This window comes from Pseudomonas benzopyrenica, assembly GCF_036884265.1.
Classification (GTDB): Bacteria; Pseudomonadota; Gammaproteobacteria; order Pseudomonadales; family Pseudomonadaceae; genus Chryseomonas; species Chryseomonas benzopyrenica.
Genome location: NZ_CP145723.1, coordinates 688,770 through 914,693 on the forward strand (window position 1 = coordinate 688,770; position 225,924 = coordinate 914,693).

Genomic DNA, 225,924 nt, shown 5'->3' on the forward strand with positions numbered 1-225,924 from the left:
ATCGCATGCTGACCCTGCAGCGCGGCCGCCTGATCGGCGACGAAGAGGAGAGCCAGCCATGAGCGCCACCGAACTGCCCCGTGGCCAGGAACAGGGCGGCAAGCCCCAGCGTCCGCAGCGTCAGGCCCCGAAGAAACCCAAGAGCGATTGGCGCAGCCCGCTGCATGCCTACCTCGAAGCCCACCGCACCGGTCTGAGGGATAGCCTCAGGCGCATGGTTCAGCAGCCCATAGGCACCTTTCTCACCTGCCTGGTGATGGGTATCGCCCTGGCGCTGCCCATGGGGGTGTCGCTGCTGCTGAAGAACGTCGAGCGCTTGGGCGGCTCCTGGCAGCGTGCGGCGCAGATCTCGGTGTTCCTCGACCTGCGCACCGGCCAGGACCAGGCCGAGGTGCTGATGAGCCAGATCAAGGTCCTGCCCGATGTCGCCGAGGCGCGCTGGATCAGCCCGGACGACGCCCTGAAGGAATTGCAGCAGGACGCCGGCCTGGGCGAGGCGCTGCGCGAATTGCCGCAGAATCCGCTGCCCGGCGTCATCGCCGTGACCCCCAAGGAAATCGACAAGAGTCGCCTCGACATGCTGCGCAGCCAGCTGGCCGAGATGAACGGCGTGCAGCAGGTGCAACTGGACATGCAGTGGGTCGAGCGCCTCACCGCCATCCTCAAGCTCGGCGAGCGCTTCGTCTTCGGCCTGACCGTGGTGCTGGTGATCGCCCTGCTGCTGGTGATCGGCAACACCATCCGCCTGGCCATCGAGAATCGCCGCACCGAGATCGAGGTGGTCAAGCTGGTGGGCGGCACCGACGGCTACGTGCGTCGGCCCTTCCTCTACATGGGCGCGCTATTCGGCCTGGGCGCCGGCATCGCCGCCTGGGCGCTGCTGGTGTTCGGCCTCAACTGGCTCAACGGCGCGGTGCTGGATCTGGCCGGCCTCTACGGCAGCGATTTCGCCCTGGGCAGTGTCGCCATCGAAGACGGGCTGCAACTGCTGATCGGCGCCGTGCTGCTCGGCTACATCGGCGCCTGGCTGGCCGTTGCCCGTCACCTGCGCGAACTCGCACCGCGCTGACGAACGACCGTTTCCGACACGTTCGGAAACGGTCTAAACCCCTGATGGCACACGGCTTTCACGACCGTTTTCAGCTGGGGTTAAGGGAACCTCGGCTAGTCTGGCGCTGTCCAAAAAATCAGTGTTAGACTGCCCAGTGCTTAGTGAATCGGAGGATTCGCATGACCACTTCGTTGCAACCTGTTCCTACATTGGTTCCCGGCGCCAGCCTGGAAGCCTATGTGCATTCGGTGAACAGCATTCCGCTGCTCACTCCGGAGCGGGAGCGTGAACTGGCCGAGCGCCTCTTCTACAAGGAAGACGTTGAGGCCGCCCGGCAGTTGGTGCTCGCGCATCTGCGTTTCGTGGTGCATATCGCCAAGAGCTATTCCGGCTATGGTCTGGCCCAGGCCGACCTGATCCAGGAAGGTAACGTCGGCCTGATGAAGGCCGTGAAGCGCTTCAATCCCGAAATGGGCGTACGTCTGGTGTCCTTTGCCGTGCACTGGATCAAGGCGGAAATCCACGAATTCATCCTGCGCAACTGGCGGATCGTCAAGGTCGCCACCACAAAGGCGCAGCGTAAGCTGTTCTTCAACCTGCGCAGCCAGAAGAAGCGGCTGGCCTGGCTGAACAACGACGAGGTCCATCGCGTGGCCGAAACCCTGGGCGTCGAGCCCCGGGAAGTGCGCGAGATGGAAAGCCGTCTGACCGGTCATGACATGGCCTTCGACCCGGCCAGCGATGCCGATGACGATGCGGCCTATCAGTCGCCGGCCCAGTACCTGGAAGACAGCCGTTACGATCCGGCGCGTCAGCTGGAAGAAGCCGACTGGACCGACAGCTCCACGGCCAATCTGCACGAGGCCCTGGAACGCCTGGACGACCGCAGCCGCGACATCCTCTACCAGCGCTGGCTGGCCGAGGAAAAGGCGACGCTGCACGAGCTGGCGGCCAAGTACAACGTCTCGGCGGAACGTATCCGTCAGCTGGAAAAGAACGCGATGAACAAGCTCAAGGGCAACATCGCCGCCTGATCTGGTTGGCAATCGAAAAACCGCGCTCCAGGGCGCGGTTTTTTTATGGTCGTGATCCCAGGAGCGCTGCCCAAGCGCCTGCACAGGGCGGCACAAAGAGCGTTCTCGAGCCGCGAACGCTCTAGCTCTGGGAGCCTGGGGCAGGAAAGGGCTTTAGGGTGGACAAGTCTGCCGCCTGCCTTGCTAGGTCTCAGCGAGGCGCAGGTGCAGCAGCGGAAAGGGCCGGCCCTGGCCGTCCAGTGGAGAGCGGCCCACTTGCTCGAAACCAAGGTGCCGATAGAACCCTAGGGCCTGGGGATTTTGCTCGTTGACGTCGACATGGCGGATGCCCCGCTCGATGATGACCTGCTCCACCAGTTGCCGCCCTATACCGGTGCCCCGAACCGCGTTGGACACGAACAGCATCTCCAGGCGGTCGCCGTCGGTACCGGCGAAGCCCTGGATGACGCCCTGGCCATCGCGGTAGACCCGCAAGTCAACGGCCGGCAGCGCGTGGTCGCGAACCAGGCGGCGCAACGGATCAATGTCCGCTTCATCGAGAAAATCATGCGTCGCCCGGACCGCCTCTTCCCAGACCACTAGCAAGCGGTCGAAATCCGCCGGTGATCCCTGCTGAATTTGCCCCTGGCTCACTGTCCGGTCATCCGCCGCAGATAGTCGCTGCCGCCCAGCTGGCGTTCCTGCTGGCGGATCCAGGCGGCGCGTTCGGCGACGTAGGCGCTGGGGCGGCTCGGGCTCCATTCGCGAGGATTGGGCAGCACCGCGGCCAGCAGGCTGGCCTGGCGGTCGGAGAGGTAGGGCGCGCCTATGCCGAAATGGTGACGGGCCGCGGCCTCGGCGCCGAACACGCCGTCGTCCCATTCCACGCTGTTGAGATAGACCTCGAGGATGCGCTGCTTGGACCAGAAGGTTTCCAGCAGCACGGTGAACCAGGCTTCGAAGGCCTTGCGCAGATAGCTGCGACCGCTCCAGAGAAAGAGATTCTTGGCGGTCTGCTGGCTGATGGTGCTGGCGCCGCGCAGGGAACCGCCGGCTTCGTTGTGGCTGAAGGCCTGGCGGATCGCCGCCATGTCGAAGCCCCAGTGCTCGGCGAAGTGCTGGTCTTCACCGGCGATCACCGCCATCTTGAGATCGTCCGGCAGCTCCTTCCAGGGCCGCCAGTCGCGCTGCAGGTCGATGGGCTTGCCGTCGATCCAGGATTCGACCTTGCGCTCCACCATCAGCATGCTGCCCGGTGGCGGTACCCAGCGTAGGATCAGCACCAGGGCGGCGCTGAGGGCGGCGAACCAGAGGGCGATACGCAGGAGACGGCGGAGGAGGGTAAGCAGCATCGGCTTGGTCTTTGGCGGTTAGCGGGCCATTATAACCAGCGCTTCTCCTCCATCGCCCGGTAAAACCCATGTTGCGTCTCTTCCTGCTGTTCGCGGCCCTGGCCGGCTTCACCGGTGTCGGACTCGGCGCCTTCGCCGCCCATGGACTCAAGGGCCGGCTCACCGCCGACTACCTCGCGGTGTTCCAGACCGGCGTGCTCTATCAGCTCATCCACGCCCTGGCGCTGTTTGGCGTCGCCCTGCTGTCGCTGCACTTCCAGGGGCGCCTGGTGGCCTGGGCCGGTGGCTTTTTCATCGCCGGCATCCTGCTGTTTTCCGGCAGCCTCTATCTGCTGACGCTGACCGGCATCTCGCGGCTGGGCATCATCACCCCCTTCGGCGGCCTGTGCTTTCTCGCCGGCTGGGCCTGCCTGGCCATCCTCGCCTGGCGTTTGAGCAGTCTCTGAGCGCGCGCTGGCCGTCGTTCCCGGCCCGGCGCCGCTGCAATGAACGCCCGACCGGCGTAGAATGCCGGCTCACCCCGTGACGATGCCTTTGCCATGCAGATCCTGTTGAACGGCGAATCCCTTGAATTGCCGGACGGTGCCACCGTCGCCGACCTGCTCGTGCGTCTCGACCTGACCGGACGGCGAGTGGCGGTGGAACGCAACCTCGACATCGTGCCGCGCAGCCAGCACGCCACCACCGCCCTGGCGGATGGCGACCGGCTGGAAGTGGTCCACGCCATCGGCGGCGGCTAGCCGCGCAAGAGGAATCCAGATGAAAGACACTCCCTTCACCCTGGCCGGGCGCACCTATGCCTCGCGCCTGCTGGTCGGTACCGGCAAGTATCGTGACCTCGAAGAGACCCGCGTGGCCATCGAGGCCTCCGGTGCCGAGATCGTCACCGTGGCGGTGCGCCGTACCAACATCGGCCAGACGCCCGGCGAGCCCAATCTGCTCGACGTGATCTCGCCCGAGCGCTACACCATCCTGCCCAACACCGCCGGCTGCTATGACGCGGTGGAGGCGGTACGCACCTGCCGCCTGGCGCGCGAGCTGCTGGACGGCCACAATCTGGTCAAGCTGGAAGTCCTGGCCGACCAGAAGACCCTGTTCCCCAATGTCATCGAGACCCTCAAGGCCGCCGAAACCCTGGTCGCCGACGGCTTCGACGTCATGGTCTACACCAGCGACGACCCCATCGTCGCCCGCCAGCTGGAAGCCATCGGCTGCATCGCGGTCATGCCGCTGGCCGGTCTGATCGGCTCGGGTCTGGGGATCTGCAATCCCTACAACCTGCGCATCATCCTCGAAGAGGCCAAGGTGCCGGTGCTGGTGGACGCGGGGGTGGGTACCGCCTCCGACGCCACCATCGCCATGGAGCTGGGCTGCGAGGCGGTGCTGATGAACAGCGCCATCGCCCATGCCCGCGAGCCGGTGCTGATGGCCGAAGCCATGAAGCACGCCATCGTCGCCGGTCGCCTGGCCTATCTGGCCGGGCGCATGCCGCGCAAGCTCTATGCCACGGCGTCCTCGCCGCTGGACGGCCTGGTCGGCTGATCCGCGAGCGAACCCCCGTGCGCCCGGCTCCGTGCCGGGCGTCTCTTTTTCCCACTATCGATAACGCCATGACCGAACATCAAGACGACCAGACCCCCGACCGCCCCCGGCGCACCATCAAGAGCTTCGTGATGCGCGCTGGCCGCATGACCGAAGGCCAGCAACGCGGTCTCGACCAGGGTTGGCCGCGCTTCGGTCTGGAGCTGACCGACGGCCTGCGGGATTTCGACCGGGTGTTCGGGCGTCAGGCGCCGCGCACCTTCGAGATCGGCTTCGGCATGGGCCATTCCACCCTGGAAATGGCCGCTGCCGCGCCGGAGCAGGATTTCATCGGCGTCGAGGTGCATCGCCCGGGCGTGGGCGCGCTGCTCAACGGCGCCATGACCCAGGAACTGACCAATCTGCGGGTCTACAGCTGCGATGCCCTGGAAGTGCTGCGCCAGTGCGTGGCCGATGCCAGCCTGGACCGGGTGCTGCTGTTCTTTCCCGATCCCTGGCACAAGAGCCGCCACCACAAGCGCCGTATCGTCCAGCCGGCCTTCGCCGAGCTGGTCAGGCAGAAGCTCAAGGTCGGCGGGGTGCTGCACATGGCCACCGACTGGCAGGCCTATGCCGAACACATGCTCGAGATCATGAACGCCGCCCCGGGTTACCGTAATCTCGGCGACGCCTCGGGCTATGTGCCGCGCCCCGAGGAAAGACCCATCACCAAGTTCGAACGCCGTGGCGAACGCCTGGGGCATGGGGTCTGGGATCTCAAGTTCGAACGTCAGAGCTGACCGTGTATCGCTGACGAATCGACCTTGAGCTGCCGACGGGCAATTGGCATGATGGCCAATTGCCCTGCTGTGATGGCGGTTGCAGTCGAATTCACAGAGACGCCTGGATGTCAGCCCATTACAAGAACGCTAAACGGCCATGTGCCGCCCTTTGTGAGGGGCGGATCCGATGACGGACCGGGTACGTCCCGATTCGCCCGCGGCCGAGTTGCACGCCGTACGGCGCTGGCTCGAAGTCGAACGCAGCGCCCGGCAGCGCACCGAACGCTCGCTGCACCTCATCGCCTCGGCCTTCGCCCTCTGCCGCGACGCCATGGCCGTGCTGACCGAAAGCGGTCAGATCATTGAAGCCAATGACGCCCTGCGCGCCCTGATGCTCAGCGCGGAGCGCAGTGTCAGCGGTCAGTACCTGTCCCACTACATCAAGTTGCCCGAAGCGGCCATCCGCACCTTCGAGCGCGACGGCTATGCCCTGTGCGAAGCCCAGTTCCACGTCTCCGCCAAGCGCGTCACGCCGGTGGAGATCAGCCTGAGCCGCTTTGCCGGCGAGGCGGATCGCGAAGGCTATGTGGTCGCCAGCCTGAGGGACATCACCGAGCGCAAGCGCGCCGAGCAGGCCCTGGAGCGCATGGCCCTGAGCGATGCCCTGACCCAGTTGCCCAACCGGACCTCCTTCTACCAGGCTTTCGAGGCGCGCCTGCAGGACCTGGACGAGACCGGCAGCCTCGCCGTGCTGTTCATCGATGTCGACGGCTTCAAGGAGGTCAACGACTCCCTGGGTCACGCGGCCGGTGACGAGCTGCTCTGCGCCCTGGTGCGGGAGTTGCGCCAGGTGCTGGGAACTAGTGAGGTACTGGCACGCTGGGGCGGCGATGAATTCGTCGCCCTGCTGGACGTGAGGGATCGTGATCAAGCCCGCCAGGTGGCCGAACAGCTGGTGCAGGCGGTGGGTCGGCAGCAATGCATCGCCGGCCACGATATCCGCGTATCGGCCAGCATCGGCCTGAGTCTGGCCCCCGAAGAAGGGCTGGATGTGGAGACTCTGCTGCGCAACGCCGATGCCGCCATGTACGCGGCCAAGGCGGCTGGCAAGAGCCGGGTGCGCAGCTATGATCCGCAGCTGACCAGCGAGGCGCGCAGCAAGGTGACCCTGCTGGCGCATCTGCATGGCGCCATCGAGGCGGAGCTCGTCACCTTTGTGCTGCAGCCCAAGTTCGATGCCCATCAGCGCATGGTAAGTGCCGAATTGCTGGCGCGCTGGAATTGTCCGGGCGTCGGGGCCGTGCCGCCCAATGTCTTCGTCGCCCTGGCCGAGCAGAACGGTATGGCCTCGGCCCTCGGGCGCCTGGCCATCCGCCGCGCGGCCGCTTGCGCTCGGGCCCTGCAGGACGCCGGCCTGGAGATTCCGGTGGCGGTCAACATCTCGCCGCTGCAGGTGGCCGATGATGAGCTGGCCGAGGTGCTGGCGGCGGCCTGTGCCGAATTCGGTATCGCGCCCAGGGCACTGGAGCTGGAGGTGACCGAGTCGGTCTTCCTGCAGAAGGGCACGCCGGAGCGGCGCCTGGCCGCCTTGCGCGAGCAGGGCTTTCGGGTGGCGATGGATGACTTCGGCACCGGCTATTCGTCGCTGGGCTATCTGCACCGCTTGCCCTTCGACACCATCAAGATCGACCGGAGCTTTCTGCTGGCGGTGGACGCTGACGACAGATCCCGGCAACTGCTGGCCGGCATCGTCAGCCTGTGCCGCGCGCTGGACATGCAGATCGTCGCCGAGGGGGTGGAAACCCAGGCCCAGTTCGAATTGCTCAAGGACCTGGGCGTGGACACCTTCCAGGGCTTCCTGCTGGGGCGCCCGCAATCACTGGAGTGCCTGCTGGACAGTATCCGCGTCTGCCGGCGGGGCCAGCCCTAGCCGCGCCGCTCGGCCAGCACGCCCAGCAGGCAGACGCCGATCAGCAGCACCGGGGCCAGGGCATAGTTGTTGAACTGCGCCAGACCCTTGACCACCCAGGGGGTCAGGAAGGTCATGGCGGCGCCGTAGATCGCCAGGCACGCCAGGGCGAAGGCCGGGACGCGGATGGCGGTCGGCAGGCTGCCCAGGCGCGCCTGGATGAAGCCATTGACCTGGCTGCCGAACAGCACCAGCAGGGTAGCGGTGACCGCCAGGGCCACCTCGTCCAGGTGGCTGCGGCTCCAGCGGGAGAGGTCGGCGATATGGTCGAGCACGAAGTCCAAGGCAGAGCTCCTCGTCAGTCAGGCAGAAAGGATTGCAAGAGGTCGTTCAGGAACAGCTGGCCGCGAGCGGTGGGGCGCAGGCGCTGTGCATCCTCGGCCAGCAGCCCGGCCTGGCGCGCCGCGGCCAGCGCGGGTGCCAGACTGTCCAGCGACTGGCCGGTGCGCTGTGGATACCAGGCGGCCGGTACCCCGTCCACCAGGCGCAGGGCGTTCATCATGAAATCGAAGGGCAGGTCGGCCGGCTCCAACTGTTTCGCGCCGGCTTGGAAGGCCTTGGTCGGATCCAGGTAGTCCTTGGGCAGGCGAGTCTTCCAGGTACGCAGCAGGGTACCGTCCGGGGCGCTCAGCTTGGCATGGGCGCCGGCGCCGATGCCCAGGAAATCCCCGAAGCCCCAGTAGTTGAGATTGTGCCGCGCCTGGCGCCCGGGCTGGGCATAGGCGGAGGTCTCGTACTGCTGGTAGCCGGCGGTCGCCAGGCGCGCCTGGCCGGCTTCCTGGATATCCCAAAGGGTGTCGTCCTCGGGCAGCTCCGGCGGCTGGCTCCAGAACACCGTGTTGGGCTCCATGGTCAGCTGGTACCAGGACAGGTGCGTGGGCGCCAGGGCGATGGCCTGTTCGAGGTCGCCGAGGGCATCGGCGACGCTCTGCTCGGGCAGGCCGTGCATCAGGTCCAAGTTGAAATTGTCGAAGCCGGCGGCGCGCGCCCGGTCGGCGGCGCGGATGGCTTCATCGCGGCCGTGGATGCGCCCCAGGGCCTTGAGCTTGGCGTCCTGGAAGCTCTGGATGCCGATCGACAGCCGATTGATGCCCAGGCCGCGATAGGCGACGAACTTGGCCTGCTCGAAGGTGCCAGGATTGGCTTCCAGGGTGATCTCGATGTCCGGCGCGAGGCTCAGCCGCCGGGCCACGCCGTCCAGCAGGCGACCCAGGGCCTCAGCGGAAAACAGACTGGGTGTGCCACCCCCGAAGAAGATCGAGGTCAGCGGCCGGCCATGGACGTGGATCAGGTCCTGGTCCAGATCCGCCAGCAGGGCGTCGACGTACTCCGTTTCCGGTAGCGTCGGGCCAGCGGCATGGGAGTTGAAGTCGCAATAGGGGCACTTGCGCACGCACCAGGGGATATGGACGTAGAGCGCCAGTGGCGGCAAGGCGAAGGTGTCTGTCACAGCTGGAGCCGTTGCTTGAGCTGGGCCATGGCGCGGGCGCGATGGCTGCGCTGGTTCTTTTCCGCCGGCGCCAGTTCGGCCGCGGAGACCGCTTCGCCGTCGGGCTGGAACAGCGGATCGTAGCCAAAGCCATGCTCGCCCTGGGCGGCATGCAGGATGCGCCCGGGCCAGAGGCCTTCGCAGAGGATTGGCAGCGGATCGTCGGCGTGGCGCACCAGGGCGAGCACGCAGACGAACTGGGCGGTGCGCTCGGCGTCTGGCACATCACGCAGGGTGTCGAGCAGCTTGGCGTTGTTGGCGGCATCGCCCTGACCATCGGCGTAGCGCGCGGAATAGATACCAGGGGCGCCGCCGAGGGCGTCCACCGCCAGGCCCGAATCATCCGCCAGGGCCGGCAGACCGGACAGCCGCGCGGCGTTGCGCGCCTTGAGGATGGCGTTCTCGACAAAGGACAGCCCGGTTTCCTCGGGTTCCACCTGGCTGAATTCGCCCACCGAGCGCACCCGCACCCGGTCGCCGAGCATGGCCTGGAGTTCCTTGAGCTTGCCGGCGTTGTGGCTGGCGAGAACCAGTTCGGTAAAGTCGGACATGAGGGGCACCGTGTCGCGTTGAGAAGGGCGGCGTATTGTACGCGAAGCCGTGCCCAGGCTGGCCGCGCCGCCCGTGCCTTACGTCATATCGCGACGCGCAGGTCGTGCAGGTGCGGCGCGCTGACCCGGTAGATACCGATCTCGCCGAGCAGGTTGGGCCACAGCTTGCTGGCCCAGCCATGACGATGCAGGCGGTCCACGGCGAGACGATCCAGCACCTGGGCACGCTGTTCGCGGCAGAGGCGCTCGAAGTCCTCGAAGGTGCAGAAGTGGATGTTCGGCGTGTTGTACCAGGTGTAGGGCAGGAAGTCCGAGACCGGCATCCGCCCCTTGCCGCCCAGGTACAGCCGGCAGCGCCAGTGACCGAAGTTGGGAAAGGTGATGATGCACTGGCGACCGACCCTGAGCATCTCCTGGAGAATGCGGTCCGGGTACTGCATAGCCTGCAGCGACTGGGTCATGACCACCACGTCGAAGCTGTCACTGGCGAAGTTGGCCAGGCCGCCGTCGAGATCCTGCTCGATGACGTTGACGTCCTTGAGCAGGCATTCGGCGATCTTGTCCGGGTCGATCTCCAGGCCGTAGCCGGTGACCTGCTTGTGATCGCGCAGCCAGGCGAGCAGTTCGCCGGTGCCGCAACCGAGGTCGAGGACCCGGCTGCCGGCGGGGATCCATTCCTGAATGATGTCCAGATCGGCGCGCACGGCAGCTATACCTCGATGCGGGTCATGTAGTGGGAGAAGGCCTGCAGATAGCGCGGGATGGGAATGAGGAAGGCGTCATGGCCCTGGGGCGCGTCGACCTCCAGGTAGCTGACGTCCTTGCGAGCGGCCATCAGGGCGTTGACGATCTCCTTGGAGCGCGCCGGCGAGAAGCGCCAGTCGGTGGTGAAGGAGACGATCAGGAAGCGCGCCTGCACCCCGGCCAGGGTCTTGGCCAGGTCGCCGCCATGGGCATGAGCCGGATCGAAGTAGTCCAGCGCTTTGGTCATCAGCAGGTAGGTGTTGGCGTCGAAACGGCCGGAGAATTCTTCGCCCTGGTAGCGCAGGTAGCTTTCCACCTGGAATTCGACGCTGTGGAAGTCGTAGTTGAGCTGGTCGGTCTTGAGTTCGCGACCGAATTTTTCGCCCATGGCCTCGTCGGACAGGTAGGTGATGTGGCCGACCATGCGCGCCAGCATCAGGCCGCGCTTGGGGATCACACCCTTTTCCTGGAAGTGGCCGGCGTGGAAGTCCGGATCCGAGAGGATGGCCTGGCGCGCCACCTCGTTGAAGGCGATGTTTTCCGCCGACAGCTTGGGCGCCGAGGCGATGGCCAGGCAGTGGCGGATGCGCTCGGGATAGCTGATGGTCCACTGCAGCGCCTGCATGCCGCCCAGGCTGCCGCCGATCACCGCCGCCCACTGCCCGATACCCAGGCGATCGGCCAGGCGTGCCTGGCTGTTGACCCAGTCTTCCACGGTCAGCACCGGGAAGTCGGCGCCATAGGCCCGACCGGTCTCGGGGTTCGGACTGCTCGGACCGGTGGAGCCGTTGCAGCCGCCCAGATTGTTGAGGGCGACCACGAAGAACTTGCGCGTGTCGATGGGCTTGCCGGGGCCGATGCAGCTGTCCCACCAGCCGGGCTTGCGGTCGTCCAGGCTGTGATAGCCGGCCGCGTGGTGATGGCCGGAGAGCGCGTGGCAGATCAGCACGGCGTTGCTGCGACTGGCGTTGAGTTCGCCATAGGTCTCGACCATCAGGTCATAGGCCGGCAGGGTGCGACCACAGGCCAGGGCCAGCGGCTCGCTGAAATGCAGCAGCTCGGGGGTGACCAGGCCGACGGAATCTTCGGGAATGACGCTGGGCATTGACGGCTCGTCCGGGGCGGGGCTCGCCAGTCTAAAGAGCACCGCCGGGAGCGGCAAGGGCAGGCGTGGCGCGGCGGTCAAGGGCCGCGCCACGGTAGCGGATGGCGCTAGCCGACCCGCGCCAGCGGCAGCGCGACCACGTTGTCGTGGCGCTGGGAGGGCGCCGGCCGGCTGATCTGCTTGAGCATGTCGCTGACCTCGCTGAGCTGCCCGTGCAGGACGTCCTCGTGCACCTGTAGCCGGCGCACCTGCTCCTGGCTGTTGAGGTTCTGCTGGGTGAGCTGCTTGAGTGCCAGCATGCTGGTTTCCAGCAGCTGCTTCTGCTCGCGGGTGTGCTGCACCAGCGGGGTCAGGGCGCCGTCGTTCCAGCGCAGCACCTGGGCATGGGCGCCTTCCTGCAGCGCCTGGACCTCCTGGGCCACGGTGGCGAAGAAGCGGCGGGCCAGGGCGCTCTGCTCGGTGAGCAGGGTCTTGACCTGACGCTGGACCTCCTCGGTCTTGAGTTGCAGCTGGCGCAGCTCGCGGACATAGGGGCGGATGCGCAGTCGCGGCGCTTCCAGGGGATGCAGCGGATTCTCGACATTGTGCCGCTGGTAGACTGCGCCGAGCACCTTGTTGGCCCGGTCCGCCTCGTTGTCCAGGGCCAGCAGGTCATGCTCGACCACGCGAAAGAAACGGGCGATGGACTGGTTGATGCCGACGGTGGTCAGGCTGCTGCGGAATTCCCGGCGGGCGGTGTCCAGATGGGCGTCCAGGCGCTCCGACGCGACCAGGTCGGTCAGCAGCTTGCGCTGCCCGGCCAGCATGTTCTGGGTGGTGCGTAGGTCCAGCAGGCGACGGTGATACTGGTCGTATTCCTGGCGCGTGCGAGCGGTCTGCAATTCCAGGCCGGCACCGGGCAATTCCTCGTCGGCCAGTTGCGCGTACTGGGCGCGAATGGCTTCCAGGCGCTGCTCGATGAGGGTACGGCTGGCGCCCAGCAGACCACTGGCCTGCTGCACGATGCGCTGCTGCAACAGACGCTCGCGGGCGCCGACGATGCGTTCGGCGAGCAGCTGTTCGAGGCTGTCGAGCTGGCTGCGCGCGAGCAGTTCCAGATCGCCGCGGACCTTGCCCAGCAGCGCCTGCTTGGCCGACAGCGGCAGGATGTGCTCGGCCGGCAGCGCCAGTTGCCGGGCGCTGGCCTGGCGGACGTTTTCCAGCGACTGGGCGACATGGGCGACCCCGCCGAGGTCGTCCCAGAGGCTGTCGATCTTGTTCATCACCGCGAACAGCCGCTCCGGGGCATCGCCCAGGGAGGGCTTGACGCACTGTTCCCAGAGCGCCAGGTCCGAAGCGGTCACGCCGGTGTCGGCACCGATCAGAAAGAGTACGGCCTGGGCGTGGGGCAGCAGCGACAGGGTCAGTTCGGGTTCGGCGCCCAGGGCGTTGAGGCCGGGGGTGTCGAGGATGCGCAGGCCCTGGCGCAGCAACGGGTGGTCGATGCTGATCAGCGCGTGGCGCCAGGCCGGGATACTGACCAGACCGGCGCTGTCGAGCTGTTCCAGCTGCTCGGGATCGAAGCCGAGTTGCACGGCGGCGGCGGTTTCCACCTCGCGGGTCTCAGTGACCTTGGCCAGCAGGGCGGCCATGGCGTCCGGGTGGCGGTCGTCCAGGGCGAAGCGCTGCCAGGCCTCGGGCGTCTTGCGCCAGGCGGCCAGGCTGCGTTCGTCCAGGCGGCTATCGATGGGCAGCAGCTGCAGATAGGGACCGTCGGCCCCGGCGTCATGGAAGATCTCGGTGGGGCACATGGTGGTGCGCCCGGCCTGGGACGGCAGCATGCGCTGGCCGTAGTCGGCGAAGAAGAGGGCGTTGATCAGCTCGGTCTTGCCGCGGGAGAACTCGCCGGCGAAGGCCAGGGTGATGCCGTCGGCCTGCAATTCGCTCTGGCAGCTGGCCAGGGCGGCGTCCAGTGCCGGGGAGGCCAGACGATTACGCTGCAACCAGTCGCGGTAGCGGCCCAATTGGGTGTCGAGTTCGGCTTTCCACGTGGCATAGGCATCGACGTGGCGGAACAGGCGTTCCATAGGGGACTTCCTTGACCTGGACAGCAAAGGCTGGACGGTGCCCCAGCGTCCAGAGGACGTCAATGCCGCCTCCGCCACGACGCGGCAGGCGGTCGTGGCGGGTGCGCGAGTGGTGCGTCAGAGGAAGGGGGCGAGAATCTGCGGCATGCCGGTGGCTGCGGCCAGCTGGCCGATGACGAAGCGATCCAGCAGATTGATCACGATGAAGGCGAAGATCGGCGACAGATCCAGGCCACCCAGACTCGGCAGGATGCGGCGGAAGGGGGCCAGCAGCGGCTCGCAGATCTGATTGACCAGCTCGGCGGCGGGGTTGTGGGTCTGGGGCGCGACCCAGGAGAGGATGACGCTGACGATCAGGGCGAAGAAGAACACCTTGAGGAACAGCGAAGCCACGCCCAGCAGGGCCCAGATCAGCAAGGCGGGGAACAGACCGCTGATGCTGGCGCCGAGCAGCACCACCACGACCATCATCAGCGCCAGCTGGACCAGGATCGCCAGTACCAGGGCCGCCAGATCGACGCCGCCGAAGCCGGGAATGATGCGCCGCACGGGCTTGAGCAGCGGCTGGGTGGCGCGCACGGTGAATTGCGACAGCGGATTGTAGAAGTCGGCCCGCACCAGCTGCAGGATGAAACGCAGCAGGATGATCAGCAGATAGAGACTGCCGAGGGTCTGGATGACGTAGACGAGGGCTTGCGCGAAAGCGGACATGGATACTCCTTATCGATCCGGCAACTGGGCCAGTTCCGCAGCCCGGTCGGCCGCGGCGGTGAGGGCTTCTTCCACCAGGTCCGCGAAGGCCCCGGCTTGGAAGGTTTCGATGGCGCGTTCGGTGGTGCCCTTGGGGGACATCACCGAACGACGCAATTGTTCGGGGCTGCGGTCGCCCTGACAGGCCATGGCGGCGGCGCCGCGGGCGGTGTGCAGGGTCAGCTGTTCGGCCACCGCGGCCGGCAGGCCGAGCTTGGTGCCGGCCTGAGTCATGGCTTCCATCAGCAGGAAGAAATAAGCCGGGCCACTGCCGGAGACGGCGGTGACCGCGTCCAGCTGCTGTTCTTCCTCGACCCAGAGGGCCAGGCCGACCGCGGCGAGGATCTCCTGGGCGCGGGCGCGCTGTTCGGCGGTGACCTGGTCGTTGGCGAACAGGCCGCTGGCACCCAGGCGCAGCTGCGAAGGCACGTTGGGCATGCAGCGCACCAGCGCGCGCTGGCCCAGCCAGCGTGTCAGGCTGGCGCAGGTGATGCCGGCGGCGACCGAGACGATCAGCTGGTCCGGGCGCAGATGGGGAGCCAACTCCTGGCAGACCTCGCCCATCACCTGGGGCTTCACGCCCAGGACCACCACATCGGCGTCGGCGAGCACGGCGCTGTTGCTGGCCTCGACGCGGATGCCGTGCTCCCGGGCCAGCGCCTCGCGCTTGGCCGGGTTGCGATTGCTGGCGCTGAGCTGCCGGGCCGGCACGCCCTGGGCGAGCAGGCCGCCGATGATGGCGCCGGCCATGTTGCCAGCGCCGATGAAGGCGATGCGGGTGTCGTTCATCGAGACTTCCTAGGTTGAAGAGGCGACGCCGTAGTCGCGGGCGCCGAAGAGGGCGGTACCGACGCGGACCCAGGTGGCGCCCTCGGCGATGGCGGCTTCCAGATCCTGGCTCATGCCCATGGACAGGGTGTCCAGGTTCAGGTTCAGCGTCTCGCTCAAGGTGCGCAGCCGGGCAAAGGCGGCGCGCTGGCTGGCCGGGTCGTCGGTGGCTTCGGGAATGGCCATCAGGCCACGCAAACGCAGGTTGGGCAACTGGCTCACCGCGGTGGCCAACGCTGGGAGTTCGTCGGGGTGGCAGCCGGACTTGCTGGCTTCGCCGCTGACGTTGACCTGCAGGCAGATGTTCAGCGGCCCACGCTCGGGCGGGCGCTGTTCGGCCAGGCGCTGGGCGATCTTCAGGCGATCCACCGAATGCACCCAGTCGAAGTGGCTGGCGATGGCGCGGGTCTTGTTGGACTGGATGGGACCGATGAAATGCCACACCAGTGGCAGGTCGGCCAGCGCCGGCTGCTTGTCCAGCGCCTCCTGCAGGTAGTTCTCGCCAAAGTCGCGCAAGCCGGCGGCGGCGGCCTCGCGCAAGGCGGCGGCGGGCTTGGTCTTGCTCACCGCCAGGAGGCCGACAGTCGCGGGATCGCGGCCTGCCGTCCGGCTGGCGGCGGCGATGCGTTCGAGTACGGTTGCGCTATTCTCGGCTATCGTGGACATTCAGCCCCTGCTTGCGTCGGCGCATCCGGCAGGCCTCGGCGTACCGGATGAGTGAGTGGCGGTGACCAAGTCAGACCGCCAGTGCTGCGCGGCATTCTACCTGCTTGCTCGACATCTGGGAGTCCCATGGATATCACCGAATTGCTGGCCTTTTCCGCGCGGCAAGGCGCCTCCGACCTGCACCTGTCCGCCGGCCTGCCGCCGATGATCCGCGTCGACGGCGACGTGCGCCGCATCAACCTGCCGGCCTTCGAGCACAAGCAGGTGCACGCGCTGATCTACGACATCATGAACGACAAGCAGCGCAAGGACTTCGAGGAATTCCTGGAGACCGACTTCTCCTTCGAGGTGCCGGGCGTGGCGCGCTTCCGGGTCAACGCCTTCAACCAGAATCGCGGCGCCGGCGCGGTGTTCCGGACCATCCCTTCCAAGGTGCTGAGCATGGAAGAGCTGGGCATGGGCGAGGTGTTCAAGAAGATCACCGACGTTCCGCGCGGCCTGGTGCTGGTGACCGGGCCGACCGGTTCGGGCAAGTCCACCACCCTCGCGGCCATGCTCGACTACCTCAACAACACCAAGTACCACCACATCCTCACCATCGAGGACCCCATCGAATTCGTCCACGAATCCAAGAAGTGCCTGGTCAACCAGCGCGAGGTGCACCGCGACACCCTGGGCTTCTCCGAGGCCCTGCGCTCGGCGCTGCGCGAGGACCCGGACATCATCCTGGTCGGCGAGCTGCGCGACCTGGAGACCATCCGCCTGGCGCTGACCGCGGCCGAGACCGGGCACCTGGTGTTCGGCACCCTGCACACCACCTCGGCGGCCAAGACCATCGATCGGGTGGTGGACGTCTTTCCGGCGGAAGAGAAGTCCATGGTGCGTTCCATGCTGTCCGAATCCCTGCAGGCGGTGGTCTCCCAGACCCTGCTCAAGAAGGTCGGCGGCGGCCGGGTGGCGGCCCACGAGATCATGATCGGTACCCCGGCCATCCGTAACCTGATCCGCGAGGACAAGGTGGCGCAGATGTATTCCTCAATCCAGACCGGTGGCGGCCTGGGCATGCAGACCCTGGACATGTGCCTCAAGGCGCTCCTGGCCAAGGGGCTGATCAGCTGCGACGCGGCCCGCGAGAAGGCCAAGACGCCGGAGAACTTCTGATGGATTTCGACAGGTTCCTGCAACTGATGGTGGACAAGGGGGCGTCCGACCTCTTCATCACCACCGGCGTGCCTCCCTCGATGAAGATCAACGGGCGCATGACGCCGGTCACCAAGGATTCGCTCACGCCGGATCAGTGCCGAGCCATCGTGCTGGGGGTGATGAACGACGAGCAGCGGCAGGAATTCCAGCAGAAGCGCGAGTGCAACTTCGCCATCAGCGCCCGCGGCATCGGTCGCTTCCGGGTCAGCGCCTTCTACCAGCGCAACCTGGTGGGCATGGTGCTGCGCCGCATCGAGGTCAACATTCCCACGGTCGAGCAGCTGCGCCTGCCGGAGATCATCAAGAAGCTGGCCATGACCAAGCGCGGGCTGGTGATCTTCGTCGGCGCCACCGGCACCGGCAAGTCCACCTCGCTGGCGGCCATGATCGGCCATCGCAACAGGAACTCGGCGGGACACATCATTTCCATCGAGGACCCCATCGAATACATCCACCAGCACCAGGGGTGCATCGTCACCCAGCGCGAGGTGGGCATCGACACCGAATCCTTCGAGGTGGCCCTGAAGAACACCCTGCGCCAGGCGCCGGACGTCATCATGATCGGCGAGATCCGCAGCCGGGACACCATGGAGCACGCCCTGGCCTTCGCCGAGACCGGTCACCTGTGCCTGGCCACCCTGCACGCCAACAACGCCAACCAGGCGCTGGATCGCATCATCCATTTCTTCCCGGCCGATCGGCACAGCCAGACCTGGATGGACCTGTCGCTCAATCTCAAGGGCATCGTCGCCCAGCAACTGGTGCCCACCACCGATGGCCAGGGCCGTCGTGCCGTGATCGAGGTGCTGCTCAACACCCCGCTGGCCGCCGACCTGATCCGCAAGGGCGAGGTGCACGAACTCAAGGCGCTGATGAAGAAGTCCGGCGAACTGGGCATGCAGACCTTCGACCAGTCGCTCTATGGTCTCTATCGCGACGGCGAGATCAGCTACGAAGCGGCCTTGGCCCACGCCGATTCCGCCAACGACCTGCGGCTGATGATCAAGCTGGGGTCGGAAACGGACGCCGATCACCTCAATCAGCTCACCCGCAACCTCTCGGTGGACATGGGCGACGATCCGCCCAAGCGCTTCCGCTAGCCTTCGTCTTCGTTCTCGGCGGCCAGGGTCCTGGCCTCGCGCAGAGCGGCGACCAGCGCCTGGCGTGCCTGCTCCTGCTGCTCGGCGTCCGGGGTGCGCAGGATGTAAGAGGGGTGATAGGTGGCAATGATCCAGCGCTCGTCCAGCCGCAGTGGTCGGCCCATGAATTGCGCCAGGCCCCGTGGCTTGCGTTTGAGCAAGGCTTCCAGGGCGGTCGAGCCCAGGGCCACCACCACGGTCGGCTGGATGTCGCGCAGTTCCTGCTCTAGCCAGTAGCGGCAGGGCGCGATCTCCGGTCCCGGGGTGACGTGCTTGCGCCGCCTGCCCTGGGGAATCCATTTGAAGTGCTTGACCGCATTGGTCAGGAACACCTCGCTGCGCGCGAGGCCGGCCTCGGCCAGCGCCGCCATCAGCACCTGCCCGGCCGGGCCGACGAAGGGGCGACCCGCCAGGTCTTCCTGATCGCCGGGCTGCTCGCCCAAGAGCAGGATGCGGGCGGTGCGCGGGCCTTCGCCGGCCACCGGCTGGGTAGCCTTTTCCCACAACTCGCAGCGGCGGCACTCGTCGAGGGTGGTGGGCAGCGGGCGTTCCGGCTGGGCGCGCTCGGCGGCGATCAGCACCTCGCGACCGCCCTGGCGGCCCACGGCTTCGGCCTGGGCCAGGCGCTGGGCGCCGGCCCGTGCCTCGCTGAGCAGCGCCGGGATCAGCGGCCCTTCCGGTAGATCCTTCCAGAAGCGCGCCGGCATGTTGCCGCGCAAGGTGCGCGGATTGGCCCGCGCCGGATTGAAGGTGCTGCGGTAGTAGGCGCGCCAGAGTTCGTCGCCGGCGTTGCGGTCATCGTCTTCCGGCGTCTGCCGCGCCAGTTGCTGCAGCTCGGCGGGGCAGGGCTCCACCAGTTGCAGCGCCTGGCCATCCCATAGCGCGGCGGCCTCGGGGGTCGCGATCAGCCAGCTGCTGTTGCCCATGCGGTCGCAGAAATGCGGCGCCGCCAGGGCCAGGACGTCGTGGGCCGGCTGGTGCCAGGCCACCCAGGCCGGCGGCCCCGCGCTCTCCGCACGCGGTCGAAAGCGCAGGAAGGCATGCACATGGTGGATCTCGCGGCGAATCGCCTTGACCCGGCGCTGCAATTCGCTGCCGTCTTCGTCACCGGCCAGCATCGCCGCACGCTCGCCCCGGGCGACCCGCCAGAGCACCTGGTAGAGCAGCGCCCAGCGATCGTCGCTGCGAAAGCAGGCGGCATAGGTCAGGGCTTCGGCCAGTTGCGGCGGGATGCGTATGGCGCCACTGGGCGGCGGCGCCGTGGCCTCGGCCGGTTCGTCGAACAGATCGCCCAGGCCGCGACTTTCCTGCCAGCTCACCTGGGCCGGGGCGATACCCGCCTGGAGCAACCGGCGCGCCTCCTTGCGCCAGCCGGCGAAGGTGCCGTCGAAGTCGACTCTCTGCATCTAGAGCAGGGCGAGCTGGGCGGGCGGTTCGGCGAGTTGCCGGCGCAGGTCGAGGGATTCCGCCAGGCGCGGCTGCGGTCGGTAGTCCTGGGTGATGATGAAGGGCCGTGCCTTCTCGACGCTGCATTTCAGGCGGATCAGATCAGCGTAGCGGATGCGCCGCTCGCGCCTGAGCTCCACCAGCCGCTTGGCCGAGAGCACGCCGATGCCGGGCACCCGGGCGATCAGCGCCTGGTCGGCGCGATTAAGATCCAGCGGGAAGATGGCCCGGTTGTGCAGCGCCCAGGCCAACTTGGGGTCCACGTCCAGCGGCAGCTGGCCGTCTTCGGTAGGCAACTCCTCCGCCTGGAAGCCATAGCCGCGCATGAGGAAGTCGGCCTGGTACAGCCGGTGCTCGCGCAGCAGGGGCGGCGGTTGCAGCGGCACCGTACCCGGGCTTTCCGGGATGGGGCTGAAGGCCGAATAGTAGACGCGCTTGAGGCGATAGGCGCCATACAGGGTCTGGGCGGTATCGAGGATGGTGCGGTCGTCAGTGGCATCGGCGCCCACGATCATCTGGGTGCTCTGGCCAGCTGGCGCGAAACGCGGCGCCTTGGCTTCGGCCTCGGCTTCCTCCAGACCCAGGCGAATGTTGCCCATGGTCTTGCGGATGCTGCTGCCGTTCTTTTCCGGCGCCAGCTTGATCAGGCTGCTCTCGGTGGGCAGTTCGATGTTCACCGACAGGCGATCGGCATAGAGACCGGCCTGGGCGATGATCTCGGGATCGGCGTCGGGAATGGTCTTGAGGTGGATATAGCCGCGGAACTGGTGCTGTTCGCGCAGCAGCTGGGCCACCCGGGTCATCTGCTCCATGGTGTAGTTGGAGGAGCGGATGATGCCGGAGCTGAGAAACAGCCCGCTGATGACGTTGCGCCGGTAGAAGTCGAGGGTCAGCTGCACCACTTCCTCGGGCGTGAAGCGCGCCCGCGGCACATTGCTGCTGCGGCGATTGACGCAGTACTGGCAGTCGTACTGGCAGAAATTGGTCAGCAGCACCTTGAGCAGCGCCACGCAGCGCCCATCCGGGGTGAAGCTGTGGCAGATGCCCATGCCATCGGTCGAGCCCAGGCCGTCCTTGCCCTTCGAGCTGCGTTTGGGCGCACCGCTGCTGGCGCAGGATACGTCGTACTTGGCGGCATCGGCGAGAATGATCAGCTTGTCGGCGAGCTCCATCGAGATCTCCTGGACTGTGATTGCATACAGTATCCAGGAAGCGGAGCGTCGTTCAATGGCTTTGCGCCGGGCGGCGCCGAGTGGAGCGACACTCCGCCGGGCGGTAGTGCCCGGCGAAGCGAGGGGGAGGGATCAGGACTTGCGGGTACGCTTGGTACGCGGCTTGTCCGCGACGGACGTGGTTTCCGCCGCCAGGGTGGTGGGCTGTTGCAGTACGCGCTTGGCCGAGGCGAACCTCTTGGTCCAGTAGGGCTTGCTCAGGTGATCGACGCGAACGCTTTCGCCGCTACGCGGGGCATGGACGAAACGGTCGTTGCCCAGATAGATGGCGACGTGATCGATGCCGCTGCGCTGACCGGTCTTGAAGAACACCAGGTCACCGGCCTTGAGATCGCCACGGGCGACCTTGGGGCCCTTGAGCTGGGACAGCTCACGGGAGGTACGCGGCAGCTTGACGTTGTGTACGTCGCGATAGACGTAGTTCACCAGGCCGCTGCAATCCAGGCCGTTCTGCGGATTGGTCCCGCCGTAGCGATAGGGCGTACCGACCAGGTCCATGGCGCGGGTCGCGACCTGGGCGCCGACGTTGCGGGTGGCAGCCTGGGCGGTGGCCTGCTTACGGTGCAGGGCGCTGGTGGCGCGGGCGGCGTGCTTGGCGCGGGCGGCGGAGGCTGCCTGGGTAGGGTCCACCTTCGCGACGCGGCGAGCGGCGGCCTTGGGCGCGGGAGCAGCGGAGGCGTGCCGGGCGGCGGTCTTGGGAGCTGAAGCGGCGGTGACATGCCGGGCTGCGACCTTGTGGACCGGAGCGGCAGTGCGCGCTGCAGAGTTCTCTTTCGCTTGTACTGCCGCGGGCAGCACAAGACAGGCGGAGAGCCATGTCAGAAGAAATAAACGCATTGTCGTAGGGGTGTCTGAAGATCGAAGCGAGGGATTCTATACCAACCCTGTGGATATTTTGTGCACCTCTCATCAAGAAATTATGTAATTTTTAGCGGAAAGTGGGGTCCCTAGAGCGCCAACCAGTGAGACTCCCTGGGCATTCATCCAGTTTTCGACATAAAGTCATGGTGAATGTAAGGGTGTCGGTAAGGTGGGTCTTTTCCTTCAGTCGCGAGGTCGTAGGCATGCAGTATCAGGACACCCACAGCAAGGTCATGGGCTATCTGCTGTGGATCTTCGGTTTTCTCGGCGCTCATCGCTTCTACTATGGCAAACCGGTCACCGGCACCCTCTGGTTCTGCACCCTGGGTCTGCTGGGCATCGGCTGGCTGATCGATCTGTTCCTGATCCCGGCCATGGATCGCGAGGCGGATCTGCGTTTCCAGTCCGGTTCGATCAACTACAGTCTGGGCTGGATCCTGCTGACCTTTCTCGGCATCTTTGGCGTCCATCGCCTCTATCTGGGCAAGTGGATCACCGCCATCCTCTATTTCTTTACCGCGGGTTTCTTCCTGCTGGGCGTGCTCTACGACTTCTGGACGCTCAACTCGCAGATCTCCGAAGAGAATCGCCGGCGGCTGGTGCGCTAATCCAGTTAAGAGACAGAGAAAAGGGGCTCCGCGGAGCCCCTTTTCTATCCAGGCGCCTCTATTCAGGCGCCGCGCTGGTAGGTCGCGCGTCCCCCTACCAGGGTGCGTTCGATGCGGCCGGGCAGGGTGAGGCCTTGGAAGGGGCAGTTGCGGCCACGCGACAGCCAGGGCGTGGCGGCCTGGGCGGTCGGCTGCTGGGCGAACAGCACCAGGTCCGCCGGCAGGCCCTTGGCCAGGCGGCCCGCCGCGAGGCGCAGCGCCTGGGCCGGACCGCTGGTCAGGCGTGCCAGCAGGGTCGGCAGATCCAGCAGGCCGTCTTCCACCAGGGTCAGGGCCAGCGGCAGCAGCAATTCGACACTGCTGATGCCCGGCTCGGTGGCGGCGAAGGGCGCCAGCTTGGCGTCCGCCTCGTGGGGCTGGTGATGGCTGGATATGGCGCCGATCACCCCATCACGTACCCCGGCTCTCAGGGCGTCGCGGTCCCGCGCGGTGCGCAGCGGCGGCTTGACGTGATAGAGACTGGAAAAGCCCTGCAAGGCCTCGTCGGTGAGCAGCAGCTGGTAGAGCGCCACATCGGCGGTCACCGGCAGGCCGCGGGCCTGGGCGGCGGCGATCATCTCCACCGCGCGGGCGCTGGTCAGCTGGCCGAAATGGGCACGCACGCCGCTCTGTTCCACCAGCAGCAGGTCGCGAGACAGGGCGATGGTCTCCGCGGTCTCCGGGATGCCGGTGAGACCCAGGAAGCTGGCGGTGGGGCCTTCATGGGCGAGGCCGCCATGGGCCAGATCGGCGTCGAGGGCGGTAAAGACTACGGTGAGGTCGAAGGTGGCGGCATATTCCAGCGCTCGCCGCTGCACCCGCAGATTCTCGAAGGGCTGCAGGCCGTTGGTGAAAGCCACGCAACCGGCGTCGCGCAAGGCCATCAGTTCGGCCAGCTGCTCGCCGCCCAGGCCCTTGGTCAGGGCGCCGATGGGATGGACGCGGGCGTGATCGGCGGTGCGCGCCCGGTCGAGGATGAGTTCGGCCACCGCGGTGGTGTCCAGCACCGGGCGGGTGGTGGGCGGGCAGCACAGGCTGGTGACGCCCCCGGCCGCGGCGGCGCGGGTCTCGCTGTCGACATTGCCCTTGCGGGTCAGGCCCGGTTCGCACAGGGCGACATCCAGGTCGACCAGACCAGGCGCTAGGATCAGGCCGCTGGCGTCCAGCTGCTCGTCGGCCTGGAAGCCCTGGGGCGCTTCGCCCAGGGCCAGGATGCGACCCTGGTCGACATGGACGTCGCTGACCTGGTCGAGGCCGGTGGCCGGGTCGATCACCCGGGCATTGCGGATGCTCAGGCTCACTGCGCATTCTCCTGTAGCTGACGCTGGGCGGTCTGCCCGCTCATGGTCATCGACAGCACCGCCATGCGGACCGCGATGCCGTAGGTGACCTGGTTGAGGATGACCGACTGCTCGCCGTCGGCGACCGCCGATTCGATCTCCACGCCGCGGTTGATCGGTCCCGGGTGCATGACGATGGCGTCGGGCTTGGCGCGGGCCAGGCGCTGGCGGGTCAGGCCGAACAGCCGGTAGTACTCGCCTTCGCTGGGCAAGAGGCCACCCTGCATGCGTTCGCGTTGCAGGCGCAGCATGATCACCACGTCCACGCCGTCCAAGCCCTCGGCCAGGTCGGTAAAGGTGCGCACGCCATAGAGTTCTTCAAGGCCGACCGGCAGCAGGGTGCGCGGCGCGACCACGCGGATGTCGCGGCAGCCCAGGGTACGCAGCGCCAGCATGTCGGAGCGGGCGACCCGCGAATGCAGGATGTCGCCGACGATGGCTACCGAGAGGTTGGCGAAGTCGCCCTTGTGGCGGCGGATGGTCAGCATGTCGAGCATGCCCTGGGTGGGGTGGGCATGGCGGCCGTCGCCGCCGTTGATGATGGCTACATCGGGGCAGACGTGCTCGGCGATGAAATGGGCGGCGCCGGAGTCGGCGTGGCGCACCACGAACATGTCGGCGGCCATGGCCTCCAGGTTGCGCAGGGTGTCGAACAGCGTCTCGCCCTTGCTGGTGGAAGAGGTGGAGACGTTGAGGGTGATGACGTCCGCCGACAGCCGCTTGGCCGCCAGTTCGAAGGTGGTGCGGGTGCGGGTCGAATTCTCGAAGAAGACGTTGCACACGGTCTTGCCGCGCAGCAGCGGCACCTTCTTCACCGCCCGGGCGCCGACTTCCAGAAAGGAGTCGGCGGTATCGAGCAATTCGGTGAGAAGTTCGGCGGGCAGGTCGTCGAGCGACAGGAAGTGGCGCAATTGGCCCTGGGCGTTGAGTTGCAGCGAGCGCGTAGCGTCGGTCATGGCAGCGGATCCAGGTCAGGCGGCGGGGGCGTCGCGGTATTCGAGGGCGAGCGGCGTGGGGCCGGTCAGCTTGACGCGCTGGGTGGGGGCCAGGCTCAGGGTGGCGCCCACCACGTCGGGCTGGATCGGCAATTCGCGGGCATTGACGTCCAGCAGGCAGACCAGGGTCACACTGGCGGGACGACCATAGTCGAAGAGTTCGTTGAGCGCCGCGCGCACGGTGCGGCCGCTCATGAGCACGTCGTCCACCAGCACCAGATGGCGGCCGTCGATCTCGAACGGCAGGGCCGAGGGACGCACCTGGGGGTGCAGGCCCTTCTGGGTGAAGTCGTCGCGGTAGAAAGAGACGTCCAGACTGCCCAGCGGGGTGTCCAGGCCGAGTTCGGCCAGCAGGGCCTTGGCGACCCAAAGGCCACCGGTATGGATGCCGACGAAGCCGGGATCGGTGATGCCACGGCGATCCAACGACAGGCGCAGGTCGGCGGCCAGCCGCGGCAGGAGCTCGGCGGGAGAGGGCAGGTGCATGGCTACTCCGATTGCGGGCGCGCGGCCCGTTCCAGTTGTTGGGTCAGCCAGCCTTCCAGGAGGAGGGCGGCGGCAAGGGCGTCCACCGGGCGTTCGCGATAGCCGTCGCGCTGACCGCCCTGCAGGCGCTCGCCCTTGGCGGCATAGGTGGTGAGGCGTTCGTCATGGGTATGCACGGGCAAGCCGTAGCGACCCTGCAGGCGGCGGGCGAAGCGTTCGGCGCGCTCGCTCATCTCGCTGTGGGTGCCGTCCATGTTCAGCGGCAGGCCGACCACCAGGGCGGTGGGGCGCCACTCGTCCAGCAGGCGCTGGATCTGCTGCCAGTCGGGCACGCCGTTCTGCGCCTTGAGGGTGAGCAGTTCACGGGCCTGGCCGGTCACGGCCTGGCCGACGGCGACGCCGATCTGCCGGGTGCCGTAGTCGAAGCCCAGGTAGAGGCCGCTGGGTGCGCTCATGCGTGGCCCGCCTGGCGCGAGAGCAGGCGCAGGTCGACCCCCAGCAGGGCGGCGGCCGCGCCGAGGCGCTGCTCGCTGGGCGTCTCGAACAGCAGGGCGCTGGTGGCCGGGGTGGTGAGCCAGAGATTGGCCGCCAATTCCTCTTCCAGCTGGCCGGGACCCCAGCCGCTGTAGCCCAGGGTGATCAGGTGGCGGCTCGGGCCGGTACCGTCGGAGAGGGCGAACAGCACGTCCGGCGAGGTCGTGAGGCTGAGTTCGTCCAGTTCCAGGGTGTTCTGGAATACCGGGCCGGCGTCATGCAGGACGAAGCCACGATCGGTCTGCACCGGGCCACCGGCATAGAGCACGACCTGGGTGTCTTCCAGGGTGGCCGGGACCTCGGGCCGCAGCTGTTCGAGCAGGTCATCCAGGTGCAGGCCGTTGGGTCGGTTGATCACCAGGCCCATGGCGCCATCCGGGCCGTGGTCGACGAGGTAGATCACCGTCTCGGCGAAATGGGGATCGTCCATCTGTGGCATGGCGATCAGGAGCTGGTGCTGTAGGGTGGTGCTGGAGGTCGGCTTCATGACCGGCAAGTTTCCCGGTTGCGCGGTCCGGCTTCAAGTCCAACGGCGTCCAGGGCTATTGACTGGACAGGCGGTCGCCACGCTCGAAGCGCCAGGTGCGGATGATCTCCAGCCGGTCGATGTCGCCCAGATCGCCGCTGAAGGGAGCGAAGGGCGCCGCCAACCGGACGATGCGCAGCGCCGCCTGGTCCAGCACCGGGCGGCCCGAGGATTCCAGCACCTGGACCTCGTAGAGCGAGCCGTCCTTGTTGATGGCCACCAGCAGGCGCAGGCTGCCGTAGAGGCGGTCACGCTTGGCCTGCTCGGGATAGTTGAGATTGCCGATGCGCTCGATCTTGCGCCGCCATTCTTCCTTGTAGCGGGCGCCCTTGTCCTTTTGCGTCGAGGCAGCGTTGATCCGCCAGATCTTTGGCCGCTTGGCGTATTGCTGGCGCTCCTCGGCGAGCTGGGCTTCCAGGCTGGCGAGTTCGGCGGCCTGGCTGTCTGATTCGGGGCTCGGAGCGTCACGCTGTTCCCGTTCGGGCGTCTCGCGACTGGGCTCGGCCTTGGTCGGCCGCGGGGCGCGGGTGGTCACCGCCGCCTTGGGCGCCTGGGCGCGATCCGCCGCCGGCGGGCGAGCCGGAGGCGCGGCCTGGCGGATCTCGCTGTCGTGGAACGGCGCCTGCACCGGGGTGCTCGGCGCTGCCGCCTTGTCCAGGGTGCCACTGCCCTGCTGGTTTTCCTGGGCGAGGAAATCAGCCTGCTTGGGCGCCTCGTCGCTCTTGAAGCTGGCCAGCGTCACCTCCAGGGTGCGACTGATCTGGCTGGGCTCGGGCAGCGAGAAACCGACGCCGAGGATCAGCACGACGTGCAGCAGGGTCGCGATGAGCAGCGTGAAGCCCAGGCGGTCGGCGGGACGGACCTGGGCGGCGGGGGAGGAGGCGGTGCTGGGCATTGACTGGGTCGGCAAGGGCAGAGGACGCGCGGCAGGGCTGGCGCCAGTCTGCGGATTGTGTCCGCGCTTGTCCATGCCGCTGGGGGCGGCATGGACCCTCGCCTCAGCGCGCGCGCTTCTGCGCGATCACATCCATGAGGCGCTCGGCGATGCGGGTGTCGTAGGCCGCATCGATCTCGCGGATGCAGGTCGGGCTGGTGACATTGATCTCGGTGAGGTGCTCGCCGATCACGTCCAAGCCGACGAAGAGCAGGCCGCGCTTGCGCAATTCCGGGCCCACCGTCGCGGCGATCTCGCGATCCCGCGCCGACAGCGGCTGGGCGACGCCGCGGCCACCGGCGGCCAGGTTGCCACGGGTCTCGCCCTGGGCCGGAATGCGCGCCAGGCAGTAGTCCACGGGTTCGCCGTCGATCATCAGGATACGCTTGTCGCCATCCTTGATGCCCGGCAGGTAGCGCTGGGCGATGATCTGCTGGGTACCGTGGGCGGTGAGGGTCTCCAGGATCACCGAGAGGTTGGGATCGCCTTCCCGATGCCGGAACACCGAGCTGCCGCCCATGCCGTCCAGCGGCTTGAGGATGACGTCACCGTGGCTGCGGGCGAATTCGCGGATGATGTCGGCGCGACGACTGACCAGGGTCGGCGGCGCCAGCTCGGGAAACAGGGTGGCGAAGAACTTCTCGTTGCAGTCGCGCAGGCTGGCCGGGCGGTTGACCACCAGGGTGCCGCCACGCTCGGCCTGCTCCAGCAGGTAGGTGGCATAGACGAATTCGTTGTCGAAGGGCGGGTCCTTGCGCATCAGGATCACGTCCAGTTCGCGCAGGGGCAGGTCGACGTCTTCGCCAAAGGCGAACCAGCGCTCCGGATCCTGGAACACGTCCAGCTGCCGGCCACGGCCGCGGGCCTCGCCATCGACCTGGTACAGGTCCTGCATCTCGAAATAGTGCAGGGTCCAGTCGCGCGCCTTGGCCGCCCACAGCATGGCCATGGAGCTATCCTTCTTATAGGAGATGCGTTCGATGGGATCCATGACGATCCCCAGGCGGATACTCATTGACGCTAGACCTCGGTTCTACGTGGGCAAGGCGTCAGAATAGCCCTTCGATCCCCTTCAGTGCCAATGCTTGCGCGATCGTCGTGGTGGGCGGGCCGGTGGTCCGCCACCAGGGGATCTGCGTGGTACGTCACGGTATTGTGTGCTACAAAGAGGCGCCGCCAAAGTGCCCGGATCGACATCATTCACGTTTCATCGACGATGAGCTGGTAGCTTGAACATGGAACAGTATTCGGAAGGGCTGAAGGTCATGGTGATCGACGACTCGAAGACGATTCGTCGGACCGCCGAGACCCTGCTCAAGAAAGTTGGCTGCGAGGTCATCACCGCCATCGATGGATTCGATGCGCTCGCCAAGATCGCCGATAGTCATCCCCACATCATCTTCGTGGACATCATGATGCCGCGACTGGATGGCTATCAGACCTGCGCGCTGATCAAGAACAACAGCGCCTTCCGCGCGACGCCCGTCATCATGCTGTCTTCGCGTGATGGCCTCTTCGACAAGGCCAAGGGCCGCATCGTCGGCTCTGACCAGTACCTCACCAAACCCTTCAGCAAAGAAGAGCTGATCGGTGCGATCAAGACCCACGTCCCCAGTTTCACTCCGCTCGAACAAGCGTCCTGAGTGTCCTGAGGCGGGCGATTCTATCTAGTAGGAAATTTTCATGGCTCGAATTCTGATCGTCGACGACTCTCCCACCGAGATGTACAAGCTCACCGCCATGCTGGAAAAGCATGGGCATCAGGTGCTCAAGGCCGAGAACGGTGCCGATGGCGTCGCCCTGGCCCGTCAGGAGAAGCCGGATGCGGTCCTGATGGACATCGTCATGCCCGGCCTCAACGGTTTCCAGGCCACCCGGCAGCTGACCAAGGATGCCGAGACCAGCCACATTCCGGTGGTCATCGTCACCACCAAGGACCAGGAAACCGACAAGGTCTGGGGCAAGCGCCAGGGCGCCAAGGACTACCTCACCAAGCCCATCGACGAAGACACCCTGCTGCGCACCCTGGCGGGTGTCCTGCAAGGCTAACGTCCGACGTCCGTTTCTCGCGGCAGCGCCCTACAGGGCAGGGAATCCTATGAGCGACGCCACCACGCCCTATGAACTCTTGCGCCTGATCGATCTGCGCTGCCGCGAGCGGGCGGCCGGTCTGCCGGCGCAACAGGAAAACCAGCGCAGCTGGAGCGGTATCGGCTTTCGTCTCGGTGAATTGCGCTTCGTGATTCCCATGGGCGAGGTCAGCGAGATCCTGCCGGAGCCGCGCTTCACCGCGCTGCCCGGCGTCAAACCCTGGCTCAAGGGCGTGGCCAACGTACGCGGTCGCCTGCTGCCGATCGCCGACCTGGGGCAATTCCTCGGCGTGAAGATCCAGGCCCTGCGCAAACAGCGGCGCATCCTGATCGTCGACCATGGCGACCTCTTCGTCGGATTGGCGGTTGACGAAGTCCTGGGTATGCAGCATTTCGACATCGAGGCCTATCGCGAGCACGCCGACAACGTGCCGTCGGGCCTGCACTTCTTTCTGGAAGGTGTCTTCCAACGCGACGTGCCCTGGCTGGTCTGCAGCCCACGCGCCTTGGTCGAGCATCCCGAATTCATGGACGTCGCGGCCTAGGTCGCCAGGCGTCCGGGCGCTGCGAGGCGGATCGGGGTCGGGATGGCAGGAGCCGTCGCCGACGGGTGGGGGTAGGGCGACGAGCATCGGCTTCAAGCGAACCGATCCGGCGTCCGACAAGGATAGAACTAAAGGAACCAAGGTCCAGGCGGGGGCCGCTGATGAACAAACTCAATACCGGGAAAATCAACGCGTGGGTCGCGGGCATGTTCGTGGTGCTGATCGTCGCGATCGTGCTGCTGTTCGCCAACTTCGCGTACCTGGGCACTCAGACCAACTACGACAACCAGTATCAGGGTCAGGCCACCGAGCTGCGGATTCTCTCGCAGCAGCTGGCCAAGAGTGCCAGTGAGGCCGCCACTGGCAAGGCCGAGGCCTTCAAGGACCTGCGCCAGGCGCGCGCCGAATTCGAGCGGCGCCTGACCATCCTGCGCAGCGGCGATCCGCAGACCGGTCTGCCGCCCTCGCCGGCGATCCTCGGCCCGCGTCTGGATACCCTGCAATCCCAGTGGGAGACCCAGCGCAAGCAGGTCGACACCATGCTCGGCAGCGAGCAGACCGTACTGTCCCTGCACCAGCTGTCCGGCGCCCTGGCCGACACCATTCCCCAGTTGCAGGTCGAGAACGAAGAGGTCGTCGACATCCTGATCGAGCGCGGCGCGCCCGCCGGCCAGGTGGTGGTGGCCCAGCGTCAGGCACTGCTGGCCGAGCGGATCCTCGGCGCCATCAACAAGATCCTTACCGGCGACGAAGCCGCCGTCCAGGCTGCCGACAGCTTTGGTCGCGACGCCAGCCTGTTCGGCCGGGTACTCAAGGCCATGCGCGAAGGCAATGCCTCCATGGGCATCGCCAAGATCACCGACCCCGAGGCGGTCAGCCGACTCAACGAAGCCAACAAGCTGTTCGAATTCGTCTCCGGCAACGTCGACGAGATTCTCGCCACCTCGCCCGAACTGCTGCAGATCCGCTCCGCCGTGGGCCTGATCTACCAGGGCTCCCAGGCACTGCTCGGTTCCGCCTCGGAGCTGAGCGCCGGTTACGCTTCGCTGGCCCAGAGCCGCAAGATCAACACCGTGGGCAGCTATCTGCTGGTGTTCATCGCCCTCGGCGCCATCCTGTGCATCGGCTACATCCTGGTGCGCGATACCCGCCGCCGCCTGGCCGAGACCGACGAGAAGAACCAGCGCAACCAGACCGCCATTCTGCGTCTGCTGGACGAGATCGCCGACCTGGCCGATGGTGACCTGACGGTGCAGGCCACGGTGACTGAGGACTTCACCGGCGCCATCGCCGACTCCATCAACTACTCCATCGACCAGTTGCGCGAACTGGTGGAGACCATCAACCAGACCGCCGTGCAGGTGGCCGCCGCCGCCCAGGAATCCCAGGACACCGCGACGGTGCTGGCCGAGGCCTCGGAGCACCAGGCCCAGGAAATCGCCGGGGCCTCCGCGGCGATCAACGAGATGGCCGTGTCCATCGACCAGGTATCCACCAACGCCTCGGAGTCCACCGCGGTGGCGGAGCGCTCCGTGGCCATCGCCAACAAGGGCAACCAGGTGGTGCACAACACCATCATCGGCATGGACAGCATCCGCGAGCAGATCCAGGACACCGCCAAGCGAATCAAGCGCCTGGGCGAATCGTCCCAGGAGATCGGTGACATCGTCGGCCTGATCAACGACATCGCCGACCAGACCAACATCCTGGCCCTGAACGCCGCCATCCAGGCCTCCATGGCCGGTGACGCCGGTCGCGGCTTCGCCGTGGTCGCCGACGAGGTCCAGCGCCTCGCCGAGCGCTCCTCCGGCGCCACCAAGCAGATCGAGGCCCTGGTCAAGGCGATCCAGACCGACACCAACGAGGCGGTCATCTCCATGGAACAGACCACCTCGGAAGTGGTGCGCGGGGCCGCCCTGGCCCAAGACGCCGGTGTGGCGCTGGAAGAGATCGAGAAGGTTTCCCAGAGCCTGGCCGGACTGATCCAGAACATCTCCAACGCCGCGCGTCAGCAGTCCTCGTCCGCCAGCCACATCTCCAGCACCATGAACGTGATTCAGGAGATCACCTCGCAGACCTCGGCCGGTACCACCGCCACCGCGCGTAGCATCGGCGAGCTGGCCAAGCTGGCCAGCGAGATGCGGCGTTCGGTGTCGGGCTTCAATCTGCCGAACGAGCAGCCGCTGGGCTGAATGCAGCGGCCACATCGTGGTGTGGCGAGGGGGAGACGGGGTGGGGGAGTCGAGTTGGGCGTTGCGCCGTGCTCCCGAGCTGCCGGATGCGGACTTCGAGCGTTGGCGACAGCTGCTGGAAACCCGCGCCGGCATGGTGCTGGACGATCGCCAGCGCAGCTTTCTGCAGATCCAGTTGGCCGCGCGCATGCGCGAACTGGCGATCGCGGACTACGACAGCTACTACCAGGTCGTCTGCGCGGGCATCAGCGGGCGCATCGAATGGGTCCGACTGCTCGATCGGCTGACCATCCAGGCCACCCGCTTCTTTCGCCATCCCCCTTCCTTTGCGCTGCTGGAAGCCTATGTGAGTGAATTCGCCCGGACCACCGAGGGCCAGGGGCTGACCCTGTGGAGTCTGGGGTGCGCCAGTGGAGAGGAAGCGTTTTCGATGGCCATCAGTACCGCCGAAGTCCTGGCACGGCAGGCGCGACCCCTGACGTTCGCCCTGACCGGCACCGACATCAGCAGCGAAGCCCTGCGCCAGGCGCGGCAGGGTAGCTACAGCCTGCAGCGGCTGGCCGGCGTGTCGGCCAGCCTGCGCGAGCGCTATTTCCGTGCCCAGGCGGACGGCAGTTTCGAGGTCGCCGCCGGTTTGGCGGAGCGACTGTGCTTTGCCCGGCTCAATGTGCTGGAACTGGGCCAGGCCCCCTTGCAGGGGCTCAATGTCATTTTTTGTCAGAACTTGCTGATTTATTTCCGCCGCTGGCTGCGTCGAGACCTGCTCAATCAGCTGGTCCAGCGGCTTGCACCGGGTGGGCTCTTGGTCCTGGGTGTCGGTGAGGTGAGCAATTGGAGCCACCCGCAACTGGTACCCGTCGATCATCCCGAAGTCCTGGCGTTCACCCGCCAGCCAGACCACCCGGCATGACAGGAGCCGAGATGATCGATCGACACGACTACGTAGCCCTCGAGTGGGTCAAGGGAGAGATCGCCGAAACCTTGCAGCAGGCCCGCAAGGCGCTCGAGGCGTTCGTCGACAACCCGCACGACCGTAGCCGCCTGGGTTTCTGTCGGACCTATGTGCACCAGGTCTACGGCACCCTGCAGATGGTGGAGTTCTATGGCGCCGCGCTGCTCGCCGAGGAAATGGAACTGCTGCTGCAGGCCCTCCACGAAGAGCGGGTGAACAGCTCGGACGAGGCGCTGGAGGTGCTGATGCAGGCCATCCTGCAGGTGCCGCCCTATCTGGATCGGGTCCTCGAAGCCCGCCGCGATCTGCCACTGGCCATCCTGCCGCTGCTCAACGACCTGCGCTCGGCGCGTGGTGAAAAGCTGCTCTCGGAAACCAGCCTGTTCTCGCCGGATCTGTCCGCCACGCCGCTGTCGCTGAGCGATGCCGAACTGGCCGACCGCGCCGCGCCGGATTGGCTGCCACGGCTGCGCAAGCTGCGCCAGGCGCTGCAAGGTGCCCAGGTCGGGCTGTTCCGCGACCGCGATGTCCAGCTGCACCTGGATTACCTGCTGCGGGTCTTCGAGCGCCTGGACCAGCTCTGCGCCGGTTCGCCCTTTGGCGCCCTTTGGCCGGTGGCGGCGGGACTGACCGAATTGCTGCAGGCCGGCGAGCTGGACAACAGCAGCTCGATCCGCGGTCTGCTGCGACAATTGGATCGTGAACTCAAGCGGCTCATCAGCGATGGCGTGACCACCCTCAACCAGCCGGCGCCGGCCGATCTGCTGAAGAATCTGCTGTTCTATCTGGCCAAGGCGCCGGTGCAGAGTCCGCGCATCGCCGCGCTCAAGGCCCACTACCGTCTCGACGAAGCCCTGCCGGATGCCGAGCTGGTGGGGTTCGAGCGCTCGCGCATCGTTGGTCCGGATCGCGAGGCCATGCGTTCGGTGGTGACCGCGCTGTGCGAAGAGCTGGTGCAGATCAAGGACAGCCTGGACCTGTTCGTGCGCAGCGATCGCCAGCAGCCCGCCAGCCTGCGGGGCCTGTTGGCACCGCTCAAGCAGATCGCCGATACCCTGGCGGTGCTGGGCTTCGGTCAGCCGCGCAAGGTGGTGCTGGAGCAGTACGAAGCCGTCGCCGACCTGGCCGCTGGCGTGCACGACGCCAGCGATGCCGCCCTGATGGACATCGCCGGGGCGCTGCTCTATGTCGAAGCCACCCTGGCCGGCATGGTCAGCGGCAACGAGGTCGGCGATGCCGAAGAGAGCCGCCTGCCCACCACCGACATCGATCAGTTGCACCGGGTGGTGGTGCGCGAGGCGCGCAATGGCCTGGAGCAATCCAAGGACGCCATCATCGAGTTCATCGCCTCCCAGTGGAACCATGTCCACCTGGAGCCGGTGCCTCTGCTGCTGACCCAGGTGCGTGGCGGCCTGGCGATGATCCCGCTGGAGCGGGCCGCGGCCCAGGTGCAGGCGGCCAACGACTACATCTGCCAGCAACTGCTGGGCAAGCAGGCGGTGCCGGACTGGCAGAGCCTGGATACCCTGGCCGACGCCATCACCAGCGTCGAGTATTACCTGGAGCGCCTGGCGGAAGATCCGTCCACGCCCCACGACATGATTCTCGACATCGCCGACGAGAGTCTCATCGCCCTCGGCTATCCGCCCAAGGCGGTCGGCGAAGGTGCGGAGGCGGAGGCGCCCCTGGTCTCCAGCGCGGTCGAGACGCTGCCTCTGGATCGCCCGGAAGAGCCGGCGCCGGAAGCGGAGCCGGTGCTCGAAGAGACGCTGGAACTCACCGCCCTGCCGATCGAGGAGCCTGCGGACGCTGAAGCAGAATCCCACGCCGACTTCCAGTCCGAACCTGACGAGCCTCTGACCTCCGATCACCAAGCGGACGCGCAGGCAGCGGCCGATGTGGTGGCTGACGCGGCGCATGGCGAGGCCGAGCCCGCGGGCGCAGAGGCCGAGGAGCTGCCTGCCGGTATCGAGCTGGACAGCCTGCCGCCGGCGACCGCCGATGCCGATGCGGTCGCCGAGGTGCTGGCCGCGCCGGTCAATCCCATCAATCCCCCGGCGGCGCAAGTGCCGCAGGCGCTGCTGCCACCGGCGGCCGATGCCGAACCGGTCGAGGACGAGCTGCGCGAGGTCTTTATCGAAGAGGCCGGCGAGGTCCAGGTGGAACTGGAACGCTGGTTGCCGACCTGGCAGGCAGACCCCGAGCAGCGTACCGCGCTGAGTGAATTGCGGCGCAATTTCCATACCCTCAAGGGCAGTGGTCGCATGGTCCAGGCGCTGGTCATCGGCGAGCTGGCCTGGGCCCTGGAGAATCTGTTCAATCGCCGGCTGGACCATAGCGTCGCTCACAGTCCTGCCCTGCAGACGGTGGTCGAGCAGACCTGTGCCCTGCTGCCGGAGCTGGTCGAGGAATACGCCGAGGATCGCCAACGGCAGCGCGATGACGTCGACTGGCTGGCCCATGCCGCTCATGCGCTGGCGCGCAACGAAGCCCTGCCCGAGCGGGCTTCGGCGAGCGACGCAGTTCCCTCCGTGGCGGCGGCGCTGCCTGAGGTGGAGAGCGTCGAGCCCGCGGCAGCGGCACTCGCCGCCGGCGAAGCCGATACCCAGCTGCTGGACATCTTCCGTACCGAGGCCCAGGCGCACCTGGAAACCGTGCGTCGCTTCCTCGAACAGGCCGACGCCGGTAGCGTCCAGCCGGTCTCCGACAATCTCCTGCGCGCCCTGCACACCCTCAAGGGCAGTGCCCATATGGCGGGCAGTTCGCCAATGGCCGAGCTGGCGTCGGCGCTGGAGCGGCTGGCCAAGGAATACAAGCTCGCCCATGTCGCCTTCGCCGAACCCGAGTGCGCCCTGCTCGCCCAGGGGGCCGAGTTGCTGGAGCAGCGGCTGGCTACCCTCGATGAGGGGGCGCTGGCGACCCCGCTGACGGGCGCGGCGGCCGTGATCGAGCACTGCGAGAGACTGCTGGAGGAGCTGAATCCCCAGCTGCCGATCCCCGCAGCACCGCTGCCGGAGCAGCGTGACGTCCTGCGCCTTACCGACTTCCTGATGCCGGCGATGGAGCTGCTGCTGGAAGCCGACGAACGCCTGAATGCCTGGCGCACCGATGGTGACCTGGCGGCCTGCCCGGATCTACTGGCCGAACGACTGAACACCTTTGCCGACGGGGCGGCCCGGGTCGGCCTGGCCGATGTCGAGCAACTGGCCGAGGCGCTGCAGGTGGTCTATGCCGCCGCGGCGAGCGGTTCGCTGCCGGCCGATGAAGCCTTTTTCCGCGAGGCGGAGGAAGCCCAGGAAGCCCTGATCAGCATGCTCAATCAATTGGCGGGCGGCATGCGGGCCACCCCCAACGAGGAGCGGATCCAGGGTCTGCGCGCCCTGCTGGCGGGCATTCTCGCCGGGCTGCCCATGGCGGCCACCACCCTGCTGGCCGAGCCCGAACCCAAAGACCTCTTCGATCCGGAAACGGCCACGCCGGTGGCACCCGAGCTGGCGCTCGACGTCGAACTGCCCGCCGAAGCCGAAGCCGAAGCCGAAGCCGAAGCCGAAGCCGAAGCCGAAGCCGAAGCCGAAGCCGAAGCCGAAGCCGAAGCCGAAGCCGAGCCTGACCGCGAGCTGCCGGAAGCGTCGCAGGAGCCGCTGCCGCGGGCCGCGGACACCGAGTCGCCGGACGCCGCGGCGGTCGAGTCGGAGGCTACCGCCACCGTCGATCCGGAGATGCAGCTGATCTTCCTCGAAGAGGCCCAGGATCTGCTGGACAGCGCCGACCGGGCACTGAAACGTTGGCTGGTGGAGCCCCAGCAGAGCTTCCACCTCGGCACCTTGCAGCGCGATCTGCATACCCTCAAGGGCGGTGCCCATCTCGCCGGGGTGGTGCCAGTGGCGCGCCTGGCCACGGAGCTGGACGCCATCTACGAAGGCCTGCTCGACGGCCGCCTCGCCGGTGGTGGCGAACTGGCCCAGCCTCTGCAAGACGCCCATGGCTGCCTGGCGGCGCAGTTGGACGAGCTAGCGGCGGGTACGCCGGTCAGCGAGCATGCCGAGCAGGTCGAACGCCTGCAGCGCATCCGTACCGGTCACCTCGATGACCTGGCCGCAGGTGAATCCGAGCCAGCTCCAGGCCAGGTGGATGCCGCCAACGACATCGATGACCCGGTAGCGGACAGTGCGCCCGAGACCGAGTCCCAGCACCCGGAACCGCTGCCCATGGCCGCTGTGCCGGAGGCGGACGAAGGTCCTGACGCTGAGCTGCTGGCCATCTACATCGAAGAGAGTCGCGACCTGCTCGACAGCATGGCGACCTCGCTGCGCGCCTGGGAAGCCGAGCCGCACAATAGTCTCGCGCTGGAATCCCTGCTGCGCGACCTGCATACCCTCAAGGGCGGTGCACGCCTGGCCGAGGTGGATGCCATCGGCGATCTGGCCCATGCCCTGGAGGCCTTCTACGAAGGCCTGGCGCGGGGACGGATCAAGCCCGGCGCAGAACTGGGCGGCCTGCTGCAGCGTTGCCATGACCGCCTGCACGAACAACTCGAAGCCCTGGCCCAGGGGCAGGCCCCGGCCCCCGCCGCTGAGCTCATCGAGGCCCTGCGCGATTATCGCGGAGCGCCGCTGGCAGCGAGCGTGACCGCCACCGCGGTGCCCGCCGCCACGCCGGTCTTCGACGCAGACACCGACGCGGAAATCCTCGAAATCTTCATCGAGGAGGCCCAGGACCTGCTGGTCAGCATGGACGAGGCCCTGGCCGGCTGGCCGGCCGCGCCCGAGGTGGCAGTGGACGAGCTGCTGCGCTGTCTGCATACCCTCAAGGGCGGTGCTCGCCTGGCTGGCCTTCATGGCCTGGGCGAGCAAGCCCATGGACTGGAACAGCAACTGGTCGAGTTGCGTTCGCAGGCCGTAGGGCTGGGCGCAGGCGACCGCGTTCGCGACCTGGCGACCCAGGGAGTCGACGGGCTGCAACTGGCCGTGGCCCAGTTGTCGTTGCCTGCCACGCCCCAGACGGTCGCGCCCCAGGCGTCGGACGCGCCCGCCGACCTTGAGCAGCAGTCCTTCGAAGCCGACCTGCCGCTGGCCGGGGCGGGCGTGGATGCGGACGTTGCAGACTCTCCAGGCGTGGACGGCGCAGCCGGTGCGGAACACGCACCGACCGAATTGCCGGTGGCAGGCGTTGCCGTGGCGCCGCTCATGGTGGCGGCCGAGACGCCCGCGGCGCCCATTGCGCCGCTGCCCTTCGTGCAGCGCCTGCAGCAGGTCCGCCAGCAGGCGGCGCAGCGGCGCTCTTCCCAGGAATTGGTGCGGGTGCCGGCCGCGTTGCTGGAACAGCTGGTCAACCTGGCCGGCGAGACCTCGATCTTCCGCGGTCGCGTCGAACAGCAGGTCAGCGACATCGGCACCACCCTCGGCGAGATGGAAGCCACCATTGAGCGGGTCCGCGATCAGCTGCGCCGGCTGGATACCGAAACCCAGGCGCAGATCATCAGTCGTCACCACGAAGACGTGGATCGCGCCGGCTACGAGGATTTCGATCCCCTGGAGCTGGATCGCTATTCCCAGCTGCAGCAGCTGTCCCGGGCGCTGTTCGAATCGGCTTCCGACCTCCTGGATCTGAAGAACACCCTGGGCCAGCGCAATCGCGATGCCGAGACCCTGCTGCTGCAGCAGGCACGGGTTAACACCGAGTTGCAGGAAAGCCTCATGCAGACGCGCATGGTGCCTTTCGAGCGCATGGTGCCGCGGCTGCACCGGGTGGTACGTCAGGTCAGCGCCGAACTGGACAAGCCGGTCGAGCTGCAGGTCGGCAACGCCGAGGGCGAGCTGGACCGCACGGTGCTGGAGCGGATCATTCCGCCGCTGGAGCACATGCTGCGCAACGCCATCGACCACGGGGTCGAGGACGCCGCCGGGCGCCAGCGCGCCGGCAAGCCGGCCGAGGGCGTGATCAGCCTGGATCTGCGCCGCGAGGGCGGCGACATCATCCTGACCCTGGCCGACGACGGTCGTGGCATCGATCTGGCCGCGGTGCGCCGCAAGGCCATCGAGCGCGGCCTGATGGCGGAAGACGCGCAGCTCACCGATCAGGAACTGCTGCAATTCATCCTCGAATCCGGCTTTTCCACGGCGCCAACCGTCACCCAGATTTCCGGACGTGGCGTGGGCATGGACGTGGTGCACCAGGAGGTGAAACAGCTCGGCGGCAACATGGACATCCACAGCGTGGCGGGCGAGGGGACGCGCTTCACCATCCGCCTGCCCTTCACCGTGTCGGTGAACCGCGCGCTCATGGTGCATGCCGGCGACGATCTCTATGCCGTGCCGCTCAACACCATCGAGGGTATCGTGCGGGTGACCGCCGCCGACCTCGAACGCTATTACCGCCCGGGCGCCAGTACCTTCGAATACGGCGGCCAGCACTATGATCTGCGCTACCTGGGCCACCTGCTCGGCAACGGCCAGCAGCCCAAGCTGAGCGGCCAGAGCTTGCCGCTGCCGGTGGTGCTGGTGCGCTCCGCCGAATACGCGGTGGCCGTGCAGGTGGATGCGGTGGCCGGTTCGCGGGAGATCGTGGTGAAGAGCCTCGGTCCGCAATTCGCCGGGGTACCGGGCCTGTCCGGTGCCACCCTGCTGGGGGACGGGCGCGTGGTGGTGATTCTCGATCTCCTGGCCATGATCCGCAGCCAGCGCGGTACCCGCGACGAGTTGGCACGGCTGGCGCAGGGCTCGGCCACGGTGGCCGAAGTCACCCGGCCGGCGCTGGTCATGGTGGTGGACGACTCGGTCACGGTGCGCAAGGTCACCAGTCGCCTGCTGGAACGCCATGGCATGGAGGTCTTCACCGCCAAGGACGGGGTGGACGCCATCGCCCAGTTGCAGGAGCGGCAACCGGACATCCTGCTGCTGGACATCGAGATGCCGCGCATGGACGGCTTCGAGGTGGCGACCCTGGTGCGCCACGACGCGCGCCTCAAGGACCTGCCGATCGTGATGATCACCTCCCGGACCGGGGAAAAGCACCGCGAGCGGGCGCTGAGCCTGGGCGTGAACGAGTACCTGGGCAAGCCCTACCAGGAGAGCGAACTCCTGGCCCACATCCATCGGTTGGTCAGGGATCATGACTGAGATGCACAATGCCCGCGTCGCCATCCTGGCCGACAGTCCGCTGCAGCGCCACGTGCTGCAGCAGGTGCTGGCCGACAATGGCTATCACGTCGTCCTCAACAGCGATCCGGAGCGTTTCGACGAAGCGGCCTGGCCCACGGTCGCGACCGACCTGTGGCTGATCGATTTGAGCCAGACGGAAGAGTCGTCGCTGGTCGACGCGCTGCTGGAAGGGGCCGAGGTGCCCATCCTGTTCGGCGAAGGCCAGGCGCCCGAGCGCTTCACCGATCCCTTCACCCAGTGGGAGAAGCGCCTGATCGGCAAGCTCAAGCGGCTGATCGGCGATCCGGTGGCGGCGGTCGGCCCGGCGCTGGAGACCCTGCTGCAGGACCAGCCGCGCCCCCCGCGCCTGACCCTGCCCGAACCCCTGGCCAATCTGCCGTTGCCGGCGGGCGACCCCGCACCTGAAGTCTGGTTGCTGGCGGCGTCCCTGGGTGGTCCAGCGGCGGTGAAGGCCTTTCTCGATGCCCTGCCGGGCGGGCTGCCGGTCGGCTTTCTCTATGCCCAGCACATTGGCGACGGCTTTGCCGCCAGCCTGCTGCGCGCGGTGGGCCGCCACAGCCAGTGGCACATCCAGGGCGTGCGCCCGGGTGAGCCGGTGCGCTGCGGCGAGGTGGTGGTGGTGCCGACCCAACAGGAGCTCACCTTCCGCGCCAACAGCGCCCTGGACATCGTCGAGCGTGCCTGGCCCGAGCCCTATACGCCATCGATCAGCCAGATGATGCTCAACCTGGCGCAGCACTTCGGCACCCGTTGCGGGGTCATCGTCTTCAGTGGCATGGGCAACGATGGTACCGCCTCGGCGCCCTATGTGCGGCGCCGCGGTGGCACGCTCTGGACCCAGTCGGCGAGCACCTGCATCGCCCCGAGCATGCCGGAAAGCCTGCGCGAATCGGGTCTCGCGACCCTTACCGCCGATCCCCGCGGCCTGGCCGAAGCCCTGGTGGCGCGCCTGGCCGAGCAGCGAAGCTAAAGGAATCTCCGATGTCGACCGCCGCTCCCGCCGAACACCTGACCGGTCTGCTGCTGACCCTGGCCGATCGCACCCTGCTGCTGCCCAATGCGGCGGTGGCCGAACTGGTGCCCTGCCGCGAGATCCGGCCGCTGCCGGTGCAGCCCGACTGGTGTCTGGGACAGGTCGCCTGGCGCGATCTGCGCCTGCCGCTGATCAGCTTCGAGGCGCTCTCCAGCGGCCATGCCGCGCAATTCGACGGCGATCGCCATGCGCGAGTGGCCATTCTCAATGCCCTAGGTGGGCGTGAGCGGGTCCGGTTCCTGGCCCTGCTGATCCGCAGCATTCCGCGTTCGCTGCGCATCACCCCGGAGCTGGCCGCGGCCGAGGTACCCCTGGCCGCCCTGGAGCTGGGCGCGGTGGCCTACGAAGGCGGCACGGCGCGCATCCCCGATCTGATCGGGGTGGAAGAGCGCCTCGCCGCCGCGGGTGTGTTCTAGTCCTGTCGGGTCAGGCGCATCGCGCCGTTTTCTTCACGGCTGATGCCGACGCCGCGATAGTCGGCCAGGGTCGGCAACCCCAGGTCCAACGGCTTGCGATGGGTGGCGGTGATGGCCACGGCATCGGCGCCGGCCGCCTTGGCCGCGGCAAAGCCGGCATGGGCATCCTCGAACACCAGGCAATCACCGATCTCCACGCCCAGCTTGCGCGCCCCCGCCAGGAAGCAGTCCGGCGCGGGTTTGCCCTGGGTGACGTCCTCGGCGCAGATCATCACCGGCGGCAGAGCCATGCCCGCGGCGGCCAGGCGGACTTCGGCCAGGCGGCGTGACGCCGAGGTGACCAGCGCCCAGCTGCCGGCCGGCAGGCTGGCGAGAAAGGCCGCGGCCCCGGGGATTTCCTGGATGTCCGCGACATCGGCGATCTCCAGTTCGGTGATGGCGCGGGTCTCGGCTTCGATATCGGCGCCGGCGGGCGCGAAGCGCTTCACCGTCTCCACCGCGCGCACGCCGTGCATCACCGCCAGGACGTCCGCCGGGTTGAGGCCATGGCCGAGGGCCCAGGTGCTCCAGGCGCGTTCGGCGGAGGCCACGCTGGTGAGCAGGGTACCGTCCATGTCGAACAGGAAGGCGGCGTAGGGGCGAGAGGGTAGGGTCATCCAGGGCTCCAAAACTATCCGTGGGGAAAGGGGCGGACCGCCGCGGGGCAGCGGCCCGAGGGGCAGATCAGGGGGTCTAGAAATCACCCCAGAGTTGCTGGGCCACGCTCAGGGCCACCACCGGCGCGGTCTCGGTACGCAGCACCCGCGGCCCAAGGCGGGCCGGCTGGAAACCGACGGCGCGGGCGGCCGTGACTTCGGCCTCGCTGAGGCCGCCTTCGGGACCGATCAGCAGCGCCAGACGGGTAGGGCGGGCATGGCTTTCCAGCGGCTCGGCCACCGGGTGCAAGACCAGCTTGAGGTCGGCATCCAGCCCGGTCTGCCAGTCGGCCAGCAGCTGTGGCGGATGGATCACCGGCACCGAGGAACGACCGCACTGCTCGCAGGCGCTGATGGCGACCTGGCGCCAGTGCTGCAGGCGTTTGTCGGCGCGTTCATCCTTGAGGCGCACCTCGCAGCGTTCGCTGACCAGCGGAGTGATCTCGGCCACCCCCAGTTCGGTGGCCTTCTGGATCGCCCAGTCCATGCGCTCGCCGCGGGACAGGCCCTGGCCGAGGTGGATCCGCAGCGGCGAATCGGGCTGGCCGGGCAGTTCCTCGGTCAGGTCGACGCTGAGGGTTTTCTTGCCCACCGCGGCGACCTGGCCGAGGTACTCCCGGCCGCTGCCGTCGAACAGCTGCACGGCATCCCTCGGTGCCAGGCGCAGCACGCGGCCCAGGTAGTGAGCCTGGGCCTCGGGGAGGTCGAGGCGGCCGAGGGCCAGGGGCAGGTCGAGGTGGCAGCGGGTGAGACGCATGGCGGACTCCAGATCAGCCGGGATCGCGGTGGTTGGGGTGCAGGTCGCTCAGGGCGACGCTGACCGAGGTGCGGGTGGCGAGGTCGATGCCTTCGCTCGCCACCTCGGCGAGGAAGTCGATCTGCTCGGGGGTGATGACATAGGGCGGCAGGAAGTAGACCACGTTGCCCAGGGGGCGCAACAGGGCACCGCGGGAGAGGGCGTGCTGATAGACGGCCAGGCCGCGGCGCTCCTGCCAGGGGTAGGGCGTGCGGCGGGCCTTGTCGGCGGTCATCTCGATGGCCAGGGCCATGCCGGTCTGGCGCACCTCGCCAACGTGGGGATGATCGACCAAGTGCGCGGTGGCCTCGGCCATGCGTCGGGCCAGGGGTTTGTTGACTTCGATGATGTCGTCCTGGGCGAAGATGTCCAGGGTCGCCAGGGCGGCGGCGCAGGCCAGCGGATTGCCGGTGTAGCTGTGGGAATGCAGGAAGGCGCGCAGGGTGTGGTAGTCGTCGTAGAAGGCCTGGTAGACGGCATCGGTGGTCAGGCAGGCGGCCAGTGGCAGGTAGCCGCCGGTGAGGGCCTTGGACAGGCAGAGGAAATCCGGACGGATGCCGGCCTGTTCGCAGGCGAACATCGTCCCGGTGCGACCGAAGCCCACGGCGATCTCGTCATGGATCAGGTGCACGCCATAGCGGTCGCAGGCCTCGCGCAACAGGCGCAGATAGACCGGGTGGTACATGCGCATGCCGGTGGCGCCCTGGATCAGCGGCTCGACGATGACCGCGGCGACGCTGGCGTGATGCTCGGCCAGGGTGCGCTCCATGTGCGCGAACATCTGCCGCGAGTGCGCTTCCCAGCCCAGGCCCTCGGGGCGTAGGTAGCAATCGGGACTGGGCACCTTGAGGGTGTCCAGCAACAGGCCCTGGTAGGTCTCGGTGAACAGCGCCACGTCACCCACCGACATGGCCGCCACCGTCTCGCCGTGGTAGCTGTTGGTCAGGGTGACGAAGCGACGCTTTTCCGGCTGGCCCACGTTGCGCCAGTAGTGATAGCTCATCTTCAGCGCCACCTCGATGCACGAGGAGCCGTTGTCGGCATAGAACACCCGGTCGAGACCGGCCGGGGTCAGGGCGACCAGGCGCTCGGACAACTCGATCACCGGCTGATGACTGAAGCCGGCGAGGATGACGTGCTCCAGCTGGTCGACCTGGGCCTTGATGCGTTCGTTGATGCGCGGATTGGCGTGGCCGAAGACATTGACCCACCAGGAGCTGACCGCGTCCAGGTAGCGGTTGCCATCGAAGTCCTCCAGCCAGACGCCTTCGCCGCGGCGGATCGGGATCACCGGCAGCTGCTCGTGATCCTTCATCTGGGTGCAGGGGTGCCAGAGCACCTCCAGGTCACGGCGCATCCAGTCGTGATTGGTCATTGGCGTCTCCTGGCGGCGGGCCCGGCGATAAAAGGGGGCGCAAGCCTAAGCCAGGGCGCGCGACGGGAGCAAGGCGCGGGCCGATTGCCGGTCGTGGCGGCAGCTAGTGGCTCCGGAGCCGCTGGCGTATGCTGCGCCACCGCCGTTTCCCGGTCCCAGGAGTCTAGAAAAGATGTCGTCGCGTTGGACAGGTTTTACCGTCTGCTTGGCAGCCGGCGTATTCGCTACCAGCCTGAGCACAGGCGCCGCCGAGAAGGCCCATAAAGAGGCGCATAAGGCGCCGGAAAAGGCTGCCGCGGTACCCGTCGCGCCCAGTGGTCCCTCGGTGATCGTGGTCGGCGCCGGCATGGCCGGTCTGGCCTCGGCCTATGAACTGCAGCAGGCCGGCTGGAACGTGACCCTGCTGGAAGCCGGCGCGCGCGTCGGCGGTCGTTCCGGTCTCGCCTCCAGCGAATGGATCGGCGATACCAAGGCCCAGCCGGTGCTCAATCATTATCTGGACACCTTCAAGCTCAAGACCGTGGACGCGCCGTCCTTCGTGCGCACCCCGGGCTATCTGATCGAGGGTCAGTACTATTCCCAGGACGACCTGGCGCAGAAGATGCCGGCCGTGGCCGATGCCCTGAAGCGCGTCGACAAGTCCCTGGACGACCTGGCCGCCGCCATCAGCGATCCGCTGCAGCCGACCGCCACCCCGACCCTGCACGCCCTCGACCAGATCAACGCCGCCACCTGGCTGGACAAGCAGAATCTGCCGCCGGTGGCCCGCCAGCTGATCAACCAGCGCATCCGTGTCCGCTACGACGAGCCCTCACGGCTGTCGCTGCTCTATCTGGCCCAGCAGACCCGTGTCTATCGCGGCGTCGAGGACAAGGACCTGCGCGCGTCGCGCCTGCCCGGCGGTAGCGAGGTGCTGGCCCAGGCCTTCGTCAAGCAGATCAAGACGATCAAGACCGACAGCAAGGTAGCGAGCATCGTCCAGGACAAGGACGGCGTCGTGGTCAAGGCCGGGGCCACCGGCTACAAGGCCGACTACGTGGTGATGGCAGTGCCGCTGCGCGCCCTCGGCCAGGTGCAGATGACCCCGGCGCTGGACGCCACCCAGCAGGCGGCGATCAAGGGCACCACCTATGGCTGGCGTGACCAGATCCTGCTCAAGTTCAAGACCCCGGTATGGGACAGCAAGTCGCGCATGAGCGGCGAGATCTACAGCGACCAGGGCCTGGGCATGCTGTGGGTGGAGCCGGACGTGAAGGGCGGCGCCAATGTGCTGGTCAACCTGGCCGGTGACAGCGCGCGCCTGGTGCAGGCCTTTGGCGACAAGCAGATGGTCGACCAGGTGCTGATCCGCTTCCATGCATTCTATCCCAAGGCGCGCGGCGCCTTCTCCGGCTACGAAGTCCGCCGCTACAGCCGCGATCCGGGCCTGGGCGGCGCCTACCTGGCCTATGGTCCGGGCCAGATCACCCGCTACTGGCGGTTGTGGGAAAAGCCCACCGGCCGGGTGATCTTCGCTGGCGAGCACACCGATCCGCTGCACCCGGGCACCCTGGAAGGCGCCCTCGCCAGCGGTCAGCGCGCCGCCGGCCAGGTCCGCGACCTCAAGGCCGGCAAGGCCGTGGTGCCGGTCGCGGCCAGTGCCAAGAACACCGCCCAGCCGGCTGCTGCGCCCAAGGCCACCGAGGCCGCGCCGGCCAAGGACAGTGGCGAGCACGGCTTCTTCTGGAAGCTGTTCCACTGGTCGTTCTGAGCGTGACCCGAACCCGGACGCTGCCCCTGCGCAGCCTCTGGGCCTGAGCGGACGGGGCGCTCGCGCGTCGTCCGATCCATCGATTCCTTCGATATTGATTCGACACTTTTTCCGCTTTCCATCGATACGTTTGCGGCTAGGCTTAGGCAAAGCTTTTTCAGGAGAGAAAAGCGATGCACTGGCGCAACGACGGCCTTCGCTACGGTCTGGTAAGTCTGGTTCTGCATTGGGTCATGGCCCTGGTGATCGTCGCCATGTTCGCCTCCGGCCTGTGGATGCGCACCCTGGACTACTACGACACCTGGTACCACACCGCCCCCGAACTGCATAAGAGCGCCGGCATTCTCTTGCTGATCGCCCTGGTGCTGCGCCTGCTCTGGCGCCTGGTCAGTCCGCCGCCGCCGGTGGAGGGCAGCCCGCTGGTACGTCGCGCGGCGGGTGCCGGGCACTTCCTGCTCTATGGGCTGATGCTCAGCGTCATGGTGGCCGGCTACCTGATCTCCACCGCCGATGGCGTGGCCATCGATGTCTTCGGCTGGTTCAAGGTCCCGGCGACCCTGAGCGGCCTGCCGGATCAGGCCGATACCGCCGGCAAGATCCACCTCTGGTTCGCCTGGACGCTGATCGTCCTGGCCGGTCTGCACGTGGTGGCCGCGCTCAAGCACCATTTCGTCGACCGCGACGGCACCCTGGTCCGGATGCTCGGCCGGGTCCACACTCCTTCCTGATGTTCGCTTCCCACCACCACATGGAGCTCCATCCAATGCTGAAGAAAACCGTTGCCGCCCTGGCCCTGGGTACCGCTCTGCTGGGCGCTGGCCAAGCCATGGCCGCCGATTACAAGATCGACAAGCAGGGCCAGCACGCCTTCATCCAATTCCGCATCCAGCACCTGGGCTACAGCTGGCTGTACGGCACCTTCAAGGACTTCGACGGCACCTTCAGCTTCGATGCCAAGGATCCGTCCGCCGACAAGGTCAAGGTGACCATCAACACCGACAGCGTCGACACCAACCACGCCGAGCGCGACAAGCACCTGCGCAGCGCCGACTTCCTCAACGTCGCCGCCCATCCCCAGGCCAGCTTCGAATCCACCAAGGTCACCCCCACCGGCGACGGCACTGCCGATGTCACCGGCAACCTGACCCTGAACGGCGTGACCAAGCCGGTCACCATCAAGGCCCACTTCATGGGCGAGGGCAAGGATCCGTGGGGCGGCTACCGCGCCGGCTTCGAGGGCACCACTACCCTCAAGCTCAAGGATTTCAACATCCAGAAGGACCTCGGTCCGAAGTCCCAGGAAGTGGAATTCATGCTGTCCTTCGAAGGCGTACGCCAGTAACGGGACGCCCCCAGGTTGTAACCAAAAATGCCGGATTCGTCCGGCATTTTTGTGGGCGGTCGTTTTTGGTGACGAGGGGGGCGGCAGCGCGATCCCCTGGCAGAACTCGCCTCCGGCCTCATGGTCTGCTACCCAGGTCGGTCGCACCGCCTGGCTTTGTCGCCATCGCCGTGTTCATGAAGCGTCGAAGCATCCGGCGAAATACCCGAGCATGGCACTTGGGTTATTTACAAACAGTCGTGAACGTAAGTATATTTGTCTGATAATAATTCCTATGCTCGAGCCGGTGCGGATCCACAAGGCGCGCTGCGCATGCTCATTTCCCAGCTTTCAAGGACTTTTGATATGCAGATCAAGCCGGCGCATGCCTTTTTCGCCCCCGCCCTGCTGGCCGTAGCCCTGGCCCTGGGCGCCTGCGGCAAGCAGGACAACAAGGACCAGCAGCAACAGCAGCAGAAGCCCGCGGAAGTCGGGGTGGTGACGATGGAACCACGCACCGTGACCCTGACCGACGAATTGCCCGGGCGCACCGCGGCCTTCCGCATCGCCGAGGTGCGGCCGCAGGTGAGCGGCATCCTGCTCAAGCGCTACTTCACCGAAGGCGCCGACGTGAAGGCCGGCACCCAGCTCTATCAGATCGATCCGCGCACCTACGAAGCCAACGTCAATTCGGCCAAGGCCTCCCTGGCTCAGGCCCAGGCGACCCTGGCCTCCAACCGGCTCAAGGCCCAGCGCTATGGCGCCCTGGTCAAGGAGCAGGCGATCAGCAAGCAGGAAGCTGACGATGCCCTGTCCATGCAGCGGCAGAACGAAGCCCAGGTGGAATCGGCCAGGGCCGCCCTGCGCAACGCCGAGATCAACCTGGCCTACACCAAGGTCGCCGCGCCCATCTCCGGCCGTATCGGGCGTTCGATGATGACCGAAGGCGCCCTGGTCACCGCCGACCAGACCACCGCCCTGACCAGCATCACCCAGCTGGACCCCATCTATGTCGACGTGACCCAGTCCGCCACCGACCTGCTGCGCCTGCGCCGCGAACTGGACAGCGGTCAGCTGCAGCGCGTGCAGGGCGAGAACGCCGCTGAGGTCAAGCTGATGCTGGAAGACGGCAGCGCCTACAGCCGTTCCGGCAAGCTCAAGTTCGCTGAGGTGTCGGTGGACCAGGGCACCGGCTCGGTGACTATCCGTGCCGAATTCCCCAACCCCGACAAACTGCTGCTGCCCGGCATGTTCGTGCGGGCCCAGCTGCAGTCCGGCGTTCGCCAGAATGCCCTGCTGGTGCCGCAACAGGGCGTGACCCGCGACCTCAAGGGTCAGCCCACCGCCATGGTGGTCAACGGCGAAGGCAAGGTAGAGCAGCGGATCCTCAAGACCGAGCGCACCGTGGGCTCCGATTGGCTGGTCACCGATGGCCTCAAGGCCGGTGACAAGGTCATCACCGAAGGGCTGCAAAAGATCAAGCCGGGTGCCACCGTCACCACCAAGCCGGCGAGCAACATCGCCTCCGCCGAGCAGAAGCCGGCGGGTCAGGGTCAGTAAGGGGAGCGCCCGATGTCCAAGTTCTTCATCGACCGGCCCATCTTCGCCTGGGTGATCGCCCTGGTGATCATGCTCGCCGGCATCCTGTCGATCCTCAATCTGCCGATCAACCAGTACCCGAACATCGCCGCACCGGCGGTCTCGATCCAGGTGAGCTACCCGGGCGCCTCGGCGCAGACGGTGCAGGACACCGTGGTCCAGGTCATCGAACAGCAGATGAACGGGATCGACAACCTCAGGTACATCTCCTCGGAGTCCAACTCCGACGGCAGCATGACCATCATCGTGACCTTCAACCAGGGTACCAACCCCGACATCGCTCAGGTCCAGGTGCAGAACAAGCTGCAGCTGGCGACGCCGCTGCTGCCGCAGGAAGTTCAGCAGCAGGGCATGCGCGTCGCCAAGTACCAGCGCAACTTCATGATGGTGGTGGGCTTGGTGTCCATGGACGGCTCCCTGACCAAGGAAGACCTGTCCAACTACATCGTCTCCAACATGCGCGACCCCATCGCGCGGACCACGGGGGTCGGTGACTTTCAGGTGTTCGGCGCCCAGTACGCCATGCGCATCTGGCTGGATCCGCAGAAGCTGGTGAAGTATCAGCTGACCCCGGTCGACGTCAGCGCCGCCATCCAGAGCCAGAACGTGCAGATCGCCTCCGGTCAGCTCGGCGGCCTGCCGGCGGTGCCGGGACAGCAGCTCAACGCCACCATCATCGGCAAGACCCGCCTGACCAGCGTCGAGGAATTCGGCAAGATCTTCCTCAAGGTGGACCAGAGCGGCGCCCAGGTGCGCCTGCGCGACGTGGCGCGGGTCGAGCTGGGCGGCGAAAACTACTCCATCGATGCCCAGTTCAACGGCAAGCCGGCCTCCGGCATGGCCCTGCGTCTGGCCACCGGCGCCAATGCCCTGGACACCGCCAAGGCGGTCCGCGCTACCATCGATCGCCTCAAGCCCTTCATGCCTCCGGGCATGGAAGTGGTCTATCCCTATGACACCACCCCGGTGGTGACCGCCTCGATCCACGAGGTGGTCAAGACCCTGGGCGAGGCGATCCTGCTGGTGTTCCTGGTGATGTTCCTGTTCCTGCAGAACTTCCGGGCCACCCTGATTCCCACCATCGCCGTACCCGTGGTGCTCCTGGGTACCTTCGCGGTGCTCCTGGCCGCCGGTTTCACCATCAACATCCTGACCATGTTCGGCATGGTGCTGGCCATCGGCCTGCTGGTGGACGACGCCATCGTGGTGGTGGAAAACGTCGAGCGGGTGATGGCCGAGGAGGGGCTCTCGCCCAAGGAGGCGACACGCAAGTCCATGGGCCAGATCCAGGGTGCCCTGGTCGGTATCGCCCTGGTGCTGTCGGCGGTGTTCGTGCCCATGGCCTTCTTTGGCGGCTCCACCGGGGTGATCTATCGCCAGTTCTCCATCACCATCGTCTCCTCCATGGTGCTGTCGGTGCTGGTGGCGCTGATCCTGACCCCGGCGCTGTGCGCCACCATGCTCAAGCCGGTCAAGCAGGGTCATCACGAGAAGCGCGGCTTCTTCGGCTGGTTCAACCGCACCTTCGAGAACGGTCAGCACCGCTACGAGCGCAGCGTGGCCGCGGTGATCCGCCACAAGGTGCCCTTCCTGCTGCTCTATGTGCTGATCGTCGGCGTCATGGTGTTCCTCTTCACCCGCATCCAGTCGTCCTTCCTGCCGGAAGAGGACCAGGGTGTGATCTTCGCCCAGGTCACCACGCCGCCGGGTTCCAGTGCCGAGCGGACGCAGAAGGTGCTCGACACCATGCGCGAGATGATGATGACCAACGACGCGAGCGCGGTCAGCTCGATGTTTACCGTCAACGGCTTCAACTTCGCCGGTCGCGGCCAGAGTTCGGGCCTGGCCTTCATCCAGCTCAAGCCCTGGGAAGAGCGCCCCGATGCCAAAGACGGCGCCAGCGCCGTGGCCGGTCGGGCCATGGGCTACCTGTCGGGCATCAAGGACGCCATCGTCTACGCCATCGTCCCGCCGGCGGTGCTGGAGCTGGGTAACGCCACCGGCTTCGACTTCTATCTGCAGGACCAGGGCGGCATCGGCCACGAGGCGCTCATGGCCGCCCGTAATCAGCTGCTCGGCATGGCCGCGCAGAATTCCAAGCTGATGCAGACCCGTCCCAACGGCCTCAACGACGAGCCGCAATTCAAGCTCATCGTCGACGACGAGAAGGTACGGGCGCTGGGCCTGTCGCAGAGCGACGTGAACCAGACGCTGTCCATCGGCTGGGCCTCCAGCTACGTCAACGACTTCATCGACCGCGGTCGGGTGAAAAAGGTGTACCTGCAGGGCGAAGCCAGCGCGCGGATGAATCCCGAGGACTTCAACAAGTGGTACGTGCGCAACGGCTCGGGCGAGATGGTGCCGGTATCGGCCTTCGCTCGCGGCGAGTGGATCTACGGCTCGCCCAAGCTGGAGCGCTACAACGGCATCTCCTCGCTGGAGATCCTCGGTTCCGCGGCGCCTGGCTACAGCACCGGTGACGCCATGGCCGAGATCGAGCGCATGGCCAAGGACCTGCCGCAGGGCGTGGGCATCGCCTGGACCGGGCTGTCCTACGAGGAGCGGCTGTCGGGCTCCCAGGCGCCGGCGCTCTATGCGCTGTCGCTGCTGGTGGTGTTCCTCTGTCTGGCGGCGCTGTACGAGAGCTGGTCGATCCCGATCGCGGTCATCCTGGTGGTGCCGCTGGGGGTGGTGGGGGCCTTGCTGGCCACCTATTTCCGCGGCCTGGCCAACGACGTCTTCTTCCAGGTGGGTCTGTTGACCACCATCGGCCTCGCGGCGAAGAACGCCATCCTGATCGTGGAATTCGCCAAGGAACTGCACGAGGGCGGCAAGAACATCGTCGATGCGGCGGTGGAAGCCTCGCGCATGCGTCTGCGGCCCATCATCATGACCTCCATGGCCTTCATCCTGGGCGTGGTACCCCTGGCGATCTCCTCGGGTGCCAGCTCCGGCAGCCAGCACGCCGTGGGTACCGGCGTGATCGGCGGCATGCTCACCGCCACGGTACTGGCGATCTTCTGGATTCCCATGTTCTACGTGGTGGTCAGCAGCCTGTTCAAGGACAAGGCCACCAAGGACCAGGAAGCCCATGGCAAGGAAGGACACTGATATGAAGAAGTCTGTCTTGGCGGTGGTCGTGGGCATGCTGGCCGTCTCCGGCTGCAGCCTGATCCCCGATTACCAGCGGCCCAATGCGCCGGTGGAGAACGCCTGGCCCCACGGCCAGGCCTACGATGCCCTGACGGTCAATCGCGACCAGCAGGCGGCCGACATCGGCTGGCGCGATTTCTATCGCGACCCGGCGCTGCAGCAGTTGATCCAGCTGTCGCTGGACAACAACCGCGACCTGCGCCAGGCCGCCCTGAACGTGCGGCTGTATCAGGCGCAATACCGCGTGCAGCGCGCCGAGCTGTTTCCCGACATCGGCGTCAGCGGCACCGGGACCCGTACCCGGTCACCCGAGGACCTGAGCCAGGTCTCCGCCATCCGCGAACTGCTCGCCGGCAACAGCGCCGATGGCGCGGGGGGTGGCGGCGGTGGCAGCATCAGCAGCCAGTACAGCGTGACCCTGGGTTTCACCTCCTATGAGTTGGACCTGTTCGGGCGCCTGCGCAGCCTCAGCGAGCAGGCGCTGCTCAACTACTTCGCCACCAGCGAAGGACGCCGCAGCACCCAGATCTCCCTGGTCTCGGAAGTAGCCAACGCCTACTACGCCTGGCTCACCGACCAGCGCATGCTGCAACTGACCCGCGAGACCCTCGCCGCCTACCAGCGCTCCTACGACCTGACCCGTCAGACCGTGGAAAACGGCGTGGCCAGCGGGCTGGACCTGCGCCAGTCGCGCACCGCCCTGGAAGGCGCGCGGGCGAATCTGGCCCAGTACACCCGCCAGCTGGCCCAGGATCGCAATGCCCTGACCCTGCTGCTGGGCACCTCGATCCCGGCGGACCTGCCGCAAGGCAAGGGCCTGGATGGCAAGGACCTGCTCGCCGACCTGCCGGCCAACCTGCCGTCGGATCTCTTGCAGAAGCGTCCGGACATCCTCCAGTCCGAGCTGCAGCTGCGCGCCGCCAACGCCAACATCGGCGCGGCCCGGGCGGCCTTCTTCCCGCGCATCAGCCTGACCGCCCAGGGCGGCACGGCCAGCCGGGATCTCAATGGCCTGTTCGACGCCGGCTCCGGCTACTGGACCTTCTCGCCGAGCATCAACATCCCGATCTTCACGGCCGGTAGCCTCAAGGCCAGCCTGGATGCGGCCAAGATCCAGAAGGACATCAACGTCGCCACCTACGAGAAGTCGATCCAGACCGCCTTCCGCGAGGTGGCCGATGCCCTGGCGGCGAAGGGCACCTACGACGACCAGTTGCAGGCCCAGCAGGACCTGGTGCAGGCCAGCCAGGAATACTACGACCTGGCCAACCTGCGCTATCGCCAGGGCATCGACAACTACCTCACGGTACTCGACGCCCAGCGTTCGCTGTATAGCGCCCAGCAGCAGTTGATCACCGACAGACTCAACCAGCTCAACAGCGAGGTCACCCTGTACAAGGCGCTCGGCGGTGGCTGGCTGGAACGCAGCCAGACCCGACCGCCCCTGGCGGCCAAGCCCTGACCCTGGTTTGAAGAGACGCCGGCCCGAGCCGGCGTTTCCTTGTCCGCCATCCCCGTCTATCGACGCCGCTGGGGGGCTGGGTATACTGCCCCCTGTCCCTTTCTCTGGAGTTTCTGCATGCGCTATCGCCTGTTGCTCGGCCTGCTCGCCGCCACTGGTCTGACCCTGGCCGGCTGTGCCAGCAGCCCTCAGCAATTGAGTCCGCAACCCCAGATCACCGCGCCCATCGCGCCGGTCGGCCAGGGCCAGCCGGTCTCGGTCCGCGTGGTCGACGGTCGCTCCTCCTTCACCCTGGGCACCCGTGGCGGGCTCTATCCCGACACCAGCGTGGTGGTGGTGCAGACCCAGGACGTGATTCCCAAGCTGCAGGCGGAAGCCGAGAAGGCCGTACGCCAGATGGGCTTCACCCCGTCGCCCAATGCCGGCCCGGGTGCGCCCCAGCTGACCCTGACCCTGGCCGAGCTGAACTACCAGTCGCCCAAGGAACTGTACGTCACCGCCTCCGACGTCGCCGCGGCCTTCCAGGTGGACGTGCGCAACAGCCAACGCGGCTACCGGGGGCGCTATGGCGCCAGCCTCAACCAGCGTTTCGGCATGGCACCCAACGCCGAGGCCAACACCAAGCTGGTCAGCGATGTGCTGAGCGATGCCCTGACCCGGGTGTTCAAGGATCCGACCGTGGTGCAGGTGCTCAGCGGTCGCTGAAAACCTGAGGCCCACAAAAAAGCCCGGCACCGACCGGGCTTTTTCGTGGGTGGCTGGCGACTATTCCAGGCCGGCCAGCACGCGGTACTTGTTCAGCACCGGCTGGGCGTACTGGCGCACCAGTTGTGCCCGGTACTCCGCCGGGCATTCGGCCAGGCGTCTTTCCCATTCGGCACGGGCGACCTCGATCTCCTCGGCCGGAAACAGGGCGTCCACGGCGGGCACGGCCAGCTCCGCATCGCGGCCATCCCAGGCGGCATAGGCCAGGTAGCTGGCCGGAAACAGCCGGTAGTTGCCGAGGATCTGCCGGTCCATTTCCTGGGCCAGCGCCTTGGCGTCCTCGAATTCGCCGCTCACCGGCTCGCCAAAGGCCACGTGCACCCGGCCCTTGTAGCCGGTGATACCCAGGGCGATGCTGACGTCGTCCTCGCCCGGCGCCTTGGTGTAGCTGCCGGTGGTGGCGCGGATGTGCAATTCGCGGGCCTTGGCCTGGTCGCAGGGATCGAATTCGTAGCTGATGGACACCGGCACGATGTTGAGCGCCTTGACCAGCTCGGCGAAGGGCTCGTCCTTGCAGCTCATGTGGAACATCTTGAGGATGGCCGAATCGGTGCGGTCGTCGCCGTCCTTGGCCCGGCCCTCGGCCTGGGCGATCCAGATGGACTGGCCGTCCTGGCGGATCGAGTGATTGATGTAGGCGGACAGGTTCTGGTACGCCGCCAGCTTTTCGCGGCGACCGCTGATGGAGCGGTGCACGATGAAGCTCTTGTTCAGCCGCATCAGGTCGCTGACGAAGGGCTTCTGCAGCAGGTTGTCGCCGATGGCGATGCGCGGCGTTGGCAGACCGGCGTGGTAGACGGCATAGTTGACGAAGGCCGGGTCCATCACGATGTCGCGGTGGTTGGCCAGGAACAGATAGGCGCGACCACTGCGCAATTGGTCGATGCCCGAGTAGGTGACGCCGTCCGAGGCCTTCTCGATGGCGCGATCCACATAGGGTTCGAGCTTGTCCTGCAGCGCCGCGACGCTCTGGATACCACTCAGTTCCTGGCGCAGGCGGGTGCGCAGCAGGGGGCGCACTACCCAGCCGAGTCCCTTGGACAGGCGCGGGAACCGGTAGCCGGCAAGGATGCCGATGAAGTGGTCGTCGTCGATCAGGCGGGCCAGAACCCCGGGGACTTCCGCGTCGTTATAGGGTCGAATGGCTTCGAACTCGCCCATGGTGTTCTCTTGTAGAAATTCCGGCGGCCATAGTAGTGGGCGTGGCGCCAGATGCAAGCGTCAGGGGCCGGATGGGCGGCAGGTTGGCGGTCAAGGAGTGCAGGCAGATGCTGGAAAGCCAGGAATACGATTGCCCTTATTGCGGCGAACCGGGCGAGGTGGTGCTCGACCTCAGCGGCGGTGACCAGGACTACTACGAGGACTGTGAAGTCTGCTGCCGACCGATCCGCTTCGGCCTGCACACCGATGGCGAGGACTGGAATCTCGAGGTTCGGCGGGAGGACGACTGATGCGCCGCATCTATGAGCCGGGTTCGCTGCACGAAGGCGAATTGCTCCTGGCGGTGCTTGCCAGCGAGGGCATCAGCGGCTTTCTCGCCGGGCGCCATCTGCTCGGTGGCATCGGCGATCTGCCCGCGGTGGGCTTGCTTGGCCTGCTGGTCGAGGACGAAGAGGCGCAGCGCGCGCAGGCGCTGATCGCCGCGTACAATGCCGCCACGCCCCTGCCGGGAGAGGATCCTTCTCCCGAGCAGGGCATCCTCATTTGTTGAAAGGTTTTCATGTCCGGACGCTACGCCCTGTTCCGCTGGCCCGCTGAATTCGCCGGCTTGCCGGGTTTTCCCGACAAGCATCCCCCGCGCTGGAACATCTCGCCCCACCAGCAGGTACTGCTGCAGCGGCGGACCGCCGAGGGCGAGCGGGTCGACAGCGGTCGCTGGGGGCTGACGCCGCCCTGGCTCACCGATCTGTCCCGCACCCCCACCCATGCCCGCGCCGAAAGCCTGGCCACCCAGCCGATGTTTCGCGAGCCCTTTCGCCTGCGGCGCTGTCTGCTGCCGGCCAACGGCTTCTACGAATGGCGCGGTGGCCACCGCAAGCGGCCCTACTGGATGCTCAATGGCGAACCCCTGGCCTGGTTCGCCGCGCTCTGGGAGGCCTATCCGGCCGGGGATCAGCTCTGGCTGTCGGTGGCCATGGTCACCCAGGCGGCCGGTCCGCTGCGCCGCCCCATTCTGCTCGATGCAGCGGGTCGTGCCCTCTGGCAGGATCCGGACAGCACGCCCGAAGCCCTGCAGGAGCTGTTGGCCGCGGGCGGCATGCCGCTGCGCGAGCGGGTCTTGGCCAACATCGTCAACCGGCCCGAGGTAGACGGGCCGGAGTGTTTGACGCCCTTGTGACCCGCTAGACCTTGAAGCGCGCCGCCAACTGGCGCTGCCGTTCGGCCAGTTCGCTCAGGTGGCTACCGGCGCGGGTGGCCTGATCAGCCTGGTCGTGTACGCCATTGGCCGCCTGGCCGATGTTGACCACGTTGCGATTGATGTCCTCGGCCACCGCGCTCTGCTCCTCGGCGGCGCTGGCGATCTGCAGATTCATTTCGGTGATCTCACCCACGGCGGTGAGGATGACCTCCAGGGCCCGGCTGGCCGCCTGGGTCTGTTCCACCTGATTGCTGGTCTGGGCATGGCTGTTCTGCATCAGCGCCACGGTCTCCCGGGTGCCGCTCTGCAGGCGCTGGATCATGCTCTGGATCTCGCCGGTGGCGACCTGGGTCTTTTGCGCCAGGGTGCGCACCTCATCGGCCACCACGGCGAAGCCACGGCCCTGCTCGCCGGCCCGGGCCGCCTCGATGGCCGCGTTGAGCGCCAGCAGATTGGTCTGCTCGGCGATGCCGTTGATGGTGGTGAGGATGGAACCGATGTTCTCGCTGTCATCGGCCACCCGGCGTACCTGGGTCACGGCGCGCTCGATTTCCGCGGCGAGGGTGGCGCAGTCGCTGACATTCTGCCGCACCACACGCTGGCCTTCGCTCACGGCGCTATCGGCCTGGGTGGCCGCCTGGGCGGCGCGTCCGGCATTGCTGGCGACATCCTGGGCGGTGGCGGTCATCTCCTGCATGGCGGTGGCCACCTGGTCGATCTCCTGCAGCTGGCGCTGCACGCCATCGCGGGTACGCTGGGCGATGTTGGAGGTCTGGGTGGCGGCCGTGTTCACGTCGCTGACCGAATGTACCAGCTGACCGATGAGGTGCTGCAGCGAACCGAGGAAGGCATTAAAACCGCTGGCGATGGCACCGAGTTCGTCGCGGCGATTGACCGTCAGCCGCTGGGTCAGGTCCCCATCGCCCTTGGCGATGTCGTCGAGCATGGCCACCATCTGCCGCAGCGGGCGGGCGATGCGCAGGCTGACCAGCCAGAGCAGCAGCAGGCCGCCGCCAGCCACCAGCAGGCCCACCAGCAGCATGCCGGCCATATCAGTACGGCGTTGCTCGCCGAGGGCCTGTTGCAGGAGATGCAGATCGCTGAGCACCGCCGCGCGGGGCAGCTGCAGGATCAACGTCCAGGTGGTGGCATTGTTGCCCAGGCGCAGCGGCAGATACACCTGATAGAGGTCGTGTTGGCTATCGAAGCGGCGGGTCACCCCATCGCCGAGTTGCGCCAGGCCCTGGGCCGCGTCGCCGAGTATCTGCGCGGCCGGCTGACCGAGCGCCTTGGGATCCCGGGTATAGGCCACCAGGGTGCCGCGGTTGGCGACCAGCGCCATGCTGCCCGCGCCCTCGTAGAGACCGGCGTTGGCCTGCTTGAGCTGCTCCTGGATAAAGGCCAGGGACAGGTCGGCGCCCACCACGCCCTTGAAGGCACCCTTGACGAGAATGGGCACGTTGAAGGAGGACATCAGGATCTTCTGTCCATTCATCTCGTAGGGTGCCGGATCGACGATGCAGGGCTTGAGGCTCTGCCGCGGGCAAAGGTAGTACTCACCCTCGCGGACCCCGGTGGGCAGCACCGTCTGGCTTTCCATGGTCGGCCCCAGGGGTTCCACCTTCAGGCCGCCCTCGGGTGTGCGATACCACCAGGGCATGAAGCGACCCGTGGCGTCATAGCCGGCTTCGCTGCGTCCGGCGTACTGGGCATCCGCGCCGTCGAAGGCATTGGGCTCCCAGCCCGCGTAGACGTCGAGCAGTTCGGGATTGCCGAGCAGGGTCTGCTGGAGCAGGTTGTTGAGGCCTTCACGGTCGATCCGCAGGGGCCGTTCGGCGCTGCTGTCGGCCTGGGCATTGAGTTGAGCGATACCGCGGGCGACCGTGAGCGGCAGATCCAGCTTCTGCATCAGGCTGCCGGCAATCGCCTGGGCCTGGGCATCCAACCGGGCCTGGGCAGCACGCTCGGCAAGCTGGGCGGTATGGGTGTCGACCAGGCTTTGGGTGCGCATGCCGGCAAAGAGCACATAACCGACGAGCGCCATGACCACGGCCAGGATGCAGCTCCCCGAGAGCAGCGTGATGGTCGTACGGACTGAGCGGAAAGACATCGACAACACTCCAGTGCTTGGGTGGCGCGAGGTTATCGGCAGTGCACCGCGCTACCTTTAGGTTTTTAGCGGCGCATCGCTGCCGACGAACCCCCTCCCAAGGGGAGCGGCGGGGGCGCGCAAATAGCCTTGCTAGACGCGGAAACGTCCCGCCAGCTGGCGTTGCTGCTCGGCCAGTTCGCGCAGTTGCTGGCCGGCGCGGGAGGCGCTGTCGGCTTCGCCGTGGACCGCCTGGGCGCTCTGGCCGATATTGACCACGTTGCGATTGATGTCCTCGGCCACCGCGCTCTGCTCCTCGGCGGCGCTGGCGATCTGCAGATTCATGCTGGTGATTTCGCTCACCGCCGCCAGGATGGTGTCCAGAGCGCGCCGGGTGGCCTCGGTCTGGGCGACCTGGGTGCTGGTCTGGGCGCCGCTGGCCTGCATCACCGTCACCGCCTCGCGGGTGCCCTGCTGCAGGCGCTGAATCATGCTCTGGATCTCGCCGGTGGCGACCTGGGTCTTTTGCGCCAGGTTGCGCACCTCGTCGGCCACCACGGCGAAGCCACGGCCCTGTTCGCCGGCGCGGGCCGCCTCGATGGCGGCGTTGAGCGCCAGCAGGTTGGTCTGCTCGGCGATGCCATTGATGGTGGTGAGGATGGAGCCGATGTTCTCGCTGTCCTCGGCGACCCGGCGCACCTGCTCCACCGCACGCTCGATCTCCTCGGCGAGGGCGGCGCTGCTGGCGACGTTCTGCTGCACCAGGCGCTGACCTTCGTTGACCGCGCCGTCCGCCTCGGTGGCGGCGCGTGCCGCGCGACCGGCATTACCGGCCACGTCCTGGGCGGTAGCGGTCATCTCCTGCATGGCGGTGGCCAGCTGGTCGATCTCCTGCAGCTGGCGCTCCACGCCATCGCGGGTGCGCTGGGCGATATGGGAGGTGTGCTCGGCCGCTGTGGCCACCTCGCCCACCGAGCGGATCAACTGGCCGATGAGGCCCTGCAGCGAGGCCAGGAAGCGGTTGAAGCCGCCGGCCATGGCGCCGACCTCGTCGCGGCGCTCGGTGGCGAGGCGCTGGGTCAGGTCGCCGTCGCCCTGGCCGATGGCGTCGAGCATGGCGACCATCTGCCGCAGCGGCCGGGCGATGCGCAGGCTGATCAGCCAGAGCACCAGCAGGCCGGCACCGGCGACCGCCAGGCCCACCAGCAGCATGCCGACCACATCCTGGTGGCGTTGGCTGCCCAGGGTGTCCTTGAGGCTATAGAGATCGGCCAGCACGGCTTCGCGGGGCAATTCGACGATCAGCGTCCAGACCTGGCGGTCGTCGCCGGCGAAACGCAACGGCAGATAGACCTGGTAGCGCTGGCTCTGGGCGTCGAAACGGCGGGTGACGCCTTCGCCCAGGTCCTTGAGCCCGGCCAGGGTCGTGCCCAGCACCGGTTCGGCCGGCTTGCCCAACTGGGCGGCGTCGGCGGTGTAGGCGACCAGGGTGCCCCGCCCGGCGACCAGGGCCATGCGGCCCACGCCGCCATAGAGACGACCATTGGCCTTGACCAGCTGGCGCTGGATGAAGTCCAGCGGCACGTCGGCGCCGACCACGCCCTTGAAGGCGCCACCGACCAGGATGGGCACGTTGAAGGAAGCGATCAGCACCTGCTGCTCGTTGACCGTGTCGGGCATGGGGTCGAGCACGCAGGTGGTGCGAGTTTCCCGTGGGCAGAGGTAGTACTCGCCTTCGCGTACGCCCGAGGGCAGGCGGGTCTGGCTTTCCACGGTCTCGCCAATCGGCTCCACCGTGACGTCGCCGTCGAGGGTCTTGTGCCACCAGGGGGTGAAGCGGCCTTGCTCGTCGTAGCCGGCCGCGGCGTCACCGCGATGGCGCTCGTCCTGGCCATCGATGGCATTGGGTTCCCAGACGGTATAGAGGCTGAGCAGGCCGGGCTGGCGCTTGAGGGTCTGGCCCAAGAGCCGGACCAGACTCTGGCGATCCAGGTCGACCTGCTGGTCGCCACCGCTGCCCATGGCCACGTTGAGCTGCGCCAGCTGGTTGGCGAGTTGCAGGGGAACGTCCAGTTGGCGCTGCAGCTGGTTGCCCACGGCTTCGGCTTCCGCGGTCAGCTGGGCCTCTGCGGCAGTGGCGGCCAGGGCCTCGGTATGGGTATCGACCAGCGTGCGGGTGCGCTGACCCGCGAGCAGGGTATAGGCGATCAAGGCGATCACCACCACCAGGATGCAGGCGCCGGCCAGCAGGGTGATGGCGGTGCGGATGGAGCGGGAACTCATGGGGGACTCCGGAGGGCGTTCAATGCCGTGGACTATCGGCGGCGCTGACGATCCATTGAGGCCTCCGGTCGCCTGCGCACGAACGTTGCCGGGCGCGACGCCCCTCTCTATGCTGTATCCGCCTCGATACCTGGAGATTCCCATGCGCCGTATCCTTCCCCTCGCAGGCCTGTCCTTGAGCCTGCTGCTGGTCGCCTGCCAGACCGTCAACACCACCTCGGGTGGCGCGGTCGGGGTGCAGCGCAAGCAGTACATGTTCAGCATGCTGTCCGAGCAGCAGGTCAACCAGATGTACGCCCAGTCCTATGCCAAGACGGTCAGCGAAGCCAAGGCCGCCGGCAAGCTGGCCAATGACAGCGCCGACGGCAAGCGCGTCGCCGCCATCGCCAAGCGTCTGATCCCGCAGACCGCGGCCTTCCGCCCGGATGCGGTGAACTGGGACTGGCAGGTCAACCTGGTGCAGAGCGACGAACTCAACGCCAATTGCGGCCCGGGCGGCAAGATCTTCGTCTACAGCGGCCTGATCGATCAGCTCAAGCTGACCGACGACGAGCTGGCGGCGGTGATGGGCCACGAGATCGCCCACGCCCTGCGCGAGCACAGCCGCGAGCAGATGTCGCGGGCCTATGCCATCCAGATGGGCGAGAACCTTGGCGGGGTACTGCTGGGCGTTGGCCAGGGCGGCATGCAACTGGCCGACCAGGTGTCCCAGGTGGCCCTGACCCTGCCGTTCAGCCGCGGCAACGAGAACGAGGCCGACCTCATCGGCCTGGAGCTCTCGGCCCGCGCCGGCTACAACCCCAATGCCGCCATCACCCTCTGGCAGAAGATGGCCCAGGCCAGCCAGGGCAAGCAGCCGGCGGAATTCCTCAGTACCCACCCGTCCGACGCCAACCGTACCAAGGCCCTGCAGGCGGCGATTCCCAAGGTGATGCCGCTGTACGAGGCGGCGAAGAAGGGTTGAGGGTTTGGTTGGGAGAGGAGGTTTCCCTCACCCCAACCCTCTCCCAGAGGGAGAGGGGGCGGCTCTGGCGCCGAGGTATAGCCGTAGGTTGGGCTGAGCACAGCGAAGCCCAACAGCATTACCGTCGCCGGGCGCTGTAGACCTTGAAGCCGTCGCGTTCCGCCAGGGTACGGCAGTTGCTGAAGGCCGCCTCGATCAGTGGCGGATAGCGCAGGAAGCTGTTCGCCACCAGGCGCAATTCGCCACCGGGCTTTAGATGACGCACCGCCTCGGCCAGCAGGGTCTCGGTGGTGCGGTAGTCGGTCTTCACGCCGCTGTGGAAGGGCGGATTGCTGACGATGGCGGCGAGGCCGGTGGGCGCCGCGGCGATGCCATCACCACTGATCACCGTTCCGCTCAGACCGTTGGCCGCCAGGGTCTGGCGACTGCTGGCCACGGCGAAGGCGTCCACGTCCAGCAGATGCAGGGTGCTGGCGGGATAGCGGCGAGCCAGGGCGGCGCCGACCACGCCGGCGCCGCAACCGAAGTCCAGCACCGCGCCCTCGGGCAGGCCGTCGAGCTGGTCCAGCAAGAGCGCCGTGCCCACGTCCAGCCGGCCATGGCTGAAGACGCCCGGCAGACTGAGAATGTCCAGGTTCACCCCAGCCCGCTCCAGCCGCTGGCGTTGCAGCCAGGCGTCGGGGCGCGGATCGGCTTCGGTGTGCGGTCCCTGCACCACCCACAGTTGGCAATGACGGGCGCTGTCGAGCTTGCTGGCCTTACCGAAGGCACCCAGCTGGCGCGCGGCGCGTTCGATACCGGCCTTCTTTTCGCCGACCAGATAGAGGCTGCCCTCGGCGGGCAGGCAGCGAGTCAGGGCGGTGAGCAGGAAGTCGGTGGCCTCGCGGGACTTGGGCAGAAACAGCACGGCACTGGCAAAGTCGCCCGCCGGGGGTTCGATCCCCAGGCTGACGCGACCCGGATAGCGCCGGACCAGTTGTTCGGCCTCGCCCGCATGCCAGCTCCACCCGCTGGCCGCGGGCAGGGTACCGAGCAGGTCATCGGCCGGCAAGCCGGCGAGCAGCAAGGCGCCGCCAAAGCGCTCGGGGTGACGGAGGAGGACTTCGCTGCGCGGATCCATGGGGCTACCTGGCGAAAAAAGCGCGAACTTTAGCAGACCACCCGGTGCGGCGTGCCGGCGAAATGCCCCTCGGCATTGGCGGCGAGCTGGCCGATGATCCGTTGACGCGCCTCGCGACTACCCCAGGCGTTGTGCGGGGTGACGATCAGTCGCGGAATGTCGCCGGCCAGCAGCGGATTGCCGTCGCGCGGGGGTTCCACGCTGAGCACATCGGTAGCGGCGCCGGCCAAGTGGCCGCGTCTCAGGCAGTCGGCCAGGGCCTGTTCGTCGACGATGCCGCCGCGGGCGGTGTTGACCAGGAAGGCCGTGGGCTTCATCGCGGCCAGTTCGGCGGCGCCCAGCATGCCGCGGGTCAGGTCGGTGAGCGGACAGTGCAGGGTCAGGGCGTCCACCTGGGGCAGCAGTTCGGCCAGCGGCAGGCTGCCGGGACGCGCCGGACGGCCGGGCAACTGACCCACCAGGGTCTGCATGCCGAAGGCTTCGGCCAGCCGCCTGACCGCGCTGCCCAATTCGCCGAGGCCGAGCAGGCCAAGGGTCTTGCCCTCCAGCTCGACGATGGGGTGATCGAGCAGACAGAACTGGCTGGCGGTCTGCCAGCGCCCGGCGCGGATATCCGCCTGGTAATCCGGTAGCCGCGTGGCCAGGGCCAGCAGCAGCGCCAGGGTATGCTGGGCGACCGAGGCGGTGCCGTAGCCCTGGCAGTTGCAGACGCGCACGCCTTGGGCGCGCGCGGCTTCCAGGTCGATGTTGTTGGTGCCGGTGGCGCTGACCAGCACCAGCTTCAAGTCCGGGCAGGCGGCCAGGATGGCGGCGTCCAGCACCACCTTGTTGACTATGGCGACCTGGGCGCCGGCCAGGCGCGCGGTGATCTCGTTCGGGGCGGTGGCGGGGTACAGCTCCAGCTCGTCGAACACCGCACGCAGCGGGGCCGGGTCCAGATCGCCCAGGTCGAGGGAGGCATAGTCGAGGAACACGGCGCGAGCGGGCATGACGACTCCAGCGGAAAGGGAAGGAGGCCCGAGCCTAGCAGCCGCAGGTCGTCCAGGAAAACCGCCCGGTTGTGGCTGGAGTATGCTGGGGGGATGAATTATCTCGCTCATCTGCACCTGGGCGGCCCCAGCCGCGAAGACCGTCTCGGCAGCCTCTATGGCGATTTCGTCAAGGGCTCGGCGGACGCCTGGCCGACCGGGATCGCCGCCGGCATCCGTCTGCATCGGCGCATCGACATCTATACCGACGACCACCCCCTGGTGATCCGGGCCAAGACGCGGCTGCCCGCGGCGCGGCGGCGAGTGGCCGGGCTGCTGGTGGATGTCTTCTTCGATCACTGCCTGGCACGCCTCTGGCACGACTACGCCGAGCAGCCACTGCCGGGCTTCGTCGCGGACTGCTACCAGACCCTGCTGGACGAGCCGGAACTGCCGCCGCGGCTGGCCCGCATCGCACCCCTGATGGCACGCCAGGACTGGCTGGGCAGCTACACGGACTTCGCCGTGCTGGAGCGAGTGGTGGAGGGCATGGCGCGACGGCTGTCGCGCCCGGAACTGCTGGCCGGCGCCTTCGCCGAGCTGGACGCCGCCTATGACGGCCTGCTGCAAGACTTTCGCGACTTCTATCCGCAGCTGCAGGCCTTTGCCGCCGCCGAACGGGCCGCGCGCGGTTCCAGCTGAATCCCGAGGCGGGCGGCGATGGCCGCCTGGCATTCACCCGCCAGCACCTGGCGCGGCCGGCCCTGGGGCAGGATGGGCGGCAGCAGTTCGATCCTCAGGGTGGTGCCGCCGTTGTCCAGCAGGCGCAGCAGATGGCTCACCAGGTCGTCGTCACCGATGAAGGCCGCGGCCCGGTCAGGCTCGCCGTGGCGCCAGTAGCTGAGCGCCACGGGTTGCAGCGAGGTGCCGGTGGCGATGGCCGGACTCAGCAGCCGGCCGTGAAAGGTGCGCAGCCCGCTGCCGTCGGTGGTGGTGCCCTCGGGAAAGAGCGCCAGCGACAGGCCCTGGGTCAGGCGCGTGGTCAGGGCCTCGCCCAGGGCATCGCCGCGCTCGGCGCCACGGCGGATGAACAGGGTACCGGCCTGGCGCGTCAGCCAGCCGGCGAAGGGCCAGTGGGCCACCTCTGCCTTGGACAGGAAACTCAGCGGCCGCAGACTGCCCAGGGCGACGATATCCAGCCAGGATACGTGATTGGCCAGCCAGAGATGGGTGCCGCGCGGCACCTCGCCGCTGACCTCCAGCCGCAACCGCAGCGCCCAGGTCAGCACCTGGAAGAAGCGCCGCGTCAGCCGTTGCCGCAGCACCAGGCAGGGCCGGCGACTCAGCGCCACCGCCAACGTCACCGTCAGGGCGAACAGTGCCCCGAGCAGCAGCGCGGCCAGCACCAGCAGCAGTCGCCGGGCGCGGCGCAGTCGCCTCATACCGCGGCCTTGAAGTGGCGGGCATAGCGCGGGCAGAGGTCTTCGCGCTTGAGCAGGATGAAGACGTCGGCCACGCCGAATTCCGGATCCCAGCAGGGCGCGCCGCAGACCTGGGCACCTAGGCGTAGATAGGCCTTGAGCAGGGGTGGCAGCTGCACCACCAGGTTGTCCGGCACGGCGACGAAGGGCAGCGGCCGCCGCGGCGTGGCGCGGATCGCTGGGATGCGTTCGTCCCGCGCCGCCTGGCGCAGCAGGGCGGCCGCCTGCAGGCCGCCGTCGGCCATGGGCACGCTGGCGCAGCCCATGAGGTAGCGGTAGTCGCCGCAGGCCATGATCTCGGCCAGTTCCGCCCACAGCAGGGCGATGGCCGCGCCGGTGCGATGCCCGGGCGCCACGCAGGTGCGGCCGATTTCCAGCAGCGGGCCCTGCAGCGTGTCCAGACCCTCCAGCTGGAATTCGCTCTCGCTGTAGAGACTGCCCAGCCGCTCGCGCCGACGGCCGTCGAGCAGCCGGGTGGTAGCGATCAGCTCGCCGCTGCGCAGGTCGCGCACGCCCAGGTGCAAGCAGTGAGCGTCGTAGGGGTCCTGGTCGAGGTTATCGGCGAAATGCACGCCGTAGGTACTGCCGAAGACCGCGGCTCGCAGGCGCTGGGCGGCGCGGATATCTGCAGCGGTCGACAGGCGTTCGGCGCGCAGCGCGGGCGGTGCGGACACTGGAATCGGCATGGCAGGGCTCCGGCAGTGGGTATGCAGCAAACCCTAGGTAGCCGGGATGACAGCCCCGTGAAGCGGCCGTGGCGATTGCGTGACGGGCGGTCGCGCACCGTTGCAGGGGCGCCCTCCAGATGCCTCCGGGCGCCAGGGGACTGACCGAACGCATTCGCAATTGCTAAGTTGGACGCGTAGACTGATGCGTCATCCTAAATTTTTCCCAGCATGAAGGTTCTGGCCATGCAGATCGCGGCGAACACGGCAGTATCCATCGACTACACTCTGACCAACGACGCCGGCGAAGTCATCGACAGCTCCGCTGGTGGTGCTCCGCTGGTGTACCTGCAAGGCGCAGGCAACATCATTCCGGGTCTGGAGCGTGCTCTGTCCGGCAAGCAGGCCGGTGACGAGCTGAAAGTGGCCATCGAGCCGGAAGACGCCTATGGCGAATACACGCCCGAACTGGTTGCCACCCTGGGCAAGGAAATGTTCGAAGGCGTGGACGAGCTGGAAGTGGGCATGCAGTTCCACGCGTCCGGCCCGGACGGCGCCATGCAGATCGTCACCGTGCGTGACATCGACGGCGACCAGGTCACCGTCGACGGCAACCATCCCCTGGCCGGCCAGCGCCTGAACTTCGACGTCAAGGTGGTCAACGTGCGTGCCGCCAGCGACGAAGAAATCGCCCATGGTCATATCCATGGCGAAGGCGGTCACCAGCACTAAGCCTGGCGACAGCTTTCCACGACGCCCGTGTCCGGCCTTGCCGGCGCGGGCGTCGTCGTTTGTGGAGTCCGTGCGGGGAGCGCCCTCACCCCAACCCTCTCCCAGGGGGAGAGGGGGCTTGTTTGGCGGTGTGGGCGGAGCGCGCCGTAGGTTGGGTTGAGGCGGCTCCATCGCCGAAGCCCAACAGCCAGAAACCATGGTATCCGGCGTGATGGTCCGGAGTTGTTGGGCTTCGCTGCGCTCAACCCAACCTACGCGGAAGATAGCCGTAGGTTGGGTTGAGGCGGCCTTATCGCCGAAGCCCAACAGCTGGAAACCATGGTATCCGGCGTGATGGTCCGGAGTTGTTGGGCTTCGCTGCGCTCAACCCAACCTACGCGGAAGATAGCCGTAGGTTGGGTTGAGGCGGCTTTATCGCCGAAGCCCAACAATCAGGAGTCGCTGTCGGGATAGGGTGTGTTGGGACGTCCGGCAAGCAGGGCTCAGGAGCGCACCACCAGCGCCTTGTTGCCTTCCTCACGTACCCAGAACAGCGTCGCCCCGGCCACGGCGGCAGGCATGAACAGGGCGTTCAGGCCGGGCACCAGCAGCGCCAGGTAGGTCACCCCGCCAAAGCCCAGGCAGCGCAGGCGGCGGGTGCGCAGCCAGGCGAGCATGCTGCGGAAATCCAGCTTGTGGTTGTCGGCGGGAAAGTCGATGTACTGCACCGCCATCATCCAGACGCCGAACAGGATCCACAGCGGCGCGGCGATCAGGTTGAGACCGGGGATGAAGGTCAGCACCAGCAGGCCCAGGGCGCGTGGCAGGTAGTAGCTCAGCTTGCGCAGTTCACGCTGCAGGGTGCGCGGCACCATGGTGACCAGCTCGGTGAGATTGAAGGGCGGGAAATCATCCTGCCCGCGCACCAGCACCTCGACCTTTTCCGCAAGAAAGCCGTTGAAGGGCGCTGCGACCAGGTTGGCCAGCATCGTGAAGGTGAAGAAGATGATCGCCAGCAACAAGAGCACGAACAGCGGCCAGAGCAGCCATTCGACGAAGCCCGCCCAGGCCGGCAGGCTCGGCATCAGTTGCTCCAGCCAGCCCTCGAAGCCGCGCACGGCGAAGGTGAGGATGGCGGCGTAGAGCAGCAGATTGATGGTGAGCGGGATGACCACGAAACGGCGCATGCCGGGGCGGGTCACCAGGCGCAGGCCTTCGGCGAAGTAGGCGGAGCCGGACAGCGGAGCGACAGCCATGAACATTCCTGACAGGTGGCGGGAAGGCACAGCTTACCTCAGGGCGCCATTGGCGAAGCGGTCGACATAGGCGCACCCTATGGTCTGGATTTAGAATGCTCGCTTCTATGGAAGGGCCATGCCCGTTAGGCTGAGCCCATCCTTGGACCCGGTGTCCGCCCGTCGACACCGGTCGCGCCCTCGCCAGGAGCGACGGGCGCTTGCGGAACGGCTCCGCACGCACACCGGCCGGCATGCCCACAGGGTGCGCCGGCCACTCTACTCTTAGGTCTGCCGGAGACCCCGGCAGGGAGAATGTCATGTCTGAAGTCAGCACCACGCGCCATTCGCGTCTCATCATCCTCGGTTCCGGTCCGGCCGGTTACACGGCCGCGGTCTATGCCGCCCGTGCCAACCTCAAGCCGCTCTTGATCACCGGCATGCAGATGGGCGGCCAGCTGACCACCACCACCGAAGTCGACAACTGGCCGGGTGATCCCCACGACCTGACCGGTCCGGCGCTGATGGAGCGGATGCGCGAGCACGCCGAGCGCTTCGAGACCGAGATCGTCTTCGATCACATCAACGCCGTGGACTTTGGCGGCAAGCCCTACACCCTCAAGGGTGACAGCGCCACCTACACCTGCGACGCCCTGATCATCGCCACCGGTGCCAGCGCCCGCTACCTGGGCCTGGCCAGCGAAGAGGCCTTCATGGGCAAGGGCGTGTCCGCCTGCGCCACCTGCGACGGCTTCTTCTATCGCAACCGCGAGGTGGCGGTGGTCGGCGGCGGCAACACCGCGGTCGAGGAAGCCCTGTACCTAGCCAACATCGCCAGCAAGGTGACCCTGATCCACCGCCGCGAGACCTTCCGCGCCGAGAAGATTCTGCAGGACAAGCTGCGCGCCCGGGTCGCCGAAGGCAAGATGGTGCTCAAGCTCAATGCCAGCGTCGACGAGGTGCTGGGTGACAACATGGGCGTCACCGGGGTGCGCCTGAAGAACAACGACGGCAGCACCGAGGAGTTGCAGGTGGCCGGTCTGTTCGTCGCCATCGGCCACACGCCCAACACCGCGCTGTTCGAAGGCCAGCTGGACAGCCACGACGGCTACCTGGTGGTGAAGGGTGGTCGCGAGGCCAATGCCACCGCCACCAACGTCCCGGGCGTGTTCGCCGCCGGTGACGTGGCCGACCACACCTACCGCCAGGCGATCACCTCGGCCGGTGCCGGTTGCATGGCCGCCCTGGACGCCGAGCGCTACCTGGATGGCTTGGGCGATCTGCAGGTCCTGTAAGCGCCTGATTGTCGCTTGACAACGAAAAACCCCGGCACTGGCCGGGGTTTTTTCGTTTCCGGGCTCTTCCGGCCTGCGACAAGACCTGGCTTGGCTGCCTTGACGACCCAGCTGGAAATGCAACGAGCCCCGGCCAATCGGTCGGGGCTCGTTTTTTGGGGTTTCCCTCACCCCGGCCCTCTCCCTGGGGGGAGAGGGGGAGGCGTGCCTCTTACTTGCCGTACACCGGCAGGCGGGCGCAGACGGCCTTGACCTTCTCGCGCACGGCATCGATCACCGACTCGTCGCCCATGTTGCCGAGGATGTCGCAGATCCAGCCGGCCAGCTCGCGGCACTCGGCTTCCTGGAAGCCACGGGTGGTGACGGCCGGGGTGCCGATGCGCAGACCGGAGGTGACGAAGGGCGAGCGCGGATCGTTCGGCACCGAGTTCTTGTTCACGGTGATGAAGGCGCGACCCAGGGCAGCGTCCGCATCCTTGCCGGTAATTTCCTGCTTGATCAGGCTGAGCAGGAACAGGTGGTTGTCGGTGCCGCCGGAGACCACGTCGAAGCCGCGCTCGATGAACACGCTGGCCATGGCCTGGGCGTTCTTGATCACCTGCTGCTGATAGGTCTTGAACTCGGGCTGCAGGGCCTCCTTGAAGCACACCGCCTTGCCGGCGATGACATGCATCAGCGGACCGCCCTGGGCACCGGGGAAGACCGCCGAGTTGAGCTTCTTCTCGATGGCTTCGTTGGCCTTGGCCAGGATCAGGCCGCCGCGCGGGCCGCGCAGGGTCTTGTGGGTGGTGCTGGTAACCACGTCGGCGAAGGGCACCGGATTGGGGTAGACACCGGCGGCGACCAGGCCGGCGAAGTGGGCCATGTCGACGAACAGGTAGGCACCCACGGCATCGGCGATGGCGCGGAAGCGGGCGAAATCCAGCACCTGGGAGTAGGCAGAGTAGCCGGCGACGATGACCTTGGGTTTGTGCTCCTGGGCCAGGCGCTCGACCTCGGCGTAGTCGATCAGGCCTTGCTCATCGATACCGTACTGGACGGCGTTGTACAGCTTGCCTGACGAGGACACGGTGGCGCCGTGGGTCAGGTGGCCGCCGTGAGCCAGGCTCATGCCGAGAATGGTGTCGCCGGCTTCGATCAGCGCCAGGTACACCGCCGAGTTGGCCTGGGAGCCGGAGTGCGGCTGGACGTTGGCGTAGTCGGCGCCGAACAGCTGCTTGGCGCGGTCGATGGCCAGTTGCTCGACCACGTCGACGTATTCGCAACCGCCATAGTAGCGCTTGTGGGGATAGCCTTCGGCGTACTTGTTGGTCAGCACGCTACCCTGGGCTTCCATGACCGCCGGGCTGGTGTAGTTTTCCGAAGCGATCAGCTCGATGTGATCTTCCTGACGCTGGGCTTCCTGCTGCATGGCGGCATACAGGTCGGCGTCGAAGCGGGCGAGGGTGGTTTCACGGCTGAACATGGCGGCAGGGTCCCCTGAGGCATGGCGAAGAGCGAACCCGGTTGGGCTCGTGAGGGGCAACATTCTACCCCATCGCGGGAACTCTGAGGTATGAGCGCCAGTCATGCGGTGGCGCCACCGGTCTCATGTCAGCACGGGAAACAGACCCTGACGTTCCAGGCGCTGGCGCAGCAGGTCCGGCGGCAAGGGGCGATCGAAGAGGAAACCCTGGACCTCGTCGCAGCCATGGGTGCAGAGGAAGTCCAGCTGCTCCTGCTCTTCCACCCCTTCGGCGATCACCGAGAGGTTGAGGCTGTGGGCCATGGCGATGATGGCCCGGGCGATCTGGGCATCCTGCTCGCCGTGGGGCAGGCCGTCGACGAAGCTGCGGTCGATCTTGAGGATGTCGATGGGGAACTGCTTGAGGTAGTTGAGCGACGAGTAGCCGGTACCGAAGTCGTCCACCGCGATGCACAGCCCTAGGCCCTTGAGTTCGCCCAGCAGTTGCAGGGCTTCGCCGACGTCGCGCATCAGGATGCTCTCGGTCAGTTCCACTTCCAGGCAGGCCGGTGCCAGACCGGTCTCGGCGAGGATGGCGGCGATGCGCTGGCCGAGCTGGCCATCGCTGAACTGGCGGGCGGAAAGGTTCACCGAGACCTTGGGGATGCGCACCTTGGCGGCGTGCCATTCGCGCATCTGCCGGCAGGCCTCGCGGATCACCCAGTCGCCCACCTGGACCACCAGGCCGATCTCCTCCAGCACCGGGATGAACTCCGCCGGCGAGACGTGTCCGCGCACCGGGTGCTCCCAGCGCAGCAGGGCCTCGACCCCGGTCAGGCGGCGGGTGTCGCAGCGATACTGCGGCTGGTAGTGCAGGCGGAACTCCCCCTGCAGGAGGGCATGGCGCAGATCGGCTTCCAGTTCCAGGCGTTCCAGCGCGCGGGCGTTCATCTCGGCCTGGTAGAACTGGAAGTTGTTCTTGCCCATCTCCTTGGCGTGGTACATGGCCGTGTCGGCGTTCTTCATCAGCTGGCTGAGCTCGCTACCGTCCTGGGGCGACAGGGCGATCCCGATGCTGGCGGAGACGAAGAATTCGCGGCCTTCGAGGATGAAGGCTTCGGCCAGCTGGGTAAGGATCAGCTCGCCGACGCGGATCGCCTGGGCCAGGGCGGCCTCGCGGGTTTCCAGGCCGGACAGCAGCAGGGTGAATTCGTCGCCCCCCATGCGCGCCACGCTGTCTTCGGTGCCGACGCAGGCGGTCAGGCGCATGGCCACCTCCTTGAGCAGGCGGTCGCCGGCGGCGTGGCCGAGGCTGTCGTTGATCGGCTTGAAGCGGTCGAGGTCGAGGAACATCAGCACCACCCAGCTGCCGTTGTGGCGGCTCTGCTGCAGGGCGTTGTGCAGGCGATCCTGGAACAGGGTGCGGTTGGGCAGCAGGGTCAGGGCGTCATAGTAGGCCAGGCGGTGGATGCGTCTTTCGCTGGCCTTGCGCTCGCTGATGTCGACGAAGAAGCAGACATAGCTCATCAGGTCGCCGTCGTCGTCGCGGATGGCAGTGATGCCGACCCAGGAGGGGTAGGGCTCGTTGTCGTGCCGGCGCTGCCAGAGTTCGCCTTCCCAGCTCTCCTCGGTGCGCAGCTGCTGCATCACGTGCTGCAGCTGGTTGGCTTCCTGCTTGTCGGCGCAGAGCATCATCGGTTGCTGGTCGAACACCTCTTCGGGGCTGAAGCCGGTGATGCGGGTGAAGGTGCGGTTGACCCGCACGATGTAGCCCGCCGGATCGGTGACCAGGATGGCGCCGGCCGAGTGGTCGAACACCGTGGCCGCCATGCGCATGTCCTTGTCCGTGCGGCGCTGGGCGGAGATGTCGCGGCAGATGCCGAGCAGGCCGGCGAAGCGCTCGTGGTCGTCCCACAGCGGCTTGAGGCGCAGCTCGATCTGCAGGGTATGCCCCTGGGCGTGCAGGCAGTCGAGCACCAGGGGCGCGAAGTGCTCGCGGCGCAACTCGGCCAGGGCGCGTGGATTGTCGAGGCTGCGCAGCAGCCGTTGCAGGGTGCGCCGGACCTCCTGCCACTGGCGCGAGTGCACCACCAGTTCGGCCAGGGTGCGCTGTTGCAGCTCACCGACGGGATAGCCGAGCAATTCCTCCACAGAGGGACTGATGTAGTTGAGCACCAGCTGGGCGTCGGTGGTGAAGATGACGTCGCTGATGCTTTCCGCCAGCTGCCGGTAGCGATTCTCGCTTTCGCGCAGGCGCTCGCTGGCCCGCACCATATCGGTGACATCCAGGGCCAGCCCGACCACGCTCGCCGCGGTGCCGTCCGCCGCACGGGCAAGGCGCTGCTCGCGCACGTCGAACCAGCGCCAACCGCCGTTGCGGTGCTGCCAGCGCAAGAGGCTGCTGCTGGGCTGGTCGGAGAGCGTCGGGCGCATGCTCACCACCCGCTCGTGCAGTTCGAGGTCATCCGGGTGCAGGCGCGCGCGACCGAGGCTGGCGAAGGCCTCCGGCGGATAGCCGAGCTTGAGGGCCAGTGAACGACTCTCGTAGGTCAGTTCGCCGCTGGCCACGTCATAGGTGTAGAGGGTGTCGGGGATGGCGCTGATCAGATTCGACCAGAAACTGTCGCGCTCGAGCAGGCGCAATTCGCCCAGCTTGCGCTGGGTGATGTCGTTGAGGCTGAGCAGGGTGGCGTCGAGGTGCCGGGGGTCGGCTGGCAGGTGCATGGTCAGCCAGAGGTGCCGTTCGCCCTCGGCGGTGCTGATGCAGGTCTCGAGCTCCAGTACCTGCTGGCCGGAGAGCAGGCCGGCCAGCAGGCGGTAGCGCTTGCCACCGAGCTGGACGTGGGAGTCACCTACCAGCCGCGCCCAGGCCTGGTCGAGGTGCTCGATGCCGAGCATTTCCAGGGCGCGCTGGTTGATCTCGGTGATGCGTACCTGGCGACCCAGGGTATCCAGCACATCGGGCTGGCGGGCGAACAACTCCGCCAGTTGCTCGGGGCGCTCCAGCCCCAGGTCGCGCATGCGGGGCCAGATGGCGCTCAGATCGACCACGCAGATGCCGGTGTGCACCCCGTTGAAGATGTTCTCATAGCGCTGGCGGGTGGTCTGGATGGTATCCAGGTTGCGCTGCTGGTCGGTGACGTCGCGCAGTACCCAGACGAAACCGTCCTGGGTCTGGGTACGGTCACGCAGGACCCGGGCGCTGGGCTGGCTGTCCGCCAGGGCATGGCAACTGACCGTGAAACGGCGTGGCTGCCCCTCCACCGTCAGGCTGATCAGGGCACCACTGTCCCGCTCGGCGGGCGTCAGGGCAACCAACGGGGGCAACAGACTGGCGAGGAAATACTGCTGGGCATCGTCGGGGGCGATGCCCAGCAGACGACCGGCCGTGGCGTTGACATGGACCAGGCGGCCATCGGCCTGGGTCATGCAGACGGCTTCCTCGATGCCGTTCAGGGCGGTGCCCGCCAGGCGCAAGCCACGCCGCGATGCGAGGGTGAGGGCACGCAGGCCCTGTTCTTCGCGCAGCAGCAGGTAGAGCAGAATGGCGGCCACCAGGCCGGACAGGCTGAACAGCGCCAGGCGGCCGAAGGAGGCGCCCAGCAACGTGGCGCCCACGTCTTCGCCGGGATGGGTACCCACCACCTGCCAGTTGCTGTAGGCCAGCTCCTGGCGGACCTCTTCGATGCCGCTCGCCGCCGGGATCGCGCCGACGCGGAACAGCAGGGTGCCCTGGGTGCGATCCTCCAGGCGCCAGTCGAGGCCCGATGGCACCCGGCTCGGCCGCCACAGGGATTCGAGCAGGGGCGCGCTGGTCAGCACCCACCAGCCGTCCTGCAGTTGAGGATCGCCGGCCAGCAGCACATAGAGGGGCGCGGCGCTGGCCTCGGCGTTGTAGCCGTAGCGGAAGTCGGCCTGACCGCTGCGGGCGATCAGTTGCTGGATGAAGGCGGCGTCCGGCGTATCACCCAGGCGCGCGGCGCGCAGGTTGGCATTGGCCGGCAGCCAGCGCACCTGTTGCAGGCCGGGAAAGAAGTCCTTGAGACTGAGCAGCAGATTGGGCGCCAGCGGCAGGGTCGGATCCAGCGACCAGCGCAGGGTGCTGCGCACGGCCTGGGCCTTGAGCGCCAGCCCGAATTCGACGGTGTTGGCCAGTTGCCGGGTCAGGCCTTCCAGCTGTTCGCGACGCAGGGCCTCGCGCTCGGCCACGCTGGCGAAGGCCTGCCAGAACATCAGGGCCAGCATGGCCAGCAGCGAAAAGATCAGCAGGCCGCGGGTCAGGCGTCGCGAGGAGGGGGCGAGCGGCTCTTCCGGCAGCGAGGAGGGCGGGCTATTCACGACGGACTGCGTTCCTGCAGAGGCGATGGCCGTTCGGCTGCGCCCGGTTCCGCGGGGCAGGGATGGCCTATGATAAGGGACCGGACGGTGTCTCCGCCGGTTTTTTCCGCGTGATCAGCGCCGGCGCTTTCGTCGCGCGGGGTTTCGACAGCGTTCGCTGCTGACGCCATACTGTGTCCCCTGTTTTTCATTCCGGTCCCAAGGTTCTCCCATGGCTCAATACGTCTACACCATGCACCGGGTCGGCAAGGTCGTGCCGCCCAAGCGTGAAATCCTCAAGAACATCTCCCTGTCGTTCTTTCCCGGCGCCAAGATCGGCGTGCTCGGTCTGAACGGCGCGGGCAAGTCGACGCTGCTGCGCATCATGGCCGGCGTCGATACCGAGATCGAAGGTGAAGCGCGGCCGATGCCCGGTATCAATGTGGGTTATCTGCCGCAGGAACCGAAACTTGATCCCGAGCAGACGGTTCGTGAGGTGGTCGAGGAAGCGGTCGGCCAGATCAAGCAGGCTCAGGCCCGCCTGGACGAGGTCTATGCCGCCTACGCCGAGCCGGACGCCGACTTCGACGCCCTGGCCGCCGAGCAGGCCAAGCTGGAAGCCATCCTCCAGGCCGCCGACGGCCACAACCTGGAGCGCCAGCTGGAAGTCGCCGCCGACGCCCTGCGCCTGCCGGCCTGGGACGCCAAGGTCGGTGTGCTCTCCGGTGGCGAGAAGCGCCGCGTGGCGCTGTGCCGCCTGCTGCTGTCGGCCCCCGACATGCTGCTGCTGGACGAACCCACCAACCACCTGGACGCCGACTCGGTGGCCTGGCTGGAGCATTTCCTCCACGACTTCCCCGGCACCGTGGTGGCCATCACCCACGACCGCTACTTCCTCGACAACGTCGCCGGCTGGATCCTGGAACTGGACCGCGGCCAGGGCATCCCCTTCGAGGGCAACTACTCCGGCTGGCTGGAATCCAAGGCCGCGCGCCTGACCCAGGAAGCCAAGCAGGAAGCCGCCCACGCCAAGGCCATGAAGGCCGAACTGGAATGGGTGCGCTCCGGCGCCAAGGCCCGCCAGTCCAAGTCCAAGGCCCGTCTGCAGCGCTTCGAGGAAATGCAGTCCCAGGAATTCCAGAAGCGCAGCGAGACCAACGAGATCTATATCCCTGCTGGTCAGCGCCTGGGCGACAAGGTCATCGAGTTCAAGAACGTCAGCAAGGGCTACGGCGATCGCCTGCTGATCGACGACCTGAGCTTCGTGGTGCCCAAGGGCGCCATCGTCGGCGTCATCGGTGGCAACGGCGCGGGCAAGTCGACCCTGTTCCGCATGATCATGGGCAAGGAGCAGCCGGATTCGGGCAGCATCGAGATCGGCGACACCGTGCAACTGGCCAGCGTCGACCAGAGCCGCGAGAACCTGTCCGACACCAAGACCGTCTGGGAGCAGGTCTCCGACGGCTCCGACGTGATCAAGATCGGCAACTACGAGGTGCCTTCGCGCAGCTACGTGGGTCGTTTCAACTTCAAGGGCGCCGACCAGCAGAAGTTCGTCAAGGACCTCTCCGGCGGTGAGCGCGGTCGTCTGCACCTGGCGCTGACCCTCAAGCAGGGCGGCAACGTGCTGCTGCTGGACGAACCCTCCAACGACCTGGACGTGGAAACCCTGCGCGCCCTGGAAGACGCCCTGCTGGACTTCCCCGGCGCGGCCATCGTGATCTCCCACGATCGCTGGTTCCTTGACCGTATCGCCACCCACATCCTCTCCTACGAGGATGACTCCAACGTGGTGTTCTTCGAAGGCAACTACACCGAGTACGAAGCCGATCGCAAGAAGCGCCTGGGCGAGGCCGCGGCCCAGCCCAAGCGGGTCAAGTACAAGAAGCTGGCGTAAGCGTCCGCCGAAACGCCGCTGGGGAAACCCAGCGGCGTTTTCTTTTGTCTCGTTGCTGCGGGAGGCCTGAACGTTGTTTTCAGTGCCGTCAGCCTCACGCCCAACCCCTGATGGAGAAAACCCGATGCTGTCTAGCCGTTCCCGCCTGTCGCTGCTGCTCTCCGCGGCCCTGGCCACCCCCGCCCTGGCCGACGAGGTCCAGGTGGCCGTGGCCGCCAATTTCAGCGCGCCGCTCAAGGCCATCGGCGAGCAGTTCACCCGGGACACCGGTCATCAGCTGGTGATTTCCAGCGGCGCCACCGGCCAGCTCTATACCCAGATCAGGAACGGCGCGCCCTTCGCGGTCTTTCTCTCTGCCGATGACACCACTCCGGCCAAGCTGGAAAGCGAAGGCGCGGCGGTCAAGGGCTCGCGCTTCACCTATGCCATCGGCACCCTGGCGCTCTGGTCGCCCAAGTCTGGCTATGTGGACGGCGAGGGCGCGGTACTCAAGCAGAACGCCTTCACCCACCTGGCCGTGGCCAATCCCAAGACCGCGCCCTATGGCCTGGCCGCCACTCAGGTGCTGGCCAAGCTGGGCCTGACCGAGGCGGTGGCGGCCAAGCGGGTCGAAGGCCAGAACATCACCCAGACCTACCAGTTCGTCGCCACCGGCAATGCCGAGCTGGGCTTCGTCGCCCTGTCGCAGATCTACCAGGACGGCAAGATCAAGGAAGGCTCGGCCTGGATCGTGCCGGCCGCGCTCTATGAGCCGATCCGCCAAGACGCCGTATTGCTGGACAAGGGCCAAGAGCAGCCGGCGGCCAAGGCGCTACTGGCCTATCTCAAGGGACCCCAGGCGGCCGCGGTGCTCAAGGCCTACGGCTACCGGCAGTGATCCCATGACCCTGAGCGCGGCGGACTGGGCGGCGATCCGCCTGACCCTGGAACTGGCCAGCGTGACCACGCTGCTGCTGCTGGTGCTGGGGACGCCCCTCGCCTGGTGGCTGGCACGCACCCGCTCCCGGCTCAAGGGGCCCGTCGGCGCCCTGGTGGCCCTGCCGCTGGTCTTACCGCCCACGGTGATCGGCTTCTACCTGCTGCTGGCCATGGGGCCGGAAGGCTGGGTGGGGCAGTTGACCGAAGCGCTGGGCCTGGGTCGGTTGCCCTTCACCTTCGCCGGGCTGGTGGTGGGTTCGCTGTTCTATTCGCTGCCCTTCGTGGTGCAGCCGCTGCAGAACGCCTTCGAGGCCATCGGTCCACGTCCCCTGGAAGCGGCGGCTACCCTCAGGGCCGGCCCCCTGGATACCTTCTTCCATGTGGTGCTGCCGCTGGCGCGACCGGGCTTCGTCACCGCCGCCATCCTCGGCTTCGCCCATACCGTGGGCGAATTCGGCGTGGTGCTGATGATCGGCGGCAACATCCCCGGGCGCACCCAGGTCGTCTCCACCCAGATCTTCAATCACGTGGAAGCCATGGAATATCCCCAGGCGCACCTCCTCGCCGGCGGCATGCTGGTCTTCTCCTTCGTGATCCTGCTGCTGCTCTATGGTCGCCGCGGGCGGTCGGCCTGGACATGAGTCTCGCGGCGAGATTCCAACTCGCGCACCCGGGGTTCACGCTGGACGTGGACCTGGCGTTGCCCGGCAGCGGCGTCACCGCGCTGTTCGGCCCCTCGGGCTCGGGCAAGACCAGCTGCCTGAGGTGCGTGGCCGGCCTCGAAACCGCGGCCCGCGGTAGCCTGGTGGTGGCCGGCGAGACCTGGCAAGACAGCGAACGCGGGCTGTTCCTGCCGCCGCACCGGCGCGCCCTGGGCTACGTCTTCCAGGACGCCAATCTGTTCGAGCACCTGGACGTGCGTCGCAATCTACTGTTCGGCTGGAGGCGGGTGGCACCGGGCGACCGGCGGCTGGCGCTGGAACAGATCGTCGAGCTGCTAGGCATCGAAGGACTGCTTTCGCGCATGCCGGCGCGCCTGTCTGGCGGCGAACGCCAGCGGGTCGGCATCGCCCGAGCGTTGCTGACCAGTCCGCGCCTCCTGCTCATGGACGAGCCCCTGGCGGCGCTGGACGCCGAGCGCAAGGCCGAGATCCTGCCCTACCTGGAACGCCTGACCCGAGAGCTGGCGCTGCCGATCCTCTATGTCAGCCACGCCCCCGACGAGGTGGCGCGGCTGGCCGATCACCTGGTGCTGCTGGAGCGGGGCCGGGTGCTGGCCAGTGGGCCGACCACCGAGGTATTGGCGCGCCTCGACCTGTCCATCGCCCTGGCCGAAGACGCCGGAGTGGTGCTGGAAGGGCGGGTGCTCGGCCATGACCCGGACTACGGCCTGCTCAGTCTGGGCCTGCCGGGCGAGCAGCGCGTATTGCTCGCCCATGCGCCGCTGCCGTCCGGGCAGGCGCTACGCATCAAGGTACTGGCGCGAGATGTCAGCCTGAGCCTGGAACGCCAGCACAGCAGCATCCTCAATGTGCTGCCCGCTACCGTCGCCGAGATCGCCCCGACCCGCTCGCCCGCCCAGGTGCTCTTGCGCCTGGACCTGGGCGGTACGGCGCTGCTGGCGCGGATCACCCGTTATTCGCTGGAGCGCCTGACGCTGCAGCCGGGCAGTCGGGTCTGGGCGCAGCTCAAGTCGGTGGCCGTATTAGCCTGAAGCTGCCGCAGGCCGGAGTCGCTCCAGCAGAAAATCCACCAGCACCCTGACCGCTGCCGGCAGCTGGCGATCCGGTGGATAGAGCAGCCAGGCGGTGCCCTGGTAGGGACCGAGGTATTGCCAGTCGGGCAGTACCCGCAGCAGGCTGCCGTCGGCCAGACCGGCTTCGGCGGCAAAGGCCGGCAGGCAGGCGATGCCGAGGTCGGCGAGGGTGGCTTCCAGGCGCACGCCGCTGTGATTGCAGGCCAGGCGGCCGCGCACCGTCACGCTTTCCACCCGGTCGCCGCGGCGCAGTTGCCAGCGCTGGTCGCCCGGAGTTTCGCCCAGGTACAGGCAATCGTGTTCGGCCAGTGCCTGGGGCTGCTGCGGCGTGCCGCGCCCTTTTAGATAGGCCGGGCTGGCGCAGAGCACGAAGTCCATCTCCCGCAGCGGTCGGGCGACGAAGCCGGCAGGCGGCTGCTCGGTGATGCGCACCAGCAGATCCTGGTCGTCGGCGATGGGGTCCAGCGGGCGGTCGTCCAGGCGCAGTTGCAGATCCACTTCGGGATAGCGCTGGAAGAAGTCCGGCAGCAGCGGCGCTATCAGCCGGTAGCCGACCGCCTTGGGCACCGCCAGCCGCACCTGGCCGCGAGGTTCTTCGCGGTGCTGCAGGCCACTGTCCAGTGCCGCGCCGGCGGCGGTTAGCAGTTGGCGGCAGTGGCCAAGCACCTCGCGGCCGGCCTCGCTCAGGCGCAGCTGGCGGGTGGTGCGCTGCAACAGGCGCACGCCCAGCTCCCGCTCCAGCCGCGCCACCTGGCGACTCACCGCCGAAGGCGTGGCGTCCAGCAGCCGGGCGGCGGCGGTGAAGCTGCCGGTCTCCACCACCTTGGCGAAGGCGACCATGCAGGGCAACAGGGGAAGGGCGCGCAGAAGGTCCATGCCGGAATCCATGGGAAGCAATGGGGCCGGGAAGACTGTCATTGCTTCCCCAGCGGAACAAGAGCTATGCACGCGAACGGGCTTATGGTGCCTACCTAGGGCGGGCACACTGGCGGCCTGTCCAAGGAGAAACCGTCATGTCGCAACGCCCCACCTTCGGCCTCGCCGAAGGCCTGCTGCTCGCCACCGCCCTGGTCTGGGGGACCAGCTACGCCGTGGTCAAGGACGCCGTGGTGCTCTATCCGGTGCTGGGCTACCTGGCGCTGCGTTTCTGCCTCACCGCGGCGCTGTTGCTGCCCACTCTGAGGGGCGAGGGCCGACGGGCCTGGCGACCAGGAATACCGACCGGTCTGTTGCTATTGGCGATCTTTCTCGCCGAGACCTATGGCGTGGCCCTGACCAGCGCCAGCAACGCCGCCTTTCTCATCAGCCTCTGCGTGGCCCTGACCCCCTTCGCCGAATGGTGGCTGCTCGGCCAGCGCCCCGAGGCCCGTGCCCTGGGCGCCGCGACGCTGGCGGTGGCGGGCGCCGGGCTGCTGACCCGTGGGGTGACCCTGAGCTTCAACCTGGGGGACGGCCTGATCCTGCTGGCGGCCGTATTGCGCGCGGTCAACGTCTGCGTGGTGCGCCGGCGCCTGCAGCAGGCCAGTGCCCCGGTGCCGGCCCTGGCGCTGACCGCGGTGCAGACCGGCGTGGTGGGCCTGGCCTGTCTGCTGCTGTTCGTCCTGGGCCCGGGTCTGGCGCCGCTGCCCATACAGCCAGGCTTCTGGCTCGCCACCGGCTACCTGGTGCTGTTCTGCACCCTGGGCGCCTTTCTCGCCCAGAACTATGCCCTGGGCCGCACCAGCGCCACCCGCGTCGCCCTGCTGATGGGCGCCGAGCCGCTGTTCGGCGCGCTGTTCGCCAGCTTCTGGCTGGACGAACGCCTGGGCCTCTGGGGCTGGCTGGGCGGCCTGCTGATCGTCATCGCCTCGCTGTGGGGGACGTTGCCGCGGCGGGCGCCAGACTATTCGAACACGATCCGCGGGAAATAGAAGCCAACCACCCAGTTGGGCACGTCGACGATCTCGCTGATGCGCAGGTCGCCACAGACCGAACAGAGCAGATAGGCCTGTTCCGCCGGCAGGTTGCGGGTCTGCCCGAGCCAGTCGATGGCGCCGCTGACGGCCATGCGCGCCGCAGCCAGCAGGTCCGGCCCGACGCCGGTGAAGACCTCGTAACCCGCGCCGTCCAGGTGGCGGGTGACCGGCCCCGGGGTGCTGAAGCGCGGCATGGCCAGCGGCTGCTGCTTGATCAGCTCGAAGGTCGCGGTGACCGCCATGGCGGTCTCGATGGCGGTGCCGCAGACCTCACCATCGCCCTGGGCAGCATGGGTATCGCCGATGGAAAACAGCGCTCCGGCTACCTCCACCGGCAGGTAGAGGCTGGTGCCGGCGGCCAGGTCGCGGATATCCAGGTTGCCGCCCACCCGCCGCGGTGGCACCACCGAGTGCAGACCTGGCGCAGCAGGAGCCACCCCCAGGGTGCCGGCGAAAGGCTTGAGTGGGACCCGCGCCAGCTCGCCGAAGGCGGCCGGTGTCTGCCCGCCGCGGTCGTAATGCCAGAGCTGCAGCACCGGGTCCGGAAACTGGTCGGCGAGCAGGCCGAAGCCGGGTATGTTGGCGGTCCAGCCAAAGCCGCTGGGGGTGAAGCTGTCCAGCGTCACCTTGAGTACATCACCGGGCTCGGCACCCTCGATCCACAGCGGGCCGCAGACCGGATTGACCCGCTCGAAGGGCAGGGTGGCGACGTCGGCGGCGCTGGAGTGGGCGTGGAAGTGGCCGTCCGCCGCGTCACGGCAGGCAAAGCTCACCGTCTCGCCCGGCGCGACCTCCAGCGCCGGGGCGAGGCTGTGATCCCAGCCACAATGGCAGTGCTGGCTGTGCAGGGTCTTGATCATCGGGAGCCTCCGCGGCGGGTCTGTGCCTAATGGACGGCGTCGTTCGCCTTGAATTCCGTGGTCCGGCCGCTGAGCCTGAGGAAGGCCAGCACGGCCAGACCCAGCACCATCCAGCAGCTGCCGCCGACCTTGGCGTAGATGTCGGCGTTGAACAGCACATAGGCCAGTACGATGAAGCCGAGCAGCGGGACCAGCCCATGCAGCAGCGGGCGCTCGGCGCCGCGGTGGTGCCAGGCCACTGCCACATGCAGGAGCAGGAAGGCGGTCAGCGCACCGAAGTTGCACATGGAGGCGAGCAGATTGATCTGGCCGACAAAGAACAGGCCCAGTCCCAGGCTCAGCGCTGCCACCAGCAGGATGGCGCGCTGGGGCACTCGGGTCACCGGATGGATCTGGCGCAGGAACTGCGGCAGCTGGCGGTCGCGGGCCATGGCGAACAGCAGCCGGGAGGTGGCGGCCTGGGCCACCAGGGCATTGGCGATGGCGGCACCGATGGCCACCGCCAGGGCGATCACCACCTGCAGCCAGGGGCCGGCGATCAGTCGGCCGATCTCGTAGAAGGCGTTGTTCGAGGCATCGGCGTCGGGGTACTGGATCAGGTTGGGTTGCAGCAGGGCGGCTAGCCAGGTCTGCACCATGAACAGCGCGGCCACCAGGGTCAGGGCCAGTAGGGTGGCGCGACCCACCACGCGGCTGCCGCCGCGGGTTTCTTCGGAGAGGGTGGAGATGGCGTCGAAGCCGAGAAAGGACAGCACCGCCACCGACAGGGCGCTGAAGATCAGCGGCAGGGAGAATTCCTGGGAGTTGTACAGCGGCTTCAAGGTCCATTCGGCGCCGTTGACCCCGCGGCTGATGGCCAGGGACGCCAGCACCACGAACACCAGCAGCACCGCCAGCTGGCCATAGAGGAACAGCCGGTTGGCGCGGGCGGTGGTCTCGATGCCACGCAGGTTGACCAGGGTGTTGAGGCCGACGAAGAAAACGATCCACAGCGGCTGGGGAATGGCTGGGATGACGTTTGCCATGGCGTTGGCGCCGATCACATAGAGCAGGGTGGGTACCAGCAGGTAGTCGAGCAGGATGGCCCAGCCAGCAAGAAAGCCCAGCGCCGGATGCAGGCCGCGACCGACGTAGGCATAGACCGAGCCGGCCACCGGAAAGGCGCGCGACATCTGCTGGTAGCTGACCGCGGTGAACAGCATGGCGACGAAGCCGATGAGGTAGGTGAGGGGCACCATGCCATGACTGGCATCGAACACCCCGCCAAAGATGGAGAAGGGGGCGATGGGCACCATGAACACCAGACCGTAGATCAGCAGGTCCTTCAGCCCGAGCTGGCGCTTGAGTTCCTGGGTGTAGCCGAAGCGGGCGAGGTCGGCGCTGTCGCCGGACGGAGCGTGCTGAGTCATGGGGGCTTCCTCGAAGGGGCGGGGTAGGCTCGACTCTAGGCCAGGGTGGACGCTGGCCCCATCCATAAAAGTGCTAGGTTTGCAGCAGCGCTGTCGTGACTGGCAGAACCTTTGCTTCGCGTTCCCCATCGTGATCCAGGGGAGGAGCTCCAAGATGCATGCCGATCTGCTCACCATTAGCCGCCGCCTCGTCGGATTGCCCACGCTCGACGCCTGTCTGGATACGGTGCAGGCCAGCGCTGATCGCCTCGGCTGCAAGGCGCTGATCTACGACTACGCCCCGGTGCCGCTGAGCCACGAGGGGGTGCTCATCACGCCCTCGGTGTTCAAGGTGCGCAACGCCCCGGCGGACATGCAGGCCTTCTGGTGCGAGCGCGGCTATTACCAGATCGATCCGGTGCAGCAGTGCGCCAGCCGGCGCGCGGCACCCTTCGTCTGGTCGTTTCGCAGCGAAACCCGTAGCGCCCTGCGCGAGTATCTGGGTGACAGTCATCGGCCGGTCACATGCTATGTGCGGGACAGCGGCCTCGCTACCGGGGTGACGGTACCGCTGCACCTGCCCGGCGGTGCATTCGCCACCCTGACCGGCATCCTCGATGCCGATGCCCCGGACGCCGAGGCCGCCGGCGAAGCCTGTCTAGGCGCCTTTCTGGTCCTCGCCCATGCCTTCCAGGCCCGCGCCGACGAATTGCTCGCGCCCGCCGAGCGGCGCTGCGGCCAGATCCGCCTGACGCCGCGCGAGCGCGAATGCCTGCAATACTCGGCCAAAGGCCTGACCGCCAAGCGCATCGCCGCGACCCTCAACCGCTCCACCGCCACGGTCAACCTGCACCTCAACTCCGCGGCTCGCAAACTGGGGGCGCGCAACAGGGTCGAGGCGGTGGTGCGGGGGTTGCACTATCGGCTGGTGGAGCTCTGAGTAAACTGGCCAGATCCGTGGGGTGATCGACCTTGTGCCACCCCCGCTGCGGCCTGACACTGGGGCCTCATCTGCCAAGGAGAGTCCCCCATGAGCGCTGCCCGTCCCCCCGTTCCTCCCTTTACCCTGGAGTCCGCCCAGCAAAAGGTCCGCGCCGCCGAAGACGGCTGGAACAGCCGCGATCCGGCCAAGGTGGCCCTGGCCTATACCGCCGACAGCCGCTGGCGTAATCGCTCGGATTTCCTCCAGGGCCGCGCCGCCATCGAGGCCTTTCTCACCCGCAAGTGGCAGCGCGAGCACGAGTACCGGCTGATCAAGGAACTCTGGGCCCATGACGGCGCGCGCATCGCCGTGCGCTTCGCCTACGAATGGCGGGATGAAGACGGCCAGTGGTACCGCGCCTACGGCAACGAGAACTGGCACTTCGACGACCAGGGCCTGATGGCCGAGCGTCACGCCAGCATCAACGACCTGCCGATCAGCGAGGCCGAGCGGCTGTTCCACTGGCCCCAGGGGCGGCGGCCGGACGATCATCCAGGGTTGAGCGAGCTGGGGTTGTAAGACTTGGATAGGGCGTAGCCTGGACCGGGGCGTTGCCTTGTCCACCGGGTGCGGCTGTAGGTCTCGGTGGAAAACGCGATGGATGACCCGCCGCGAAGGCTGGCCATCCGCGACAGCAGGTCGGATCTAGTCAGGACGCTGCTCCGGATTGCGCCGCAACCGCCCCACCACCCGCAGCACCAGCACGAAGAACACCGGCACGAAGACCAGCGCCAGGGTGGCGCTGAGCATGCCGCCGATCACCCCGGTGCCCACCGCCTGCTGGCTCGCCGAGCTAGCGCCGGTGGCCAGGGCCAGGGGGACCACGCCGAGGATGAAGGCCAGCGAGGTCATGACGATGGGCCGCAGGCGTAGCCGGGCGGCACGGCAGGTGGCCTGGTACAGGTCCAGGCCGCCGTCGTGCAGGCTCTTGGCGAATTCGATGAGCAGGATGGCGTTCTTCGCCGTCAGGCCGATCACCGTGATCAGGCCGACCTTGAAGAAGACATCGTTGGGCATGCCCCTCAAAGTCACCGCCAGCACCGCGCCGAGCACCCCCAGGGGCACCACCAGCAGCACCGCGGTGGGAATCGACCAGCTCTCGTAGAGGGCGGCGAGGCAGAGGAACACCACCAGCAGCGACAGCCCCAGCAGCACCGGTGCCTGGCCGGCGGAGAGGCGTTCCTGCAACGACAGCGCCGTCCACTCCAGGGCGAAGCCCCGCGGCAGCTCCGCGGCCAGGCGTTCCAGTTCGGCCATGGCCTCGCCGGTGGTGTGACCGGGCAGCGGCTCGCCGGACAGGCTGATGGCCGGATAGCCGTTGTAGCGCGACAGTTGCGCCGCACCCTGGGTCCAGTCGGCGCTGACGAAGGCGGACAGGGGTACCATGCGCCCGCGCTCATTGCGCACCTCCAGGCGCAGCAGGTCGTCCACCTGGCTGCGGGTGTCCAGTTCGGCCTGGACGATCACCTGCTGCATCCGGCCGCGATTGGGAAAGTCGTTGACGTAGCTGGAGCCCAGAGCGGTGCCCAGGGTTTCGCCGAGGGCGGCGAAACCCACTCCCAGGGCGGCGGCCTGGCGGCGATCCACCACCAGTTGCACCTGGGCGCTGTCGGCCAGGGCCGTTTCCCGCACGTAGGCGATGATCGGATTGCCCGCCAGCTTGGCCTGCAATTCATCCCGCGCCGCCTTGAGCGCCACCTGGCCGCGATTGGACCTGTCCTGCAGGCGCACCTCGAAACCGCTGGAGGTGCCCAGGCCTTCCACCGGCGGTGGCAGCACGGCGAAGCCCTGGGCCTCGCTCTCGCCGGCCAGGGCGGCATTGGCGCGCTCGGCGATGGCCGCGGCGGAATCGGCCGGGCCGCGGGCGGACCAGTCCTTGAGGGTGGTGAAGGCCAGGGCGGCGTTCTGGCCGCTGCCGGAAAAGCTGAAGCCGAGCAGGACGAGATCGTTGGCCACCCCCGGCTCCTCGGCGTAATGGCGCTCCAGGCGTTCGATCACCTTGAGGGTGCGCTCCTGGGTGGCGCCGGGCGGCAGCTGGATGTCGGTGATCAGATAGCCCTGATCCTCGGTGGGCAGGAAGGCACCGGGTAGCCGGCCATAGAGCGCTACCAGGGCCGCCAGCAGGACGGCGAACAGCACGAGATTGGGCAGCAGGCGGCGGATGGCGCGGGCCACCCAGCCCTCGAAACCGCCGGTCAGGCGCTCGAAGCCCCGATTGAAGGCGCCGAAGAAGCTGCCGCGGGCATGGGCGCCCTGGGCAATCGGCTTGAGCAGGGTGGCGCACAGCGCCGGGGTCAGGCTCAGGGCGAGAAAGGCGGAGAAAAGGATGGCCACCGCCATGGACGCCGAGAATTGGCGATAGATGACGCCGACCGAGCCGCTCATGAAGGCCATGGGCACGAAGACCGCGGTCAGCACCAGGGTGATGCCGACGATGGCGCCGGAGATCTCGCCCATGGCCTTGCGGGTGGCCGCGCGGGGATCGAGGCCCTCCGTGGCCATGAGTCGCTCGACGTTCTCCACCACCACGATGGCGTCGTCCACCAGGATGCCGATGGCCAGCACCATGCCGAACAGGGTCAGCACATTGATCGAATAGCCCAGCGCCAGGAGCACGGCGCAGGTGCCCAGCAGCGCTACCGGCACCACCAGGGTCGGGATCAGGGTGTAGCGCAGGTTCTGCAGGAACAGGTACATCACCGCGAACACCAGCGCCATGGCCTCCAGCAGGGTATGGATGACCTGGGTGATGGAGATCTCGACGAAGGGCGCCGTGTCGTAGGGGATGTCGTATTTCATCCCGGGTGGAAAATACTGGGACAGCTCGGCCAGCTTGGCGCGCACGGCCTGGGCGGTGGCCAGGGAGTTGGCGGTGGGTGCCAGCTGCACCCCCACCGCCACCGAAGGCTTGCCGTCCAGCCGCGTGCCGAAGTTGTAGCTCTGGCTGCCCACTTCGATCCGGGCCACGTCGCCCAGGGTCACGCTGGAACCGTCGGCTCCGGCGCGCAGCAGGATGCCGGCGAACTCCGCGGGGTCGCTGAGCTGGCCCTTGATCAGCACCGGCGCGGTCAGTTCCTGGCCAGCGGGGGCCGGTAGCTCGCCAATACTGCCGGCCGCCACCTGGACGTTCTGCTCGGCGATGGCCCGGGTCACGTCCGCCGGGGTCAGGCCGACCGCCACCAGGCGACTGGGATCGAGCCAGACGCGCAGGGCGTGCTCGGCACCGAACAGCTGGGCCTTGCCCACGCCGTCCAGGCGGCGCAGTTCGTTGACCACGTTGCGCGCCAGGTAGTCGCTCAGGGCGGTGGTGTCGAGGCGCTCGTCGGTGGCGGAGAGGGTGACGAACATGAGGTAGCCGGCCGAGGTCTCCTCGATCTGGATGCCCTGCTGGGTGACCGCCCGCGGCAGGCGCGGCTCCACCACCTTGAGGCGATTCTGGATGTCCACCTTGGCCAGTTCCGGATCGGTACCGGGTTGGAAGGTCACGGTCAGGGTGGCGCTGCCCTGGCTGCTGCTGGAGGAGAAATAGAGCAGGTGATTGACGCCATTGAGTTCCTGTTCGACGAGGCTGACCACGCTCTCGTCCAGGGTCTGCGGCGAGGCGCCCGGATAGGTCAGGTACAGCTCGATCTGCGGCGGCGCCACATTGGGGTACTGGGCCACCGGCAACTGCGGGATGGCCAGCAGCCCGGCGAGCAGGATGAACAGCGCCACCACCCAGGCGAACACCGGGCGGTCGATGAAGAAGTTGGCCATCAGCGCACCTCCGCCGTGGCGGCCTGGGCTTCCTGGGGTTCCACCACCAGGCCCGGCTGCGCCTGTTGCAGACCGGAGAGCAGTACGCGCTCACCGGCGGCGAGGCCGGACTCCACCACCCAGCGACCTTCGACCACCGGGCCCAGGCGCACCTCGCGCAGGGCGATCTGGTTTTCGGCATCCACCACCCAGACCTGGGCCCCGCCATCGACGCTGCGCTGCACCGCCTGCTGGGCGACGCTCAAACCCTGGTCGAGGCGCGCCTGCTCCAGGCGTACCCGCACGAAGCTGCCCGGCAAGAGGTCGCGTCGTGGATTGGGAAACTGGCTGCGCAAGGTGATCTGCCCGGTGTTGGCGTCCACCGTGAGATCGGCGAACAGCAGGCGGCCGCTCTCGGGGTAGGGGCTGCCATCCTCCTGCAGCAGCGTCACCCGTGCCTGATCCGGCGCCACCTGCTGCAGCCGGCCGTCCCTCAGGGCATCGCGCAGCGCCTTGAGCTGGCGGGTCGACTGGGTGACGTCGGCATGGATGGGATCCAGCTGCTGGATGATCGCCAGGGGCGTGGCATCGCCCTGGCCGACCAGCGCGCCCTCGGTGACCAGCGCCTTGCCGATGCGCCCGGCGATGGGCGCGGTGACCGTGGCATAGCCCAGATTCAGCCGCGCCCGCTTGAGCGCCGCCCGGGCCGCCGCCACCTCGGCCTCCGCCTGCAGGCTGGCGCCACGCGCGTTGTCCTGCTCCTGGCGACTGATCGCCTCGCTCTCGACCAGTGCCGCATAACGCTCGGCCAGGCGCCGCGCCTGGAAGGCGCTGGCCTCGGCCTTGCGCAGGGCGGCGGCGGCACTGTCCACTTCGGCTTGCAGCGGCGCCGGGTCGATGCGGAACAGCACCTCGCCGGCCTTGACCTCGCTGCCCTCGCGAAACACCCGCTGCAGCACGATGCCGGCGACCCGTGCCCGTACTTCCGCGGTCCGTGGCGCCACCAGGCGGCCACTCAATTCACTGGCGATGGCCAGGGGCTTGGGGTGCAGGGTCTCCACCTGCACCCTGGGCGCGGGCGGGGCGGCGGCTTCCTCGGCCGGACGGTCGCAGGCGGCGAGCAGCAGACAGAGCAGCACGAGGCTGCCGAGGGCAGGGCGGATCGGGGACATCGGGGCTTCCTCCAGAAGAGCGTCATGGTAGGCGCTTCGCGCAAGCCGCCCTGTAAACGTCTGTAGGTCTCTTGTGAAAGAGTGTTAAGGCCTGCGCCCGCCGATGCTGCGCTCGGCTATGCTCGGGCTTTGCCGCCATGAAGAGCTGCCGTGATCCCCTTGCTCATCGTCGAAGACGACGCCGCCCTGGCCGACCTCATCGCCACCTACTTGGGTCGCCAGGGCTATGCCGTAACCGTGATCGGCCGTGGCGACGAGGCCCTGGCCGCGGTGCAGCGACTGCGCCCGCAGCTGGTGGTGCTCGATGTCATGCTGCCGGGGCTGGATGGCCTGCAGGTCTGCCGCCAGCTGCGCGCCGCCCAGCCGGGCCTGCCGATCTTGATGCTCACCGCCTTGGACGACAGCCACGACCAGGTGCTGGGGCTGGAGATCGGTGCCGACGACTACGTCAGCAAGCCTTGCGAGCCGCGGGTGCTGCTGGCGCGCATCCGCACCCTGCTGCGCCGCTGCCAGCTGGGCGAGGTGGCCACCGATGATCGCCTGGTTATCGGCCAGCTGCGGTTGCTGCCGGGCGAGCGCCAGGTCTGGTGGCGCGACCAGCTGGTGGAGCTGTCGTCCACTGAATTCAACCTGCTGGCAGTCCTCATGCGCCATGCCGGCGAGGTGCTCAGCCGCGACCAGCTGATCCAGCAACTGCGCGGCATCGAATTCAACGGCGTCGACCGCTCGGTGGACGTGGCCATCTCCAAGCTGCGCCGTCGTTTCGAGGAGCATCCTGGCGAAGCGCGACGGATCAAGACCGTCTGGGGCAAGGGTTATCTGCTGTCTCGCGCCGAGTGGGAATAGATGCTCAAGATCCTCGTCCGCCTCTACCTCATCCTGCTGGTGACCTACGGCGCCGCCAGCTACCTGGTACCCGAGGCGCTGCTCAAGGTGTTCGACGAGCGTTACAGCCGCTATACCCTGGAGCAGTTGCACGGTCCGCTCAGCCTGGTTCAGCGCGCCTTCACCACCACGCCGCCGGAGCGCTGGCCGGCGCTGCAGGACGAACTGGCCGCGGAGCTGGCGCCCATCAGCCTGCGCCTGGTCCCGCGCGACGATCAGGCCCTCAGTCTGGAGGAGCGCGCAGACCTCGCTGCCGGCCAGCGACGGGTACGCCTGGGTGACTATGGCGAACCCAGTGCGGCCCTGGTGCCGCTGCCGGCAGATCAGGTGCTGTGGATCGGCATCCCCGAGGCGCCCACCGACATCGCCCTGACCTATTGGGCGATGAACGCCCTGATCGGCGCCGCCTTGCTGATCTGTCTCTATGTCTGGCTGCGCCCGCACTGGCGCGACCTGGAACGGCTGCGGCGTACCGCGGCACGGCTGGGCAAGGGCCATCTCGGCGAGCGTACGGCCATCTCGCCACGCTCGGACATCGGCGAGCTGGCGCGGGCCTTCGATGACATGGCTCAGGAGCTGGAGGCGCTGATCGTCCAGCAGCGCGACCTGCTCAACGCCGTCTCCCACGAATTGCGCACGCCCTTATCGCGTCTGGAATTCGGCCTGGCGCTGCTGCAGGCCGATCCGCTGCCGGCCGAGACCCAGCGGCAGCTGGAGCAACTGGTCCGCCACGTCCGCGAACTGGATGCCCTGGTCGACGAACTGCTGTCCTTCGCCCGGCTGCAGAGCAGCCAGCAGCCCCCCGAGCGCCTGAGCCTGGACCTGAGCGCCTTTCTCGACAGCGTGCTGGCCGACTTCACCGAAGAACAGGAACGCCGCGGCGTCGAGGTGCACCTGGAATTCGCCGCCGCCCCGGCCCGCGCCGAACTGGCACCGCGCCTCACGGCGCGCGCCCTGCAGAATCTGCTGGGCAATGCCTTGCGCTATTGCCAGCGCGAGGTCTGGGTGACGGTTCGCGGTGAGGGCCATGAGCTGCTGATCGCGGTCGAGGACGACGGTGAAGGTATTCCGGCAAGCGATCGCGAGCGGGTCTTCGAGCCCTTCTACCGGCTGGATCGCAGTCGTGATCGCGCCACCGGCGGCTTCGGCCTGGGCCTGGCCATCAGCCGTCGCGCGGTGGAAAACCAGGGCGGTCGCCTGGACCTGGCCGCCGGCACGCGGGGCGGTGCCCGCTTCGAGATCCGTCTGCCTCTGCCGCCGCGCGCGGGGCTCGCCTGAGGGCGCCGCGGCCCCTACACTGGCGCCCCCGTCCGCTTCGGAATCGCTATGCCAGAGCCCTTCGATCGCCATCAGCTGCAGCCTCTGCTCGACCGCATCGCCGCCGCCGCGCCGCGCCACTTCGGCGAAGGTGAAGTGGCCGACTACATCCCGGCCCTGGCCGAGGTGGCGCCGGATCAGTTCGGCATCGCCGTCTGTGACATCAACGGCAAGGTCTGGCGTGCGGGTGCGGCCGATACGGCGTTTTCCATCCAATCGATTTCCAAGGTGCTCAACTTGGTGATCGCCATGCAGCGCCTGGACGAGCCGGACATCTGGACCCGCGTCGGCCGCGAGCCGTCCGGCCATGCCTTCAATTCCATGGCCCAGCTGGAAGAAGAGAAGGGCGTGCCGCGCAATCCCTTCATCAATGCCGGCGCCGTGCTGGTCTGCGAACTGCTGGTGTCACGCATCATGTCCATCCACTGGATGATGCGTGAGCAGGCGCGGCGCCTGGCCGGCAATCCAGCCATCAATTTCGACGACCGGGTAGCCCGTTCGGAGATGGACCATAAGGCGCGCAACGCCGCCCTGGCCTATCTGATGAAGGCCTACGGCAATCTCCACAGCGAGGTGAACGACGTCCTCGACGTCTATTTCCATGGCTGCGCCCTGGCCATGAGCTGCAGCGACGTGGCCAGGGCCTTTGCCTTCCTGGCCAACGGTGGGGTCAATCCCCAGGATGGTCAGGCGGTGGTGACCCCCCAGCAGACGCGTCAGCTCAATGCCTTGCTGCTGACCTGCGGCCTCTACGATGCCGCGGGCGACTTCGCCTGGCGCGTCGGCCTGCCGGGCAAGAGCGGGGTCGGGGGCGGCATCGTCGCCATCGTCCCGGGGCAGATGAGCATCTGTGTCTGGTCGCCGCGGCTGGACAGCTATGGCAACTCGGTGGCCGGCCTGCGCGCCCTCGAAAGTCTGGTCGAGGGCCTTGGGGTGGCGCCGTTGGGCTAGTAGGCCATGGACAGGCTGAGGGTCACCTGGGGCACCACGCCGTCGGTCTCGCCCTCCGGACCGCTCAACTCGCGCAGGGCACCGTCGCGGTAGAGCGCCAGGGCCTCGGCCCGAGCGCTCCAGCGAGTGTCGCCCCAGCGGAACGGTTGCTCCAGCGCCAGGCCGGTGCGGGCATAGAGGCGGTCTCCGGAATCCGGTCCGTAGAAGCCGTTCCAGCCCACCCCCAGGGCACTGGGGAAACTCAGGCGCAGACCGCCTGGGGTGAGATCCAACCCCGGCTCCAGGCTGCCCTGGGTATAGAGACCGCTGTCGCCCTGGGTGCGGGTGGTCACCGCCAGCCCCGGGCGCCAGGCGCCCAGGCCCGTATCGGCCTGATAGGCCAGGGTCAGGCTGGCCTCTTGCGTGGTGGCGGCGACGTCGTTGGGGCTGCTCTTGACCGTGTAGACGAAGCCGACCCTCAGACCCTCGGCTGGTGACACCACAAGGCCCAACAGGTTGTTGCTCTCGTACCAGCGCCGCGGGCTGACCCGTTCCTCGCTGGAAGGGCTGTGCAGGCCATTGCTGCTGCTGAACACCAGCCAGGCATCGGCCACGCCGTCGCTTCCCTGGTGCAGATCCAGCGCGAAGCCCGCCTGCAGGTGCAAGGGGATGCGGTCGAGGCTGGCGGCATCGTCATCGTAGTTGCCACGGGAAAAGTCACCGTTGCGCACGTCCACGCCCAGTTGCGGATGGAACCGCCCGGACGTTTCGCTGACCTCCACGCTGCCCAGGGCGGCGTCTTCGCTCTCGATGGACGGCACGCTGCGTGGCGCGGCGGTGGCCTCCAGGGCCAGACCGCCCGCCAGCAGGCAGACGCAACGCAGCGGCGAAAAGGATGGCATGGCGGGCGACTCCGGGGGCGCGGGGCGCTCCGGGTGAGGCGCCATGAGGCATCGGACCGGGCCGTCGCAGAGCGGGTTCCGGGGTTCTAGAGCACCGGCGAAAACACCCGCGCCACGCGCATGGCCACCCGCCGCCAGCGGCGCAGGGCGGCGTTGTCCTCGGGGGTGAGTTCGCGGGAGCGACTGAAGTCCTGCTCCAGCATCTTGCGCACCTCCCAGGCGAAGGGGACGTCCATCACCATCACCATGACCTCGAAGTTGAGGCGGAAGGAGCGGTTGTCCAGGTTGGCGCTGCCCACCGCGGCCACGTCCTCGTCGATCAGCACCACCTTCTGGTGCAGGAAGCCCGGACCGTAGCGGAACACCCGCACCCCGGCATGCACCGCCTCGAAGGCATAGAGGTAGGACGCGGCATAGACCACCTTGTGGTCCGGTCGCGAGGGCAGGAGGATGCGCACGTCGACCCCGCGCAGGGCGGCCAGGCGCAGGGCCGCCGAGACGGCTTCGTCGGGAATGAAATAGGGCGTGGTGATCCAGACCCGGTGGCGCGCCGAATGGATAGCCTCGACGAAGAACAGCGAGCAGGTCTCCTGGTCGTCCGCCGGGCCGCTGGGCACCACCTGACAGAGCACCCCGCCGTCCTCGTAGCGTTCCGGCAGCAGCAGGGTGGGCAGCCGCCGGGTCACCCAGTACCAGTCCTGGGCGAAGGTCTCCTGCAGGGTGGCCAGGGCCGGGCCGCGCAGTTCCAGATGGGTATCGCGCCAGGGCGCCAGGGGCGGCTTGAGGCCCATGTATTCGTCGCCGACGTTGAGCCCGCCGGTGAAGCCCACCTCGCCATCCACGATCACGATCTTGCGGTGGTTGCGGAAGTTGACCTGGAATCGGTTGATCAGTCCGCGGCGGTTGCTGAAGCCCTTCACCTCGCACCCGGCCTCGCGCAGCTTTTCCACATAGGCGCGCGGCAGGGCATGGCTGCCGATGGCGTCGTACAGCAGAAAGACCTGGACTCCAGCGCGGGCGCGGTCGAGCAGGGTGTTCTGCAAGGCCAGACCGAGGGCGTCGTCGTGGATGATGAAGAACTGCACCAGCACCACCTTCTGCGCCCCGCGGATGGCCGTGAGGATGGCGGCGAAGGTCTCCTCGCCGTTGATCAGCAGCCGCACCTGGTTGTTGGCGACGCAGGGGGTGCCGGTGAGGGCGGTCATGGCCTTGAGCTTGCGGTTGGCCGCGCTGCACTGCTGGGCGGCCATGGCCTCGGCGATCCAGGGCCGCCAGTCCAGCTCGGCGGCCTGGCGCGCCATCTCCTCGTCGGCCTGGCGCCGTGCCTTCACATAGCTGTCGAAGCGGCGCCGGCCGAATACCAGATAGGGAATCAGGCTGAGCAAGGGCATGAACACCAGCGCCATGGCCCAGGCCATGGCGCCCTGGGCGGTGCGCACCGTGATGATGGCGTGGATCGCCGCGCTGATGCCGATCAGTTCGAGGACCAGGGCGATGTAGTGGAGATCGAGGGGCAGGGATGGCACGCGGGCGGCTCTCTTCTCCGGATTTATGTCAGAGGGGTTGGACCGCCTTGAGTATCACGAATTTCGGCGTGGCCGCGATCTGTTCGACGCGCCTGAACAGGCGCCTGAGCTTGACGTGGTAACCCAGGTGGCGATTGCCCACCAGCCAGAGTTCGCCCTGTTCGCTCAAGGCCGCACGGGCCTGCTGGAACATGCGCCAGGCGAGGAAATCGCCCACCACCTGTTGCTGGTGGAACGGCGGATTGCAGAGGATCAGCTCCAGCGACCGCGGCGGCTGCTCGGCCAGGCCGTCGGCGGCGCGGATCGCCACCGGTCGCTCGCCGAAGGCCGCGGTCCAGTTCTCTTGCGCCGACTGCACCGCCATGTAGGACTCGTCCACCAGGGTGAATTGCGCCTCCGGATTGGCCAGGGCACAGGCCAGGGCCAGCACGCCGTTGCCGCAACCGAGATCGGCCACCCGGGCCTGGCCCAGACCCTGGGGCAGGTGCGGCAGGAAGGCGCGGGTACCGATGTCCAGACCCTCGCGGCAAAAGACGTTGGCATGGTTGACCAGAGTCAGCGGCGGTGCATCCAGGCGATAACGACTCGGGTAGGGCGAGGTCACCGCCGGGCGCGCCTCGGGCGTGGCGAACAGCAGCCGCGCCTTCTTTACCGCCAGCGAAGCCTGCACCGGACCGATATGCCGCTCCAGCAGGTCGCCGGCAGCGCGTGGCAGGTGCTTGAGCATGCCGGCGGCGATCACCCGGGCACCCGGCGCCAACTGGCCGTGCAGACGGATCAGCTGTTCTTCCAGCAGGGCCAGGGTCTTGGGCACCCGTATCAGCACCAGATCGAAGGGCCCACCCGTCGCCTCGCTGGCCGGGACGAAGGTGACCGCATCGGCGGCGAGGCCATTGCGTGCCAGATTCGCCGCTAGGGCCAGGGCCGCCAGGTGCGAATCGCCACTGGAGGTCACCTGGGCATGGCCGGCCAGGCTCACGGCCAGGGCGCCAAAGGCGTCGTTGAGCACCAGCACCCGGGTGGCGGGAGCCAGGCCGCCCTCGGCGACCTGCTGCAGGAGGTACTCGTCGGCGGCGTCGAAGGCCTGCAGGGGATCGTCGCGGCGCGGTGGCTGACGGTCGAGTTCGAGGGTGGCGAAGGGCGAGACGAGAGAAGGCATGGTTTCTGTCAGTGTTTATCGGCGGCCCAGTGCGGGACAATGGCTCTAAGCAATCGGGAAAAAGAGGCCAGTATGACCGCCACCGAAGACAAGTTCACCCGCGAGACGATCACCGCCGTCTGGCCCTGGAGCGACAACCTCTTCAGCCTGAGGACCACCCGCGACCCGCGCTATCGCTTTCGCGCCGGCCAATTCGCCCGGCTGGGCGTGCGCAAGGCCGATGGCGACATCGTCTGGCGCGCCTATTCCATGGTCTCGGCACCTCACGATGAATTCCTCGAATTCTTTTCCATCGTGGTGCCTGGCGGCGCCTTCACCAGCGAGCTGAGCCGCCTGCGCGAGGGCGACGAGCTGCTGGTGGAAAAGCAGCCCTATGGCTATCTCACCCTGGAGCGCTTCGGCGGCGGTCGGGATCTCTGGCTGCTGGCCACCGGCACGGGCCTGGCACCCTTCCTGTCCATGCTGCAGGAACCCGACACCTGGGAGCGCTTCGAACGCATCGTGCTGGTCTACAGCGTGCGCGAGGCCCGCGACCTGGCCTACCAGGACGTCATCAACGGCTACGGCCAGGTGGAGCACCTCGAAGGCCTTACCGACCGCCTGGTCTATGTGCCTGTGGTGACCCGCGAAGAGCATCCCGGTGCGCTGCGTGGCCGCATCACCACCCTGATCGAGAACGGCGAGCTGGAACGCGCCGCCGGCGTCACGCTGTCGCCCGAGCACTCGCGGATCCTCATCTGCGGCAATCCCGAGATGGTCGACGACACCCGCCAGCTGCTCAAGACCCGCGATCTGCAGCTGGCCCTGAGTCGCCGACCCGGCCAGGTGGCGGTGGAAAACTACTGGTAACCGGGAAGTTATCCGGGCGTCTTTACGTTTTCTTCACAATTGGAAAAGGTTGGACCTTTAGCTTTGGCCCCGCCTTGCTCTAGGATCGGAATTTCCAAGGCTACCTTTCGAGTTCCGATGAGCAGTGACAGATCCGAGCCGCCCCCGGCCTCCTGGCCAGGCGCGGCCAACACCCCCTCCCGTTGTCTTTCCTCCGTGGCCGTCCGGCCCTCTCTTGCGGAGGCATACCGCTAATGGAATGGATCTCCGATCCCACCGCCTGGTTGGGGCTGCTGACCCTGATCGTCCTGGAAATCGTCCTGGGCATCGACAACCTCGTCTTCATCGCCATCCTCGCCGACAAGCTGCCTCCGGCGCAGCGTGACAAGGCACGGGTCATCGGCCTGTCGCTGGCGTTGATCATGCGTCTGGGCCTGCTGGCCAGCATCTCCTGGATGGTGACCCTCACCGAACCGCTGTTCGAGGTCTTCGGCAAGGCCTTCTCCGGGCGTGACCTCATCATGCTGTTCGGCGGCATCTTCCTGCTGTTCAAGGCCACCACCGAGCTGCACGAACGCATCGAGGGCCATACCCACAAGACCGGTGGCAGCCGGACCTACGCCGCCTTCTGGCCGGTGGTGGCGCAGATCGTGGTGCTCGACGCCGTGTTCTCGCTGGACGCCGTCATCACCGCCGTGGGCATGGTCGAGCACCTGAGCGTGATGATGATCGCCGTGATCATCTCCATCGGTCTGATGCTGGTGGCGAGCAAGCCGCTGACCGCCTTCGTCAACGCCCACCCCACGGTGATCATGCTGTGTCTGGGCTTCCTGATGATGATCGGTCTGAGCCTGACCGCCGAAGGCCTGGGCTTCCACATTCCCAAGGGCTATCTGTACGCCGCCATCGGCTTCTCGATCCTTATCGAGCTGGCCAACCAGGTGGTGCGCTGGAAGCGCAAGCGGCAGATGCACGAACGGCTCGGCATGCGTGCGCGGACCTCCCAGGCCGTGTTGCGCCTGCTGGGTGGTCGTTTGCGCGAAGACGAGGTGGACGAGGACATCGCCGAACTGATGGAAGGCGAGAAGGGCAAAGGCCCGGTCTTCGATCGCCGTGAGCGCCTGATGATCAGTGGCGTGCTGCAATTGGGCGAACGCCCGGTGCGTACGGTGATGACCGCCCGCGCCGACGTCGACATCCTCGATGCCGACGCTCCGCCGGAACGACTGCACGAGCAACTGCTGGCCTCGGCTCACTCGCGGTTGCCGTTGGTGGTCAATGGCAACATCGACGAACCCCTGGGCTATGTCCACAAGAAGGAGCTGTTCGCCGACATCCTCCAGGGCCAGTCACCGGACCTGCGCGCCCGGGTGCGCACCCCCATCCACCTGCCGGCCCAGGCCACGGTGCTGGGCGCCTTGGAACAACTGCGCGCGGCTTCCACCCACGTGGCCTTCGTGGTCAACGAATTCGGTGGCTTCGAAGGCTTGCTGACCCTGACCGACATCCTCGAGGCCATCGCCGGCGAACTGCCGGATGCCAGCGAGGAGAGCTTGCCGGAGCTGGAAAGGGTGGAGAACGGCTATCGCGCCAGCGGCGGTCTGAATCTGCATCCCCTGGCCCAGCGCACCGGTTTCCAGATCACGGAAAACGACGACTACCAGACCCTGGGCGGCCTGGTGGTGGACCTGCTGGGCCGCCTGCCGGTGGCTGGTGATCGCCTGGAATACCAGGGCTGGCAGCTGACGGTGGAATCGGTCAAGGATCGACGGATCGGCTGGATCCGCCTGGAGCGACCCGCCTCCTAGCGAGGCGGGATCCAGCAGGTTTCTACTGCGGGGTGATCGGCGGTTCCTGTTTGACGACAGGGGCCGCGGTCGCCTGGCTGTTCTGCTCTTTCAGCAGGTCGCGGATCTCGGTCAGCAGCACTTGGTCCTTGGTCGGGCCAGAGGGCGCGGCATCCTGGTGCAGGCGCAGGCGGTTGAGCACCTTGATCGCCATGAAGATGGCGAAGGCGATGATCACGAAGTCGAAGATGGTCTGCAGGAACTTGCCGTAGGACATGACCACGGCCGGTTGGTCACCTATGGCAGCCCTCAGGGTGATGGCCAGCTGGGAGAAATCCACACCCCCCAGCAGCAACCCCAGCGGCGGTGTGATGATGTCGGCTACAAAGGACGACACGATCTTGCCGAAAGCCGCGCCCAGGATGATGCCGACCGCCAGGTCGACCACGTTGCCTCTCATGGCGAATTTCTTGAACTCGGCAATGATGCTCATGCTGCACTCCTTTGGATGGTTTCGAAGAGACGATAGACGATTGTGCTCGCTTCGCTCGGGTTTGGAACCTTGCTGACGGTCTCTAGGTTCCCCGCCAGCGTCAAATCGTCAGCGAATCGGCAGCTGGTCGTGGCTGTCGCACTTTGTCGAAAGGACCGGGTCCACCCTTGTACGACGAGAGCTGCGGCCCTCGCGACCTCTATCTCTCAACCCAAGGAGCCTCTGATGGTTGCCAAACACGACCTGCACAAAGACTTTCCCGAATACGCCGAGCAGCTGGACAGCCGTCCCCAGACCGATGCGGCCTTTGCCAAGCTGCTGGAAGACTACGCGAAGCTCGATCAGCAGATCCTCGATCTGGAAGAAGTGGAAGAGTCCAGCGGCGACGAGGAACTGGGTCGTCTGCGTCGTGAGCGTGTCCTGCTCAAGGACAAAATCGCTCAGCAGCTGAAATACCCGTCCTAGCTGTGTCGGGCTCGATCTGCAGGGTCGAGCCCCACCTCAGTGCGATTGGCAAGGGCCGCCGGCGTTGCCATCATGGCCTCCCAGGAGAGGAGCCGATGACCGACGAAGTGGCGATGTACCAGCAGTGGCACCTGTGGATCACCGAAGCGGCCGTGGACGCGCAACGCCGTCGCGTCCAACAGGAATTCGCCGAATACAGCCGACTTTTGGCCGACCTGCAACTGCTCGAACAGGAGCGTTGGCAACAGGCGTTGCCGGTCTGGATGCGTGGCGATGCGGCGATGATTTCGACGCTCAAGCACTAGTCCCAGAGCGGCTGGCCCGAGGGTAAACGCCAATGATGGCGCGCTGAACGACCAACGATGCCTGACGGTCAATGGGTTACCCCAGACGAGTTTCGTGGGGTGAGCGAGGTTTATCCGGCCTACCTGGCCCTCCCCAATGAGGATGTCCCCATGAAGCGTACCGCCCTGATCGCCCTGATGATGTTCGCCACTGCCCCCGTGTTCGCCAAGGATCTGTGCGCGGTGCAGTTGCAGAAGCTGGATGACGCCAGCAAGATGAAGACCAACATGATCGGCCCGGGCAGCTCCCAGGCCCAGCAGATCGCCGACTTCCGCAAGAACGCCATGGCCGCCCAGAAGGCCGGCGATGAGAAGAAGTGCATCGCCCAGGCCAACCAGGCCCTGACCATGCTGCGTCAGCCGGGTGGCGAGGGTAACTAAGGCTCAAGCCCGCTTTTGAGAGAGGCGCGCTCCCCCGGGATCGCGCCTTTTTACTGTCTATGCATCCAGTCGTGATATGCTGGGAACCTTCCTTTCTCGACTGGAGAATTCCGCCATGGCCAAGGCCAAGCGTCTCTACGGCTGCACCGAATGCGGCGCCACCTTTCCTAAGTGGGCGGGTCAGTGCGGCGAGTGCGGTGCCTGGAACACCCTGGTGGAAACCGTCGTCGAGACCTCCGCCGTACCCTCCGGGCGCGCTGGCTGGGCCGGGGCGCAGGCGACCATCAAGACCCTGGCCGAGGTCAGCGTCGAGGAAACCCCGCGCTTCACCACCGATTCCACCGAACTCGACCGGGTGCTGGGTGGCGGCCTGGTGGACGGTTCCGTGGTGCTGATCGGCGGTGATCCTGGCATCGGCAAGTCCACCATCCTGCTGCAGACCCTCTGTCATCTGGCCGCGCGCATGCCAGCGCTCTATGTCACCGGCGAGGAATCCCAGCAACAGGTGGCCATGCGCGCCCGGCGCCTGGGTCTGCCGGAAGACAAGCTCAAGGTCATGACCGAGACCTGCATCGAGACCATCGTCGCCACCGCCCGCCAGGAAAAGCCGCGGGTCATGGTGATCGACTCCATCCAGACCATCTTCACCGAGCAACTGCAATCCGCCCCAGGTGGCGTGGCCCAGGTGCGCGAGAGCGCGGCCCTGCTGGTACGTTTCGCCAAGCAGACCGGTACCGCCATCTTTCTGGTCGGCCACGTCACCAAGGAAGGCGCCCTGGCCGGACCACGGGTGCTGGAGCACATGGTCGACACCGTGCTCTATTTCGAGGGCGAGTCGGACGGCCGTCTGCGCATGCTCAGAGCGGTGAAGAATCGCTTCGGCGCGGTCAACGAGCTGGGCGTGTTCGGCATGACCGATAAAGGCCTCAAGGAGGTTTCCAACCCTTCGGCGATCTTTCTCAATCGTGCCCAGGAGGCGGTGGCCGGCAGTGTGGTCATGGCGACCTGGGAGGGTTCGCGGCCCATGCTGGTGGAGGTGCAGGCGCTGGTGGACACCAGTCACCTGGCCAACCCGCGCCGGGTCACCGTGGGCCTGGACCAGAATCGCCTGGCCATGCTGCTGGCGGTGCTGCACCGCCACGGCAGCATCCCCACCTACGACCAGGACGTCTTCATCAACGTGGTCGGTGGGGTCAAGGTGCTGGAGACGGCGGTGGACCTGGCGCTGATGTCGGCGGTGATCTCCAGCCTGAGGGACCGCGCCCTGCCGCACGATCTGCTGGTGTTCGGCGAGATCGGCCTGTCCGGCGAAATCCGTCCGGTACCCAGTGGCCAGGAGCGTCTCAAGGAAGCGGCCAAGCACGGCTTCAAGCGCGCCATCGTGCCCAAGGGCAACGCGCCCAAGGATCCGCCGCCCGGTCTGCAGGTGGTGGCCGTGACTCGATTGGAGCAGGCACTGGATGCACTGTTCGAATAGCCTGGCGCGGCCTTTGTAATATTTTTTAAAACTCTCGGTGGGGCAGGGTGGTCTATCAGGCGCTTCCATGACCCTGGATACCCGCCATGTCTCGTCTGCTCCCGCTTTCCGTACTCTTTGCCAGCTTTGCTATCAGCACCCTGGTGCAGGCCGCCGATCCCAGCAGTTCCGCCCCGGCCAGCCTGGAGGTGGATCAGCTGGAATGGCAGCACGCCGACGAGGGCAGCGTCTTCAACTGGGATCTGGAAGGCTGGGCCCTTGGCGGTGGCGCCAATCGGCTGGATTTCCGCAGCCAGGGCGAACGCACCAATGGCCACACCGAGCAGGCCGAGGTGCAGGCCCTCTGGGGGCACGCGCTGGCCAAGGGCTGGGGCAGCGTGGCCGGCATTCGCCAGGATTTCAAACCCGGCTCGCCGCAGACCTGGGCCGCTTTGGGGATCCAGGAGCACGATCCCGAGGATCTCGACATCGAGATCACCGCCTTCTTCGGCGAGAACAGCCAGACCGCCCTGCGTCTGGAGGCCGAATACGACTGGGCCCTGACCCAGCGGCTGATCCTGCAGCCCCACACCGAGCTCAATTTCTACGGTCGCAACGACGAGGCCCGTGGCCAGGGCGCCGGCTTCGCCGAAAGCGAAGCCGGGCTGCGCCTGAGGTATCAGGTGACCCCGGAGGTCGCGCCCTATGTCGGGGTGTCCTGGAACGCCACCCACGGCAACACCGCCGCCATGGCGCGGGAAGAGGGCGAAGACACCCACGACGCCCGGCTGGTGGTGGGCTTGCATCTGGAGTTCTAAGCGCCGTTGGGCTTCGCTTTCGCTCAACCCAACCTACGAGGCTATCGATGCAGTAGGTTGGGTTGAGACGGCTCCACCGTCGAAGCCCAACAGCCAGGGTTGAACTCGCGCGCCGTTGGGCTTCGCTTTCGCTCAACCCAACCTACGAGGCTATCGATGCAGTAGGTTGGGTTGAGACAGCTCCACCGTCGAAGCCCAACAGCCAGGGTCGAATTCGCGCATCGTAGGCTTCGCTTTGGCTCGACCCACCTTGGCAAGGCCTCGCTCAGGGCGTACCCAACGCCGCCAACTCGCGCTCCAGCAGGGTCTCGTCGCCGAGGTTCAGTTCTACCAGCCGGCGCAGGTGGCTGATGGAATCCAGGTCGATCTGGCGACAGGCGAAGGCCAGTTGCTCCGGGGTTTCCCGTACCAGCTCCACGCCCATGGTCACCTGGGTCTCGTCATTGAGCCGGATGCGTAACTCATAGGCCGCGCGTGACTGATTCGACCAATCGGCAGGTCGGGCCAGCAGCACGCCCTTGAGCGAGATGTCGTCCACGGGCGCCGCCCACTGGCGCTCACCCTGGTGCAACTGCGCAGGGGCATCGAAGGTGAAACGGGTAAAGCGGCGACGCTCGTTGGTGTCGTTCATGGAAGGTCTTCCTGAGGTTTCCTGATCACTGTAGACGACCGGGGCCGTCTCGTATCGACTGCTCCTGGAAGGGTAGCCGGCGGCGACCGGCGGGGCCAGAAGGAGAGGGCTCATTGGTCGCCTGGGCGCGAGCAGCGGCCTGCTGGTCAGACGTTGGACGCACCTTCGGGGCGCCAGCCGTACTCGCGCGCATGGCGGACCAGATCGGCCGGCTTCTGGATGTCCAGCTTGCGGCGGATGCTCAGGCGATGGGTCTCCACCGTCCGCACGCTGAGCCCCAGCTGCTGCGCCATGGTCTTGTTGTTGAGGCCCTGGGCCATGAGCAACAGCACCTGGCGTTCCCGGGGGGTGAGTTCCCCTTCGTGGGTCCCCCCTTCACCCAGGCGGGCCGCGATGGCGCTGCTGTAGAAGCGTCCGCCGACCGCCAGGGCTTCCACCGCGGCGATGATTTCCTCCGAGGGGGCATCCTTGAGTACATAGCCGGCCGCGCCCACCCGCAGCGAGGTACTGACGTATTCGCGATTGTCGTACATGCTCAGGATCAACACCCGGGCACGGGGTGCGCGTTCGGCGATCAGGGCAGTCAGCTCCAGGCCGTTGATGTCCTTGAGGCCGATGTCCACCAGCAGGATGTCCGGATCGAGACGCGCCAGCAGGTCGAGGGCTTCCGCGCCGCTGCCGGCCTCGCCGACCACCGCGAAGCGCTCGATGGTGCCCAGCAACGCCCGCACGCCGGCGCGGACCAGGGCATGGTCGTCGACCAGGAGGATGCGGATGGGCGTCATGTCGGGCTTTCCTCGTCGGCCGGGAGGTCCGAGCGTAGCAGAACCACGTCCAGGGTCGTGCCGCCGGGCCCGGACTGGATGGCGCAACGACCGCCGAACAGCTCCACCCGCTCGCGGATGTTACGCAGGCCGATGCCGCCGCTGAGGCGCTCCACCTGGCCGGTATCGAAGCCGCGGCCATCATCGTGCACGGTCAGGCAGATCCAGCGCCCGCGCCGCTGCAGGTCGATGACCACCCGCTGGGCCGCGGCATGGCGTTCGATGTTGGTCAGGGCCTCCTGGACGATACGGAACAGGGCGACGTCCATGTCGCCGCCGGCGGGACTGTCGTCGAGGGTCTGCCGATAGTCCACGTTCAGGCCGCTGCGCTGGCGGAACTCCTCCACCAGCTGGCCCAGGGCGGCAGGCAGGCCGAGGGTATCCAGCAGCGAAGGGTGCAGGTCGTGGGAGATGCGACGGATCTCGCCAATGGCCGCCGCCAGGCGCTGGGTGCCTTCGCGCAGGGTCTCGCCGGCGCTAGGCTTGCCCGCGCCGAGCTCGCGGCTGGCCAGCTCGAACTGGAATTTGATGGACACCAGCAACTGGCTGATGCCGTCGTGCAATTCCCGCGACAGTCGGGAACGTTCCTCTTCCTGGGAGGTGATGAGCCTCTGGGTCAGCTGCTTGAGCTTGCGATCGGCCAGGCGATGTTCGCTCACGTTGAGCGTCAGTCCGCCGGCGAATACCAGCAGCACCGCCACCAGGGCCACCCCGGCGCTGGCCAACAGGGTCGTGCGGATGCCGGCGGCCACGTCGTGGCGCACTTGGGCGAGGGCGGCGTCCACGTCATCCAGATAGAGGCCGGTGCCCAGCACCCAACCCCAACGTTCTAGCTGGGTCACGTAGGCCAGCTTTTCCGCCATCTGCCCACTGGAAGGCTTCTGCCAGCCATAGCGCTGGAAGCCGTCGCCTTCGCGGGCGCTCTTGAGCAGCGCCTGGATCACCAGCAGGCCGTTGCCGTCGGTCAGTTGCCAGAGGTCGCGCCCGACCAATTCGGGCTGGCGTGGATGCATGAGGTTGCGGCCATGCTGGTCGTAGACGAAGAAGTAGCCGTCGCTGCCGAAATTCAGACTGGCCAGCAGCGCCAGTACCCTGGCCCGGGGTTCGTCGTCGTCGCGGCCGCTGCCATACAGGGGCTGGATGGCACTGACGCCCATCTCCACATAGTTGCGCAACTCGGTCTTCTTGCTGCCGAGGATGCTGTGTTCGAGCAGGCGCGCCTGCTGCTCGCCCAGGCGCTGGCTCTGTTCCAACACCACCAGGCAGACCGCTGCCACCGCCAGCAGGAGCGGCAGGAGTCCGAGGGCGACCATCTTGTATTTGAGTTGCATCGGCACCTGTCCGGACTGCCCGCTACGTAGAACTACGTAGCGGGCCTTGGGTAGTTCTGCGAATTTCGCTGTCGCGTCGAGCCGCCGATAGTAATATGGCTCCGCTGTGGGCTCTCACAATAACAAGTATCGCCGCGGTCACAGATGCGCGGCAGGAGAACAAGCATGACCCGAATGGCCAGCCATCTAGCCTGGTTCGCCGTTGCCGTACTGGGCGCCTTCGCGCTGGGTACCGTGGCGCTGAGTCGAGGCGAAGCGATCAACGCCCTCTGGATTGTGGTCGCCGCCGTGGCGATCTACCTCGTTGCCTACCGCTACTACAGCCTGTTCATCGCCACCAAGGTGATGGGCCTCGACGCCAGACGGGCCACGCCCGCCGTGCTCAACAACGACGGCCTGGACTACGTCCCCACCAACAAGCACATCCTCTTCGGCCATCACTTCGCCGCCATCGCCGGTGCCGGTCCGCTGGTCGGTCCCGTGCTCGCCGCCCAGATGGGCTATCTGCCCGGCACCCTCTGGCTGATCGCCGGGGTGGTCTTCGCCGGCGCGGTGCAGGACTTCATGATCCTGTTCCTCTCCACCCGCCGCAACGGTCGCTCCCTGGGCGACATGGTGCGCGAGGAAATGGGACGCATCCCTGGCACCATCGCCCTGTTCGGCTGCTTCCTGATCATGATCATCATCCTCGCGGTGCTGGCGCTGATCGTGGTCAAGGCCCTGGCCGAGAGCCCCTGGGGCATGTTCACGGTGATCGCCACCCTGCCGATCGCCATGTTCATGGGCGTCTACATGAGATACATCCGCCCTGGTCGCATCGGCGAGATCTCGCTGATCGGGGTGGTACTGCTGCTGGCGTCCATCTGGGTGGGCGGCCTGGTCGCCGCCGATCCGGTCTGGGGTCCGGCCTTCACCTTCACCGGCGTGCAGATCACCTGGATGCTGATCGGCTACGGCTTCGTCGCCGCCGTGCTGCCGGTCTGGCTGGTGCTGGCTCCGCGTGACTACCTGTCCACCTTCCTCAAGATCGGCACCATCATCGCCCTGGCCATCGGCATCCTGGTGACCATGCCGATGCTCAAGATGCCGGCCCTGACCCAGTTCGTCGACGGCACCGGTCCGGTATGGAAGGGCACCCTGTTCCCCTTCCTGTTCATCACCATCGCCTGTGGCGCGGTGTCCGGCTTCCATGCGCTGATCAGCTCGGGCACCACGCCCAAGCTGATCGCCAAGGAAACCCATGCCCGCTACATCGGCTACGGCGCCATGCTGATGGAGTCCTTCGTCGCCATCATGGCCATGGTCGCCGCCTCGGTGATCGAGCCGGGCGTCTACTTCGCCATGAACAGCCCGGCCGCCGTGGTCGGCGCCGACGTGGTGTCGGTGGCCGCCAAGATCAGCACCTGGGGCTTCGTGGTGACGCCCGAGATGCTGCAGGCCACCGCCACCGAGATCGGTGAGCACACCATCCTGGCCCGTGCCGGTGGTGCTCCCACCCTGGCGGTGGGCATCGCCCAGATCATGCACAACGTGCTGCCGGGCGAGAACACCATGGCCTTCTGGTACCACTTCGCCATCCTGTTCGAGGCGCTGTTCATCCTCACCGCGGTGGACGCCGGTACCCGCGCCGGACGCTTCATGCTGCAGGACCTGCTGGGCAGCTTCGTGCCGGCGCTGAAGAGGACCGACTCCTGGACCGCCAACGTCATCGGCACCGCCGGTTGCGTCGCCCTCTGGGGCTGGCTGCTGTATCAGGGCGTGGTCGATCCGCTGGGCGGCATCAACACCCTCTGGCCGCTGTTCGGTATCTCCAACCAGATGCTCGCCGGTATCGCCCTGATGCTGGGTTCGGTGGTGCTGATCAAGATGAAGCGCCAGCGCTATGTCTGGGTCACCCTGGTGCCGGCCGTCTGGCTGCTGATCTGCACCACCACCGCCAGTCTGATCAAGCTGTTCGATTCGAATCCGGCGGTCGGCTTCCTGGCCCTGGCCAAGAAGTACAGCACCGCCATGGCCCAGGGGCAGGTGATCGCCCCGGCCAAGAGCATGGAACAGATGCAGCACATCGTCTTCAACGCCTACACCAACGCCACCCTGTCGGTGCTGTTCCTGGTGGTGGTAATGAGCATCCTGTTCTTTTCCATCAAGGTCGGTCGCGCTGCGCTGGCCAAGCCCGAGCGGACCGATCGCGAGACCCCCTTCCAGCCGGTAGCGGGCGCCTAAAGGAGAATCTTCATGTTCAATGACCTGGGTCGCATGGGCAAATACCTCGGGCAGGCCGCCAAGATGCTGGTGGGCATGCCCGACTACGACACCTATGTCGAGCACATGCGCGGCAAGCACCCGGACCAGCCGGTGATGAGCTACGAAGCCTTCTTCCGTGAGCGCCAGGAGGCGCGCTACGGTGGCGGCAAGTCGGGCGCCATCCGCTGCTGCTGACCCAGGATCACCCTAAGAACCTGTTCACGATCTGCTGCGCGTCGGCCAAACGGCGTTGAAAATGCCTTCGGAGTGCTCATTTACCACTCGTAAACTCGAGCGCGAGTCCGATCCGCTTCCTCAGCCATTTTCGCCTTGTTTGTCTCTAGCTCGCGAGATCGTGAGCAGGTTCTAAGGCCGGGCTCCAAGCCCGGCCTCTTTCTGTCTGGAGTTTTCCATGCGTGAACCCATCCCCGTCACCGTCCTGACCGGCTTTCTCGGCGCCGGCAAGACCACCCTGCTCAAGCACATCCTGCAAGCCGAGCACGGTCTCAAGATCGCCGTGATCGAAAACGAATTCAGCGCCCTGGACGTCGACGGCGAATTGCTCGAAGACGCCGGTGCCGTGCAACTGATGAAGGTGGCCAACGGCTGCGTCTGCTGTACCGGCAGCAAGGACCTGGCCTATGCCCTGACCGTGCTGCTGGAGCGGCTGGACAGCGGCGAGCTGGACTTCGAGCGCCTGGTTGTGGAATGCACGGGCCTGGCCGACCCCGGTCCGGTGGCCCAGACCTTCTTTACCGACGACCTCCTGCGCGAGCGGTATCTGCTCGATGGAGTGCTGACCCTGGTGGACGCCGTCCACGCCAGCGAGCAGCTGAGCGATCCGCTGCTGCAGGCGCAGATCGGTTTCGCCGATCGCCTGCTGCTGACCAAGCTCGACCTGGCCGAACCGGCGGCCGTCGAGGCGCTGGAGAATCGCCTGCAACGCATCAATCGTCGCGCGCCGATTCGCCATGTCGACCACGGCCGCATCGAGCTGGCGGAGTTGCTGGACATCCGCGGCTTCAACCTGCACGACGAAGACCTGGCACCACCGACGCTGTTCCGCCCGCTGCGGCCGGTGTCGGAAGCGGTCAGCCTCACCGAGCGCATCCAGTCCATCGCCATCCGGGAGTCGCGCCCCTACGACCAGGACAAGATCGGCAAGGTGATGGAGATGCTGCTCGATACCCTCGGCTGTGACCTGCTGCGCTACAAGGGGCTGCTGAATATCGCCGGCGAGGACCGCCGCCTGCTGTTCCAGGGCGTGCAGCAGATCTATGCCGCCGACTGGGAGCGTGACTGGCTCCCAGGCGAAGAGCGCGAAAGTCGTGTGGTGCTGATCGGCATGGACCTGCCGGAAGACCGCATCCGCGCCGCCTTCGAGCGGGCGGTGGCCAAGGCCTGAGGCCTAGTCCGCGACCTGGCCGGTGCGACTGGCCAGCCGCTCCAGGGCGGCCTTGAGCTTGGGGTCGCGGATCCCGGCCGCGACTTCACGCAGGCTGTCGGCGCCCACCTGGCTGACCTGGCGCACCGGCCGGGCGCGGGTGGCGACGCCAGGACTCGGCTGCATCTTGAACTGCAGACGCGTCAGGCCAACGAACTCCGGCGCCTGTTGCAGCAGCCGGAGCAGACGGCGCTGTTGATAGCGCAGCCGCGTCGCCCAGTGGGCGTCGTTGACCACTAGCAGCAGCGTGCCCTCGCGCCAGCTGGCCACCCGACAATGGGGGCGGGCAACGGGTTGCAGCTGCTCTTCCAACAATTGTTGCAGCCGACCCAGTCGCTCGGCCTCGCGAAACAGCGCCTTGAGCGGTTTGGCCTGGCGCAGCAGGGCAGCGGGAGCGACGGCGTTGAGCGGACGAAAGGCCATGCGCAGGACTCGCGATGGGCGAAGAGAGGACGCCGATGGTAACAGATCGCTCTGGCGTCCTGGCGGCCAGGGGCCCGTCGTTCTTTCCTCATCGGCATTTCCGAGTAGAATGCCCGATTACCATTGCGGGACACCGCGGGTTTCAATCCCCGCGCCCAGGCGTCTGGCCAGGCTCTGCAGAGGCCTTGCCGCCCGTTTCGCTCCCCTCATTCCAGCGGAAGAATTCCAGTCGATATGTTTGCGCCTTTGTTGAAGAAATTCTTTGGAAGCAAGAACGAACGAGATGTCAAACGCCTAGGCAAGGTTGTGGTGGCCACCAATGCGTTGGAATCCCAGATTGCCTCCCTGAGCGACGAGCAACTGCGCGCCAAGACCGAGGAATTCAAGCAGCGTGTGGCCAAGGGCGAGTCCCTCGATGCCCTGATGCCGGAAGCCTTCGCGGTGGTCCGCGAGGCGGGCAAGCGCGTTATGGGCATGCGTCACTTCGACGTCCAGCTGATCGGCGGCGCCGCGCTGCACGAAGGCAAGATCGCCGAGATGCGTACCGGTGAGGGCAAGACCCTGGTGGGCACCCTGCCGGTCTATCTCAACGCGCTGTCCGGCAAGGGCGTCCACGTGGTCACGGTGAACGACTACCTGGCCCGCCGCGACGCCAACTGGATGCGGCCGCTGTACGAATTCCTCGGCCTGTCGGTGGGCATCATCCTGCCGTTCCAGCCGCCGGAAGAGAAACGCGCCGCCTATGCCTCGGACATCACCTACGGCACCAACAACGAATTCGGCTTCGACTATCTGCGCGACAACATGGCTTTCAGCATGGCCGAGAAGTACCAGCGCGAGCTGAACTTCGCGGTGGTCGACGAGGTGGACTCCATCCTCATCGACGAAGCCCGGACTCCGCTGATCATCTCCGGCCAGGCCGAAGACAGCTCCGAGCTCTATCAGAAGATCAACCTGCTGATCCCGCGTCTGCAGCAGCACATCGAGGAAGAGGAAGGCAATCCGACCCAGGTCGGCCACTACACCATCGATGAAAAGACCCGCCAGGTGGAGATCACCGAACTGGGTCACCAGTACATCGAGGAGATGCTCACCGAAGTCGGGCTGCTGGCCGAGGGCGAGAGCCTCTATTCGGCGCACAACCTGGGCCTCTTGACCCACGTGTTCGCCGGTCTGCGCGCCCATACCCTGTTCCATCGCAACGTCGAGTACATCGTCCAGCAGGACCAGGTACTGCTGATCGACGAGCACACCGGCCGGACCATGCCGGGTCGCCGTCTTTCCGAAGGCCTGCACCAGGCCATCGAGGCCAAGGAAGGACTGCCGATCCAGCCCGAGAGCCAGACCCTGGCCTCGACCACCTTCCAGAACTACTTCCGCCTCTACAACAAGCTCGGTGGCATGACCGGTACCGCCGACACCGAGGCCTTCGAGTTCCGCCAGATCTACAACCTCGACGTGCTGGTGATCCCGACCCACCGCGAGGTCGCCCGTAAGGACTTCAACGACCTGGTCTACCTGACCCAGGCCGAGAAGTACCAGGCGATCATCGAGGACGTGAAGCAGTGCCAGGCCGAAGGCCGTCCGGTGCTGGTGGGTACCGCTTCCATCGAGAGCTCCGAGTACGTCGACCAGCTGCTGACCCAGGCCGGCATCGAGCACAAGGTGCTCAACGCCAAGTACCACGAACGGGAGGCCGAGATCATCGCCCAGGCCGGTCGTCCGGGTGCCGTGACCATCGCCACCAACATGGCCGGTCGCGGTACCGACATCCTGCTCGGCGGCAACTGGGAAGTCGAAGTCGCGGCCTTGGAGAATCCCACCGAGGAGCAGATCGCCGCGATCAAGGCCGCCTGGCAGGCGCGTCATAAACAGGTCATCGACGCCGGCGGCTTGCACGTGATCGCCTCCGAGCGCCACGAATCCCGCCGGATCGACAATCAGCTGCGTGGCCGTGCCGGTCGCCAGGGCGACCCGGGCTCCAGCCGTTTCTACCTGTCGCTGGAAGACAGCCTGATGCGCATCTTCGCCTCCGACCGGGTGAAGAACTTCATGAAGGCCCTGGGCATGCAGGGCGGCGAGGCCATCGAGCACCGCATGGTCACCAACGCCATCGAAAAGGCGCAGCGCAAGGTCGAAGGCCGCAACTTCGACATCCGCAAGCAGCTGTTGGAATACGATGACGTGGCCAACGAGCAGCGCAAGGTGATCTATCACATGCGCGACACCCTGCTGGCCAACGAAGACGTCGGCGACACTATCAAGGGCTTCCGCGAGGAAACCCTGACCCAGGTGATCAACGAGCACATCCCGCCGCAATCGCTGCCCGAGCAGTGGGACATCCCTGGTCTGGAAGCCGAGCTGTACAGCGTCTTTGGCCTGCAGCTGCCCATCGGCCAGTGGCTGGACGAAGACGACAAGCTGTACGAGGACACCCTGCGGGTGAAGATCCTCGAGCAGCTCGAAGCGGCCTACATGGAAAAGGAAGACATGGCCGGTCGCGAAGCCCTGCGCAACTTCGAGAAGCAGATGCTGCTGCGGGTGGTCGACGACCTCTGGAAGGACCACCTCACCACCATGGACCACCTGCGCCACGGTATCCATCTGCGCGGCTACGCCCAGAAGAACCCCAAGCAGGAATACAAGCGCGAGTCCTTCACCCTGTTCCAGGAGCTGCTGGAAAGCATCAAGCGCGACACCATCCGCGTGCTGTCCCACGTCCAGGTGCGCCGCGAGGATCCGGTCGAGGAAGAGGAGCGCATGCGCCGCGAGGCCGAAGCCCTGGCCGAGCGTATGCAGTTCCAGCACGCCGAGGCGCCTTCGCTGGTCGACCCCGAGGTGCTCGAGGACGAGCAGGGCGAAGACACCGTGGTGCCCTTGCAGCCCCAGCGCAACGACCAGAAGATCGGTCGCAACGAGCCGTGCCCCTGCGGTTCCGGCAAGAAGTACAAGCAGTGCCACGGCAAGCTCGACTGAGACCTGCCCAGGCAGCCGCGGCGACGGCAACCGGTCGGCATAGCCGCCGACAGGTTGTAAACTCCACCCGCTAGGCTGTCTGCGCCCCTTGCCCAGGCTGGGCGAGGCGGGCGCTGGAAGGCTGATTTCCACGCCGCGACCGGTTTTCCGCTCGCGGCGTTTCCTTTTCTTTCACTGGAGTTTTCCCATGGCTGTCGGTCTCGGTCCGCTCTCCACGCTGCACCCGGTTCCCGGTTTCGAACTCGGTATCGCCTCTGCCGGCATCAAGCGTCCCGGGCGCAAGGATGTGGTGGTGATGCGCTGTGCCGAAGGCTCCAGCGTGGCCGGGGTCTTTACCCTGAACGCCTTCTGCGCGGCGCCGGTCATCATTGCCCGCCAGCGCTTCGCTGGCCCCGTCCGCTACCTGCTGACCAACACCGGCAATGCCAATGCCGGTACCGGCCAGCCGGGCCTGGCCGCGGCCGAGCGCACCACCAAGACCCTGGCGACTCTGGCCAGCGTCGGCGAGGAAGCGGTGCTGCCGTTCTCCACCGGCGTGATCGGCGAGCCGTTGCCGGTGGAAAAGATCGAAGCTGCGCTGCCGGCCGCCCTGGCCGACCTGGCCGAAGACAACTGGGCCGCCGCCGCCACCGGCATCATGACCACCGACACCCTGCCCAAGGGCGCCAGCCGCCAGTTCCAGGTGGACGGCACCACCGTCACCGTGACCGGTATCAGCAAGGGCGCCGGCATGATCAAGCCGAACATGGCGACCATGCTGGGCTACGTAGCTACCGACGCCAAGGTCGCCCGGGGCCTGCTGCAGGACCTGCTGGCCGATGCCGCCAATCGCTCCTTCAACCGCATCACCATCGATGGCGACACCTCCACTAACGACTGCTGCATGCTGGTGGCCACCGGCCAGGCGGCCGTGGCGGAAATCGCCCAGCCCAGCGGTGCGGCCTTCGAGCAGCTGCGCGAGGCGGTGTTCGCAGTGTTCGCCGAACTGGCCCAGGCCATCGTGCGGGACGGCGAGGGTGCCACCAAGTTCGTCACCGTGCAGGTCAATGGCGGCGGCAATGCCCAGGAGTGCCTGGACGTCGGCTACGCCGTCGCTCACTCGCCGCTGATCAAGACCGCGCTGTTCGCCTCCGATCCCAACTGGGGCCGCATCCTCGCCGCCGTCGGCAGGGCCGGCGTGCCTCAGCTGGACGTCAGCCTGATCGACGTCTTCCTTGGCGGCGTGCAGATCTGCCAGCAGGGCGGTCGCGCGGCCACCTATACGGAAGAGCAGGGCGCGCGGGTCATGGCCCAGGCCGAGATCGAGATCCGCATCGAGCTGGGTCGCGGCAGCCACAGCGAGACCATCTGGACCACCGACCTCTCCCACGACTATGTGAAGATCAACGCCGAGTACCGTACCTGACGGCTACCCGACGCCTGGGCGTCCGCTCCGGCGGGCGCCTGCGGCGGTCCTCGCGGGCCGCATCGTTTCGAGGAATCCCCGCATGTCCCAGCTGCAACTCGTGATCGGCAACAAGAATTTCTCCTCCTGGTCGCTACGCGCCTGGCTGGCCATGGAGCTCAGCGGCGCTGCCTTTGAAGAGGTATCGATCCCGCTCTATACCCCCAACAGCCGGGCCCTGCTCAAAGCCCAGTCGCCGACCGGCAAGGTACCGGTGCTCAAGCTGGAAGAGGGCACCATCTGGGATTCCCTGGCCATCGTCGAGTATCTCGCCGAGGCCTATCCCGATGCCGGGCTGTGGCCGACGGACACCCTGGCCCGCGCCCATGCCCGCGCCCTGTGCGCCGAGATGCATAGTGGTTTCCTGGCCCTGCGCCGCGAGCTGCCCATGGATCTACGTCGCCGCCAGCGGCTGAAGTCCACCACCGCCGAGGCGGTGGAAGACATCCAGCGCATCCAGCGCCTGTGGCGCGAATGCCGCGAGCGCTATGGCCAGCAGGGCTCTTATCTGTTCGGTACGCCGACCATCGCCGATGCCTTCTATGCCCCGGTCGCCAGCCGCTTCCGCAGCTACGGGGTGGAACTGTCGGCCGAGGCGGCCGCCTATGTCGAAACCATCTACGCCTGGCCGGCCTTCCAGCGCTGGTTGGCGGAGGCTGAAACGGAGGAGCAGAGCGCATGACTCGTCTGCATGTGGTTGCCGCGGTGATTCGCGATCCCCAGGGGCAGATCCTTATCGCCCAACGCCCCGCGCACAAGCACCAGGGCGGCCTCTGGGAATTTCCGGGGGGCAAGGTCGAGGCCGGTGAGGCCCCGGCCGTAGCGCTCGAACGCGAGCTGGCCGAGGAGCTGGGCATCAGGGTGACTGCGGCCCGCCCGCTGTTGCAGGTCCGCCACGACTATCCCGACCAGGCGGTGCTGCTGGACGTCTGGCAGGTGGACGCCTTCACCGGGAAGGCCCACGGCGCCGAGGGCCAGCCCTTGACCTGGGTCGCCCCGCGCGCGCTGCTCGACTATGACTTTCCCGCAGCCAACCGACCCATCGTCCAGGCGGCGCGGCTGCCAGACCGCTATCTCATCACCCCCGGCGAGCTGACCACCGCGGAGTTGCTCAACGGCCTGCATCGAGCGCTGGACAGCGGCATCCGCCTGGTCCAGCTGCGCACGCCGGACAACTTCGATCCCCAGTACCGCGACCTGGCCGGCGACGTCCAGGGGCTCTGCACCGGCCGCGCCCAGCTGATGCTCAAAGGTCCGCTGGAGTGGCTGGGTGATTTCCCCGCGGCTGGCTGGCACCTGACCGCCGAGCAGTTGCGTCGCTATGCGCCCAATGGGCGACCCTTTCCGGAACAGCGCCTGCTGGCGGCCTCCTGCCACGACGCCGAAGAACTGGCCCTGGCTCAGCAGATGGGGGTGGATTTCGTCACTCTGTCGCCGGTGATGCCCACCGCCAGCCACCCCGGCGCCCCGACCCTGGGCTGGGTCAAGGCCCTGCAACTGCTGGCCGACTGCAACCTGCCGGCCTATCTGCTGGGAGGGCTGGGCGATGCCGACCTCACCGGCGCCTGGCAGGCTGGCGCCCAGGGCGTGGCGGCGATCCGCGCGTTCTGGCCTACACAGGCGTAGGTTGGCGCTGAGCGCAGCGAAGCCCAACATGAATGGTCCGTGCTCGTGACTGTGGGGCTTAGACGATGAAACCGTCTCAACCCAACCTGCGGTTCCTGACGTAGGTTGGCGCTGAGCGCAGCGAAGCCCAACAGGGGTGCACCGTGCTCGTGACTGTGGGGCTTAGACGATGAAACCGTCTCAACCCAACCTGCGGTTCCTGACGTAGGTTGGCGCTGAGCGCAGCGAAGCCCAACAGGGGTGCACCGTGCTCGTGCCTGTTGGGCTTCGACGATGGAGCCGTCTCAACCCAACCTACGGTTCCTGACGTAGGTTAGCGCTGAGCGCAGCGAAGCCCAACAGGGATGCACCGGGCTCGTGCCTGTTGGGCTTCGACGATGGAGCCGTCTCAACCCAACCTACGACTCCTGACGTAGGTTGGCGCTGAGCACAGCGAAGCCCAACAGGAATGCACCGGGCTCGTGCCTGTTGGGCTTCGACGATGGAGCCGTCTCAACCCAACCTGCAGTTCCTGACGTAGGTTGGCGCTGAGCGCAGCGAAGCCCAACATGGGTGGGCCGAGCCCATGACTGTTGGGCTTCGACGACGAAACCGTCTCAGCCCAACCTACGGTTGATGCCGGGACGTTAGGGGCATCACTGCCATGACGGTCCGCCGATGCAGTCGCTCCTACAGGTTCAGACATTACCGTAGGAGCGGCCCATGGCCGCGATAAACCTGAATCCCCATGAAAAAGCCCGCCAATCGGCGGGCTTTTCCTATCGACGGGGCTGATTACAGCCGCGGATAGTCGATGTAGCCTACCGGGCCCTTGCTGTAGAAGGTATCCGGGTGCGGCTCGTTCAGCGCGGCGTCCTGTTCCAGCCGTTGCGGCAGATCTGGGTTGGCGATGAAGGGCACGCCGAAAGCCACGGCATCGGCCTTGCCCTCGTCCAGCCAGGTATTGGCCTTGGCCTTGTCGAACTTCTCGTTGGCAATGTAGACGCCGCCGAAGGCCGCCTTGAGGTCCGGGCCAAGGCTGTCGCTGCCGGCCGCTTCGCGAATGCAGATGAAGGCGACCTGGCGCTGGCCCAGTTCGCGGGCGACATGGCCGAAGGTGGCGGCGGGGTCGTTATCGCCCATGGTGTGCATGTCGCCACGGGTGGACAGGTGCACGCCGACGCGATCGGCGCCCCAGACATCGATGCAGGCATCGGTCACTTCCAGCAGCAGCCGGGCACGATTCTCGATGGAGCCGCCGTAGTTGTCGGTACGCTGGTTGGTGTCGCTCTGCAGGAACTGGTCGAGCAGATAGCCGTTGGCCCCGTGGACCTCGACGCCGTCGAAGCCGGCGCGCTTGGCGTTCTCGGCGCCATGGCGATAGGCAGCGACGATGCCGGGGATCTCGGCAGTTTCCAGCGCCCGCGGGGTGACATAGTCACGCTTGGGGCGCAGCAGGCTGACGTGGCCCTGGGCGGCGATGGCGCTCGGCGCCACCGGCAGTTCGCCGTCGAGGTAGCGGGGGTCGGAGATGCGGCCCACATGCCAGAGTTGCAGCACGATGCGGCCACCGGCCTTGTGCACGGCGGTGGTCACGCGCTGCCAGCCGGCCACCTGCGCGTCGGACCAGATGCCGGGGGTGTCGGGATAGCCCACGCCCATGGGATCCACCGAGGTGGCCTCGGTGATGATCAGGCCGGCGGATGCGCGCTGCACGTAGTACTCGACCATCAGGTCGCCCGGAACCCGGCCCGGTTCGGCACGGCAGCGGGTGAGGGGCGCCATGATGACGCGGTTGGGCAGTTCCAGGGCGCCGATCTTGATCGGCTCGAACAGCTGAGTCATGGCTAGCTCTCTTGATTAGCTGGCGGTCGCCAGGCCGCTCTTGCGGGCCTGGCTGGCGGTCAGCAGGGTGGCGATGAGGGCCAGCAGGGCGAGCCCGCTGGCGGCGAGGGGTACCGCGGTAAGACCCAGACCGTGATCGATCACCAGGCCACCGACCCAGGCGCCGAGGGCGTTGCCCACGTTGAAGGCGCCGATGTTGAGGGTCGAGACCAGATTCGGCGCGTCCTTGCCAAAGGTGACCACGTTGATCTGCAGGGCCGGTACGGCGGCGAAGGCGGCCGCGGCCCAGAGGAAGAGGGTGATCTCGGCAGGCAGGAAGGCCTGGCCGGTCCAGCGCAGGGCGGCGGAGGTCAGCGCCAGGGCGACGAAGATGCCCACCAGGCTGGTGGCCAGGCGCCAATCGGCCAGCCGACCGCCGATGAAGTTGCCCAGGGTCAGGCCCAGGCCGATCAACAGCAGGGTGCCGGTGACGCCACGGGGCGAGACGCCGGTGACCTCCTGCAGCAGCGGCGCGACATAGGTGAAGAGGGCGAACATGGAGGCCGCGAAGAACACCGTCATCGACAGCGCCAACCAGAAGCCCAGGCCGCGCAGGGCGAGCAACTCCCGGCGCAGATCGGCGCGCGGCTGGTTGCGATCGGTGGGCAGGACCCGCCAGAGACCGATCAGGGCGACCACGCCGATCGCCACCACCGCCCAGAAGGTCGAGCGCCAGCCGGCGGCCTGGCCGAGGGCGGTGCCCAGGGGCACGCCCAGCACATTGGCCAGGGTCAGGCCGGTGAACATCAGGGCCACCGCCGAGGCGCGGCGATTCTCCGGGACTAGGCTCGCGGCGACGACCGCGCCAATACCGAAGAAGGCACCGTGGCAGAGCGCCGTGACCACCCGGGCCAGCATCAGCATGTTGTAGCCACTGGCCACCGCGCAGAGCAGGTTGCCGACGATGAAGATGCCCATCAGGGCGAGGAGGGCGCGCTTGCGCGGCCAGTGGGCCGTGGCCAGCGCCATGAAGGGCGCGCCGACGGCCACGCCCAGGGCATAGCCGGTGACCAGCCAGCCGGCGCTGGGGATGGACACGCCGAGATCGGCGGCGACGTTGGGCAGCAGCCCCATGATGACGAATTCGGTGGTGCCGATGGCGAAAGCGCTCAGCGCCAGCACGATGAGGGAAGCGGGCATCAGGATTCCTTGCAGACTAGAGTTCGCGGGCGAGACGTTGCAGAAAGGCCTGAATGGCGGCCTCGTCGCGTTGGTAGAACACCCATTGGCCGATGCGCCGCGTGGTGACCAGGCCGGCACGGGTCAATACGGCCAGATGCGCCGAGACCGTGGACTGTGACAGGCCGGCGCGCGCCTCGATCTGCCCGGCGCAGACGCCCGTCCCCAGGTCGTGTTCCTGGTGCGGAAAATACTGCTGGGGATCACGCAGCCAGCCCAGGATCTGACAGCGCAGGGGATTAGCCAGGGCCTTGAGGATCTCGTCCATCGCAGTCGTATCGTCATATTGGGTTGTACCGAACCTTAGATCGCAAAAAATCGATATGCAAGCTATCTATCTTCGATTCTAGCTATCGTGGGCTTAGAGGCTCACTATCGCGATAAGTGTCCGTGGCTACCGCCTCGTTCAGTTGCGATTCAGATCACATAGCTAGAATTGCCAGGAGCGGCCCTGTCCGCCGCGATGGATTTCAAGGAGTAAAGACATGGCGCTGCCCACCCGTATCCTTCTCGCCAGCCTGGCCCTGGCCACCCTGGCTGGATGCGCATCCCCCAATCCCTACGAAAACCAGGGTCAGGTCAGCGGTGGTACCTCCAAGACCGCCAAGTACGGCGGCCTGGGTGCCTTGGCCGGTGCCGTCGCCGGTGCCGCCATCGATCACAACCACCGAGGCAAGGGCGCGCTGATCGGCGCCGCTGCCGTGGGCGCAGCCGCTGCCGGCTACGGTTACTACGCCGATCGCCAGGAAGCCGAATTGCGTCGGCAGATGGAAAACACCGGCGTCGAGGTGCAGCGCCAGGGCGATGACATCAAGCTGATCATGCCCGGCAACATCACCTTCGCCACCGACTCGGCCGACATCGCCAACAGCTTCTACAAGCCGCTGAACGACCTGGCCAATTCCTTCAAGCAGTTCGATCAGAACAGCATCGAGATCGTCGGCTATACCGACAGCACCGGCAGCCGCGCCCACAACGTCGAGTTGTCCCAGCGCCGCGCCCAGAATGTCGCCGGCTACCTGACCGCCCAGGGCGTACCCACGGCGCGGTTGAGCACCCGTGGCGCCGGTCCCGATGCGCCCATCGCCAGCAATGCCACCGCCGATGGTCGGGCGCAGAATCGCCGCGTCGAGGTCAACCTGCGTCCCCTGCCCGGCGCTACTGGCACCCCCGCGCAGTAACAACCGCTCGTCGCCCGCGACCCGCAGTTTCCGCACCTTGGTGAAGGGTTGCGGAAACTGCTTTTTCATTTTGCGCTCTGATAGACGTCGCGAAGGCCCCCTCCTGTCAAATTGCAGGCGGCAGGTGTCTGTCCGGCTGCTACGCTAGTAGGGTTGGAGCGACACATCGCATAACGGACACGAAGGGAAGGGGTAGCCAGCCGCGCATGGCTGCTGCACGGCGGCAGACGCCGCGGGGAGAAGAGGCTTGATGGAGTGCCCGTTGCCGCAGACAGAACAAGGCCCGGTGTTGCTGGTGGTCGACGACCGCCAGGAGAACCTGTTCGCCATGCAGGCCGTACTGGAGGTCGGGAACTGGCGGGTGATCACCGCCGCCTCGGGTGAGCGTGCCCTGCAATACCTGCTGGACGAAACCGTGGACCTGGTCCTGCTCGACGTCCAGATGCCGATCATGGACGGCTTCGAGGTGGCGCGCATCATGCGCAGCAACCTGCGCACCCGCTTCACGCCGATCATCTTCGTCTCCGCTGAAGCCCACTCCTACGAGTCGGTGCTGCGTGGCTATGCCACCGGTGCGGTGGACTACCTGCTCAAGCCCGTCGATCCCAACATCCTCAGGCACAAGGTACGCTCGCTGCTCGATCACGAGCGCAATCGCCGCGAGTTGCTGCAGGCCACCCAGCAGCTGGAGCTGGCCAAGTCGTTCAGCGACTCGCTGCTCGACAACGCCGCCGAGGGCATCCTCACCGTCAACGAGCAGGGTCGGGTGACCTTCGCCAACGCCGCCATCGCTCGCATGTTGAGATGCAGCGTCAGCGACCTGGTACACGCCAATTTTCTCGACTTCCTCGAAGGCGGCAGCGGTCTCGACGACTGGCAGACCTCGCCTTTCATGGAGCACTACGACCGCCGCGAGACCTATCGCCTGCACGACGCGCGCCTACGTACCAACCGCGGCGACAGCCTGCCGGTGGCGCTGTCCTGTGCGCCGCTGCCACGCATGCAACGGGCCATGGTCATCATCGCCCTGGACATGTCGCGCATGCGCGAGTTGCAGGACCAATTGGAATCCCAGGCCGTCACCGATGCCCTGACCGGCCTGCTCAATCGCCGCGGCTTCAACCAGACGCTGGAAGCGGCGCTGGCGCGTAGCGGCCGCAACGGCAAGCGCATGGCCGTGCTCTACATCGATCTCGATGGCTTCAAGCGCATCAACGATTCCCTCGGCCACGAAGCGGGTGACCGGGTGCTGTGCATCGTCGCCGAGCAGCTCAAGAGCTGCATGCGGCCCTACGACATCCTGGCGCGCATGGGCGGCGACGAATTCACCGCACTGCTCGATTCCCTGGAGCATCCCGAGGATGCCGCCCGGGTCGCCGAGAAGCTGCTGGAGTTGCTGGCCACGGTGCATCGCATCGACGGCATGGAGGTCAGCCTGGGCGCCAGCATCGGCATCGCCAGCTATCCCGACTGCGGCCACACCGTGGACGGCCTGTTGCGCTCGGCCGACATCGCCATGTACGAGGCCAAGCGTGGCGGTCGTCAGCAATACCGTTTCTTCTCGCCGGAAATGAATGGCCGTGCCCGTTCCCGGCTGATGCTCGAAGAAAGCGTGCGCAATGCCATCGACAACAAGGATTTCGTCCTCGCCTACCAGCCGCAGGTCTATCTGCGCGACGGTCGCCTGCGTGGCTTCGAGGCGTTGCTGCGCTGGGAGCACACGGTGGCCGGCAAGGTCTCGCCCAGTGTCTTCATCCCGCTGCTGGAAGAGACCCGGCTGATCAACCGCATCGGTGACTGGATCTTCCGCGAAGGCGCGACCAAGCTGCAGTCCCTGCAGGAGATCTATGGCGACGAACTGCTGCTGAGCATCAACCTCAGCCCGGTGCAATTCGGCATGCCGCAACTGACGGAGAGTCTGCGCCAGATCATCGAGACCCACCAGCTGCGGCCCGAGCAGCTGGAAATCGAGGTGACCGAATCGGCACTGATGCACGACATCGACTACACCCGGGCGCAGCTGTCACAACTGCGGGCGCTGGGCGTGCGTATCGCGGTGGACGACTTCGGCACCGGCTATTCTTCGCTGGCCTATCTGCGTCACTTCGAACTGGATACCCTCAAGATCGATCAGCTGTTCATTGCCAACATGCTGGATTCCTCGCGCGATGCCGCCATCGTCAGCACCATCCTCGAACTGGGCCGCAACCTGGATCTGGAGGTCATCGCCGAAGGGGTGGAGACCCTGGAACAGCGCGATTGGCTGCTTGAGCATGGTTGCGAGATCATGCAAGGCTTCCTGGTTTCCCGGCCATTGAGCGCCGAGCTGACCGGACGCTTCCCACAGCAGGTGGACTGGATCTCCCGGCGCCCCGAGCCGACGCTCTAGGCGCGCCGCCAGCCATCGGCGCAGGCCGTCGGGCAGGCGCCGTGCCAGGGCTGGCGAGACTTCCCAGGCCGGCACTCGCCAGCCAAACCACGACCGCCACTGAACGAACCTTCGTCCGCGCCTTCTTATGCAATGGCCACAGGCACGGAGTAGGAAGCATGCGGGGCGCCGTCTTTCCATGGCGGGAAAACAACAGGTTCGAATTGCTGGTGGACGGCGGTCGGTTCTTTCCGGCCATGCTCGAATCCATTGCTGGCGCCAGTCGCCAGATCGATGTCGAACTCTATCTGGTGGAAGCCGGCAGTTGCTCCGAGCAGCTGCTCGTGGCGCTGACCGAGGCGGCCCGCCGGGGCGTCGCGGTGCGCTGCCTGTTCGACGGCTTCGGTACCCTGCGGATGGACGCCGGTTTGCGCCGCCAGCTGGAAGAGGCGGGCGCCGAGCTGCGGCTCTTCAATCCCGTGCGCTTCGGTCATGGCTTGCACAACCTGCACCGCGATCATCGCAAGATCTTCGTCATCGACGGCGAAGAGGCCTTTGTCGGTGGCAGCGGCGCGACCGATGACTTCTGGGATCCGGCCAAGAGCGACTGCAACTGGCACGAAGTGATGGTGCGTATCCAGGGGCCGCTGGTGGCGGACTGGCTGGCCCTGTTCGAGCGGCAATGGGAAGCGGTCCGTCGCCGCCGCGCCTGGAAGCCGCGACCGCGGCGGGGACGCGAGCGTCCACCGCCGCCGCCCGTTGCCCAGGAAGGGCAGGGCCGGGTCGCCTATGCCGATGCCCGCCAGCACCGCGACATCCTGCAGGCGCTGATCCGCGCTCTGGTGGGTGGCCAGGAGCGCATCTGGTTCGCTACACCCTACTTTCTGCCGACCTGGCGCGTGCGCTGGGCCTTGCGGCGCGCGGCGCGGCGCGGCGTCGACGTGCGCCTGTTGCTCACCGGTCGCCATACCGACAATCCGCCGGTGCGCTTCGCCGGGCAGCGCTACTACCGCAGCCTGTTGCGCGCGGGCGTGCGCATCTACGAATACCAGCCCAGGTTCATCCACGCCAAGATGGTGCTGGTGGACCACTGGGTCAGCGTCGGCTCCTGCAATTTCGATCACTGGAATCTGAGATTCAACCTGGAGGCCAATGTCGAGGCGGTGGATCGCGGTCTGAGCCAAGCGGTGGCGGCCAGCTTCGTCAAGGATTTCGCCCAGAGCCGCGAGATCACCCTGGAATTCTGGCGCAGCCGTCCCTGGTGGCGACGGGCGCGCGAGTGGCTGTGGGGTTCGCTGGATCGCCTGGTGATCGGTGTACTGGGGCGCGGTTAGCAGCCCCGGTGGTCAGGTGCGGGTAACATAACCGATCCGGTGCAGTAGGCCGGACCCATCGTCCCGCGGACGAGGCCAGACGAGTAACGCCTTAGTGCAGACTTTAGATAAACACCGCTTCATCGGTCTGGAGTGGCTCAGGTTCCTGATGGGTTTCTATGTGGTCGTCTACCACACCATCCATTTCTATCCCGAGCGCAAGACCATCCCCCTGCTGGACGAGATCACCAGTATGGGCTTCTTCGCCACCAGCACCTTCTTCGTGCTCTCCGGCTTTCTGCTCGCCCATGTCTATTGCGGCCGTGGCAGCCTGCGCGAGCCGGCGCGCAGCTTCTGGGTCAAGAGGTTCGCCAACCTCTATCCGATTCATATCTTCGCGCTGCTGCTGGCGATGGCGGTGGTGACCTGGATCGGCAGCCTCGGCATACCGCCGGGTGCAGCCACGGCCAGCATCCGCTTCGTGGTGTTCGACACCAACGAGCCCCTGGCACGGACCAACCCCGAGCTGTTCCAGCACTTCATGACCAACGTGGAGCTGGCCTTCAACGCCGTGCTGCAACTGTTCATGCTGCAGGCCTGGAATCCCTACTATCTCACCTTCAATGCGCCGCTCTGGTCGATCTCGGCGCTGTTCTTCTTCTATCTGACCTTTCCCAAGCTGGCACCGCGGCTGATGACCAGCGAACGTCCCTGGCAGCTGTTGCTGCTGGTCTGGGCGCTCTATCTGATCCCGCCGCTGCTGGTGATCGCCAACCAGAACTACGGCATGCCTTTCACCGGCCTCCTGCAGCGGGTGCCCTTGTTCCGTTTGCCGGAGTTTCTTGCCGGCATCCTGCTGTATGCCATCTTTCGCCGCCAGTACGAGCGAGGCTGGGCACCGTCGGAGCGGCAGCGGGTGCTCTTGGCGAGCTACCTGGTCCTGAGCTTCGCCCTGGGTACGGCACTGTTCACCCATGGGCCCAAGTTCTGGTACTTCCTGTTCCATAACGGCCTGTTCCTGCCGTCGCAACTGATCCTGGTCTACCTGGCCGCGCTGGCTCAGGAGCCGGCCAGTGAGCGCATCCGCCACTGGTCGCCGCGGCTGGGCGCGGCCTCGCTGTCGATGTTCGCCCTGCACGTGCCCCTGTCGGGCATCTACATGACCCTGGAGCAGCTGATCGGCGGCGATCTCAAGGCCTGTCTCAGCGGTAATCGCGAGGTCTGCATCGCCGCCGCTGGGGCCTATACCAATTCCATCGAATGGTATTGGCTGTTCCTGCTGGCGGTGGTGGTCCTCTGCGTGCTGTTCCAGGAGCGGCTGGTGGTGCCGACCCGCAAGCGCATTCTCAAGGTGCTGCTGCCGCGTCTGGCGCCGCCGCAGCAGCCGCCCCAGGCTAGCGGCGGAAGCCTGCGGCCATGACGAAGAAGCGGGCGTTCAGTGCCGCCAGCGGCTCGCGTAGCTGCTCCAGCTGATCGGCCGCGCCGAATACCTCGAAGCGCTCCAGGGTGGCGATGGCCTGGGCCTGTTCCAGCAGATCGCCGACGTTGTCCAGGTGGGCCAGCAGCGCCTGGGCATCGCGGTAGCCCTCGCGGCAACGCGCCGTGGCGCCGTCGTAGCAGAAACCGTAGTAGAGGCAGCCGGGTTCGCTCTGGGTGCGCTGCAGCATGGCCTCGCCCAGGCGCTTGAAGGCCTCGACCTGATCGGGCTGGATGGCGAAGACGGGGGCCAGGCTGCAGACGGAATCGCTGGGAAGGGTGGGCATGGAAACTCCTGGGTCAGGGGTGGTTTCCATGCGACCCCTGCCGAGGGAACGGCGCTCCCGTCAACTGACGGACGTCAGCCGCCGACCTGGGCGATCCAGTCGTTGAGGCTGTAGTAGTTGGTCACCCGCGCCACCTTGCCGTCGCGGATCTCGAAGAAGGCCCCCACCGGCAGGCGATAGGTCTGGCCGCTGGCCGGCGGCAGGCCTTCATCGCTGGCCAGGTACTCGCCATGGATGACGAATTCGGCGGCGGCGCGGCGCCCGCTGGGTTCGGCCATGACGACCAGGTCGGTCAGGCGTTCGCGATAGCAGCGATTCATGTGCGCCATGAAGGCCGCGAAGGCGGCCTTGCCCACCTGACGCTCGCCCTGGTTGATGTCGTGGACCACATCCTCGGTGAGCAACTCCAGAAAGATGTCCATGTCGCCGGCATTGAAGGCGGCGTAATAGGCGTCGATGAGGTCGGTCGTGGTCATGGCGGTTCCTGTCGTGGACGAAAAAATGGCTTTGCCCGCACATGGTAGGGTGCCGCTACGAAGCCAACATAGCCATTCACGTCTCCTGCTTAACCAGAAGAGTCCATGGACATCCAACTCCTCCACGGCGCTGCCATCACCCCGCTGATTCCCGAACTCGCCGAATTGCGCATCGCGGTCTTTCGCGAGTTTCCCTATCTCTACGACGGCACTCTGGACTACGAATCCCGCTATCTGCAGACCTATGCGGAGGCGCCGGACAGCCTTTGCGTGTTGGTTCGCGATGCCGGGCGGGTGGTGGGCGCCGCGACCGCCTTGCCACTGGCGGACGAGACCGCGGAGTTCCAGCAGCCCTTCCGCGCCCAGGGCTGGCCACTAGAGCGGATTTACTATTTCGGTGAGTCCCTGCTGCTACCGGCCTACCGCGGCCAGGGACTCGGCCGGCGCTTCTTCGCCGAGCGCGAGGCCCGCGCACGGCAGCTGGGGCGCTTCGCCTGGTGTGCCTTTTGCGCCGTGCAGCGCCCGGACGACCATCCGCGCCGTCCGGTGGGGTATCGACCCTTGCACGGTCTTTGGCGTGGCGAGGGCTTCGTCGAGCATCCAGAATTGCTGGCCTACTACCTCTGGCAGGATCTCGACGAGACGGCCGAATCGCCCAAGCCCATGATCTTCTGGCTCAAGGAGTTGCCATGATCCGCCTCGCCGCCTGCCAATACGCCATCGAATTGCTGGAGACCTGGGACGCCTATGCCGCGCACCTGACAGAACTCTGCGAGGCCGCCGCCGCCAGGGGTAGCCAACTCCTGCTGCTGCCCGAATACGCCGGCCTGGTGCTCAGCGGCCAGCTGCCTCCCGACGAGCGCAGCGACCTGCAGGGCTCCATTGCCGGCATCCAGCCACTGATTCCGGCTTGGCGCGACCTCTGTGAAAGCCTGGCGCGCCGGCTGCGGCTGTACCTGTTGCCCGGTTCGCTTCCCGTCCTCGATAGCGACGGCCAATACCGCAATCGCGCCTGGCTGTTCGGTCCCGAAGGCTGCCTGGGCTATCAGGACAAGCTGATGATGACCCGCTTCGAGCGGGAAGAGTGGAACATCGTCGGAGGGCGCGAGGGCTTGCGGACGTTCGATACGGCCCTAGGTCGAGTGGGCGTCCTGATCTGCTACGACAGCGAATTCCCGCTGCTGGGCCGTCATCTGGCCGAAGCGGGCGCGGACCTGATCCTGGTACCGAGTTGCACCGATACCGTCGCCGGCTTTCACCGAGTGCGGGTCGGTGCCCAGGCCCGGGCGCTGGAAAACCAGGTCGCCGTCTTGCAGTCGCCGACGGTGGGTTTGGCACCCTGGTCGCCGGCATTGGACGAAAATGTCGGCCGGGCAGGCCTCTTCGTCCCTCCTGATCGTGGCATGCCTGCGGACGGGGTGGTCGCCCAGAGTAGCGAACTCTGTCCCGCCCTCAGTCAGTGGCTGTATGCCGATCTCGATCTGGAGGAGGTGCGACGCGTCAGGTCCCACGGCCAGGTGTTTATCCGCCGTGACTGGCTGGAGCAGTGGCAAGTACTGGAACCCAGGCGCTGAACGAGAAAAGCCCAGCACTGGGCTGGGCTTTTTCGTGGGGCGGAACCTAGATCTCGACGGCAAGGCTGTCGGCGATCTTCTTCTGCCACAGCTGCGGACCGGTGATGTGCACCGATTCGCCACGGGTGTCCACGGCCACGGTCACCGGCATGTCCTTCACCTCGAACTCATAGATGGCTTCCATCCCCAGTTCCGGGAAGGCCAGCACCTGGGCGCCCTTGATGGCCTGGGCCACCAGGTAGGCGGCGCCGCCCACGGCCATCAGGTAGACCGCCTTGTGGTCCTTGATCGCCTCGATGGCGATGGGGCCGCGCTCGGACTTGCCGATCATGCCCAGCAGGCCGGTCTGGTCGAGGATCTGACGGGTGAACTTGTCCATGCGGGTCGCCGTGGTAGGACCGGCCGGGCCGACCACCTCGTCGCCCACCGGATCGACCGGGCCGACGTAGTAGATGAAGCGACCCTTGAGGTCCACCGGCAGCGACTCGCCCTTGTTGAGCATGTCGACCATGCGCTTGTGGGCGGCATCGCGTCCGGTGAGCATCTTGCCGTTGAGCAGCACGGTCTCGCCGGGCTGCCAGCTCTGCACCTCCTCCGGGGTCAGGGTGTCGAGGTCGACGCGACGAGCGCTCGGACCGGCTTCCCAGACGATTTCCGGATAGGCGTCCAGCGGCGGTGCCTCCAGGCTGGCGGGGCCGGAGCCGTCGAGCACGAAGTGGGCGTGACGGGTGGCGGCGCAGTTGGGGATCATGCACACCGGCAGGGAGGCGGCGTGGGTCGGGTAATCCTTGATCTTGACGTCCAGCACCGTGGTCAGGCCGCCCAGGCCCTGGGCGCCGATGCCCAGCTGGTTGACCTTGTCGAAGATCTCCAGGCGCAACTCTTCCAGGCGATTCTGCGGGCCGCGGGCCTTGAGCTCATGGATGTCGATCTCGTCCATCAGCGATTCCTTGGCCAGTACCGCGGCCTTCTCGGCGGTGCCGCCGATGCCGATGCCCAGCATGCCCGGCGGGCACCAGCCGGCGCCCATGGTCGGCACGGTCTTGAGCACCCAGTCGACGATGGAGTCGGACGGGTTGAGCATGGCCATCTTCGACTTGTTCTCGGAGCCGCCGCCCTTGGCCGCGACGTCGATCTCCACGGTGTTGCCGGGAACGATCTGGTAGTGGATCACCGCCGGGGTGTTGTCCTTGGTGTTCTTGCGGGCACCGGCCGGGTCGGCCAGGATCGAGGCACGCAGGACGTTTTCCGGCAGGTTGTAGGCGCGACGGACGCCTTCGTTGATCATCTCGTCCAGGCTCAGGGTGGCGCCGTCCCAACGCACGTCCATGCCAACCTTGGCGAAGACGGTGACGATGCCGGTGTCCTGGCAGATCGGCCGGTGGCCGGTGGCGCACATCCGCGAGTTGATCAGGATCTGGGCGATGGAGTCGCGCGCGGCGGCGGATTCTTCGCGCAGATAGGCCTCGTGCATGGCCTGGATGAAGTCGACGGGGTGGTAATAGGAGATGAACTGCAGGGCGTCGGCAACGCTCTGGATCAGGTCATCCTGCTTGATCACGGTCATGTACGCGCTCCTCTTGGCGGTTTCTTGCGTCTCGACCACGGGCGGTGGCGAGACGGGCGCGCAATTCGGGTCGCACGGACCGGGCCGCGAAGGGGCCCGATCGGAGGGGTGGCCTGACACACTGAGAGAGGCCCACCCGGCCAGGGCGGCCGACCCGAGAGCGGCGCGGCAGTATAGCCTTTAAGCGGCCGGACGGCACGCCGCCTGGGCTGGCGGTGGGCGATCAGCGCCTAGCGGTGGTCCAGGGCGGCGGGATTGACCAGATCGGAGGGGCGCTCGCCGGTGAGGGCCGCGATCAGATTGTCCACCGCCCGCTCCGCCATGGCAAAGCGCGTTTCGTGGGTGGCCGAGCCAATGTGCGGCAGGGTCACCACGTTGGGCAGCTCGAACAGTGGCGAGGCGTCCAGGGGCTCGCGGGTATAGACGTCAAGGCCTGCGCCGCGGATCTGGCCACTGCGTAAGGCCTCGATCAGCGCCGGCTCGTCGATGACCGGGCCGCGCGCCAGATTGATCAGGATGGCGCTGGATTTCATCAGCCCCAATTCGCGTGCACCTATGAGCCCTTCGGTAGCCGCCGACAGAGGCACCACCAGGCAAACGAAGTCGGCCTCGCAGAGCAGGTCGTCCAGCTCGCGGCGCTGGGCATCCATCTGCTCTTCCAGCTCGGGTTTGGCACTGTTGGCGGTGTAGATGATCGGCATGTCGAAGCCGAAATGGCCGCGCTTGGCGATGGCCGCGCCAATGCGGCCGGCGCCGACGATGCCCAGGGTACGGCCATGGATATCGGTGCCGAAGTGCTCTTCACCGACGCCCTTGCGCCAGAGACCAGCCTTGACGAAGGCATCCAGCTCCGGCACCCGCCGGGCGGCGCTCATCAGCAGGGTGAAGCCCAGGTCGGCGGTGGTGTCGGTCAATACGTCAGGGGTGTTGGTGAGCAGGATGCCGCGCTCGGTCAGGTAGTCCACGTCATAGCTGTCGTAGCCGACCGACACGCTGGCGATGGCTTCCAGGGTGGTGGCCATCTCCAGTTCCTGCTCGCCGAGCTTGCGACTGGCGCCGATCAGGCCTTGGGCCTTGGCCGCGGAGGCGGCGAAGAGGTCGATGTTGGCACTGAAGGGGATCACCTCGACCGTGAAGTGCTGGCGCAGACGCTCCACCAGTTCTTCGGGCAGGCGGTTGAAGACCATTACGTGCTTCTTGCTCATCGATACCTCGGCGTACGGAAAAGGATTAGGCCAGACCGGCCGCGGCGAAGCGCGGGCGCTCGGGATGTTGCCTGAGCAGCGGCTCGAGACCCTCGCGGGTCGGCTCCTGGTTGAAGCCCAGCCCAAGCGCCTCGCGGTGGATGCCAGTTGTGGCCAGCCAGAGGCAGTCGATACCTGCCGCCACTGCACCGGGCACATCGGTCACCAGGGAATCGCCAACGAACAGCAGGCGCTTGGCGCCACGCGTGGCCAGTTCCTCTGCAGCGCAGCGGAAGGCATAGGGATCGGGCTTGCCGTACCAGGTGACCGCGCCACCCAGGGCGGCGAAGCGATCGGCCAGCTTGCCGGCCGCATAGAAGGGTAGACCCCCGGACACCACGTTACGATCCGGGTTGGCGCAGAGAAAAGGCTTGTCCAGGGCAGTCGCCAAGGGCGCGAAGCGGGTCTCCAGCTCGTCTTCCGGAAAGCTGCCGACGCCGAGGATGATGGCGGCCTGGTCGATCTCCTCGACGAAGCGCGCGCGGATCTCCGCGGGCCAGCCCGCCTGGCCGGTTCCAGGGCCGGACAGGTAGATGCCGCCCTCGCGGAATTTCGCATCCTGCAGGAAGGCATCGATGGCCAACTGGCCCGAGGTGGTGATGCCGGCGAAGAGTTCGCGTGGCACGCCCAGCTTGCCCAGCTCTTCGACCATGCCGTCCGCATCGCGCGAGGCATTGCTGAGGAACCACACCGGCTTGCCCTCGGCGGCGCGACGCTCCAGCCAGGCGCGAGCACCGGGAAAGGTCTCGTAGCCGTCGATCAGCACGCCCCAGAGGTCGAGGATGAAGCCGTCGTAGGCGGCCAGCGCCTCGTCCAGTTGAGCGAGGCGGAGCAGGGTGGGAGCGGTCATGCGGCGGATCCGATGGCGAAAAGGGGAAACGACAAGCCTAACCCGTTTTGCCGAGCGGCTGCCGAAAACACAGACACCGGCCTGGGCCGGTGTCTGTTTGGTGCCTGTTGGCAGTGCTTAGCGCGTGGGCGCCTTGCCGGCCTTGGCAACTTCCAGGGCCTGGGTGTCGACGCGGCCGTAGATGTCTTCGAAGCGGACGATGTCGTCTTCGCCCAGGTAGCCACCGGACTGCACTTCGATCAGCTCCAGCGGTACCTTGCCGGGGTTGGCCAGGCGGTGCACGGAGGTCATCGGCAGGTAGGTGGACTGGTTTTCGGTCAGCAGGAAGACCTTGTCGTCACAGGTGACTTCGGCGGTACCGGACACCACGATCCAGTGCTCGGCACGGTGGTGGTGCATCTGCAGCGACAGCTGAGCGCCCGGCTTGACGGTGATGCGCTTGACCTGGAAGCGCTGGCCCATGTCGATGGAGTCGTAGGAACCCCAGGGACGGAAGACTTCCTGGTGCGCCTTGACCTCGTTGCGATTCTGCTTCTCGAGGGTGTTGACCAGCTTCTTGACGTCCTGGACCTTGTCCTTGTGGGCGATCATGACGGCGTCCTTGGTTTCCACCACGACCACGTCGTCCAGGCCGACCAGGGTCACCAGCTTGCCGTTGCCGTGCACCAGGCAGTTACGGCTGTCATGCAGGACGACGTCGCCCTTGAGGACGTTGCCGTTGCTGTCCTTGGCATGCACGTCCCACAGCGCGGACCAGGAACCGACATCGTTCCAGCCGGCGCTCATGGGTACCACGCAGGCGCGGGTGGTCTTTTCCATCACGGCGTAGTCGATGGAGTTGTCCGGGCAGACGGCGAAGGTAGCGGCATCGATGCTGATGTTGATGCCGTCGATGCTGCTGCGCTCCAGCGCCAGCAGGCAGGTGTCATAGATGTCGGTGTCGTGCTTCTTCAGCTCTTCCAGGAAACGGCTGGCGCGGAACAGGAAGATGCCGCTGTTCCAGCAGTAGTCGCCGGAAGCCACGTATTCGGTGGCGGTGACGGCGTCGGGCTTCTCGACGAAGCGCTCGACGTGGGACACGCCCTGGGGCAGGCCATCGTTGGAACCGGTCTTGATGTAGCCGTAGCCGGTCTCGGGCGCGGTGGCCGGAATGCCAAACAGCACCATCTCGCCACGCTCGGCGGCGGCGGCGGCCTGTTGCAGGGCGGCCTTGAACTGGGCTTCGTCCTCGATCACGTGATCGGCGGGCAGCACCAGCATCAGGTCGTCCTTGCCGTCAGCGACCAGTTGCATGGCGGCGATGGCCACGGCCGGCGCGGTGTTGCGACCGAAGGGCTCCATGATCAGCGCCTGCGGCTTGCACTCGACGGCCTTGAGCTGCTCTTCCACCAAGTAGCGGTGTTCGGCGTTGCAGACGATGATGGGGCAATCGATGCTGCCCTCGCAGCCCAGGCGATTGATGGTCTCCTGGAACATGGTCTGTTCGCTGGTCAGGGCCAGGAACTGCTTGGGGTAGAGCTTGCGCGAGAGGGGCCAGAGTCGCGAGCCGCTACCACCGGACAGGATGACGGGAATCATGGGCGTTACTCCTTCAGCGTCTGCTGATTTGTGGCCGCTGTCCCTGAGGTCGGGACGAAGCGTCCATGCTTCGAAAAGATCAACCGGCCGAAGCGTCGACCGGTACAAATTGAACGTGCGGACTGATTGCCATTGGCCATCATGGCCTAGGGCAAGGACCAGACAAAGACAGAATCAAACGAAAGTGGTTCTCAGCAAAATTTCCTTTTTCCGGAAAGGCAGCGATTTTGAGACGTCTGGCAACTTTTCTTGCCTGAAGCATCTCCGCTACGGGGCTGAAACCTTTTTTATTGGAGGGAGATGACAGTCTTTCACGGATGGCAGGCGTCGAATGTGACCCTCTAGCCAGTTCGGTGGCCCAGCATGCGGGCAATTGTGCCATCCGTCGATTCGCCCGGCTAATCCGGCGGTGTATCGCGCAGGAACACCAGCGTGTCGGCCGAGGAGCGCTCGGTCGAGTAGCGATAGCCCTGGTCACCGAACTCGCGCAACTCATCCACCGTGGAGACGCGCTGCTTGATCACGTGCCGCGCCATCAGGCCGCGCGCCTTCTTGGCGTAGAAACTGATGATCTTGTAGTCGCCATTCTTGAGATCGCGAAATTCCACATCCACGACGCGGGCCTGCAGGCGCGCCCGGCGCACCGCGCTGAAATATTCGTTCGAGGCCAGATTCAGCAGGACGTCGTCCCCCTGGGCCGCGAGATCCGCCTTGAGCCAGTCGCTGATACGCTCGCCCCAGAAGGCATAGAGGTCCTTGCCGCGTGCATTGGCGAACTTGGTGCCCATTTCCAGCCGATAGGGCTGCATCAGGTCCAGCGGGCGCAGCAGGCCATAGAGTCCGGACAGCATGCGCAGGTGGCGCTGGGCGAAATCGAAGTCGTCTTCCTGGAAGTCCTCGGCGGCAAGGCCGGTGTAGACGTCACCCTTGAACGCCAGCAGCGCCTGCTTGGCATTCTCCGGCGTGAAGTCCGGGGTCCAGCTGCCGAAGCGGGCGACATTGAGGGTGGCGATCTTGTCGGACACCCCCATGAGCGCGGCGACCTCTGCTGGGGCGAGCTGGCGAAGTCCGTCGATCAGTTCGCGGGAGTGCTCCAGGTATTGCGGCAGGGTATGGCGGGACGTGCTGGGCGGTGTGCTGTAGTCCAGCGTCTTGGCGGGGGAAATCACCATCAGCATCGGCTTGGCTCCTCTAGGCGAGGCGCCATTCTAGAAGTCTCCGCCGCTCGGCTCCAGTGGGCCTTGCCGATGGAGTCGATAGGTATTGACCACGGTCTCGGGGCGAGGTTGCTGGGTCGGGCGGCAACATCGACAGCTCCGTGAAAAAAATTGGATGCGGCCAAAAAAAGCTTTTGTGCCTCAGGTCTTTTGCGTTATTACCGAAGTGTCCGTCGCATCTCTCGGGTCCCGTGCCCTCATGTTGGCCGGTCCGTGAACCCGTTGCTGGAGCGACGGCACCTTTCGCCGCGGAGCGTCGTTCTGGCGCTCCGTCGACAGGCTTGCGAGTCAAGCGTTTCTACGAGGTGACCGAGTATGGATGATCACGGACGTTCCCGCCCCACCCAGCCCACCCTCTATGTGCTCGACACCAACGTACTGATCCACGATCCCAACGCGCTGCTCAATTTCGAGGAGCATCACGTCGCCATCCCCATGACGGTCCTGGAGGAACTCGACAAGCTCAAGACCGGCAAGCACAACGTTGCCGCCGAATGCCGGCAGGCGATCCGCCTGATCGACAGCGTGCTCGCCGAATCCTCGCCCGAGGACGTCGAGCGGGGCGTACCCATTCCCCGCGGCAAGGGCGAGGCCAAGGGGCGACTGTCCATCCTCATGGGCCGCCGCGCCGGCCCCATGGCCTGCCTGCCCGACGACATCAACGACAACCGCATCATCAACCAGCTCGTCGAATTGCGCACCCAGCATCCCCAGGAGCGGGTGGTGCTGGTCACCAAGGACATCAACATGCGCCTCAAGGCGCGTGGTTGCGGCATCGCCGCCGAGGACTACCAGACCGACCAGTTGCTCGATGATGTCTCCCTGCTGTCCCAGGGTTATCACAACCTGCCGGGGTCCTTCTGGGACAACGTGAGCAAGGTGGAAAGCCGGCAGGAGCTGGGCCGGGTCTGGCATCGGGTGCAGCTGTCGGCCGAAATGCCGCCGTTCAACGTCAATGACTTCGTGCTCGACGAGCAGGGCTTCGTCGGCTGGGTCAAGGCGGTGCGTGACGGCGAGGTGATCCTGCTCGACATGCACCAGGAGCCCCTGATGCACCAGGAAGCCTGGGGACTGAAGCCGCGGGACATCTACCAAGCGCTGGCGCTGTTCGCCCTGCTGGAGCCGGATATCCACCTGGTCAACCTGACCGGTGCGGCGGGTTCGGGCAAGACCATCCTGGCGCTGGCCGCGGCCATCGAGCAGACCATGGTCACCAAGAGATACCGGCGGATCATCGCCACCCGCAGCGTCCAGGGCCTGGACGAGGACATCGGCTTCCTGCCCGGGACCGAGGCCGAGAAGATGGAGCCCTGGCTGGGCGCCATCACCGACAACCTCGAAGCCCTGCACATGGACGACCACAACCCCCACGGCAGCGTGGACTACATCCTCAGCAAGGTGCCGTTGCAGTTCAAATCGCTGAACTACATCCGCGGTCGCAGCTTCCAGCAGAGTCTGATCCTCATCGACGAATGCCAGAACCTCACGCCACACCAGATGAAGACCATCATCACCCGCGCCGGTAGCGGCTCCAAGGTGATCTGTCTGGGCAACCTGGCGCAGATCGATACGCCTTACCTTTCCGCCACCAGCTCGGGTCTCACCTACCTGTCCGAGCGCTTCAAGGGCTTCAACCACGGAGTGCACATCACCCTGCAGGGCGTACCCCGGTCCATCCTCGCCGAATACGCAGAGTCCCATCTGTAAGTGCTAGGGCTTGTCTGAAAAGTAGCCGAGCGAAGGTCAGGCAAGGCAAAAATCCGTGAGGAAGCGGAGTTTACGAGTGGTAAATGAGCATTCCGAACGGATTGTTAACGCAGCATGACCGAGCGCAGGCACTTTTTAGACACAGCCCACGATCCCCGTCTGGTCATGGGCGGGGATCAAATCCCCAGCCGCAGGTCTACAATGGCAGGTCCTTTCCAGGAGTCATGCCGTGCTGACCCATCTCGATTCCCAAGGCCGTGCCAACATGGTCGATGTCACCGACAAGCAGGTGACCTTCCGTGAAGCCACCGCCGAAGCCCGGGTGCGCATGCGTCCGGAAACCCTCGACCTGATCCAGAGCGGCGGCCACCCCAAGGGCGATGTCTTCGCTGTGGCCCGTATCGCCGGCATCCAGGCGGCCAAGAAGACCGCCGATCTCATCCCGCTCTGCCATCCGCTGATGCTGACCGGCGTCAAGGTCCAGCTGGCCGCGGAAGCGCCCGATGCGGTGCGGATCACCGCCACCTGCAAGCTGTCCGGGCAGACCGGGGTGGAGATGGAGGCCCTGACCGCAGCCAGTGTCGCGGCCCTGACCCTTTACGACATGTGCAAGGCGGTCGATCGGGGCATGACCATCGAGGCGGTACGCCTGCTGGAAAAGAACGGCGGCAAGAGTGGCCACTTCCGCGCCGAGGAGCAGCCGGCATGATCCGCGTGCAATTCTTCGCCCGCTATCGCGAGGTGCTGGGTCTCGCCGAGGACAGTCTGGCCTGGGAGCCTGATCTGGCCACCGTTGGCGACCTGCGCGAGCACCTGGTCCAGCGCGGTGGAATCTGGACCGAGACCCTGGGCGAGCGCGGTCTCATGTGCGCCCGCAATGAAGAACTCTGCGGGCTGGCCGAGCCGCTGCGCGATGGCGACGAAGTCGCCTTCTTTCCCACCGTGACCGGAGGCTAGGCATGGCCATTCGTGTACAGGCTGCGGCTTTCGATCCTGGCCAGGAGCTCAATGCCCTGCATGCCGCCAACACCGGCATCGGTGCCGTGGTGGGTTTCGTCGGTTATGTACGGGACTTCAACGCTGGGCGCGACGTCGGCGGGCTGTTCCTCGAGCACTTTCCCGGCATGACCGAGAAGGCCCTGGCGCGCATCGTCGAAGAGGCGAATCAGCGCTGGCCGCTGCTTAACGTCGATATCCTGCATCGCATCGGTCGCCTGGAGCCGGGCGAACCCATCGTCTTCGTCGGTACCGCCAGCGCCCATCGCCAGGCGGCCTTCGACGCCTGCAATTTCGTGATGGACTATCTCAAGACCCGCGCACCCTTCTGGAAGAAGGAGGACACATCCGAGGGCCCGCGCTGGGTGGAGGGACGTGCCAGCGACCAGGACGCCGCGGGGCGTTGGGCGACATAGGGGGAAACCGCACAGCGTTTTCCACGTGGTGCTCCGGCTGTTGGTGGATGAGGCTGCGCCGTCATCCACTCTACGACCTATCTTGTAGGAGCGACTGGCTTATCGCAGTCACGGCCATGATAGACCGTAGGTTGGGTTGAGACGGTTCCATCGTCGAAGCCCAACAGTGGCGGTTCTCGAGGCAATGTTGGGCTTCGCTGCGCTCAGCCCAACCTACCGCGGCCCGTAGGAACCGTGGTGGGGCAGCGCTACTCAGCGCTGCCGCGGGACCGGCTTGAGCAACTCGGCTGGCGGCATCTCGCAACCGATCTTGCGCCCCAGCAGGGTTTCGATGGGCGGCAGGGCGAAGGCGTCGTCCTCACCGGCGAAGCTGATGGAGGTGCCACTGGCGCCGGCGCGACCGGTACGACCGATGCGGTGCACGTAGTCGTCCGGGTCTTCCGGCAGGGTGAAGTTGATCACGTGGCTGATGCCATCGACGTGAATGCCGCGACCGGCAACGTCGGTGGCCACCAGCACGCGGATCTTGCCGGCGCGGAAGCCTTCCAGGGTCTTGATGCGCTTGTGCTGAGGCACATCGCCGGACATCTGGGCAGCGCTGATGCCATCCTTGGTCAGGCGTTCTTCGATGCGGCGCACCTCGTCGCGACGGTTGGCGAACACCATCACCCGCTCCCAATTGTTCTGGGCGACCAGGTTGTAGAGCAGGCGATACTTGTCGCTGGAGGACACGGCATAGACGTGCTGCTCGACGGTGTCGCTGGCCACGTTTTCCGGCTCGATCTCGACGATGGCCGGATCGGTGGTCCACTGCCGCGCCAGGTTCATCACGTCGTCGGTGAAGGTGGCGGAGAACAGCAGGGTCTGGCGTTCGCTCTTGGGTGGCGTCTGGCGGATGATCTGGCGAACCTGGGGAATGAAGCCCATGTCCAGCATGCGGTCGGCCTCGTCCAGCACCATGACCTCGACCATGTCCAGGTGCACCTCGCCGCGCTGGTTGAAGTCCAGCAGGCGGCCCGGGGTGGCGACCAGGATGTCGCAGTAGCGCGCTTCGAGCTGCTTGAGCTGCTTGTCGAAGTCCATGCCGCCAACAAAGCTCATGACGTTGAGCCCGGTGTACTTGGCCAGATCCAGGGCGTCGTTGGCGATCTGCACCACCAGCTCGCGGGTCGGCGCGATGATCAGCGCCCGCGGCTCGCCCATGTATCTTTCCTTGGGCGGCGGGGTGGTCAACAGCTGAGTGATCGTCGAGATCAGGAAGGCCGCGGTCTTGCCCGTGCCGGTCTGGGCGCGGCCGATGGCGTCCTTGCCCTTGAGGGTGAAACCCAGCACCTGCGCCTGGATCGGCGTGCAGTAGGGAAAACCTAGATCGTGGATGCCGTGCATCAGGCGCGGATCCAGCTTGAAGTCGTGGAAGCGCGTCTTGCCTTCCTGGGGCTCGACCGCGAAGTCTTCCAGTTTCCAGGTGTCGATCGGCTTGGGCTTGCGCGGGCTGCGTTCGCGACGTGGCTTGGCGGATTTTTCCACCTGGGCGCGCGGCTCCTGGGGGCGGAATTCCTGGCTGCGGGTTTCGCCTGGGGTACGCGGTTTGCGCGGCGCACGCTCGGCCTGGGGCTCGGGCGCGATCGGGGCAGGAGAGGAGGGGGCTTCAGGAGCGGCGCTGGGGGTAGCTTGGGGCGCAGGGGAGGGGGTCGGCTGAGCGACCTCTTGATCCTTGCCCAGAAATTTTTTGAGTGCCTTGAGCACGGAGGGTCTCGATCATCGAAAGCGGAATGAGACCGCAGTGTAAAGCAACCTACGTGCCCGGCAACAACTACCTGCCGAACGCAAGCGCAATCCAGTCAGCCACTGATCCGATTGCGCCCGGCATCCTTGGCCTGGTAGAGCGACTTGTCCGCACGTCCGACCAGTTCGTCCAGGGAATCGGCCTTGCGCATCTGTGCCAGGCCAATGGACACGGTAACCCCCGGCAGCTTGCCGCAGGGCGAATAGAAATCCTTGATCTCCGCCAGGCTCTGGCGCAGGCGCTCGGCGATGGCGATCGCCTCGTCGCGATCGATTTCCGGCAACAGGATGACGAACTCCTCGCCGCCATAGCGCGCCATGCTGTCCTTGGGTCTCAACTGGTCGCGCAGGGTATTGGCGACCAGGCACAGGGCATAGTCGCCCGCCAGATGACCATGGGTGTCGTTGTAGCGCTTGAAGTGATCGACATCCAGCATCAGCAGGCTCAGGGGCTGCCGATTGAAGGCGCAACGGGTGCTCTCGCGCTCGAACAGCTGCTCGAGGCGCCGCCGATTGAACAGGCCGGTCAGCGTATCGACATTGGCGTTGCGTTCGGTGTCGACGATGAGCTGGTTGCCACGGCGCATCCGCTCACAGAGGATGCCGAGCAGGTTGTGCATGGCCTTGGAAGAACGCTCGATCAGCTCCAGCACCAGGTCGCGATGCAGGCAGAGCACCTGGGTGTCGGCTTCGGCGATGACGTGGGCGCTGGGCCGCTCGCTGTCCATGAAGCTGATCTCGCCCGAGCATTCGCCTGGGCCGAGCAGATAGATGGGCGGATTTTCCGGCGAGCCCAAGTGGACTCGCAGGCGACCTTCCAGGATGAGGTACATGTACTGGTTGATCATGGCGGGCGAGAGCAGGCACTCACCGGCGACCAGGCTACGGGTGGCCGAGCGGGCGATCAGGGCTTCCAGCAGGTAGGTCTCCACGCCCTTGAACAGGCGCAGGTCCTTCAGGGAAGCGACCGGTACTTCGGCCAGCCAGGCCGACAAGGGGGCAGCCATCAAAGGATCACCCCGGGGGCTGAAAGGAAAACTCGGGCCATAGCTGCTCCATGCACATCACGACCTTCAGGCACCCCTACTGGACCGGATGGGTACCTCAAAGTTCGTTCGCTTGGCCCTGTCCGGGCCTCCATTCGTGCCCGGATTCCGCAAACTGTCGACCGGTTTCCAAAAACGCAACGGCTCGGCGATTCGGTCTTTATTTTCCGCCGAGACGTGCCAGCAGCCAGCCCTGAATATCCTGGATTTCCGCGGGAATGACCTCGTGGCGCATGGGATAGCTGTGCCAGAGCGCTTCCACGCCGGCGGCCACCAGCGCCTCGTAGGCAGCGCGCCCCAGGGCCAGGGGTACCACGTCATCCTGGTCGCCATGCAGGCACAGCACCGGGGTGGCACCACCGCGGTTGACCTGGGCGTCTTCGAAGCTGGGCGCATAGGTCGATAGCGCCATGACGCCACCCAGGGTGGGGCAGGCGGTGTTGTAGGCGGTATGCAGAACCACGGCGCCCCCCTGGGAGAAGCCGGCCAGCACGATGCGTTCGGCAGGAATGCCCTGGGCCTGCTGGGTCTCGATCAGCGCCTGCACCGTGGCGGCCGATGCGTCCAGCTGAGCGCGGTCGATGGCCCGGGCCGGATTCATGGCCAGGATGTCGTACCAGGAGGGCATGGCCCAGCCACCATTGATGGTGACCGCCTGGGTCGGTGCCTGAGGCAGGACGAAGCGGGTTGTGGTCAGGGTGCGCTGCAACAATTCGGCAACGGGTTCGAAGTCATGCTGGGTGGCCCCCAGGCCATGCAACCAAATGACGCAGCTATCGGCGGTTCCGCTGGGTGATTCCAGCACAAGAGGCGAATTTTCCAAGGCTTTGCTCCAGTTTGGTGCCACTAAAAATGGGTGTGGTAACAGATGGTGCACAAAATGCGTGTCGCATTTTCGTAATTTAGTTGTCCGGCTTTTTGCTCGAAGTCTCGCGATTGCCGGGTTTGAGCCAAGTGAGCTTCTGTCGCATTCACTGGTCCGCAAATTGCCTCATCTAGGCTGCGGCCAGGTAGTGCACTAACAGGTAACACTGATTCACTGCTTCGTCATGCCTTCCAGTGCGTCTCCTTCTTCCCTTGATGAAGGACGCCCAGGGATCGGGTGGGCGGGTTCCACGGCAATCAGGCGAGAGACATCGTGCTGCCGTGCGACTGGAGCGTAATTCATAAACAAAGTGGAGCTTATCGATGAAGATGGTGAAGTCTACCCTGGCAATTCTGACCACCGCCGCTGCTCTTGGCCTGTCCGGCATGGCTCACGCAGGCGCTACCCTGGATGCGGTGAAGAACAAAGGTTTCGTGCAATGCGGCGTCAGCGATGGCCTGCCGGGCTTCTCCTTCACCGACTCCAAGGGTGACTACAAGGGCATTGACGTCGACGTCTGCCGCGCCGTGGCCGCTGCAGTCTTCGGTGACTCCACCAAGGTTCGCTTCACGCCCCTGACCGCCAAGGAGCGTTTCACCGCGCTGCAATCCGGCGAGATCGACGTGCTGTCGCGCAACACCACCTGGACCAGCTCCCGCGATGGCGGCATGGGTCTGATCTTCGCCGGCGTCACCTACTATGACGGCCAGGGCTTCCTGGTGAGCAATAAGCTGGGTGTGAAGAGCGCCAAGGAACTGGACGGCGCCACCGTGTGCATCCAGGCCGGTACCACCACCGAACTCAACCTGGCCGACTACTTCCGTTCCAACGGCATGAAGTTCACCCCCATCACCTACAGCACCTCGGACGAGAGCGCCAAGTCGCTGGAAGCCGGTCGTTGCGACGTCCTGACCTCCGACCAGTCGCAGCTGTACGCCCAGCGCAACAAGCTGTCCAAGCCCGACGACTACGTCGTGCTGCCCGAGGTGATCTCCAAGGAGCCGCTGGCACCGGCCGTGCGGCGTGGCGACGAAGACTGGCTGACCGTGGTCAAGTGGTCGCTGTTCGCCATGGTCAACGCCGAAGAGCTGGGTCTGACCTCCGCCAACGTCGAAGCCCAGGCCAAGGACTCCAAGAACCCTGACGTGCGTCGTCTGCTCGGCGCCGATGGCGAATTCGGCAAGGATCTGAAGCTGCCGAAGGACTGGGCGGTGAAGATCGTCAAGCAGGTGGGCAACTACGGCGAAGTCTTCGAGCGCAACGTCGGCATGGGCAGCGACCTGAAGATCAAGCGTGGCCTCAACGCCCTGTGGAATGCAGGCGGTCTGCAGTACGCCCCGCCGGTCCGTTGATCTCGGCGCCTTAGTCGCCGAACACCTTCCGGATGTGCAGATTCTCGCCCTGCAGCGCTACCCGCGCTGTGGGGCGAGAATTTAATGAGGCTCCAAGTAGATGCAAAACGTTAGCAAACCGTCCGCACCGGTCCGTGGGTCGCTGCTCACCGACCCGCAGGTACGCTCCTGGCTGTTCCAGATCGTGGCCGTGGTCGCCGTGGTGGCCTTCGGCTGGTTCCTGTTCGACAACACCCAGACCAACCTCGCCAACCGGGGCATCACCTCCGGCTTCGGCTTTCTCAACAACACCGCCGGCTTCGGCATTCCCCAGCACCTGATTCCGTACAGCGAAGGCGATACCTACGGGCGCGTCTTCCTGGTCGGTCTGCTCAACACCCTGCTGGTGTCGGTCATCGGCATCTTCCTGGCGACCATCATCGGCTTCAGCGTGGGTGTGGCGCGGTTGTCGAACAACTGGCTGCTGCGCAAGGTCGCCACGGTCTATATCGAGACCTTCCGCAACATTCCGCCGCTGCTGCTGATCTTCTTCGTCTATTTCGCCGTGCTCGCGCCCCTGCCTGGTCCGCGCCAGAGCCTGACCCTGGGCGATGCCTTCTTCGTCAACAACCGCGGCCTGTACATGCCGGCGCCGATCGCCGATGCCGGCTTTTTGCCCGGTCTGATCGCGCTGCTGATCGCCATCGTCGCCAGCGTGGTGGTGGTGCGCTGGGCACGCAAACGGCGGCATGCCACCGGCCAGCGCTTTCCGGTGCTGTGGACCGTGCTGGCGCTGCTGATCGGGATCCCGCTGCTGGCAGCCCTGATCTTCGGCAGGCCGTTGCACTGGGAAGTGCCGGAATTGCAGGGCTTCAACCTGCGCGGCGGCTGGGTGATCATCCCCGAGCTGGTCTCCCTGGCATTGGCCCTGTCGGTCTATACCGCGGCCTTCATCGGCGAGACGGTGCGCGGTGGTATCCAGGCGGTCAGCCACGGTCAGACCGAGGCGGCCAGCTCCCTGGGGCTGCGTCCGGGCCTGACCCTGCGGCTGGTGATCATTCCCCAGGCCTTGCGGGTGATCATCCCACCGCTGACCAACCAGTATCTGAACCTGATGAAGAACTCCTCGCTGGGCGCCGCGGTGGGCTATCCGGAGATGGTGGCGCTGTTCGCCGGCACCGTCCTGAACCAGACCGGCCAGGCCATCGAGACCATGGCCATCACCATGAGCGTCTACCTGGCCATCAGCATCAGCATCAGCATCCTGATGAACTGGTACAACAAGCGCATCGCGCTGATCGAGCGTTAAGGAGCGCGTATGAGTAACCAGACCCATACCTTTAAACCGGACCTGCCGCCGCCGCCTTCCAGCGTCGGTGCCCTGGCCTGGATTCGGGGCAATTTGTTTTCCAGCATCGGCAATACCCTGCTGACGCTGTTCGGTCTCTACATCGTCTGGCTGATCGTGCCGCCGGTGGTGAACTGGGCCTTCATCAATGCCACCTGGAGCGGCAGCACCCGTGCCGATTGCGCCCCGGGCGGCGCCTGCTGGGTGTTCATCAAGGAGCGCTTCGGGCAGTTCATGTACGGCTTCTACCCCGGCGATCAGCGCTGGCGCGTGGATCTGACCGTGGTGATCGCCGTGATCGGCGCCATCCCGCTGTTCCTCGACAGCTTCAAGCACAAGGCTCGCTACGGTCTGGCCCTGCTGGTGATCTATCCGCTGGTGGCCTTCTGGCTGCTGTATGGCGGTTTCGGTCTGCGCGTGGTGCCCACCACCGAATGGGGTGGCCTGATGCTGACCGTGGTGATCGCCGCCGTGGGCATCGTCGGCGCCTTGCCGCTGGGCATCCTGCTGGCCCTGGGACGGCGCTCCAAGCTGCCGGCGATCAAGGTCATCTGCGTGACCATGATCGAGTTCTGGCGGGGTATCCCCCTGATCACGGTGCTGTTCCTGTCGTCGGTGATGCTGCCGCTGTTCCTGCCCGATGGCATGAACCTCGACAAGCTGTTGCGCGCCATCGTCATGGTGATCATCTTCGAGGCGGCCTATATCGCCGAGGTGGTGCGGGGTGGCATGCAGGCCATCCCCAAGGGCCAGTACGAAGCCGCCGCGGCCATGGGCCTGGGCTACTGGCGGACCACCGGTCTGGTGATCCTGCCGCAGGCGCTCAAGCTGGTGATCCCGGGCATCGTCAACACCTTCATCGCGCTGTTCAAGGATTCGAGCCTGGTGGTCATCATCGGCCTGTTCGACCTGCTCAACAGCATCAAGCGCGCCACCTCCGACCCGGCCTGGCCTGGTCTGTCCACCGAAGGCTATGTGTTCGCCGCCCTGGTCTTCTGGATTTTCTGTTTCGCCATGTCCAGCTACTCCGCCCGTCTGGAGCGCAAGCTGAACACCGGCCACAAGCGTTAGGAGTCAATAGATGAACGTAAGCAACAAGCAGCCGGTCGACAGCAGCAAGGTCATGATCCAGCTCAAGGACGTGAACAAGTGGTACGGCCAGTTCCACGTGCTCAAGGACATCAACCTGACCGTGACCCAGGGCGAGCGCATCGTGCTGTGCGGACCGTCCGGCTCGGGCAAGTCCACCACCATCCGCTGCATCAATCGCCTGGAAGAGCACCAGAAGGGCCAGATCATCGTCGACGGCACCGAGCTGACCAACGATCTCAAGCAGATCGAGACCATTCGCAGCGAAGTCGGCATGGTGTTCCAGCACTTCAACCTCTTCCCACACCTGACCGTGCTGCAGAACTGCACCCTGGCGCCCATGTGGGTACGCAAGCTGCCGAAGAAGCAGGCCGAAGAGATCGCCATGCATTACCTGCAGCGGGTGCGCATTCCCGAGCAGGCCAACAAGTTCCCGGGCCAGCTGTCCGGTGGCCAGCAGCAGCGCGTGGCCATCGCCCGGGCGCTGTGCATGCAGCCACGCATCATGCTGTTCGATGAGCCGACCTCGGCGCTCGACCCGGAGATGGTGAAGGAGGTGCTGGACACCATGATCGGCCTGGCCCAGGACGGCATGACCATGCTGTGCGTGACCCACGAGATGGGCTTCGCCCGCACCGTGGCCAACCGGGTGATCTTCATGGACAAGGGCGAAATCGTCGAACAGGCCGCACCGGACCAGTTCTTCGACAACCCGCAGAACGAGCGTACGCGCCTGTTCCTCGGGCAGATCCTGCACTGAGACGCGACCGGGGTGGACACCCATCCGCCCCGGTCTACCTGCGAACCCAATCACGGGCGTTCGGCGGGAAGGCGGGCAAAGGACTTCAAGGCGCGGTATCCTCGATGTTTGGCGCCCGGTTTCCGGGGTCGGCGGTCAAGGTCCGCCTTGCCGTTCACCGGCTTCATTGTCGATTCCGTACCGCATCGCGAGAACGTGCGGTGCAACGGGCAGTCGAAGCCGTCATCATAGAGAGACGCCCGTGAACTCCATTTCCCATCCGCTCATGCTGACAAAAGCCAAGGCCTGGGGCGCCCATGCGGTGACCTCCAGTGGTGTGATTCTCGCGCTTCTGGCGCTGCTCGCTCTGGTCGACGGTCAACCCAAGGGTTGCCTGATGTGGCTCGGCATCGCGCTGCTCGTCGATGGTCTCGACGGCACCCTGGCCCGCAAGTTCGAGGTCAAGCGGGTCCTGCCCCATTTCGATGGCTCCGCGCTGGACCTGGTGGTCGATTACCTGACCTATGTCTTCATTCCAGCGATCTTCATCTATCGCTTCGTACCCTTGCCGCCGCACTTCGAGCTGGTGGCGGTGGGCATCATCCTATTGTCGTCACTGTTCTGTTTCTGCAATGTGAACATGAAGAGCGCCGACAACTATTTCATCGGCTTTCCTGCGGCCTGGAACGTGGTGGCGCTGTATTTCTACGTGCTGGACCTGGCGCCCTGGTTCAGCATGGCGGTGGTGCTGGTACTGGCCGCCCTGACCCTGACCCGGGTCAAGTTCCTGCACCCCTTCCGCGTCCGTCAGCTGATGGCGGTGAACATCACCATCACTTCCATCTGGCTGCTCAGCAGCGCCATGATGGTGTTCCTGCACCCCGACAAGCCGCTGTGGCTGATGGTGCTCTGGTTCGCCAGCGGCATCTACTTCGTTGGCGTGTGCGTCTGGCGTACCGCCCGGGAGTGGTTCGCCTGACGGTGAGCGACATCCCCCAGCCACCCGCGCGCACCTGGTATGTCTACCTGGTGCGCGCCGAGAACCAGGCGCTCTATTGCGGCATCAGCGATGATCCCGAGCGCCGCTTCGCCCAGCACCGCAGTGGCCGTGGTGCCCGCTTCTTCGCTTCCAGCCCGGCCCAGGCGCTGGTCTATGTCGAAGCCTGCGCCGACAAGTCGGCCGCCTTGCGCCGCGAGATCCAGATCAAGAAGCTACCCAAACGAGCCAAGGAATCCCTGGTGCTGGCCCTGTCCGGCCCACGGCCCACGGCTGATTCAGGAGTGCTGTCATGTCCGAGCTGATTCTGCATCACTACTGGCAATCGCCCTTCGCCGAGAAGGCGCGCCTGCTGTTGGGCTTCAAGGGTCTCGCCTGGCGTTCGGTGATCATTCCGCGGATGCTGCCCAAGCCCGAGCTGGTGGCGCTCACCGGTGGCTATCGCAAGACGCCGGTGCTGCAGGTGGGTGCGGACGTCTATTGCGACACGGCGCTGATCGCTCGCCGCCTGGAGGCGGAAAAAGCCGTACCGGCGCTGTTTCCGGAAGGCCAGGAGGCGGTCGTGGCCGCCTTTGCCGGCTGGGCGGACTCGGTGTTGTTCCAGCACGCCGTGGCGTTGATGTTCCAGCCGGAGATCATGGGGCCGCGCCTGGCCAGCCTGCCGCCGGAGCAGGCCCAGGCCTTTCTGGATGACCGCAAGGCGCTGTTCAGCGGCGGCAGCCTGAACCGCCTCAGCCCCGAGCAGGCCCGGCAGCAGTTGCCGACCCTGCTGACCCGGTTGGAGATCCAGCTCCAGCGTGCCTCCGGTGAATTCCTCTTCGGCGCGCCCTCGGTGGCCGACATCGCCCTGGCTCACAATTTCTGGTTCCTCAAGAACACGCCGCAGCTGGCGCCCTTGATCGACGAGCGCCCCGAGATTGCCGCCTGGTTCGCCCGAGTGCTGGGTTTCGGCCACGGTACCCACGAGGATCTCGGTGCCGCCGAGGCGCTGGAGATCGCCAGGACGGCGGAGCCGGTGGCCTTGCCGCGTGACCAGGCGCTGGCCGTGGAGGGCTTTGCCTGGGGCGAGCGAGTGAGCGTGGCGGCGACCGACTATGGCGTGGATCCCGTGGTAGGTGAGCTGGTCCATGCCGATAGCGAAGCCCTGGTGATCCGTCGCCACGATGAGCAGCTGGGGGCCATCCAGGTGCATTTCCCGCGCCTGAATTTCCGCGTCAGTGCGGCGAATTAGCCCTCGCGAGAACAACAACGGCGCCCAAGGGCGCCGTTTTGCATTCCGGAGCGCGCCGGTCAGTCCGGGCGGCGCATGCGAAACAGCGCGGCCTCGGTGATCTCGAAATAGTCGGCCGGGCCGCCGCCCCGTACGATGGGACGAGCGGCTGCGGTCTGATAGATGCCGTCCTTGAGCAGGCGCTTGTCGATATGGGCCGCTACCACCTCGCCCAGCACCAGCCACTGGTCCAGGTCGTCACCGGCAGCGGTCTTGAGCCGTACGATCTGGCTCAGCCTGCATTCGAAGGCCACCTGGGCCCGGGCAACCCGTGGCACCTTGACGAGGGTGGAGGGTGCGGGTTCGAGGCCCGCCAGAGCGAACTCGTCCACCTCCGGCCCGACCATGGCGCTGCTGGCGTTCATCTCCTCGGCCAGTTCGCGGGTGGCCAGATTCCAGACGAATTCACCGGTGCGCTCGATATTGGCCACGCTGTCCTTGTAGCCCTGGCTGGAAAAGCCGATCAGCGGCGGCTTGTAGTTGAAGGCGTTGAAGAAGCTGTAGGGCGCCAGGTTGAGGATGCCGGCTTCGCTTTGCGAAGAGATCCAGCCAATGGGGCGTGGCGCGACGATGGCGTTGAAGGGATCGTGGGGCAGGCCATGGCCCTGGGCGGGTTCGTAGGAGTAGTAGTCGATGCTCATCGGGGTTCCTTCAGGGAATGAGTTCCAGGATCTCGGCCTGGATCTGGCCGGCGTCCAGGGTCAGGCGGCCGACGCTGATCGGTAGCCGAAAGCGCCGTGGGCCGGCGCTGCCGGGGTTGACGTAGAGTACGCCATCACGCGTTTCGATCAGCGGCTTGTGCGAGTGCCCGCTGACCACCACGCGCACCGCGGCGCCGGCGGTCTCCAGGTTGAGCTCCGGCAGGATGTGCAGCATATGGACGTCGACCCCGGCCAGGGTCAGGGTGACGCGCTCGGGGATGTCATCGGCCCAGGGCACGTCGTCGTTGTTGCCCCGGACCACGGCCAGAGGTGCCAGCTCGCGCAGGGCGTCGAGGATCTCCGGCTTGCCGATGTCGCCAGCGTGCAGGATGAAATCGCTGCCGGCCAGGGCCTCCAGTGCCTGCGGCCGAAGCAGACCATGGGTGTCGGCGATCAGGCCGATGCGATAGGGGCGAGGCGCAGTGGGCATGTGGTCACTCATGGGGGCTCAGGCTCTCTCAAGGCCTTTGGCTGGATCGCTGTCGATCACAGGCCTGGCCGTTTACGTTGAGAGGTGTCCAGGCGCGCAGGAGTTCTACGCGGAAGCCAAACGCTGGAAGCAATCGTCAGTTCAGCACCCAGCGCACCTGGCAGGCAACTGCGCTGGGTGCTGATAGCGCGCAGTCACATGGCGGTCGGATACCGGGATGACGTCTGGCTCGTGCTGCTGAAGAGTACCGATGCAGGCGCGTTGGCGATGCCTGACGACCGCTAGAGGTCGAGCACCAAATCGGAGGTGGGTTTGCTGCAGCACAGGAGTCGTAGCCCGCGATCTATCTCACGCTGGCGAATGCCGCCGGCGTGCTGCATCTCCACCTGGCCTTCGAGCAGGGCCGTCTTGCAGGTGCCACACAGACCCTGGCCACAGGAGGAAGGCACGATGGCCCCGGCACGCTTGGCAGCGCTGAGCACGGTCTGGTCGCCTGCCATCTTGAATACCTTTCCCGAGCGGGCCAGGGTGACGGTGAAAAGGGTTTCGCCGACCGTGGCCGGCGCGGCATCGACAGGGGCCGTCGGGCTGCCGATGGCGAAGCTTTCCTGATGATAGTGGGAGAGATCGAACCCTCCTTCGCGCAGGGTGCGCTGGACGGCGTCCATATAGCCCTGGGGGCCGCAGGTAAAGACCTCGCGCTCGCGAAAGTCCGGCACCAGTCGCTCCAGCAGGGCGAGATCAAGGCGGCCGAGCGGGCCCTGCCAGTCCGTTTCGGCGCCGGACGCCTCACAGATGGCGAAAACCTTGAGGTGCCGTCGCGCGGCCTGCAGCTGTGCCAGTTCGGCGCGAAAGATGATGTCCTGGGGGGTACGGGCACTGTGGACGAAGGCGAGGTCCGGGTCGCCACCCAGGTCGAAGGCGGCGCGAGTCATGGCCATCAGCGGCGTGACGCCCGAGCCGGCGGACAGATAGAGCAGTTTGCGCTGGGGATGCCCAACCGGGGTGAAGATACCTGCCGGACCGGCGGCCAGCAGGCGACTGCCGACCTGCAGGTGATCGTGCAGCCAGTTCGACACCGGCCCGCCGGGCACACGCTTGACGGTGATGGCAAAGTTGAAGGGGCGGGTCGGCGTGGAGGACAGGGTGTAGCACCGCGAGAGACTCAGGCCGTCGAGGGTCAGCGACAGGGTGATGAACTGTCCGGGCTCGAAGGCGAGGGCTGCGAAATCGGGGCAGCGGAAGACGAAGGTCTTGACGTCGTCGGTCTCGACCTGGATGGCGCAGCATTCGAGGATCTTCTGTTCGGCACTGCTCCAGGACGTGCCGAACGCCGACCAGGTCTGGACGTCGCTGAGCCGGCTGTCTTGCAGGGAGGCGAAGGCGGTGAGGGTCGTCATGGTATTCCTCACACTCCGTGGGCCGCAAGGCGGGCAGCGTACCAGCGGGTGAACTGCTCGACGTAGGTCTCGGTGAAGGTCGAGAAGGGGCCGGGCACGTAGGCGGGATCCTGGGTGCCGCGATGGGTGATGGCGACAAGTCCGGCGTCCTGCAGGTTGGTCGCCTGCCAGACCTCGGTCAGGGTCTGAAGGTCGTAGTCGACACCCTCCACGGCATCGGCATGAACCAGCCATTTGGTCCTGACCAGGGTCTGGTCCGGTCCGAGCGGGATGATGTAGGACACCACGGCGTGATCGCTCATGACGTGGGTCCAGGAATTGTGGGTCCAGAAATGCACATCGCCCAGGTCGCGGCGCGTCAGGTCGCCCAGCAAGCGGGTGCAGGCCACCTGGGTGGTCAGGGTCTGGGATTCGCCATGATTGGCGATGACCAGGCGCTGCGAGCGGAACTGGGTGATGCTGTCCTCTTCCAGGTGCTCGACGGCGGCACAGAGGTGGCCTTGGTCTTCCCAGCTCTGACGGGCCTGGGCGTTCTTCGCCTGATAGGCCGCCAGGGCCTGGAGCGCTTCCGGACTCATGCCGTCGGTACAGACACCGAAGTCTTCCGGCAGGAAGGAGGCGTTCAACTCGGGGTGACCGGCGGCGCAGTGATAGCACTCGCGGTTGTTCTCGATAACCAGCTTCCAGTTGCCGTTCTCGATGATCTCGCTCTCGTAGGCGATCTTGCTGTACTGCAGGGCATAGGGGGCGAAGCGTGGTGCCATCTCGGTGGCGAGGGCGTCGATGTCCTGGGGCGACTCGTCACTCAGGCAGACCAGGATATGGGCACCCACCATCCGTACGGCCACCGGTATGAGACTGCGACAGCTGGCGTCGAAGTCCTTGCCCATGTGCGCGGCATGCTTCAGTTGGCCGTCGAGGTCGTAGGTCCATTGGTGATAGGGGCAGACCAGCATGCCCACGGTGGATTTGCCCGCTTCCTTGAGCCGCGCGCCGCGATGCCTGCAGACGTTACGAAACGCCCGGATGTTCTCGTCGTCGTCGCGTACCAGGATGATCGAGGCCTTGCCGATATCCAGGGTGGAGACGTCGCCCGGCTCGGGAATGTCCGCAGTGACGCCGACCACGATCCAGTGCCGGGTGTAGAAGACCTCGAGGTCGGTCGCGAAGACATCCTGTCGGCCATACAGCTCACCAGGAAGACCATGGCCCGGCTGGCGCTGGGCGAGCAGGTCGCGATGGCTCTTGGCAGGGGCATTGTCCATGGGGCACCTCAAGGGAGACGTTTACCGGGATGTGTGGCCGCAGTATCGAAGTGCCCCCGAAAGGGGTCAACGCGCTTTATTGTTACGCTGGCATGAGCCAGGGTTATGCCAGGGAAGCCAGGCCTAGAGCGGTTCGCGGGCGATTGGCTCCTCCTGCAGCCAGGCCAGCAGCAGATCGCTGGCCACCGACTGGCGGCCATGGGGTGTCACCAGGTAATAGGCGTCGCGTGGCTTGACGATGAAATCCGTCACCCGAATCAGGTGGCCGTCGGCCAGCAGGGGGGCGACCAGGCGATTCCAGCCCAGGGCGATCCCCAGGCCCTGAGTAGCCGCCCGGATGGTATCGGCATAGTGGGTGCAGCGCAGGCCGATGCGCAGCCGCGGTGGCGTATGGTCCAGGGCGCGGAACCAGGTGCTCCAGGTCATCCAGCCTTCCAGTGTCGCATCCGAGTCGATGAGCGGGCTCTGGTAGAGGTCCGCGATGGAGTGCGGTGCGGCATGGCTCGTCAGCCATTCGGGTGCGCAGACCGGAAAGACCTCTTCGTCGAACAGCAGGGTAGCCGTGCCGTCATCCCAGCTGCCATTGCCGTAGCGGATGGCCAGGTCGGCCTCGCGATGCAGCGGCGGGACCAGCCGCAGCCGGAGATCGGGCAGCAGTGCCTGCAGGGCCGGCAGGCGGGGCATGACCCGCAGGTGGGAGAAGGCGCTGGTGCAGGCCAGGACGATCTCGTGCTCGGCCTGGCCATCGAGGATCTTGTCGAAGGTTGCCGCAATGCGTTGCAGCGAATCACCCATGACCAGAAACAGCGCACTGCCCTCGGGGGTGAGCTGGATGGCCCTGTGCAGGCGGTGGAACAGACGGGTATCCAGCAACTCTTCGAGGAAGCGGATCTGCTTGCTCACGGCGGCCTGGGTGACGCCGAGTTCCTGGGCGGCCAGGGTGAAGCTGCCGAGGCGAGCGGCGGCCTCGAACACCAGCAGGGCGTTCATGGACGGGATGAGACGGCGATAGCCCTTGGAACGGCGCATGGATTCGGAGCGCTGCATGGGAGCCAGCCTGAGCAGAGGGCGAGCGGTCGCCAGGGTCATGTCTTCAGCCCCGGATTCACACGGCCATGACCGTCGAGAAGCCAGGACTCAACTTTGTGCACAGAAAAAGCGCGGTGCTGTACAGTTGCCGGACAGTATTGCACGGGATGAGAGGTCGATGGCGCGACAGAGCAAGGCGCGGGAGAAGGATGCGGACAGTGGCTGGCGTGGCTCGGCCGATGGCTGGCTGGAAGCGGCCTACGAGGCCCTGAAGGAATCCGGCATCGATGGCGTCAAGGTGATGCCGCTCGCCAAGCGGTTGAAGCTGTCACGCACCAGTTTCTACTGGTTTTTCGAGGATCGGGAGCAATTGCTGGCGGCGCTGCTCGAGCGCTGGCGCGACAAGAATACCGGCAACCTGATCCGGCAGTGCGAAAGCTATGCGGAAAGCATCGCCGAGGCGATCCTCAACGTCTTCGAATGCTGGTTGGACAACACGCTGTTCGACTCCCAGTTCGAGTTCGCGGTACGCAGCTGGGCGTTGCAGTCCGAAGAGGTGGCAGCGGCCATCGCCGCTGCCGACCGCACGCGCATGGCGGCGCTGTCCACCATGTTCCGGCGCTTCGGCTACGACGCCGATGCGGCCGACACCCGGGCGCGCACGCTGTACCTGACGCAGATTGGCTATATCTCCATGAAGACCGACGAGGGACTGACCGAGCGCTTCCGGCGTATTCCGCACTACACCAGCATCTTTACCGGCGAGCGGCCTGCCCAACGCGAGCTCGACCGCTTCTTCGGCAAGTTCGGCTATGCCGAGACCGAGCCTGGAGTCTTCGTACCGCTCAGCGAGACCTTCCGGCAGGCGCCGACAACCGACGAATACTAGGGCGGCGGTCCTCACGCCCTGGCCCCGATCCGGAGGCGGGGAAGGGCGTGCAGCGGCACTACAGGTCCTTCATCAGTCGCAGCGCATCGTAGATCGCCGCATGGGTATTGCGCGCGGCCACGGCATCGCCGATGCGGAACAGCTGGAAACGCCCGGCCGGGTTGGTAACGATGTTCTGCGGCTTGCCGGCGATCAGGTCCTGGTGCTCCACGGCGCCATCGTTCTTCGACTGCGGCCTTAGTTCGAAATAGAGATCGTCCAGCGGCACCGTCCCGTGGTTCACCACCACCTGATCGACTATGCGTTCCTTGTGGACGGGGCCGTAGTCGCTCTTGAAGGTAGCGACCAGCCTGCCATCGCGCCGCTCGACCCGGTCGACGCGATAGGTCACCGTGAAGGTCACGTCGAGGTCCTGCAGCGTCCTCATGTAGGGCACCAGATTCATCGCCATGACTTCGGCGGAAAAGGCCCGGTCGGGGGTGACGATCTCCACGCCGGCGCCGCTCCTGGCGATGACTTCCGCGGCCTGTAGGGCCGCATGGTCGCCGGCGTCGTCGAAGATCAGCACCTGGCGCCCGGGTTTGACGTCGCCGGAGATGATGTCCCAGGTCGAGACGGTGAGGTCGTTGCCCTGGCTGAGGATCTCGGTGTGGGGCAGGCCGCCGGTGGCGACAATCACCACGTCGGGTTCTTCGGCCAGCACCGTATCGGCTTCGACCCAGGTGTTGAAGGCGAACTCCACGCCCAGGCGTTCGCACTGGGCCATGCGCCAGTCGATGATGCTGATCATCTCGCGCCGCCTTTCGTTCTGGGCGGTCAGGCGGATCTGGCCACCCGGCCGATCGGCCGCTTCGAACACCTTGACGCGGTGCCCGCGTTCGCCGGCTACCCGGGCGGCTTCCAGCCCCGCCGGACCGGTGCCGACGATCACCACCTTGCGCGGCACCGCCGCCCTGGGGATGTCGTGGGGCATGGTGGTCTCGCGGCCGGTGGCGGCATTGTGGATGCAATAGGCCGCCCCGCCCTGATAGATGCGATCCAGGCAGTAGTTGGCGCCAACGCAGGGGCGGATCTCTTCTTCGCGCTTCTCGATGATCTTGCGCACGATGTGCGGATCGGTCATGTGCGCCCGGGTCATGCCGATCATGTCGACCTTGCCGGAAGCGATGGCGTGGCGCGCGGTGGCGACATCGGGAATCTTCGCCGCATGGAAGGTCGGAAAGCCGGTGGCCGAACGGATCTCGCCGGCGAAATCCAGGTGCGGCGAGTTGCGCATGCCCTGGATCGGGATCACATCGGTAAGGCCCGCATCGGTCTCGATATGGCCACGGATCACGTTGAGGAAGTCCACCAGGCCACTGTCCTTGAGCAACTGGGAGATGGTCATGCCTTCGTTGGCATCGATACCGCCTGGCAAAGTCTCGTCGCCGGTGTAGCGGATGCCCACCAGGAAGTCCTCGCCGCAACGCTGGCGAATGCCGCGCAGGATCTCGAAGGTGAAGCGCATGCGGTTTTCCAGCGAGCCGCCATAGGGGCCGTCCAGGGTGTTGGTCAGCGGCGACCAGAACTGGTCCATCAGATGGCCGTAGGCCTGCAGCTCCAGACCGTCGAGGCCGGCGTACTTCATGCGCTCGGCGGCGTCGACGTAGTCCTTGACGATGCGCTCGATATCCCAGTCTTCGATCTGCTTGGGAAAGGCCCGGTGCGCCGGTTCGCGCTCATGTGAGGGCGAGACCACCGGCAGCCAGTCGGCCTTGTCCCAGCGGGTGCGCCGGCCCAGGTGGGTGAGCTGGATCATCACCGCGGCGCCATGCTCGTGGCATTCGTCCGTCAGGTCCCGCAGCCAGCCCACCACCTCGTCCTTCCAGGCCAACACGTTGTTGAACACCGGCGGGCTGTCGCGGGAGACGGCCGCCGAACCGGCCGTCATGGTCAGGGCGACCCCGGCCTTGGCGCGCTCGACATGGTAGGCCCGGTACAGCGCCTTGGGCATGCCGTCCTCGGGATAGGCCGGCTCATGGGAGGTGGTGATGATGCGATTGCGCAGGGTCAGGTGCTTGAGCTGGTACGGCTGCAGGAGCGGATCGGTGGACATCTCGGGCTCTCCGGGCGAACGACATCAGGCGTGTTTTCGCTCAATCTGGATTCAATGTACAGGTGTGTCAACAAATAAATCTGTCGTGTACATTTCTCTTGCCGAAGGTGATTGGCTCTGGCTAGGATTGGGCCATTGCCGGTGGTTGTCATGGCCTCAATAGCCCCAGGAGAGACGATGAAAGTGCTCGTTGCGGTGAAGCGCGCTATCGATCCGAACATCAAGGTTCGCGTGAAGACCGACGGTTCCGACGTCGAACTGACCGGCATCAAGATGGCACTGAATCCCTTTTGCGAAATCGCCGTGGAGGAGGCCGTCCGCCTGAAGGAAAGGGGCGTCGCCCAGGAGGTCGTGGTGGTGACGGTCGGCAGCAGTGCGGCGCAGGAGCAGTTGCGCACGGCCTTGGCCCTGGGGGCCGACCGAGCGCTGCTGGTGGAGCTGCCAGGCCCCCTGGAACCGCTCAACGTGGCCAAGGCGCTGGCCCGGGTGGTCGAGCGCGAGCGCCCGGACCTGGTGCTGTTCGGCAAGCAGGCCATCGACCAGGAGAACAGCCAGACGGGCCAGATGCTGGCGCAGCTCGTCGGTCTGCCCCAGGCCACCTGCGCCTCGGCCCTGAGCCATGCGGCGGGCGAGTGGATCGTCGAGCGCGAGATCGATGGCGGGCGCCAGACCGTCGCGCTGCGTTCGCCCGCCGTCGTCACCTGCGATCTGCGGCTCAACGAGCCCCGCTATGCCTCGCTGCCGGCGATCATGAAGGCCAAGAAAAAGCCCCTGGAGGTGCTTGACGGTACGACCCTGGGCGTCGCGACCAGAACGCATACCCGCCTACTGGGCGTGCAGCCCCCGATCCAGCGCACGGCGGGCATCCGGGTCCAGTCCGTCGACGAGCTGGTCAGCCACCTCAAACAGCGTGCAGGAGTGCTCTGATGTCCACCTTGATCATCGCCGAACACCACCAGGGCCAGCTCAAGGCCGCCACGGCAAACGTCATCATGGCGGCAAGGGAGCTGGCGCAGCCGATCGAGCTACTGTTGATCGGGCCGGGCGCCGCCGGCGCAGCGGAGCAGGCTGCAACCTTCGCCGGGGTGGAGCGGGTGCTGCTGGCCGAGACCGCCGAGTCATGCGCGCCCGAAGTCCAGGCCGAGCTGATCGCCAGGCTGGCAGGACGCCATCCTGGGCATGTGCTGGCCGAGGCGAGCACCCAGGGTCGCAGCGTCCTGCCGCGCGTGGCTGCCTTGCTGGATGTCGGGATGATCGCCGAGGTCATCGCCACCGACAGTCCGACGGTGTTCCGCCGACCGATCTATGCCGGCAATGCCATCGCCTGCGTCGAATCCCTCGATGAGGTGCGAGTCCTGACCGTGCGCGCGTCCGCTTTCGCCGAGGCTGAGCGATGCGCGACGTCTTGCCCGATCGTGCGGCTCGAGGAGGCGCTGGCACCGGCCGCGAGTCGTCTCGTCAGCGAGGTGCTAAGCACCAGCGCACGGCCCGAGTTGGGCAGTGCGCGCGTAGTGGTGTCCGGTGGGCGTGGCCTGGGCAGTCGGGAGAATTTCGCCCTGGTCGAGCGGGTCGCCGATCGACTAGGCGGCGCTGTCGGAGCCTCCCGTGCCGCGGTGGATGCCGGCTTTGCGGGTAACGATCTGCAGGTGGGCCAGACCGGCAAGCATGTCGCGCCCGACCTCTATCTGGCCGTGGGCATCAGTGGCGCCATCCAGCATTTGGCGGGCATGAGCGGCTCCAAGGTCATCGTCGCCATCAACCAGGATGGCGAGGCGCCCATCACCCAGGTCGCCGACTACACCCTGGTAGCCGATCTGTTCGAAGCCCTGCCGGCCCTCGAACAGGCGCTGTAGCAAGCCCTCCCTGCAGCGGCGCGGCCGTGCAGGCGCAGGCCCTTCAACCCTAACAACAATGCGTTCTTCGACTTGAGACTGCCAGCAACAACAACACTACAAACGCCGGAGATAGAGCTGATGAATGTCGTACAGAACATGAAGCGCAAGGTCCTGGGTCTGGTCGCCGTGCTGGGCCTGACGATCGCCAGCCAGGGCATTCACGCTGCCCAGGGGCCGGTCCGCATCGGCTGGGTCAACTGGTCGGACGCGGAAATCACCGCGAAGCTCGCCCAGATTGCCATCGAAGACCAACTCAAGCTGCCGGTGAAGATGGTGCAGGCCGACATCGGCATCCAGTTCCAGGCCATGGCCAATGGCAGCATCGATCTCATTCCCATGGTCTGGCTGCCCACCACCCATGCGGTGTTCGTCGACAAGCACAAGGACAAGCTCACCGACCTGGGCGTGCTCTACGAGGGCAAGCTGGGCATGGCGGTGCCGGACTCCATTCCCAAGAGCGAACTCTCCAGCGTCGAGGATCTGAAGAAGCCTGAGGTGCGGGCCAAGCTCGATGGCAAGATCCTTTCTTCGGAAGTGGGCAATGGCCAGTACAAGCTCACCGAGAAGGCCTTCGACGTCTACCAGCTCAAGGGCTACAAGATCGTCGCGTCGTCCGAAGTCGGCATGCTCACCGAGATGGATCGCAATCTGAAACGCGGCAAGTGGTCGGTGATCAATGCCTGGAGTCCGCACTGGATGTTTTCCAAGTGGAAGCTGCGCTATCTCGACGATCCCAAGGGCGTCTTCGGTACGGCGGAACAGATTCACGCCATCGCACGCAAGGACTTTCCGGCCGAGTATCCGAAGATCGCCACCTTCTTCGCCCATTACCACCTGCCGGACGGCGACCTGCAGCAGCTGATGCTGCAGGCCCGGGAAAGCTCCGCCGACAAGGTCGTGGCCGATTACTACGCCGCCCACAAGCAGATGTTCGCCGACATGTTCAATGGCAAGAACTGAGCGCCCAGAAGCTGGCTATCCGTCCAATGAGGACGTGCCCGGTCACCCGAGCACGTCCTGGTTGGATCAAGACCCGGCCAGAATCTCCAAGGCGCGAGCCCGCGACAGAGGCTGCCGCATGAGCTGGCTCAGCACCGCGGTGGCACGCTCTCGTTGGCAGGCGACTACACCCACTACCAGATCCTCGGCCAGCAACAGGGCGACGAAGGTCTGATCACCCAGGCTGCCGTCGAGGCGCATGTCATCCCACTGGCGGGGGTGGCCGAGGTATTCGTAACGCTTGCCGTGGTGCAGGGTCCAGAAGAAGGGGACGTCGGCATAGGCCTCGGCCTCGCCGAGCAGATTACGTGCTGCCAGGCGGCCGTGCTGCTGAGCCAGGCGCCAGTGCTCGATCCGGGTCGGCTGACCGGCATAGGGGAAGGTGGCCAGATCGCCGACGGCGTAGAGGCCTTCCGCAGCCTTGAGCTGGGCATCCACTGGTATGCTGCCATCGTCCGCCAGAGGCAGGTTGGCGAGGAAAGCCGTCGCCGGAGCGATGCCGGTGCCTACCAGCACGACATCGGCGGGTAGACGGGTACCGTCCTTGAGCCTGACCTGGCGGACCTGACCTTCGCCTTCGAAGCCCACCACCTCGTGGGGCGCGTGGAAGATGACGCCATTGGCCTCGTGCAGGGTCTTGAAGTGCTGGCCCAGGGTCTCGCCCATCTGCTTGACGAAGGGTAGGGAGGCGGGGGAGACCACGTCCACCGCCAGGCCCTGCTTGCGCAAGGCGGAGGCGGCTTCCAGGCCGATGAAGCTGGCGCCGACGATCACCGCCCGGCCCTCGTCGGGCAGGTTGGCCAGGATGGCGGCCGCGTCAGCGCGGGTCCGCAACAGGTGGATGCCCTTGAGCTCGGCACCGGGAACGTCAAGGGACCTGGGTTCACCACCGGTGGCGAGCACACAGCCGTCGTAGGTCAGGGTCTGGCCGTTGGCGAGTTCCAGCTGGCGGGTCTGGGGATCCAGGCGAGTCACCTCGGCGTGCAGGCGTTCGATGCGCTGCTGACGGAAGAAGTCGGCCTCGCGCAGCGGCGGCGCCTCGTCGGGTGCCTTGTCGCCCTGGAGGACGAATTTGGACAGGGCGGTCCGATCATAGGGCTCCCCCGGTTCGTGGCCGATCAATAAGAGGCGCCCGCCGTAACCGAACTCACGCAGGGCAGCGGTGGCGGCCGTGCCTGCGGCGCCCGCGCCCACGACGACGAACAGGCGCTCGTCGCGTTGGGTTTCGGCCGCCTGTACCGGCAGTGGCTCGCTGCCCACCAGCACCTCGCCCTCACGCACCTCGACCGGATAGCGCTGCAGCGCATCTAGCGCCGGCGGTTCGCAGAGACTGCCGTCATCCAAGGCGAAGCTCGCCTTGTGCCAAGGACAGACCAGCCGCCCCTGGCAGACGGCGCCCTCGGCCAGCGGGGCGCCGGCATGGGGACAGTTGGCCTGAAAGGCCCGCACCTCGTCGCCGACGCGCAGCAGCAGGATGGTGGTGTCTTCGATCTCGACCGCGGTACCGCGGTCTTCACGCAGGTCCGCAAGGCGCGCGACCGGGTGCAGGGTATTCATGGTGGGCTCCGGCGCCGTCTGGGACGCTCTCAAATCAGGCTATGCAGATTCGAGGGAGCGCAACGGTGCCGGGTTCCGCTCAGGTGGCGGGCGGCAGCGGATGACGATGGGGCACGTCGGGCGCATCCAGCGGATCGGCGTGGACCAGCACCTCGGCCTGGGGGTACTCGGCGCGAATGGCCGCTTCCACTTCGTCGCACAGCACATGAGCGCGGGACAGGCTCATCTGCCCCGGCAGCTCCAGGTGCAGTTGCACGAACCAGTGATTGCCGGAGAGACGGGTACGCAGGTCATGGGCACCGATCACACCGGGTACCTGGCAGGCCAGCTGCAGCATGTGCTCGCTGATGTCGGCGGGCAGTTCCTGGTCCATCAGCACGCCGAAGGAGTCACGGGCGATGCCATAGGCGCTCCAGAGGATGTAGAGGGCGATGGCCAGGCCGAACAGCGGATCCAGCCAGTACCAGCCGAAGCCGGTCAGCGCCAGGGCGATCAGGATGCCGACGTTGAGCAGCAGGTCGGAGCGGTAGTGCAGGGCGTCGGCGCGGACCACCGTGGAATCGGTGAGACGGATGACGTGTTGCTGGTAGGCCACCAGCACGGCGGTCAGGACCAGGGAAAACAGGGTGACGACGATACCTAGGGCATGGGCGCCAAGGGGCGCGGGTTGCTGCAGGCGACCGATGGCCTGCCAGGCGATGAGTACGGCGCTGACGCCGATGAACACCGCCTGGGCGATGCCGGCCAGGGATTCGGCCTTGCCATGACCGTAGCGGTGGTCGTCGTCCGCGGGCTTGAGGGCGTAGTGCACCGCCAGCAGGTTGAACACCGAGGCCAGGCCATCGAGCAGCGAATCGGTCAGGCCGGCGAGCAGACTGACCGAGCCGCTGAACCACCAGGCCACGGCCTTGGCCAGGATCAGCGTCGTCGCCACCGCTACCGAGGCGGCGGTGGCGCGACGCAGGAGCCGCTCGGTGCGGTGCGGGTCGCTCATCAGGCGCGCGGCGCGAGACCCAGGCTGGCGAGCTGCTCGTTGCTGCCGCTGCGCTGCAGCAGGCGTGGATCGTCCAGCGGCAGGTTGTGGCCGGTGGCCTGCTGGATGATGGCCTTGAGGCGCGCGCGATCAACGCTGCCGTCCGGGTTCACCGCCTTGTTCAGCTCGCTCGGATCGACCTCGGCGCGCTTGTTGTCGGGCAGGTAGATGGCGCCGGTGGCGAAGTCCACGCCAAAGGCGATCAGGCCGGGAATGATGTAGAACAGCAGGCCGATGGCATCGAGGGCGACGATGCCCGGGTCGATACGGCCACTGCCGGTGATCTGGCCGCGGCGCTCGGGATAGAACAGCGAGCCGCAAGCGGTCAGCTGGGTGAACAGGGCGGCGGCGAGGACGCCACACACCGCGCGGGTACGCATCGACATAGACAACCTCCGGTTGGATGAGGACGCCACTATAGCGGCCGGAATCACGGCGGGCGAGACGCTTTAGAGCGACAAACAAAACTACTGCGCGTCTGCCATACAGGTGCGTGCAGTGCTCGGAATCCTCATGTACCACTCGTACACTGCGGTTCCTGCGCGCCGCGCGCACCTGCCTGACAGCCGCTCGCTACATTTTGTTAGCCGCTCTTATACTGCCCGCCCCGTTGAGACCACCGGCCGTGCCCCATGATGCCCTTGCCCATCGATGTTGTCCTGCCCGACCTGCGCCAGGCCCTTGCCCGCCGTGATGACTGCGTGCTGGAAGCGCCGCCCGGCGCCGGCAAGACCACCCGGGTGCCCCTGGCGCTGCTGGACGAACCCTGGCTGGCCGGTCAGCGCATCCTGCTGCTGGAGCCGCGCCGGCTGGCAGCGCGCGCCGCGGCCGAGCGCCTGGCCGCGGAGCTGGGCGAAGGCGTCGGCGAGACGGTGGGCTATCGCATCCGCCTGGAAAGCCGGGTAGGGCCGCGCACCCGCATCGAAGTGGTCACCGAGGGCATCCTTACCCGGCGGCTGCAGGATGATCCGGCGCTGGACGGTGTCGGCCTGGTGATCTTCGACGAATTTCATGAACGCAGTCTGGATGCCGATCTGGCCCTGGCGCTGACCCTGAGCGGGCGCGAACTGCTGCGTGATACGCCGCTCAAAGTGCTAGTGATGTCCGCCACCCTGGAAGGCGAGCGTCTCGCTGCCTTGCTTGGCGAGGCGCCGGTGGTGCGCAGCGAAGGCCGGATGTTTCCGGTCACGACCCGCTGGAGTCGACCGCTCGGCCAGGACGAGCGCCTGGAAGCGCGGGTGGCCGCCACGGTGCTGCAGGCATTGGACGAGGAAACCGGCAGCCTGCTGGTATTCCTGCCCGGGCAGGCGGAGATCCGCCGCACCGCCGAGCGCCTGGCGGAGCAGCTGCCTGCCGGGGTGTTGCTCTGTCCGCTGCATGGCGAGCTGGAGCTGGCGGCCCAGCGCGCCGCCATCGAGCCGGCGCCGGCCGGCAGCCGCAAGGTGGTGCTGGCCACCAATATCGCCGAGACCAGCCTGACCATCGAAGGGGTGCGGGTGGTGGTGGACGCGGGCCTGGCGCGGGTGCCGGCCTTCGATCCCGGCAGCGGCATGACCCGTCTGACCACCCGCCGCATCTCCCGTGCCTCGGCGACCCAGCGCCAGGGTCGCGCCGGCCGCCTGGAACCGGGGGTCTGCTATCGACTCTGGTCGGAAGAGCTGCATCAGCAGCTGCCGGCCTATGACAGCGCCGAGATCCTCCAGGCCGATCTGGCCGGGCTGGCCCTGCAACTGGCGCGCTGGGGCATGAACGCCGAGGAGCTGGTCTGGCTCGATGCGCCGCCCGCCGCCGCCCTGGCCCAGGCCCGTGACCTGCTGATGGGCCTGGGTGCCCTGGACGACCAGGGCGTGCTCACCCCTCACGGCCAGGCCATGAGCGGTCTGCCTGCCCATCCGCGGCTGGCGCACCTGCTATTGCGTGGTCAGGCCTGGGGCCTGGCCGAGCGCGCCTGCGCGATCGCTGCGCTGCTGGGCGAGCGCGACCTGGCCCCGGGGCAGGGCGCCGATCTGCATACCCGTCTGCTGCTCCTGGCCGGTGAGGGGCGCGGCCCGCGCGGCGGGGTGGCACGCATTCGCCAGCTGGTCCGCCAGTACCGTGGCCTGCTGCGTGGCCAGGCCGAGCGGGCGGTAGCCGATCCCGAGCACCCGCGCTGGACCGGCGCCCTGCTGGCCTGCGCCTATCCGGATCGCATCGCCCAGCAGCGCAAGGCCGGCGGCCAGGACTATCGCCTGGCCAATGGCCGGGCCGCCAGCTTTGGCGAGCCGGACGGGTTGATGAAATCGCCCTGGCTGGTGGTGGCCGACCTGGGCAGCCGCCAGGGGCAGCGCGAGGAGCGCATCTACCTGGCCGCCGAACTGGATCCGGCGTTGTTCGAGGGGCCGCTGGCCGAGCAGGTCGTGAGTCACGATGAATTGGACTGGGACGAGCGCGAAGGCGTCCTGCGCGCCGAGCGCCAGCGACGGGTCGGCCAGCTGGTGCTGAGTCGCGAACCGCTGAAGAACCTGGACGCCGCGGCCCGCAGCCGTGCGCTGTTGGGGCTGGTGCGGCGCAAGGGCCTGGAGCTGCTGCCCTGGACGCCGGAATTGCGCCAGTGGCAGGCGCGAGTGGCCCTGCTGCGCCAGCTGGACCTGCAGCAGAAGCAGGCGAGCGACTGGCCGGACGTCAGCGACGCGGCCCTGCTGGCCAACCTGGAAGACTGGCTGCTGCCCTACCTGGACCGCGTCACCCGCCTGGCCCACTTCGCCACTCTGGACCTGGCCGCCATGCTCCAGGGCCTGCTGCCCTGGCCGCTGCCGCGGCAGCTGGACGAGCTGGCCCCGCGTACCCTGGCGGTACCCTCCGGCTCCAACATCCGCCTGGACTACAGTGAGCACCCGCCGGTGCTGGCGGTGCGGTTGCAGGAGCTGTTCGGCCTGGCCGATACCCCGCGCGTCGCCGGTGGGCGCCTGGCGGTCAAGCTGCACCTGCTTTCCCCGGCGCGGCGTCCGGTGCAAGTCACCCAAGACTTAGCCAGCTTCTGGGCCAATACCTATGGCGAGGTGAAGAAGGATCTCAAGGGTCGCTATCCCAAGCACTACTGGCCGGACGATCCGCTGATCGCCGAACCGACGGCGCGGGCCAAGCCCAGGGGGACCTGAAGTCGGCAGCGCAGTCTGTCTGAAAAGCCGGGTCGGCGGCTGCGCGTCGGAACCAAGCGGCAGCAGCTCCGGGTCTGAATTCAGACGGGCACTGCCTGCCCCCTACCGGAGCGATACCCATGGCCGACAAGACCCTGCACGACCTGTCCAAAGCGATGAGCGATCTGGATTTCTGCATGCTGACCACCGGCACCGGGCGCCTGACCAGCCGGCCAATGAGCAACAACGGCGACGTCGAGTACGACGGTGATTCCTGGTTCTACGCCTATGACGACTCGGCCAAGATCCGCGACATCGAACAGGATCCGGCGGTGGGCCTTAGCTTCAGCGAGGGCAAGAGCCTGCTGGGCAAGCCCGGCATCTTCATCGGCATCGAAGGGCATGCCGAGCTGATCCGTGACAAGGCGCAGTTCGAGGCCCACTGGACCAAGAATCTGAATCGCTGGTTTCCCCAGGGTACCGACACGCCCGGCATGATCCTCATCAAGGTGCATGCCGAGCGCATCCGCTACTGGGATGGCGAGGAAGAGGGCGAGCTGCGTCCCTAGCGCCTCAGAAGCAGGTCGCGAAGGTCTCGACCACCTGCAGCCCCTCGTCGACGATGCAGCCCTGGCGCCACTTGTCGAAGGTCAGGCAGGGATGGGAAGTACCCAGGGCGATGATGTCGCCGATGGCCAGCGCGGTCCCCGGGGCCACGACCATGAAGGCGTGCTGGTCCATGATGGCGGTGACGGTACAGTCGCTGACATCGACGGCTTCGCTGGCGGCCTGACCCGGTCGATAGCGGCGTAGTGGCAGTGGCAGGCCGGCATCGTGGGCAATGTCGCGCTTGCCCAGGGCGAGGATGGCGAAACCGGGTTCGGGCATGGATTGCACGTGGGCCCAGACTTCCAGCGCCGGTTGCAGGCCCTCGTCGAGACCGGTGCGGGCCAGGACGCCACACTGGGCATCGCAATAGATCCCGTGGTCATGGACCACATAGCTGCCGGGACGCATGACGGCGAGAAAGCGCTCGCGCACTTCCAACTGGTCGAAGGCAGAGGCGATCAGGTCGTACCAGGCCGAGCCCGAAGCGGTGACGACGGGCCGGTCGAGGGCGAAGGCTCCCTGGCCACGCAACTCCTCGGCCAAACGCACCAGGGAATCGGCGAAGGCGCAGATGTCGGTCACTGCCTCGGCGCCGTGAATCACGCCCTCGTAACCTTCGATGCCGGTCAGCCGCAGCGCCGGTTGTCCGGCGATGGCGCGGGCCAGTTCACGCACCTCGGCTTCGCTGCGGCAACCGCAACGCCCACCAGGCACGCCGTATTCGATCATCACCTGCAGCGCCAGGCCGCGTGCGCCAAAGAATGCACCCAGAGCGCTGACCTGGTCGGGATGATCCACCAGGCAATGGAAGTCGAAGTCTGGATCGGCGGTGAGCAGTTCGGCGATCAGCGCCATGTTCGGCGCTCCCACCAGCTGATTGGCCATCAGTACCCGACGCACGCCGTGGGCCTGGGCGGCGCGAGTCTGCACCGCGGTGGCCAGGGTCATGCCCCAGGCGCCCGCGGCCAGTTGTCGCTGGAACAGCGCCGGCGCCATGCTGGTCTTGCCGTGGGGCGCCAGCTCGGCACCGCGCTCGCTGGCGAAGGCCTGCATCCAGGCGATGTTGTGGTCGAGTGCGTCCTGGTGGATGACCAGGGCGGGCAGGGCGATGTCGCTGAGCAGGCTGGCGCCAGGACTGGCGGCGCCTTTCTCGAGGGCGTTGAGGGGGGTCATGGATTCTCCTGGCCGCCCAGGCGCTGGGACAGGCGGCGGGCGCTGTCGACCAGCACCTGGCGGTACTCGGCATGGTGGGCCTGGGCGTCGGCGCGGGGTGCGACGATGCACAGGGTGGCGATGTTCAGGCCGCTGGCATCCTGCACCGGAGCGGCGAAGCAGTGGGTATAGGTGTCGGCGATGCTGTCGAAGGAAAAGAAGCCTGCGGTGCAGGCGCTGCGGATCTCGGCGATAAAGGTCGCCGGGGGCAGGCGGCTGCCGTCGGGCAGGATGAAGTCGTCCGGATCGATCAGGGCGAGTATCTCGGCGTCGCTCAGATGGCCGAGCAGCAACCGGCCAGAGGCGGTCCAGGGAATGGGCGCGTCCTCGCCGACGTTGGAGGAGATGCGAAAGGCGCGGGCGCCTTCTTTCATCAGCGAGACGGTGTACTTGCGGCCGTTGAGCTGGCACAGCTGGGCGGTCTCGCGGGTCTGGGCGACGATGTCGTCCAGCAGCAGCCCGGCCTCGCGGGCCAGATCGAAGTGGCGCAGGTGCGCCTGACCGAGAAAGTACAGCTCGCGGCCCAGGTAGACCTGGCCGTCGCGGCCCACGGCATCGAGCATGTGCCGCTCCAGCAAGAGGCCGACCAAGTCGTAGACGGTGGACTTGGGAATGCCCAGGCCTGCGGCGATCTCGTTGGGGCGCAGCGGCCGACCCACCCGCTTGAGGTGATCGAGGATGTCGAAGGCGCGGTCCAGGCCGCGGGCTCTCTGGCGGGTAGGTTCGGTCATCTGTGCGATTTGTCTCAGGCCTTGGGTTTGTAGGCGATGCACTCGATCTCGACCTTGCAGTCCACCATCATGGAGGACTGCACGCAGGCGCGCGCCGGCGCGTTGCCGGCGAAGTATTCGGCGAACACCTTGTTGAAGCTCCAGAAGTCACGCGGATCGTCCAGCCAGACGCCAGCGCGCACCACGTGCTCCAGACCGTAGCCGGCTTCATTGAGGATGGCGATCAGATTCTGCATGGTCTTGTGGGTCTGGGCGACGATGCCGCCGTCGATGATCTCGCCATTCTCCATGGCCACCTGGCCGGAGACGTGCAGCCAGCCATCGGCTTCCACCGCGCGGGCGAAGGGCAGGGGTTGGCCACCTGCGCCGCGTTCGCCGGCGCCGTAACGGATGATGCTCATAAGAATGCTCCTGTAGCGGGGATGGGATTCAAAAAGAGGTCCGGCCGAGGAATTCGGCGAGACGGGTGGAGCGCGGCCGCTCGAAGAGTTCGCGGGGCGGACCCTGCTCTTCGATGCGACCCTGGCTCATGAAGACGATGCGATCCGACACCTCATGGGCGAATCTCATCTCGTGGGTCACCAGCAGCATGGTCATGCCATCCTGGGCCAGGTCCTTGATCACCGCCAGCACCTCGCCGACCAGCTCCGGGTCCAGCGCCGAGGTGGGTTCGTCGAACAGCATCAGACTGGGATTCATGGCGATGGCGCGGGCGATGGCCACGCGCTGCTGCTGACCGCCGGAGAGCTGGCCGGGATGGTAATCGCGGCGCTCGATCAGTCCGACCCGGCGCAGCCACTGCTCGCCGATGGCTATGGCTTCGTCCTTGCCCAGCTTCTTGACCTTGCGCAGGCCGAGGGTGACGTTTTCCAGGGCGGTGAGGTGGGGAAACAGATTGAATTGCTGGAAGGCCATGCCGGTGAGCGAGCGCTGGCGGGCGATCTCGCGCTCCGGCAGGCGCTGGCGGCGACCGCCTTCCTCGCGATAGCCGATGGCCTCGCCGGCCAGCCGGATGCTGCCGCCCTGGAAGTCTTCCAGCAGGTTGACGCAGCGCAGCAGGGTGGTCTTGCCCGAGCCGCTGGAGCCGATCAGGGTGACCACGTCGCCGCGATGGAGGGCGAGATCGATGCCCTTGAGCACCTCCACGGCGCCAAAGCTCTTGTGCAGGTCATTGATGCTCAGCAGGGGGACGTTGGAATCGGTCATGGCAGGGTCACCCGTTTTTCCAGGTAGCGGCCGAGCCGCTCGATGGCGAAGTTGATGAGAAAGAACAGCAGCCCGGCGAACAGATAGAACTGCAGGGTCATGAAGGTGCGGGCGATGACCTGCTGGCTGCTCAGCAGCAACTCGGCCACGCCGATCACCGACAGCAGGGTGGAGGCCTTGACGATTTCGGTGGAGGCGTTGACCCAGGTCGGCAGGATCTGGCGCAGCGCCTGGGGCAGGAGCACCTCCTTGAGACTCTGGGCGAAGGTCAGGCCGATGGCCTTGGCCGCCTCGTGCTGACCACGCGGAATGGCCTGCAGGGCGCCGCGGACGATCTCCGCCACGTGGGAGCCGCAGAACAGCAGCAGCGCCGCGGTGCCGGCCTGGAAGGGCGTGGGTCGCAGGCCCAGCGCCGGCGCCATGTAGTAGCAGGCCAGCACCAGCACGAACACCGGGGTGCCGCGGATCAGGTCGGAGTAGAGGCGGAACGGCAGGCGCAGCGGCCAGCGGCCATAGGTCAGCGCCAGGCCGCCGAGGGTACCCAGCAGGGTGCCGCCGAGCACCGCCAGTACCGAGCAGGCCAGGGTGGTGGCGAAACCGGCGGCCAGGGTCTGGCGGGCGTTCCACAATTCCAGGAACCAGGAGGGGGCTTCGTACACGATACGGCTCCTAGCGGGTCAGGCTAAGCCGCCGTTCCAGCTGGCGCAGCAGCAGGGCGATGACGTAGCAGGTGAGGATGTAGAGGAGGCTGGTCACCAGCCAGGTCTCGATGACCCGGTAGCTTTCCAGGTTGATCTTGCGTGCCTGGTAGGTCAGCTCCGGCACGGCGATGGCCGCCGCCAGGGAGGTGTCCTTGAACAAGGAGATGAAGCTGTTGGAAAGCGACGGCAGGACGTTGCGCAGCATCACCGGAATGATGACGTAGGCCTTGATCTGCCATTCGCGCAGGCCGATGGCCAGGCCCGCCTCGCGCTGGCCCTTGGGAATGGCCATGAGGCCGCCGCGAAACACCTCGGCCAGGTAGGCCCCGGCATAGAGCGCCAGGGTGATGAGAAAGGAGCTGAGCTTGTCCAGGCGGATGCCGATGCTGGGCAGGGCGAAGTACAGCAACAGGATCAGCACCAGGATCGGGGTGTTGCGCACCAGGGTGACGTAGCCCGCCGCCAGCCAGCGCAGCGCCCGCACTGGCGAGAGCAGGGCGAAGGCGGTGGCCAGGCCGATCAGGCAGCCGATGGCGATGCCCACCAGGGCCAACTGCAAGCCGAGGGCGAGCCCGGCCAGCAGGTGGTCCAGGTTCTGCCACACGGGGGCGAAGTTGAGGGTGTAGTTCATGCTCGACGTCTACCTAGAGGGCGCGGACTGGCCGCGCCGGGGCCAGGATCACTTGAACTCGACGGGAAAGCCGATCGCCGGGGACGGCAACTCGACGCCGAACCACTTCTTGAAGGAGGCCTGGTAGGTGGGGAATTCCACACCGGTCATGGCCTCGTGCAGGGCGGTGTTGACGAAGTTCAGCCAGTCCTGGTCGCCGCGCTTGACCGCGCAGGCGTAGGTCTGGGGACTCCAGGCGTAGTCGGGCGAGCGGTAGCGGCCGGGATTCTGGGTCATCAGGTACTTGACCGAGGACTGGTCGGTGGCCACGGCGTCGGCGCGGCCGGTGCCCAGGGCCTGGTAGAGCAGGTCGACGCTGTCGTACTGGTCGACCTTGGCGCCGGGCAGTGCCTGGTGCACCAGTTCCTCGGCATAGACGTTCTGCAGCACGGCCACGGTCAGGTCGCCCTTGGCCGCCTTGAGGTCGTCGATCTGCTGATAGCGGCTGTTGGCCGGCAGGAGCAGGGCCACGCCTTCACGGTAGTAGGGCAGGGTGAAGGCCACCTGCTGGGCGCGGCTGGCGGTCACGGTGATGAACTGGCAGCTGATGTCGACCTTGTCGGTGAGCAGGTTGGGGATGCGCGCATCCGAGCCCTGGACGACGAATTCGACCTTTTCCGGATCGTTGAACAGGCCCTTGGCGATGACCTTGGAGATATCGATATCGAAGCCCTGCAACTTGCCGTCGGCGCCCTGGAAGTGCCAGGGGGCGTTGGTGCTGCCGGTACCCACCACCAGATGGCCGCGCTTGAGTACGTCATCCAGCTTGGCCGCCTGGGCGCCGGTCATGGCGACCAGACCCACCAGCAGCGCCAGTGTTTTCCACCCCTTCGTCTTGCCCGTCATTGTGCGACTCCTTTTCCGTTATAGCGGAATTATGTTCATAACAACGGAATAGACTGCAGTCACTGTGCCAGCTTTTTCGACGGCTTTGCAAATCAATGGCTTGGCTTGAACGACGGGCAAAGAAGAGGCTCCCGATGCCGTGGGTGGCACCGGGAAGTGGCGGAAGGTAACGGCGGCGCACCAGGTCAGGACGTTACCCGGTAGCGTTCGATCAGCAGCGTGGGAAGGTTTGCCGCAGGTCCCCGGCACGGGGCAGGAAGCGGCCATGGCGCTCGTCGATGCTCTGGTCCGGCGCATAGGCCAGACGGCCATTCACCCAGACGGCGTGGATGCCTTCTGCGGGGCGCTGTGGCTCGCTGAAGTCGGCCACATCGCGAATGCGGGCGGGATCGAACAGCACCAGGTCGGCATGGGCGCCCGGTTCGATCAGGCCGCGATCCTTGAGGCCGAAGCGCGTGGCGGAAAGACCGGTCATCTTGTGCACGGCGGTGTGCAGGGGGAAGAGACCGAGGTCACGGCTGAAATGGCCGAGCACCCGCGGGAAGGCGCCCCAGAGGCGCGGATGGGGGAAGGGATCCTCGGGCAGGCCGTCGGAGCCGATCATGCTCAGCGGATGGGCCAGGATCAGCCGCACATCGGCCTCGCTCATGCCGTAGTAGACGGCACCCGCTGGTTGCAGGCGACGGGCGGCTTCCTGCAGGTCCAGGCCCCAGTCGGCGGCGATGGCGTCCAGGTCGCGGCCGCCGCACTCGGGATGCGGGGTGGACCAGGTGATGGTGATGCGGTGCCGGTCGGTGACCTGCTTGAGGTCCAGGGTGGAGGAGCTGGCGGCATAGGGATAGCAGTCGCAGCCAACCTGTTGGGTCTGCGCGGCCTCGGCCAGGGCGCCGAGCAGTTCCGGTGCGCGCCCCCAGTTGTCCACCCCGGCGCACTTGAAGTGGGAGACCACCACCGGTGCCCGGGCCTGGCGACCGATGGCCAGGGCTTCGTCCAGCGCTTCGTGGACCGCGGCGAATTCGCTGCGCAAATGGGTGGCATAGAGTCCGCCCACGGCATCCAGCTCCGCGGCCAGCTGGGCCACCTCGTCGGTCGGGGCCGCGGCGGCGGACGCATAGGCCAGGCCGCTGGAAAGCCCCAGGGCACCGGCGGCCAGACTGTCGCGCAACTCGGCACGCATGGCGGCGATTTCGGCCGGAGTGGCGGCACGCTGGAGATCGTCCAGGTGGTTGCTGCGCAACGCCGTGTGGCCGACCAGGGCAGCCACGTTGACGCCGGGCTGCGCCCGTTCCACGGCGGTGCGGTAGGCGGCGAAGGTGGGATAGACGAAAGCCGTGGCCGGGCCGAGCAGATTCAGCGGGTCCGGCGGCTCGCCACGTAGCCGCACCGGGGCGGCGCTGATGCCGCAGTTGCCCACCACCACGGTAGTGACTCCCTGGCTGAGCTTGGGCAACTGCTCGGGGCGGCGGATGACCATGGTGTCGTCATGGGTGTGGACGTCGATGAAGCCAGGCGCCAGCACCAGGCCGCTGCCGTCGCGGACCTCTCGAGCTGGTTCAGTGGCCAGGTCGCCCAGCTTCTGGATACGTCCGGCTGCGATAGCGACATCGAGCGGCCTGCCCGGACGGTCGTGGCCGTCCAGCACCAAGGCATTGCGAATCAATAAATTGTGCATGCTAGAGCTATCCGAAGACCGTTGAGGGGCGGCTTTCGACCGCCGAGTGGCAAATAGCCAAGGAAGCGAAGCGACAGCTCGATAGAGACGAAACTGTTACAAGAATTTTTGTCTATTACGTCACAAATGGGGCGGTACAGCCCTAATGACCCCTTTCGCCGCCGCCCGAGCTAGCCATGAATCTGCTGACCCCTGCTGTAACAATAATGAATCGCCTGAGGTTTCCCGCCAAGTTCGCCTGCCTCGCCACCATCGTTCTGGTGCCGCTTCTGTTTCTCAGCGTCTACCTCTATCAGGATATCCAGGAGCAGCGCGTGAGCCTGACCCAGGAGATCGACGGTCAACGCTATCTGACGCAGCTGACCCCGGTCGCCCGACTGAGCATGTTGCAGCGTGCCCTGACCAAGCGTGTCCAGGATGGCGACACCTCGGCGCAGCAGGATTGGCAGAACAATCGCGACAACCTGCTCAAGGCCTATGACGACCTGGGGCAGCTGGATCGTGAACTCGGCGGTAAGCTGGAAACCGGCGATCGCGTCAGCCAGCTGCGGCTGGGAGCCGAACGGTTGTTGCAGGGCACCTCAGGCAACTCCCTGGAGGTGTTCGAAGGCTGGAATGAGCAGCTGACCAAGACCCTCAACTTCTTCTATTACGTCTCGGCCACCTCGGGCCTGGCGCTGGATGCCGACTACACCAGCCTCTTTCTCATCGATATCACCTCGCTGCGACTGCCGCGGGAGATCAATCTCATCGGCCAGCTGCGCGGCCTGGCGAGCGGCCTGAGCGCTACCAACAACTTCGATCCGGCCACCCTCAATGTGGCGCGTACCCTGGTGCGCCAGGAGCGGCAGACCGCCGACGAACTGGAGCAGGGTTTGCGGCTGCTGGCGCGCCAGGCGCCTGAATTGGCGCAACGCCTCAAGGGCTCCCTGGCGCTCGCGGCGGACGACTATGCCAACTTCCGCCAGGGCATGCTGACCGCCATGAGCGGGGAGGGTGTAGTTGCCGGGCGCGCTCTGGGTGCCCAGGGCAATGCCGTGGTCGCCCGCTACTATAAGGTTCTGGAAGAGGCCCAGGGCCTTCTGTCCCAGATGCTGGCCGAGCGCCTGGCCCATGAGACCGCGCTGCGCAATATGATGCTGGGCATGATCCTGGGGGCCTTGCTGCTGCTGAGCTACACCTTCGCCGGCATCTACCAGGCCCTGCGCCTGGGGATCGCCGAGCTGGTCGAGGTGACCGCCGCCGCTGCCCGGGGCGATCTGAGCCGCCGGGCAGCTTTGTCCGGGCGTGACGAGATCGCCGACATAGGTCGTAGCCTGGATGAGATGCTGGAGGCTTTCGGTCGCTCGCTGCGCGAGGTCGATCAGGCTTCCCAGGCAGTCGCCCAGGCATCCGGTGCCCTGGCCGGCTCCATTGGTCAGGCACGCTCGACTATGCAGGCGCAACAGGGCGAGACCGACCAGGTGGCCACGGCCATCACCGAGATGACCGCCAGCGTGGCGGACGTCGCCAACAACACCGAAGGCGCTGTCGCGGCTGCCCAGCAGGCCGATCAGGCCACCCGCGACGGCGCCCGGGTGATGCAGCAGACCCAACAGGCCATCGAAGCCCTGGCCGCCGAGGTGGATCTTAGCGCCACCAAGGTCGCCGCCCTGGAGAGCCACAGCCAGGCCATCGGCGGGGTCATCGCGGTGATCCGTACCATCGCCGAGCAGACCAATCTGCTGGCCCTCAACGCTGCCATCGAGGCCGCCCGGGCCGGCGAGCAAGGGCGCGGTTTCGCCGTGGTGGCCGACGAGGTCCGCACCCTGGCCTCCCGTACCCAGACCTCCACCGAGGAGATTCGCCGCATCATCGAGCAATTGCAGGGCGCTACCGCCGAAGCCGTCGGCCAGATGCAGGGCAGTCGTAGCCACGCCCTGACCGGTGTCGCGGCCGCCGAGCAGGCCAGCGTCAGCCTGACCAGCATCGGCTCCGCCGTGGGGCGCATCGTCGACGTCAATGTGCAGATCGCCAGCGCTGCGGAGCAGCAGGCCGCAGTGTCTGAGGACATCAACCGCAACACCACCGGCATCCGTGCCAGTACCCTGCAGGTACTGAGCGGAATCGAGTCCGATGCCGGTACCGCCGAGCGTCTCGCCGGTCTTTCCCAGGATCTGCGCGGTATCGTCTCGCGCTTCCGCCTCAGCGCCTGAGGGCGCCACTCATCGGCGGAAATCAGGTCGGACTTTACAACCTGACGGCTGCGGATAACTGTATAAATAGACAGTTATCCGCAGGAGCGCCTTGTCATGTCCGTTACCGTCCTGGGTTGTCTGGCGTCGTCCGCCACCCAGCTGCCGCTCTATGATTTTCGCCTGCCGTGCGGCTTTCCTTCGCCGGCCCAGGATCATCTGGAGCGCCAGGTTTCGCTGGACGAACTGGTCGACCTGCGCGCTCCTCATACCTACGTTATCCAGGTCAGTGGCGACAGCATGACCGGGGTGGGCATCTTTCCTGGCGATCTGGTGATCGTTGACCGCGCCCGTCCGGCGCGGGTCGGCGATATCGTGGTGGCGGTGCGCGACCGCGAGCCCACCCTCAAGCGCCTCGGTCGGCAAGGTGCCCATTTCGTCCTGCTGGCGGAAAATCCCGCCTATGCGCCCCTGGTCATCGGCGAGCGCGACGACTTCGAAGTCTGGGGTGTGGCCACCCACAGCCTGAGGCGCTTTGGCCATGGCTGAGTCGGTATTGGCGCTGATCGACTGCAATGCCTTCTATTGCAGTTGCGAGCGGGTCTTCCGCCCCGATCTCGCCGGGCGCCCGGTGGTGGTGCTATCGAACAACGACGGCTGCGTGATCGCCCGCTCGGCCGAGGCCAAGCGCCTGGGTATCGCCATGGCCGCGCCCTGGTTCCAGGTGCGCGAGCTGGCCCAGCGTGGCGAGGTCGCGGCCTTCAGTTCCAATTATGCGCTCTATGGCGACCTCAGCGACCGGGTGATGCGCACCCTGGGGACTCTGGTGCCGCGCCTGGAGCGTTACAGCATCGACGAGGTATTCGCCGATCTGGCTGGCCTGCCCGAACCCCTGGACGCCCTCGGTCATCGCCTGCAGGCCAGGGTGCAGAAGTGGACGGGCATCCCGGTCAGCGTCGGCATCGCCGGTACCAAGACCCTGGCCAAGCTGGCCAATGCCGCCGCCAAGCGCTGGCCGGAGCGCACCGGTGGCGTGCTGGATCTGCGCGATCCGGTGGTGCATGACTGGGTGCTGAAACACTCGCCGATCGAAGACGTCTGGGGTGTCGGCCGGCGCCTGGCCGCGCGCCTGCGGGGCGAGGGCGTCACCACTGCCTGGGAGCTGGCCGCGCAGGATGCCTGGTCACTGCGCCAGCGCTACAGCGTGGTGCTGGAGAAGACCGCCCGGGAATTGCGCGGGCTGGCCTGTCTGGGTCTCGAAGAACTGGAGGCGCCGCGGCAGACCATTTGCAGCAGCCGCATGTTCGGCCGTCGCCAGTACCAGTTCGGCGCCTTGGCCGAGGCGGTGGCCAGCTACACCGCCCGCGCCGCGGAAAAGCTGCGCGCCCAGGGGTCGCTCTGTCGCACCCTGAGGGTCAGCATCCAGACCGGGATGCACGGCGCCGACGAGGCTCGCTATGCCAATGCCGCCCTGCTCAATCTGCCGGTGCCCAGCGACGACACCCGGGTGCTCAACGATTATGCCCAGTCCGGCCTGCGCGAGATCTTTCGCGACGGTTTCGGCTATGCCAAGGCCGAGGTGTTGCTGCTCGATCTCTACGGCCGTAGCGAGGTGGCCGCGGATCTCTTCGCTTCCGCACCGGATCCGGCCGCTACCCGGCTGATGGCAACGCTGGACGCCATCAACGGCAAGTTCGGTCGCGAAACCCTGCGTCCAGCCCGGATTCCCCGGGATCCCGCCTGGCAGATGCGCCGCGACCTGCTCAGCCCGCGCTACACCACCCGGCTCGATGAACTCTGGACGGTGGGCTGAGCGACCAGTACCTGGCTAGCCGCCGCGTAGCGTCCGCCCGCGCCACCAGTAGCCCACCCCCAGCAGCAGGAACCACAGCGGACTGGCCAGCAGCGCCTGGCGGGTGTCGTCCTGCAGGGTCAGCAAGACCAGCACCGCGGCGAAGAAGGCCAGCACCCCGTAGCACACCCAGCGCCCGCCGGGCAGGCGAAAGGCCGAGGCGGCATGGCGTTCTGGGCGGTTGCGGCGGTACGCCAGCCAGGCCAGCAGGATCAGCGACCAGACGAACATGAACAGGACCGCCGCCAGGGTGGTGACCAGGGTGAAGGCGGTAACCAGGTTGGGGATCAGGTAGATCAGCACCGTGCCCAGCAGCAGGCACAGGCAGGACAGTACCAGTCCGCGCGCCGGTACCGCCGCTCGCGAAAGCTGGGTGAGGCCGCGGGGCGCGTGGCCTTCGCGGGCCAGGCCATAGAGCATGCGGCTGGTGGAGAAGATGCCGCTGTTGGCCGAGGAGGTGGCCGAGGTCAGCACCACGAAGTTGATCAGGCTGGCGGCCATGGGCACGCCGGCCAGCACGAAGAGTTCGACGAAGGGACTCTTGTCCGGCACCACCTGGCGCCAGGGCGTCACCGCCATGATCACCACCAGCGCCAGCACATAGAACACCAGGATGCGCACCGGAATGGAGTTGATCGCGCGCGGCAGATTCCGCCGAGGATCGGCGGTCTCGGCGGCGGTGGTGCCTACCAGCTCGATGCCGACGAAGGCGAACACGGCGATCTGGAAGCCGGCGAAGAAGCCGCCCAGGCCCATGGGGAAGACGCCGCCGTCGTTCCACAGATTGGCCAGGCTGGCGACGTTGCCGGAGGGCGACTGGAAACCCCAGAGCACCAGGCCGAAGCCGGTGACGATCAGGGCGCAGATGGCGACGATCTTGATCAGCGCGAACCAGAATTCCAGTTCGCCGAAGAGTCGCACCGTGACCAGGTTGAGGCCCAGCAGGAGCAGCACGCAGAGCAGCGCCGGGATCCAGGGCGCGAGGCTGGGAAACCAGAACTGGGCATAGGCGGCGATGGCGATGACATCGGCGATGGCGGTGACTATCCAGCAGAACCAGTAGGTCCAACCGCAGAAGAAGCCGGCCCAGGGCCCGAGCAGGTCGGTGCAGAAGTCGATGAAGGACTTGTACTCCAGATCCGACAGCAGCAGTTCGCCCAGGGCGCGCATGACAAAGAACAGCGCGCTGCCGATGATCAGATAGACCAGCAGGATCGAGGGACCGGCCAGGGCGATGGTCTTGCCCGAGCCCATGAACAGGCCGGTGCCGATGGCGCCGCCGATGGCGATCAGTTGCAGATGGCGATTGGACAGGCTGCGTTGCAGCCCCTCGGGCGGGGTGGAAGACGCGGACATGACGAGCGGATACCTGACAGCGACAGCGGGGGCCACACGGTAAGAGATGCACGTCGCCGGTGCCAGTCGTTTCACCGGGACAGCATGCCGCAGGGCCGGCCCGACCATCGATGGGCAGGGCTGCGCCGTCGGTCACCTGGAACTCTGGCAGGGACTCCCGTACCTGCCTATCATGGGCATCCGGACGCCTTGCAGAGGGTCCGGACGGCCACGAGATCCCTCAGTGCCTCTGCCAGTGAGTCGTTCCTTGTCCTACCTAGAAACCTTCGCCTGGGAATCCACGCCGCTGGGTGGCCGTGCTGGCTGGCCCGTCGCGCTACGGACCACCTACGATCTGCTGATGGCCTCACCCTTCGCCATGTGCGCCACCTGGGGCGCCGAGCAGACGCTGATCTACAACCACGCCTACGCCCCCTTTCTCGGTGCGCGGCATCCCGCGGCACTGGGGCAGCCGATCCACGAGGTCTGGGTGGAGCTGTGGGACGAGATCGCCCCGCTGATCGACCGGGCACGCGCCGGCGAGGCGCTGCACTTCGTCGACAAGCACTTCGTGATGACCCGCAACGGCTATCCCGAGGACACCTACTGGAGCTTTTCCTACAGTCCGCTGCGTGACGGCGAGCGCATCGTCGGCATGCTCAACATCACCACCGAGACCACCGCCAGCGTCCAGGCCCATCGCCAGCGCGACATTGCCGAAGCCGCGCTGCGCCGACACAACCTGACCCTCGAACAGGAGCTCTCGGCGCGCATCGATGAACGCGACAGCGCCCGCGCCGCGGAGAGCAGCGTGCTGGCGGCGGCCGAACGGGTGCAACTGGCCCTGGCCGCCGGTGCCATCATCGGCACCTGGTACTGGGATCTGCCCACCGACAGATTCACCGTCGACGAAGCCTTCGCCAGCCACTTCGGCCTGGACCCAGCGCTGGGCCGCGATGGGCTGAGCCTGGCGCAGGTGGTCGCCAACGTGCATCCGGACGACCAGGCGGGTCTGGCCGCGGCCATCGCCGACGTGCTCGGGCGCGGCGGGCGCTATGCCCACCAGTACCGGGTGCGCCGCAGGGACGGTCGCTACTACTGGCTGGAGGCCAACGGCCATGTCGAGCTGGCGGCGGACGGCACCCCGCTGCGCTTTCCCGGCGTGCTGCTGGACGTGGACGCCCGCCGTGCCCTGGCCGACGAGCGTGACCGTGCCCTGGCGGAGCTGCGCGACCTGACCGCCACCCTGGAGCAGCGCGTCGAAGAACGCACCGCAGACCTCCGCCGCTCGGAAGAAGCCCTGCGCCAGTCGCAAAAGATGGAAGCGGTCGGCCAGCTCACCGGCGGCCTGGCCCATGACTTCAACAACCTGCTCGCCGGAATCTCCGGCAGCCTCGACCTCATGGGCCTGCGCATCGGCCAGGGGCGCTTCACCGAGCTGGAAAAATACCTGCTGGCCGCCCAGGGCAGCGCCAAGCGCGCCGCCGCCCTGACCCATCGCCTGCTGGCCTTCGCCCGCCGCCAGACCCTGGCTCCGGAGGCCACGGTGGTCAACCAGCTGGTGGGCGGCATGCTCGATCTGGTGCAACGCACCGTGGGGCCCGCCATCCAGGTGCAGTTCACCAGTCTGCCGGACGACCAGCCGCTGTTGGTGGATCAGTCCCAGCTGGAGAATGCCCTGCTCAATCTGTGCATCAACGCCCGCGATGCCATGCCCAACGGTGGGCGAATCCTCATCGCCGCCAGCTATCGCATTCTCGGTGACGGAGATGCCCGCGATTTCGAGCTGCCACCTGGACGCTATCTGCACCTGAGCGTGACCGATACCGGCAGCGGCATGACAGCGGAGGTCGCCGCCAAGGCCTTCGAGCCCTTCTTCACCACCAAGCCCATGGGCCAGGGCACGGGCCTGGGGCTGTCGATGATCTACGGCTTCGCCCGCCAGTCCGGCGGTCAGCTGCGGCTGCGCTCGACGCCGGGGGAGGGCACCACCGTCTGCCTTTACCTGCCACTGCGGCCGGTAGAGCAGCCAGGCGAGACGCCCCTGGCCGATGGTCGACCCTGTCCGCTGGAAGGCGCCAATGCCACGGTGCTGGTGGTCGACGACGAACCCACGGTGCGCATGCTGGTGACCGATCTGCTGCGCGAGCTGGGCTACGTCATCATCGAGGCCGCCGACGGCGCCGGCGGCCTGGAAGTGCTGCACTCCGATGCCCGTATCGACCTGCTGGTGACCGACGTCGGCCTGCCCGGCGGCATGAACGGCCGCCAACTGGCCGACGCCGCCCGCGTCCACCGCCCGGCGCTCAAGGTCCTGTTCATCACCGGCTTCGCCGAAACCTCGCTGCTCAGCGACGGCCACCTGGAACCGGGCATGGCGATCCTGACCAAGCCCTTCGCGGTGGAGGCCCTGGCGCAACGGGTGAAGGGGTTGGTGGACGTAGGGTAAGCCCCCATGTCGTCCAGGCTGAACCGCACGGAAATGAGAGCCGGAAACGCAACGGCCCCCAATCAGCTGGTCCGCAAGGACTGATTGGAGGCCGTCTGGATCTGGAGCGGGCGAAGGGAATCGAACCCTCGTCATGAGCTTGGGAAGCTCAGGTAATGCCATTATACGACGCCCGCGTGGGGTGCCTTTGTACCAGAAGCCTGCCTCCGGGTGAAGAGGCGGGAGTCGTCTGGTCGTTTCGTGGTCCAATCAGAAGGACCGCACGCTGCGGTGATCGGGGACCTTTGTCCCCCAGAGGAGGAGGGCGCGCATGTCTCGTAACCCGGGCACCATCCAGGGGGTGATTCCCCCCTACATTCTTGGCCGCATCATCGATCATGGCGACGAACACCAGCGTTCCTGCGCCCTGACCACCCTGAGTCATGTTCAGAGTCTGCTGCACAATCCGGGTCGGCCCGGAGTGCGCCAGGCCCCGGTTGGGGCTCTGCCGCGCACCGATGATGCCAGTCCGCAGCGCAGCATCTTCGATGCCGGCAATGCCATGCAGCTGCCCGGGCGGCTGGTGCGCCAGGAGGGGCAGCCGCCGCTGAGCGACGTAGCGGTGGACGAGGCCTATGATTACCTGGGCGCCACCTTCAAATTCTTCAACGAGGTCTTCGGCCGCAACTCCATCGATGGCCAGGGCCTGCCGCTCGCCGGCACCGTCCACTATGGCCAGGAGTACCAGAACGCCTTCTGGAACGGTGAGCAGATGGTATTCGGCGACGGTGACGGCGAGATCTTCAACCGTTTCACCATCGCCCTGGACGTCATCGCTCATGAATTGGTGCATGGCGTCACCGAGAGCGAGGCGGGGCTGGTGTACTTCAACCAGTCCGGTGCGCTCAACGAGTCGGTGTCCGATGTCTTCGGCATCCTGGTCAAGCAGTATGAACTCAAGCAGACCGCCGCCGAGGCGGACTGGATCATCGGCGCCGGGCTGCTCACCCAAAAGATCAACGGCAAGGGCCTGAGGTCCATGGCCGAGCCGGGCACCGCCTACGACGATCCGACCCTGGGCAAGGACCCCCAGCCCGGGCATATGCGCGACTACATCGAGACCCGCGAAGACAACGGCGGCGTCCACCTCAACTCGGGCATTCCCAATCGGGCCTTCTACCTGGCGGCGCTGGCCCTGGGTGGTCATGCCTGGGAAAAGGCCGGACCGATCTGGTACGACACCCTCTGCGACAGCCGCCTGGCCAATGATGCGGATTTCGCCGCCTTCGCCCGCTTGACCGTCTCCAACGCCGGTCGCCGCTTCGGTGCCGAGTCGGCCGAGGTCCGCGCCGTCGAGGAAGCCTGGGCCGGCGTAGGCGTCACCCTTAGCTAGAGGAACAGGGCAATGCGCGAACTTCCCCCGCTGGGCAAGGACACCGTGGTACGGCTCTCGCGCCAGGGCGGCTTCGCGCCTCTGCATGCGCTGAGCAAGCCGCGGGAGATCGAATTCGGCCAATACGACAGCGCCCAGCGCGGGCGCATCTGCTCGGTGTTGGAACGCTGTCTGCCGGAATCCGGCGAACCGACCCAGGTCGGGCGTGGCGATCAGCGCTACTTCAAGGTGGAGCTGCGCTTTCGCCCGCAACCCGCCGAGCAGGAAGACGAACTGACCCTGCTGATCCCCGAGGACCGGGCGCCCAGCGAACTGGTGCGGCTCTGGGACAAGGGGCTGGTGGAGTAACCAGAATCAACGGGCGGAAGCGGCGAGGCGTTGAGGGTGTCCTCAAAAGCTCTGGCTGCCTTTGTCTCTTGCCTGCTGGTTACTGGTGATAGCTAGCACTAGGCGAGTCATACCATTTTTGGGTAAAAAGCGCTTGTTGACCCTTTTTTAGTTACATCACGAAAATGACCCCAAAGCAGGTAAAAACCGCCAGAACGCTCGCAGTGGTAATGGGCGACTTGGTGCACAGCGAGCACGCCGCCGATACTGCGCAGTTACACAAGGCCTTCAATGAAGCGGTAGTGCAGCACAACAGGCGTTATGCCGACGTCTTGGCGTCACCGCTGACCATCACCCTTGGAGACGAATTTCAGGGTCTGGTGACCTCCTTGAATGCCGGCGCTCGGCTGTTGCGTGACATCAGGCTGGATCTCCTGCAGCGCGATATCGACTGCCGCTTCGTCCTGGGGCTGGCCCGGATAGAAACGGCGGTGAATCCGCAACAGGCCTGGAACATGATGGGGCCGGGCCTTAGCCGCAGTCGGCACAAGCTCAATGAAAAGCGTGCGCTCTGCCGCTATGGTTTCTCGCTGCCACAGGAGCCACTGCTGGAGATCGCCCTCGATGCGCTAGGGGTTGGCTTGACGGTTATCGAGAAGGGTTGGACGCAACGTCAGTTGAGCGATATCGCGGCACTCTTGAATGGACAGTCGCCAGCGGAGCTGGCAGAGCAGCGTCAGGTATCGGTCCATAGCATCTACAAGGTACGTACCTCCGGTCACTTTGACGCCTATAGCCAACAGTGGAACGCCGTGCTGGAGGTACTGACAGAGCTGGATCGCAGGGAGGCTGAACAGTGAACGGGTTGCTGCAAGGATTGCATGCACTGGCCTATACGCTCTTGGCCTTGGTCCTGTTGACCGAGCTCGGCAATGCCCTGTGTCGCAGGATGCTCATCCGCATGCGACGACCAGGGGTGTCAGACTCATCCGCCGATGGCGCCTTTTCCGCGGGACGCCTCATCGGTTGGCTCGAGCGCCTGGTGTTGGCTGTGGGACTGCTGAGCAACAGCTGGGAAATCCTCGCGGCGGTGATAGCGCTCAAGACCGTCGCTCGCTTCAAGGAGCTGGATCAGCGGGACTTTGCCGAATACTTTCTGGTCGGTTCGCTGTTCAGCATTCTCTGGGCCATCGTGGTCACCGGGGCCTGGATGCTCTATGACCAGCATTGGGGAATCGGTATGAGAGCCACCCTGATGGATTGGCTCAGCGTTTCCTCTCTACCGCCTTTGATCGAAACAGCAAAGGTCGGCGGCTGACCTCAGGGCACCGACCAGACCTCGCCCGGCGCCAGCGTCCTGAATGCCTCGTCCGCCAGCCCATGCAGTGTCCGGGCATGGGCCAGATCGCGGGGCGGGGCGAACTGCCCTTCGTCGCTCAGGGGAAAGGTGCCGAAGTGGATGCCCAGACTGCTGGCAGCGCCCAGCGCCTGATGGGCGCGTACGGCATCGTCCGGGTTGAGGTGGCTGTCCTGCATGAACCAGCGGGGTTCATAGGCGCCAATAGGCAGCGCGGCGAAGCGCGGTGCGCCGAGCCGTTCGCGGATCTGCGCGAAGTGCGGGCCCCAGCCGGTATCGCCGGCGAAATAGACCGGTCCGGTCGGCGCTTCCAGCACGAAGCCACCCCACAGCCGGCGATTGGTGTCGAAGCGACTGCGCGCCGACCAGTGCTGGCCCGGCACCAGGTGCAGGCGCAGGCCGTCCTTGAGTGGCAGACTCTGCCACCAGTCCAGTTCGCTGACCGTGACGAAGCCGGTCTCGCGGCGGATCAGCTCGGCGTTGCCCAGGGGCGTCACCACCGGCGTCAGGGGCGCGCGCTCGGCCAGGCGCCTCAGGGTCGTCAGATCCATATGATCGTAGTGACTGTGGCTGACAAAGATCAGATCCAGTGGCGGCAGGTCGTCCAGGGCCACGCCGGGCGCGTGATGGCGCCGGGGCCCGATGAAGCTGAAGGGACTGACCCGCGCCGACCACACCGGGTCGGCGAGGATGTTGAGGCCCTGGTGCTGGATCAGCAGGGTGGCGTGGTTGACGAAGGTCACCCGCAACTCACCGCCCTCGACCCGCGTCGCCGGCCGTGTCGGCACGGCTGGGCCGTCCTGCCAGGTCCACTCGGGACGGGTGCGGGTGAGCTGCCATTTCAGCAACGTCCAGAGACTCTTGTCCTCGCGCGGCGCCAGGTTGTGGAAGCGCGCGCCGTCGAAATGATCGGAGCGCGGACCCTCGTAGGCGGACGAAGCGCAGCCGGCCAGGGTGAGCAGGTGGATCAGCCACAGCGGACGAAAGATGCGCATGGGACCTCGGACGAATAGACTGGGCCATTCAGATTACCCTAACCGCCGTCGATCCCCATGTCGCGAAATACCCGTTCCACCCCCGGTCAGCGTCCCCGTCGCCAGGCAAAGGCGCCGCCGGTCACGCCGCGGCTGCTGCTGCTCAACAAGCCCTTCGATGTGCTCACCCAATTCGCCGACGCTGACGGCCGCGCGACCCTGAAGGCCTTCGTCGCGGTGCCAGGGGTCTATCCCGCCGGTCGTCTGGATCGCGACAGCGAAGGCCTGCTCCTGCTGACCAACGATGGCCAGTTGCAGGCGCGCATCGCCGATCCCCGGCACAAGCTGCCCAAGACCTACCTGGTCCAGGTGGAGGGCATACCCAGCGACGAGCAGTTGCAGCGTCTGCGCCAGGGCGTCGAACTCAATGACGGCCCTACGCTGCCGGCCGAAGCCCGCCTGCTGGGCGAGCCACCGGTGCTCTGGGAGCGCGATCCGCCGGTGCGCTTTCGCAAGAGCGTGCCAACCGCCTGGATAGAGCTGACTATCCGCGAAGGCCGCAATCGCCAGGTGCGGCGCATGACCGCCGCAGTGGGTCTGCCGACCCTGCGCCTGGTGCGGGTACGCATCGGTCCCTGGGCGCTGGACGACCTGGCACCGGGGCAATGGCGCGAGGTACCGGCGCAGCTCTAGCGCCGCACCTCAGTCCTGCCGCTGGCTGGCGGCCTCCTGCAGATCACCGGCGATGTCGGCGAGGCGGCGGCTGACGTCCTTGAGTACCTGCGGATCGATGTCGCGCGCTGGCTGACCTGGTTCGGTCAGCAACTGACTGGCCAGCAGGGCGCTGAGGGCGCCGACTTCGTTGGCCTGGTGGCGCAGGTCGTGGGTGTGCTGCACGGCGGCCTCGCGCAGGAGATTGGTGCTGAGGGTCAGGCGGCCCAGTTCGTCATCGCGCCCGCTGGGCAGCCGTTCGCCGAAACGTCCGCGGGCCAGCAGACCCAGTTGCCGGGCGCAGGCCACCAGTGGATCCACCAGTCGACGCTCCACCAGCCGTACCCCGAGGAACAGCAGGCCGCCGCCACAGAGCAGCAGGGCCAGGCCGGCGAGCAGGATGTCGCGCTGGGCCTCGGCGCGGATGGCGGCGATCTGCGCGGCGGTGTGTCCATGCAGGTCGTCGACCAGGGCGGCGAAGCCCTCGGCGGTCTCCCGGTCGATACCCCGAACCTCGGCATCGCCGCGGCGCGGATCGCGGTCATGAGCCAGATAGGCGGCATGGCCGGCGCGATAGCGCTCGCCCAGGCGTCCGTGCTGGGCACGCAGCGCCTGGAGCCGCGGTTGCAGTTCGGGGTCGACGCGGGTGGCCAGCTGTTGCAGGCGCTGGTCGACCTCTGCTTCGCGGGTCAGAAAGGCCTGCCAGTAGCGTTCGGCGGTCGCGGCATCGCCACCGCGCAGGAGAAAGTTCTTCCACTCCTGCACCTGGATCTTGAAGGTCAGGTGGGTGTCGTCGATCTCCACCAGCCGCTCCAGCGGCCCTTCGATCAGGTGCTGGTAGCGGTGCAGCTCGCGGGAGAGCAGGCCGAAGCCGGCCAGGGCGATCAGCAGCATCAGCAGTAGACTGCCGCCAAACAGGAGCAGGCTCTGACTACGGAGCGAGCGGGCGAAGGGCATGGGGACTCTCGACAGGAAACGCAGAGCCGCAGCTTAGGGCGCTCGCCGGGCGAAGGCCAGCCTCAGGTCGAGACCAGCAATTGCACCGCGACGGCAAACATCACCCCAGCCACCAGCAGATCGATCAGTCGCCACACCCCCGGACGGGCCAGGTAGGGCGCGGCCCAGGCCGCGCCCAGGGCGAGTCCGAAGAACCACAGCATGGAGGCGGTGGCGGCGCCGAACACATAGGCCAGAGGCGCGGCCTGCTGGCTGCCGAGGGAGCCCACCAGCAGCACCGTGTCCAGATAGACATGGGGGTTGAGCAGGGAGACGGCGGCGGCGGCGAGCAGCGCCTGGCGCCGGCTGCGCGGACTCGTGGTCTCCAGACTGCCCATTGCCGCCGGCTTCCAGGCCCGCCGTAGCGCCTGGGCGCCATACCAGATGAGAAAGGCCGCACCGCCCCAGCGCAGGATGACCACCAATAGCGGGCTGTGCTGGATCAGCGCGGCCAGCCCCAGCACGCCAGCGGCCACCAGGATGACATCGCAGGTCAGGCAGAAGGCGGCAATGGCCAGATGGTGCTCGCGGCGCAATCCCTGGGCCAGCAGATAAGTGTTCTGGGCGCCCAGCGCCATGATGAGACTGGCCATGGTCAAGAGGCCGGTGAAGTAGCTGTTCATGGCGGGGCTTGCCTTGTCATCCTGGAATGGCTGCCACCTTGCCGGGTCTGCGTGTATAAGAAAAACCAATATTCCTTATGCAGCATTAGCCAGATCGATGATCGACTACAAATTGCTGGAAGCCCTGGCGGTGGTGGTGGAAGAGGGCGGCTTCGAGCGGGCGGCGCGGCGGTTGGGCCTGTCGCAATCGGCGGTGTCTCAACGCATCAAGCTGCTCGAAGCCCGGGTCGGCCAGGCGGTGCTGGTCCGGGAAACGCCGCCCCAGCCGACGGCGCCGGGTCTGCGCCTGCTGCGCCATATCCAGCAGGTCCGGCTGCTGGAGGCCGATCTGGGCAGCGCGGTGCCGGGGTTGGCCGAGGAGGCGCCACAGCGACTGCGCATCGCCCTCAATGCCGACAGCCTGGCCAACTGGTGGCCGCTGGCGGTCGGTCCCTGGGTCAGGGCGCAGGGCGTACTGCTGGATCTGGTGGTGGAGGATCAGGACGTGGTGCTCAGGCGCATGCGCGCCGGCGAAGTGGCCGCCTGTCTCTGCGCCAACGGCCAGCCATTGGCCGGGGCGCGGGTCAGTGCCCTGGGTGCCATGCGCTACCGGGCCCTGGCCAGCCCGGAATTCCGCACGCGGCAACTGGCCGGGTTGCCGGATCCCCAGGCCCTGGCGCGGGCGCCCGCCATCGTCTTCGGCCCGGATGACCGCTTACAGCATCGCTATCTGGAGCAGCTCGGCGTCACCCAGCCCTTCGACTACCACCTCTGTCCTTCCGCCGAGGGCTTCCTGCAGATGACCCTGGGCGGTATCGGCTGGGGGCTCCTGCCAGATATCCAGAGCGCGGCCGCCCAGGCGCGCGGCGAGCTGGTGGATCTGGCGCCCGGCCAATGGGTGGACGTCCCCCTGTTCTGGCACCGCTGGCGCAACGGTGGCGCCGCCTTGCAGGCCCTGACCCGGCACCTTGAACAGGTTGCCGGTCAGTGGCTGGTGCGCGACTAGCGGCGGCTGTCGAAAGCTTTGGTTACACTGGCCGATGGGTCGCCGCGGGCGACCGTGGATAGCTTCGGGAATCCCAGCGACATGCGTATCTTGATCACGGGCGCCAGCGAGGCGCTCGGTGCGGGCCTGGCCTGCGATCTGCTCGACCGCGGCCAACTGGTGCGGGTGCACGGCCGTCCCGGTGCGACCCTGGATGCCCTGGTCGAGCGTGGCGCCGATTATCATCCCGCCTTGCTCGACCAGCCCGCGCAGGTGCTGGCGTTGTGCGACGACATCGACGCCATCGCCCACTGCACCGACGTGGCCGGCGTGCCGAGCGCGGCCGATCTGGACCACGGCCAGGTGCTGATCGAAGCCGCCCTGCAGCAGCAGGTCGCGCAATTCGTCTATGTGTCGTCCGCCCGTGTCTATGAACGGGGTGGCGAGGCGCTCAAGGAAGACCAGGTGCCGGCCAAGCCCAAGGGCCGTGAGGCCCAGCGCCGTCTGCAACTGGAGCGCCTGGCCCTGACCGCCGGTGAATTCGGCCCTCAGGTCACGGTGTTGCGGCCGGCCCAGGTGCTCGGCCTGGCCGATCGCGACTGGGCGCGCGGGCTGCTGGAGCAGGCCAAGGCCAAGCAACTGGGGCGCCGCGGCAACGGCCTCAATCGCTGGGACTTCACCAGTGCCGGCAATCTGCGCCAGGCGCTGGTGACGCTGCTGCTGGAGCAGCCGGCGGCGGCTAGCGGCAAGGTGTTCAACCTCAGCGACGGCCAGCCGCTGGTGTGCTGGGATGCGGTCAACTTCCTGCTGCGGCGCTTCGAGCTGCCGGCGGTGGCCGAGGCGAAGACCCTGAGTCCACGCGCGCTCTATGCGCGGCTGCGTACCCTGCGCCAGGAAGCTCGCTGGCCCGACTTGCTCGACAGTCCCTTCACCCTCGACATCCGCGCCGCCCAGGAGGCCTTCGGCTTTCGTCCGCAGGCCGCCTCCTGGACAGCATTGGAGGAATATCGTCCAGCTCGGCGTCAGCCGCGCAGCGGGCCGGTGTAGCGGCGAGTGGCCGCGAGAAATTCCTGGCTGACATAGGTCGAGTCTGCCATCTCCGCCATGGACGGCAGAGGGGTCACCACCGGCACCAAGCCGCTCAGCCTCGCCAGGCGCTCGCCGAGTTCACGGGTTTCAGGATCGTCCGAGGCCTGGCTGGCCGCCAGCATTCGCGGAACCGCCTCGGCTTCGTCGAAGCGAATCACCATGCCTTGCTCCTGCCGCAGTCGACGACGCAGTGCGCCGAGGCAATCGAAGAACGCCTTGTTGTATTCCATGCTCACCTCCCGTTTGGCTTGAGGTTGGTCGTGACGCAAATCACGTACCAGGAGCGCTAGCGCCAGGAACAGCGGGGCTTGGTAGGGCTACCGCGGCTGATTCTGCGTCGTGATGGCGCAGTGATGTCGACGCAGACTGCGTTTCGGTGCACGATCCCGCAACGAAAGCCTCGGCCGACTGCCCCGCGTCGGCCGTGACGACCGTTATACTGGCCGCCATTCCGTCTTTTCGCCTCTGCTCACAGGTCTGCCATGCGCAACGATCTTCTCGATGAAATGGACAACGTCCCGAGCCTGACACCGGAGCGCGATGACCGTCGCCCCGTTGGTCGCCGGCCGGTCGAGGCCGACGAGGTCTATCACGAGCCTGCCGCCGTTCATGCCCGCCCGGTCCGGCGCGGCCCCTCCACGGCGCCGCTGTGGGTGCTGGTCGCCGCTCTGACCCTGGCCCTGGCCGGCGTCGCCTGGTGGAGTCACCAGCAACTGGTGCTGATGCAGGAGCAGGTAGTGGCCACCCAGGAGAACTTCGCGCGCATCAGCGAGGATGCCCAAGGCCGGCTGCGTGACATCTCCGGCAAGCTGGTGGAAAGCGAATCCTCCGGCACCACCAGCCGCGAGGCCTTGCTGCTGCAGGTCAAGACGCTGCAGACCAAGGTCGCCGAACTCACGCGTCAGCAGCAGGGGGTGAGCGACAACCAGCAGGCCCAGGACAATCGCCTGCAGAATCTTTCCAGCGCGCTGCAGACCGGCAGTGGCGAGGTGGACACCCGGCTGAAGGCCCTGGCCGAGGAACAGGCGGCGCTGAAGAATGGCCTGGCGCAGACCGGTAGCCTGGCCGAGCAGGTCGCCAGCCTGACCGCGCAGAACAAGGCGCTGCAGGCGGACATCGCCGCCTTGAAGAAACCCAGTGCCCAGAGTCAGGCCCTGGGCGAGATGCAGCAGGACCTGCTGGTGCTGCGCAGCGAGCTGGACGCCCGCCCGGTAGGACCGGACAGCAAGGAATTCGACGCCTTCCGCCTGCAGACCACCCGCAACATCACCACCCTGCAGACCCAGGTGCAGAATCTGCAGCAGCAGATCAGCGCCGGGGCGCGTTGATCGGATCGATCTCGCTGCGCTGCCATTCCTGCGGCCAGAGCTCGCCGTCGAGCTGATCGAGCCGGCGCTGCAGGACCTTCTGCTTGAACACTTCGAGGATCTCCACCAGCACCTCGTCCAGGGCATTGTCCTGGGCGCCGCTGGGCAGACTCTGATCGAAGCCGTGATCGGCCAGGCGACTGGCCAGGGCGCGGAAGTCGCGGGTGCGCAGACTGGCCGCCGCCTCCCGTACCAGGCCGTTGACGATATCGGTGAGCACCCCGTCCAGGGTGTCGGCCAGGCGCTCGCCCATGGGCAGTCGCTTGAGGCGGGCCAGGTCGGGGTTCTCGTCCAGGGCACGTTGCACCACGTCGCCGACCAGCCGTTCCAGGGTGGCGCGATTCTGGCTGTAGCCCTGTTCCACCATCGCCTGGATGCGCAGCGCCATGCCGTCGATCAGCCGCTGCTTGCGCGGGCGGATGACGCGGTCGATCACGCTCTGGGAGAAGTCGTCGCGGGTATTCAGCTCGTCCTGCAGTTCACCGCAGATCTTGATCATCACCCGATCCGACAGGTCCTCCATGAGCAGCTGGTAGTAGTGGTTGAACAGCCGATAGGGCCGCCAGCCGCGCATGTCGATCAGTCCCAGGCGTTGCAGGCGCAGGAGCAGCGAGATGATGCGCAGCGCCCGCAGCAGCCGGAAGCCGCCCAGGGGGATGCAGCCGAGCACGTCGTACCAGTGGATGAAGGGATAGTGGTACCAGCGCGCATGACGGCGCTCGACCACCGCCACCAGCCAGCCCAGCAGTACGTCGGCGATGAAGAAGGCGACGAACACCAGGTCGATGCGGGTGAAGTGGGCGTGGATGCGTTCGCCGTAGAAGGCGTGGAAGCCGGGCAGCACGGCGGCCAAGGCCTGGTTGAGCGGCCCCAGGGCATAGAGGCTGTCGAACAGGATCAGCGCCAGGTTCACGCAGACCAGGATCAGGATGAGGCCGTCCCAGAGGGCCAGCAGCCCCTCGTGGCGACGCGCGGGTGGCGCGGCGGGCGTGGCCGGCGCGCTCATGGCCGCGCGGCCTGCCAGAGCACCTCGCTCACCCCCTGGCGCCGGGCGACGATGCGCGCGGCGACGAACAGCAGGTCGGACAGGCGATTGAGATAGGGCAGGCCCTGGCCTTCCAGGGGTTCCACCGCATGCAGGCTGCGGCAGCGCCGCTCGGCGCTACGGGCCAGGGTGCGGCAGACATGGGCCTGGGCCACGGCGCGGGAACCGCCGGGCAGGATGAAATTCTCCAGCGGCCCCAGCTCGGCGTTCCAGCGATCGATGGCACCTTCCAGGCGTTGGATCTCCACCGGCTGCAGGGCGCGATAGCTGGGCATGGCTAGTTCGCCGCCAAGGTCGAACAACCGGTGCTGGCAGGGCGCCAGGGCCTCGCTCACCTCGGCCAGGCGAGCGTCCTCCGCCAGCTCGGCGAGCAACAGGCCCAGGGCGCTGTTGAGTTCGTCCACCGCACCGATGGCCTCGATGCGCGGATGGTCCTTGGGCACCCGGCTGCCGTCGGCGAGCCCGGTATCGCCGGCGTCGCCCTGGCGGGTGTAGATCTCGGTGAGGCGAAAACCCATGGCGTGGCTCCTGGCTGGGTCCTAGACGGATTCGAAATCGGCCTGGACGAGGGGCAGGCGCAGGGTGAAGCAGGTCCCTACGCCGGGCGTGGAGTGCACCTCCATCTGCCCCTTGTGGTTGTTGGTGATGATGAAGTACGACACCGACAGGCCCAGGCCGGTGCCCTGGCCCACCTCCTTGGTGGTGAAGAAGGGCTCGAAGATGCGTTTGCAGATGTCTTCGGGGATGCCGATGCCATTGTCTTCCACCTGGATCTCCGCCCAGCCGCCGCGTAGCTTGGTGCGCAAGGTGATGCGACCGTATTCGCCTTCTTCCTCGTCGTCGCGCAGGTGGATGGCCTGGGCGGCGTTCTTGAGCAGATTGAGCAGCACCTGTTCCAGCTCGTTGGCGATCACCGGCACCGGTCCCAGCGCCGGGTCGAATTCGCGGAGGATCGACAGGGTGCGGAAGTCGAAGCCCTCGGCCAGGTCGAAGTCGTTGCCGGCGATCTCGATGGCCTGGTCGATCAGCGGCGGCAGCTCGCTGGCTTCCATCTTGCGATTGCTGCGGCGGCTGAAGGCGAGCATGTGGCTGACGATCTTGGCCGCGCGACTGCCGGCCTGGTGGATGCCGTCCAGCAGGCGCGGGATCTGCCGACTCTCCAGGTAGCAATTCACCGCATTGAGCTCGACGCCGGATTCGGCCGCCTGCTCGAGATTCTTCGGCAACTCCGGCGACAGGCGCCGGCGGATGTTCTGCACATTGTGCAGGATGGCGCCCAGGGGATTGTTGATCTCATGGGCCATGCCGGCCGCCAGGCCACCCACCGAGAGCATCTTTTCCGACTGCACCATCATCTCTTCCATGTTCAGGCGCTGGGTGATGTCGTCGATACGGATCACCACGCCGCGCCCGGCGCCACCCATCAGCGGGTAGAAGGTCAGGGTGTAGTGACGTGGGGTGTCGGTCAGCGCCCAGGTCACTCGCTCCACCTTTTCCACCCGCAGCAATTCGGCGGTGCGACTCAGTTGCGGCAGGAACGGCTTGAGCGAGGGAAAGGCGAGAAACACCGGCTGGTTCAGGGCTTCGTCCAACTGGGTGCCGGAGAGGTGGGTGGCTTCCTGGTTCCACTGGGTGACGTAGAACTGCTCGTCCACCGCGATCAGCGCCGAGGGCATGGAGTCGATGATGCTGTTGAGGTAGTTCTGGAAGCCGGTGAGCTTCTTCTCGATCTTGCCGCGGACCTGCACCTCCAACTCCAGCTTGCGGTTGGAGCGGCGGGTTTCCTCGGCCAGGCTCTGGGCCTGCAGCACCGCGTACTGGGCATCGTCGCGAGCGCGCTTGAGCTGTTGCTCGCGACCCTGGATGCGGCCGAGCATGGTGTTGAGGGACTCCGCCAGACGGCCCAGCTCGTCCTCGCTACCCTTGCTGGCGCGTAGCGAATAGTTTTCCTCGCGGGTCACCTGGCGCGAGAGTTCTTCCAATTCGCGGATCGGCAGGGTGATGAGTCGCTTGATCTGCCGGGCCACCACCAGCCAGAGCAGGATGCTGAAGGTCAGGATCGCCAGGCTGGCGGTCAGGGTGCCGCGATAGAAGGCCCCTGGCAGTTCGCTGCTGGCCACCAGCAGCAGGTGTCCGGGCGCGCCCTCGGGGCGCGGCAGCTCCACCAGCAGGTTGGTGCGGAATTCCCGCAGGCGCCAGGTCTGCAGCTCTTCGAAGTGCGCCGGCACCTGCAGCCGATCGCCGTTGTGCAACTCGGCCAGGCGCTGACCCTGGCTGTCGTAGACCGCAGCCAGGCGCAGCGGCGCATAGCCGTCCAGTTGCCGCAACTGCACCTCGGCCGCCGCTGGCGAGGCCAGCACCTCACGGCTGAGCACTGGACTGGCGAACAGCCGGCCCAGGGTCTGCAGCGCCTGGGGCGCCACGCTTTCCTGGGAGATCCAGTAGGCGGCGCTGATAAAGGTCACATTGGCCACCACCAGCACCGCGACCATCATCACCAGCAGGGCGGCCAGCAACTTGCGGCCGACCGGGAGATTCTTCAGGCGTTTGGCGAGGATCATGGCGCAGCCGTGGCAACAGGGAAGCGGGCAGGGTAGCCCGCAGCTAGTCCTCGGGCAATCCGCGCTCCGCGAGCCGGGTCTGCAGGCGCTGCTGCAGCTCGGTCAGGTGCGGCGCCGCCAGGTGCAGCCGCCCGGCGATCGGCAGGGCATGGCCGAGCAGGTAACTCACCTCGGTACGCTGGCCGCGCTCCACGTCCTGCAGCATCGAGGATCTGTTGTGGGCGGTGGCGGCGATCACCGCCTCGACCTCCTGCTGCAGTCCCTGGGCCGCCGGGGCGAGTCCCATGGCTTCCAGCAGGGCGGTGAGTTCGGCGCAGAGCGCCGCCACCTCCGACAGATGCTGGCGCAGTTCGCCGTTGCGGCAGCCATGCAGCACGGTCAACGGATTGATGGCGCAGTTGATCGCCAGCTTGCGCCATAGCCGGGCGTCGATGTCGTCGGTCCAGCGCACCGGAAAGCCCAGCTCGGTGAGGGTATTCAGCCAGGCCGGCGGGGTATGGCTGCCGAGCTGGTCGCCGATCCAGATCTGCCCGGCACCGGCCGCCACCACATGGAAGTCGGTCTCGCGATAGGCGCCCTCGGTGGTGCTGGCTCTCAGGCAGCGCGCTCGCGGTACCCGGGCGGCCACCGCGTCCTGGCTCCCCAGGCCGTTCTGCAGCAGCAGGATCTCGGCTTCCGGTTCCAGGCGCGCGGCGACGCTGGCGATGGCCTCTTCGGCGTCGTAGCTCTTGCAGGCCAGGATCAGCCGGCGGATCGGATTGCCGGCTTCGGGCGTCTCGGCGGGCAGCGGATAGAGGCTGGTGATGTCGCCTTCGCTGAGGCGCAGTCCGCCGCCCGCGCGGTACTGCGCCAGGCGCGTGCGATCGCGCAGGATCAGCCGGACCGGCTCGCCCCCGCGAAACAATCGCGCCGCCCAGAGTCCGCCGAGACTGCCGGCGCCCAGTACGTGCCAGCTCACAGCTGTGACTCCAGTGTCGATTCCTTGCGCATGGTCGGATTCCTGAGGATGAGGGCCAGTCGTTATAATGGTCGGTCAGGCTGCAGCGTCAAGGCTGCCCCATCGCAACCGAGGAGAAAATCCATGCCTTCCTTCGACGTCGTATCGGAGCTGGACAAGCACGAAGTCACCAACGCCGTGGACAACGCCATGAAGGAGCTCGAGCGCCGGTACGACCTGCGCGGCAAGGGCAGCTTCGAGGCCAAGGACCTTACCGTCACCCTGACCGCCGATGCCGATTTCCAGCTCGAACAGATGCTGGAGATCCTCAAGGTCAACCTGGCCAAGCGCAAGATCGACGTCCAGTGCCTGGAGGTCAAGGATGCCTACGCCTCCGGCAAGACCGTGAAACAGGAAACCACCCTGCGCGAGGGCATCGACAAGGAGCTGGCGAAGAAGATCGTCGCCCTGATCAAGGACAGCAAGATCAAGGTCCAGGCCGTCATCCAGGGCGAGCAGGTGCGCGTCACCGGCAAGAAGCGCGACGAATTGCAGGAGGTCATCGCCCTGCTGCGTGGCCAATCCCTGGGCATGCCGCTGCAGTTCGACAACTTCCGCGACTGAGCCCGTCTTCGGAACCTCTCGGTCTACCGTCCGTCGCACATAGGGCGCCGCCATTCAGGTCGTGCCCGACTTTTTCTTGTGCGTGGAGAGGTAGACGATGGATTTGAGTGCCCAGACCGATCACCTGCTGACGGCCTTCATGGCCTGGCTACCGGTCATTCTGCAGTATTGCGGCAACGTGGTGCTGGCCCTGATCACCCTGTGGATCGGCTGGTGGGTCATCAATCGCCTGACCGGGCGCCTGGCCGCGCTGTTCACCGCGCGGCACATGGACCAGGCCCTGGAAACCTTCGTGGTGACCCTGGTCAACATCGGTCTGAAGGTCATGCTGGTGATCAGCGTCGCCTCCATGATCGGCATCGCCACCACCTCCTTCGTCGCCGCCCTCGGCGCGGCCAGCCTGGCCATCGGCCTGTCGCTGCAGGGCAGCCTGGCCAACTTCGCCGGCGGGGTGCTGATCCTGCTGTTCCGGCCGTTCAAGATTGGCGACTACATCGAGGCCCAGGGCGTGCAGGGCACCGTGGATTCGATCCAGATCTTTCACACCGTGCTGCGTACCGGCGACAACCGCACCATCACCGTGCCCAACGGCAACCTGTCCAACGGCATCATCACCAACCAGTCGCGCCAGCCGACCCGACAGATCGTCTTCGACGTCAAGGTCGGCTACGACGCCGATCTGCAGAAGGCCAAGCAGGTGCTGGCCGATATGGCCAAGGATCCGCGGGTGCTGGAATCGCCGCCGCCCGCCATCGTGGTGGCCGGGCTGGGCGACACCTTCATCACCGTGTCGCTGCGCTGCTGGACCGCCAACAGTGACTTCTGGGGCACCCAGTTCACCTTCAACGAGCAGATCCGCGATCGGCTGCGTGCCGAGGGCATCGACATCGCGCTGCCCAGCCGGGTGGTCAAGGTGCTCGACGACAAGGGTGACGAACGCGCCGCGGCCGCGGCGCGCGGCGAAGCCTGAAGCGGGATGGGGCGGCCGCCGGCCGCCTCAGTGACCGCCGCTGGAGGAACCGCTCGGCACCGCGGTCCGCCGCTGGCGCAGCCAGAGCACGGCGATCAGCAGCAGCGTCGGCACCCCCATCAGCGCGGTCAGCGAGAAGAACGAGCTGTAGCCGACGTGCTCCACCATGGCGCCCGAATAGCCACCCAGCAGGCGTGGCAACAGCAGCATCAGCGAGCTGAGCATGGCGTACTGGGTGGCCGAGAATCTGAGGTTGGTCAGGCTCGACAGATAGGCGACAAAGGCCGAGGTGGCCATGCCGCCACTGACGTTGTCGGCGCAGATGGTGGCGATCAGCAGCGGCACGTTGGCGCCGGTGGAGGCGATCACCACGAACAGCAGGTTGGTCAGCGCCGAGGCGGCACCGCCGAGGAAGAGGATCGGCAGGATCCCCATCCGGGTGATCAGCACGCCGCCCAGGCCCGCGCCGAACAGGGTCATGAACACCCCGAAGATCTTGCTGACCCCGGCGATGGTTTCCTTGCTGTAGCCCACGTCGATATAGAAGACGCTGGCCATCACCCCCATGACCGTGTCGGACAGCCGATAGGTGGAGATCAGGCCGAGCAGCAGCAGCGCCTGCCACTGGTAGCGCTGGATGAATTCGGTGATGGGCGTGAGCACCGGTGCCATCAGCCGACGCCCGGGCGCGGTCAGGCACAGCCAGACGATCAGGCCGTACATCAGACCGCGCGGCCAGTAGCCGCCGGCCAGGGCCGACAGGCCGCCGGTGGCGGCCACGATCAGCACGATCAGCAGGATCACCGAGACCATCTGGTGGACGAAGTCGAAGCGCGGCAGTTCTTCGGCATTGGCCGCATCGCGCAACCGCAGGGGCTCGCGCATGCGCCGCATGAGATCGCTCAGCGGCTTGGAGCAATAGCGACCCCAGGGCGACAGGCAACCGACGATGAACAGGCTGTAGAGCAAGGCGCGCGGCCAGGCCTGGGCGATGGCCGCATTGATGGCGGCGGGGATGGAGATCAGCATCACCAGCAGCAGGGCGACCGCCACCAGCTGGTGATTGAAGCCGAAGCGCGATTCCGCCATGGCCATGGGCGCCACCGGCTCGGGTTCGCGAATCAGCACGCTGGTCACCAGGCCGGGCAGCACCAGCAGGGCGAACAGCATGTAGGTGGTGGCCCAGGCGCTCTGGCTGTAGTCGAGCTTGGACGAGCCCAGCTCCTCGGCGAGAAACAGCGCGCCAGCGCTGGCCAGCAGGGCGGCGATGCGATAGCCGGTCATGTAGCAGGCGGCGAGGGCGGCCTGGCGATCATCGTCGGCGATCTCCAGGCGATAGGCGTCCACGGCGATGTCCTGGGTGGCCGAGGCGAAGGCCACCAGCACCGCCAGGGCGATCAACTGCTCCAGGTGCTGCTGTGGATTGCACAGCGCCATGCCGATCAGGCCCAGGCCCACCAGGATCTGCGACAGCACCAGCCAGGAGCGTCGGCGGCCGAGCTTGCCGATCAGGGGCAGCTTCCAGAGGTCCAGCATGGGTGACCAGACCCACTTGAAGGCATAGGCCAGGCCGATCCAGCTGGCGTAGCCAATGGTCTCGCGACTCACGCCCGCTTCGCGCAGCCACACCGACAGGGTGGAAAACACCAGCATGGCCGGCAGCCCCGCGGCGAAACCCAGCAGCAGCAGGGCCAGGCAGGCCTTGGATTTGTAGGTGGTGACGGCTTCTCGCCAGAAACGTGCAAACATGCCCTTGGGCTCGGAAAAAACGCGCACTCTACTCGACACTCTCAGCTGGATTCCACCGGTACCGACGCATGTCCACCCGGTCCTCGTGCAACGGCACACCCTCGGCCCGCAATCGTTCGCGTTGCTCCCGGCCAGAGGGGCTGTCGGATGGCAGGCTCGGCCGACCATCCGCGGCGATCACCCGATGCCAGGGCAGGGCGCTGCCCTCCGGCAAGCGCCCCAGTACCCAGCCCACCCAGCGCGCCCCGCGGCCCAGGCCGGCGAGTTCCGCCAACTGGCCATAGCTGACCACCCGCCCTGCGGGAATGGCGGCCAGCGCCAGAAACACGGCCTGGCGACGGGGTTCGGGGAGAGGGGATGCGCTCATGACGCCCTGCTGCTCGGGGAGAGAGTGCCAGTGTGCCGAAAAGTTTGGTTACGGTGGTGCTGAAACGTGTCGAGCTGTCACATTCTCCCAAGATGTCCGACCTTTGGGCAGTATTTCCGGAAACTTGCCTAAGTTTTACCCAGGAATGGTTGCGCGGGCCTCTGGCACCCGGATAATCGCGCCCTCTCGTTTCGTTACCTTTCCACCCAAGTCCACCCAAAGGTGTCCTGGTGCCCATGCGTTTTCGATTCCTCTCCTCGCTCGCGCTGTTGTCACTCGCCTCCTTCGCCCATGCCGACACCGTCTGGCTCAAGAACGGCGATCGTCTGACCGGAACCATCAAGTTGCTCGACAGCAAGAAGCTGCTCCTGCAGACCGAATACGGCGGCAACATTCCCCTGTCGTGGGACAAGATCAAGACCTTGCAGCGTGACAAGCCCGTGATCGTCCAGCGCGGCAAGTACGAACCCGATTTTCCGGTGGAAAGCCTCAAGCCGGCCGAGGATGGCCAGGTAGTGGTCAGCACCACCGACGGCCAGCAGACCGTGCCCCTGGCGAGCATCACCCAGATCGTGCCGCCGCGGCCCTTCCTGCGCGACTTCGCCTGGAAAGGCAACATCGATGCCGGCCTGGACTACATCAGCTCGTCCCAGGACAGCGAAAAATACGATATCGATTTCAAGACCCAGGCCCGGCACGGCATGTGGCGGCACAACGCCAATGGCAGCTACGACCGCTACAAGACCGACGACGTGGTCTCGACCAGCAAGTACGGCCTGCAGTACGCCCTGGATCGCTTCTTCGACGAGAAATTCTTCTGGCAGGGCCGCGCCGAATACAAGCGCGACTGGATCCAGGACCTGGCCAAGCAGCGCACCCTGGGTACCGGTCCCGGTTACCAGTTCTGGGACAACGAGCTGGGCTCTTTCTCCCTTACCGGCCTGCTCAACCACAACCGCTACCAGTACGCGGACGGTGGCTCCGACCAGTTCCTCTCGGCGAGCATGAAGTGGGACTACAACCGCTATCTGTATGGACAGACCATCCAGTTCTTCACCACGGGTGAACTGGGCCGGCCGCTGGACAACACCGCCAATCTCACCTTCGATGGCGATGTCGGCCTGAGATATAAGGTGACCAACTGGGCGTCGCTGAACCTCAAGGCGTCCAAGGAGCTGACCAGCGGAGCCGAGGGCAACGTCAACCAGACCGAGTACACCGCCGGTGTCGGCGTTTCCTGGTAACCCGATGTTTCCATAGGCGCCCGCCAACCCGTCAAGGCCGCGATTTTCGCGGCCTTCGCGTTTCCAGCCGGTGCCGGCCAGCCACCTTGAAATCGGCTCGGCCGCCTCCATCTCCTGTCTTTCAATCGGTTTCCACCGTGAAGGACCTGAGATGCGCGTGACCGCCTTACTCTTCTTGCTGTTCCCCTTTGTGGAACTGGCCGTGCTCATCAAGATCGGCAGCGAAATCGGCGTGCTCGCCACCTTCGCCCTGCTGCTGCTGAGCTTTCTGGTCGGCGTCGCCCTGCTGCGCGTCGCCGGCTTCACCACCCTCTGGCGCATCCGCATGCGCCTGGCTCAGGGGCAGATGCCCGAGCAGGAAGTCATCCAGGGGCTGACCCTGGCGATCGCTGGCGCCCTGCTGATCTTTCCGGGCTTCATCAGTGACGGCCTGGCGCTCATCTGCCTCTTGCCGGTGACCCGCAAGGCCCTGCTGGGCGCGGTGATCGGTCGGGTGACCCGGCGCAATCCCGGTGCCCAGGGCTACCAACCGGGCCCTGGGCAGGGCGCACCTCATCGTCCCGAGGTGATCGAGGGTGAAGTGGTGCACCGAGACGAGCAAAAGCGCTAAAAATTTTGCCCGTCGCCCTTGAAATGCCTGGCGACAACCTCATGTAGCGGACACCGCAAGGTTGTCGCCGCAAGGCGAGCAGGTTTCGCGTCCTGTCATGCACGGGGCGCACCCGGCGCAGCCGGTAAAAACAAACTGCCGATGCAGTCATCGGCGCTGGAAACACTTAGAACTTTGGGAGATACGACAATGGCGCTTCGTCCTCTGCATGATCGCGTTGTGATTCGTCGCAGCGAAGAAGAGACCAAATCCGCTGGCGGCATCGTGCTGCCGGGCTCGGCTGCCGAAAAGCCGAACCGCGGTGAAGTGGTTGCCGTAGGCACTGGACGCGTACTGGACAACGGCGACGTCCGTGCTCCGGCGGTGAAAGTGGGTGACAAGGTGGTTTTCGGTCCCTATTCCGGCAGCAACGCCATCAAGGTCGATGGCGAAGAACTGCTGGTGATGGCTGAGTCCGAAATCCTGGCCGTCATCGAAGGCTGATCCCCGCTCACTTTTCGAATTTCTTAGAGGAAACAGAACATGGCTGCAAAAGACGTCAAATTCGGTGACTCCGCGCGCAAGAAGCTGCTGACCGGTGTCAACACCCTGGCCGACGCCGTCAAGGCCACCCTGGGCCCGAAAGGCCGTAACGTGGTGCTGGAGCGCAGCTTCGGTGCTCCCCTGATCACCAAGGACGGCGTGTCCGTCGCCAAGGAGATCGAGCTCAAGGATCGCATCGAGAACATCGGCGCCCAGCTGGTGAAAGACGTGGCCTCCAAGGCCAACGACGCGGCCGGTGACGGCACCACCACCGCCACCGTGCTGGCCCAGGCCATCGTTACCGAAGGCCTGAAGTCCGTGGCCGCCGGCCTGAACCCGATGGACCTGAAGCGCGGCATCGACAAGGCTACCGCCGCCGTCGTCGCCGAGCTGAAGAACCTGTCCAAGCCCTGCGCCGACAGCAAGGCCATCGCCCAGGTAGGCACCATCTCCGCCAACTCCGACGACAGCATCGGCAACATCATCGCCGAAGCCATGGAGAAGGTTGGTAAAGAAGGCGTCATCACCGTCGAAGAAGGCTCGGGCCTGGAAAACGAACTGTCCGTCGTCGAAGGCATGCAGTTCGACCGTGGCTACCTGTCGCCCTACTTCATCAACAAGCCCGACACCATGTCGGCCGAGCTGGACAGCCCGCTGCTGCTGCTGGTCGACAAGAAGATCTCCAACATCCGCGAACTGTTGCCGGTGCTGGAATCCGTTGCCAAGGCCGGTCGTCCGCTGCTGATCGTCGCCGAAGACGTCGAAGGCGAAGCCCTGGCCACCCTGGTGGTCAACAACATGCGCGGTATTGTCAAGGTCGCAGCCGTCAAGGCGCCGGGCTTCGGTGATCGTCGCAAGGCCATGCTGCAGGACATCGCCATCCTGACCGGCGGTACCGTCATCTCCGAAGAAGTCGGCCTGAGCCTGGAAAGCACCACCCTGGAGCACCTGGGTCAAGCCAAGCGTGTGGTCCTGAACAAGGAAAACACCACCGTCATCGACGGCGCTGGCGTCGAGGTCGACATCCAGGCCCGTATCAAGCAGATCCGTGCCCAGGTCGAAGAAACCTCTTCCGACTACGACAAAGAGAAGCTGCAAGAGCGTCTGGCCAAGCTGGCTGGCGGTGTTGCCGTGATCAAGGTTGGCGCTGCCACCGAAGTCGAGATGAAAGAGAAGAAAGCTCGCGTTGAAGACGCCCTGCACGCCACCCGCGCTGCCGTGGAAGAAGGCGTGGTGCCTGGCGGCGGTGTCGCTCTGGTCCGTGCCCTGGACGCGCTGAAGGATCTGAAAGGCATCAACGAAGAGCAGAACGCCGGTATCAACATTCTGCGTCGCGCTGTTGAAGCTCCCCTGCGCCAGATCGTGACCAACGCCGGTGACGAAGCCTCCGTCGTGCTGGACAAGGTCAAGCAGGGCAGCGGCAACTACGGCTACAACGCCGCCACTGGCGAATACGGCGACATGCTGGAATTCGGCATCATCGACCCGGCCAAGGTGACCCGCAGCGCGCTGCAGGCCGCTTCCTCCATCGCCGGTCTGCTGATCACCACCGAAGCCATCGTGGCTGAGCTGCCGAAAGACGACGCGGCCCCGGCCATGCCCGACATGGGCGGCATGGGTGGCATGGGCGGCATGATGTAAGAACCGCTCCGGCCCCCGGGCCGAGCCCAACCCCGGTGCTCCTCGCGGACACCGGGGTTTTTTTATGGCCGGTCTCCGGCCCGCCTGGTGCTGGTCGCGCCCGGCGGACGCGGTTAGGCTCTGTGCCGAACAGCAAGCGTGCGGGCCCCGGGTGGCTCGCCAACGAGGTCAGCGACATGCGTATCCTGGTGGTGGAAGACAACAAAGACATCCTCAGCAACCTGCTGGACTACCTCAGTCTCAAGGGCTACAGCGTGGATTGCGCCCAGGATGGCCTGTCGGGGCTGCACCTCGCCGCGACCGAGCACTACGATCTGCTCATCCTCGACATCATGCTGCCCGGCATCGACGGCTACACCCTCTGCCAGCGGCTGCGCCAGGATGCCCGCCGCGACACCCCGGTGATCATGCTCACCGCCCGCGATCAGCTCGATGACCGTCTGGAAGGCTTCCGCTCCGGCGCCGACGACTACCTGGTCAAACCCTTCGCCCTGTCGGAATTGGCCGCGCGCGTCGAGGCGGTGATGCGCCGGACCAAGGGGGGCGGGCGTCGCCAGCTGCAGGTCGCCGATCTCAGCTACGACCTGGACACCCTGGAGGTGAGTCGTGCCGGCAAGTCGCTCAAGCTCAATCCCATCGGTCTCAAGATCCTTGCCCTGCTGATGCAGAAGTCGCCCCATGTGGTGCGTCGCGAGGTACTGGAGGAGGCGGTGTGGGGCGAGGACTACCCCGACAGCGACAGCCTGCGCAGCCACGTCCACCAGTTGCGCCAGGTGATCGACAAGCCCTTCGCGCAGCCGCTGCTGCGCACCATCCATGGGGTGGGCTACAAGTTGGTCGAGCAGGATTAGCCATGGAATATCACCTGAGCCTGTCGCGGCGGATCGTCATCGCCTTCGTGCTGATGACCTTTCTGGTGGGTGGCGTCTTTTCCCTGGGTATCGTCGCGGTGGTACACACCGTCGAGGAGCGCTTGATCTCCACCGATCTGCACAACGAACTGGAGCGCATGGTCCAGCGCGACATGAGACGCGGCGGCCAGCCGGTGCTGGATCCCGACATGCGTCTGTATTTCGTGCCCCTCGCCGAGGTGGCGCAGTTGCCCGCGCACCTGCGCGATCTGCCGGCGGGCTTCAGCGAGGTGGAGGAGGACCAGCAGTACTTTTATGCCTACGTCGCCGAGCTGGAGGGCAACCATTTCGTCCTGCTGCAGAACCAGAGCGATTTCGAGGCGCGCGAGCGGCTGCTCTACAAGGTGGTGCTGATCGGGTTCCTGATCAGCGTGGCCCTGGCCTGGCTGCTGGGATGGGCCCTGGCACGGCGGGTGATCGCGCCGGTGGTGCGGCTGGCGCGCCAGGTACGGCGGCGTGACCAGATCCTCGATGTGACCCCGCCCCTGGCGCCGGACTATGCCAAGGACGAAGTCGGTGAACTGGCCGGTGCCTTCGACGATGCCCTGAATCGCCTGCGTGCCGCCCTGGCGCGCGAGCGGCTGTTCACCAGCGATGTCAGTCATGAATTGCGCACGCCGCTGATGGTGATCAATTCGTCCTGCGAATTGCTGGAGGCCACGCCGGATCTGCCACCTCGGGCGAAGGGCCCGTTGGAGCGCATGACGCGCGCGGCGCGGGAGATGCAGGAACTGGTGCAGACCTTTCTGGCTCTGGCGCGCAACCAGGGCGACAGCGATACTCAGGCACCCCGTGCCACCCTGGCCGAGGTGGCGCGGCGCCAGACGCAGGAATGGCAGGCGGCGGTGGAGGCCAAGGGGCTGCAATGGCGCCTGAGCGTGGCGCCGGAGGCCGAGCGCTTGCTCTGGCACGAGCCCTTTTTGCGGTCGGTGATGAGCAATCTGTTGCGCAATGCCCTGCACTACACCGAACGCGGCTACATCAGCCTGCAGGTCGGCGCTGCGGGTTTCGTGGTGGAAGACAGTGGCGTTGGCATTCCCGAAGAGCAGCGTGAGGCGATGTTCCAGCCCTTTGTCCGTGGCGCCGAGGGCCGTGGCGAGGGACTGGGGCTGGGCCTGTCGCTGGTCCGGCGGATCTGTCAGCTGCAGGGCTGGAGCGTGACCCTGGGCGACAGCGCGGCAGGGGGGTGCCGCTTCGATATCGATCTTGGCAACGAGAGGGTAGCCGACTAGCGTTACAGAATTTTCACAACGACTTGACCGGGGTTTGACAGCGGCCTGGATAGGGTAGCGGCACTTCTCCACTCCCTCAGGAGCCGCCTCCGTGAAAGCGCCCATCGACCTGCCCTTTTCGCAAAAGTACGACGCCGACCACGCCCGCCAGTATTACCTGAAGCACCAGGACGGTCTGGCCCGGCGCCTGTCCAACTGGCGCGACCAGCAACTGGCGCGGCAGGCCCTGAGCATCGCCGGCCAGCCCAATCTGGTGCTGGATCTGCCCAGTGGTGCCGGTCGTTTCTGGCCGCTGCTGGCGGAGAAGCGCAATCGTCTGATCATCGGTGCCGATTACTCGGAAAACATGCTGGCCACCGCCCGTGCGCAGCAGCCCGCGGAGGTCGTGGCCCGGGTAAAAACGCTGCAGACGTCGGCTTTCGCTATCGACTTGTCCGACAATTCTGTAGATTGCATTTTCTGTATGCGTTTGTTTCACCATGTGGGCGAAGCGGCGGACCGTCTGGCGCTGCTGCAGGAGTTCCACCGGGTGACCCGTGACAGCGTCATCCTGTCGCTGTGGGTGGATGGCAACTTCAAGGCCTGGCGTCGCCAGGCACTGGAACGTCGGCGCCAAGCCGAAGGCCGCGACCGCGGCGGTTACCAGAACCGATTCATCGTCGAGCGCGGCCAGTTCGAGGCGGAAGTCGCCCAGGCCGGCTTCGTGGTCGACCGAGCCCTGGATTTTTTGCCGGGCTATGCCATGTGGCGGGTCTATGTCCTGCGCAAGGCCAATTAAAGCTATCTAGAATAAGAGAGGCAGCCGATGGGAGCCGTGACGCAGGGCGAAGAGCGTTTCGATCGCTGGTGGAACACCGCAGGCGACTGGGTGGAAGCGCCCAATGTCCGTCGGGGCGGCGAGAGCGGTGTCCAGCGCCTGCAACTTCCCGACGGGACCCTGGCCTACGTCAAGCGTCAGGTCGGTCATCTCTATCGTAGTTTGCGTCATCCCCTGGGGCGGCCCACCGCCTTGCGCGAGCGGGATGCGCTGATCGCCTTTCGCGACCTGGGTATCCAGGTTCCCGAGTTGCTCTTCTGCGATGCCCAGCAAGCCCAGGGTGGTTGGCGCGCGTTGCTGGTGAGCGCCGCCCTGGAAGGCTATCAGGATCTCGATCACTGGTACGCCGAAGGCGGTGGCCAGGCGCTCAGCGAAGCCGAGCACGAGCGCTTCCTGACCACTCTGGGCGAGGTGCTGGCGCGCATGCACCGTCACCGCTGGCAGCATGGCTGCCTCTATCCCAAACATATCTTCGTCGCCGAGCGCATGGGGCCGGAGGGCAAGCAATTCTCCATCGCCTTGCTCGATCTGGAGAAATGTCGCCAACGAATGGCTATAGACACGGCCGCCCGTCGGGATATGCTGCAATTACGCCGCCATTCGTCGTGGAACGCTGCGCAATGGCGAACTCTGCTCTACGTTTACCAACAGGCGTTGGGACGGAAGATCAGAGGGTTGGAGCCATGACTTCACAAATTACTCGAGGTTTGCTGATCGCGGCTTTTTGCGGGGTCACCACGCTGGCCTATGCGAGCTGGCTAAGACCGGCGGCCGTGGTCGTCGGTAGCGAAGGCCTGGACTACTGCCAGACCCCCGTGGCGCGCACCCTGACCACCTCCAGCACGGGTAGCCAGGACCTGCTGCTGTTCCTCTTCGGCATGACCCAGACCCACAACCGTTAGGCCCCGGACGGTCAAGCGCCTTTCGCTTCCCCGGCAAGTTCGGCATCCTGTCGTCTGACTTCTAGCTGCCGAGCCCCCGCCGATGATGGCCGATAGTTTTTCCGAGCAGGCCGTGCAGAGCCTGTTGGACACCGACTTCTACAAGCTCACCATGATGCAGGCCGTCCTGCACAACTATCCCAATGCGGAAGTCGAGTGGGCCTTTCGCTGCCGCAACGACGAAGACCTGCGGCCCTATCACGCGGCCATCCAGGCCGAGATCGATGCCCTGGCCGATGTCGCCATCAGTGATCGCCAGCTGGACTTTCTCGAACGCATTCCCTTCATCACCCCCGACTTTATCCGCTTTCTGCGGCTGTTTCGTTTCAATCCCTCCTATGTGTTCCTCGGCGAGGAGGAGGGACGCTTCACCCTGACCCTGAAGGGTCCCTGGCTGCACCTGATCCTGTTCGAGGTACCGATCCTGGCGCTGATCAGCGAGGTGCGTAATCGCCAGCGCCATGCCGACCTGCCCCTGCAGCTGGCACGCGATCAGCTCTATCGCAAGTTCGACTGGCTGGCGCGGGAAGCGGGCACCGACGAGTTGGCCGAATTCAAGATGGCCGACTTCGGTACCCGGCGCCGTTTTTCCTATGGTGTGCAGGAGATGGTGGTGCGCAGCCTGAGGGACGACTTTCCCGGTCGCTTCGTCGGTACCAGCAATGTCCACCTGGCGTGGAAGCTGGGTGTCGCGCCCCTGGGCACCATGGCCCACGAGTGGTTGATGGCGCACCAGCAACTGGGGCCACGGTTGATCGACAGCCAGATCGCCGCCCTCGACTGCTGGGTGCGCGAGTATCGCGGTCAGCTCGGCATCGCCCTGACCGATACCATCACCATGGATGCCTTTCTGCGCGATTTCGATCTCTACTTCGCCAAGCTGTTCGACGGCCTGCGCCATGACAGCGGCGATCCCCTGCAGTGGGCGGAGAAGGCCATCGCCCACTACCAGCAGCTGGGCATCGACCCCCTGACCAAGACCCTGGTGTTTTCCGATTCGCTCAATCTGGAAAAGGCGCTCGCGCTGTTTCGTGCCCTGCGCGAGCGGATCAATGTGAGCTTTGGCATCGGCACCCATTTCACCTGTGACATCCCGGGTGTGCAGCCGATGAACATGGTGCTCAAGATGAGTCGCTGCAATGGCCAGCCGGTGGCCAAGATTTCCGACGCCCCGGGCAAGGCCCAGGGCGGTGAGCCGGACTTCCTGCACTATTTGCGGCACGTCTTCCAGGTCAACGGCGCCTGAAGTCCGGCGCCTGGTCGGAGCCGGACTTCAAGACGAGCAGCTGATCTCCAGGTGCTTGCCCCAGTCCGGCGGCCGCTGGGCGAAGCGTTCGCGCCCCGGTTGGGCCTCGAAGGGGCGTGACAGCACCTCGTGCAGTAGCCGCACCTCGCTGTAGTCGCCTGCTTCGGCCTGTTCGATGGCCTGCTGGGCCAGGTAATTGCGCAGCACATACAGCGGATTGACCGCGTTCATGCGCGCGGTACGGTCGGCTGCCGCACCGCCTTCGGCGTCCAGGCGGGCGCGATAGGCCTGGCTCCAGTCGTCGAAGCCACGCAGGTCGATGAAGTCTTCGCGCACCCGGGCGAGGGCGGCGGCAGGCTGGTCTTCGCCCAGGTGGCGGAAGAACAGATGATAGTCCACACCGCCCTGCTGCATCAGGGCCAGCAGGCGCTCGACCAACTCCTGGTCTTCGTCTCGCGCCTCCTGCAGGCCCAGGCGCCGGCGCATCAGGTCGACGTAGTGCGCCTGATACAGCGGCAGGAAGAGGGCGATGCTCTCCTGTAGCGTCTCCACCGCCACCTTGGGCGTCAGCGCCTGGGCCAGGGCCGCCAGGTTCCAGTGGGCGATGGGCACCTGGTTGCTATAGGAGTAGCGCCCGGTGTGATCGGAATGGTTGCAGATGAACTGGGCGTCGAAGTCGTCGAGGAAGGCGAAGGGGCCGAAATCGAAGGTGAGACCCAGGATCGAGAAGTTGTCGGTGTTCATCACCCCATGGCAGAAACCATAGGCCTGCCAGTGGGCGATCAGCCGGGCGTTGCGTTCCACTACCTCGCGGAACAGCGCCGCCCAGGGCTCGGGGGTGGCTAGCAGTTCGGGGAAGTGCGCGGCCAACACATGCTCGCCCAGTTGCTCCAGCAACTGATGCTGGCGGGTGTAGTAGAAGTACTCGAAGTGACCGAAGCGCACATGGCTGGGGGCCATGCGCAGCAGGGTGGCGCCGGTTTCCAACCGCTCGCGCACCACCTGGGTGGCGGAGCCGATCACGCACAGCGCCCGGGTGGTCGGGATACCCAGGGCGTGCAAGGCCTCGGAGGCGAGGAATTCACGGATGGAGGAGCGCAGCACGGCGCGGCCGTCGCCCATGCGCGAGAAGGGCGTGAGACCGGCGCCCTTGAGGTGCAGATCCCAATGCTCACCGCGGTCGTTGACCACCTCGCCCAACAGCAGGCCGCGGCCATCGCCCAGGCGCGGGTTGTAGGAGCCGAACTGGTGGCCGGAATAGATCATGGCCCTGGGCTCGGCGCTATCCCAGAGCTGGGCCCCGGCGAACACCTGGGTGAATTCGGGGGTCTCGGCCACCGCTGGATCCAGGTCCAGCAAGGCCAGGGCCGTGGGCGAGGCGACTACCAGCCGCGGATCGTCCAGCGGCCGGGGATCGATGCGGGTGGAGAAGTCATCGCCCAGGCGGGCGAATCTGTTGTCGAACGTCAGATCGAGCAGCTGTTTCATGGGTGTCCCGAGATATCCGCGCAGGGGGCCGTCAGGCCTTGGATGGCTTGGGATCCTCGGCTTCCTGCTGGGCATCCCCTTCAGGTAGGAGAGGCTTTTTGCCCAGTTGTTTCTCCGCACCGTGGCGATTCTTCAAGGTGATCTCCATCTGCGGCGTGGACAGCAGGTTGATACCGGCATCGCGCAGCAACTGGTCGACCCGGCGGATCAGCTCATCGGTGGCGGCGCTGCGATCGCCCAGTTCGCGCACATAGATGCGCAATTCGTGGTCCAGGGTGCTGGCGCCATAGTGGGTGATGTGCAGCGAGGGCTCGGGGTCATGCAGCACCCGCGGATTCTCCTTGACCGCCTGCATCATCAACCGCTGGGCCTCGGCCAGATCGCTGCCGCGATTGATGCCGAAGGTCAGCACGATACGGGTGACGGTGTCGGTCAGCGTCCAGTTGATCAGCTGGCTGGTGACGAAGGTCTTGTTCGGTACCACCACCGACTTGCGGTCGGCATCGGTGATATGAGTGGCGCGGATGCGGATCTTGTTCACCGTGCCGGTCACGTTGCCGATGGTGATCAGGTCGCCGACGCGCACCGGGCGCTCGAAGAGGATGATCAGGCCGGAGATGAAGTTACCGAAGATCTCCTGCAAGCCGAAACCCAGACCGACCGAGAGGGCGGTGGCCAGCCACTGCAGCTTGTCCCAGCTCACCCCGAGGGTCGCCAGGGTGGTCACGGTGCCGAAGCCGACGATGACGTAGGAGAGCAGGGTGGTGGTGGCGTAGGCGCTGCCCTGGGCCAGATTCAGGCGCGACAGCACCAGGACTTCCAGCAGGCCGGGCAGGTTGCGCGCCAGGGCGACGGTGAGACCGGCGATCACCAGGGCGATGATGAACACCCGCAGCGTCAGGGGCACCTGGGTGGCGGCGGCGCCGGTGCCGCTGGTGTATTGGTAGAGGGTGACGTTGTCCAGGTAGGAGAACACCGCTACCACGTCGGCCCAGACCAGATAGAGCACACCGAGGAAGGCCAGCAGCAGGGTCAGGCGCAACAGCCGCGAGGACTGCTGGTTGACCTGCTCCATGTCCAGGGTCGGCTCCTGCACCACCTCCACGCCCTCGGCGTCTTCCTGCTGCGCCTGGCGCTTCTGGATGGCGCGCTGGTAGGCCAGGCGCCGCGCGGCCACGCTCAGGCCACGGGCCAGGGTGGCTTCGAGGATGATCCAGGCCATCAGCACATAGAGGGTGTCCACCAGGCGATCGGTGAGCTTGAGCGCGGTGTAGTAATAGCCAAAGAGCACGGCGAAGAACAGCACGGCTGGAATGGCGGTGATCATCAGGCCGAGCAACAGGCGGAAGAACGGCAGGCGCTCGCGGGCGGTGGCATTGAGCAGGGAGCGACCCAGCATCCAGGCCAGGCTGGCATAGGCGATCAGGACGATGAGAATGCCCAGGACATCGTCGGCCAGACCGGCCAGCTGACGTTCGGCGATGGCCACCACCGCCATCAGTGCCAGGGCCAGCAGGCCCACGCGTCTGACCAGCCGGCGCAGGGACTGCGCCTGGGGGCGGGCCCAGCGGAAGTGGGTCTCGGCGACGCCACCGGAGGCCAGCAGGCGATACACCGTGTAGAACACCAGCCAGCCGGCGGCCATTTCCAGCAGCGCCGCACCAATGGCGGCGTTTACGCCGCGTTCGTCCCCTTCGAGGGCCACGCCGCCCAGCCAGAGCACCAGACTCGCCGGCAGGCCAAGGAGAATGGTGAGCAATACGGCCTGCGGCGTGTGCAGTTGACTGTCGCGCTGGTAGTGACCGATATCCTGGTTGAGCTTGCTGACCTGGGCATGGATGCGGGGCCGTTGCCAGATCAGGGTAGCGAAGGCCAGGACCAGCGGCAGCAGCAGCAGCGGGCGCTCGGCCAGGCCGACATAGAGTTCATGCAGGCTGGAGCCCCAGGGCACGTCGCGCAGTTGCTGCATCAGCTTGCGGGGTGCGGTCTTGACCCAGTTCCAGTCCAGCGGCTTGTTGCTGGGAATCCAGAACATCTGCTCGTCGAGGGTGCCGCGCAGGCTGCTGATGGTGGTCTGCAACTGACGCTGGTTGAGTTGCAGGTCGATGGACTCGCTGAGCAGGGCATTGAGCTCGGTGTTGAGGCGCTCCTGCAATTCGCTGCGGGTCTTGAGCAGGTCGAGCAACTGCTGGCGTAGCTGCGGCGTGGTCTTTTCCGGCGGCTGCTGGGCCAGCAGATTGCTGACGTAGGCATCCGGATTGGCGATCTGGGCGCGCTGCTGGTTGAGCTCGAATTGATAGAGGCGCAGATCGGCGATGTCGTCGGTGAGATCCTTGTTGACCTTGACCGAAGGTAGCGCGGCACGCTGCTGGTAGAGCAGCTTGGACAGCAGCACGCTGCCCTTGAGCACGCCGATCTGCTGTTCCATGTTCTCGCTGGTCTGCTTGAGCTGATCCAGCTGCTGGCGGGACTCGAGATTGCGGCGATTGAGGTCGTTGAGTCGATCGGTGGCGCGCAGCAGGTAGTCGGACAGTTGCAGATTGAGCCCGGTCTCCTGGGACAGCACATCGTCCCCGGCAGTCTTTTCGGACTCCCGCGAGGCTTCGGCCAGGGTCTTTTCCGACTGCTGGCGCCGCTTGCCGCTGATCAGCGTCTGCAGGTCCAGGGTCTCCTGCTCGTAACGCTTCACCTGCTCGGTGAACAGCTCCCGGCGAATGGCGCCGAGATCCTGCAGCACGCTGTTGCCCGCCAGCTCCTGGCGCAACAGCTGGATCTGCGCGCCCGCCGCCGCCTGCTCCGCCAGCAGCTGACCGCGCCGCTCGGCGGTCAACGCCTTGGCGTTCTCGCGTCCACTCTTGAGCAGATCGGCGATCTGCTGCAGGCGCGTCTGCAAATTGGCGATGTCCACCTGGGCGCGCTCGGGGCGAGTCTGGGCATTGATCACCAGGCTGTTGGCGGCGTTCAGATCGTCCTGCACGCTGTTGAGCGCCAGACTGGTCTCGCTCAGCCGCTGCTCCAGGGCCTGGGGAGTCGCGCCGGCATAGCGCTGCTCGGCGGGCTTGATCGGCTCGGCGCGTAGGCGGGCCAGTTGTCGCTGGGCATCCTTGGTCTGCTGCGGTGCCTGGGCCAGCTGCTGGCGCAGATCGGCCAGCTGCTTGACGTACTGGTCGCGCTGGTCGAGCAGCTTGAGGGTCTGCTGCAGGCTCTCCTGGGCGGCGCTCTGCTCGGCGGCGGGCAGCTTGCGATCGGCCAGAGCGCTCAGATTCTGCTGGACCTGCTGGGCATCCGGCGGCCCGGAATCCTGAGCCACGGCGGGAAGGGTGAACAGGCAGCCGCAAAGGGCGGCGGCGCGAAGCAGAGCGGACAGGCGGTGCATGCGGCAGGCGTCGGGCAGTGGAAAGGCGCGAGGTTAAAGCCAGGCTGCCTGGGGTGCAAGGCGGCGGCCCTCAAGCCGCGAACCCCGTTCATCCACCGTTAAAGAAAGAGCGCAGGTCCGCTGCTGCTGCCTTCGGGAAACTTCACGCCGACCTTGCGCACGCGCTTGTTCTCGATGGCCGCGACGATCCAGACCAGGCCGTTCCACTCCACCAGGTCGCCGACGATGGGTTCGCCGCCGATCTGGTGGGTGATGAAGCTGCCGAGACGCTGGTTGCCGTCCACTTCGCCCAGTTGCAGGCCGTAGAGCGCGGCCACCGCGCTGAGTTCGGCATCGGCTTCCAGGACGAAGTCGCCGAAGAATCTCTGGGTCTGCTGCGGCGCCTGGCTGAACAGGCGGCCTAGGGCCGGCAGATCGTGCTCATGGCCGACCACGCAGAGGATGTCACCGGCTTCCAGGGTGGTACTGCCGGAGGGGTGCAGCAGGGTCTCGCCGCGGAACAGCGCGGCGATGCGGGTGCCCTCGGGCATCTTCAGCTCGCGCAGGGCGGCGCCGATGCACCATTTTTCGGCGCCCAGGCGATAGATGAACAACTCCCACTCGCTGGTCGGATGGACCTGCAGGCCGGCGCGGGAGAAGGGCGCCGGCTCCGGTGGCACCGTCACCTTGAGCAGCTTGGCGGCCAGCGGCAGGCTGGAGCCTTGCACCAGCAGCGACACCAGCACGATGAAGAAGGCCACGTTGAAGAACAGCTGGGCCTGGGGCAGTCCGGCCATCATCGGGAACACCGCGAGGATGATGGGGACCGCGCCACGCAGCCCGACCCAGGCGATAAAGGCCTTTTCCCGGTCATGGAAGGCGCGGAAGGGCAAGAGGCCGATGGCCACCGACAGCGGGCGGGCGACCAGGATCATCCACAGCGCCAGGCCCAGGGCGGGCAGGGCGATGGGCAGCAGGTTATGCGGCTCCACCAGCAGGCCCAGCACCAGGAACATGCCGATCTGCGCCAGCCAGGCCATGCCGTCGAGCATGTGCAGCATGCCATGGCGGCTGCGGATCGGCAGATTGCCCATCAGCAGACCAGCCAGGTAGACCGCGAGGATGCCACTGCCATGGGCGGCGTTGGTCAGGGCGAAGATCAGCAGACCACCGCTGATGGCCAGCAGCGGATAGAGGCCGTCGGCCAGATGGATGCGGTTGATCAGCTGCAGCAGCAGCCAGCCACCGCCCAGGCCGATCACCCCGCCGATGGCGAATTCGCTGACGAAATGACCGAGCAGGCTCCAGCTGAAGCCGCTCTCGCCGCTGGCGAGCATCTCGATCAGGGTCACGGTGAGAAACACCGCCATGGGGTCGTTGCTGCCGGATTCGATCTCCAGGCTGGCGGTGACCCGTTCGTTGAGGCCGCGCCCTCCGAGCAGGGAAAACACCGCCGCGGCATCGGTGGAGCCGACGATGGCACCGATCAGCAGGCCCTGCAGCAGGCTGAGATCGAACAGCCAGGCCGCAGCCAAGCCGGTCAGGCCGGTGGTGATCATCACCCCCACGGTGGCCAGGGACAGCGCCGGCCAGAGCGCCACGCGGAAACTCGACACCCGGGTGCGCATGCCGCCGTCGAGCAGGATCACCGCCAGCGCCAGGTTGCCCACCAGGTAGGCCATCGGATAGTTGTCGAAGGCGATGTGACCGGGGCCGTCGACGCCGGCGAACATGCCGACCACCAGGAAGATCACCAGGATCGGGATGCCGACCCGCGAGGAAATCGAACTGACCAGAATCGACAGGCCGATCAGCACCGCACCGATCAAGAACAAGCTGTTGATGGTGACAGCGTCCAAGCGTGACTCCTGGGGCAAAGAAATGAAGAACCTGGGGATTTAACCCGCTGCACGGCCAGAGTGTCAAAGCGCGACGCCGCTGGCGCCCGAGGAAGGCGGTACACTGTAGGGCTGATGCTGGAGTATCCCATGAATTACCGACACGCCTTCCATGCCGGCAATCACGCCGATGTCTTCAAGCACGCCACCCTGTTGCGCCTGGCCGCGCTGCTGGCGCGCAAGGAGGCACCCTTCGCCTATCTGGACAGCCATTCCGGGGTGGGTCGCTATGACCTGGCCGGCGACCAGGCCAGTCGTACCGACGAATGGCGCGAAGGGATCGGTCGGCTGTGGGCGCTGGACGCCGCACCGGCCGCCTTCGTCGGCTATCGCGAAGCGGTGGCGGCGCTCAATCCCGATGGCGCGCTGCGCTACTATCCCGGCTCGCCCGAGTTGATGCGCCAGGCCTTGAGGCCCCAGGATCGGCTGCTGCTGAACGAATTGCACCCCGAGGATGGTCGCCTGCTCAAGGAAAACATGGCCGGTGATCGCCGGGTGGCGGTGCACCAGAAGGACGGCTGGCTGCTGCCGCGGGCGCTGCTGCCGGCTCCCGAGCGCCGGGCGCTGCTGTTGATCGATCCGCCCTTCGAGAAGGCCGATGAGCTGGAACGCTGCGTCAAGGCGGTGCAGGAGGCCATCGGTCGGATGCGCCAGACGGTGATCGCGCTCTGGTATCCGATCAAGGATCGCCGCCAGCTCAGGCGCTTCCATGCGGGTCTGCAGGCCAGCGGCGCGCCCAAGCTGCTCAACGTCGAATTGCTGATCCGCGCGGCGGACGACCCCACCCGGCTCAACGGCTCGGGACTGGCCATCGTCAATCCGCCGTGGGGATTGGAGGAAGAACTGCGCGAGTTGCTGCCCTGGCTGGCCGAGCACCTGGCCCAGGGCGAAGGCAGCTGGCGGCTGGAGTGGCTGATCGCGGAATAAGGGAGGGGCAACGTTGGGCTTCGCTGCGCTCAACCCAACCTACGAGCAGCTTGGCGTAGGTTGAGTTGAGGCAGCTCCATTACCGAAGCCCAACAGGATCATGTCGAGCCTGGGGCTGTTGGGTTTCGCTGCGCTCAACCCAACCTACGGGAAAGGTTGGCGTAGGTTGGGTTGAGGCGGCTCTACCGCCGAAGCCCAACAAAGAGAGCCGCCGCAGCGGCTCGGGATCAGACCGCCAGACTGGGCGGCAAGCACACGCCGGTACCGGCCAGACCGCAATAGCCGTTGGGATTCTTCGCCAGGTACTGCTGGTGATAGGCCTCGGCGTAGTAGAAGGGCGGCAAAGGAGCGATCTCGGTGGTGATCTCGCCATAACCAGCCTCGGCCAATTGAGCCTGGAAGGCGGCCTGGCTGGCTTCGAAGGCCTCGCGCTGGCTGTCGTCGCTGTAATACAGCGCCGAGCGATACTGGGTACCGACATCATTGCCCTGGCGCATGCCCTGGGTCGGGTCGTGGGCTTCCCAGAAGATCTTCAGCAGCGCCTCCAGCGAGGTCTGGGCCGGATCGAACACCACCAGCACCACCTCGGTATGACCGGTCAGGCCGGAGCACACCTCTTCGTAGGTCGGGTTGGGGGTATGGCCGCCCGCGTAACCGGCGGCGGTGGTCCAGACACCCGGTTGTTGCCAGAAACGCCGCTCGACGCCCCAGAAGCAGCCCATGCCCAGCACCAGACTCTGCAGCCCGGCGGGGAAGGGGCCTTGCAACGGATTGCCGTTGACGTAGTGGGCGGCGGGTACGGCCATGGCCGTCTCGCGGCCGGGCAGCGCCTGCTCGGCGGCGGGCAGGTGGGTCTTCTTGGTCAGGATTTCGGAACGCAGGACCATGGGATACCTCGTGGGAAAGGGCCAGGCGAAAAGCTCAGTGTACGCAAAATCGCTGCAGCGGGGTCGAGTCCGCTCGGCGGGTCAGCGCGTCGGCAGGTAACGCGCCAGGGCAGCGTCGAGCTGGTCGGCCGGGATGGGCTTGTCGAACAGATAGCCCTGGCCGATATCGCAACGATGATGGCGCAGGAAAGCCAGCTGTTCGGTCGTCTCGATGCCCTCGGCAACCACCTGCAGCCGCAGGTTGTGGGCCATGGCGATCACCGCGGAGGTGATTTCCATGTCGTCCTGGTTGTCCGGGATGTCCTTGATGAAACTCCTGTCGATCTTGATGATGTCGATGGGGAATTTTTTCAAGTAGCTGAGCGACGAATAACCGGTGCCGAAGTCGTCCATCGCCAGGCTCATGCCCAGCCGCTTGAGGGCTTCGAGGGTGTTGCGGGTAGCGTCGGTGGCATCCAGCAGCAGGCTTTCGGTCAGTTCCAGCTCCAGCCTTTTGGGCGCGATGCCTTCCTCGTCGAGGATGGTGACGAAGGACTGCACCAGGTCGGGATCGGTGAACTGCTTGGGCGACAGGTTGATGGCGATCTGCAGGTCGTCGAAGCCGGCGGCGTCGAGACGGTGCAGCTGGCGACAGACCTCGCGGATGATCCATTTGCCGATGGGCACGATGAGCCCGGTTTCCTCGGCGATGCCGATGAACTGGTCCGGGCGGATCATGCCTTTTTCCGGATGCTGCCAGCGGATCAGGGCTTCCAGGCCAAGCAGCTTGGCGCGCTTCAGGCAGACCTTGGGCTGGTAATGCACCAGCAATTCGTTCTGCTCCAGGGCGCGGCGCAGGTTGTTCTGCACGAACAGCTTGTTGCTGGCCTCGGCGATCAGCGCCTCGGTGAACACCTGGACCTGATGGCCGCCGGTGGCCTTGGCCCTGTGCAGGGCGAGGCCGGCGTGCTTGATCAGGGTCTGCGGATCGGTTTCGTGCGGCCTGGCGGTGGTCAGACCGATGGAGCAACTGATCAGGGTGGGGTGGCCTTCCACATAGAGCGGCGGATCCAGGGCTACCAGGGTGTCGCGAGCCAGGCTGGTGGCGGACACCGCATCCATGCCGTCGAGCAGCACGGCGAATTCGTTGCTGGCGATGCGCGCGATCAGCGCGCCCTTGCCCAGGGCGCTGCGCAGGCGCCGGGCCAGGCCCACCAGCAGCTGGTCGCCGATGCGATGACCCAGGCTGTCGTTGACCCTCTTGAAGTTGTCGACGTCCACCAGCAGCAGCGAGTGCTCGCTGCTCGGATTGGAGTGCTCCAGGCGTTCTTCCAGGCGGGCGATGAAGTGGCTGCGGTTGGCCAGCCCGGTAAGGCTGTCGCGAAACACCATCTCGTCGTTGTGCTGCTGGGCGAAGCGGGTCTTGCTGGTGTCCTGGAAGATGCCCAGATAGCCCTGCAGGTCGCCGTTGGGCTGCTGGATCTTGGACAGTGACAGCTGGCCCCAGTAGGTCTCGCCGTCGCGGCGATAGCACCGCAATTCGCCCTGCCAGCTGTCCTGGTGCGCCAGGTGCTGCCAGGCTTCGTAGAGCAGCTCGCTCCAGTTCTCCAGGGCCGGCAGGGATTCGACGTGCAGGCCCTGCAGCTTGGCGATGGGATAGCCGGTGATGCGGGCGAAGCTGTCGGTGGCGTGCTCCAGGCGACCGCCGGCATCCAGCAGTAGGAAGGCATCGTTGCTGGCTTCCATCACCCGGGTGAGGGGGTGGGCGACCTTCGGCATGCGCTCCGGCTGCTGGAGCAGGGCAGCCAGACATTCCGCCAGGCTGCGGGCGAAGGCGACGTCCTCGGCCTCCCAGGTAGCTGGCCGGTCCCGTCTCAGGCAGAGCAGGCCGATCAGCTGATTCTCGTGCAGCAGCGCCACGTCCAGGGCCGTTCCGCCCCCGGTATGGGAAGGGTGCAGCACCTGGCTGGCGTCTTCGATCACGCCCTGCTCACGCAACCGGCGGCGGTGGTCGCTGCACAGCGTGGGCAGGCGCTCTTCCTTGCACAGGGTGACGAGGCCATTGCCTTCGTAGCGCCACAGGCTGAGCTCATCCACGGCGAAGGCGGCCGGACCCTGAGCACGCAGCAGCTGCACCAGTTCGTCGTCGACCGGCGTCTGTCTCAGGGCCAGCCGTGACAATTCGAGCAGCAGGGTCTGCCGCGCCTGGGCCATCCCCAGCCGTTGCTGGCTGTGGTCCTGGCTTTCCTGCAGGAGCGCCAGGGTCGACCGCAGGGCCAGGTTGTGGGCTTCCCATTCGCCGGCCAGGGCATCGTCGTTCATCACCCGCAGCAGATAGCCGCGTAGCAGGGGGCGGCCATGACGCTGCAGGCTCTCGCCCACCTCGACGACCTGGCAGGGGGCCGTGGTGGAATGGAACAGGTAACGCACCTGATAGCTGCCATGCTCGGCGAGTTGCAGCTGGATGTCCTCGTGCAGGCGATGACGGACGCTGGGCTCCATCAGGCTGGCATAGGGGGCATCGATGAGCGAACACAGCGCCTGGGCGGGCAGGCCGAGGCTGGCCTCACAACGGGAGTCGAGATAGAGCATCGCCCAGGAGGCTTCATTCAGACGCTCGAAGCGCAGCAAGCCCAATCGGGCAGGAGCGCTGAGCGCGCCCGCCTGATCGGCTACCGCGGCATCGGCAGCATCGGAGTGAATACTCATGCGAGGGTCCGCGTCCTTGTGAAGACGGAAAAATGTCCTAGGGTTATCGGAAAGGACAGACAAATCATTAATCCTTCTTCCTCTCCGTCTCGCCAGCGCTCTGGGATAGCTGTCAAGGTTGCCCGATAGGGCCCAGGGCATGCAAGGGGCGACGCTCAGGGCGCTCATCCTACCTTTTTCCTGGATCTTTCGGTTGATCTGGCAGCAAAAACCCCGCATGAGCGGGGTTCTTGCTACACCAGAAGACGGTAGCGGGAAGCCATTACCGTCCTGTGGCGCTTACAGCAGCAGGCTGCGGATTTCCGCCAGCAGATCGCCCAGGCGCTTGGTGAAGCGCGCGGCAGCTGCCCCGTTGATCACGCGGTGATCGTAGGACAGCGACAGCGGCAGCATCAGGCGCGGCTGGAAGGCCTTACCGTCCCAGACCGGCTGCATGCTGGCCTTGGACACGCCGAGGATCGCCACTTCCGGGGCATTGACGATCGGCGTGAAGCCGGTACCGCCGATGTGACCCAGGCTGGAAATGGTGAAGCAGGCGCCCTGCATGTCGTCACCGCTGAGCTTCTTGGTCCGCGCCTTTTCCGCCAGCTGGGCGGCTTCGGCGGCGAGTTGCAGGAGGCTCTTCTGGTCGACGTTGCGGATGACCGGGACCAGCAGGCCGTCCGGGGTGTCCACGGCGAAGCCGATATGCACGTACTTCTTGCGGATCACCGCCTTGCCGCTGGGAGCCAGGGAGGCGTTGAAGTCCGGCAGTTCCTTGAGCACATGGGCGCAGGCCTTGAGCAGGAACGGCAGGATGGTCAACTTGACGCCGGCCTTTTCCGCAACGGCTTTCTGGCCTACCCGGAAGGCTTCCAGATCGGTCACGTCGGACTGGTCGAACTGGGTCACGTGGGGCACGTTCAGCCAGCTGCGATGCAGGTTGTTGGCGCCGACCTGCATGAGGCGCGTCATCGGCACCTCTTCGATCTCGCCGAACTTGCTGAAGTCCACGGTGGGGATCGGCGGAATGCCGGCGCCACCGGTGGCCCCTGCAGCCGCGGCCGGAGCCGCCTTGCTCTTCTGCAGCTGATCCTTGACGTAGGCCTGGACGTCTTCCTTGAGGATGCGGCCCTTGGGACCGGTCGGGGTGACCTCGCCCAGGTCGACGCCGAACTCACGGGCGACCATGCGCACGGCCGGGCCGGCATGGACCTTCTTGCCCTTGCCGGCGGCGGGTGCGCTGGCCGGGGCGGCAGCCTTGGCCGGAGCCTCGGCTTTCTTCTCGGCAGACGGCGCGCTGGCGGCGGTGTTGCCGGCAGCCGGCTTGGCCGCCTGCTTGGGCGCGGCACCGGCCACCTTCAGGGTCAGGATCAGATCGCCGGTCTTGGCCTGGTCATTGACCTTGATGGCGACACTTTCCACCACGCCCGCCTTGGGCGCCGGGATTTCCATGCTGGCCTTGTCGGACTCCAGCACGATCAGCGACTGCTCGGCCTTGACCTGGTCACCGGCCTTGACCAGCACCTCGATGACGTTGGCACTGCCGGTGGAGCCGATGTCGGGGACCTTGATCTCCTCGACCGACTCACCGGCCGGCTCGGCGGCAGCTTCCTCGTGCAGCTCGGGCTCGGCGGCTTCCTTGGCGGGCTTGTCGCCGGCCTTGGATTCGACGCTCTTGCTCGGCTTGGCATTGGCGGCGCCCTTGAGCACCAGGATCAGATCGCCGGTGCCCACTTCGTCGCCAACCTTGACGGAAACGCTCTCCACCACGCCCGCGCCGGGGGAGGGGATTTCCATGCTGGCCTTGTCGGATTCCAGGGTGATCAGCGTCTGCTCGGCGGCGATGGTGTCGCCGGGCTTGACCGCCACCTCGATGATGCTGGCCTTGCCGCTGGAGCCGATGTCCGGAACGTGAATTTCCTGGGACTCGCCTTCGCCGGCGGACGCCGAAGCGTCCTCGTCGCCGGCCGGCGTCGGGGTTTCGCTTTCCTCGACCTGGGTCTGCTTGGACTCGGCCTTGGGTTCGGCGGCGGGTTCGCTGCCGGTGGCGGCGTCCTCGCCTTCCAGGTCGATCAGCAGATCACCGGTCTTGAGGGTGTCGCCGACCTTGATGTGCAGGGCGGCGATCTTGCCGGCCTTGGGGGCCGGGATCTCCATGCTGGCCTTGTCGGACTCCAGCACCACCAGGCTCTGTTCGGCCTCGACGGTATCGCCGACCTTCACCAGCAGCTCGATGACTTCGCCGTCGCCACTGCCGATGTCGGGTACGCGGATGGTCTCGCTCACAGTTGTTTCCTCTTATCCGTGTGCCGCATCAGCAATCCAGAGGATTGCGCTTCTCGGTGTCGATGCCGAACTTGGTGATGGCGTCGGCCACGACCTTGCGTTCCAGCTTGCCTTGGTTGGCCAGCGCCTGCAGAGCGGCGACGGCGACCCAGCGGCGGTCGACCTCGAAGTGATCACGCAGCTTCTTGCGGCTGTCGCTGCGACCGAAGCCGTCGGTACCCAGCACCTGGAATTCGGTGGGGACCCACTGGCGGATCTGGTCGGCGAACAGCTTCATGTAGTCGGTGGAGGCGATGACCGGACCCTGGCGCTCGCCCAGGCACTGCTCGACGTAGGTCAGGCGGCGCTCTTCCAGCGGGTGCAGGCGGTTCCAGCGGTCGACGGCCAGGCCTTCACGGCGCAGTTCGTTGAAGCTGGTGACGCTCCAGATGTCGGCGCCGACGCCCATCTCGCGCAGCAGGCCAGCGGCAGCGCGGACCTCGTTGAGGATGGTGCCCGAGCCCAGCAGCTGGACGCGGTGCTTGAAGTCGCCTGTCTCTTCTTCCAGCAAGTACATGCCCTTGATGATGCCGTCTTCGACACCTGCGGGCATGGCCGGCTGCTGGTAGTTCTCGTTCATCACGGTGATGTAGTAGAAGACGCTCTGCTGCAGTTCCATCATCTGATGGATGCCTTCGCGCATGATCACTGCCAGCTCGTAGGCGTAGGTGGGATCGTAGCTGCGGCAGTTGGGAATGGTGCCGGCCAGGATGTGGCTGTGACCGTCCTCGTGCTGCAGGCCTTCGCCGTTGAGGGTGGTACGCCCGGAGGTGCCGCCCAGCAGGAAGCCGCGGGTCTGGGCATCGCCCGCCGCCCAGGCCAGGTCGCCGATGCGCTGGAAGCCGAACATCGAATAGAAGATGTAGACCGGCAGCATGGGCTGGTTGTAGTTGCTGTAGGCGGTACCGGCGGCGATGAAGGAGGACATGGCGCCCGCCTCGTTGAGGCCTTCCTGGAGGATCTGGCCGTCCTTCTCTTCGCGGTAGTACATCACCTGGTCGCGATCGACCGGCTCATAGAGCTGGCCGTGGGGCGAGTAGATGCCCAACTGGCGGAACATGCCTTCCATGCCGAAGGTACGGGCCTCGTCGGCGAGGATGGGCACGATGCGCTTGCCCAGGTCCTTGTCCTTGACCAGTTGCGACAGGATGCGGCCGAAGGCCATGGTGGTGGAGATCTCGCGATCACCGGAGCCGTCCAGCACCGCCTTCAGGGTTTCCAGGGGCGGGGTGGGGATGCTGATGCTGCGGGCGCGACGCTGGGGCAGGTGACCACCCAGGGACTCGCGGCGGCCCATCAGGTACTTCATCTCGGCGCTGTCGTCGGCCGGACGATAGAAGGGCAGCTCGCTGAGCTGGGAATCGTTCAGCGGGATGTCGAAGCGATCGCGGAATTTCTTCAGCGACTCCACATCGACCTTCTTGGTGTTGTGCGCGGTGTTCTTGGCTTCGCCCGCACCGGTGCCGTAGCCCTTGATGGTCTTGGCCAGGATGACGGTGGGCTGGCCCTTGTGGTTGACCGCCTGGTGGTAGGCCGCATAGACCTTGTAGGGGTCGTGACCGCCACGGTTGAGCTTCCAGATCTCGTCGTCGGACAGGTCCTCGACCATCTTGAGCAGCTCGGGATTGGCGCCGAAGAAGTGCTTGCGCACATAGGCACCGTCCTTGGCCTTGTAGTTCTGGTATTCACCATCGACCACGGCGTCCATGCGTTGCTGCATGCGACCTTCGGTGTCGCGGGCGAACAGCGGATCCCACATGCGACCCCAGAGGACCTTGGTGACGTTCCAGTCGGCGCCGCGGAAGATGCCTTCCAGTTCCTGAACGATCTTGCCGTTGCCCCGTACGGGGCCGTCGAGGCGCTGCAGGTTGCAGTTGATGACGAAGATCAGGTTGTCGAGGTTCTCGCGGCCGGCCAGGGAGATGGCACCCAGGGTTTCCGGCTCGTCGCACTCGCCGTCGCCGATGAAGCACCAGACCTTCTGCTTGCCGGCGGGGATGTAGCCGCGGTTCTCCAGGTACTTCATGAAGCGGGCCTGGTAGATGGCGGTGATCGGACCCAGACCCATGGAAACGGTCGGGAACTGCCAGAAGTCGGGCATCAGGTGCGGGTGCGGGTAGCTCGACAGCCCCTTGCCGTCCACTTCCTGACGGAAGTTGTTCATCTGGTCTTCGGAGAGGCGGCCTTCCAGGAAGGCACGGGCGTAGACGCCGGGGGAGGCATGGCCCTGGTAGTAGATCAGGTCGCCGCCGTGCTCTTCGTTGGGCGCCTTCCAGAAATAGTTGAAGCCGATGTCATAGAGGGTGGCGCTGGAGGCGAAGGTGGAGATGTGGCCACCCAGATCCGGATCCTTGAGGTTGGCGCGCATGACCATCGCCAGGGCGTTCCAGCGAACCAGCGAGCGGATGCGCCGCTCCATGAACAGGTCGCCCGGCATATGGGCTTCCTTGGTCACTGGAATGGTGTTGCGATAGGGGGTATTGATGGAGTAGGGCAGCTGGGTACCACTGCGGGTAGCCAGTTCGCCCATGCGGGTCATCAGATAATGAACGCGCTCCTCGCCTTCGTGGTCGAGGACGGACTCCAGGGCGTCCAGCCATTCCTGGGTTTCGACGGGATCGAGATCTTGCATGGCTTGCTCCAGGGCGGAAAGGCTTCCAAAATCGGTCGCCTCAGGGTCGCCGCCGGCCTCTTGGGGGCAGCGAAAATTCTTGGATTTATGACCGGACGGTTCCGATCGGCGTGTAGTTTTACTACAAATTCAAATCCGTTTCAGCTCCGAGCTGTAATGCGATAAAAAACAATTCGACGTTTGTCGAACGCGCTGCTCATGGGCTCGCGAACTCCGAACCGCGGACGTGAAAACGGTTCCCGCTCGGACCAGGTGGTCCGTCGGAATGTCCCTGGCATGGGGTTCGCGGCAGGGTGGTGGGGTTCGACCGTCCCTGCGCAGGACTGCCCATGATACCCCTCCTTCGTCCCGATCTGCCTCCGACTCTCGTCGCATGTGCCGAGCTCGCCGACCGGCGCCTGGCCGACGCCCTGTCCCCGCTGCCCGCGGCGGCCGCCCGCCAGGCAGACTGGTCCGCGCCGCTGCGCGCCGAGTGGCGGCGGGTGGCCGCTCTCAGTGACTTCGTCGTCGAGCAGTTCTGCCGCCTGCCCGAGCCCTGCCTGGCATTGGTCGACAGTGGCGATCTGGAGCTGTCACTGGCACCGGGCGAGATGGCGCAGCGGTTGCGCGAGGCGCTCGTCGATTGCCCGGACGAGGCCGAGCTGGGGCGCCGGTTGCGGCGGTTCCGCATGTTGCAGCAGGTGCGCATCGTCTGGCGCGACCTGACTCGCCGGGCCGATCTGGTGGAGACCTGCCGCGACCTCAGCGAGCTGGCCGATGCCTGCATCGACCAGGCCTGCGCCTGGCTCTACGCCCAGCAGTGCGCCCAGTTCGGCGTGCCGACCGGGCGCCACAGCGGCCAGCCACAGCAACTGGTGGTGCTGGGCATGGGCAAGCTGGGCGCGGGGGAATTGAATCTGTCCTCCGATATCGACCTGATCTTCGCCTATGGCGAGGCCGGAGAGACCCGCGGCGCACGGCGCGAGCAGGACAACCAGGAATTCTTCACCCGCCTCGGGCAGCGCCTGATCAAGGCGCTGGATGCCACCACGGTGGAGGGCTTCGTCTTCCGCGTCGACATGCGCTTGCGGCCCTATGGAAGCGCCGGCGCCCTGGTGCTGAGCTTTGCCGCCATGGAACTCTATTACCAGGACCAGGGCCGCGACTGGGAACGCTACGCCATGATCAAGGCACGGGTGGTCGGCGGCGACCAGGTCAGCGGCGCCGAGCTGCTGACCCTGCTGCGACCCTTCGTCTATCGGCGCTATCTGGATTTTTCCGCCATCGAAGCCCTGCGTAGCATGAAGCAGCTGATTCGCCAGGAGGTGCGCCGACGCGGCATGACCGACAACGTCAAGCTGGGTGCTGGCGGTATCCGTGAGGTGGAGTTCATCGCCCAGGCCTACCAGCTGATCCACGGCGGGCGTGATCCGGCGCTGCAACAGCGACCGCTGCTCAGGGTGCTGACCAGTCTGCGCGAGCGCGACTATCTGCCGGCCGCGGCCGAAGCGGAACTCCGCGAGGGCTACTGCTTCCTGCGCTATGTCGAGCATGGGTTGCAGGCCATCGCCGACCAGCAGACCCAGACCCTGCCGGTGGATCCCCAGGGGCGGGCGCGGGTGGCCTTCCTCATGGGCTATGCCGACTCGGATGAATTCAGCGCGGCGCTCGACGCCTGGCGCAGCCGCATCGACTGGCATTTCCAGCAGACCATCGCCGATCCCGAGGAGGAGACCCAGAGCGCCGAGCTGGAAGACAGCTGGCTGCCGCTGTGGGAAGACCTGCTCGACCCCGAGGAGTCCCTGGCGCGACTGCGCGAGGCGGGCTTCCAGACGCCGGAGCAGGCGCTGGAACTGCTGGCCAACCTGCGTGCCAGTGGCCAGGTGCGCGCCATGCAGCGCGCCGGTCGCGAACGCCTGGATGCCTTCATGCCACGACTGCTGGATGCGGTCAGCGCCGACGAGCAACCCGATCGCGCCCTGGAGCGGGTGCTGCCGCTGGTGGAAGCCGTGGCGCGACGCTCCGCCTACCTGGTCCTGCTCAGCGAGAATCCGCCGGCCCTGGCGCGGCTGCTGGAACTCTGCGGGGCCAGTGCCTGGGTGGCCGAGCAGATCGCCCGCTATCCAGCGTTGCTCGACGAATTGCTCAACGAGGGTCGGCTCTACCATCCGCCGCAGAAGCCTGAGTTGGCTGCCGAATTGCGCGAACGTCTGATGCGCCTGCCCGAAGAGGACCTGGAGCAGCAGATGGACGTGCTGCGCCACTTCAAGCGCGCCCACAGCCTGCGGGTGGCGGCGGCGGAGATCGCCGGCAGCCTGCCGCTGATGAAGGTCAGCGACTACCTGACCTGGCTGGCCGAGGTGATCCTCGAAGAGGTCTTCGGCCTGGCCTGGCGCCAGCTGGTGCAGCGCCATGGCACGCCGCAGCGGCGCGACGGCTCGCCCTGCCAGCCGGACTTCATCGTCGTCGGCTACGGCAAGGTCGGCGGCATCGAGCTGGGCCACGGCTCGGACCTCGACCTGGTGTTCATCCACGACGCCGATCCCCTGGCCGAGACCGATGGCGCCAAGCCCATG

At 66.3% G+C, this 225,924-nt stretch carries 200 protein-coding genes, 1 tRNA gene, 1 other RNA gene and 3 pseudogenes (2 of these 205 running past the window's edge); 107 read left to right on the plus strand and 98 right to left on the minus strand.

Annotated features, from left to right (window positions below; all coding sequences use genetic code 11):
* The 3 genes from ftsE to rpoH all read left to right on the plus strand — a co-directional run.
* Positions 1-62: the end of a cell division ATP-binding protein FtsE gene (gene ftsE, locus V6W80_RS03235; RefSeq protein ID WP_007161647.1), read on the plus strand. Its footprint begins 613 nt before the window's first position; the window shows 62 of its 675 coding nt (coding positions 614-675); its start codon lies off the left edge, out of view; its stop codon occupies positions 60-62.
* On the plus strand, positions 59-1,069 hold the full coding sequence (gene ftsX / locus V6W80_RS03240; protein WP_017641003.1) for a permease-like cell division protein FtsX: 1,011 nt from the start codon (positions 59-61) through the stop codon (positions 1,067-1,069). Before ftsE ends, ftsX begins: the two co-directional genes overlap by 4 nt.
* A 161-nt stretch (positions 1,070-1,230) precedes the next feature.
* Positions 1,231-2,085: an RNA polymerase sigma factor RpoH gene (rpoH, locus tag V6W80_RS03245; RefSeq protein WP_007161649.1), complete on the plus strand. Its 855-nt coding sequence runs from the start codon at positions 1,231-1,233 to the stop codon at positions 2,083-2,085.
* Between the two features lie 183 nt (positions 2,086-2,268).
* Here the strand turns inward: rpoH and V6W80_RS03250 are convergent, their stop codons facing one another.
* Both V6W80_RS03250 and mtgA read right to left on the minus strand, forming a co-directional pair.
* Positions 2,269-2,718 (minus strand): GNAT family N-acetyltransferase, encoded by a 450-nt coding sequence (locus V6W80_RS03250; protein ID WP_338545830.1) that lies wholly within the window; start codon positions 2,716-2,718, stop codon positions 2,269-2,271.
* The gene (gene mtgA, locus V6W80_RS03255; protein ID WP_007161651.1) at positions 2,715-3,416 is read right to left on the minus strand and encodes a monofunctional biosynthetic peptidoglycan transglycosylase; all 702 of its coding nucleotides are present in this window, start codon (positions 3,414-3,416) and stop codon (positions 2,715-2,717) included. The genes V6W80_RS03250 and mtgA overlap by 4 nt, the downstream gene beginning before the upstream one ends.
* Positions 3,417-3,484: 68 nt before the next feature.
* On the opposite strand from mtgA, the gene V6W80_RS03260 reads away from it, so the two are divergent.
* From V6W80_RS03260 to V6W80_RS03280, 5 genes are all read left to right on the plus strand, one after another.
* On the plus strand, positions 3,485-3,862 hold the full coding sequence (locus tag V6W80_RS03260; RefSeq protein ID WP_183633661.1) for a DUF423 domain-containing protein: 378 nt from the start codon (positions 3,485-3,487) through the stop codon (positions 3,860-3,862).
* A gap of 93 nt (positions 3,863-3,955) precedes the next feature.
* The gene (gene thiS, locus V6W80_RS03265; RefSeq protein WP_007161653.1) at positions 3,956-4,156 is read left to right on the plus strand and encodes a sulfur carrier protein ThiS; all 201 of its coding nucleotides are present in this window, start codon (positions 3,956-3,958) and stop codon (positions 4,154-4,156) included.
* A gap of 19 nt (positions 4,157-4,175) precedes the next feature.
* The gene (locus V6W80_RS03270; RefSeq protein WP_338545831.1) at positions 4,176-4,958 is read left to right on the plus strand and encodes a thiazole synthase; all 783 of its coding nucleotides are present in this window, start codon (positions 4,176-4,178) and stop codon (positions 4,956-4,958) included.
* A gap of 68 nt (positions 4,959-5,026) precedes the next feature.
* Positions 5,027-5,737, plus strand: a complete 711-nt coding sequence (gene trmB, locus V6W80_RS03275) for a tRNA (guanosine(46)-N7)-methyltransferase TrmB (protein ID WP_338545832.1) — start codon at positions 5,027-5,029, stop codon at positions 5,735-5,737.
* Between the two features lie 169 nt (positions 5,738-5,906).
* Positions 5,907-7,649 (plus strand): putative bifunctional diguanylate cyclase/phosphodiesterase, encoded by a 1,743-nt coding sequence (locus V6W80_RS03280; protein WP_338545833.1) that lies wholly within the window; start codon positions 5,907-5,909, stop codon positions 7,647-7,649.
* Here the strand turns inward: V6W80_RS03280 and V6W80_RS03285 are convergent.
* The 9 genes from V6W80_RS03285 to V6W80_RS03325 all read right to left on the minus strand — a co-directional run bounded on the left by V6W80_RS03285 (position 7,646) and on the right by V6W80_RS03325 (position 15,887).
* Entirely contained in the window at positions 7,646-7,972 is a 327-nt protein-coding gene (locus V6W80_RS03285) for a DUF3392 family protein (protein ID WP_017640995.1), read from the minus strand. The two genes, V6W80_RS03280 and V6W80_RS03285, sit on opposite strands and share 4 nt — an antisense overlap.
* Before the next feature lie 14 nt (positions 7,973-7,986).
* Complete coding sequence (gene hemW, locus V6W80_RS03290; protein ID WP_338545834.1) at positions 7,987-9,138, minus strand: radical SAM family heme chaperone HemW; 1,152 nt, start codon at positions 9,136-9,138, stop codon at positions 7,987-7,989.
* Entirely contained in the window at positions 9,135-9,728 is a 594-nt protein-coding gene (rdgB, locus tag V6W80_RS03295) for an RdgB/HAM1 family non-canonical purine NTP pyrophosphatase (protein ID WP_338545835.1), read from the minus strand. The genes hemW and rdgB overlap by 4 nt, the downstream gene beginning before the upstream one ends.
* An 83-nt stretch (positions 9,729-9,811) precedes the next feature.
* Positions 9,812-10,432 carry a methionine biosynthesis protein MetW gene (metW, locus tag V6W80_RS03300; RefSeq protein WP_017640992.1) on the minus strand — a complete coding sequence of 207 codons (621 nt, stop codon included), beginning with the start codon at positions 10,430-10,432 and terminating at the stop codon, positions 9,812-9,814.
* Positions 10,433-10,437: 5 nt separating this feature from the next.
* Positions 10,438-11,577, minus strand: coding sequence for a homoserine O-succinyltransferase MetX (gene metX / locus V6W80_RS03305; RefSeq protein ID WP_064309246.1), 1,140 nt, complete (start codon positions 11,575-11,577; stop codon positions 10,438-10,440).
* A gap of 107 nt (positions 11,578-11,684) precedes the next feature.
* Positions 11,685-13,643: a dynamin family protein gene (locus tag V6W80_RS03310; protein WP_184292033.1), complete on the minus strand. Its 1,959-nt coding sequence runs from the start codon at positions 13,641-13,643 to the stop codon at positions 11,685-11,687.
* A 117-nt stretch (positions 13,644-13,760) separates the two neighbouring features.
* Positions 13,761-14,354, minus strand: a complete 594-nt coding sequence (locus tag V6W80_RS03315) for a YggT family protein (RefSeq protein ID WP_338545836.1) — start codon at positions 14,352-14,354, stop codon at positions 13,761-13,763.
* Between the two features lie 9 nt (positions 14,355-14,363).
* Entirely contained in the window at positions 14,364-15,182 is an 819-nt protein-coding gene (proC, locus tag V6W80_RS03320; protein WP_017640988.1) for a pyrroline-5-carboxylate reductase, read from the minus strand.
* Between the two features lie 9 nt (positions 15,183-15,191).
* Positions 15,192-15,887 carry a YggS family pyridoxal phosphate-dependent enzyme gene (locus V6W80_RS03325; protein WP_338545837.1) on the minus strand — a complete coding sequence of 232 codons (696 nt, stop codon included), beginning with the start codon at positions 15,885-15,887 and terminating at the stop codon, positions 15,192-15,194.
* Positions 15,888-16,013: 126 nt separating this feature from the next.
* Here V6W80_RS03325 and V6W80_RS03330 point away from each other — a divergent pair, with 126 nt between their 5' ends.
* On the plus strand, positions 16,014-17,048 hold the full coding sequence (locus V6W80_RS03330) for a type IV pilus twitching motility protein PilT (RefSeq protein ID WP_338545838.1): 1,035 nt from the start codon (positions 16,014-16,016) through the stop codon (positions 17,046-17,048).
* Entirely contained in the window at positions 17,048-18,190 is a 1,143-nt protein-coding gene (locus V6W80_RS03335) for a PilT/PilU family type 4a pilus ATPase (protein WP_017640986.1), read from the plus strand. The genes V6W80_RS03330 and V6W80_RS03335 overlap by 1 nt, the downstream gene beginning before the upstream one ends.
* On the opposite strand, the gene V6W80_RS03340 is transcribed toward V6W80_RS03335, so the two are convergent.
* The 3 genes from V6W80_RS03340 to V6W80_RS03350 all read right to left on the minus strand — a co-directional run bounded on the left by V6W80_RS03340 (position 18,187) and on the right by V6W80_RS03350 (position 21,537).
* Complete coding sequence (locus tag V6W80_RS03340; protein WP_064309242.1) at positions 18,187-19,635, minus strand: UdgX family uracil-DNA binding protein; 1,449 nt, start codon at positions 19,633-19,635, stop codon at positions 18,187-18,189. The genes V6W80_RS03335 and V6W80_RS03340 overlap by 4 nt on opposite strands.
* Positions 19,636-20,847, minus strand: a complete 1,212-nt coding sequence (locus V6W80_RS03345; protein ID WP_017640984.1) for a putative DNA modification/repair radical SAM protein — start codon at positions 20,845-20,847, stop codon at positions 19,636-19,638. It lies immediately after the preceding gene.
* A gap of 132 nt (positions 20,848-20,979) precedes the next feature.
* Positions 20,980-21,537 carry a C40 family peptidase gene (locus V6W80_RS03350; RefSeq protein WP_017640983.1) on the minus strand — a complete coding sequence of 186 codons (558 nt, stop codon included), beginning with the start codon at positions 21,535-21,537 and terminating at the stop codon, positions 20,980-20,982.
* Between the two features lie 434 nt (positions 21,538-21,971).
* Here V6W80_RS03350 and V6W80_RS03355 point away from each other — a divergent pair, with 434 nt between their 5' ends.
* On the plus strand, positions 21,972-22,376 hold the full coding sequence (locus V6W80_RS03355; RefSeq protein WP_017640982.1) for an NINE protein: 405 nt from the start codon (positions 21,972-21,974) through the stop codon (positions 22,374-22,376).
* A 62-nt stretch (positions 22,377-22,438) separates the two neighbouring features.
* On the opposite strand, the gene V6W80_RS03360 is transcribed toward V6W80_RS03355, so the two are convergent.
* The 7 genes from V6W80_RS03360 to gshB all read right to left on the minus strand — a co-directional run bounded on the left by V6W80_RS03360 (position 22,439) and on the right by gshB (position 28,245).
* Positions 22,439-23,716: a dihydroorotase gene (locus tag V6W80_RS03360; RefSeq protein ID WP_184292040.1), complete on the minus strand. Its 1,278-nt coding sequence runs from the start codon at positions 23,714-23,716 to the stop codon at positions 22,439-22,441.
* A complete protein-coding gene (locus V6W80_RS03365; RefSeq protein WP_017640980.1) occupies positions 23,713-24,711 on the minus strand; it encodes an aspartate carbamoyltransferase catalytic subunit in 999 nt (332 codons plus the stop codon). Before V6W80_RS03365 ends, V6W80_RS03360 begins: the two co-directional genes overlap by 4 nt.
* A 15-nt stretch (positions 24,712-24,726) precedes the next feature.
* On the minus strand, positions 24,727-25,236 hold the full coding sequence (gene pyrR, locus V6W80_RS03370; RefSeq protein ID WP_338545839.1) for a bifunctional pyr operon transcriptional regulator/uracil phosphoribosyltransferase PyrR: 510 nt from the start codon (positions 25,234-25,236) through the stop codon (positions 24,727-24,729).
* A 2-nt stretch (positions 25,237-25,238) separates the two neighbouring features.
* The gene (gene ruvX, locus V6W80_RS03375) at positions 25,239-25,691 is read right to left on the minus strand and encodes a Holliday junction resolvase RuvX (protein ID WP_338545840.1); all 453 of its coding nucleotides are present in this window, start codon (positions 25,689-25,691) and stop codon (positions 25,239-25,241) included.
* Entirely contained in the window at positions 25,688-26,257 is a 570-nt protein-coding gene (locus V6W80_RS03380) for a YqgE/AlgH family protein (RefSeq protein ID WP_231356925.1), read from the minus strand. The genes ruvX and V6W80_RS03380 overlap by 4 nt, the downstream gene beginning before the upstream one ends.
* Positions 26,258-26,312: 55 nt before the next feature.
* Positions 26,313-27,191: a TonB family protein gene (locus tag V6W80_RS03385; RefSeq protein ID WP_338545841.1), complete on the minus strand. Its 879-nt coding sequence runs from the start codon at positions 27,189-27,191 to the stop codon at positions 26,313-26,315.
* A gap of 103 nt (positions 27,192-27,294) precedes the next feature.
* Positions 27,295-28,245: a glutathione synthase gene (gene gshB / locus V6W80_RS03390; RefSeq protein WP_338545842.1), complete on the minus strand. Its 951-nt coding sequence runs from the start codon at positions 28,243-28,245 to the stop codon at positions 27,295-27,297.
* A 220-nt stretch (positions 28,246-28,465) separates the two neighbouring features.
* Here gshB and pilG point away from each other — a divergent pair, with 220 nt between their 5' ends.
* The 8 genes from pilG (at position 28,466) to V6W80_RS03430 (ending at position 41,618) form a co-directional block, all read left to right on the plus strand.
* Entirely contained in the window at positions 28,466-28,873 is a 408-nt protein-coding gene (gene pilG / locus V6W80_RS03395) for a twitching motility response regulator PilG (RefSeq protein ID WP_007161679.1), read from the plus strand.
* Between the two features lie 40 nt (positions 28,874-28,913).
* Entirely contained in the window at positions 28,914-29,279 is a 366-nt protein-coding gene (pilH, locus tag V6W80_RS03400; protein ID WP_007161680.1) for a twitching motility response regulator PilH, read from the plus strand.
* 49 nt (positions 29,280-29,328) lie between these two features.
* On the plus strand, positions 29,329-29,865 hold the full coding sequence (locus V6W80_RS03405; RefSeq protein ID WP_017640975.1) for a chemotaxis protein CheW: 537 nt from the start codon (positions 29,329-29,331) through the stop codon (positions 29,863-29,865).
* Positions 29,866-30,026: 161 nt separating this feature from the next.
* A complete protein-coding gene (locus V6W80_RS03410) occupies positions 30,027-32,057 on the plus strand; it encodes a methyl-accepting chemotaxis protein (RefSeq protein ID WP_017640974.1) in 2,031 nt (676 codons plus the stop codon).
* A 61-nt stretch (positions 32,058-32,118) separates the two neighbouring features.
* Positions 32,119-32,967, plus strand: a complete 849-nt coding sequence (locus V6W80_RS03415; RefSeq protein WP_082731539.1) for a CheR family methyltransferase — start codon at positions 32,119-32,121, stop codon at positions 32,965-32,967.
* Between the two features lie 11 nt (positions 32,968-32,978).
* On the plus strand, positions 32,979-40,127 hold the full coding sequence (locus V6W80_RS03420; RefSeq protein WP_338545843.1) for a hybrid sensor histidine kinase/response regulator: 7,149 nt from the start codon (positions 32,979-32,981) through the stop codon (positions 40,125-40,127).
* Positions 40,120-41,139 (plus strand): chemotaxis protein CheB, encoded by a 1,020-nt coding sequence (locus V6W80_RS03425; RefSeq protein ID WP_068382885.1) that lies wholly within the window; start codon positions 40,120-40,122, stop codon positions 41,137-41,139. The genes V6W80_RS03420 and V6W80_RS03425 overlap by 8 nt, the downstream gene beginning before the upstream one ends.
* Positions 41,140-41,150: 11 nt before the next feature.
* The gene (locus V6W80_RS03430) at positions 41,151-41,618 is read left to right on the plus strand and encodes a chemotaxis protein CheW (RefSeq protein WP_017640970.1); all 468 of its coding nucleotides are present in this window, start codon (positions 41,151-41,153) and stop codon (positions 41,616-41,618) included.
* Here the strand turns inward: V6W80_RS03430 and V6W80_RS03435 are convergent.
* From V6W80_RS03435 to V6W80_RS03445, 3 genes are all read right to left on the minus strand, one after another.
* Positions 41,615-42,274 carry an HAD-IA family hydrolase gene (locus V6W80_RS03435; RefSeq protein WP_338545844.1) on the minus strand — a complete coding sequence of 220 codons (660 nt, stop codon included), beginning with the start codon at positions 42,272-42,274 and terminating at the stop codon, positions 41,615-41,617. The genes V6W80_RS03430 and V6W80_RS03435 overlap by 4 nt on opposite strands.
* Positions 42,275-42,350: 76 nt before the next feature.
* Positions 42,351-43,070 (minus strand): 16S rRNA (uracil(1498)-N(3))-methyltransferase, encoded by a 720-nt coding sequence (locus V6W80_RS03440; protein ID WP_338545845.1) that lies wholly within the window; start codon positions 43,068-43,070, stop codon positions 42,351-42,353.
* Between the two features lie 13 nt (positions 43,071-43,083).
* Positions 43,084-44,484 carry an adenosylmethionine--8-amino-7-oxononanoate transaminase gene (locus tag V6W80_RS03445; protein WP_338545846.1) on the minus strand — a complete coding sequence of 467 codons (1,401 nt, stop codon included), beginning with the start codon at positions 44,482-44,484 and terminating at the stop codon, positions 43,084-43,086.
* Between the two features lie 172 nt (positions 44,485-44,656).
* On the opposite strand from V6W80_RS03445, the gene V6W80_RS03450 reads away from it, so the two are divergent.
* From V6W80_RS03450 to V6W80_RS03480, 7 genes are all read left to right on the plus strand, one after another.
* On the plus strand, positions 44,657-46,234 hold the full coding sequence (locus tag V6W80_RS03450) for a flavin monoamine oxidase family protein (protein ID WP_338545847.1): 1,578 nt from the start codon (positions 44,657-44,659) through the stop codon (positions 46,232-46,234).
* 173 nt (positions 46,235-46,407) lie between these two features.
* The gene (locus V6W80_RS03455) at positions 46,408-46,962 is read left to right on the plus strand and encodes a cytochrome b (RefSeq protein ID WP_338545848.1); all 555 of its coding nucleotides are present in this window, start codon (positions 46,408-46,410) and stop codon (positions 46,960-46,962) included.
* Positions 46,963-46,997: 35 nt separating this feature from the next.
* Positions 46,998-47,576 carry a YceI family protein gene (locus V6W80_RS03460; protein WP_017640964.1) on the plus strand — a complete coding sequence of 193 codons (579 nt, stop codon included), beginning with the start codon at positions 46,998-47,000 and terminating at the stop codon, positions 47,574-47,576.
* 345 nt (positions 47,577-47,921) lie between these two features.
* Positions 47,922-49,115 carry an efflux RND transporter periplasmic adaptor subunit gene (locus V6W80_RS03465; protein ID WP_160924077.1) on the plus strand — a complete coding sequence of 398 codons (1,194 nt, stop codon included), beginning with the start codon at positions 47,922-47,924 and terminating at the stop codon, positions 49,113-49,115.
* A 12-nt stretch (positions 49,116-49,127) separates the two neighbouring features.
* Positions 49,128-52,265: an efflux RND transporter permease subunit gene (locus V6W80_RS03470; protein WP_257704508.1), complete on the plus strand. Its 3,138-nt coding sequence runs from the start codon at positions 49,128-49,130 to the stop codon at positions 52,263-52,265.
* A gap of 1 nt (position 52,266) precedes the next feature.
* Entirely contained in the window at positions 52,267-53,769 is a 1,503-nt protein-coding gene (gene adeC, locus V6W80_RS03475) for an AdeC/AdeK/OprM family multidrug efflux complex outer membrane factor (RefSeq protein ID WP_338545849.1), read from the plus strand.
* A 117-nt stretch (positions 53,770-53,886) separates the two neighbouring features.
* On the plus strand, positions 53,887-54,474 hold the full coding sequence (locus tag V6W80_RS03480) for a YajG family lipoprotein (RefSeq protein ID WP_007161696.1): 588 nt from the start codon (positions 53,887-53,889) through the stop codon (positions 54,472-54,474).
* A gap of 60 nt (positions 54,475-54,534) precedes the next feature.
* On the opposite strand, the gene V6W80_RS03485 is transcribed toward V6W80_RS03480, so the two are convergent.
* The gene (locus V6W80_RS03485; protein WP_064307489.1) at positions 54,535-55,695 is read right to left on the minus strand and encodes a 1-acyl-sn-glycerol-3-phosphate acyltransferase; all 1,161 of its coding nucleotides are present in this window, start codon (positions 55,693-55,695) and stop codon (positions 54,535-54,537) included.
* A gap of 107 nt (positions 55,696-55,802) precedes the next feature.
* Here V6W80_RS03485 and V6W80_RS03490 point away from each other — a divergent pair, with 107 nt between their 5' ends.
* From V6W80_RS03490 to V6W80_RS03500, 3 genes are read left to right on the plus strand one after another with little or no spacing between them, the layout of a single operon-like run.
* Positions 55,803-55,985 (plus strand): CPXCG motif-containing cysteine-rich protein, encoded by a 183-nt coding sequence (locus V6W80_RS03490; protein ID WP_017639858.1) that lies wholly within the window; start codon positions 55,803-55,805, stop codon positions 55,983-55,985.
* Positions 55,985-56,245: a putative signal transducing protein gene (locus tag V6W80_RS03495; RefSeq protein WP_017639857.1), complete on the plus strand. Its 261-nt coding sequence runs from the start codon at positions 55,985-55,987 to the stop codon at positions 56,243-56,245. The genes V6W80_RS03490 and V6W80_RS03495 overlap by 1 nt, the downstream gene beginning before the upstream one ends.
* A gap of 9 nt (positions 56,246-56,254) precedes the next feature.
* Positions 56,255-56,872, plus strand: a complete 618-nt coding sequence (locus tag V6W80_RS03500; RefSeq protein WP_068382902.1) for an SOS response-associated peptidase — start codon at positions 56,255-56,257, stop codon at positions 56,870-56,872.
* A gap of 4 nt (positions 56,873-56,876) precedes the next feature.
* Here V6W80_RS03500 and V6W80_RS23930 read toward each other — a convergent pair whose 3' ends face one another.
* The 4 genes and pseudogenes from V6W80_RS23930 to V6W80_RS23945 all read right to left on the minus strand — a co-directional run.
* Positions 56,877-57,590 (minus strand): methyl-accepting chemotaxis protein, encoded by a 714-nt coding sequence (locus tag V6W80_RS23930; RefSeq protein ID WP_414205831.1) that lies wholly within the window; start codon positions 57,588-57,590, stop codon positions 56,877-56,879.
* Positions 57,591-57,782: 192 nt separating this feature from the next.
* A pseudogene (locus tag V6W80_RS23935) lies at positions 57,783-59,003 on the minus strand (methyl-accepting chemotaxis protein); the annotation flags it as partial.
* A gap of 132 nt (positions 59,004-59,135) precedes the next feature.
* Positions 59,136-60,020 (minus strand): methyl-accepting chemotaxis protein, encoded by an 885-nt coding sequence (locus tag V6W80_RS23940; RefSeq protein ID WP_414205832.1) that lies wholly within the window; start codon positions 60,018-60,020, stop codon positions 59,136-59,138.
* A gap of 21 nt (positions 60,021-60,041) precedes the next feature.
* Positions 60,042-61,520: pseudogene (locus V6W80_RS23945) on the minus strand (hypothetical protein); the annotation flags it as partial.
* Here V6W80_RS23945 and V6W80_RS03515 point away from each other — a divergent pair.
* Positions 61,408-62,229: a M48 family metallopeptidase gene (locus V6W80_RS03515; RefSeq protein WP_338545852.1), complete on the plus strand. Its 822-nt coding sequence runs from the start codon at positions 61,408-61,410 to the stop codon at positions 62,227-62,229. The pseudogene V6W80_RS23945 and the gene V6W80_RS03515 overlap by 113 nt on opposite strands.
* A gap of 118 nt (positions 62,230-62,347) precedes the next feature.
* On the opposite strand, the gene V6W80_RS03520 is transcribed toward V6W80_RS03515, so the two are convergent.
* Together V6W80_RS03520 and V6W80_RS03525 are read right to left on the minus strand one after the other, a co-directional pair.
* A complete protein-coding gene (locus V6W80_RS03520) occupies positions 62,348-63,349 on the minus strand; it encodes a class I SAM-dependent methyltransferase (protein ID WP_338545853.1) in 1,002 nt (333 codons plus the stop codon).
* A gap of 29 nt (positions 63,350-63,378) precedes the next feature.
* Entirely contained in the window at positions 63,379-64,338 is a 960-nt protein-coding gene (locus tag V6W80_RS03525) for a 2-hydroxyacid dehydrogenase (RefSeq protein ID WP_338545854.1), read from the minus strand.
* Between the two features lie 93 nt (positions 64,339-64,431).
* Between V6W80_RS03525 and V6W80_RS03530 the strand changes: the two genes are divergently transcribed.
* Positions 64,432-65,019 (plus strand): ACP phosphodiesterase, encoded by a 588-nt coding sequence (locus V6W80_RS03530; RefSeq protein ID WP_338545855.1) that lies wholly within the window; start codon positions 64,432-64,434, stop codon positions 65,017-65,019.
* Here V6W80_RS03530 and V6W80_RS03535 read toward each other — a convergent pair.
* The gene (locus V6W80_RS03535) at positions 64,962-65,759 is read right to left on the minus strand and encodes a lysophospholipid acyltransferase family protein (RefSeq protein ID WP_338545856.1); all 798 of its coding nucleotides are present in this window, start codon (positions 65,757-65,759) and stop codon (positions 64,962-64,964) included. The two genes, V6W80_RS03530 and V6W80_RS03535, sit on opposite strands and share 58 nt — an antisense overlap.
* Complete coding sequence (locus V6W80_RS03540; protein ID WP_160924067.1) at positions 65,756-66,484, minus strand: GNAT family N-acetyltransferase; 729 nt, start codon at positions 66,482-66,484, stop codon at positions 65,756-65,758. Before V6W80_RS03540 ends, V6W80_RS03535 begins: the two co-directional genes overlap by 4 nt.
* 225 nt (positions 66,485-66,709) lie before the next feature.
* Between V6W80_RS03540 and V6W80_RS03545 the strand changes: the two genes are divergently transcribed.
* Positions 66,710-67,195: an FKBP-type peptidyl-prolyl cis-trans isomerase gene (locus V6W80_RS03545; RefSeq protein WP_017639847.1), complete on the plus strand. Its 486-nt coding sequence runs from the start codon at positions 66,710-66,712 to the stop codon at positions 67,193-67,195.
* 482 nt (positions 67,196-67,677) lie between these two features.
* Here V6W80_RS03545 and cysZ read toward each other — a convergent pair whose 3' ends face one another.
* Entirely contained in the window at positions 67,678-68,430 is a 753-nt protein-coding gene (gene cysZ / locus V6W80_RS03550; RefSeq protein WP_338545857.1) for a sulfate transporter CysZ, read from the minus strand.
* Between the two features lie 299 nt (positions 68,431-68,729).
* Between cysZ and trxB the strand changes: the two genes are divergently transcribed.
* A complete protein-coding gene (trxB, locus tag V6W80_RS03555) occupies positions 68,730-69,704 on the plus strand; it encodes a thioredoxin-disulfide reductase (RefSeq protein WP_338545858.1) in 975 nt (324 codons plus the stop codon).
* A gap of 211 nt (positions 69,705-69,915) precedes the next feature.
* Here the strand turns inward: trxB and glyA are convergent, their stop codons facing one another.
* Positions 69,916-71,169 (minus strand): serine hydroxymethyltransferase, encoded by a 1,254-nt coding sequence (glyA, locus tag V6W80_RS03560; protein ID WP_017639070.1) that lies wholly within the window; start codon positions 71,167-71,169, stop codon positions 69,916-69,918.
* Between the two features lie 123 nt (positions 71,170-71,292).
* Positions 71,293-75,486, minus strand: coding sequence for a sensor domain-containing protein (locus tag V6W80_RS03565; RefSeq protein ID WP_338545859.1), 4,194 nt, complete (start codon positions 75,484-75,486; stop codon positions 71,293-71,295).
* A gap of 211 nt (positions 75,487-75,697) precedes the next feature.
* On the opposite strand from V6W80_RS03565, the gene ettA reads away from it, so the two are divergent.
* The 4 genes from ettA to modC all read left to right on the plus strand — a co-directional run bounded on the left by ettA (position 75,698) and on the right by modC (position 79,994).
* Positions 75,698-77,362 carry an energy-dependent translational throttle protein EttA gene (gene ettA, locus V6W80_RS03570; RefSeq protein ID WP_338545860.1) on the plus strand — a complete coding sequence of 555 codons (1,665 nt, stop codon included), beginning with the start codon at positions 75,698-75,700 and terminating at the stop codon, positions 77,360-77,362.
* Positions 77,363-77,486: 124 nt separating this feature from the next.
* Positions 77,487-78,239: a molybdate ABC transporter substrate-binding protein gene (modA, locus tag V6W80_RS03575; protein WP_257704481.1), complete on the plus strand. Its 753-nt coding sequence runs from the start codon at positions 77,487-77,489 to the stop codon at positions 78,237-78,239.
* Between the two features lie 4 nt (positions 78,240-78,243).
* Positions 78,244-78,921: a molybdate ABC transporter permease subunit gene (modB, locus tag V6W80_RS03580; protein WP_160924064.1), complete on the plus strand. Its 678-nt coding sequence runs from the start codon at positions 78,244-78,246 to the stop codon at positions 78,919-78,921.
* Positions 78,918-79,994, plus strand: coding sequence for a molybdenum ABC transporter ATP-binding protein (modC, locus tag V6W80_RS03585; protein WP_160924063.1), 1,077 nt, complete (start codon positions 78,918-78,920; stop codon positions 79,992-79,994). The genes modB and modC overlap by 4 nt, the downstream gene beginning before the upstream one ends.
* Here the strand turns inward: modC and V6W80_RS03590 are convergent.
* Positions 79,986-80,912, minus strand: coding sequence for a LysR family transcriptional regulator (locus V6W80_RS03590; RefSeq protein WP_160924061.1), 927 nt, complete (start codon positions 80,910-80,912; stop codon positions 79,986-79,988). The genes modC and V6W80_RS03590 overlap by 9 nt on opposite strands.
* 137 nt (positions 80,913-81,049) lie before the next feature.
* Between V6W80_RS03590 and V6W80_RS03595 the strand changes: the two genes are divergently transcribed.
* Complete coding sequence (locus V6W80_RS03595) at positions 81,050-81,946, plus strand: DMT family transporter (RefSeq protein ID WP_257704476.1); 897 nt, start codon at positions 81,050-81,052, stop codon at positions 81,944-81,946.
* Here V6W80_RS03595 and V6W80_RS03600 read toward each other — a convergent pair.
* Positions 81,919-82,851: an acetamidase/formamidase family protein gene (locus V6W80_RS03600; RefSeq protein ID WP_338545861.1), complete on the minus strand. Its 933-nt coding sequence runs from the start codon at positions 82,849-82,851 to the stop codon at positions 81,919-81,921. The two genes, V6W80_RS03595 and V6W80_RS03600, sit on opposite strands and share 28 nt — an antisense overlap.
* Before the next feature lie 26 nt (positions 82,852-82,877).
* Entirely contained in the window at positions 82,878-84,260 is a 1,383-nt protein-coding gene (locus tag V6W80_RS03605; RefSeq protein WP_338545862.1) for an APC family permease, read from the minus strand.
* Positions 84,261-84,414: 154 nt separating this feature from the next.
* Here V6W80_RS03605 and V6W80_RS03610 point away from each other — a divergent pair, with 154 nt between their 5' ends.
* Positions 84,415-85,179, plus strand: coding sequence for a LuxR family transcriptional regulator (locus V6W80_RS03610; protein WP_338545863.1), 765 nt, complete (start codon positions 84,415-84,417; stop codon positions 85,177-85,179).
* A 90-nt stretch (positions 85,180-85,269) separates the two neighbouring features.
* The gene (locus tag V6W80_RS03615; protein WP_160924054.1) at positions 85,270-85,740 is read left to right on the plus strand and encodes a DUF1348 family protein; all 471 of its coding nucleotides are present in this window, start codon (positions 85,270-85,272) and stop codon (positions 85,738-85,740) included.
* Between the two features lie 126 nt (positions 85,741-85,866).
* Here the strand turns inward: V6W80_RS03615 and V6W80_RS03620 are convergent, their stop codons facing one another.
* Together V6W80_RS03620 and V6W80_RS03625 are read right to left on the minus strand one after the other, a co-directional pair.
* Positions 85,867-88,977 carry a multidrug efflux RND transporter permease subunit gene (locus V6W80_RS03620; RefSeq protein WP_338545864.1) on the minus strand — a complete coding sequence of 1,037 codons (3,111 nt, stop codon included), beginning with the start codon at positions 88,975-88,977 and terminating at the stop codon, positions 85,867-85,869.
* Positions 88,977-90,128 (minus strand): efflux RND transporter periplasmic adaptor subunit, encoded by a 1,152-nt coding sequence (locus tag V6W80_RS03625; RefSeq protein ID WP_338545865.1) that lies wholly within the window; start codon positions 90,126-90,128, stop codon positions 88,977-88,979. Before V6W80_RS03625 ends, V6W80_RS03620 begins: the two co-directional genes overlap by 1 nt.
* Positions 90,129-90,278: 150 nt before the next feature.
* Between V6W80_RS03625 and V6W80_RS03630 the strand changes: the two genes are divergently transcribed.
* From V6W80_RS03630 to glsB, 3 genes are all read left to right on the plus strand, one after another.
* Complete coding sequence (locus V6W80_RS03630; RefSeq protein WP_017639084.1) at positions 90,279-90,974, plus strand: response regulator transcription factor; 696 nt, start codon at positions 90,279-90,281, stop codon at positions 90,972-90,974.
* Complete coding sequence (locus tag V6W80_RS03635) at positions 90,975-92,291, plus strand: ATP-binding protein (protein WP_338545866.1); 1,317 nt, start codon at positions 90,975-90,977, stop codon at positions 92,289-92,291.
* 75 nt (positions 92,292-92,366) lie between these two features.
* Complete coding sequence (gene glsB, locus V6W80_RS03640) at positions 92,367-93,281, plus strand: glutaminase B (protein ID WP_218186729.1); 915 nt, start codon at positions 92,367-92,369, stop codon at positions 93,279-93,281.
* Here glsB and V6W80_RS03645 read toward each other — a convergent pair.
* From V6W80_RS03645 to V6W80_RS03655, 3 genes are all read right to left on the minus strand, one after another.
* Complete coding sequence (locus V6W80_RS03645; protein WP_338545867.1) at positions 93,278-94,162, minus strand: hypothetical protein; 885 nt, start codon at positions 94,160-94,162, stop codon at positions 93,278-93,280. The genes glsB and V6W80_RS03645 overlap by 4 nt on opposite strands.
* An 86-nt stretch (positions 94,163-94,248) precedes the next feature.
* Positions 94,249-95,688: a cardiolipin synthase gene (gene cls, locus V6W80_RS03650; protein ID WP_338545868.1), complete on the minus strand. Its 1,440-nt coding sequence runs from the start codon at positions 95,686-95,688 to the stop codon at positions 94,249-94,251.
* A 28-nt stretch (positions 95,689-95,716) separates the two neighbouring features.
* Positions 95,717-96,847 carry a class I SAM-dependent methyltransferase gene (locus V6W80_RS03655; RefSeq protein WP_338545869.1) on the minus strand — a complete coding sequence of 377 codons (1,131 nt, stop codon included), beginning with the start codon at positions 96,845-96,847 and terminating at the stop codon, positions 95,717-95,719.
* A 72-nt stretch (positions 96,848-96,919) separates the two neighbouring features.
* On the opposite strand from V6W80_RS03655, the gene V6W80_RS03660 reads away from it, so the two are divergent.
* Together V6W80_RS03660 and V6W80_RS03665 are read left to right on the plus strand one after the other, a co-directional pair.
* Complete coding sequence (locus V6W80_RS03660) at positions 96,920-97,696, plus strand: ferredoxin--NADP reductase (protein ID WP_338545870.1); 777 nt, start codon at positions 96,920-96,922, stop codon at positions 97,694-97,696.
* Between the two features lie 233 nt (positions 97,697-97,929).
* Positions 97,930-99,483, plus strand: coding sequence for a TerC family protein (locus tag V6W80_RS03665; RefSeq protein WP_338545871.1), 1,554 nt, complete (start codon positions 97,930-97,932; stop codon positions 99,481-99,483).
* 22 nt (positions 99,484-99,505) lie between these two features.
* Here the strand turns inward: V6W80_RS03665 and mscL are convergent, their stop codons facing one another.
* A complete protein-coding gene (gene mscL / locus V6W80_RS03670) occupies positions 99,506-99,955 on the minus strand; it encodes a large-conductance mechanosensitive channel protein MscL (protein ID WP_017639092.1) in 450 nt (149 codons plus the stop codon).
* Positions 99,956-100,180: 225 nt separating this feature from the next.
* Between mscL and V6W80_RS03675 the strand changes: the two genes are divergently transcribed.
* The 5 genes from V6W80_RS03675 to V6W80_RS03695 all read left to right on the plus strand — a co-directional run bounded on the left by V6W80_RS03675 (position 100,181) and on the right by V6W80_RS03695 (position 103,419).
* A complete protein-coding gene (locus tag V6W80_RS03675; protein WP_007162691.1) occupies positions 100,181-100,420 on the plus strand; it encodes a YdcH family protein in 240 nt (79 codons plus the stop codon).
* Positions 100,421-100,515: 95 nt separating this feature from the next.
* On the plus strand, positions 100,516-100,725 hold the full coding sequence (locus tag V6W80_RS03680; RefSeq protein ID WP_017639093.1) for a hypothetical protein: 210 nt from the start codon (positions 100,516-100,518) through the stop codon (positions 100,723-100,725).
* Between the two features lie 150 nt (positions 100,726-100,875).
* Positions 100,876-101,145 carry a hypothetical protein gene (locus tag V6W80_RS03685; protein WP_017639094.1) on the plus strand — a complete coding sequence of 90 codons (270 nt, stop codon included), beginning with the start codon at positions 100,876-100,878 and terminating at the stop codon, positions 101,143-101,145.
* A 115-nt stretch (positions 101,146-101,260) separates the two neighbouring features.
* Positions 101,261-102,622, plus strand: a complete 1,362-nt coding sequence (gene radA, locus V6W80_RS03690; RefSeq protein ID WP_017639095.1) for a DNA repair protein RadA — start codon at positions 101,261-101,263, stop codon at positions 102,620-102,622.
* A gap of 86 nt (positions 102,623-102,708) precedes the next feature.
* Positions 102,709-103,419, plus strand: coding sequence for a copper resistance protein B (locus tag V6W80_RS03695; protein WP_338545872.1), 711 nt, complete (start codon positions 102,709-102,711; stop codon positions 103,417-103,419).
* Positions 103,420-103,684: 265 nt separating this feature from the next.
* Here V6W80_RS03695 and V6W80_RS03700 read toward each other — a convergent pair whose 3' ends face one another.
* The 3 genes from V6W80_RS03700 to V6W80_RS03710 form a co-directional block, all read right to left on the minus strand.
* The gene (locus tag V6W80_RS03700; protein WP_064307513.1) at positions 103,685-104,050 is read right to left on the minus strand and encodes a PilZ domain-containing protein; all 366 of its coding nucleotides are present in this window, start codon (positions 104,048-104,050) and stop codon (positions 103,685-103,687) included.
* Positions 104,051-104,196: 146 nt separating this feature from the next.
* Positions 104,197-104,835, minus strand: a complete 639-nt coding sequence (locus tag V6W80_RS03705; protein ID WP_064307514.1) for a response regulator — start codon at positions 104,833-104,835, stop codon at positions 104,197-104,199.
* The gene (locus V6W80_RS03710; protein ID WP_338545873.1) at positions 104,832-106,205 is read right to left on the minus strand and encodes a cache domain-containing protein; all 1,374 of its coding nucleotides are present in this window, start codon (positions 106,203-106,205) and stop codon (positions 104,832-104,834) included. The genes V6W80_RS03705 and V6W80_RS03710 overlap by 4 nt, the downstream gene beginning before the upstream one ends.
* Before the next feature lie 165 nt (positions 106,206-106,370).
* Here V6W80_RS03710 and V6W80_RS03715 point away from each other — a divergent pair, with 165 nt between their 5' ends.
* The 3 genes from V6W80_RS03715 (at position 106,371) to yjiA (ending at position 109,854) form a co-directional block, all read left to right on the plus strand.
* A complete protein-coding gene (locus V6W80_RS03715) occupies positions 106,371-108,428 on the plus strand; it encodes a carbon starvation CstA family protein (protein WP_338545874.1) in 2,058 nt (685 codons plus the stop codon).
* 12 nt (positions 108,429-108,440) lie between these two features.
* The gene (locus V6W80_RS03720; protein ID WP_007162682.1) at positions 108,441-108,644 is read left to right on the plus strand and encodes a YbdD/YjiX family protein; all 204 of its coding nucleotides are present in this window, start codon (positions 108,441-108,443) and stop codon (positions 108,642-108,644) included.
* Positions 108,645-108,861: 217 nt separating this feature from the next.
* Positions 108,862-109,854, plus strand: a complete 993-nt coding sequence (yjiA, locus tag V6W80_RS03725; protein ID WP_338545875.1) for a GTPase — start codon at positions 108,862-108,864, stop codon at positions 109,852-109,854.
* Between the two features lie 3 nt (positions 109,855-109,857).
* Here yjiA and V6W80_RS03730 read toward each other — a convergent pair whose 3' ends face one another.
* Entirely contained in the window at positions 109,858-110,316 is a 459-nt protein-coding gene (locus tag V6W80_RS03730; RefSeq protein ID WP_338545876.1) for a DciA family protein, read from the minus strand.
* Between the two features lie 234 nt (positions 110,317-110,550).
* Between V6W80_RS03730 and secA the strand changes: the two genes are divergently transcribed.
* From secA to V6W80_RS03750, 4 genes are all read left to right on the plus strand, one after another.
* Entirely contained in the window at positions 110,551-113,292 is a 2,742-nt protein-coding gene (secA, locus tag V6W80_RS03735; RefSeq protein WP_231356968.1) for a preprotein translocase subunit SecA, read from the plus strand.
* A gap of 187 nt (positions 113,293-113,479) precedes the next feature.
* Complete coding sequence (argJ, locus tag V6W80_RS03740) at positions 113,480-114,697, plus strand: bifunctional glutamate N-acetyltransferase/amino-acid acetyltransferase ArgJ (RefSeq protein ID WP_338545877.1); 1,218 nt, start codon at positions 113,480-113,482, stop codon at positions 114,695-114,697.
* Positions 114,698-114,779: 82 nt separating this feature from the next.
* Entirely contained in the window at positions 114,780-115,418 is a 639-nt protein-coding gene (locus tag V6W80_RS03745; protein ID WP_338545878.1) for a glutathione S-transferase family protein, read from the plus strand.
* Positions 115,415-116,362, plus strand: a complete 948-nt coding sequence (locus tag V6W80_RS03750) for a Nudix family hydrolase (RefSeq protein ID WP_338545879.1) — start codon at positions 115,415-115,417, stop codon at positions 116,360-116,362. Before V6W80_RS03745 ends, V6W80_RS03750 begins: the two co-directional genes overlap by 4 nt.
* A gap of 774 nt (positions 116,363-117,136) precedes the next feature.
* On the opposite strand, the gene V6W80_RS03755 is transcribed toward V6W80_RS03750, so the two are convergent.
* The 3 genes from V6W80_RS03755 to V6W80_RS03765 are packed head-to-tail and all read right to left on the minus strand — an operon-like array spanning position 117,137 to position 119,672.
* Positions 117,137-118,186, minus strand: coding sequence for an alkene reductase (locus tag V6W80_RS03755; RefSeq protein ID WP_338545880.1), 1,050 nt, complete (start codon positions 118,184-118,186; stop codon positions 117,137-117,139).
* A gap of 15 nt (positions 118,187-118,201) precedes the next feature.
* Entirely contained in the window at positions 118,202-119,365 is a 1,164-nt protein-coding gene (locus tag V6W80_RS03760; protein WP_017639108.1) for an MFS transporter, read from the minus strand.
* A gap of 16 nt (positions 119,366-119,381) precedes the next feature.
* Complete coding sequence (locus tag V6W80_RS03765; RefSeq protein WP_068382959.1) at positions 119,382-119,672, minus strand: ArsR/SmtB family transcription factor; 291 nt, start codon at positions 119,670-119,672, stop codon at positions 119,382-119,384.
* A 167-nt stretch (positions 119,673-119,839) separates the two neighbouring features.
* Between V6W80_RS03765 and V6W80_RS03770 the strand changes: the two are divergent.
* The 4 genes and pseudogenes from V6W80_RS03770 (at position 119,840) to V6W80_RS03785 (ending at position 125,686) form a co-directional block, all read left to right on the plus strand.
* Positions 119,840-120,585: pseudogene (locus V6W80_RS03770) on the plus strand (OmpA family protein).
* Between the two features lie 250 nt (positions 120,586-120,835).
* Positions 120,836-122,974, plus strand: a complete 2,139-nt coding sequence (locus tag V6W80_RS03775) for a putative bifunctional diguanylate cyclase/phosphodiesterase (RefSeq protein ID WP_173150037.1) — start codon at positions 120,836-120,838, stop codon at positions 122,972-122,974.
* A 158-nt stretch (positions 122,975-123,132) separates the two neighbouring features.
* Entirely contained in the window at positions 123,133-124,287 is a 1,155-nt protein-coding gene (locus V6W80_RS03780; protein WP_338545881.1) for a phospholipase D-like domain-containing protein, read from the plus strand.
* A gap of 148 nt (positions 124,288-124,435) precedes the next feature.
* Complete coding sequence (locus V6W80_RS03785) at positions 124,436-125,686, plus strand: acyltransferase family protein (protein WP_064307524.1); 1,251 nt, start codon at positions 124,436-124,438, stop codon at positions 125,684-125,686.
* Here V6W80_RS03785 and V6W80_RS03790 read toward each other — a convergent pair.
* Positions 125,661-126,029, minus strand: coding sequence for a putative quinol monooxygenase (locus tag V6W80_RS03790; protein WP_017639114.1), 369 nt, complete (start codon positions 126,027-126,029; stop codon positions 125,661-125,663). The two genes, V6W80_RS03785 and V6W80_RS03790, sit on opposite strands and share 26 nt — an antisense overlap.
* A 74-nt stretch (positions 126,030-126,103) precedes the next feature.
* On the minus strand, positions 126,104-126,505 hold the full coding sequence (locus tag V6W80_RS03795; RefSeq protein WP_338545882.1) for a ketosteroid isomerase-related protein: 402 nt from the start codon (positions 126,503-126,505) through the stop codon (positions 126,104-126,106).
* A gap of 105 nt (positions 126,506-126,610) precedes the next feature.
* On the opposite strand from V6W80_RS03795, the gene V6W80_RS03800 reads away from it, so the two are divergent.
* Together V6W80_RS03800 and V6W80_RS03805 are read left to right on the plus strand one after the other, a co-directional pair.
* Entirely contained in the window at positions 126,611-127,198 is a 588-nt protein-coding gene (locus V6W80_RS03800; RefSeq protein WP_338545883.1) for a GNAT family N-acetyltransferase, read from the plus strand.
* Positions 127,195-128,079, plus strand: coding sequence for a carbon-nitrogen hydrolase family protein (locus V6W80_RS03805; protein ID WP_338545884.1), 885 nt, complete (start codon positions 127,195-127,197; stop codon positions 128,077-128,079). Before V6W80_RS03800 ends, V6W80_RS03805 begins: the two co-directional genes overlap by 4 nt.
* 46 nt (positions 128,080-128,125) lie before the next feature.
* Here the strand turns inward: V6W80_RS03805 and V6W80_RS03810 are convergent, their stop codons facing one another.
* The 5 genes from V6W80_RS03810 to yaaA form a co-directional block, all read right to left on the minus strand.
* The gene (locus V6W80_RS03810; RefSeq protein WP_017639118.1) at positions 128,126-129,646 is read right to left on the minus strand and encodes a fumarate hydratase; all 1,521 of its coding nucleotides are present in this window, start codon (positions 129,644-129,646) and stop codon (positions 128,126-128,128) included.
* Positions 129,647-129,876: 230 nt separating this feature from the next.
* Positions 129,877-130,851: a 2-hydroxyacid dehydrogenase gene (locus V6W80_RS03815; RefSeq protein ID WP_338545885.1), complete on the minus strand. Its 975-nt coding sequence runs from the start codon at positions 130,849-130,851 to the stop codon at positions 129,877-129,879.
* Positions 130,852-130,876: 25 nt separating this feature from the next.
* Positions 130,877-131,740 carry a TIGR01459 family HAD-type hydrolase gene (locus V6W80_RS03820; protein ID WP_338545886.1) on the minus strand — a complete coding sequence of 288 codons (864 nt, stop codon included), beginning with the start codon at positions 131,738-131,740 and terminating at the stop codon, positions 130,877-130,879.
* Between the two features lie 117 nt (positions 131,741-131,857).
* Positions 131,858-133,318, minus strand: a complete 1,461-nt coding sequence (locus V6W80_RS03825) for a mannose-1-phosphate guanylyltransferase/mannose-6-phosphate isomerase (protein WP_093254052.1) — start codon at positions 133,316-133,318, stop codon at positions 131,858-131,860.
* A gap of 398 nt (positions 133,319-133,716) precedes the next feature.
* Positions 133,717-134,496 carry a peroxide stress protein YaaA gene (gene yaaA, locus V6W80_RS03830; protein WP_184292153.1) on the minus strand — a complete coding sequence of 260 codons (780 nt, stop codon included), beginning with the start codon at positions 134,494-134,496 and terminating at the stop codon, positions 133,717-133,719.
* A gap of 354 nt (positions 134,497-134,850) precedes the next feature.
* Between yaaA and V6W80_RS03835 the strand changes: the two genes are divergently transcribed.
* The 4 genes from V6W80_RS03835 (at position 134,851) to moaE (ending at position 137,654) form a co-directional block, all read left to right on the plus strand.
* The gene (locus V6W80_RS03835) at positions 134,851-136,242 is read left to right on the plus strand and encodes a PhoH family protein (protein ID WP_017639124.1); all 1,392 of its coding nucleotides are present in this window, start codon (positions 134,851-134,853) and stop codon (positions 136,240-136,242) included.
* Positions 136,243-136,471: 229 nt separating this feature from the next.
* Positions 136,472-136,951, plus strand: coding sequence for a cyclic pyranopterin monophosphate synthase MoaC (gene moaC / locus V6W80_RS03840; protein WP_338545887.1), 480 nt, complete (start codon positions 136,472-136,474; stop codon positions 136,949-136,951).
* Positions 136,948-137,199 carry a MoaD/ThiS family protein gene (locus tag V6W80_RS03845; protein WP_017639126.1) on the plus strand — a complete coding sequence of 84 codons (252 nt, stop codon included), beginning with the start codon at positions 136,948-136,950 and terminating at the stop codon, positions 137,197-137,199. The genes moaC and V6W80_RS03845 overlap by 4 nt, the downstream gene beginning before the upstream one ends.
* A gap of 2 nt (positions 137,200-137,201) precedes the next feature.
* Complete coding sequence (gene moaE, locus V6W80_RS03850; protein ID WP_160924029.1) at positions 137,202-137,654, plus strand: molybdopterin synthase catalytic subunit MoaE; 453 nt, start codon at positions 137,202-137,204, stop codon at positions 137,652-137,654.
* 252 nt (positions 137,655-137,906) lie between these two features.
* Here the strand turns inward: moaE and rhlB are convergent, their stop codons facing one another.
* From rhlB to V6W80_RS03865, 3 genes are all read right to left on the minus strand, one after another.
* Positions 137,907-139,400, minus strand: a complete 1,494-nt coding sequence (gene rhlB, locus V6W80_RS03855) for an ATP-dependent RNA helicase RhlB (protein ID WP_338545888.1) — start codon at positions 139,398-139,400, stop codon at positions 137,907-137,909.
* Between the two features lie 95 nt (positions 139,401-139,495).
* Complete coding sequence (locus V6W80_RS03860) at positions 139,496-140,446, minus strand: GGDEF domain-containing protein (RefSeq protein WP_064309355.1); 951 nt, start codon at positions 140,444-140,446, stop codon at positions 139,496-139,498.
* A 199-nt stretch (positions 140,447-140,645) separates the two neighbouring features.
* A complete protein-coding gene (locus tag V6W80_RS03865) occupies positions 140,646-141,290 on the minus strand; it encodes an alpha/beta hydrolase (RefSeq protein WP_017639130.1) in 645 nt (214 codons plus the stop codon).
* A 383-nt stretch (positions 141,291-141,673) separates the two neighbouring features.
* Here V6W80_RS03865 and V6W80_RS03870 point away from each other — a divergent pair, with 383 nt between their 5' ends.
* The 7 genes from V6W80_RS03870 to V6W80_RS03900 all read left to right on the plus strand — a co-directional run bounded on the left by V6W80_RS03870 (position 141,674) and on the right by V6W80_RS03900 (position 148,085).
* A complete protein-coding gene (locus tag V6W80_RS03870) occupies positions 141,674-142,702 on the plus strand; it encodes an amino acid ABC transporter substrate-binding protein (protein WP_017639131.1) in 1,029 nt (342 codons plus the stop codon).
* 100 nt (positions 142,703-142,802) lie between these two features.
* Positions 142,803-143,990 carry an ABC transporter permease subunit gene (locus tag V6W80_RS03875; RefSeq protein WP_184292159.1) on the plus strand — a complete coding sequence of 396 codons (1,188 nt, stop codon included), beginning with the start codon at positions 142,803-142,805 and terminating at the stop codon, positions 143,988-143,990.
* Positions 143,991-143,999: 9 nt separating this feature from the next.
* Positions 144,000-145,100, plus strand: a complete 1,101-nt coding sequence (locus V6W80_RS03880; RefSeq protein WP_017639133.1) for an amino acid ABC transporter permease — start codon at positions 144,000-144,002, stop codon at positions 145,098-145,100.
* Positions 145,101-145,110: 10 nt separating this feature from the next.
* Positions 145,111-145,878, plus strand: a complete 768-nt coding sequence (locus tag V6W80_RS03885) for an amino acid ABC transporter ATP-binding protein (RefSeq protein WP_039976153.1) — start codon at positions 145,111-145,113, stop codon at positions 145,876-145,878.
* A 265-nt stretch (positions 145,879-146,143) separates the two neighbouring features.
* Positions 146,144-146,836 carry a phosphatidylcholine synthase gene (gene pcsA, locus V6W80_RS03890; RefSeq protein WP_093254393.1) on the plus strand — a complete coding sequence of 231 codons (693 nt, stop codon included), beginning with the start codon at positions 146,144-146,146 and terminating at the stop codon, positions 146,834-146,836.
* 11 nt (positions 146,837-146,847) lie between these two features.
* Entirely contained in the window at positions 146,848-147,159 is a 312-nt protein-coding gene (locus tag V6W80_RS03895) for a GIY-YIG nuclease family protein (RefSeq protein ID WP_059316820.1), read from the plus strand.
* Entirely contained in the window at positions 147,147-148,085 is a 939-nt protein-coding gene (locus V6W80_RS03900) for a glutathione S-transferase family protein (protein WP_338545889.1), read from the plus strand. Before V6W80_RS03895 ends, V6W80_RS03900 begins: the two co-directional genes overlap by 13 nt.
* Positions 148,086-148,144: 59 nt before the next feature.
* Here V6W80_RS03900 and V6W80_RS03905 read toward each other — a convergent pair whose 3' ends face one another.
* The 5 genes from V6W80_RS03905 to V6W80_RS03925 form a co-directional block, all read right to left on the minus strand.
* On the minus strand, positions 148,145-148,765 hold the full coding sequence (locus V6W80_RS03905) for a flavin reductase family protein (RefSeq protein ID WP_017639137.1): 621 nt from the start codon (positions 148,763-148,765) through the stop codon (positions 148,145-148,147).
* Between the two features lie 10 nt (positions 148,766-148,775).
* Positions 148,776-149,255, minus strand: a complete 480-nt coding sequence (locus V6W80_RS03910) for a metallophosphoesterase family protein (protein WP_338545890.1) — start codon at positions 149,253-149,255, stop codon at positions 148,776-148,778.
* Between the two features lie 281 nt (positions 149,256-149,536).
* The gene (locus tag V6W80_RS03915; protein ID WP_338545891.1) at positions 149,537-150,655 is read right to left on the minus strand and encodes a hybrid-cluster NAD(P)-dependent oxidoreductase; all 1,119 of its coding nucleotides are present in this window, start codon (positions 150,653-150,655) and stop codon (positions 149,537-149,539) included.
* Positions 150,656-150,663: 8 nt separating this feature from the next.
* On the minus strand, positions 150,664-151,920 hold the full coding sequence (locus V6W80_RS03920; RefSeq protein ID WP_338545892.1) for an aromatic ring-hydroxylating oxygenase subunit alpha: 1,257 nt from the start codon (positions 151,918-151,920) through the stop codon (positions 150,664-150,666).
* Positions 151,921-152,043: 123 nt separating this feature from the next.
* Positions 152,044-152,967: a LysR substrate-binding domain-containing protein gene (locus tag V6W80_RS03925; protein WP_338545893.1), complete on the minus strand. Its 924-nt coding sequence runs from the start codon at positions 152,965-152,967 to the stop codon at positions 152,044-152,046.
* Positions 152,968-153,127: 160 nt separating this feature from the next.
* Here V6W80_RS03925 and V6W80_RS03930 point away from each other — a divergent pair, with 160 nt between their 5' ends.
* Entirely contained in the window at positions 153,128-153,838 is a 711-nt protein-coding gene (locus V6W80_RS03930) for a TetR family transcriptional regulator (RefSeq protein ID WP_184292172.1), read from the plus strand.
* A 58-nt stretch (positions 153,839-153,896) separates the two neighbouring features.
* Here the strand turns inward: V6W80_RS03930 and V6W80_RS03935 are convergent, their stop codons facing one another.
* Complete coding sequence (locus tag V6W80_RS03935; protein ID WP_338545894.1) at positions 153,897-155,933, minus strand: NADH:flavin oxidoreductase; 2,037 nt, start codon at positions 155,931-155,933, stop codon at positions 153,897-153,899.
* Positions 155,934-156,110: 177 nt separating this feature from the next.
* Here V6W80_RS03935 and V6W80_RS03940 point away from each other — a divergent pair, with 177 nt between their 5' ends.
* From V6W80_RS03940 to V6W80_RS03950, 3 genes are all read left to right on the plus strand, one after another.
* Positions 156,111-156,860 (plus strand): electron transfer flavoprotein subunit beta/FixA family protein, encoded by a 750-nt coding sequence (locus V6W80_RS03940; protein ID WP_338545895.1) that lies wholly within the window; start codon positions 156,111-156,113, stop codon positions 156,858-156,860.
* Positions 156,860-157,786: an electron transfer flavoprotein subunit alpha/FixB family protein gene (locus V6W80_RS03945; RefSeq protein ID WP_338545896.1), complete on the plus strand. Its 927-nt coding sequence runs from the start codon at positions 156,860-156,862 to the stop codon at positions 157,784-157,786. Before V6W80_RS03940 ends, V6W80_RS03945 begins: the two co-directional genes overlap by 1 nt.
* 120 nt (positions 157,787-157,906) lie before the next feature.
* A complete protein-coding gene (locus V6W80_RS03950; RefSeq protein WP_093254023.1) occupies positions 157,907-158,788 on the plus strand; it encodes a glycine betaine ABC transporter substrate-binding protein in 882 nt (293 codons plus the stop codon).
* A gap of 66 nt (positions 158,789-158,854) precedes the next feature.
* On the opposite strand, the gene V6W80_RS03955 is transcribed toward V6W80_RS03950, so the two are convergent.
* The 3 genes from V6W80_RS03955 to V6W80_RS03965 form a co-directional block, all read right to left on the minus strand.
* Complete coding sequence (locus tag V6W80_RS03955) at positions 158,855-160,384, minus strand: FAD-dependent oxidoreductase (protein ID WP_338545897.1); 1,530 nt, start codon at positions 160,382-160,384, stop codon at positions 158,855-158,857.
* 79 nt (positions 160,385-160,463) lie between these two features.
* Entirely contained in the window at positions 160,464-161,378 is a 915-nt protein-coding gene (locus V6W80_RS03960) for a cation diffusion facilitator family transporter (protein ID WP_173150053.1), read from the minus strand.
* Positions 161,378-161,803, minus strand: a complete 426-nt coding sequence (locus V6W80_RS03965; RefSeq protein WP_017639149.1) for a hypothetical protein — start codon at positions 161,801-161,803, stop codon at positions 161,378-161,380. The genes V6W80_RS03960 and V6W80_RS03965 overlap by 1 nt, the downstream gene beginning before the upstream one ends.
* Before the next feature lie 127 nt (positions 161,804-161,930).
* Here V6W80_RS03965 and V6W80_RS03970 point away from each other — a divergent pair.
* From V6W80_RS03970 to V6W80_RS03980, 3 genes are all read left to right on the plus strand, one after another.
* Positions 161,931-162,006, plus strand: a non-coding RNA gene (locus tag V6W80_RS03970) — sX9 sRNA.
* A 43-nt stretch (positions 162,007-162,049) separates the two neighbouring features.
* Complete coding sequence (gene hrpB, locus V6W80_RS03975; protein ID WP_338545899.1) at positions 162,050-164,554, plus strand: ATP-dependent helicase HrpB; 2,505 nt, start codon at positions 162,050-162,052, stop codon at positions 164,552-164,554.
* 119 nt (positions 164,555-164,673) lie between these two features.
* Positions 164,674-165,102, plus strand: a complete 429-nt coding sequence (locus tag V6W80_RS03980; protein WP_338545900.1) for a pyridoxamine 5'-phosphate oxidase family protein — start codon at positions 164,674-164,676, stop codon at positions 165,100-165,102.
* Between the two features lie 4 nt (positions 165,103-165,106).
* Here the strand turns inward: V6W80_RS03980 and V6W80_RS03985 are convergent, their stop codons facing one another.
* The 8 genes from V6W80_RS03985 to V6W80_RS04020 all read right to left on the minus strand — a co-directional run bounded on the left by V6W80_RS03985 (position 165,107) and on the right by V6W80_RS04020 (position 172,180).
* Positions 165,107-166,315: an alanine racemase gene (locus V6W80_RS03985; protein WP_184292189.1), complete on the minus strand. Its 1,209-nt coding sequence runs from the start codon at positions 166,313-166,315 to the stop codon at positions 165,107-165,109.
* A complete protein-coding gene (locus V6W80_RS03990; RefSeq protein WP_093253995.1) occupies positions 166,312-167,085 on the minus strand; it encodes an IclR family transcriptional regulator in 774 nt (257 codons plus the stop codon). Before V6W80_RS03990 ends, V6W80_RS03985 begins: the two co-directional genes overlap by 4 nt.
* Before the next feature lie 14 nt (positions 167,086-167,099).
* A complete protein-coding gene (locus tag V6W80_RS03995) occupies positions 167,100-167,486 on the minus strand; it encodes a RidA family protein (RefSeq protein WP_338545901.1) in 387 nt (128 codons plus the stop codon).
* Positions 167,487-167,514: 28 nt separating this feature from the next.
* Complete coding sequence (locus V6W80_RS04000) at positions 167,515-168,291, minus strand: amino acid ABC transporter ATP-binding protein (protein ID WP_338545902.1); 777 nt, start codon at positions 168,289-168,291, stop codon at positions 167,515-167,517.
* Positions 168,288-168,950, minus strand: coding sequence for an amino acid ABC transporter permease (locus V6W80_RS04005; RefSeq protein WP_160924018.1), 663 nt, complete (start codon positions 168,948-168,950; stop codon positions 168,288-168,290). Before V6W80_RS04005 ends, V6W80_RS04000 begins: the two co-directional genes overlap by 4 nt.
* Positions 168,951-168,960: 10 nt before the next feature.
* On the minus strand, positions 168,961-169,623 hold the full coding sequence (locus V6W80_RS04010) for an amino acid ABC transporter permease (RefSeq protein ID WP_338545903.1): 663 nt from the start codon (positions 169,621-169,623) through the stop codon (positions 168,961-168,963).
* Between the two features lie 48 nt (positions 169,624-169,671).
* Positions 169,672-170,451 carry a transporter substrate-binding domain-containing protein gene (locus V6W80_RS04015; protein WP_223855486.1) on the minus strand — a complete coding sequence of 260 codons (780 nt, stop codon included), beginning with the start codon at positions 170,449-170,451 and terminating at the stop codon, positions 169,672-169,674.
* Between the two features lie 268 nt (positions 170,452-170,719).
* Entirely contained in the window at positions 170,720-172,180 is a 1,461-nt protein-coding gene (locus tag V6W80_RS04020; RefSeq protein ID WP_338545905.1) for an N-acyl-D-amino-acid deacylase family protein, read from the minus strand.
* A 176-nt stretch (positions 172,181-172,356) separates the two neighbouring features.
* Here V6W80_RS04020 and V6W80_RS04025 point away from each other — a divergent pair, with 176 nt between their 5' ends.
* The 3 genes from V6W80_RS04025 (at position 172,357) to V6W80_RS04035 (ending at position 176,167) form a co-directional block, all read left to right on the plus strand.
* Entirely contained in the window at positions 172,357-174,375 is a 2,019-nt protein-coding gene (locus tag V6W80_RS04025; protein WP_160924015.1) for a methyl-accepting chemotaxis protein, read from the plus strand.
* A gap of 96 nt (positions 174,376-174,471) precedes the next feature.
* Positions 174,472-174,903: a LexA family protein gene (locus V6W80_RS04030; protein WP_093253961.1), complete on the plus strand. Its 432-nt coding sequence runs from the start codon at positions 174,472-174,474 to the stop codon at positions 174,901-174,903.
* The gene (locus V6W80_RS04035; RefSeq protein ID WP_338545906.1) at positions 174,896-176,167 is read left to right on the plus strand and encodes a Y-family DNA polymerase; all 1,272 of its coding nucleotides are present in this window, start codon (positions 174,896-174,898) and stop codon (positions 176,165-176,167) included. Before V6W80_RS04030 ends, V6W80_RS04035 begins: the two co-directional genes overlap by 8 nt.
* A 15-nt stretch (positions 176,168-176,182) precedes the next feature.
* Here V6W80_RS04035 and cycA read toward each other — a convergent pair whose 3' ends face one another.
* Positions 176,183-177,562, minus strand: a complete 1,380-nt coding sequence (gene cycA / locus V6W80_RS04040; protein WP_173150070.1) for a D-serine/D-alanine/glycine transporter — start codon at positions 177,560-177,562, stop codon at positions 176,183-176,185.
* Positions 177,563-177,809: 247 nt separating this feature from the next.
* Here cycA and V6W80_RS04050 point away from each other — a divergent pair, with 247 nt between their 5' ends.
* A complete protein-coding gene (locus V6W80_RS04050) occupies positions 177,810-179,990 on the plus strand; it encodes an ATP-binding protein (RefSeq protein ID WP_430707782.1) in 2,181 nt (726 codons plus the stop codon).
* A gap of 102 nt (positions 179,991-180,092) precedes the next feature.
* Here the strand turns inward: V6W80_RS04050 and V6W80_RS04055 are convergent.
* Positions 180,093-180,166, minus strand: a tRNA-Gly gene (locus V6W80_RS04055).
* Between the two features lie 134 nt (positions 180,167-180,300).
* Here V6W80_RS04055 and V6W80_RS04060 point away from each other — a divergent pair.
* The 4 genes from V6W80_RS04060 to V6W80_RS04075 all read left to right on the plus strand — a co-directional run bounded on the left by V6W80_RS04060 (position 180,301) and on the right by V6W80_RS04075 (position 183,007).
* Entirely contained in the window at positions 180,301-181,362 is a 1,062-nt protein-coding gene (locus V6W80_RS04060; RefSeq protein WP_064307390.1) for a M4 family metallopeptidase, read from the plus strand.
* A gap of 12 nt (positions 181,363-181,374) precedes the next feature.
* Positions 181,375-181,710, plus strand: a complete 336-nt coding sequence (locus V6W80_RS04065; protein ID WP_017640065.1) for a protealysin inhibitor emfourin — start codon at positions 181,375-181,377, stop codon at positions 181,708-181,710.
* Between the two features lie 209 nt (positions 181,711-181,919).
* Positions 181,920-182,549 (plus strand): SatD family protein, encoded by a 630-nt coding sequence (locus V6W80_RS04070; RefSeq protein WP_338545907.1) that lies wholly within the window; start codon positions 181,920-181,922, stop codon positions 182,547-182,549.
* Positions 182,546-183,007 (plus strand): hypothetical protein, encoded by a 462-nt coding sequence (locus V6W80_RS04075; RefSeq protein WP_338545908.1) that lies wholly within the window; start codon positions 182,546-182,548, stop codon positions 183,005-183,007. Before V6W80_RS04070 ends, V6W80_RS04075 begins: the two co-directional genes overlap by 4 nt.
* A gap of 2 nt (positions 183,008-183,009) precedes the next feature.
* Here the strand turns inward: V6W80_RS04075 and V6W80_RS04080 are convergent, their stop codons facing one another.
* Positions 183,010-184,041 (minus strand): MBL fold metallo-hydrolase, encoded by a 1,032-nt coding sequence (locus tag V6W80_RS04080; protein ID WP_338545909.1) that lies wholly within the window; start codon positions 184,039-184,041, stop codon positions 183,010-183,012.
* 57 nt (positions 184,042-184,098) lie between these two features.
* Here V6W80_RS04080 and V6W80_RS04085 point away from each other — a divergent pair, with 57 nt between their 5' ends.
* Positions 184,099-184,713 (plus strand): pseudouridine synthase, encoded by a 615-nt coding sequence (locus tag V6W80_RS04085; protein ID WP_338545910.1) that lies wholly within the window; start codon positions 184,099-184,101, stop codon positions 184,711-184,713.
* A gap of 9 nt (positions 184,714-184,722) precedes the next feature.
* Here the strand turns inward: V6W80_RS04085 and V6W80_RS04090 are convergent, their stop codons facing one another.
* Positions 184,723-185,688, minus strand: coding sequence for a hypothetical protein (locus V6W80_RS04090; protein ID WP_184292211.1), 966 nt, complete (start codon positions 185,686-185,688; stop codon positions 184,723-184,725).
* Positions 185,689-185,750: 62 nt separating this feature from the next.
* Positions 185,751-186,350, minus strand: coding sequence for a LysE/ArgO family amino acid transporter (locus tag V6W80_RS04095; RefSeq protein WP_338545911.1), 600 nt, complete (start codon positions 186,348-186,350; stop codon positions 185,751-185,753).
* A 97-nt stretch (positions 186,351-186,447) separates the two neighbouring features.
* On the opposite strand from V6W80_RS04095, the gene V6W80_RS04100 reads away from it, so the two are divergent.
* Together V6W80_RS04100 and V6W80_RS04105 are read left to right on the plus strand one after the other, a co-directional pair.
* Positions 186,448-187,335: a LysR family transcriptional regulator ArgP gene (locus V6W80_RS04100; protein WP_017640072.1), complete on the plus strand. Its 888-nt coding sequence runs from the start codon at positions 186,448-186,450 to the stop codon at positions 187,333-187,335.
* Between the two features lie 81 nt (positions 187,336-187,416).
* Positions 187,417-188,361 carry an NAD-dependent epimerase/dehydratase family protein gene (locus V6W80_RS04105; protein WP_338545912.1) on the plus strand — a complete coding sequence of 315 codons (945 nt, stop codon included), beginning with the start codon at positions 187,417-187,419 and terminating at the stop codon, positions 188,359-188,361.
* Here the strand turns inward: V6W80_RS04105 and V6W80_RS04110 are convergent.
* The gene (locus V6W80_RS04110) at positions 188,337-188,633 is read right to left on the minus strand and encodes a hypothetical protein (RefSeq protein ID WP_093253925.1); all 297 of its coding nucleotides are present in this window, start codon (positions 188,631-188,633) and stop codon (positions 188,337-188,339) included. The genes V6W80_RS04105 and V6W80_RS04110 overlap by 25 nt on opposite strands.
* Positions 188,634-188,885: 252 nt before the next feature.
* Between V6W80_RS04110 and V6W80_RS04115 the strand changes: the two genes are divergently transcribed.
* The gene (locus V6W80_RS04115; protein WP_064307384.1) at positions 188,886-189,731 is read left to right on the plus strand and encodes a hypothetical protein; all 846 of its coding nucleotides are present in this window, start codon (positions 188,886-188,888) and stop codon (positions 189,729-189,731) included.
* Here the strand turns inward: V6W80_RS04115 and V6W80_RS04120 are convergent.
* The 4 genes from V6W80_RS04120 to V6W80_RS04135 are packed head-to-tail and all read right to left on the minus strand — an operon-like array spanning position 189,712 to position 194,334.
* Positions 189,712-190,776, minus strand: a complete 1,065-nt coding sequence (locus V6W80_RS04120; protein ID WP_068383035.1) for a hypothetical protein — start codon at positions 190,774-190,776, stop codon at positions 189,712-189,714. The genes V6W80_RS04115 and V6W80_RS04120 overlap by 20 nt on opposite strands.
* Entirely contained in the window at positions 190,773-191,333 is a 561-nt protein-coding gene (locus tag V6W80_RS04125; protein WP_184292235.1) for a cob(I)yrinic acid a,c-diamide adenosyltransferase, read from the minus strand. The genes V6W80_RS04120 and V6W80_RS04125 overlap by 4 nt, the downstream gene beginning before the upstream one ends.
* A 21-nt stretch (positions 191,334-191,354) precedes the next feature.
* On the minus strand, positions 191,355-193,376 hold the full coding sequence (locus V6W80_RS04130) for a sensor histidine kinase (protein WP_338545913.1): 2,022 nt from the start codon (positions 193,374-193,376) through the stop codon (positions 191,355-191,357).
* A 43-nt stretch (positions 193,377-193,419) separates the two neighbouring features.
* The gene (locus V6W80_RS04135) at positions 193,420-194,334 is read right to left on the minus strand and encodes a putative 2-dehydropantoate 2-reductase (protein ID WP_338545914.1); all 915 of its coding nucleotides are present in this window, start codon (positions 194,332-194,334) and stop codon (positions 193,420-193,422) included.
* Positions 194,335-194,457: 123 nt separating this feature from the next.
* Between V6W80_RS04135 and V6W80_RS04140 the strand changes: the two genes are divergently transcribed.
* Positions 194,458-194,937 carry a YajQ family cyclic di-GMP-binding protein gene (locus tag V6W80_RS04140; RefSeq protein ID WP_338545915.1) on the plus strand — a complete coding sequence of 160 codons (480 nt, stop codon included), beginning with the start codon at positions 194,458-194,460 and terminating at the stop codon, positions 194,935-194,937.
* Positions 194,938-195,034: 97 nt separating this feature from the next.
* A complete protein-coding gene (locus V6W80_RS04145; protein ID WP_338545916.1) occupies positions 195,035-195,907 on the plus strand; it encodes a mechanosensitive ion channel family protein in 873 nt (290 codons plus the stop codon).
* A gap of 27 nt (positions 195,908-195,934) precedes the next feature.
* On the opposite strand, the gene V6W80_RS04150 is transcribed toward V6W80_RS04145, so the two are convergent.
* Together V6W80_RS04150 and V6W80_RS04155 are read right to left on the minus strand one after the other, a co-directional pair.
* The gene (locus V6W80_RS04150) at positions 195,935-197,656 is read right to left on the minus strand and encodes an AmpG family muropeptide MFS transporter (protein ID WP_338545917.1); all 1,722 of its coding nucleotides are present in this window, start codon (positions 197,654-197,656) and stop codon (positions 195,935-195,937) included.
* A 28-nt stretch (positions 197,657-197,684) separates the two neighbouring features.
* The gene (locus V6W80_RS04155) at positions 197,685-198,023 is read right to left on the minus strand and encodes an MGMT family protein (protein WP_064307380.1); all 339 of its coding nucleotides are present in this window, start codon (positions 198,021-198,023) and stop codon (positions 197,685-197,687) included.
* Positions 198,024-198,259: 236 nt separating this feature from the next.
* Here V6W80_RS04155 and V6W80_RS04160 point away from each other — a divergent pair, with 236 nt between their 5' ends.
* The 10 genes from V6W80_RS04160 to pncB all read left to right on the plus strand — a co-directional run bounded on the left by V6W80_RS04160 (position 198,260) and on the right by pncB (position 207,187).
* Positions 198,260-199,267, plus strand: a complete 1,008-nt coding sequence (locus V6W80_RS04160; RefSeq protein ID WP_017640084.1) for a DUF481 domain-containing protein — start codon at positions 198,260-198,262, stop codon at positions 199,265-199,267.
* A gap of 151 nt (positions 199,268-199,418) precedes the next feature.
* Positions 199,419-199,877, plus strand: coding sequence for an FxsA family protein (locus tag V6W80_RS04165; protein ID WP_017640085.1), 459 nt, complete (start codon positions 199,419-199,421; stop codon positions 199,875-199,877).
* A 189-nt stretch (positions 199,878-200,066) separates the two neighbouring features.
* Entirely contained in the window at positions 200,067-200,360 is a 294-nt protein-coding gene (locus V6W80_RS04170; protein WP_007161933.1) for a co-chaperone GroES, read from the plus strand.
* 39 nt (positions 200,361-200,399) lie between these two features.
* The gene (gene groL, locus V6W80_RS04175) at positions 200,400-202,040 is read left to right on the plus strand and encodes a chaperonin GroEL (RefSeq protein WP_017640087.1); all 1,641 of its coding nucleotides are present in this window, start codon (positions 200,400-200,402) and stop codon (positions 202,038-202,040) included.
* 176 nt (positions 202,041-202,216) lie between these two features.
* Positions 202,217-202,891 (plus strand): response regulator transcription factor, encoded by a 675-nt coding sequence (locus tag V6W80_RS04180; RefSeq protein WP_017640088.1) that lies wholly within the window; start codon positions 202,217-202,219, stop codon positions 202,889-202,891.
* Between the two features lie 2 nt (positions 202,892-202,893).
* Entirely contained in the window at positions 202,894-204,183 is a 1,290-nt protein-coding gene (locus V6W80_RS04185) for a sensor histidine kinase (RefSeq protein WP_338545919.1), read from the plus strand.
* Positions 204,184-204,274: 91 nt separating this feature from the next.
* Positions 204,275-204,961 (plus strand): class I SAM-dependent methyltransferase, encoded by a 687-nt coding sequence (locus V6W80_RS04190; RefSeq protein ID WP_017640090.1) that lies wholly within the window; start codon positions 204,275-204,277, stop codon positions 204,959-204,961.
* Between the two features lie 27 nt (positions 204,962-204,988).
* On the plus strand, positions 204,989-205,687 hold the full coding sequence (locus V6W80_RS04195; protein ID WP_017640091.1) for a lipopolysaccharide kinase InaA family protein: 699 nt from the start codon (positions 204,989-204,991) through the stop codon (positions 205,685-205,687).
* Complete coding sequence (locus V6W80_RS04200) at positions 205,684-205,902, plus strand: hypothetical protein (protein WP_177344807.1); 219 nt, start codon at positions 205,684-205,686, stop codon at positions 205,900-205,902. The genes V6W80_RS04195 and V6W80_RS04200 overlap by 4 nt, the downstream gene beginning before the upstream one ends.
* Before the next feature lie 82 nt (positions 205,903-205,984).
* Positions 205,985-207,187, plus strand: a complete 1,203-nt coding sequence (gene pncB / locus V6W80_RS04205) for a nicotinate phosphoribosyltransferase (protein WP_160924539.1) — start codon at positions 205,985-205,987, stop codon at positions 207,185-207,187.
* Positions 207,188-207,214: 27 nt separating this feature from the next.
* On the opposite strand, the gene selO is transcribed toward pncB, so the two are convergent.
* The 3 genes from selO to V6W80_RS04220 form a co-directional block, all read right to left on the minus strand.
* Complete coding sequence (gene selO, locus V6W80_RS04210) at positions 207,215-208,675, minus strand: protein adenylyltransferase SelO (RefSeq protein ID WP_338545920.1); 1,461 nt, start codon at positions 208,673-208,675, stop codon at positions 207,215-207,217.
* 31 nt (positions 208,676-208,706) lie between these two features.
* Positions 208,707-212,051, minus strand: a complete 3,345-nt coding sequence (mscK, locus tag V6W80_RS04215) for a mechanosensitive channel MscK (protein WP_064307374.1) — start codon at positions 212,049-212,051, stop codon at positions 208,707-208,709.
* A 98-nt stretch (positions 212,052-212,149) separates the two neighbouring features.
* Entirely contained in the window at positions 212,150-213,889 is a 1,740-nt protein-coding gene (locus V6W80_RS04220; protein WP_017640096.1) for a potassium/proton antiporter, read from the minus strand.
* A gap of 129 nt (positions 213,890-214,018) precedes the next feature.
* Here V6W80_RS04220 and V6W80_RS04225 point away from each other — a divergent pair, with 129 nt between their 5' ends.
* Positions 214,019-214,855, plus strand: coding sequence for a 23S rRNA (adenine(2030)-N(6))-methyltransferase RlmJ (locus V6W80_RS04225; protein ID WP_338545921.1), 837 nt, complete (start codon positions 214,019-214,021; stop codon positions 214,853-214,855).
* 227 nt (positions 214,856-215,082) lie between these two features.
* On the opposite strand, the gene msrA is transcribed toward V6W80_RS04225, so the two are convergent.
* The 4 genes from msrA to aceE form a co-directional block, all read right to left on the minus strand.
* The gene (gene msrA, locus V6W80_RS04230) at positions 215,083-215,742 is read right to left on the minus strand and encodes a peptide-methionine (S)-S-oxide reductase MsrA (RefSeq protein ID WP_064307373.1); all 660 of its coding nucleotides are present in this window, start codon (positions 215,740-215,742) and stop codon (positions 215,083-215,085) included.
* Positions 215,743-215,823: 81 nt separating this feature from the next.
* Positions 215,824-218,430 (minus strand): putative bifunctional diguanylate cyclase/phosphodiesterase, encoded by a 2,607-nt coding sequence (locus V6W80_RS04235; protein ID WP_338545923.1) that lies wholly within the window; start codon positions 218,428-218,430, stop codon positions 215,824-215,826.
* A gap of 279 nt (positions 218,431-218,709) precedes the next feature.
* Positions 218,710-220,698 carry a dihydrolipoyllysine-residue acetyltransferase gene (gene aceF, locus V6W80_RS04240; RefSeq protein ID WP_338545925.1) on the minus strand — a complete coding sequence of 663 codons (1,989 nt, stop codon included), beginning with the start codon at positions 220,696-220,698 and terminating at the stop codon, positions 218,710-218,712.
* 28 nt (positions 220,699-220,726) lie between these two features.
* Positions 220,727-223,369, minus strand: coding sequence for a pyruvate dehydrogenase (acetyl-transferring), homodimeric type (gene aceE / locus V6W80_RS04245; RefSeq protein WP_338545927.1), 2,643 nt, complete (start codon positions 223,367-223,369; stop codon positions 220,727-220,729).
* A gap of 329 nt (positions 223,370-223,698) precedes the next feature.
* Here aceE and glnE point away from each other — a divergent pair, with 329 nt between their 5' ends.
* Positions 223,699-225,924 carry the 5' portion of a bifunctional [glutamate--ammonia ligase]-adenylyl-L-tyrosine phosphorylase/[glutamate--ammonia-ligase] adenylyltransferase gene (gene glnE, locus V6W80_RS04250; RefSeq protein WP_338545928.1) on the plus strand. 735 nt of this gene lie beyond the right edge of the window, so the window shows 2,226 of its 2,961 coding nt (coding positions 1-2,226); the start codon lies at positions 223,699-223,701; its stop codon lies off the right edge, out of view.

Bases quoted from the DNA above. Each gene is read 5' to 3' on its own strand.
- V6W80_RS03860 (WP_064309355.1), bottom strand. From the start codon at position 140,446: ATGGCTGCCCCCTTGTCGGCCTGGCTGGCCGAAGTACCGGTCGCTTCC.
- V6W80_RS04120 (WP_068383035.1), bottom strand. From the start codon at position 190,776: ATGAGCGCGCCGGCCACGCCCGCCGCGCCACCCGCGCGTCGCCACGAG.
- V6W80_RS03330 (WP_338545838.1), top strand. From the start codon at position 16,014: ATGGATATCACCGAATTGCTGGCCTTTTCCGCGCGGCAAGGCGCCTCC.
- V6W80_RS03335 (WP_017640986.1), top strand. From the start codon at position 17,048: ATGGATTTCGACAGGTTCCTGCAACTGATGGTGGACAAGGGGGCGTCC.
- V6W80_RS03365 (WP_017640980.1), bottom strand. From the start codon at position 24,711: ATGACCGACGCTACGCGCTCGCTGCAACTCAACGCCCAGGGCCAATTG.
- glyA (WP_017639070.1), bottom strand. From the start codon at position 71,169: ATGTTCAGCCGTGAAACCACCCTCGCCCGCTTCGACGCCGACCTGTAT.
- V6W80_RS03845 (WP_017639126.1), top strand. From the start codon at position 136,948: ATGATCCGCGTGCAATTCTTCGCCCGCTATCGCGAGGTGCTGGGTCTC.
- radA (WP_017639095.1), top strand. From the start codon at position 101,261: ATGGCCAAGGCCAAGCGTCTCTACGGCTGCACCGAATGCGGCGCCACC.
- V6W80_RS03530 (WP_338545855.1), top strand. From the start codon at position 64,432: ATGAATTATCTCGCTCATCTGCACCTGGGCGGCCCCAGCCGCGAAGAC.
- V6W80_RS03745 (WP_338545878.1), top strand. From the start codon at position 114,780: ATGTCCCAGCTGCAACTCGTGATCGGCAACAAGAATTTCTCCTCCTGG.
- mscK (WP_064307374.1), bottom strand. From the start codon at position 212,051: ATGCACCGCCTGTCCGCTCTGCTTCGCGCCGCCGCCCTTTGCGGCTGC.
- V6W80_RS03660 (WP_338545870.1), top strand. From the start codon at position 96,920: ATGACCGCCACCGAAGACAAGTTCACCCGCGAGACGATCACCGCCGTC.
- V6W80_RS04145 (WP_338545916.1), top strand. From the start codon at position 195,035: ATGGATTTGAGTGCCCAGACCGATCACCTGCTGACGGCCTTCATGGCC.
- V6W80_RS03590 (WP_160924061.1), bottom strand. From the start codon at position 80,912: ATGGACCTTCTGCGCGCCCTTCCCCTGTTGCCCTGCATGGTCGCCTTC.
- V6W80_RS03935 (WP_338545894.1), bottom strand. From the start codon at position 155,933: ATGTCCACCGATCCGCTCCTGCAGCCGTACCAGCTCAAGCACCTGACC.
- pyrR (WP_338545839.1), bottom strand. From the start codon at position 25,236: ATGCACCTGCCCTCTCCCGCCGAGCTCCTGCCGCGGCTGGCCGCCGAC.
- V6W80_RS03460 (WP_017640964.1), top strand. From the start codon at position 46,998: ATGCTGAAGAAAACCGTTGCCGCCCTGGCCCTGGGTACCGCTCTGCTG.
- V6W80_RS03990 (WP_093253995.1), bottom strand. From the start codon at position 167,085: ATGACCGAACCTACCCGCCAGAGAGCCCGCGGCCTGGACCGCGCCTTC.
- V6W80_RS03815 (WP_338545885.1), bottom strand. From the start codon at position 130,851: ATGAGCAAGAAGCACGTAATGGTCTTCAACCGCCTGCCCGAAGAACTG.
- argJ (WP_338545877.1), top strand. From the start codon at position 113,480: ATGGCTGTCGGTCTCGGTCCGCTCTCCACGCTGCACCCGGTTCCCGGT.
- V6W80_RS04110 (WP_093253925.1), bottom strand. From the start codon at position 188,633: ATGGAATACAACAAGGCGTTCTTCGATTGCCTCGGCGCACTGCGTCGT.
- V6W80_RS03995 (WP_338545901.1), bottom strand. From the start codon at position 167,486: ATGAGCATCATCCGTTACGGCGCCGGCGAACGCGGCGCAGGTGGCCAA.
- V6W80_RS03610 (WP_338545863.1), top strand. From the start codon at position 84,415: ATGCATGCCGATCTGCTCACCATTAGCCGCCGCCTCGTCGGATTGCCC.
- V6W80_RS03885 (WP_039976153.1), top strand. From the start codon at position 145,111: ATGAACGTAAGCAACAAGCAGCCGGTCGACAGCAGCAAGGTCATGATC.
- V6W80_RS03905 (WP_017639137.1), bottom strand. From the start codon at position 148,765: ATGAGCATCGACTACTACTCCTACGAACCCGCCCAGGGCCATGGCCTG.
- moaE (WP_160924029.1), top strand. From the start codon at position 137,202: ATGGCCATTCGTGTACAGGCTGCGGCTTTCGATCCTGGCCAGGAGCTC.
- trxB (WP_338545858.1), top strand. From the start codon at position 68,730: ATGTCTGAAGTCAGCACCACGCGCCATTCGCGTCTCATCATCCTCGGT.
- V6W80_RS04200 (WP_177344807.1), top strand. From the start codon at position 205,684: ATGACTTCACAAATTACTCGAGGTTTGCTGATCGCGGCTTTTTGCGGG.
- V6W80_RS03675 (WP_007162691.1), top strand. From the start codon at position 100,181: ATGGTTGCCAAACACGACCTGCACAAAGACTTTCCCGAATACGCCGAG.
- V6W80_RS03485 (WP_064307489.1), bottom strand. From the start codon at position 55,695: ATGGGCGAGTTCGAAGCCATTCGACCCTATAACGACGCGGAAGTCCCC.
- cycA (WP_173150070.1), bottom strand. From the start codon at position 177,562: ATGTCCGCGTCTTCCACCCCGCCCGAGGGGCTGCAACGCAGCCTGTCC.
- metX (WP_064309246.1), bottom strand. From the start codon at position 11,577: ATGCCCAGCGTCATTCCCGAAGATTCCGTCGGCCTGGTCACCCCCGAG.
- V6W80_RS03545 (WP_017639847.1), top strand. From the start codon at position 66,710: ATGCAGATCGCGGCGAACACGGCAGTATCCATCGACTACACTCTGACC.
- pncB (WP_160924539.1), top strand. From the start codon at position 205,985: ATGATGGCCGATAGTTTTTCCGAGCAGGCCGTGCAGAGCCTGTTGGAC.
- V6W80_RS03620 (WP_338545864.1), bottom strand. From the start codon at position 88,977: ATGGCCAACTTCTTCATCGACCGCCCGGTGTTCGCCTGGGTGGTGGCG.
- V6W80_RS03515 (WP_338545852.1), top strand. From the start codon at position 61,408: ATGCGCCGTATCCTTCCCCTCGCAGGCCTGTCCTTGAGCCTGCTGCTG.
- hrpB (WP_338545899.1), top strand. From the start codon at position 162,050: ATGATGCCCTTGCCCATCGATGTTGTCCTGCCCGACCTGCGCCAGGCC.
- V6W80_RS04160 (WP_017640084.1), top strand. From the start codon at position 198,260: ATGCGTTTTCGATTCCTCTCCTCGCTCGCGCTGTTGTCACTCGCCTCC.
- V6W80_RS03490 (WP_017639858.1), top strand. From the start codon at position 55,803: ATGCTGGAAAGCCAGGAATACGATTGCCCTTATTGCGGCGAACCGGGC.
- pilH (WP_007161680.1), top strand. From the start codon at position 28,914: ATGGCTCGAATTCTGATCGTCGACGACTCTCCCACCGAGATGTACAAG.
- V6W80_RS04130 (WP_338545913.1), bottom strand. From the start codon at position 193,376: ATGATCCTCGCCAAACGCCTGAAGAATCTCCCGGTCGGCCGCAAGTTG.
- V6W80_RS03825 (WP_093254052.1), bottom strand. From the start codon at position 133,318: ATGATTCCCGTCATCCTGTCCGGTGGTAGCGGCTCGCGACTCTGGCCC.
- V6W80_RS03345 (WP_017640984.1), bottom strand. From the start codon at position 20,847: ATGGAGCTCGCCGACAAGCTGATCATTCTCGCCGATGCCGCCAAGTAC.
- V6W80_RS04170 (WP_007161933.1), top strand. From the start codon at position 200,067: ATGGCGCTTCGTCCTCTGCATGATCGCGTTGTGATTCGTCGCAGCGAA.
- V6W80_RS04035 (WP_338545906.1), top strand. From the start codon at position 174,896: ATGGCTGAGTCGGTATTGGCGCTGATCGACTGCAATGCCTTCTATTGC.
- mtgA (WP_007161651.1), bottom strand. From the start codon at position 3,416: ATGCTGCTTACCCTCCTCCGCCGTCTCCTGCGTATCGCCCTCTGGTTC.
- V6W80_RS04195 (WP_017640091.1), top strand. From the start codon at position 204,989: ATGGGAGCCGTGACGCAGGGCGAAGAGCGTTTCGATCGCTGGTGGAAC.
- V6W80_RS03440 (WP_338545845.1), bottom strand. From the start codon at position 43,070: ATGCGTCTCACCCGCTGCCACCTCGACCTGCCCCTGGCCCTCGGCCGC.
- V6W80_RS03540 (WP_160924067.1), bottom strand. From the start codon at position 66,484: ATGCCGATTCCAGTGTCCGCACCGCCCGCGCTGCGCGCCGAACGCCTG.
- selO (WP_338545920.1), bottom strand. From the start codon at position 208,675: ATGAAACAGCTGCTCGATCTGACGTTCGACAACAGATTCGCCCGCCTG.
- V6W80_RS03525 (WP_338545854.1), bottom strand. From the start codon at position 64,338: ATGCCCGCTCGCGCCGTGTTCCTCGACTATGCCTCCCTCGACCTGGGC.
- pcsA (WP_093254393.1), top strand. From the start codon at position 146,144: ATGCTGACAAAAGCCAAGGCCTGGGGCGCCCATGCGGTGACCTCCAGT.
- V6W80_RS03270 (WP_338545831.1), top strand. From the start codon at position 4,176: ATGAAAGACACTCCCTTCACCCTGGCCGGGCGCACCTATGCCTCGCGC.
- V6W80_RS04185 (WP_338545919.1), top strand. From the start codon at position 202,894: ATGGAATATCACCTGAGCCTGTCGCGGCGGATCGTCATCGCCTTCGTG.
- V6W80_RS03910 (WP_338545890.1), bottom strand. From the start codon at position 149,255: ATGCCCACTGCGCCTCGCCCCTATCGCATCGGCCTGATCGCCGACACC.
- thiS (WP_007161653.1), top strand. From the start codon at position 3,956: ATGCAGATCCTGTTGAACGGCGAATCCCTTGAATTGCCGGACGGTGCC.
- V6W80_RS04020 (WP_338545905.1), bottom strand. From the start codon at position 172,180: ATGCACAATTTATTGATTCGCAATGCCTTGGTGCTGGACGGCCACGAC.
- V6W80_RS03680 (WP_017639093.1), top strand. From the start codon at position 100,516: ATGACCGACGAAGTGGCGATGTACCAGCAGTGGCACCTGTGGATCACC.
- V6W80_RS03625 (WP_338545865.1), bottom strand. From the start codon at position 90,128: ATGTCCCCGATCCGCCCTGCCCTCGGCAGCCTCGTGCTGCTCTGTCTG.
- V6W80_RS03775 (WP_173150037.1), top strand. From the start codon at position 120,836: ATGGAGTGCCCGTTGCCGCAGACAGAACAAGGCCCGGTGTTGCTGGTG.
- V6W80_RS03960 (WP_173150053.1), bottom strand. From the start codon at position 161,378: ATGAGCGACCCGCACCGCACCGAGCGGCTCCTGCGTCGCGCCACCGCC.
- yaaA (WP_184292153.1), bottom strand. From the start codon at position 134,496: ATGCTGATGGTGATTTCCCCCGCCAAGACGCTGGACTACAGCACACCG.
- V6W80_RS04000 (WP_338545902.1), bottom strand. From the start codon at position 168,291: ATGACCGATTCCAACGTCCCCCTGCTGAGCATCAATGACCTGCACAAG.
- V6W80_RS04070 (WP_338545907.1), top strand. From the start codon at position 181,920: ATGGGCGACTTGGTGCACAGCGAGCACGCCGCCGATACTGCGCAGTTA.
- V6W80_RS03875 (WP_184292159.1), top strand. From the start codon at position 142,803: ATGCAAAACGTTAGCAAACCGTCCGCACCGGTCCGTGGGTCGCTGCTC.
- V6W80_RS23940 (WP_414205832.1), bottom strand. From the start codon at position 60,020: ATGGCCGGCGGCTTCAACCGCTTCCTGGCCTCGCTGCAGGGCCTCATC.
- V6W80_RS04140 (WP_338545915.1), top strand. From the start codon at position 194,458: ATGCCTTCCTTCGACGTCGTATCGGAGCTGGACAAGCACGAAGTCACC.
- V6W80_RS04025 (WP_160924015.1), top strand. From the start codon at position 172,357: ATGAATCTGCTGACCCCTGCTGTAACAATAATGAATCGCCTGAGGTTT.
- V6W80_RS03605 (WP_338545862.1), bottom strand. From the start codon at position 84,260: ATGACTCAGCACGCTCCGTCCGGCGACAGCGCCGACCTCGCCCGCTTC.
- V6W80_RS03465 (WP_160924077.1), top strand. From the start codon at position 47,922: ATGCAGATCAAGCCGGCGCATGCCTTTTTCGCCCCCGCCCTGCTGGCC.
- V6W80_RS03940 (WP_338545895.1), top strand. From the start codon at position 156,111: ATGAAAGTGCTCGTTGCGGTGAAGCGCGCTATCGATCCGAACATCAAG.
- V6W80_RS04105 (WP_338545912.1), top strand. From the start codon at position 187,417: ATGCGTATCTTGATCACGGGCGCCAGCGAGGCGCTCGGTGCGGGCCTG.
- V6W80_RS03420 (WP_338545843.1), top strand. From the start codon at position 32,979: ATGATCGATCGACACGACTACGTAGCCCTCGAGTGGGTCAAGGGAGAG.
- V6W80_RS03595 (WP_257704476.1), top strand. From the start codon at position 81,050: ATGTCGCAACGCCCCACCTTCGGCCTCGCCGAAGGCCTGCTGCTCGCC.
- V6W80_RS03315 (WP_338545836.1), bottom strand. From the start codon at position 14,354: ATGTCCGCTTTCGCGCAAGCCCTCGTCTACGTCATCCAGACCCTCGGC.
- V6W80_RS03535 (WP_338545856.1), bottom strand. From the start codon at position 65,759: ATGAGGCGACTGCGCCGCGCCCGGCGACTGCTGCTGGTGCTGGCCGCG.
- cysZ (WP_338545857.1), bottom strand. From the start codon at position 68,430: ATGGCTGTCGCTCCGCTGTCCGGCTCCGCCTACTTCGCCGAAGGCCTG.
- V6W80_RS04015 (WP_223855486.1), bottom strand. From the start codon at position 170,451: ATGACCGGCGCCCAGGCGGCCAAGCTGGATGACGTACTCAAGCGCGGC.
- trmB (WP_338545832.1), top strand. From the start codon at position 5,027: ATGACCGAACATCAAGACGACCAGACCCCCGACCGCCCCCGGCGCACC.
- V6W80_RS03985 (WP_184292189.1), bottom strand. From the start codon at position 166,315: ATGACCCCCCTCAACGCCCTCGAGAAAGGCGCCGCCAGTCCTGGCGCC.
- ettA (WP_338545860.1), top strand. From the start codon at position 75,698: ATGGCTCAATACGTCTACACCATGCACCGGGTCGGCAAGGTCGTGCCG.
- V6W80_RS03685 (WP_017639094.1), top strand. From the start codon at position 100,876: ATGAAGCGTACCGCCCTGATCGCCCTGATGATGTTCGCCACTGCCCCC.
- secA (WP_231356968.1), top strand. From the start codon at position 110,551: ATGTTTGCGCCTTTGTTGAAGAAATTCTTTGGAAGCAAGAACGAACGA.
- V6W80_RS03950 (WP_093254023.1), top strand. From the start codon at position 157,907: ATGAATGTCGTACAGAACATGAAGCGCAAGGTCCTGGGTCTGGTCGCC.
- V6W80_RS03705 (WP_064307514.1), bottom strand. From the start codon at position 104,835: ATGACGCCCATCCGCATCCTCCTGGTCGACGACCATGCCCTGGTCCGC.
- modC (WP_160924063.1), top strand. From the start codon at position 78,918: ATGAGTCTCGCGGCGAGATTCCAACTCGCGCACCCGGGGTTCACGCTG.
- V6W80_RS03410 (WP_017640974.1), top strand. From the start codon at position 30,027: ATGAACAAACTCAATACCGGGAAAATCAACGCGTGGGTCGCGGGCATG.
- V6W80_RS03260 (WP_183633661.1), top strand. From the start codon at position 3,485: ATGTTGCGTCTCTTCCTGCTGTTCGCGGCCCTGGCCGGCTTCACCGGT.
- V6W80_RS03455 (WP_338545848.1), top strand. From the start codon at position 46,408: ATGCACTGGCGCAACGACGGCCTTCGCTACGGTCTGGTAAGTCTGGTT.
- V6W80_RS04225 (WP_338545921.1), top strand. From the start codon at position 214,019: ATGAATTACCGACACGCCTTCCATGCCGGCAATCACGCCGATGTCTTC.
- V6W80_RS23930 (WP_414205831.1), bottom strand. From the start codon at position 57,590: ATGCAGGAGATGACCGCCACCGCCCAGGATGTCGCCAGCAATGCCGGA.
- V6W80_RS03470 (WP_257704508.1), top strand. From the start codon at position 49,128: ATGTCCAAGTTCTTCATCGACCGGCCCATCTTCGCCTGGGTGATCGCC.
- V6W80_RS03800 (WP_338545883.1), top strand. From the start codon at position 126,611: ATGGACATCCAACTCCTCCACGGCGCTGCCATCACCCCGCTGATTCCC.
- V6W80_RS03920 (WP_338545892.1), bottom strand. From the start codon at position 151,920: ATGGACAATGCCCCTGCCAAGAGCCATCGCGACCTGCTCGCCCAGCGC.
- V6W80_RS03870 (WP_017639131.1), top strand. From the start codon at position 141,674: ATGAAGATGGTGAAGTCTACCCTGGCAATTCTGACCACCGCCGCTGCT.
- V6W80_RS04090 (WP_184292211.1), bottom strand. From the start codon at position 185,688: ATGCCCTTCGCCCGCTCGCTCCGTAGTCAGAGCCTGCTCCTGTTTGGC.
- V6W80_RS03445 (WP_338545846.1), bottom strand. From the start codon at position 44,484: ATGACCAATCACGACTGGATGCGCCGTGACCTGGAGGTGCTCTGGCAC.
- V6W80_RS03930 (WP_184292172.1), top strand. From the start codon at position 153,128: ATGGCGCGACAGAGCAAGGCGCGGGAGAAGGATGCGGACAGTGGCTGG.
- V6W80_RS03615 (WP_160924054.1), top strand. From the start codon at position 85,270: ATGAGCGCTGCCCGTCCCCCCGTTCCTCCCTTTACCCTGGAGTCCGCC.
- V6W80_RS03900 (WP_338545889.1), top strand. From the start codon at position 147,147: ATGTCCGAGCTGATTCTGCATCACTACTGGCAATCGCCCTTCGCCGAG.
- modA (WP_257704481.1), top strand. From the start codon at position 77,487: ATGCTGTCTAGCCGTTCCCGCCTGTCGCTGCTGCTCTCCGCGGCCCTG.
- V6W80_RS03915 (WP_338545891.1), bottom strand. From the start codon at position 150,655: ATGACGACCCTCACCGCCTTCGCCTCCCTGCAAGACAGCCGGCTCAGC.
- V6W80_RS03965 (WP_017639149.1), bottom strand. From the start codon at position 161,803: ATGTCGATGCGTACCCGCGCGGTGTGTGGCGTCCTCGCCGCCGCCCTG.
- V6W80_RS03955 (WP_338545897.1), bottom strand. From the start codon at position 160,384: ATGAATACCCTGCACCCGGTCGCGCGCCTTGCGGACCTGCGTGAAGAC.
- pilG (WP_007161679.1), top strand. From the start codon at position 28,466: ATGGAACAGTATTCGGAAGGGCTGAAGGTCATGGTGATCGACGACTCG.
- V6W80_RS03655 (WP_338545869.1), bottom strand. From the start codon at position 96,847: ATGCCTTCTCTCGTCTCGCCCTTCGCCACCCTCGAACTCGACCGTCAG.
- V6W80_RS03325 (WP_338545837.1), bottom strand. From the start codon at position 15,887: ATGTCCACGATAGCCGAGAATAGCGCAACCGTACTCGAACGCATCGCC.
- V6W80_RS03280 (WP_338545833.1), top strand. From the start codon at position 5,907: ATGACGGACCGGGTACGTCCCGATTCGCCCGCGGCCGAGTTGCACGCC.
- rdgB (WP_338545835.1), bottom strand. From the start codon at position 9,728: ATGTCCGACTTTACCGAACTGGTTCTCGCCAGCCACAACGCCGGCAAG.
- V6W80_RS04065 (WP_017640065.1), top strand. From the start codon at position 181,375: ATGCGCGAACTTCCCCCGCTGGGCAAGGACACCGTGGTACGGCTCTCG.
- V6W80_RS03495 (WP_017639857.1), top strand. From the start codon at position 55,985: ATGCGCCGCATCTATGAGCCGGGTTCGCTGCACGAAGGCGAATTGCTC.
- V6W80_RS04030 (WP_093253961.1), top strand. From the start codon at position 174,472: ATGTCCGTTACCGTCCTGGGTTGTCTGGCGTCGTCCGCCACCCAGCTG.
- V6W80_RS03750 (WP_338545879.1), top strand. From the start codon at position 115,415: ATGACTCGTCTGCATGTGGTTGCCGCGGTGATTCGCGATCCCCAGGGG.
- gshB (WP_338545842.1), bottom strand. From the start codon at position 28,245: ATGAGTATCCGCCTGGGGATCGTCATGGATCCCATCGAACGCATCTCC.
- V6W80_RS03730 (WP_338545876.1), bottom strand. From the start codon at position 110,316: ATGGCCTTTCGTCCGCTCAACGCCGTCGCTCCCGCTGCCCTGCTGCGC.
- V6W80_RS04080 (WP_338545909.1), bottom strand. From the start codon at position 184,041: ATGCGCATCTTTCGTCCGCTGTGGCTGATCCACCTGCTCACCCTGGCC.
- ftsX (WP_017641003.1), top strand. From the start codon at position 59: ATGAGCGCCACCGAACTGCCCCGTGGCCAGGAACAGGGCGGCAAGCCC.
- V6W80_RS04010 (WP_338545903.1), bottom strand. From the start codon at position 169,623: ATGAACTACACCCTCAACTTCGCCCCCGTGTGGCAGAACCTGGACCAC.
- V6W80_RS03380 (WP_231356925.1), bottom strand. From the start codon at position 26,257: ATGAAGCCGACCTCCAGCACCACCCTACAGCACCAGCTCCTGATCGCC.
- V6W80_RS04180 (WP_017640088.1), top strand. From the start codon at position 202,217: ATGCGTATCCTGGTGGTGGAAGACAACAAAGACATCCTCAGCAACCTG.
- V6W80_RS04095 (WP_338545911.1), bottom strand. From the start codon at position 186,350: ATGAACAGCTACTTCACCGGCCTCTTGACCATGGCCAGTCTCATCATG.
- V6W80_RS03710 (WP_338545873.1), bottom strand. From the start codon at position 106,205: ATGCAACTCAAATACAAGATGGTCGCCCTCGGACTCCTGCCGCTCCTG.
- V6W80_RS03700 (WP_064307513.1), bottom strand. From the start codon at position 104,050: ATGAACGACACCAACGAGCGTCGCCGCTTTACCCGTTTCACCTTCGAT.
- ruvX (WP_338545840.1), bottom strand. From the start codon at position 25,691: ATGAGCGCACCCAGCGGCCTCTACCTGGGCTTCGACTACGGCACCCGG.
- V6W80_RS03925 (WP_338545893.1), bottom strand. From the start codon at position 152,967: ATGCAGCGCTCCGAATCCATGCGCCGTTCCAAGGGCTATCGCCGTCTC.
- V6W80_RS03385 (WP_338545841.1), bottom strand. From the start codon at position 27,191: ATGCCCAGCACCGCCTCCTCCCCCGCCGCCCAGGTCCGTCCCGCCGAC.
- V6W80_RS03805 (WP_338545884.1), top strand. From the start codon at position 127,195: ATGATCCGCCTCGCCGCCTGCCAATACGCCATCGAATTGCTGGAGACC.
- V6W80_RS04165 (WP_017640085.1), top strand. From the start codon at position 199,419: ATGCGCGTGACCGCCTTACTCTTCTTGCTGTTCCCCTTTGTGGAACTG.
- V6W80_RS03880 (WP_017639133.1), top strand. From the start codon at position 144,000: ATGAGTAACCAGACCCATACCTTTAAACCGGACCTGCCGCCGCCGCCT.
- V6W80_RS03500 (WP_068382902.1), top strand. From the start codon at position 56,255: ATGTCCGGACGCTACGCCCTGTTCCGCTGGCCCGCTGAATTCGCCGGC.
- V6W80_RS03980 (WP_338545900.1), top strand. From the start codon at position 164,674: ATGGCCGACAAGACCCTGCACGACCTGTCCAAAGCGATGAGCGATCTG.
- V6W80_RS04085 (WP_338545910.1), top strand. From the start codon at position 184,099: ATGTCGCGAAATACCCGTTCCACCCCCGGTCAGCGTCCCCGTCGCCAG.
- V6W80_RS03695 (WP_338545872.1), top strand. From the start codon at position 102,709: ATGTCTCGTCTGCTCCCGCTTTCCGTACTCTTTGCCAGCTTTGCTATC.
- V6W80_RS03945 (WP_338545896.1), top strand. From the start codon at position 156,860: ATGTCCACCTTGATCATCGCCGAACACCACCAGGGCCAGCTCAAGGCC.
- V6W80_RS03405 (WP_017640975.1), top strand. From the start codon at position 29,329: ATGAGCGACGCCACCACGCCCTATGAACTCTTGCGCCTGATCGATCTG.
- V6W80_RS03835 (WP_017639124.1), top strand. From the start codon at position 134,851: ATGGATGATCACGGACGTTCCCGCCCCACCCAGCCCACCCTCTATGTG.
- V6W80_RS03430 (WP_017640970.1), top strand. From the start codon at position 41,151: ATGTCGACCGCCGCTCCCGCCGAACACCTGACCGGTCTGCTGCTGACC.
- V6W80_RS04125 (WP_184292235.1), bottom strand. From the start codon at position 191,333: ATGGGTTTTCGCCTCACCGAGATCTACACCCGCCAGGGCGACGCCGGC.
- V6W80_RS03785 (WP_064307524.1), top strand. From the start codon at position 124,436: ATGGGTTTCTATGTGGTCGTCTACCACACCATCCATTTCTATCCCGAG.
- adeC (WP_338545849.1), top strand. From the start codon at position 52,267: ATGAAGAAGTCTGTCTTGGCGGTGGTCGTGGGCATGCTGGCCGTCTCC.
- V6W80_RS03810 (WP_017639118.1), bottom strand. From the start codon at position 129,646: ATGACCGTGATCAAGCAGGATGACCTGATCCAGAGCGTTGCCGACGCC.
- rpoH (WP_007161649.1), top strand. From the start codon at position 1,231: ATGACCACTTCGTTGCAACCTGTTCCTACATTGGTTCCCGGCGCCAGC.
- V6W80_RS03760 (WP_017639108.1), bottom strand. From the start codon at position 119,365: ATGCCCGCTTCCCTCATCGTGCTGGCGCTGAGCGCTTTCGCCATCGGC.
- V6W80_RS03480 (WP_007161696.1), top strand. From the start codon at position 53,887: ATGCGCTATCGCCTGTTGCTCGGCCTGCTCGCCGCCACTGGTCTGACC.
- V6W80_RS03450 (WP_338545847.1), top strand. From the start codon at position 44,657: ATGTCGTCGCGTTGGACAGGTTTTACCGTCTGCTTGGCAGCCGGCGTA.
- proC (WP_017640988.1), bottom strand. From the start codon at position 15,182: ATGAACGACACCCGCATCGCCTTCATCGGCGCTGGCAACATGGCCGGC.
- V6W80_RS03600 (WP_338545861.1), bottom strand. From the start codon at position 82,851: ATGATCAAGACCCTGCACAGCCAGCACTGCCATTGTGGCTGGGATCAC.
- V6W80_RS04150 (WP_338545917.1), bottom strand. From the start codon at position 197,656: ATGTTTGCACGTTTCTGGCGAGAAGCCGTCACCACCTACAAATCCAAG.
- V6W80_RS03425 (WP_068382885.1), top strand. From the start codon at position 40,120: ATGACTGAGATGCACAATGCCCGCGTCGCCATCCTGGCCGACAGTCCG.
- V6W80_RS04235 (WP_338545923.1), bottom strand. From the start codon at position 218,430: ATGAGTATTCACTCCGATGCTGCCGATGCCGCGGTAGCCGATCAGGCG.
- msrA (WP_064307373.1), bottom strand. From the start codon at position 215,742: ATGGTCCTGCGTTCCGAAATCCTGACCAAGAAGACCCACCTGCCCGCC.
- V6W80_RS03645 (WP_338545867.1), bottom strand. From the start codon at position 94,162: ATGCCATCCTTTTCGCCGCTGCGTTGCGTCTGCCTGCTGGCGGGCGGT.
- V6W80_RS03310 (WP_184292033.1), bottom strand. From the start codon at position 13,643: ATGGAACGCCTGTTCCGCCACGTCGATGCCTATGCCACGTGGAAAGCC.
- V6W80_RS03795 (WP_338545882.1), bottom strand. From the start codon at position 126,505: ATGACCACGACCGACCTCATCGACGCCTATTACGCCGCCTTCAATGCC.
- modB (WP_160924064.1), top strand. From the start codon at position 78,244: ATGACCCTGAGCGCGGCGGACTGGGCGGCGATCCGCCTGACCCTGGAA.
- V6W80_RS04060 (WP_064307390.1), top strand. From the start codon at position 180,301: ATGTCTCGTAACCCGGGCACCATCCAGGGGGTGATTCCCCCCTACATT.
- V6W80_RS03340 (WP_064309242.1), bottom strand. From the start codon at position 19,635: ATGCAGAGAGTCGACTTCGACGGCACCTTCGCCGGCTGGCGCAAGGAG.
- V6W80_RS04155 (WP_064307380.1), bottom strand. From the start codon at position 198,023: ATGAGCGCATCCCCTCTCCCCGAACCCCGTCGCCAGGCCGTGTTTCTG.
- V6W80_RS03355 (WP_017640982.1), top strand. From the start codon at position 21,972: ATGCAGTATCAGGACACCCACAGCAAGGTCATGGGCTATCTGCTGTGG.
- V6W80_RS03820 (WP_338545886.1), bottom strand. From the start codon at position 131,740: ATGACCGCTCCCACCCTGCTCCGCCTCGCTCAACTGGACGAGGCGCTG.
- V6W80_RS04115 (WP_064307384.1), top strand. From the start codon at position 188,886: ATGCGCAACGATCTTCTCGATGAAATGGACAACGTCCCGAGCCTGACA.
- mscL (WP_017639092.1), bottom strand. From the start codon at position 99,955: ATGAGCATCATTGCCGAGTTCAAGAAATTCGCCATGAGAGGCAACGTG.
- V6W80_RS03435 (WP_338545844.1), bottom strand. From the start codon at position 42,274: ATGACCCTACCCTCTCGCCCCTACGCCGCCTTCCTGTTCGACATGGAC.
- groL (WP_017640087.1), top strand. From the start codon at position 200,400: ATGGCTGCAAAAGACGTCAAATTCGGTGACTCCGCGCGCAAGAAGCTG.
- V6W80_RS03755 (WP_338545880.1), bottom strand. From the start codon at position 118,186: ATGACTCAGCTGTTCGAGCCGATCAAGATCGGCGCCCTGGAACTGCCC.
- V6W80_RS03715 (WP_338545874.1), top strand. From the start codon at position 106,371: ATGACCCGAATGGCCAGCCATCTAGCCTGGTTCGCCGTTGCCGTACTG.
- aceE (WP_338545927.1), bottom strand. From the start codon at position 223,369: ATGCAAGATCTCGATCCCGTCGAAACCCAGGAATGGCTGGACGCCCTG.
- V6W80_RS03665 (WP_338545871.1), top strand. From the start codon at position 97,930: ATGGAATGGATCTCCGATCCCACCGCCTGGTTGGGGCTGCTGACCCTG.
- V6W80_RS03635 (WP_338545866.1), top strand. From the start codon at position 90,975: ATGCTCAAGATCCTCGTCCGCCTCTACCTCATCCTGCTGGTGACCTAC.
- V6W80_RS03720 (WP_007162682.1), top strand. From the start codon at position 108,441: ATGTTCAATGACCTGGGTCGCATGGGCAAATACCTCGGGCAGGCCGCC.
- V6W80_RS03780 (WP_338545881.1), top strand. From the start codon at position 123,133: ATGCGGGGCGCCGTCTTTCCATGGCGGGAAAACAACAGGTTCGAATTG.
- V6W80_RS04100 (WP_017640072.1), top strand. From the start codon at position 186,448: ATGATCGACTACAAATTGCTGGAAGCCCTGGCGGTGGTGGTGGAAGAG.
- V6W80_RS03765 (WP_068382959.1), bottom strand. From the start codon at position 119,672: ATGGACGAGATCCTCAAGGCCCTGGCTAATCCCCTGCGCTGTCAGATC.
- yjiA (WP_338545875.1), top strand. From the start codon at position 108,862: ATGCGTGAACCCATCCCCGTCACCGTCCTGACCGGCTTTCTCGGCGCC.
- V6W80_RS03790 (WP_017639114.1), bottom strand. From the start codon at position 126,029: ATGCCCACCCTTCCCAGCGATTCCGTCTGCAGCCTGGCCCCCGTCTTC.
- V6W80_RS03520 (WP_338545853.1), bottom strand. From the start codon at position 63,349: ATGGATCCGCGCAGCGAAGTCCTCCTCCGTCACCCCGAGCGCTTTGGC.